Raw genomic sequence first — 216,038 nt, 5'->3', positions numbered from 1 at the left:
CCGAGGCCACGGTGTCGTTCATCCGGTTCAGACAGCGCAGAAAGGTGGATTTGCCGCAGCCCGACGGACCGATGAACGCGGTCACCGTCTTGTCAAGGATATCGACATCAACATCCTTCAGCGCATGCGTGGTGCCATAATGCACCTGCACCCCCCGCGCCGTGATCTTGGCTTTTTGGGCGTTCACGACCCTTTCCTCAATCTGAATGTCTTTCATGGCAATGTCTTTCCTTGATCCGCGCGCCACGCCAGGGTGAGGCGACTCAGTTTTACCGGGAGTACCGCAGGCGCGTGACTGTCATGCGACAGATTTGTAACACTATAATGACAGCCTGCGCGATGCGGTTTTCATCCGACGGTTGCGCAGGCTCTGGTCCTTTTGCCGTGCGACAGATAGCCTTCGCGCCGGTAAGACAGCCAAAGGGCAGGGCATGGACAGGCAGATGACAGCGCGGGTGGTTCTGACGGCCATGGGCATCGCGGCGGGGCTGGGTGTGTATGCCCTGTCGCAGATGGCCGAAGCCGGGATTCTGACCGGGCGTCCCTTGCTGGCTGTGGCGACGTTTGTGGCGTGTTTCTTTACCGCGCTGCTGGCGATGGCGGGGCCGCTTGCCGTGGCGCGCGCCGCGCTCGGTGCACTGATCATCGCAAGCATGGTCACCGCTTTGCTGAGCGTGGCGGCGGCCGGATTTGTCAGTGCCGAAGATGTGCTGGACAGCCCGCATGCGGTGCTGGGCGCGGTCGTTCTGACGCTGGTGCCGTTGCCGTTCTGGATCGCCTGGCACGCCGGCGACTGGCGCGACTATCGCCGGCTGTTTGGCGAAAGCTGGGCAATCGTGGTGCGCGCGGTGGCGGCCTGGGCCTTTGTCGGGCTGGTCTGGGCGGTGATCCTGCTGTCGGATGCGCTGCTCAAGGCGGTGGGGATCGACCTGATTGACCGGATGATTGATCTGGGTCCAATGACGTGGCTGATCACGGGCGGCGTGCTGGGGCTGGGGCTGGCGGTGGTGCAGGAGCTGTCGGATTACGTCAGCCCCTATCTGATCCTGCGGTTGTTGCGGCTGTTGTTGCCGGTGGTGCTGGTGGTGTCGGCGGTGTTCCTGCTGGCCCTGCCGGTGCGCGGTGTGTCGGGGCTGTTTGGGGTCTGGTCCTTTGCGCTGACCTTGCTGGTGATGGCGGGGGCGGTGGCGACGCTGGTGACAACGGTGGTCGATCAGGACGACACCGAGGCCACGAAAAGCCCGCTGCTGGCGCGGGCGGCGCAGGCGATGGCGCTGATGCTGCCGCTGCTTGCCGGGCTGGGCGCCTGGGCGGTCTGGGTGCGGGTGGCGCAATATGGCTGGACGCCGGAGCGGGTGTTTGCGGCGCAGGTGGCTGCGCTGGGGGTTGGCTACGGCGTGCTTTATGCGCTGGCGGTGGTGCGTGGGTCCGGCTGGATGGCGCGGATCCGGCAAGCCAATGTGGTGATGGCGCTGGCGCTGCTGCTGGTGGCTGGACTGGCGATGACCCCGATCCTGAGCGCCGAGCGCCTGTCTGCCCGCAGCCTGATGGCCCGGCTGGATGACGGGCGGCTGCCGGTGGCCGAACTGGATGCCAGCCTGCTCAGCCGTTGGGGCAAGCCGGGGGCCGATGCGCGGGCACAGCTTGATGCGCGGGCGTCAGAGCCGGGACAAGAGGCGCTGGCCCGGCGTCTGGTGCTGGCTGCGCCACAACGCGAAAACGGCAGTCGTGACGATTTGCTGACTGCCGTTGCCGAGATGTTGCCGTTGCAGCCCGAGGGTGCGACCGCGACGCGCGATATGTACCTGACTGCAATGGATACGTACCGGCTGATTGCGCTGCGGGAAAGCTGCGGGCGCCAGATGCCGGGGGGCGGTGTGGGCTGTGTGATGGTGGTGGCCGATCTGGTGCCCGGTCTGCCGGGAGAAGAGGCGCTGCTGCTCGATTACACTCTGGGCGGTTTTGTGCAGTTCACCGGATTTCGCAACGACCCGGCCCTTGGTCCGGTGCTGCGCGAAGTGCTGCCTGCGAACGGGGTACTGCCGCAATACGAGGCGGGCGAGGCCCTGATCCGGGCCTGGCAGGCGGCGCCGCCGCCGGCGATGCCGCTGGCCCTGAATCAGTTGACCCTGCCTGATGGCGGCGGCGTGATTCTGGCACCGTAACCGGCGGGGGGCGGTTGCAGAGCAAGCTTTCCTTAATGCCTTTGCCCTAGCCTCGCGGGAATCGCTGCCCATACATCGGGGGAAGGGGCCATGCAGGGGCTGTTCAATCGCGCGTTGGAGAATTTTCTCAGGCAACGCCATGGCCCAGCGCTGTGGCATCGGGTTGTGCATCGGGCAGACCTGCCGTTTGACAGTTTTGAACCGCTTTTGCGCTATGATCCGGCCCTGACCGATGCCCTGATCAGCGCCGCCTGTGCCGAGCTTTGTCAGACGCGCGAAACGATGCTGGAAGATATGGGCACTGCTTTGGTCTCACACCATGATCGCGACGGGTTGCGCCGTCTGCTGCGCTTTGGCGGGATCTGCTTTCGCGATTTCCTGCACTCGCTGGAAGAATTGCCGGAACGGGCGCGGATGGCCCTTCCGGATCTGCACTTGCCCGAAATGCTGCTGGAGGATCGGGCTGGCGGGCATTTTACGCTGCGGGCCAAGCCGCCGTTTCCCGGCGCCGGGTTTGTTCTGATCGGCCTGTTGCGGGCGATGGCGGATGATTATGGCGTGCTGGTTCTGCTGGATATGGCGGCACCCGTGGGCGGATTCGATGTGATCTCGATACTGGTGCTGGACGAATCCCATGCCGAGGGGCGGCGCTTTGATCTGGCGATTGGTGTGCCATGAGGCAGGCCCCGGCATATGGATAAGGGCTGGATGTCGACTGCGGGCAGTTGTGTGGGGTGCATTACCTTGCCTGTGGCCGCAATGAACCAGCTGATGCCGATGCATCTGCATCTGTCGGCTTGTGGACGTATCACGGCGCTTGGCCCGACACTGGCCAAGATCGCCGCGCAGGCAAAGATCGGGGCGGGGGGGGCACTGACCGGGCAGGACTTCTTTCAACTGTTCGATGTGCGTCGCCCGGCAGGGGTGACTGCGATGGCCGATCTGTCCGCACGACAGGGCGAGCGGTTGCATCTGGGCCTGCGCGGGGGCGATGTTGCGTTCCGGGGGCTGGCGATGGCCGATGTCTCGGGGGGGATTGTGCTGAACCTGTCCTTTGGGATCGGCGTGGCCGAGGCGGTGCGGGCCCATGCGCTGACCAATGCGGATTTCGCCGCCACCGATCTGACGGTCGAACTGCTGTATCTGGCCGAGGTCAAACGGACGGTGCTGGGCGAATTGCAGCGGCTGAACCAGCGGTTGCAGGGCGCAAAGATCCAAGCGGAAGAGCAGGCACTGACCGACACGTTGACTGGCCTGCGCAACCGGCGTGCGCTGGATCTGCGGCTGGCACAGGCGGTTGCGGGCGCGGCACCCTTTGCCCTGCTGCGTCTGGATCTGGACAGGTTCAAAGCTGTGAATGATACGCTGGGTCACGCAGCGGGCGATCATATTCTGCGGATGGTGGCACAGATCTTGCTGGCAGAAACCCGGTCCGGCGATCTGGTCGCGCGGGTGGGGGGGGATGAATTTGTCATTCTGTTGCCAGACCTGATCAGAATGCCTCGGCTGATTGCAGTAGCAAACCGGATCGTCGCCGCCATTGCCAGGCCGGTCGAATTCGAAGGACATATCTGCCAGATCGGGGCCAGTGTGGGGCTGACAGTCTCGACACTTTACGCCCCGCTGACGGGTGACGCGATGTTGCAGGACGCAGACACGGCCCTCTATGCAGCCAAACGGGACGGACGCGGGCGGGTGATGGCCTTTCCTGATCTGGTGCAGGAACGCTAGGGAACCGCGGTGCCGGGGCAGACGTTCTGTCGGTGTAAGGCGGCCATGTCCGGCTGCCCGTTACCGAAAGGATTTCCAATGTCAGAAGCACTGAAAGCCGTGCCTGGTTCGGACAAGATCGACACCGGAATTACCGGCGTGACCGCAATCGCCAAGGGGCTGAGCGCGGCTCTTTCCGACACGTATCGGCTGTTGTTCAAATCCCACGCTGTTCACTGGAATGTCGAAGGCCCGATGTTCCACTCGATCCACGTTCTGACCGAGGCGCAATATACCGATCTGTTTCAGGCCGCCGATGATCTGGCCGAACGGATCCGCGCCCTTGGCCGGATCGCGCCGTTCCAGTTGTCCGAGATTACCAAAATGTCCTGCGTGAGCGATCCCGCCAAGCTGGGATCGGCGCAGGAAATGGTCGAAGACCTGGCCAGTGACCACGAAGCTGTGGTGCGCCGGATGCGCGACGTGATCGCGCAGGCAGAAAAGGGCGAGGATGTTGCGACCGCCGATCTGCTGACCGCCCGCTGCGCCTTTCATGAAAAGGCAGCCTGGATGCTGCGCGCGACGGCGAAGTGATCATTCTGAAATGCAAAAGGCCCCGGATCGCTCCGGGGCCTTTCTTCGGATATCGAATGGTTTACTTCAGACGCGAAACGACGCCATCGGCAAATGCCGAAATCAGGGCCGCGTAATATTCCGGCGTATCGGTGAACGCGCCTTCAAGCACAGTACCATCGGCAGCAAAGGCCTGCGCGCTCAGTGCCGAGACGGTCAGCTCATAGGTGTCGAAATCGGCGTTATCAGTCTCGCTGGTCACTTTGACCATGCCGACCATCACCGCATCTTCCAGACCCAGCTGGTTCTGGAACGAATTTGCCAGCGACAGCTCGTCGATGTCGACAGAGATTTTCGAACCTTCCTCGCCGATCCGGTCAACCAGACGGGCCACAATCGCGTTTTCCAGATCGTCTGCGGCATTGGTCCAATAGGCAGCCGCCTCGGCGTTGGAAATCGCGGTGATGTCAGCAGACACATCCACCTCTTTGACCATCGTATCCTGCGCAAAGGCGGTGGTTGCAAAGAACAGGGCGGTGGTCGTCATCAGAATTTTGCGGAACATGAGAGATCCTTTCGTACAAATGATGCGCAGTCTTTCCCTGCGCTTGTTGGAATAACGCCGATTTGATCAAAGGGTTCCATGGCGGTTGCTGTTCACAAAATTAAAAGCGCCTGCCGGGAAGGGCAGGCGCTGTTCCTGGGACAAGCCGATAATCAGAAAGATCAGGCGTGCAACGTCTCGGTCGAAGCAAAGAACATTGCCTGACTGACCGCCGACCGGACCTGCTCTTCCGAGAAGGGTTTGGTGATCAGGAAGGCAGGTTCGGGCTTGTCGCCGGTCAGCAGCCGCTCGGGGAAGGCGGTGATGAAGATGACCGGAATATCATCGAACTGGGCCAGAATGTCGTTGACCGCATCAATGCCTGACGAATCGTCGGCAAGCTGAATGTCGGACAAAATCAGGTCTGGCCGTTCGCGAGCGGCAAGCTCCACCGCTTCACGGCGGGTGCGGGCCACGCCGGTCACCTTGTGACCGATCTGGCCAACGATATCGACGATATCCATGGCGATGATCGCTTCATCCTCGATCACCATCACCTTGCCGGTGACAGAGGCCTCCATCTCGCGGATGGCGGCATCCAGCAGCGCCTGAACCTCGGCCTCGTCATGAGCCATGATCTCGGCAATCGAGGTCCGGTCGAACCCTTCGATGGCGTGAAGCAACAAAGCTTCACGCGAGTTTGGTGTCAGGCCAGCCATATGAACCTGTGCCCGCTTGGCCAGAATGTCATCATCGGTTTCCAGTGGCGCGCCGGCGCTGGACCAGACCCGGTGAAAGCAATGGAACAAACCGATCCGTGGCGAGGTTGCATCGCGCACGGGGGTGTCTTCGATCAGGATGCTTTCCAGCGTCGCGGCGGCATAGCGGTCACCACTGTCCTGGCTTCCGGTCAGGGCGCGCGCATAGCGGCGCAGGAAGGGAAGGTCGGCCGCAATTGCCGAAGTCAGATCGAAGGTCGCGGAGGCAGTCATTATTTTCTCCCCAGTTTCGTTTTATACGGAACCAAACGCTCTGGCGCCGCGTTTGGTTCCATGAATAAATACGGGATCAGTAGAGTAGTATGATGATGGAACATATGGCCGGTGACAATCAGAAGTCCAGCTTGCGTAAGGACATCGATGAGAACCTGAAGCGTGTCTATGAAGATGCGCTCAAGGAGGAGGTTCCTGATCGGTTCAAGCTGCTGCTGGAGCAGCTGAAGGCCAAGGAGTCAAAAAAATGAGCTCCGCGCCCGTCACTCATGCCGACCCGCGTGACGAGATGGCCAATCACATCCCCTCATTGCGTGCCTTTGCGATCTCGCTCACCCGCAATGTGAGCGAGGCGGATGATCTGGTGCAGGAGACGATCCTGAAAGCTTGGTCCAATATCGAAAAATTCACCGTCGGCACCGATATGCGGGCGTGGATGTTCACCATCCTGCGCAACACCTTCTTTTCGTCCAAGCGCAAGACCCGACGCGAAGTGTCTGACACGGACGGCATTCATGCCGCCTCGATGTTCGAGAAACCGCATCACGACGGACGGCTGGCCTTTACCGATTTCAGCCGGGCGTTTGACAAGCTGTCGCCAGAACATCGTGAGGTGCTGATCCTTGTCGGTGCCAATGGTTATTCGTATGAAGAGGCTGCTCATATGATGGGCGTTGCGGTTGGTACGGCCAAAAGCCGCGCAAACCGGGCGCGGGCCAAGCTGTGCGAGATGCTTGGTCTGGCCGATGGCGAAGACATTCTGGCCGAGCAATCCGGCGCGACTCTGGCGGTTATGGGTCGGTCAGGCATTCAGGCTGCATGACACAGGAGGCCGCAATGAGGCCGCGTTTTGCCGGACTCGGCTTCCGTCTGATGGCTGTGATGGGGGTGGCGTTGTTGCCACTTGCCATTCTCAGCTATGTGCAAGGGCTGAAAACTGCGCAACTGGCAGAGGCGCGGGTGACCAATGTGATCAAGGGCGAAACCCTGATTGCGGCAAACCCGTTGATTGCCGAAATCGTCAAGGCGCAGGCCAAGGCGGCAACTCTTGCGGCTGTCCTGCCGTCGGTGCTGCCGCTGGATACTTTGGCCAATCTGGATGCCTGCCGGTCCTTGATGGACAATGTGGTTGCGGCCAACATCGGGCTTGTGACGTTCGCGGGCTATGTGGACCGTGACGGTCAGATGCTGTGCGGGGCGCGAAATGAGCAACGCGATCTGTCAGGCAGTGCTGTCATGGCGCAATTGCTGGAACACCCCGGCCCAAAGATGGCGGTCAATCCCTATGGGCCGGTGTCAAAAACCTCGGTCCTGATCCTGTCGCATCCGGTACGGGATAGGACGGGTGACCTGACAGGGTTCGCCTTTGTCTCGTTGCCCCACAGCGGGCTGGATCAACACACTCAACCGCGCGCGGGCGATAGTCAGAATCCGCTTTCACTGATCACCTTTGATGCGGACGGGGCGCTGCTGACCTCTTCGATCGGCATGGAAGCGGCAGAACAGAGTTTGCCTGTCGGGCGCACTCTGGCCAGTTTTGCCCAAGGTGAGGGCCGGAGTTTCATGGCGGTGACCCCCTCGGGCGAACGCCGCGCTTTTGCCGTGGTGCCGTTGCAGGCCGGAAGCCTGTATCTGCTGGGGTCATGGCCCGCCAACCGTCTGGACAACACGATTTTCGAAGGTGCATTCCCGGCGTTTTTGTTCCCCATGCTGATGTGGGCGGCCAGTTTGCTGGTGGCCTGGCTGGCGTCGGAAAGTCAGGTGCTGCGCCATGTACGGTCATTGCGTGACCGGATCACTGCATTTGCCGCCGGTCAGCGGCAATTGCCGGCGCTGAACATGGACGGGGCGGCGCTGGAGCTACGCTCTGTGGGGCGCGCCTATGAGCGGATGACCGAAGCGGTCGTGCGCAACGAGGCCGATCTGGAAAACACGATCCACCAAAAGGAAGTGCTGCTACGCGAGGTGCATCATCGCGTTAAGAACAATCTGCAACTCATTGCTTCCATTCTGAATATGCAGCTTCGTGGTGCCCGCACCACCGAGGCAAAAGAGGCGATGCGCACCGTGCAGGACCGGGTGATCAGTCTGGCGACCGTTCACCGTGAGTTGTATCAGACCAGCGGTTTGACCGACGTGCGCGCAGATGAGCTGCTGCCGCGTGTGGCGAACGATCTGCTGCGCATCGGTTCGGCGCCGGGGCGGCGGTTCGAGCTGGATGCCAATGTCGACGATATTCGCCTGACCCCGGATCAGGCAGTGCCTCTGGCTTTGTTCCTGACCGAAGGCATGGCCAATGTGATCAAGCATTCCTGGGCCGGGGGCGCTGCGCGGTCGCGTGTGGGGTTGCGGCTGGAGCGGATCGGCGAGGGCATGGCGCGGTTTTCCCTGTGCAACAGCCTGTTGCCCCAGACTGCCGGTGGCGAAGCGCCGGTGGCCGTGGGAAGCGATGGTTTTGGCTCACAACTGCTGACCGCCTTTTCCCAACAGCTGAATGGCAAGGTGACGCGCGGGCGCGATGGTGACGGCTATCTGCTGACGATGGATTTCCCGCTGCGGCCCCTGACCGAGGGTGAAGAGCGGGTCGCCCCGAAAGTGCCACCGCAGGCTGTCATTGACGACGAAGATGATTTGTCCTGACGTCAGGACAGATTGCAGACGATTTTTGTCCACACGGGACAGATGGGGTGCATGATGCGCGACAACGGCACCTCAGGGCCTCAGGCCCCGCAGCTGTTCATTACCGCAGCCGAGGCTTACCCGGCGCTTGAACGGGCCTTTCTGGACGCGCAATCCGAAATCATCGCCAGCTTTCTGGTGTTTGACCCCGAAACCCGACTGCGGTCCGCTGAAGGCAAAGCGGTGGGGGAGCGCTGGTTTGATCTGATCGTGCATTGCCTGCAGCGCGGGGTGCAGATCACGCTGACGCTGTCTGACTTTGACCCGATTGCCCGCGCGGCCATGCATCGTGGCACCTGGCGCAGTCTGCGATTGTTGCAGGCGGCGGCAGAGGTGGCGGGGCCGGGGGCGGCTCGGTTGACGGCGTCGGCGGCGCGCCATCCGGCGCAAACCGGATCACTCCCGCGTTTGCTGCTGTCGCCGGTCATCATGTCACGGATCTGGCGCACCAGCCGCTGGCTGAACCGTCAACCGGCTGAGATCCGGGCCGCTGCGCTGCGCGACATGCCGGGGGTGCGGGCACTAACGGTGGTTGGCGGGGATGGCCGGGTGCGGCCCCGGCTCTGGCCGCTGCCACGGCTGTTTCCGGGCACGCACCACCAGAAGATCGCGGTGTTTGACCGCAAGCGGCTGTATATCGGCGGGCTGGATCTGAATGAGCGTCGCTTTGACAGCCCCGAGCACGAGCAATCGGCGGATCAGACCTGGCATGATGTCCAGGTGCTGCTGGAAGGGCCGGTTGCCGCCGATGCCGCCCTGCATCTGGAGGTGTTTCAGGCGGTTACGGCCGGTCAGGTGCCGCCCATCGACACCGGCGCGCTGCTGGTCACCCTGTCACAACAGCGGCGCAGGCCCTTGGTACGGTTTGGGCCAAAGCCGGTGGTGCAGAGTATCTTTGACGCCCATTGCGCGGCGATTGCGCGGGCGCGGGGGCTGATCTATCTGGAAAGCCAGTATTTTCGTGACAGCAGGCTCACCCGTGCGCTGTGTGATGCGGCAGCAAAGTCCCCGGATCTGGAGCTGATCCTGATGCTGCCCGGTGCGCCGGAAGAATTGGCCTTTGACGGGCGCGAGGGGCTGGATTCGCAGCTGGGCGAATGGCATCAGGCGCGTTGCCTGCGCCGGTTGCAGCGGGCCTTTGGCAAGCGATTGTTCATTGGCAGCGCCGCGCAGCAAAAGCGGGCACAGCCGCAGCAAAAGCACGGGCGCGACCAGTTGGCCAATGCGCCGCTGATCTACATTCATGCCAAGGTGTCGGTGTTTGACACGGTGGCGATCGTGTCCTCTGCCAATCTGAACGGCCGGTCCATGCGTTGGGATACCGAAGCCGGGGTGCAGTTGACCGAACCGCAGGTGGTCGCAGATGTGCGCAAGCGCTGCATGTCACACTGGTTGCCCGGTGGGGCCGATGACCGCTTTTTCACGCCGGAAACGGCAGTTGCGGCATGGCGCGGGCTGGCGTTGTCGAACACCGCCCGCACGCCCGAGGACCGTCAGGGTTTTGTGCTGCCCTATGATGTGCGGGTGGCAGAGAAGTTTGGTACCGCGATCCCGTTCCTGCCGCCCGAACTGGTTTGACCCAACAGAAAAAGACCCATGGCCGGGGCCATGGGTCAGGTGGGGTGCCTTGAGGAGGCGGTGGAAAGACAGTGTCGCCCTTAGTTCGGGCGGCCGCCGGTCAGTTTGTCCGCCAGCTTTTGCGTGGCGCTGCGACGGCTGCGGGTCTGGGCGCTGACCCGTTTCGCCGCGCCATTGACCTTGGCCGCCGCGCGGCGGGTGGTTTTGCGCGCGGTTTCTTCGACATCTTCGGACACATCTTCGACCGCATCGGCCATGTCACGGCCCTTGTCGCGGGCGTTTTCCAGAATTTCGGTCAGATCCGAAACCATTGCCAAAGCGGCCTCGGTGCCACGGGCGCGCAGGGCACTTGCCGCCTCGCCAATGGCCCGGCCTGCGGCTTTGCGCTCGGTGTCAAAGGTTTTGCGGGCCTTTGCCATCAGGTTCTCAGCGGAGTCTGCCAGCGACTCGCCCTCGCGGCGGTTGGCTTGCAGCGCGGTGGCCAGTGCGGCCCCCAGCGCCACCGCGACAGCCGCCGAGGCAACCGGGTGGCGGCGAAGGATGTTGCGGTCATCCACCTCTTCGGTCAGCTCGTCGTACTTGTCTTCGACCGCCTCGGCACCCGAGGCAAAGGCAGAATAGGCACGCTCGCGGGCGGCGATGATCCGGTCGGCGGCGTCAGAGGTCATGTCCGACAGGCCGTGACCAAAGGCCGAGGCCAGATCTGCGGCCAGATCAGCGGTAACGGTTGCCTTTTCACGGGCAAACTCTGCCGCATCATGGCCCCGCTCAGCCATATCGTCATAAAGCGCAGCCAGACGTTCCCGAGCGGCCTCGCGCGCATCATCAGCGCGGGCCTGCCAGTCTTCGATCGTGTCAGAGACGCGGTCGGTCAGGCTTTCTTCGCTGCGCGGGCCAAAGGTCAGCCAGGCCAGACCAGCCCCCACCAACACGGTCGCCAGTGGATAAGTGCGCAGCGCACGCGCGGCAGCGGTGGCCAGAACCGTCTGACCCAGCGGGCCGGTCGCCAGTCCCAGCAGATCATCAGACGAAGTGCGGTTACCGGTCAGTCGGCCCGTCAAGCGGCCGAGTGCAGCGCGAAGGGCGTCTTCGGTGGCGCGTGCTTCATTGAACAGCGCCTCGGATTTACGGGAGCGTGCCATGTCAGTCTCCTTGTTAATGTTTCTTCAGGGGCGCGTGGCCGGAAGATCCTCGCCCGTGCCCCCAAGGGATTTCAGAGGTAGAGTGGCCCGCCGCAGGCAGGACCGCGCAATCAGACCCAAAGCAACTGCGATCAGCCCACACACCGCCGCCACGACCAGCAAGGCCTGCAAAGGTGTGAAGCCGAACGCGCTCAGACCAAGCACTCCGGCCTGAACCAGCAGCACCAGCATGATCATGAACAGCGCCAGAGCGATCACGCCAAGCAGCAGCGCGGTCACGACCGAGGACGCCCGAAGCCGCAACTCTGCCTTTGCCAAAGCAAAGCGCAAGGCAATCGCCCGACGACCAAGTATCACAAGGTCGAGCAACGGAACGATCAAGCCTTCGAATCCCGAGCGTGCCATCAGTTATTCCTGCCTGTCCGGGGTCATATTCTGCGCTGTGCTGCGCGTGGACCCATGATCAGCCAGAGAATGAACCCGATGATCGGCAAGAACAAGATCAGCAAGGTCCAGATCACCTTTTTGCCGGTGCTCACGGTGGAGTTGAACACCGAAATGATCGCCCACAAGTCCAGCGCCAGGATCAGAAGCCCGCCAAAGCCGGACAATTCAAACATGCTCAATTGGTTCATTGCGTGTCCTTTGCGGCTTGGCATTCATGTCGTGGCCTTTCAACCACGACCTTGTGATGTGTAAACGCAGCTTTCGCATTCGGGTTCCGCCGGTGGATGGAAATCTTCGTCCGCATTGAAAAGATTGTCATCCTTGGAAGGCAGTTCGTTCATTCCAAGGATGAACCATAGGTAAAATTATGAATAGTAACGAAAATCTCAGGGATCCGTTGTCGGGCGCATTTGCAGTCGCAATTGAATGTCGCATTCCGTCCCTCCCTCTTTGCGTCGCCGATGTTTTTGACCGGGGCAGCGGAACCTGAGCCCAAAGCGCACGTTGACCAAGCATGAGCGCTACGGCGCAGAAACCTGAACCAGATAAAGGAGATCACCATGCTTGGTTGGGCATTGACGTTTCTGGTCGTGGCATTGATTGCAGCGGCCCTTGGCTTTGGCGGAATCGCGGGCGCTTCGGCCTCGATTGCGCAAATCCTGTTCTTTGTTTTCATCGTGTTGTTCGTCGTGGCGATGATCGCCCGCGCTGTGCGCGGAAAGCCCCCAGTCTGACCGCTGGCGCGGACGGTATCCCACACGGGGAAAGGCCGCTCTTCGGGGCGGCCTTTTTCTGTCTGACAAGGTGTTCAGTTCTCGCTGGCCTGTTTAAATGGCAGCTCCCCGCATGGCGCAGAGGCAATTGTCAGATGGCCCTGCGCAACGTCAGCTCTCAGGCGGGCAAATCAACCGGTTTACATGCGAGTGCAAACGATTGTCTGGTCCGGATTTCGGGACTGTCAGCGGCAACTGTTCCGCGAGCAGAGTGCAGGTGGGCGAGGGCTGGTCAATCGGGATGACCGCAAATTCGGCGGTATTGGCGGTCAAGGCCCGCCCGGCATGGCGCGCAAAGCTGATCAGCGACTGATGCATCGGGCCGCCTTGGATGTCGCCAAAGGTCAGGAACACAATCCGGCGCGCGCCGGTGGCGACCAGCTTGCGGGCCTTTGCGACGGCGGTAAGGAAATCTGTCCCGGCCTCGACCGTGCCGGGACCAGAGCCACACAACACATAATGGACTGCATCTTTGGCGTCACCCTTGGCCTCTGTTACCACCTCACCCGGTTGTGCATGCTGCGCCCCGGCGTGGATCAGGGCAAGCATCCAGGGCAGTTTCAGACTGGGGGAACCGGAGGAAAGCATCGGGTGCGGAACAGCGGTGGCAGTCATCATTTCGCTCCTTGGGTCGAAACGTCCCTGCGGACGCGACGAGGCCTTAACGCCGACCGGGGGGTGTTTGTTCCCACGCACTTGCGGGTCGGCGGGGAATTGCCCATGTGAAGGCGGTCACGGCTGTGACACGAGCCGGAACCCCGCGGCCAAAGCGGCGTTGATCTGGCGCGTGCATGTCTGATCAGACACAAAGGATAAAAGCAAACCATGTCAGCCATGCAAAACCCGCAGCCATCTGACCCCAGAAAATCGGCCGATCCTGCGTCAGACGATGATGCGTCTGATCTGAAAGGCGTGGTGGGGCAGTTACAGGCCGCCGTGGGCGGGGCAGAGCGGGTGTTGTTGGGGGATCTGGTGGATGCGATGGGGCGGTCATCGATAGCGGCGGTTCTGCTGGTACCGGCCCTTTTGCTGGTCTCGCCGCTGAGCGGGGTGCCGGGTGCGTCGATTGTCGGCGGAACTGTGATCGCGCTGATTTCCGGCCAGATTCTGCTGCGCCGGCAAAAGGTGTGGCTGCCCGAGTTGATCCGAACCCGTAGCCTGCCGGGGCCTGCCTTGCGCCGTGCATTGGCCTGGCTGCGCAAGCCTGCCAGACGTCTGGATGGGCTGGTCCCCGCCAGACCGGGCGGCGGGGACGATACATGGTGGACCCCGCTATTGGCGCTGCTGTGCCTGTGTCTGGGGCTGGCCATGCCGATGATGGAACTGATCCCGTTCTCGTCGTCGATCGCGGCCACATTGATTTCTGCACTGTCCCTGTCGATGCTGACGGGCCGCCTGACCATCGCGCTGGTGGCAATCGCCTTGGCCGCTCTGGCCATCGGCGGTGTGGTCTGGCTTTTGTAAACCGGGCGGAGCTATCTGTCGTCGCCCAGATCCAGCGGGATGGTCAGCGTGACGCGGGTGCCGTTGACGTTTTCAAACACCAGCTTGCCCCCAAGCTGTTCGGTGAACTGCAGGGCAACGCGCAGACCAAGGCTGCGGGATTTTTCCGGTGCAAAATCCGGTGGCAGGCCTTTTCCGTCGTCCTGCACGATGATGATCGCTTCGGCGCCCCGGCTGCGCATGGTCAGGTGCAGATGGGTCTGGCCCTCATCGCGCGTGGCGTGTTCGACGGCGTTCGACACCAGCTCCACGATGATCAGCGCCAGCGGCGTGGCCTGATCCCCGGTGACAATCACCGGCTCGACATCGAAATCCAGGATCATGCGGTCGGACAGGGCGTAGCTGCTGACCACTTCGGGCAACACATCGCGCATCAGCTGGCCCATGTCGGTGCTCTGGCGCTTGGGGTTGTGCAACTGGCGCTGGATGCTGGCCACGACATGCAAGCGGGCCGTTGCCACATCCAGAGCCGCGCGCGCACCCTCATCAACGACATTGCGCCGCTGCATTTTCAGCAGCGAGGCCACGACCTGCAGGTTATTCGAGACCCTGTGCTGCAATTCGTGGAACATGGTCTTGTTGGCCCGTGCCAGCGTGTCAGAGCGCTCTTTTTCGATCTCCAGCTTGCTCAGGGCATAGCGCATGGCGTGAATGAGCAGCAGTTCTGTGGTCGAGATGAACACATAGAAACCCAGCGCCAGAAGCATGGGCCGCGACAGGGCAAAACTGTCTTCGGGCACCAGAAACCAGTACCATGCGGCCAGACCGCAGGCCACAGCGACAACAATGCCCGCCCGTGTTCCGGCGAAATATCCTGTCAGGATCACGGCTGGAAAAAACGTCAGATAAGGAAAGCCAGGCGGCAGGGCCGGTTCCAGATAGCTGCGCAGCGCGATGGAAATGATGATCGCAAGGCTGGCGAAAACAACCTGATAGGCAGAGCTGCGCTCTGCCACTGCCCAAAGTCGCAACTGTTCCATTCGCTACCCTATGTCCGGTACCGGCCCGGCGTGCGGCAAAGATTATCCCAGGCCAATGGAAGTGCAATGGCTTTCCGCGCGAGGATCCGGCTCTGGGCAGACATCCCGTAGGGCTTCGCGCACTTGCAACGCAGAAAACGGCATGTCAAGGGCGCGCCACCCTGCTTCAGCGATACTGTGCTCCTCGTCGTGATCGGCCTCGGTCAGCAGGACATTGATGCGTGGATTTCCAACAAGACGGTCCAATCCCGCCGCAAGCGCGCCACGCATGGACTGGCGCATGATCAGCATGTCAGGCTCTTGCCCGTCGGACAACAGCGCCAGGATATGCCTGGCCTCGCGGCACAGGATCACACTGGCGTCAGGCCAGGCTTCCATCACGGTTTGCGCCAGATCGAGGCTGATCAGCACGTCGGGGTCCTGAATAAGGATCGTTTTCGGCATATCAGTCTCCTTCAAAGAAGGATGTCATGGAACCAAAATCGCCGAGCTGCAGTTAACTGTGACATAGTTGTGGAGGAAATGTTGAAAACCATCTGCCGCGCCTGTCCCTTGCGCCAATGCGACGCCTTTCTGCCCATGACCGAGGATGAAATCCGGTTCATGGAGCGTTTCAAGAGAGGGGAATTGTCAGTCGCCCGCGGTGCCACCATCCTGTCCGAAGGCGAGCCGAGCGGTCAGCTCTATACGGTGCTGAGCGGTCTGGGCCTGCGTCACAAAACCTTGGAGGGCGGGCAACGTCAGGTGCTGAACCTGATTTTTCCGGGTGATTTCCTTGGCTTGCAGGCAGGGCTGATGGGTGAGATGGGGCACTCGGTTGAGGCGACGACACCGATGGTGCTGTGTGTCTTTGACCGAAGCGCGTTGTGGTCGCTGTTTCAGGCCAACCCGGCGCGAGCCTATGATCTGACCTGGATCGCTGCGATCGAAGAGCATTTTCTGGGGGAAACCGTCGCCACCATCGGGCAGCGCGACGCCTCTGCAGCGCTCGCCTGGGCGTTTCTGCGGATCTTCCGGCGTGGCGAAAGCCTTGGGCTGGTGACGGATGGCAAGATGTCGTTGCCGTACCGCCAACAGGATATGGCCGATGCGCTTGGCCTGTCGCTGGTGCATACCAACAAGCGGTTGCAACGCTTTCGCGCCGCCGGGCTGATGGACTGGTCGCGGGGCGTTCTGCACATTCCTGACCGCAAGGCCTTGGCCGATCTGGCAAATCTGTCGGATGGACCGGCAGAGAAACGGCCGCTCCTGTAGCCTCTTGCAGCCCGCCGTGGGACGGGGCAATCTGCCCGCAACAGGCGCACAGCGGATGTGGCGCAGCGGGAGGGACGACGATGCTGAAAGGAATTGATCATCGGCTGAATGCCGATGTTCTGGGAACGTTGCGTGCCATGGGGCATGGCGACTACATCGTCGTGGTCGATACCAATTTTCCCGCTGACAGCATTGCGCGCACCACCCCCGTCGGCAAACTGCTTCGGATGGAGAATCTGACATCGGCGCAGGCGGTGCAGGCGATCCTGTCGGTTCTGCCGCTTGATACCTTTGTCCCTGATTTCGCCGGGCGGATGCAGGTGGTGGGTGACCCCTCTGCCGTGCCCGAGGTGCAGGCCGAAGTTCAGGCCGAGGTGGACCGGGCCGAAGGCAAGCACAGGCCGTTGCCGGGGATTGAACGCTTTGACTTTTACGATCTGGCAAAAGGCGCCTATGCGGTGATCCAGACCGGCGAACGGCGGTTCTATGGCTGTATCATGCTGCGCAAAGGCGTGATCGGGCCAGAGGCATAAACATGTCGCAACAGATTGTCATCCTTGGGATTTTTGTCGCTGATGCCGCTTATCGCGCCGATCGTCTGCCCCGTTTGGGAGAGACGATCCTTGGCCACCACTTCCGCTTGGGGCCGGGGGGCAAGGGGTCCAACCAGTCGGTTGCGGCGGCGCGGGCCGGGGGGGATGTACATTTCATTACCCGTCTGGGCCGCGATGCCTTTGCAGATATGGCCCGCGATCTGTGGCGCGACGCCGGGGTGACCCCCGATGTGACCGAAGACCCCGACAGCTATACCGGATCGGCGTTCATTTTCCTTGAGGCCGCGACCGGGCAGAATGCCATCATCGTGGCGCAGGGTGCCGCCGCCCGGATTTCGGTCGCCGATGTCGAGGCGCGACGCGGTCTGATCGAGGGCGCGGGCCTGTTCATGACCCAGCTGGAGCAACCGCTGGACGCCGCCGAACACGGGCTGCGTATCGCGCGCGGGGCAGGCGTGCGTACCATCCTCAACCCGGCACCTGCGGCTGAGCTGACGGATGAGATGCTCTCGCTGTGCGACCTGATCACCCCCAACGAGTCCGAGGCCGAAGGGCTGACCGGCGTGACCGTAACCACCTTCGCCGATGCCGAAGCCGCCGCCGACCGGCTGATCGCGCGAGGTGTCGGGGCGGCGATCATCACCATGGGCGAAAAGGGTGTGCTGTACCGCAAGGGCGGCCAAAGCCTGCATGTGCCTGCCCGTGCGTCTGGTCCGGTGGTGGATACCACCGGGGCTGGAGACGCGTTCAACGGCGGTCTGGCGGTTGCCCTGTCGCAAGGCGCGGCCATGGAACAAGCGCTGCAGTTTGGCGCGGCGGTGGCCGGAATTTCGGTCACGCGGCATGGGGCGGCCAGCGCGATGCCGACCCGTTCCGAGGTGGAGGCATTCCTGCGCGGGTAGCGGCCCAATGGGATGCAACCACAGCGTGTCTGACGTGGCGTCACTTTCCAGTCGTGGTTACGCCAAGGTTGAAATTCCCCTGAGATCTCAGCGGATTCGGGCTTATGTGCAGTCCTTCGGGAATGCCCGACTCGCGCCTTGGGGATGCTGCCAATGTCCACCCTTTCCTGTACGCGGCCCTTGGCCGTTTCCGGCATTGCGCCCGCGCGTCACAAACGCGCGCTGGATCTGGGGCTGATCCTGCTGGCCCTGCCGGTGATTTTGCCGCTGGTGATGCTGCTGGCGCTTGCCGTTCGTCTGTCTTCGCCCGGGCCGGTGCTGTTTTTCCAGACTCGCGTGGGGCAGAATGGCCGCCGGTTCCGCATGGTCAAATTTCGCAGCATGTATCCCGATGCCGAGGCGCGCCGGGCGGCGCTGCTGGCCCAATCTGATCGCACCGGCCTGTGTTTCAAACACAAGGACGACCCGCGCGTGACCCCGATCGGACGCTTGCTGCGCCGCTCGTCTCTGGATGAGCTGCCGCAATTGTGGAACGTGCTGCGGGGCGAGATGTCGCTGGTCGGCCCGCGCCCGGCGCTGCCCGAAGAGGTGGCGCTGTATTCGCCGCAGGCCTTGCAGCGGCTGGCGGGTCTGCCGGGTCTGACCGGGCTGTGGCAGGTGTCCGGTCGCGCCGATATCGGCTTTGACGAGATGGTGGCGCTGGATGTGGATTACCTGACATCTGCAAGCTTGTGGGGTGACCTTGCGTTGATCTTTCGCACCTTTGGTGCGGTTGCTCTGGCGCGGGGTGCGTATTGATCGGGCAGTTGGCGCAGTCTTATTTCAACTATGCTGAAATTCCAGGCGTACCGCATGCGCTTTGGGCGATGATGCGCTCTGCACCCCGTTGACCCACCCGTCCCCCCAGATCGCGCATTGAGCCTGCCGTCGCGCCGCCGCAGCCTGTGGCAAAGCGGGGGACCATGTTTGCAGCACCGATCACCGAGCCGATGCAGCGCAGCCGGGGCGAAGCCTCGGTGACGCTTGTTTGCGGCCCTGTGGGAATGCGGCTGACCGGCCTGCGCCAGCAGGGATCGGCCAAGTGCATTCTGCCGCATGGGCCCCGTGGCCGCGATGGCCTGCCCGAGGTGGTGTTTCTGAACACCTCCGGCGGGCTGACCGGCGGCGATATGCTGTCTTATGCGGTGCAGCTTGGCCCGCGCGCGCGGGCGGTGGCCACCACGCAGACGGCGGAACGGGCCTACCGCTCGTCCGGCGGGGCCGCGCGGGTGCGGGTCACGATGGAGGTGGGCGAGGGCGGCTGGCTGGAGTGGTTGCCGCAGGAAACCATCCTGTTTGACGACAGCCGCCTGGACCGCCGCACGGTGCTTGACCTTGCCCCCGGCGCGGGGTGCCTGCTCTTGGAAAGCGTGGTGCTGGGCCGGGCCGCGATGGGTGAGACGGTGACAAAGATTGCCTTGCGCGACTGGCGCGAGATCCGACAGTCGGGCCGCCCGGTGATGGTGGAGCCGCTGGTGCTGGGTGACCGCGCCTTGCAGACCGGGGCGGCGGGGCTGATGGGGGCACGGGCCTTTGCCTCGCTGGCCATGCTGGGGCAGGGTGTCGCCGATCTGCTGGACCCGCTGCGCGCCGTGCTGGATGAACCCGGCGTCACCGCCGCCGCGTCAGCGCCAGATGGCCGCTTGATGCTGCGGATGATGGCGGCGGATGGCTGGCCGCTGCGGCGGCAGATTGCCCGATGCCTTGCGGTGCTGCGCCGGGGCGCGCCCCTGCCGCGCGTCTGGCAGATGTAAAGGAGAGACCATGAACCTGACCCCCCGCGAAAAAGACAAGCTGCTGATCAGCCTTGCCGCCATGGTCGCCCGTGGCCGGCTGGCGCGCGGCGTCAAGCTGAACCACCCCGAGGCCATCGCGCTGATCACCGATTTCGTGGTCGAGGGCGCGCGCGACGGTCGTCGCGTGGCCGATCTGATGGAGGCGGGGGCGGGCGTGATCACTGCCGATCAGTGCATGCCCGGCGTGCCTGAGATGATCCATTCCGTGCAGGTCGAGGCCACGTTTCCCGATGGCACCAAACTAGTCACCGTTCACCACCCGATCCGCTGAGAAAGGCTTTGAGATGAGAAAACTGCTGCTGACAGTCGGGGCCGTCGCCGTGCAGCCGCAAATGGCTCTGGCACATGCGGGCCATCATGACAGTTCGGCCTTTCTGTCCGGGCTGATGCACCCGCTTGGCGGGGCCGATCATGTGCTGGCGATGGTCGCCGTGGGTCTCTGGGCCGCTGTCACCGGCGGTCGCGCACTCTGGGCGCTGCCCGTGGCCTTTGTCGGCGCGATGCTGGCGGGCGGCGGGATGGGGGCAATGGGGATCGGCCTGCCGGGGGTGGAGCCGATGATTCTGGCGTCTATCGTGCTGACCGGGGTGCTGGCGGCCTTGGCCTGGCGCGCACCGCTGGCGGTGGGGGTGGCCGTGGTGGCGGTTTTTGGCCTGTTCCACGGCCATGCCCATGGCACCGAAGGCCCGGCGTCGGGTCTGCTGACCTATGCGGCAGGCTTTGCCCTCGCGACCATGGCGCTGCACCTTGCCGGGCTTGGTCTTGGCGTTGCATTGAATGCGCTGTCGGCACGGATGGTTACACGTGCCTTTGGTGCAGGCACCGCTTTCGCGGGCCTCGCCTTGGCCATGTCATAAGGATAATCCCATGATTCCCGGAGAGCTTTTTCCTGCCGAGGGCGACATCACCCTGAATGCCGGGGCCGAGGTGACGGTGCTGATGGTCGCCAATACCGGCGACCGCCCGGTTCAGGTCGGCAGCCATTACCACTTTGCCGAGACCAACCCCGGCCTGTCGTTCGACCGCGATGCCGCGCGCGGTCAGCGACTCGACATTCCTGCAGGGACGGCTGTGCGCTTCGAACCCGGTCAGACCCGTGAGGTTCGCCTTGTGCCGCTGGCGGGCGCGCGGCATGTCTATGGCTTCAACGCCCAAGTGATGGGCGCTTTGTAGGAGCTTGCGCCGATGCCCCCGTTTTCCCCGTTTGATCTGATGCGCCTGTCGCTGAACACCGCCACGATGCTGGCGCAGGCGCAAAGCGTGATTGCCATGCGCATGATGGGCATGGCCGGGGTCTGGACCGTGTCGCCGACCGAGAATGCCCGCATGGTCAGTGAAAAGATGCGCGCCGGGATCAAGGCCGGGGCCGCCGCCCAGAAAACCGCCCTGTCGGGCGGCTCTGCCACCCAGATTGCCGAGGCAGCGCTTGCCCCGGTCAAACGCGCCACCGCAGCCAATGCCCGCCGCCTGACCCGCAGCGGACCCAAAACCCCGTTCTGACAGAAAGGTTCCGCCGATGCCGTTCGTGATCTCCCGCGCTGCCTATGCCGATATGTATGGCCCGACGGTAGGTGACCGGCTGGGCCTGGGCGACACCGATCTGATCATCGAAGTGGAGCGCGATCTGATCGCCGAACGCAGCGGCGCAGGCACATTCGGTGCCAACGGTCTGATGTTCGGCGAAGAGGTGAAGTTCGGCGGTGGCAAGGTCATCCGCGACGGCATGGGGCAAAGCCAGATCACCCGGGCGGCGGGCGCTATGGATACCGTGATCACCAATGCGCTGATCGTGGATTATACCGGCATCTACAAGGCTGACGTGGGCCTGCGCGATGGCAGGATCGCGGTGATCGGCAAGGCCGGAAACCCCGACACCCAACCGGGGGTGGATGTGATCATCGGGCCGGGCACCGAGATCATCGCCGGTGAGGGGCGGATCCTGACCGCAGGCGGTTTTGACGCCCATATCCATTTCATCTGCCCGCAACAGATTGATGATGCGCTGCATTCGGGGCTGACCACCATGCTGGGCGGCGGCACCGGCCCGGCCCATGGCACGCTGGCCACCACCTGCACGCCGGGGCCCTGGCATCTGGGCCGGATGATGCAGGCGGCGGATGCGCTGCCGATGAACCTGGCTTTTGCCGGCAAGGGCAATGCGTCTTTGCCCGCCGCGCTGGAGGAGCAGGTGCGGGCGGGCGCATCCTGCCTGAAGCTGCATGAGGATTGGGGCACCACGCCCGCCGCGATTGATTGCTGTCTGTCCGTGGCCGAGGCGATGGATGTGCAGGTGATGATCCACACCGACACGCTCAACGAGTCGGGCTTTGTCGAGAACACCATCAATGCGATTGCGGGCCGCACCATCCACGCCTTTCACACCGAAGGCGCGGGCGGCGGCCATGCGCCTGACATCATCAAGGTGGTCAGCTCGCAGAACATCCTGCCCTCATCGACCAACCCGACGATGCCCTACACCGTCAACACCATCGAAGAGCATCTGGATATGCTGATGGTCTGCCACCACCTTGACCGCAAGGTGCCCGAAGATGTGGCCTTTGCCGAAAGCCGTATCCGGCGCGAAACCATTGCCGCCGAAGACATTCTGCACGATCTGGGCGCGTTTTCGGTGCTGTCGTCCGACAGTCAGGCCATGGGCCGGGTGGGTGAGGTGATCACCCGCACCTGGCAGACCGCGCATAAGATGAAGCTGCAGCGCGGGCGGCTGGAGGGCGAACAGGGCGCGAATGACAACCTGCGCGTCCGCCGCTACATCGCAAAATACACCATCAACCCCGCGATCATTCACGGCATCAGCGAACATATCGGAAGCATCGAGGTTGGCAAGCGTGCCGATCTGGTGCTGTGGAACCCGGCGTTTTTCGGGGCCAAGCCGGAAATGGTGCTGATGGGCGGTGTGATCATGGTGGCGCAGATGGGCGACCCCAACGCCAGCATCCCCACCCCGCAGCCGGTACACAGCCGGTTGATGTTCGGGGCCTATGGCCGGTCGGTGGAGCGCAATGCGGTGATCTTTGTCAGTCAGGCGGCGCAGGAAGACGGTATCGCCGCGCGTCTGGGGCTGGCCAAAGAGACGGTGGCGGTCAAAGGCACACGCGGGGTGCAAAAGGCCGATATGAAGCTGAACTCGGCCACCCCGCAGATCGAAGTCGACCCGGAAACCTATGAGGTGCGGGCCGATGGGGTGCTGTTGACCTGCGAACCGGCAGAGGAGCTTCCGCTTGCGCAGCGCTATTTCCTGTACTGACCGGGGGTCAGTGCAGGGCGTTGCCGCTGATCCGCCGGATCGGCCAGCCGGGACGCAGCGGCGCGGGGGTGCCATCGGCGCGGAAAATCGCCTCTTGCAGCTGCAATTCGCGCTGTTGCAGCCGTGCCAGCTGCGCGCGGACCTCGGCCAGTTCGTCTGCAAGGTTCGGTGTCTGCATCATACCCTCCGATTCATGCTCTGTTCCATGCCAGTCTGCCGTCAAGTGGTTAACGAATTCCTGCCAAACCGGCACACCCCGATTTCTTTCTGAACCGAGGATATCCCATGACCGATCTGCCCGCCGCCCGCCGCCTGCTGAAGGATGCGCCCACCACCTGCCATGACGTGGTGGTGCTGACCTATGACGAGCGGCTGATCCGCCGCAAACGGCTGGTCACCGCGCATGACGAGGGGTTTCTGGTCGATCTGCCAGAGGTGACCAATCTGGATGCCTTCTGGGGCTTTGCGCTGGAAGATGGCCGCACCATCCAGGTGGTCGCGGCCGAAGAGGCTGTGCTGGAGATTACAGGCACCGACCTGGCCCGCTATGCCTGGCACATCGGCAACCGCCACACGCCCTGTCAGGTGGAGCCGGGGCGGCTGGTGATCCGCGCCGATCACGTGCTGGAAGCGATGTTGCGCCAGCTGGGGGCGGGGGTGCGGGCCACATCAGAACCCTTTGCGCCCGAGGTCGGGGCTTATGGCATGGGCCGCCCGATGGGGCATGACCATGGTCCGGCGGACGGGCATGCGCACAGCCACAGCCATGCTGACAGCCACGCCCATAGTCATTCCCACAGCCACGACCATGATCACGGGCATACCCACCCCCACCCGCATGCCAAAAGCTGACCCCCAAGCGATGACCCACGCCCTTCTGACCCTTGTGCAATGGCTGTCCCCGGCGTTTCCGACCGGGGGTTTTGCCTATTCGCACGGGCTGGAGTCGGCGATTTCGACCGGGCAGGTGGCCGATGCGGCAGCCTTGCACCACTGGCTGACCGATGTGCTGGAGTTTGGCGCGGGGCGGCAGGATGCGATCCTGCTGGTGCAAGCGCTGCGACCGGATGCCGATCATGATGCCCTCGACACGCTGGCCCGCGCTTTGCAGCCCTCAACCGAGCGGCTGAGCGAGACGCTGGATCAGGGCACCGCCTTTGCCCGCACCGTGGCTGGGCTGACCGGGCGCGCGTTGCCCGCCCGCTGCCTGCCGGTGGCAGTGGGAGAAGCGGCGGCGGGGCTGGCCCTGCCGGTCGCACAGGTGGCGGCCTTGTATCTGCACGCCTTTGCCAGCAACCTGACTTCGGTGGCCATGCGCTTCATGCCGCTGGGGCAGGTCGCGGGGCAGGGGGTGCTGGCGGCGCTGCACCCGCTGATCGAGGCCCTGGCGCAAGAGGTCATAGCCCTGACACTTGACGATCTGGGCGCATCAGCGCTTGGCGCGGACCTGTCGGCGATGGCGCATGAAACCATGGATGTAAGGATATTTCGAACATGAGCGTGAACGGACCCCTTCGCGTCGGCATCGGCGGCCCGGTGGGCGCAGGCAAGACCACCCTGACCGAGCATCTGGCACGGGCGCTCGCATCGCGCTGCTCGATGGCGGTGATCACCAATGACATCTACACCCGCGAAGATGCCGAATACCTGCTGCGCGCGCAGGTGCTGCCCGCCGACCGCATCCGCGGCGTGGAAACCGGCGGCTGCCCGCACACCGCGATCCGCGAGGATGCCAGCATCAATCTGGCGGCGATTGCCGATCTGCGCCGTCTGCATCCCGATCTGGACTTGATCCTGATCGAATCCGGCGGCGACAATCTGGCGGCGACCTTTAGCCCCGAGCTGGCTGACATCACCATCTATGTGATCGACACCGCCGCCGGGCAGGACATTCCGCGCAAACGCGGGCCGGGGGTGACGCGGTCGGATCTGCTGATCGTCAACAAGACCGACCTTGCCCCCCATGTCGGCGTGGACCCGGTTCTGCTCGAATCCGACACCGCGCGCGCGCGGGGTGCGCGCCCCTATATAATGGCGCAACTGCGTCAGGGGCGGGGGGTGGCTGAGGTGGTGGCCTTTCTGGAACGCGAAGGCGGGCTGGTCTTGCAACCGGTCAAAGACAGCGCAGAGATGACCTGACGTCACCCGGTTTTCAGCGTTGCCCGATGCAAAACCCCGGCTCGCCCGGGGTTTTTGCTTTTGATCAATTTGCGGTCAGTTCCACCGCTCGAATCGCGGCGATTTGCTCCATCCTGCCCGGAAACTGCGCGTGACGGCGCGGCACCGCTTAATTTTCGGGCAAATGCCGCGACCTCTGCAACCGTCCGCCCGCCGACGCTCTGCGCACCTTGCCGCACTGCGGCAATGACGCTTTCGTGACAGGGCCAGCCGGTTTCGGACGGCACAAGAAAAAAGGATGTGCGGTGGCGGTCAGGACCAGATGCCTGACACCACAGCACCGGGTGCAACAGAATTGCCGCGCAAAGACAGGCCGACCCCGAGGGACGGGGCGCCTGCCCTGTGCGCGGCCCTATGAGGGAAAACCATGTCGTATTTCAAGGGAGCGCTGCTGGCCTCTGCCATTGCCATGACGGCAGGGCAGGCCATCGCACAGGATGAGACGATCAAGGTGGGCGTGCTGCATTCGCTGTCGGGCTCGATGGCGATTTCGGAAACCACGCTCAAAGACGTGATGCTGATGCTGATCGCCGAACAGAACGCCAAGGGCGGCGTGCTGGGCAAACAGCTGGAGGCCGTGGTGGTCGATCCGGCTTCGGACTGGCCGCTGTTCGCCGAAAAAGCGCGTGAGCTGATGACCGTGTCGAATGTCGATGTGATGTTCGGCTGCTGGACCTCCGTGTCGCGCAAATCGGTGCTGCCGGTGATCGAAGAGCTGAACGGCCTGCTGTTCTACCCCGTGCAGTACGAGGGCGAGGAATCGTCGAAAAACGTGTTCTACACCGGGGCTGCGCCAAACCAGCAGGCGATCCCCGCGACCGACTATTTCCTTGAGGAGTTGGGCGTCGAGAAATTCGCCCTCCTTGGCACCGACTACGTCTATCCGCGCACCACGAACAACATCCTCGACAGCTACCTGAAATCCAAAGGCATCGCCGAGGCCGATATCTTTGTGAACTACACCCCCTTCGGCCATTCCGACTGGTCCAAGATCGTGGCCGATGTGGTCGCTTTGGGGGCCGATGGCAAAAAGGTCGGCGTGATCTCGACCATCAACGGCGATGCCAACATCGGCTTCTACAAGGAACTGGCAGCGGCAGGCATCTCGGCCGATGACATTCCGGTCGTGGCGTTCTCGGTCGGCGAAGAGGAACTGTCGGGCCTCGACACCTCGAACCTCGTCGGCCATCTGGCGGCGTGGAACTACTTCCAGTCGGCGGAATCCGAGCTGAACACCGAGTGGATCGCCAAGTGGAAGACCTTTGCCGGCGAAAACCGCGTGTTCAACGATCCGATGGAAGCGCATGTGATCGGCTTCAACCTGTGGGTTCAGGCGGTTGAAAAGGCTGGCACCACCGATGTCGATGCGGTGCGCGAGGCGATGTATGGCCTTGAGACCCCGAACCTGACCGGCGGCATCGCCAAGATGCTGCCGAACCACCACCTGACCAAGCCGGTGCTGATCGGCGAGATCCGGGCCGATGGTCAGTTCGACATCGTGTCGTCCACCGAGCCGGTTCCCGGGGATGCCTGGACCGACTTCCTGCCGGAATCGGCGGTGCTGGAAGCGGACTGGGCCGAACTGGACTGCGGCATGTACAACACCGAAACCAAGACCTGCGTTCAGATCAAGTCCAACTACTGATCGCCCTGACGGGAGGGGGCTATCCCCCCTCCCGTCCTCCTGTCCCAAACCACAAGGCCCACCCATGCGCGCCGCCCTCGCCGCCCTTGTTCTTGCGCTGCTGCCGCTGCTGCCCCTCGCGGGGGGCGCGCAGACCAGCCCGCCCGTCACTGCCGCTGCAATCGTCGAGGACAACCGCGCCCAGATCGAAAAGCCGTCGCGCCAGACCATCGGCCCGGTGATCGCGGCGCTGGCCGCCAGCGGGGATCCGCAGGCAACCGCGATCCTGCAGGCCTGGGCCAACCGGGGGTTGGGAGTGCGCAAAAGCGACGGCGTGTTCGTGTTGATCTCGGACTCCGCCGATGGCTACGCTCTGCGCCTGCTGGATGGCAGCGACGCGGGCACCGCGCCACGCGCCGACATTACCGAGCTGCGCCCCAATTCCGGGGTGCGCGGGGTGATCGCCACGGCGCTGGTGCAGTTCCAGCTCAATGACCCCGATCCCGCGCGCCGCGCGGCGGCGCTGACCACCATCGCCCGCGACCCCGCGCCCGAATTGCTGGAGCCGCTGCGCGCCTCGATCGAGGCGGAGAGTGACCCCGCCTTGCGCGCGCAAAAGGACCGGCTCAACCGCCTGCTCACCCTGCGCTTTGACCCCGATGCCGCGACCCGCATCGCCGCCGTCGAGAGCTTTTCCGGCGACCTTGGCCTCGATCTGCGCGCCGCCCTCAACCCGCTCTTGGCCACCACCCGCCGGGCCGCCCCTTTGGGCACCCCGATCGAGGGCAACATTGCCCGCGACCTTGAGCCCGGCAGCGATCTGACCGAAGTGGAGGCCTATGACCTGCTGGTGGCCGCCGATCTGGCCCCGGCCCGGCTGACCACCGCCGAGCTCAAGGCCTCGCTTGCCGCCAATATCGTGGGCGGCGCGGTTGCGGGCATCCCGCTGGCCGATCTGAACAGCCAAAGCGCGCGCAACCGCGCCTATACGCTGCTGGAAGAGGCGGGCACAGTGCCGGTCGCCGCCACCGATGAGGAGGTGACGCAGATCGTCGCCGGTCACCGCTTTGTCGAGACCTATTCCGAGCCCGATCCCGCCGTCACCTCCGCCGCACAGGATGTGCTGACCGGCATCGAGGTCAAGCTCGCCTCGATGCAGGTGGCGGACCTCGCGCTCGACGCACTGTCGCTCGCCTCGATCTACTTTCTGGCCGCCATCGGTCTGGCCATCACCTTTGGCGTGATGCGGGTGATCAACATGGCGCATGGCGAGTTCATCATGATGGGGGCCTACACCGGCTATGTGGTGCAGCTGTTCATCCCCAATTACACCCTGTCGCTGATCGTGGCCCTGCCGCTGGCCTTTGCCGTCACCTTCGCCGCCGGTGTGGCGATGGAGCGGCTGGTAATCCGCCACCTGTACAAGCGCCCGCTGGAGACGCTGCTCGCCACCTTCGGCATCTCGATTGCCCTGCAACAGCTGGCGAAGAACATCTTTGGCACCCAGGCCCGCCCACTGACCTCGCCCGCCTGGCTCGATGGTGCGCTCAGCTTCAATGACATCGTGTCGATCAGTTATATCCGCGTCGCGATCTTTGTTCTGGCGCTGGTGTTCCTGCTGTTCTTCCTATGGCTGATGAAGCGCACAAGGCTGGGGCTGGAGGTGCGCGCGGTCACGCAAAACCCGTCAATGGCCGCCTCAATGGGCATCAACCCCGACCGGATCAACATGCTGACCTTCGGCCTTGGCTCCGGCATCGCCGGCATCGCGGGCATCGCCATCGGCCTGTTTGCCAAGGTCACCTCGGAACTGGGCAACGACTACATCGTGCAAAGCTTCATGACCGTGGTGGTCGGCGGCGTCGGCAATATCTGGGGCACCCTTGCCGGGGCGCTGATGATCGGCACGCTGCAAAAGGGCATCGAGTTCCTGAACCCCTCCAACACCCTCGCCGCCCAGACCTACATGATCCTGTTCATCATCCTGTTCATCCAGTTCCGCCCAAGGGGCATCATCGCCCTCAAGGGCCGCGCGGCAGGAGACTGATGGCAATGGCGCTGACATTTTCTGTCCAAAAATATCCCGGGGGGCCCGGGGGGCTGGCCCCCCGGTCCGACGGCAGGAGCCTGAAATGACCCGCACCTATTTGTCCCGCAACCCTTCTGTCCTGTGGTTCCTGCTGATCCTGTCGCTGTTCACGCTGGGCGTCACCGTGCTGTCCGAGGCGTATGGCGTGGCCTTCCTGTCCACCTCCTTCATCAAGACGCTGGGCAAGACCCTTTGCCTGTGCCTTGCTGCCCTCGCGATGGATCTGATCTGGGGTTATGCCGGCATCCTGTCGCTCGGCCACATGGCGTTTTTCGCGCTTGGCGGCTACATGATCGGCATGTGGCTGATGTATGCCCGCACCGAAGGCATCGTCATCACCGCCCTGTCAAACGAGGCGCTTCCTGCCACCGCACAAGAGATCCAGAACGGCATTGCAGCCCAAATCTTTGGCGTGGTCGGCGCGTCGGAGCTGCCGCCGGTGTGGGGTTTTGCCCATTCGCTGCCGCTGCAACTCATGCTGGTGGTGCTGGTGCCGGGCGTGCTGGCGCTGGTCTTTGGCTGGCTGGCGTTCCGCAGCAGGGTGACGGGCGTGTATCTGTCGATCCTGACGCAAGCCATGACCCTCGCCCTCGCGCTCTACCTGTTCCAGAACGACTCCGGTCTGCGCGGCAACAACGGGCTTTCGGGTCTGCAGAACATCCCCGGTCTGGACGGGGTGTCGCAGGACCTGATCTCGGTCTGGTTCCTCTGGGCCTCGGCCTTTGCCCTTGGCCTAGGCTACCTGCTGGTGGCCTGGGTGGTCTCGGGCAAGTTCGGATCCGTGATCCGCGCGATCCGCGATGATGAGGCGCGGGTGCGGTTTCTGGGCTACTCGGTCGAAGGCTACAAGCTCTTTGTCTTCACCCTCACCGCCATCATCGCCGCCATTGCGGGCGCACTCTATTACCCGCAGGCGGGCATCATCAACCCGGCGGAACTGGCCCCGATCGCCAGCATTTACCTTGCCGTGTGGGTCGCCATCGGCGGGCGCGGGCGGCTTTACGGCGCGGTGATTGGTGCGGCCTTTGTCTCGCTGTTGTCGTCCTGGTTCACCGGCGGGCGGGCGCCCTCGATCAACCTCGGCTTCTATACGATCAACTGGGTGGACTGGTGGCTGATCCTGCTCGGCCTGTCCTTTGTCGGCGTCACCCTGTTCGCGCCCAAGGGCATCGGCGGCTTGTTCGACCTGTGGCAGGGCTTGCGCAGCCCCGACCGCAAGGGCGCGACGCTGGGGCCTGACGACGGGTCGCTCATGGAAAAGGAGGCCAAGGAATGACCCAGCTTCTCGAAGTCTCCGGCGTGTCGGTCACCTTTGACGGCTTTCGCGCCATCAACAACCTGTCCTTCTCCATCGGTCCGGCGGAATTGCGCGCGATTATCGGGCCCAATGGCGCGGGCAAGACCACGTTCATGGACATCGTAACCGGCAAGACCCGCCCGGATGAAGGTCGGGTGCTGTGGGGGGCAAAGCTGCAATCGCTGCTGTCGATGTCCGAGGCGCAGATCGCCCGCGCCGGGGTGGGGCGCAAGTTTCAGCGGCCAACGGTGTTCGAGGATCAGACGGTTGCTGACAACCTGATGATGGCGCTCAAGGCGGCGCGTGGACCGCTGGCGGTGCTGTTCTGGTCGCCCAAATCCGCCGATCATGCCCGCGTGGCGGAGCTGGCGGAGGAGGTGGGTCTGGGTGACTCGCTCTCCCGCAAGTCAGGCGAGCTGTCGCATGGGCAAAAGCAATGGCTGGAAATCGGCATGCTGCTGGCGCAGGAGCCGCAGCTCTTGCTGGTCGATGAGCCGGCGGCGGGCATGACCCTCGCGGAGCGCGAGCACACCACGCGGCTATTGGTCGATCTGGCCAAAACCCGCGCGGTGGTGGTGGTGGAGCATGACATGGAATTCGTGCGCCGCCTGAATTGCAAGGTCACGGTGCTGCACGAGGGGGCTGTGCTGGCCGAGGGCACATTGGACCATGTCACCCGCAATCCGCAGGTGATCGACGTTTATCTGGGGCGGTCCGAGCGATGATCAGAACCGAAAACCTGACGCTGCATTATGGCGGCAGCCAGATCCTGCACGGCATCTCGATGGAGGCGCGGGCGGGGGAGGTGACTTGCGTGATGGGCACCAACGGGGTCGGCAAGACTTCGCTTTTGAAGGCGCTGGCGGGCACGCATCCGCGTTCTGGCGGACAGGTCTGGCTGGGCAATGAGCCGGTGCCGGTGGTGCCGCCGCAGGCGATGGCGCGGCGTGGGCTGGCCGTGGTGCCGCAGGGGCGGATGATCTTTCCGCTGCTGACCGTGCGCGAGAATATGGAGACCGCCTATGCGCTGCTGCCCCGGGCCGAGCATCGGATCCCGGAGGAGATCTTCGAGCTGTTCCCGATCCTGAAAGACTTCCTCCACCGGCGCGGCGGCGATCTGTCGGGCGGGCAGCAGCAGCAGCTGGCGATTGCCCGCGCGATGATCATGAAGCCCCGCGTGCTGCTGCTGGACGAGCCGACCGAAGGCATCCAGCCCAATATCATCCAGCAGATCGGGCGGGTGATCGAGTATCTGAAGGGCAAGGGCGATATGGCGATCATTCTGGTCGAGCAGTATTTCGACTTTGCCTACGGTCTGGCGGACCGGTTCTATGTCCTCAAACGCGGCGAGGTGGCGCTGGAAGGCGACAAGGCCACGCTGTCGAAAGAGGTGCTGCGGGCGACTGTCTCGGTGTGAGGTGGGGGTGTGTAACACAGGGGGAAGGGTGTAGGGGTCTTTTGTAATCAAGGGCTTGGGGTGCGGGAATTAAGGGATTATTAATTTTTGGGGTGTCCTGCAGGCGCTTGGTAGTGCGGCAGCAGAGCACTGACTCTGGCCGCATGTTGGGTCGGTCAGCGCTGGGTTGATTTTTGGCCAGGCGGAGTCCCGCGTGAGGGACGCTTTGAGCCCCTTAGCAGACAACAACGACTGAGCATCTCCCAACCCGGTCAACAGCCGCATCAGCCCGCCAAAGCCCGCTCAGCCTCGGCCTGCAGCCAGTCTTCAACCGAACGATACTCTCGCAAGACGGTTTCGTGATTTTCCAGATCAATCACAACAATCCGACCATCCCCAGTGATGCAATGAGACCGCTGGAGCGTTTTCCCAGCGTCATCCTTATCTTGATGCGTCCCAACAATCAGGTAATCCTCTGGAAATCCGGCAGGACGGCCCCAACAGTTGGGCACATTGATGTCCCACGGCTGCATTAAACCCCATGGGCCTGAGAGAAGACCAAATACGGCAAACTTTGCAACCCAAAGGCCGTTACACATGCGATACAGATGCCGTATCATGTCTGGGTCAGCGCCCGCACCAAAATCGACGATCTTCTCGATACTTTCCGTAGTTAGCGGGTCATTGATCCCGATCTTGAAAGCGAAATCACCAACCTCGGGCAGGTGCACGGCCACATATCCGTCACGCAATCTTCGCAAGTCTTCGATCTGCCCAAGATACAAAAGTTCGACAATACTCATCTTATCAGCAACCAAACCCCCGCAACCTGACCCCGCCGCTTTATCCCACTCTCTCATTTCAAACCACCCCTGATTGTTCCGCGCCTCTCCTCTCATGGGGAGGGGATGGGCGGCCTTTCCCCCCCAAAGATTGACTCTCAAAGCGCACCAAAGGGCTGGGGATGGCCGGGGCCTGCCGCAGCACCGATTGAGGTCAGCACTTTATGGCTGTCATGTCCGAATGACGTCTGAGCGCATATTGGCGGTGACGATGCGACTGGCCGCCGGACCGGCCATCCGCAGCCCGGGGGGCTAAAGCCCCTGTTAACCGGGCTTGGCGTCCGCTCAATCGACGCAACCCGACCGTCCGCTTTGTCCGCAAAGCAGCCACTCACTCCCCAAACGCAAAAAGCCCCGGATTGCTCCGGGGCCTTTGCTTTGACGTGAGCGTCAGGTCAGTTCGTCGCAGCAGGGGCCGCTTCGCCCTCTGCCGGGGCTTCCATCGCGGGCGAGAGCGAGGCGATGTAGGCCCAGACATCGGCCTTTTCCTTGGCGTTGGCCAGCTTGAAGCTCATCTTGGTGCGGGCGCTGTTGTCATCCAGACGGGCCTTGAGGAACTTTGCGGGATCGGTGACGTATTCGGTAAAGCTCGCCTCATCCCAGGTGAAGCCGGTGGCACCGAGGGCGACCAGCGAGTCGCCGTAGCCGTTGAAATCGGCCTGGGTGCCTGCGGGGCGGCCCGGCAGGCCGTAGAGGTTGGGGCCGGTCTTGGCATTGCGGCCACCCAGCACCTTGCCATCGGCATCGGCGATGACGTGGCAGGTCTGGCATTTGTTGAAGACCTTCTCACCAGCGGCAGCATCCCCGGTCGCATCCTGGGCCATGGCGGGGGCCGCGAGGGCGAGCGAGGCAAAAGTCAGGGCAGTCAAAGCGAGTCTCATGGGATCCTCCCGGATATACTACGGATAAAGACATGGACCTGCCGATGGAAAAGGCAAGTCACGCCCGCGTGCGCGGAGCGGAGTGTCCGGTGCAAACGGGCGATGGCGGGATTAGGCAACGGCATGGGCCAGCGCGCATTGCCGCCAGAGCGAGGCGAGCGCGCTTACCAGATGGTCGATATCAGCGTCGGAATGCAGCGGGCCGGGGGTGATGCGCAGCCGTTCGGTGCCCTTTGGCACGGTTGGGTAGTTGATCGGCTGCACATAGATGCCCCAGTCGTTCATCAGGATATCGCTGATCATCCTGCACTTGACCGGATCGCCGATCATCACCGGGATGATGTGGCTGTCATTGGCCATATGCGGAATGCCCGCAGCATCCAGCCGGGCGCGCAGGCGGGCGACGCGGTGTTGTTGGGCGAGCCGTTCCTGCGACGACTCCTTGAGGTGCTTGATCGAGGCGGTGGCGGCAGCAGCCACAGCCGGGGGCAGGGCGGTGGTAAAGATGAAGCCAGACGAAAAGCTGCGGATGAAATCGACCAGCGGGGCCGAGCCGGTGATGTAGCCGCCGACGCAGCCGTAAGCTTTGCCCAGCGTGCCCTCGATCAGGTCGATGCGGTGGGCGAGGTTTTCACGCTCTGACACGCCGCCGCCACGCGGACCGTACATGCCGACGGCGTGAACCTCGTCGATATAGGACAGCGCGCCATGCGCCTCACACACCTCGATGATCTCGCGGATCGGGGAGATGTCGCCATCCATCGAGTACACGGATTCAAACGCCACGATTTTTGGCCGGTCGCCGACGGCGTGCAGCTTGCGGTCCAGATCGCGCCAGTCGTTGTGCCGCCACAGCACCTTGTCGGCGCGGGAATGGCGGATGCCTTCGATCATGCTTGCGTGGTTCTTTTCATCCGACAGGATCACCGCGCCCGGTATGCGCGCGCCAAGGGTGCCAAGCGCGGCCCAGTTCGACACATAGCCAGAGGTGAACAGCAAGGCCGCCTCTTTGCCATGCAGGTCGGCGAGTTCGGATTCCAGCAGGATGTGGTGGTGATTGGTGCCACCGATGTTGCGGGTGCCGCCCGCGCCGGTGCCGCAGGCGCGCACCGCCTCGACCATCGCGTTCACCACCTTTGGGTTCTGGCCCATGCCCAGATAATCATTGGAACACCAGACGGTGACATCGCGCAGCGCCCCGTCCTTGTGGTTGTCGGCGCGGGGGAAATTGCCGCAGCGGCGTTCCAGATCGGCAAAGACGCGGTAGTTGCCTTCGGCTTTCAGGAGATCCAGATGGCTGGTGAAGAGGGCGTCAAAGTCCATGGGTGTTCTCTTTCAACGTCGCTGGTCGGGAAGGGAGGGGTGATTTGCGCTCTGGCAGCATCCAGCGCCAGAGCTTTTGGTCGGGAAGCGGGATGACCATGAACCAATGCTCCAGCAGGGCGAGCAGGGTCAGGGCGGATAGCAGGGTAAAGCCGATCAGCGCGCCGGGGGGGGCGGCGGTGAGGGCGCGCTCGGTGAAGCAGTAGGAGGCATAGCTGAGCGCGGTGATCGAGACCGGGAACACCGCATTCATCGGCGCGCGGCGGAAGTGGCTGGCCAGATGGGCGAGCGGGCGCGGCAGGAATTCGGTGTGGATGCGCGGGACGCCGAAGAACAGGTTCAGTTTGGCGGAAATACGGGCAAAGAACAGGATGGCAAAGGTCCACAACCCAAAGATGTTGGGCGCATCGTGGGACAGGATCACAAGGGCGCAGAGCAGGGTGATCAGCAGGATTTCGTGCCACAGGATCGTGCCGATGGCGCGCAGGAAGCGGTCTGACAGGGGCGCATCGGGGGGGCATGGCTTTGTGTTCGGCCCGGCAATGATGCCCGACAGAAACGCCAGTTCGACCCAGCCCCAGACCGCGAGGGCGGAGAGAAAGGCGAGGTAGGCGCCTTGCGGGCTGGTGTCGGTCAGCGTTTCGTTCAGGCCGACCACCCCGCCCAGCAACAAGGGCAGGCCCAGCAGAACCGACCACAGATGCGCGTCATGGCCCTGATTGTCGGCCCGGCGCACCCGCCACAGGATGATGCCGGTCGAAAACCACCACAGGAAAAGGGCTGACAGAGCCGCGATCCATGGGTTAGTCATGCTCCATAGGTCAGTCATTCGTGGCCCCCCTGATACCAGAGGGGCCACGCGCGGCGGCGGGACGCGCCCATCCTGCCGCCGCAATCACCGCTGTCGCGGTGATATGATGGTGTGCGGTCAATACGCCGGTTCCAGCCGCACCGAAGCGGGCGGAGTCGTGTGCTTGACCGGGATCAGATACAGCGAGGCAAACGCGGTGAGGGCCCGCAGTGTTCCCCAGGCATTGGTCAGCCGACCCTTGATGCCGCCGGTTTTGCGCCCGGCTTCCATATCCAGCATGGCCGCGTTCATGCGGCGCAGGCCGGGGATCCAGCGCGGGTGGTCGATGTCAAGCTCGACCGGGAACACCTGCCGCGCGATGGCGCTGGTCTTGCGGTACACCTCCTGATCATACCAGTCGATGTCGACCCCCAACGCCTCATGGAAATCCTTGCGGGCATGGTCGCGCACCCACATGGTGGAATACACCGCCGTCAGAAAGAACCGGATCCACAGCTTGTTGGCCCAGGTTGTTGTCAGCTTGGGGTCGGTGCGCATCAGCAGGGCAAACGCCTCACCATGACTGAACTCGTCGTTGCACCATTCGCGGAACCATTTGAAAATCGGGTGAAAGCGATGCTCGGGGTGCGCCTCCAGGTGGCGGTAGATCGTGATGTAGCGAGCGTAGCCGATTTTCTCGGACAGGTAGGTGGCATAGTAGATAAACTTTGGTCGGAAATAGGTGTATTTCTTGGCCTTGGTCAGGAAGCCAAGGTTCACCGCCACCCCCGCCTCGCGCAGGGCGTCGTTGATGAAACCGGCATGCCGCGCCTCATCGCGCGCCATGTAGTTGAACAGCTCGCAGATGTCGGGATTGTTGCCGCGGCGTTTCATTTCCTTGTAGAGCACGCAGCCGGAGAATTCGGCGGTGCAGGACGACACCAGAAAGTCGATGAATTCGGCGCGCAGATGCGGCTCCATGCCGGCCCAATCCACGTGATCCCAATCGGCGTTTTTCTTGAAATGGCCCTTGTTGGGGTCGGATTTCATCTGCGCGATCAGCACATCCCATTCGGCGCGCACCGGTGTGACATCAATGCGGTCCATTTCGTCAAAGTCGGTGGTGTAGAAGCGCGGGTTCAGAAGGGTGGTATCGGTCGCCATTGCGGTGGTGTCGAACTTTCCGGCAAGTTCGGCGTGCAGCTCGCCATGCGTGGTGTCATGCGCTTTTTCGGCGTTCACGTCTTTCATACCGTCAACTCCTCTGAGAACGAGAATTCGCACAACTCCATGAAGTCGAGATCGCCGGTCAGTTTGACCCATTGACGCTCGATCCAGGTGGCGCGGGTGATGGTGGCGATGCGGTCCTCAACGATCAGCTCGCCATAGGCGGCCAGCACCGGCGCGCCATGCACCAGCACCTCGTCGCCCGGATGGACGACGGCGCCGTTGTTGAATTTGACATGGGCGTGAAGCGCTTCGAACCGGTGACTGACCTCGACGGTGCAGGGCACCTGCTCCTTTGTTTTGCTGAAGAATGCCATTGTTGTGTTCCCTTATTTGGTTTGGTCGAGCAGCCGTTCGAACGCGGCTTTGTTGTCGCCGCCAAAGGCATAGAGCTCGGCGCTCCAGCCGGTGGCCGGGTCTTCAGCCACAAGGCGGCCGTTGTCATAGCGCACAACCCGCATCGGCGGATTGCCCGCGATCTGGGCCACCAGACGCGCGCGCGCCATGGCAGACTGGATCACGGTGATGAACCCGCCATGCGGCAGATCCATCAGCAGGGTGCCGTCAGCATCGCGGACCACAACCGCCTGTGCTGACTTGCCTTCCAGAACCAGCCACCGCTCTTGTACGGCAGTCGCGGCTGGGGGGACGCCCACATGCGGGCGGTTGGTGAGGACCGACAGGCTGACGATCGCCAGCGTGATCATGGCAAGGGCGAACATCGCCCAAAGCAGCACGCGGGGGATCATCTCGCGCTCGGGCGATTGACGGTCGGCGAGGGTGCGGAGCTGGGCCATCTGCGCGCCCCCTTATTCGGCGGCCATCACGGCACCCGAGAGGGCCATGGTGACAACGGGTTCATTCAGCTTGGCCTGTGCGGCATCGGCCAGCAGCCGGGCCACGTGTCGCGCATCCGCGATGCAGCGGAAGGCCGGTTGCGTGTGTTTGGCAAAGCCCGGACGCAGATGCGGCCAGAGCACCGCGAAAGACAGCCGCATGCCTTTGGTGATTTCCAGCGCGATGGTGCCGGTGCCGCCGGGTTTCAGGTCAAGCCGGGCGGTGGCGATGCGGACAAAGGGGATGGTATAGGTGACCGGCAGCGCCGCCCCGATCCGCAGGATTACGCGGGCGGTGGTGATGGTGTAGATCGAGGCCCGCGCCTGTGCCCAGGCCAGAAGGTAGATCACGCCGTAGCCCGCAACCGCCAGCACCAGATAGGGCAGGCCGGTGGCCAGCATCAGCGCGGTACCGCCATCGGCATAGGCCCCACCGGCGCGCCACAGCACGACGGCCAGCATATACCCGGCGATCCAGTTGATCTTGTAGGCTTCACGCGCAAGCGCCATGGCCTGCGGTTTGCCCTGCCACAGGATATCTTCCCCCTTTGGCAGACCGGCGGGAACGCCGGGCATCAGTTCGAAATCGAAGTCCTTATTATGGTCCGACATCTCAGACCCTCCGTATCTGCGGGTAAGACGGGGCGGCGCGGGCGCGCGCCGCCCCCCTTTTTGATCAGAACCCGTATTTGCGGTTCGTGGCATACATCCAGCCCGAGGCGACATAGGCCGAGATCTTGTCTTCCTCGAGCTTGGTCACCGTGGTCAGCGATCTGGTGGCCGGGATACCGGCGAACTGGTCCGAGGTGATCGCGCGCACGCGCACCCGGTCGGCCCAGATCCGGGCCATGGTCATCGGGATCAGGCGGCGTTCGCCCGAATTCAGCTCGACCTCCAGATAGCGGACCATCTGTTCGGGGGCATCGACCCACATATCCGAGATCCGACCCACCACTTCCAGATCGGCGGCCTGCACCGGCAGGCCACGCGGGTCACGCCCGGCGCTGACGGCAAAGCCATGGGCCTGCGCCATCGGCACGATCTTGGCATGGCCGTGGCCATCCAGTTCCGGCTCGTCGCGGCGCGGAGCCCATGAGGCGGGGCCGACGCCATCGAGCATCGGGTTGCCGGTGGGGGCGTGCGGGAAGCCTTCGGATACGGCGGTGCGGGCAAGCGCCAGATCGGTGCGGCGGTGCGCCGCCTCATTCTCGGCGGAGGGCACGGTTACGCTGCCCTTGCCGTTGGGCAAAAGGAATGTTTTCGGCTTTGGCAGCGGGAAGGGGCCCTGATTGGGCGCGGGCAGACCGTCTTCGGTCTCCAGCGGATAGCCTTCGCGCATGTTTTCGGTTTGCAGGTAATAGATCAGCAGGGCGAAAAAGCCCCAGAACAGCCAGATCGACAGGCTTGCCAGATCGAAATTGCCAAAGAAAGTGACGCCAACCATGGAATGGTCCTCCGCGTTGTCAGGTGGGGAAGTCGGCAAGGGCGAGTTTGCCCCCGTCGGCGTCCGGTTTCGGTGGGGTCAGGATATTGACCTTGACCAAGGGGCCAAGGGCGATAAGCGTTAGAAAAAGCAGTCCGATTTCAAGGTGATAGACGGCGGAATAGCCGATGCTCGCGTCAGTCAGCGCACCCAGTTTTCCGGCGCTGGCCAGATGGCCGACCACATCGCGCAGGGTGCCGCCGATCAGGATCGCCAGCCCCGCCGCCGTGGCCTGCGCCGCCCCCCATGCGCCAAGCGCCAGACCCGCGCCCGCCAGCCCGCGCGCAGGCATGGTCATCGCAGCGGTGAGGGTGGAGATGCCAAAAAGCCCGCCGCCAAAGCCGATGCCGAAAGCGCCGGTGTAAAAGATCAGCGTGCTGTCGAGCGGGGCAGCAAAGATCACGCAGGAAAACGCGGCAATCCCGGCCAGAATGCCGCGCGCGGCCATGCGGTACGGGTCCAGCCCCCGCGTCAGCCAGCGCGCCGCGAGTAAAAAGCCGATCAGCGCGCCCCCCGCCCACGCGGCCGTCAGCAGCGTGGTGGCCCCGACCGACAGGCCCAGGATCTCCCCGCCATACGGCTCCAGCAGCACATCCTGCATCTGAAACGCCAGCGTGCCCAGCATCACCACCGCCAGCAACCGCCCCGCCGTGCCGCCCGCCATCAGATCGCGCCAGGCATCGCGGAACTGTGGGCGCGGTTCCTCGCGCTGCGCGCGGGTCATGGGGCTGACCTTTTCCTGCTTCCACAGCGCGATGATGTTCAGGACCAGCGTCGCCGCCCCGCAGCCCTGCACCACGCGGACCAGCGTGATCGGGTCATAGTCGCGCAACAGGTAACCGACGATCACCGCCGACACGCCCATGCCAAGCAGGAACATGATATACAAAAGCGCCACCACGCGTGGCCGGGTCTCATCACTCGCGCGGTCGGCAGCGAGGGCCAGACCGGCGGTCTGGGTCATGTGCATGCCCAGCCCGGTCATCAGAAAGGCCAGCGCCGCCAGCACCTCACCCGCCCAAGGTGGCCCAAGATACTGGTCGCCCGACAGCACGATCAGCGCGAACGGCATCACCGCAAGGCCACCCATCTGCCACAGGCTGCCGAACCACAGGTAAGGCACCCGCTTCCAGCCGATCGCGCTTCGGTGGGTGTCCGAGCGATGGCCCAGAAACGCGCGGAACGGGGCGACCAGCACCGGAATGGCGATCATCAGCGCCACCAGCATGGCCGGAATTGACAGCTCGACAATCATCACCCGGTTCAGCGTGCCCAGGAGCAGGACCGTCGCCATCCCGACCGAGATCTGGAACAGCGAGAGCCGCAGCAACTGCCCCATCGGCAGGCCCTCGGAGGCGGCATCGGCAAAGGGCATCCACGCCCCGCCCAGTTTCGCGATGTCCTTCTTGCGCAGGATCATGGCCGGTACTCCAGACAGTCGCTGATGTAGAACCCGCTGCTGATCCGCCCCACGCGGCCAAGACCTTGCCCGGTGGATTTCGACAGCGTGTCAAAGGCATGCGGGATCATGGTGGGCGAGCGGTCAGCGCGCGGGAACAGCTTGCCCAGCGTGAAAAACGCCATCAGGAACGGCGTGCGCGGGGCGACTGTAAACACCAGATTGCCGCTGGCGCGTTCTGCCAGCCGGTGCAAAATCGCCGTAATGTCGGCGGCATGATAGTAAATCAGGCTGTCCATCGCGATCACATGGTCAAACCGGCCATGGGCGGCATCGGTCATGTCGCCAGCGGCAAAGGTCACTTGACCGGCAAAACGCGCTTCCAGCTGGCCTTGCGCGATCGCGATCAGCTGGGGCGAGATATCCACCGCCACCACCTCGGCCCCGCGCCGGGCCAGCTCTGCCGTCATCAGCCCGGTGCCGCAGCCCGCATCCAGAATGCGCGCGCCGGTCAGATCGGCGGGCAATTGCGCCAGCATCATCGCCCGCATCGCATCGCGCCCCTGACGCACGGTCTGCCGGATCCGGCTGACCGGCGCGTCAGAGCACAGGCGCTCCCACACCTTGGTGGCGGTGCGGTCGAAGTAGTGCTCGACCCGGTCGCGGGTGGTGGCATAGTCGGTCATGATCAGTCAAACCCCAGCAGCTCGAAAATCTCGCGGTCGGGCAGCGGGTCGGGGGTGGAGCCGGGCAGCTGCACCGAGCGCCACAGCGTATCGGCCAGCTTCATGTATTCGGCCCGCGCCATCACCACGTCTTCGGCATCGTCCATCTCGAACAGGGTCTTTTTCTTCAGTCGCGAGCGGCGGATGGCGTCGATATCGGGCATATGCGCCAGCCGGTTGAAACCGACACGGGCACAGTAGCGGTCAACCTCATCGGTCTCGCGTGAGCGGTTGGCGACGCAGCCCGCAAGCTGCACCTTGTAATTGCTGGATTTCGCCTGCACGGCGGCGATGATCCGGTTCATCGCATAGATGCTGTCGAAATCATTGGCGGTGACGATCACCGCGCGGTCGGCGTGTTGCAAGGGTGCTGCAAAGCCGCCGCAGACCACATCGCCCAGTACGTCAAAGATCACGATGTCGGTGTCTTCCAGCAGGTGATGCTGTTTCAGAAGCTTGACCGTCTGGCCCACGACATAGCCGCCGCAGCCGGTGCCCGCAGGCGGGCCACCCGCCTCCACACATTTCACCCCGTTGAATCCGATGGCGACATAATCCTCGGGGCGCAGTTCTTCGGCGTGAAAGTCCACCTCTTTCAGAATGTCGATCACGGTCGATTGCAGCCGCCCGGTCAGGGTAAAGGTGCTGTCATGCTTGGGGTCACAGCCGATCTGCAACACCCGCTTGCCCATCATCGAAAACGCGGCCGACAGGTTCGAGCTGGTGGTCGATTTCCCGATCCCGCCCTTGCCATAGACCGAGAACACCTTGGCCCCCTCGATCTTCACAGCGGCATCCTGATGCACTTGCACCGATCCGTCGCCGTCCAGGCCTCTCAGGTTTGGTATCTCATCACGCGGGCTCATTGTCCGCTCCTTTCCAGAGGCGGGCGCGCCTCCATTTTCTGTCTGCAAATATCCCGGGTAGCTCGTTGGTTTCGCCATTGGTTCGAGAAACCAATTAGCTGGGGGCAGAGCCCCGGTCCGAAAGCGAAGTTCAGGGGCCACATCGTCATTCTGCTGCGATCCCTTCCAGTCGGTCTTCCATCTCATCCGCCGCCCGCTGCAGCGCGGCCAGAGTTTCGGCGTCGGGTTGCCAGTAGTTGCGGTCCGACGCTTCCAGCAGGCGCTGTGCCATGCGGTTGCTGGCTTCGGGATTCAGGCCCGCCAGCCGCTTGCGCATCGCCTCGTCCAGCACAAAGGTTTCGGACAGGCGCTGATAAACCCAAGGGTCGACCTGCGCCGTTGTCGCTGACCAGCCCATCGTATTGGTCACATGCGCCTCGATCTGGCGCACGCCTTCGGCCCCGTGGCGCAGCAGGCCTTCGTAAAACTTGGGGTTCAGGCTGCGCGACCGGGTTTCCAGCGCGATCTGGTCGCGCAATGTGCGCACGGTGCCCGCGCCACGGGTCTGGTCGCCGATGAACACCGGGGTTTCCGCTCCACCGCGCGCGCGTTTCACCGCGCGGGCGATGCCGCCCAGCGTGTCGAAGTAATGGTCTACGCTCGTGACGCCCAGTTCGACCGATTCCAGGTTCTGATAGGCCAGATCGACATCTTTCAGCGCCTTTTGCAGCAGCGTGCCGTTCTGCACCGGCTTGCCGGTGCGGCCATAGGCAAAGCTCTTGCGCGCCTCGTAAGCGTCGGCCAGCTCATCCTCGGCTCCGAATGCCGACGAGCCCACCAACACATTGACGTTCGATCCGTAAGCGCCCTCGGCATTGGAAAACACCCGCAGGGCCGCCACGTCCATCTCGACGCCCATTTCCTGCGCATAAACAAGCGCATGGGCGCGGATAAAGTTCTGCGACAGCGGTTCCTCGGCAGTGGCGGCCTTGTACGCCGCCTCGGCCAGCATCCGGGTCTGCAAGGGCAAGAGGTCGCGGAAGATGCCTGACAGGGTCATCACCACGTCAATCCGGGGCCGCCCCAGCTCGGCCAGCGGGATCAGATCGGCGCCACACAGCCGCCCGTAATGGTCAAACCGGGGCCGTGCGCCCATCAGGGCGAGGGCCTGCGCAATCGGGCCGCCATCGGATTTGATGTTGTCGCTGCCCCACAGCACCAGCGCCACGGTGCGCGGCAGCCGCTCTGCCGCCGCCAGCAGCCGCTCGGCCTGTGCAGCACCATCCTGCATGGCAAAGGCGGTCGGCATCCGGAACGGGTCAAAGGCATGGATATTGCGCCCCGTCGGCAGGATTTCCGGCGCGCGGATCAGATCGCCGCCCGGCACCGGGGGGGTGAACCGCCCCGACAGCGCGCGCAGCAGGGCCGGGATCTCATGCTCTTCGCGCAGCAGGCGGTCGGCTGCTGCCTTGTCGGCGGTGTCGGGCATCAGGTCCAGCATGGCGGCACGGGCGGCATCGGTCATCTTGCGGCCCACAACGTGAAAGCCATCGGTGATCAAAGCGCCTTCGGTCTCCAGCAGCCTGATCCACAGCGTATCGAGATCGCTCGCGTCCAGATCCACCGCACGGGCCTGTTCGCGCACCAGATCGGCCAGCTCCAGCCGCTCCGGCGCGTCCATCGGCAGGGCACGCAGCCGGGTCAGCGTGTCTTTCACATCGGCCAGCCCCTTGTACAGGCCCGATTGCGCCAGGGGGGGCGTCAGATGGGTGATGGTGATCGCGTTCGAGCGGCGTTTCGCAAGGGTCGCCTCAGAGGGGTTGTTGGCGGCATAGAGGTAGACATTGGGCAGATTGCCGATCAGCCGGTCGGGCCAGCAGGTTTCTGACAGGCCTGCCTGTTTGCCCGGCATGAATTCCAGCGCGCCGTGCATGCCGAAATGCAGCAGCACATCAGCGCGGAAGTCTTCGCGCATCCAGCGGTAAAAGGTGGTGAAGGCATGGGTGGGCGCAAAGCCCTTTTCGAACAAGAGCCGCATCGGGTCGCCTTCATAGCCAAACACCGGCTGCAGGCCCACGAACACATTGCCCATCTCGCGGCCCAGCACGAACACGCCCCGGCCATCGGTCTGGATGCGACCGGGGGCCGGGCCCCAGGCGGCCTCGACATCGCGCAGCCAGCGGGTTTTTGCGACGACTTCGGCGGCGGGCACAATCGCCGCCACGTTGGCGGGCTGGCCATACATCCGCGCCGATCCGCCCAGAACGGCCTCGCGCAGATCCTCCACGCTTGCGGGCGGGTCCACCCGGTAGCCTGCGGCGTGCATGGCGTGCAGCATGTTGTGCAGCGACTCGAACACCGACAGATAGGCTGCCGTGCCCGCCGCCCCGGCATTGGGCGGAAAGCCGTAAAGCACGATGGCGACGCGGCGGGTGGCCACATCGGACCGGCGCAGATGCGCCAGACGCGCCACCTTGTCGGCCAATGCGCTGATCCGCTCAAAGCAGGGGGCCATGGCGCGGGTTGCCAGCGCTTCGGCGCTTTGCGGCTGGCAGTTCTGCGCGCAGCCGGTGCAGCCGTTCAGGTCATGCCGCCCGGCAAAGACGGTGGGGTTGGTCGCGCCGTCAATCTCGGGCAGGGCGATCAGCATGGTGGTTTCCACCGGGCCAAGCCCGCCGCCTGATGCGCCCCATTGGCCCAGCGTCTGAAATTCCAGCGGATGCGCGGCGATATAGGGCACATCCAGCGCCTGCAGCGCCGCCACCGCCGCCGGGCTGTCATTATAGGCCGGGCCGCCGACCAGGCTGAACCCGGTCAGACTGACCAGAGCATCGACCGTCGCACCGGGAGGCCCGGAGAAAAACGCCTCCATCGCCGGACGACCATCCAGACCCCCGGCAAAAGCGGGCAGCACGGCGATGCCCTTGGCCTCGAATGCTGCAATCACCGCATCATAATGCGCGGTGTCGCCCGCCAGAATATAACTGCGCAACATCAGCATGCCGACCGTTGCCACCGCGCCCTCGGGCCGGGGGATGGCGCTTGCGTCAGTGGTGATGCGATGGGGCAAGCTGGGGTGGTAAAGGCCGACATCGGGGTAGTCGATCGGGGCCGCCGCCTTGATCTTTGCCCAGTCGCGCTTGCCGGAATAGCGGCTGACCAGAAAGCGCACCATCGCCTCCAGATTGTCATCCGAGCCGCCCAGCCAGTACTGCATGGCCAGAAACCACGCCCGCAGATCCTGCGCCTTGCCGGGAAAGTATTTCAGGATCTTCGGCAGCCGCCGCAGCATCGCCATCTGCTTCTGGCCGGAGCCGCCAGAGGGCGCCTTGCTGCCGCGCAGCTTTTTCAGCAGCGCCATCGGGCCCGAGGCCTCGACGCTCATGTCCAGATCGCCCATCCGGGTCAGCTTGACCACCGACGGGTCGGCGATGACCCCGACAAAGGCATCACACCGGCTCCGTGCGGCCTGCAACTCGGGCAGGATGGCGGCAATGTGCTCTTCGATGAACAACAGGTTTGCCACCACAAAGTCAGCGCTGTTCACTGCCGCTTTGGCCGCCGCGAGGGCCTGCGGATTTTCCGCCCATTCGGCGGCAGCATGGACCGAAACCTCGATCCCAGGGAAATCATGTGCCAGCCGTGGCGCGATCCGTGCCGCCGGGCCTGCCGCATGGGCATCCAGCGTGACGATCACGAAACGGTAAACCCCGTCGCCTTGCAGCGCAGTCATCTCCGGCGATGGGAAGCGGTCATCGCGCATAATGGGCCTTTGCCTCATACAGGGTTTCAACGGAAATTTCGGCCACGCCCTGCTCAGACGCATAGGCCTCGGTGTTGCGCTTTGCCTTGCCGCGCACAAAGAACGGGATCTTTTTCAGCTCGCGCTCGGCCAATGCCTGCCAGACCGGACTGGCTGGGAGGGGCGGGGCTTCTGCCTCCATTTTCTGTCCTGAAATATCCCGGGGGGAGGCGAAGCCGGGGGGCAGAGCCCCCCTAGCCGCATCCGCCAGCGGCGCATCCTCCGCCATCTCGCGCAGATCGGCCTTGCCGCCGTGATGGCTGGGGCCGGCATCGGAGTGAAATTCGAAATCCTCGCGGAACATGGTCAGCAGATGCTCTTCCAGTCCCATAACCAGTGGGTGAATCCAGGTGTCGAAGATCACATTCGCGCCTTCAAACCCCATCTGCGGGCTGTAGCGCGCCGGAAAGTCCTGCACATGCACCGGCGACGAGATCACGGCGCAGGGGATGCCGAGGCGTTTGCCGATATGGCGTTCCTGCTGGGTGCCGAGGATCAGTTCGGGCGCGGCGGCGGCAATGGCGTCTTCGACCTCCAGATAGTCATCGCTGATCAGCGCCTCCAGCCCATAAGCCTTGGCGGCGGCGCGCATCGGGCGGGCGAATTCGCGGTTGTAGCAGCCCATGCCGACCACCTCGAAGCCGATTTCGGTGGCGGCGATGCGGGCGGCGGCGATGACATGGGTGGCATCGCCGAACAGGAACACGCGCTTGCCGGTGAGGTAGGTGGAGTCGACGCTTGCCGACCACCAGGGCAGGCGCAGGGCGGATTCATCGACCTGGGGCGACAGACCGGTGAGCGCGGCGACCTCGTGCAGGAAATCACGGGTGGCCCCGACGCCGATGGGGACGCATTTGGTGTATGGCTGGACGCAGGCGCGTTCCAGCCAGCGGGCGGCGGATTCGCCGGTTTCGGGGTACAAAAGCACGTTGAAATGCGCCTGACCCATGCGGGCGATGTCGGCGGGGGAGGCGCCCAAGGGCGCGGCCACATTCACCGAAATGCCCATCAGGCCCAAAAGCTTGGTGATCTCGGCCACATCATCGCGGTGCCGGAACCCAAGCGCGGTGGCGCCAAGGATGTTGCAGGTGATCTGTTCCGTGCGCGGCATCGGCTTTGCGAGGGCGCGGCACAGTTGATGAAAGGTCTCATCCGCGCCGAAGTTTTCCTTGCGCTGGTAGCTGGGCAGATCCAGCGGGATCACCGGGCAGGGCAGGTCCAGCGCACCGGCCAGACCGCCGGGATCATCCTGGATCAGCTCGGCGGTGCAGCTTGCCCCGACGATCATCGCCTGCGGCGTGAAGCGGGCATAGGCGTCGCGCGCGGCATCCTTGAACAGGTTGGCGGTATCGGCCCCCAGATCACGGGCCTGAAAGGTGGTGTAGGTGACCGGCGGGCGGTGATTGCGCCGCTCGATCATCGTGAACAACAGGTCGGCATAGGTGTCGCCCTGCGGCGCGTGCAGCACATAGTGCAAACCGGTCATGCCGGTGGCGACGCGCATCGCGCCGACATGGGGCGGGCCCTCATAGGTCCAGAGCGTGAGCTTCATGGCTGACCCCCGGGGCTCTGCCCCGGACCCCGGGATATTTCAGGACGGAAAATGGGGGCGGTCAGCAGGGCCTTGCGGCGCAGCGGGCGGCTGAACAGGGCGGCGAGGTCGCCCGCCTGTTCGTAGAAATGGACGGGCGTGAACACCAGCTCGATGGCCCATTTGGTGGTATGGCCTTTTGCCTCCAGCGGATTGGCGAGGCCGAGGCCGCAGACGGTGAGGTCGGGGCGTGCCGCGTGCTGGCGGTCGAGCTGGCGGTCGACATCCTGCCCCTCGGAGATGACCGGGCCTTCGGGCAGCAGGTCAAGATCGGGGCCGGTGATGGCGGCGTGCAGGAAGGGGGTGCCGACTTCGAGCGGGGTCATGCCGCATTCACGGGCGAGAAAGCGCGCGAGCGGGATTTCCAGCTGGCTGTCGGGGAAGAAGAACACCGATTTGCCGTTCAGCGTTTCGGCATGGGCGGCAACGGCTTTGGCGGCGCGGGCGCGGGGGGCGGCGGTGACGGCGTCGAAATGGGCTCTGGAGATGCCGAATTCCTGCGCCACCGCCCAGAGCCAGAGCGTGGTGCCCTCTTCGCCGAAGGGGAAGGCGGCGGGCAGATGTCTGGCCCCGCGCCGGATCAGGGCGGCATGGGTGTCGCCGAGGAAGGGTTGCACCAGCGCAAACACGGTTTCAGGCCCGACAGCAGGCAGATCGGTGGCGCGGCGGGCAGGCAGCATGCGGACCGGGCCGATGCCAAGCTGCGCCAGCAGCGAAAGGCACTGATCCTCAACCACATCGGGCAGCGCGCCGACCACGAGGAGGTCGCGCGCCTTGGTTGCGGCCAGTGTGGGCACCATGGCGGCGAGGCAGGCATCTTCGCCTTGGGTAAAGGTGGTCTCGATGCCGGAGCCGGAGTAATTGTAGACCGGCACATGCGGCGCGTGCAGCGTGGTTAGCCGCTCGGCGGCGCGGGCGAGATCCAGCTTGATCACCTCGGACGGGCAGGAGCCGACGAGGAACAGTTGCTTGATGTCGGGACGGCGGGTCAGCAGGCGGGCCACTTCACGGTCGAGTTCGGTATTGGCATCAGCCAGACCGGCAAGGTCTTTTTCTTCCAGTATGGCGGTGCCAAAGCGGGGTTCGGCAAAGATCATCACGCCGGCGGCGGATTGCAAAAGGTGGGCGCAGGTGCGCGAGCCGACCACCAGAAAGAACGCATCCTGCATCTTGCGGTGCAGCCAGATGATTCCGGTCAACCCGCAGAACACCTCACGCTGGCCGCGCTCTTTGAGCACGGGGGTGTCGCGGCAGCCGCGGGCGGGGGAATCAAGGCTCATGCGGTCACCCCCTTGGCATCAGGGGCGGGTGCTGCTGCCCCGGCATCAAGGCGGGCCTGCCGCAGTTTCCACAGGAACTGTCCGGCGTTGATGACATAGGTGACATAGGCGGCAAGGGCGACGGTCATCTGTGCCGCCGGATCGAGCGCGCCGGTGATCAGCCCGTAAAGGTAGAACGTATGCAGCGCGATGACGGCAAAGCTGACCACATCTTCCCAAAAGAACGCCGGGGCAAAGAGATACTGGCCAAACACCACCTTTTCCCAGATCGCCCCCGTCACCATGATCAGATACAGCAATGCGGTCTTGACCAGAATCGAGACCGTGGCGGCGGTGTAGCCATCGCCGGTCCAGAGGAATCGCAGCACCAGCGCCAGCGACACCCCGAAGGCGAGGAACTGCAACGGGGCAAGAATGCCCTGCACCAGCGTCCATTTTGTGGCATCGCGGCGGGCGCGTTCAGCCTTTGTGTAAAGCTGCCTGCGCGCTGCTGGCCGGTCTGGCGAATATGATGGCTTTGGCTGCATGTGCCGCGGCCCCTCCCTTGGTCTGTGGCACTTACAGGTTAGACGCGAGCGTGAAAGTGTCAACATAAACTTACAGTATTGCGGGCGAAGTGCGCGCGACCTGTCAGGTGTATATGTCAGTCATCTGGGCTCATGATTGACGGGTTTGTGCTACCTGTTCAAAAGATTGCGGGTGGCTTGCTGGTTTTGACCTATCTGCCATGTGTCAATTTGATTTGACAATATAAGGTCACTGAGTGACAGTCGGGGCCAGGAGCGCATTGTTTTCGGAAAAATCCTGTGCGGTTCTGCCGGTCGTCCGGTCCGGCTGTTGAGGCGGACCGGCAAGATGGTTTCGGAGCCAGGGATGCAGGATGGCAACTTTTCGGTCGATGGGCTGCGCGGATTGAGCGGTGTGGGTATTACCCGGCTTGCGACCGATGCGATGGCCAGAATCGCGGCGCGCGACAGTGCGGCCTGTGCCACGCTGAAAGAGCCGGTGGTGGCGGCCATGATGGCGGCGGCCCGGTCTCGTGATCCCGGCGTGATGAACCGGCTCTGGTCCGATTTCAGGCGGTCAAAAATCTCTGACCGGATGCTGGCCGATCACTATATCCCCGAAGTGGCCCGCAGGCTGGGGCGCAGATGGGAAGATGACACTGCCTCGTTTGCCGAGGTGAGCATCGGGTCGGCCCGGCTGCAGACCTTGCTGCATGAGGTGAGCAAGGGCTGGGTGGCTGGTGGTACGGCAATACCGGGGGCTGCGACGGTGCTGATGATCGTGCCGCCGGGCGAGCAGCATACGCTGGGCGCGGTGGTGGCGACGGGATGGTTGCGGCGCAACGGGGTATCGGTCTGCCTGCGGATTGCGCCCACACAGGCAGAACTTGCGGCAATTCTGGCGCAACGGCGTTTTGACGGTGCAATGATTTCGGTTGCCTGTCACGAAAAGCTTGAAACTTGCACCGGCTTGGTGAAAACCCTGAAGGAAGACCCTTCGGCCGGACTGCGCATCGCCTTGGGAGGGGCGATACTGGAACTGGAACGGGGGGAGGACGTTGCGGCTGTGTCAGGGGCGGATATCGTGACCAACGATCTGCCAAAAGCGGTGGAGGCTCTGGGCCTGACCGCCAGGCGGACCCTGATGGCAGTATAACTCAAAGCGCGCCGGCTGGTGTGCAGGAAAAGAACGGATAGTCAGGTGACTACGGATGGACGGCACCTTTTGAACGGTGGAAAGCTTCCGCTGATTGCGCCCGAACTGTTGGGCGAGATCATTGCCTCTGCCGGTGATCTTGCGCTTTTGATCTCCCCCTCTCACAAGGTTGTTTCGGTTCTGGTGAACCCGGCGCAGGGTATTCAGGCGCGGGTTGCGGATTGGGAAGGCGTTTCGCTGCAATCGATTCTGGCTGCCGAAAGCTGGCGCAAGCTGGAGGCGCGGCTGGCCGATCTGGGCAACCGGCGCACCCCGGCGGTGATCGAGCTGAACCATGCCGACCGGACCGCCTGGGAATTTCCGGTGCGTTACAGTCTGCACAGGATCGGGTCCGACGACTCGGTGCTGATGATCGGCCGTGATCTGCGCCCGATTGCCGAGGTGCAGCAACAGCTGATTTCTGCGCAGCTGGCGCTGGAGCGGGATTATGAGGCGCAGCGTGAGGCGGACACCCGCTACCGCGTGCTGATGGAGGTGGGGCGCGACCCGATTGTCATCGTCTCGATGTCCACCGGGCGGATCACCGATCTGAACCCGGCAGCGGCGACCCTGCTGGGCGGCAGCCGGGCCGATATGATCGGAGCTGCCATCGCACAAGAGTTTGAGGGCCGGCGTCGGGGCGAGTTTCTGGAAAGCATGGCCAATCTGGCCGTTGCCGAAAGTGCCGGGCCAATCGAATTATCGGCGCGCCGGTCGCAAAAGCGGCTTCTGGTGACGCCGACGATGTTCCGCGCTGCGGGTGAGCGGTTGTTGATGTGCCAGCTCGACCATGCCGATACGGTGACGCCGCAGGGCGATGACCTGACCGGCAATCTGGCGCGGCTGTATCAGGATGGCGTTGACGGGATCGTGTTTACCGATGCCGATGGCATCATCGTATCGGCCAATGAGGCGTTTCTGAACCTGACCGACAGCGCCAATACCGCCTCGGTCCGGGGCCGGTCGCTGGCTGATTATCTGGCGCGCGGCGCGGTCGATCTGCGGGTGCTGATGGATAACGTCAAGCGCACCGGGCAGTTGCGGCTCTATGCGACCCGGCTGACCACCGATTTCTCGGGGCAGACGGCGGTAGAGCTGTCGGCCAGCTGGCTGAATGACCGCCCCAATCCGGTTCTGGCGCTGGTGGTGCGCGATGTCAGCCGGGCGGACAGTTTGCGCCGTCCCGCAGGCGTGCCGAATGAAGAGGGGATGCGCAATGTGATGGAGCTGGTCGGCTCGTCCACCCTGCGCGACATTGTGGCCGAAACCACGGATGTCATCGAGAAAATGTGCATCGAAACCGCGCTGGAGCTGACCCGCAACAACCGGGTGGCGGCGGCCGATATGCTTAGCCTGTCGCGGCAATCGCTGTATGTGAAGCTGCGCAAATACGGGCTGATCAACAAGGACAGCGACTGATACGACGTTCTGTCTCGGCCTGTTTGCTCGGCCGTTCATCTTGGCTGAAATACTCTTTGGGGGTCCGGGGCGGGGCGAAGCGCCCCCCCGGCGGTGGTCTGCAAGAGCCTGACGGTCTACTGATCTGACGCCTTGGGCAGAATGTGTAATGTATAATTTACATTATTTGTGTTTCGACCCCTTGCCCGACTCTCGATTGTCATGTGTAGTTGACATATGACTGTCAGCATCGCCCCCTTTGCCCGTACCACCCCACAGCCCCGCGCCATGCTGGAGCTGATCAAGCCGATTACCTGGTTCCCGCCGGTCTGGGCCTATCTGTGCGGCGCGGTGTCGTCGGGGGCGGCACTGTCGGGGAACTGGGGGATCGTGATCCTTGGCATGGTGCTGGCCGGGCCGGTGGTCTGCGGTATGTCACAGGCGGCGAATGACTGGTGCGACCGGCATGTGGATGCCGTGAACGAGCCGGGCCGCCCGATCCCCTCGGGCCGGATTCCGGGTCGGTGGGGCCTGTATATTGCGCTGGTGATGACGGTGCTGAGCCTCGTCATCGGCTGGCTGCTGGGGCCGTGGGGCTTTGGCGCGACGGTTGCCGGGGTGATCGCCGCCTGGGCCTATTCGGCCGAGCCGGTGCGGCTGAAGCGCTCGGGCTGGTGGGGGCCAGGGCTGGTTGGCCTGTCCTATGAGGGTCTGCCATGGTTCACGGGTGCTGCGGTGCTGCTGTCAGCAGCGCCCCGGTTTGAGGTCGTGATCATCGCACTGCTCTATGCGCTTGGCGCGCATGGCATCATGACACTGAATGATTTCAAGGCGCTGGAAGGCGACCGCCAGCATGGCGTGCGCTCCTTGCCGGTTGTGCTGGGTCCAGAGGTGGCCGCGCGGATCGCCTGCACCACGATGGCGATGGCGCAGGCGGTGGTGATCGCGCTCTTGCTCATCTGGGGCGCGCCCTGGCATGCGGGGGCGGTGATCCTGCTGCTGCTGGCACAGGTGCTGGCGATGCGGCGGCTGTTCCGCGACCCGAAGAAATACGCGCCATGGTACAACGGCACCGGGATTGTGTTCTATGTCTCTGGCATGATGATCGCCGCCTTTGCCCTGCGAAATCTGGGGGGTGCGGGATGAAGCTCAGCTGGCTCCAGATCATCCGCCTTGGCCTTGTGCAGATGTGTCTGGGCGCTGTGGTGGTGTTGACCACCAGCACGCTGAACCGGCTGATGGTGGTCGAGCTGGCCTTGCCCGCGCTGGTGCCGGGGCTGCTGGTGGCGCTGCATTATGGCATCCAGATCACCCGGCCCAACTGGGGGTTCCGGTCGGACACCCGCGGCAACCGGACGCTGTTCATCATCGGTGGCATGGCGGCGCTGTCTGCGGGCGCGTTTCTGGCGGCGGTTGGGGTTGTGATCATCCCGGCGCAGCCTGTGGCCGGGTTGGCGCTGTCGGTCGCGGCCTATGCGCTGATCGGGGTGGGGGTGGGGGCATCCGGCACCTCGCTGCTGGCATTGCTGGCCACCGCCACCGCGCCAGAGCGGCGGGCGGCAGCGGCGACGATCACATGGCTGATGATGATCTTCGGCATTGCCGTCACGGCGGGCACGGTTGGGCATTTCCTCAAGGATTACACCCCGGTCCTGCTGCTGGAAATCGTCGGCATCGTGACCCTTGGCGCAGTGGTGCTGACCACATTGGCGGTCTGGGGCATCGAATCCCACGTGATCGCCGAGCGTGAGGCCGATCCGACCCCGTTTCGGCAAGGCCTGGCGCAGATCTGGGCCGAGCCGCAGTCGCGCGCCTTTACGCTGTTCGTGTTCCTGTCGATGACCGCTTATTTCATGCAGGAGCTGATTCTGGAGCCCTATGCCGGCCTCGTCTTCGGTTACGGCGTCGGGCAAAGCACCCAGTTGTCGGGCGCGCAGAATGGCGGGGTGTTCCTTGGCATGCTGGCAGTCGGCATTGCCGCCACCGGCCTGCGGATCGGCACGCTGCGGCACTGGGTGGTGGCGGGCTGTGTCGGATCGGCGGTCGCCCTGGCGGGGATTGCGGGTCTGGGGCAGACCGGCATCGGCCTGCTGGTGCCTGCGGTGATCGCTCTGGGCTTTTTCAACGGCATGTTCGCGGTGGCGGCCATCGGCTCGATGATGGCGCTTGCCGGGCAGGGGCGCGGCGCGCGCGAAGGCACGCGCATGGGCCTGTGGGGCGCGGCGCAAGCGCTTGCCGCCGGGTTCGGCGGCTTGCTGGGCGCGGCGAGTGTTGATCTGTTCCGACTGTGGTTGCCTGCCAATACTGCCTTTGGCCTGGTGTTTCTGGCCGAGGCGGGTCTGTTTCTGATCGCCGCCCTGATCGCCCTGCGTGTGATTGATGCGACCAAAGGGGGGCGCGACGCGCGGCCCCCTGCCATAGCCATTCCGGGAGAGTGACCATGCAGTATGATGTGTTTGTCGTCGGCGGCGGGCCTTCGGGCGCGACCGCTGCCGAAGATCTGGCGCGGGCGGGATACCGGGTGGCGATGCTGGATCGGGCCGGGCGGATCAAGCCTTGCGGTGGCGCGATCCCGCCGCGTGCGATCCGCGATTTCGACATTCCCGACGCGATGCTTGTGGCAAAAATCCGCACCGCCCGGATGATCAGCCCCACGGGGCGCGCCGTCGATATCCATATCGAGGGCGGCTATGTCGGCATGGTCGACCGGGAAGAGTTCGACGAATTCCTGCGCGACCGCGCCGCGATGAATGGCGCCGACCGGCTGACCGGCACCTTTCTGCGGGTGGAGCGGGATGCGGCCGGAACCCATGTGATCTGGCGCGACAAGGCCAGCGGAGAAGAGCGGCGCAGCCGCACCCGGCTGGTCATCGGGGCCGATGGCGCGCGCTCTGCCGTGGCACGGGCCGAGGTGCCGGGCGGTGACAAGATTCCTTACGTCATCGCCTATCATGAGATTATCAAGGCCCCCGAAGGCGGCTTTGCCGCCAATGCCGATTACGACCCGATGCGCTGCGATGTGATCTATGACGGCAAGATCAGCCCGGATTTCTACGGCTGGGTATTCCCGCATGGCAAGCATGCGAGCGTCGGCATGGGGACCGAGGTGGACGGGGTTGACCTGAAGGTGGCCACCGCCGCCTTGCGCGCCATGTCTGGCCTGACCGGCTGTGAGACCATCCGCAAGGAGGGCGCGCCAATTCCGCTCAAGCCCTTGGACCGCTGGGACAATGGCCGCGATGTGGTGCTGGCGGGCGATGCGGCGGGGGTGGTGGCCCCTTCGTCGGGCGAGGGGATTTTCTACGCCATGGCCGGGGGCCGCGTGGCCGCGACGGCGGCGCAGGCGGCACTGCTGTCGGGGCGGGCCAAGGATCTGCGGCTGGCGCGCAAGATGTTCATGCGCGAGCATGGCACGGTGTTCCGGGTCCTGCGCTCGATGCAGGATGCCTATTACCGCAGCGACGACCGGCGCGAGCGTTTTGTCAGCCTGTGCCATGACATTGATGTTCAAAAGCTGACGTTCGAGGCTTATATGAACAAATCTCTGGTCAAGGCGCGGCCGATGGCCCACGTCAAGATCGGGATCAAGAATATGGCGCATCTGTTGGGGTTGGTATCGCCGAAGTGGTCATGAACGCAGAGACAGAAGAACTGATTCCGGCCTGGGTCGATGGCACGCTTGCCCCGGTGGGCAAGCTGGAGGTGCATCAGCGCGGGTTACGGCACAAGGCGGTGTCGGTCTTTGTGACCGATGGTGGTCGCGTGCTGATCCAGCGCCGGGCGCTGTCGAAATATCACACGCCGGGGCTTTGGGCCAACACCTGCTGCACCCATCCGCGCTGGGATGAGGATGCCGCCACCTGTGCCCTGCGCCGCCTGCGCGAAGAGCTGGGGATCACCGGTTTGGTCCCGGCCCTTGCCGACCGGGTGGAATACCGCGCCGATGTCGGCGGCGGTCTGATCGAGCATGAACTGGTCGATATCTTTGTCGCCGAGGCCGGGGCAGGGCTGGTGGTAGCACCTGACCCGGATGAGGTGATGGACACGCGCTGGGTCGAGCTGCACGATCTGTCGGATGAGGTGCGGCACAGCCCGGAGCGCTTTACGCCCTGGCTGAAGATTTACATGACCGAGCACATGGCCCGCATCTTTGGCGCAAGCGTCGGGGTAGGACGCTAACGTCTTTCGGTGCGCCGCCCCCCCACCCCCAGCCCCTCCCCACAAGGGGGAGGGGAGGCGCTTTTACGTAAATTGCCTGCCTGTGTTGCCACCCGACGCGTTGACCATCGGACGCGCCGGTTTTGCCAATCGCCTCCCTCCCCCCTCGTGGGGGAGGGCTGGGGTGGGGGGGGCGCCATCAAATCCGCGCCGCCAGCCAGGGCAGCAGCACCGCTGCCACCTGATCCGCCGCCTCTTCATGCACCAGATGGCCAAAGCCTGCGAGTTCCGCATAGGTCGCATCCGGCATATGCACCACCGCATCGCGCGACACCTTTGGCGGCACCGCCATATCGCGGTCTGACGCGATCAGCAGAACCGGCTCTTGCAGCGAGGGCAGCCGTGCCATCAGCCCGTCCAGCCGCCATTGCGCCATCATCCCCAGCGTGCCGCCGACATGACCCGCATCGCGCACCAGCGTCAGGTATTGCGCCTGCCCCGCCGCATCCAGCGGCGAGCCGGTGCCGGTCAGCAGTTTGTTGACCGTGGCCGGATTGCCCCAGAGCTTTGCCACCGCCGCGCCCACAAAGGGCGTGACCGCCAGCGCGCGCGCCATCAGCGGAAACATCACCCCCGCCGCGCCGTCAAAGGTGCCAAGGGCGGCATTGATGCCGATGATCGCCTGCAGCGGGGTCAGATCGGCCATGCGCAGCGCAATCGCCGCCCCTGCCGAATGGCCGATCACCGCCTGTGGCGCCATGCCTGCGCTTTGGCACAGGCGGGTCAGGTCTTCGGCCATCGCGTCGAGGCCCAAGCGGCGCATGCCGCCCGGGCGGGTGCAGCCCTGACCGGGCAGATCGGGCACGATCACGCGGTAGGTCTCTGACAGCAAAGGGATCAGCGCGCGGAAACTGTGACCCGATCCGCCCGCGCCGTGCAGCAACAGCAGCACAGGCGCATCCTTTGGCCCGGCGTCGATCACCCACCAGTCATGTGGGCTCACGCGGATGTGGCGGGCGTCGGCCCGGTAGGGCCAGTCGGCGGGCAGGCGGGCGCTGTCCATCCGCTACTCCCCCAGGGCCGCAGACAGCACGCCCGACAGCCGCCGCGCATCGGCACGGGGCAGGGCGAGATAGGGCGCATCCATCTGGCGCGCCATCTCGGACAGGCTGGGTTGCGGGCGGTTGGCGGTGTCGATCACCACCGCAGGAAAGCCCGTAGCGCGGATCGCGCGGGCCAGCCGCTGCGCGTCTGCCTCGGCCTGCGCGCGGTTGGCGCTGCCATCCAGTGCGATATTGCCACGCCCGTCGGTCAGAAGCGCAATCGTGGGCGTCAGCCCGCGCGCGCGGGCCTGCGCGGCGGTCGCCATCGCCAGTTGCATACCGGCGGCCAGTGGCGTGCCACCGCCGCCCGGCAAACCGGCAAGGCGGCGCTTGGTCTGCACAAGGCTACGGGTCGGCGGCAGGATCAGTTCGGCCCCGGTGCCCCGGAACGACACCAGCGCCACATGATCGCGGCGGGCATAGGCGGCGGCCAGCAGCAGTTCCACCGCGCCCTTGGCCTCGGCCAGCCGGGCAAAGGCCGATGAGCCGGAGGCATCGACGGCAAAGATCAGCACCCGGTCAGAGGTCTCGACGAAGCGTTTGACGCGGATGTCTGCGGCGCGCACCAGCAGCACCGCAGCGCTTTGCGCCGCTCTGCGACGCAGAGGTTGCCAGGGCGCGGCGGCGCGCAGGGTGGCGACCAGATCAATCCGCGCAGCCGATCCCAGCCTGCCGGGGCGTGACGGCAAGGGGCGACCGCGGCGGTTGCCACTGCGCGCGGCCCCGGTGCCGCTGGCACCCTTGGCGGTGCGGGCGGCACGGCCAGCGGTCAGTTGTGCTAACAGATCAGCGGGCAGGGCGGCGCGGGCCGCTTCCACCAGCATATCCTCGGGGAAGGGCTGGCTTTGGTCTGCGCTGTCTTGCGGGCTGTCGTCGCCCGCATCGGGCGGTGGCGGCTCTGGCTGGTCCTGCGGGGTTGCTTCTGGCAAGGGCAGGGCGCGGTGGCCGTAGATCAGCTCGGCGGCTTGGCGCAGGTCGTCGTCGGTGACTGTGGTGCGCCTTGCCCATGCGGCCAGCGCGCGCGCGGCGGCCATCGCCAGCAAGGGCGCGCGCAATGACGCGATGCCCAGTTCTGCCGCCGCGCGGGTCAGGGCGCTTGCGGCATCGGGCGGCAGGGTTACGGCGGGAAACAGGGCGCGGGCCTCGGCCAAGGCCTTGTGATCCATGGAAATTTCGGCGGTGTCAGACCATGCTATGCCGTCCAGATCCACAAACAGCCCCAGCCGGTCGGTCAGTGCCAGCGGCAGGCCCTCGCCTTCCTCTGCCGCCTCATCCAGCGCGATCAGGCAATGGCCACGGGTGTCCAGCGCATGGGCCAGCCGCGCCGACAGCCCCGGTGGCACGCGTTCGGCCATGGTCAGCACCAACGCCGCAGGCTGGCTCAGCAACCCGCGCGATGTCACAGGGCGGCCGGTGGCCAGCGTGGCGGGCAGATCCAACCCGCCATAAAGCGCGTCATCGGCAAGGCCGGGGTGCAGCCGCACCACCGGCAGCGGCAGCGCGGTCAGCGCCGCCGTCACCCGGTCGCGCACCGCCCCGCTGCGCGCGCGCAGCCACAGGCCCTTGAGCCCCTCAGGGTCGATGGCCAGCAACTGCAGCGCGAGGGTGATCCGGTCCCAGTCCATGAGTGCCTACGGCAAAACCTCATCCACCATGCGCGCCACGCGCACGCCCGACCCCGCCTCATCCAGCGGGTCGCGGCGCAGACGGTGCGACAGCGCCATCACCGCCACCGCCTTCAGATGGGCGCGGGTCACGGTCTGCGCGCGGTCAAACGCCGCCTGCGCGCGGGCAGCGCGCAACAGCGTCAGCTCGCCCCGCAAGCCGTCAGAGCCGAGCGCGATGCACAGCGACGCGCAATCATGCAGCAGGGTGTTGGGCGTGGTCAGCTGCGGCAGCGCCACGCGGGCGGCAAGGATACGGTCGCGCAACGCGCCATCCGCCGCCTGCCAGTCAGGCATGAAGGCGTCATAGCCGGTCTCATAGGCATCACGGCGCAGGATCACCTGCACCCGCGTCTCCACATCGCGGGGGCTGGTCACCTCGACCGACAGGCCAAAGCGGTCGAGCAATTGGGGGCGGAGTTCGCCTTCCTCGGGGTTGCCGGAGCCGACCAGCACAAAGCGCGCGGCGTGGCGGATCGACAGACCCTCGCGTTCCACCACGTTTTCACCGGATTGGGCGACATCGAGCAACAGGTCAACGATGTGATCCTCCAGCAGGTTGACCTCGTCGATATAGAGATACCCGCGATTGGCGCGGGCCAGCAGGCCCGGCTCAAACGCCTTTTCGCCGCGCGTCAGCGCACGTTCGATGTCGAGCGCGCCTACCACGCGGTCTTCGGTCACGCCAAGCGGCAGATCGACCACCGGGGTCGGCTTGCGGATCACTTGCGTGGCGGTGATCTGCGCCCAATCCGGGCACTGGTCGGGGCGGGCAGAGTTGACCGGGCACCCCTCCACCGCCTCGATCTCGGGCAGCAGCGCCGCCAGCGCGCGCACGGCGGTTGATTTGCCGGTGCCCCGGTCGCCGAACACCAGAACGCCGCCGATGCCGGGGTCAATTGCGGTCAGCACCATGGCTTGTTTCATCGCCTCCTGCGCGACGATGGCCGAAAACGGAAACGGCTGGCGCGAGGGGGTGCGCTTGGGCAGGGCGTGGATGTTGGGAGCAGTCTCAGCTTGCATCAGGCGGCGTCCTTTTCCTGTCTCAGCCGGGCCAGCGGATCGCCGCCCTGCCAGCTTCCCGCCGTGCCCAACAGGGCAAAGCGGGCGTAAAGTTCCTCGGCAAACCAGTTGCCATCGCGGACGGCGGCAATCGCCTGCCCGTGCGGGCCGTTGCCGCGCGCGAACCGGGCCATGCTTGCTGCATCGGGCCAGACCGAAAACGTGACCTGATGCAGCAAGGGCACCTCGCCGATGCCGATCTTGAACACCACATTCGGGTCGCTGCCGATGGCGGCGGAAATGTCGGGCACCCGGTTCCAGAACCGCAGCGCGCGGCCGGGGCGGATGGTGGCGCGGGTCAAGGCGATGACGGGGCCGCTGGCAGCGGGGGCGAGGCCGGGCAGGAACGGATTGACCCCCGCCCACGCGCCACGCGCCGAGGTGGGGTCCAGAAACAGGGTCCAGCTTTCTGCCGCGTGACTACGCCAGCGGGCAAAGACCGGGCTGGTCGCCACCGCGTCGCGCGCCGTCGCCTCATCCGGCCAGGTCGCCAGGATCGCCCAGACGCCCCAGTTCGGCTTTGGCGTAAAGCCCTCTCCGGTGCCCGATCCGCACAGCTTCCAGAACAGCGCGCGGCGTTCGCGGCGCAGGGTCAGGCGCGCGGCGGACATCTGGCCGATCACCCAAAGCCGGGGCAGGGCGCCGGAAAAGCGGAACAGGCTGAGGGTGGCTATGGGAATGGATCTGCCCTCCGTCTGGCGTGTATGTAAAGTTAGTCTGACACTAATTTCGTGCAAGAGAAAGCGACAACTCAGAATTTGTGAATGGTAAGGCTGTTGTTGTAAATTAAAATGGACAGTCTATCATCGGCCTTATGCAACATACCCCACGCCCCTGCGCTGCCTTTCCCACCTCTGATCCCACCCGACCGGATCAGGCTATTGTCATCGGTGCAGGCCTTGGTGGTCTGGCCTCGGCCATGCGGCTTGGGGCCAAGGGCTACCGGGTGACGGTGCTCGACCGGCTGGACCGGGCGGGTGGGCGCGGCTCGTCGATCACCAAGGGCGGCCACCGATTCGATCTGGGGCCGACGATTGTGACGGTGCCGCAGGGCCTGCGCGACCTGTGGGCCGCCTGCGGGCGTGATTTCGACGCCGATGTCGCGCTCCGACCGCTGGACCCGTTCTACGAGATCCGCTTTGCCGATGGCGAGACCTTTACCGCCCGGCAGAATGACGCCGCGATCAAGGCTGAGGTGGCACGGATTTCCCCTCGCGACTCAAAGGGCTATGCGCAGTTCCTCAAGGACTCCGAGGCGCGCTATTGGTTCGGCTACGAGGATCTCGGCCGCAAGCCGATGCACCGGCTTTGGGATACGGTAAAGGCGATCCCGAAGTTCGCCATGATGCGGGCCGACAGGTCGGTCTATGCCCATGCAGCCGCCCGCGTCAAAGATGAACACCTGCGCTTTGCGCTGTCGTTCCACCCGCTGTTCATCGGCGGCGATCCGTTCAACGTGACCTCGATGTATATCCTTGTCAGCCATCTGGAAAAGGCGTTCGGGGTGCATTACGCCATGGGCGGGGTGCAGGCGATTGCCGATGCCATGGTGCGGGTGATCGAGGGCCAGGGCGGCACGGTGGTGCAGGGCGCGGAGGTGGATGAAATCACCCTCTCCGCCGGCCGCGCCTCGGGCGTGCGGCTGGTCACGGGTGAAACCCTGCCGGCGGCGGTGGTCGTCTCCAACGCCGATGCGGGGCATACCTATGACCGGCTGCTGCGCAACGCGCCCAAAAAGCGCTGGACCCCGGCAAAGCTGAAGCGCGCGCGCTGGTCGATGGGGCTGTATGTCTGGTATTTCGGCACCAAGGGTACGGCGGGCATGTGGCGCGGTGTGGGCCATCACTCCATCGTCGTCGGCCCGCGTTACCGTGAGCATATCAAGGATATCTTCATTCGCGGTCGGCTGGCGGAGGACATGAGCCTCTATGTGCATCGCCCTTCGGTCACTGATCCGAGCTGCGCGCCCAAGGGGGATGATACGTTCTACGTGCTCTCGCCGGTGCCGCATCTGGGGCATGACACCGGGGTGGACTGGGCGGTCGAGGAAGAGCCCTACCGCGCAAAGATGCTCAAGGTTCTGGAAGAGCGCCTGCTGCCGGGGCTGACCGGGCGGGTGACGGAAAGCCTGACATTCACGCCCGAGACCTTTCGGGACCGCTATCTGTCGCCTTATGGCGCCGGGTTTTCCATCGAGCCGCGCATCCTGCAATCGGCCTGGTTCCGGCCGCATAACATCAGCGAAGAGCTGCCGGGCCTGTATCTGGCCGGGGCGGGGACGCATCCGGGGGCGGGGCTGCCAGGGGTGATCGGCACGGCAGAGGTGTTGGGTCGACTGGTGCCGGATGCGCCGGGCGGGGTCGCACCGGCCGCGTTGCGGATGGCGGCAGAATGATCGCGCCTGACGATATGGCGGCTTGCCGCGCCGCGATCCGCACCGGGTCTTTGTCGTTCCATGCCGCGTCACGGGTGTTGCCCGCGCGGGTGCGCGACCCGGCGCTGGCGCTCTATGCCTTCTGCCGGGTGGCGGATGATGAGGTGGATGAGGGGGCGGACAAGGCCGGGGCGGTCTTGCGGCTGCGCGACCGGCTGGAACTGGTCTATCAGGGACGCCCGCGCGATGGCTATGCCGACCGGGCCTTTGCCGCGGTGGTCGAGGATTTCGAGATGCCGCGCGCGCTGCCCGAGGCTTTGCTGGAGGGGCTGGCCTGGGATGCGATCGGGCGGCGCTATGACACGCTGTCGGGCGTGCTGGACTATTCGGCGCGGGTGGCAGGGGCGGTGGGGGCGATGATGTGCGTGCTGATGCGGGTGCGCGACGCCGATGCCTTGGCGCGGGCCTGCGATCTGGGGCTGGCGATGCAGCTGACCAACATCAGCCGCGACGTGGGTGAGGATGCGCGGGCGGGGCGGGTGTTTCTGCCGCTGGACTGGCTGCGTGCCGAGGGGGTGGCGGTGGAGCGGTTTCTGGCGACGCCTGCGGCCTGCGACGGCGTGCGGCGGGTGACGGCGCGGCTGCTGGGCGAGGCGGAGCGGCTCTATCTGCGGGCCGAGGCCGGGGTGGCGGCGCTGCCGCTGGCCTGTCGTCCGGGGATCTTTGCCGCCCGGCATATCTATGCCGGGATCGGCGGTCAGGTGGCGCGGGCCGGGTTTGATTCGGTCAGCCTGCGGGCGCGGACGGGCAAGGGGCAAAAGCTGGGCTGGCTGATGCTGGCCGGGCTTCGCGCCGCCGCCTCGCCGCTGCTGCCGCGACCGGCGGTGCTGCATGCAAGGCCAGCGGCGGAGGTGGCGTTTCTGGTCGAGGCGGCGGCACGGCAGGGTGCGGCGCGGGGCCGGTCGGAGGCGCTGTTCGAGGTGCTGGCCCAGCTGGAAGCCCGGTCGCGCGGACTGGCGTGATCAGGCAGATGCCCACTGTGTTACAGCCTGGTGTTTCATTTGAAATCAATGGGATGGCAGTGGACCGTTAAGGGATTTTTAAGGTTTTGACTGGGGTGCTGTGTGCAGGCACATACCCTGCGGAACCGGCGCGGCCTGTGCTGCGTTCAGCCTCGAACCAGACCCGTGCGCGACGGTGCCGCGCCTGCGATGGTCTCGCTTTGGCTTGCGCTTTGGTGGGTCTGGTCTAGAAAGAACGGGTCACCGAAAGGGCGGGTTCATGGATTTTGCGTTGTTTTTCACCTATCTGGCGGCCTGCGGGGCTGCGGCGGCGACGGGGGCGATGTTTCAGCCCGGCGACTGGTACAAGGGATTGTCCAAACCCTGGTGGACGCCGAAAGACTGGATGTTTCCGGTCGCCTGGACGGTGCTGTATCTGAGCATGGCCATTGCCGCGATGCGGGTGGCGATGCTGGCAGGGTCTGACGACCGGGTGGGGCAGGCGCTGGCACTCTGGGCGCTGCAGATTGCGCTGAACACGCTGTGGACGCCGGTGTTTTTCGGGCTGCGGCGGATCCGGGCGGGGCTGATCGTGCTTGGCCTGCTGTGGATTGCGGTGGCGGCGACGCTGGCGGCGTTCTGGCAGATTGATCCGGTGGCGGGCTGGCTGTTTGCGCCCTATCTTTTGTGGGTGACGATTGCGGGGGCGCTGAATGCCTCGGTCTGGATGCGCAATCCTGTGGCTGTCCGCGCGGGCTGAGGGTTCGGGAGCGCTCCGCGCGGGAGTATTTTGAAAGCAGCAATGCGGAAGGGGCCTGCCCGGCGGTCAGTCGGGGAAGCTCCAGTTTGCGCGGCGCGGGACGCGGACGGCAAGCATGGGTTTCAATAGCGGCTGGCGAAAGCGGATAAGGTCGAGGGCTTCGTGCACGCCGGTGGTCTGCTCGCCGTTGATACGGGTCTCGACCAACGAGCGGCTGTAGAACGGCGCGTCGAGCATGTTGAGGCGTTGGCGGGGTGTGGTGCCAGCGTCGGCGCGGGTTTCACGTTTGACCTGCCACAGGCTGCGGGCAAAGCGGGTGCAGGGCGGGGCGGTGGTTTCGCGCACAGCACCTGTGGCGTCGATCTCTACCGCGAGGTCGAGGGTGCTGCCATCGCGGCGGGTGGCGTCGTAGATGCACAGCGCCCCGCCCTGCATCGGAAAGCGGCCCCATGTCCAGAAATCGAAATCATCCTCCAGCGCGCGGCTGCCGAAATTGGCGTCGAAATAGCCGTGACCCTGCCACTGGTGGCCTTGGGTCAGGTTGACGGCGATGTGGCAGGTGGGGGCAAAGGGACGCCAGATATGGGCGGCGTCCGGGGTCAGCAGCACCTCGGTCTGCGTGACCGCCTGCGGGGTCAGGATGATCTGGCCGCGCACCGGCGTGACCATGGGCGGCGCGCCCCATTCGTTGATGTCGATGATCAGCTGGCGGCCGGTCCAGTGCAGTTTGCTGGGGCCGACGTTGAGCGTGTCGGCGCTGCGGCGCAAGGCAGAGCGGCCGCGGTCGGTCATGGTAAAGCGGCTGCCGGGGCCGTAGGTGGCGACGTTGATGCAGCAGTGATTTTCGGGGTCGCGGCGGCCCGACCAGCGATACCAGGGCGAGAACACCGAGCCGATGAAGCCGATCACCGAAACGGCGCGCGTGCCGTCGGTGCTGACCCCGTCGATATACCACCAGGCGTAGCCATTTGGGGCGACGTGGACCCGGAAATCCGGTCCTGCCAGATCGCCGCGACCGTGTGCCGGGCGGAGAGGGCTGCCATCGGCACCCCCGCTCCCGGATGCGCCCCGCCGCCCGCCAGCGTGAGGCCCGGCAAGCCGGTCTGCGCGGTCGGGCGTTGGAACGCCGCCAGCATCCCCTCGGGCGAGCGGCCGTAGATCGCGCCCTGTGACCCCGGATACAGGCTGGCCAGATGGCTGGGTGTGGTCAGGGCTGTGGGGTCCGGGTCGGGCGAGAAGCTCAGGCCGAAGGCCTTGAGCCGGGGGAAGGTGCGCTGGCGGCATCGGGGTTCCTCGTCTGGATCGGGCTGAAGGTTTGCGGGGGCATTGAGAATGATTTCGAACCGTTCCAGGCCCTGGGGCGGCGTGGGGGTGCGGTCTTGGGCGCAAAGGTAGAGCGTGGGCTTTTCGGGGGCGCGGCCCTGACCGATGGGCCCGAATTCGGCCTGGGGATCATCGGTGAAAAAGACGTTGTGATGGGTCAGGTCTGCGCCCTGGGCGGTGGCGGCAAAGGCCCAGACATGGGCCGAAAGGCTGCGCGGGGTGGTTCTGCCCTGCGGGATCGCTGTGCGTGCTTCGGGGCCAAGCAGGCCAGCGGTCAGGGCGGCGGGGTCGCCGTTGAAGACGCAGGTGTGACAGGGCAGCAGGTGGCCGCCTTCGGTCTCCACGCCTGAGACACGGCCATTGCGGGTGTGGATGCGGCGGGCGGCGGTGGCGAAGTGGAAGCGGACGCCCATGCTGGCGGCAAGGCGGGCGAGGGCGGCGGCAAGGCTGTGCATCCCGCCCTCGACCGCCCAGACGCCCTGTGCCTCGGCGCGCCAGATCAGGGCGAGCACGCCGGGGGCATGGCGCGGGCGGCCGCCGACGTAAGTGGCGTAGCGGGCGAACAGCTGGATCAGCCGGGGGTCGCGGAAGTGCTGTTTCAGCAGGCTTTCGAGCGACATGCCGGGGAGGAGGGCGGGCCAGAGCCGGGGCCGGGTGGCGGCGGCGCGGGCGATCTGCAACGGGTTCGGTCTGGCGGCGCGCATCATGGGGGCGTCAAAGGCGGTGAGCAGGGATTGGGCCAGCCGGTCAAAGCGGGCGAAGGCGGCGGCCTCCCGCGGGCCGGCAAAGGCGTGGATGGCTGCGATATTCGCCTCGGTGTCGGGGGAGAGGTCGAGCGTGGGGCTGCCCTGCCACCAGTGGCGGGCGAGGATGGGTTGCGGGATCAGGCGGATGTGGTCGTCGAGGCGCTGACCGGCGAGGGCGAACAGCGCGTCAAACTCGCTGCGCATCGTCAGCACGGTGGGGCCGGTGTTGACCGGGCCTGCGGGCGAGGGCAGGGCGCGGGCCTTGCCGCCGGGGATGTCGGCGCGCTCGATCACGGTGACGGCAAGGCCCATGGCCGCGAGCCGGATGGCGGCGGCCAGACCGCCGAAGCCGGCACCGATGATGACCACTGTGTCGTGCTGTTCCATGCCGGACATGATGGCGGAGTCGCTGCGGTTGTCCATAGTGAATGACAATGAAGTGTAAGTTTTAGTTTACACATGTGCTGCACGCTGCCACGATGGCGGGCAGAGGCGTCAGGAAAGGGCGGCAGATGGCACTGGACGGGCGGGTAGAGGCGGCGATGCTGCGGGCGATGGCTTTGGTGCAGTCGGGGGTTGCCCCACCACGGCTTGGGGCGGCGCTGCCCTATGCGGTGTTTCCGGGTGGGGCGCGGATCCGGCCCACCATTTTGTTGTCGGTCGCGCTCGCGTGCGGCGATGACCGGCCCGGGCTGTCGGATGCGGCGGCGGTGGCGCTGGAGCTGATCCATTGCGCCAGCCTTGTGCATGATGACCTGCCCGCGTTTGACGATGCCGATCTGCGGCGCGGCAAGGCGACGGTGCACCGGGCCTTTGGCGAACCGCTGGCGGTGCTGGCGGGCGATTCGTTGATCGTTTTGGCGTTTGAGGTGCTGGCGCGTGCGGGGGGGGATGCGCCGGAGCGGGCCTTGCGGCTGGTGGCGCATCTGGCGCAGCGCACGGGGATGCCGCATGGCATCTGTGCCGGGCAGGGCTGGGAGAGTGAGACGCAGATTGATCTGGACGCTTATCACCGGGCCAAAACCGGGGCGCTGTTCATTGCCGCCACCCAGATGGGCGCGCTTGCAGCGGGGCAGGATGCCGAGCCGTGGGAGGAATTGGGCGCGCGGATCGGGGCTGCGTTTCAGGTCGCGGATGACCTGAAAGACGCGCTGTTGGGGGCCGAGGATATGGGCAAACCGGCGGGGCAGGATGCGGCGCATGGCCGGCCATCGGCGGTGGCCGCGCTGGGGGTTTCGGGGGCCGTGGCGCATTTGCGCGATATCCTGGGCGGGGCGATAGCCTCGATCCCGGCCTGTCCGGGGGAGGCGATGCTGGCGCAGATGGTGCGCGCCTATGCCGAAAAGATGACCCCGGCGCGGCTGACCGCCGCCAAGGGGTAGCGCATGGCCGATGTGCCGCTGGAGACGCCTGCGCGCGGGCCGGGCTGGCTGACGCGGCTGGCGATGTCGCCACGGGTTCATGCGATTATCGAGCGGATTCCGTGGCTTAGATTGACATCGCGTGCCGAGGGGCGCGCGCTGTTTGATGTGGTGTCGGGCTTTGTGCAATCGCAGGCGCTGCTGGCCCTGGTGGAATTGCGGGTGCTGCACCGGCTGGCCGAAGGGCCTGCGACGGCGGCGGCGCTGGGCCATGCGGCGGGGGTGCCCGAGTCGCGGATGGTGATCTTGTTGCAGGCCGGGGCGGCGCTGAAGCTCGTGCGGCAGGCGCGGGGCCTGTGGCATCTGACCCCGCGCGGCGGCGCGTTTCTGACCGTGCCGGGGCTGGAGGCGATGGTGCGGCACCATGATGTTTTGTACCGCGACCTGTCCGATCCGGTGGCGTTTTTCAGGGGCCAGACTCAGCCGGAGCTGGCCGGGTTCTGGCCCTATGTCTTTGGCGCGGGGGGGGCGGCTGACCCCGCCCTTGCCGCGCGCTACAGCCGGTTGATGAGCGACAGTCAGGCGCTGGTGGCGGCGGATACGCTGCGGCTGGTCAGCCTGCGCGGCACGCGCCATCTGATGGATGTGGGCGGCGGCACCGGGGCGTTTCTGCGCTGCGTGGCGGCGGCCTATCCGGGGCTGCGACTCACGCTGTTTGACCTGCCCGCCGTGGTGGCCGGGGCGGCGGCGCTACCCGGTTTGACCGTGCATCCGGGCAGTTTCCGCGACGATCCGCTGCCGGAGGGTGCGGATATGATCAGCCTGATCCGGGTGCTCTATGACCATTCCGACGACACGGTGGCGGCGCTGCTGGCGGCGGTGCATCGTGCCCTGCCGCCCGGTGGGCGGCTGCTGATTTCCGAGCCGATGTCGGGCGGGGCACGGCCCGACCCGGCAACGGATGTGTATTTCGCGGTTTACACTCTGGCAATGCAGACCGGGCGGACCCGGTCGGCGGCAGAGATTTCGGCGCTGCTGCAGGCCGCAGGCTTTGCCGGTGTCCGGGTTTTGCCGGGCGCGCGTCCCTATGTCACCTCGGCCCTCACTGCCCAAAAGCCTGCGCCGTAAGGCCCGGCAGGGGTGTTTTCAACCGCTGCACAGCTATCTGCCGAAAAAGTGTCCATTTAAATTGACAGATTAGAATGTAAGATTAAACTTACACCTAACGCAAAGACCCCAAGGGATCGCGACTCTGTGATCAAGGGGAGGAGAGGAGACCACGTGAGAACATCTGCCGTCATCCTGTCCGGGCCGCGCGATCTGGGGCTTGCGTCTTTGGGCCTCTGCGCTCCGACGGTCGGGGATCTGGTGGTCGAGGTGTCGCATTCCGGTATTTCGACCGGCACGGAAAAGCTGTTCTGGTGCGGCACAATGCCGCCGTTTCCCGGCATGGGCTATCCGCTGGTGCCCGGCTACGAGTCGTTTGGCGAGGTGGTGGAAGCCGCCCCGGAAAGCGGCTTTCGCGTCGGCGAGCATGTGTTTGTGCCCGGTGCCAATTGCTTTGCAGACAATGTGCGCGGGCTGTTCGGGGGCGCGTCGCGCCATCTGGTGACGCCTGCGGCGCGGGTGGCGCGGCTGGACCGGGGCATGGGCGCCGAGGGTGCGCTGCTGGCGCTGGCCGCAACCGCGCGGCATGCGCTGGCCGGGTTCAACACCGCGCTGCCCGATCTGATCGTGGGGCATGGCACGCTGGGCCGGTTGCTGGCGCGGCTGACCGTGGCGGCCGGGGCCCCTGCGCCGGTGGTTTGGGAGGTGAACCCCGCACGCCGCAGCGGTGCTGTCGGCTATGAGGTGATTGACCCCGCCGAAGATACACGCCGCGATTACAAGGCGATTTACGATGCCAGCGGGGCCACGGGCCTGCTGGACCAACTGGTGACGCGGCTGGCGCGCGGCGGTGAGGTGGTGCTGGCCGGGTTCTACACCGAGCCGGTGAGCTTTGCCTTTCCGCCTGCCTTTATGAAAGAGGCGCGGATCCGGATTGCCAGCGAATGGACCCCGGATGACCTGACTGCCACCCGCGCCCTGATCGAGAGCGGTGCCTTGTCCCTGTCGGGGCTGATCACCCACACCCGCCCGGCATCGGATGCAACAGAGGCCTATAGAACGGCCTTTGAAGACGCATCCTGCCTGAAAATGATTTTAGACTGGAGCGGCCACGCATGACCCTGGATATCCCGAACCTCAAGGATTTTGACGCCCGCCTGCGCGACGAGGCGCATGAAGAGCCCAACCTGGAGATCCCGCAGGGGGAGCCCACCAAGAAGACACAGATCATCGCGATCTATGGCAAGGGTGGCATTGGCAAATCCTTCACGCTGGCCAACCTGTCGCACATGATGGCCGAAATGGGCCAGCGGGTGCTGCTGATCGGCTGCGACCCGAAATCGGATACCACGTCGCTGCTGTTCGGTGGCAAGGCCTGCCCGACGATCATCGAGACCTCGACCCGAAAGAAACTGGCGGGGGAAGAGGTGAAGATCGGCGATGTCTGCTTCAAACGCGGCGGCGTGTTCGCGATGGAACTGGGCGGGCCGGAAGTGGGCCGGGGCTGCGGCGGGCGCGGGATCATCCATGGGTTTGAGCTGCTGGAAAAGCTGGGGTTTCACGACTGGGACTTTGACTATGTGCTGCTGGATTTCCTCGGCGATGTGGTCTGCGGCGGCTTTGGTCTGCCGATCGCGCGGGACATGGCGCAAAAGGTGATCCTGGTCGCGTCGAACGATCTGCAATCGCTGTATGTCGCCAACAATGTCTGCTCTGCGGTGGAGTATTTCCGGCGGCTGGGCGGCAATGTCGGCGTGGCCGGGCTGGTGATCAACAAGGATGACGGCACCGGCGAGGCGGCGGCCTTTGCGGCCGAGGTAAAGATTCCGGTGCTGGCGGCGATCCCGCAAGATGATGATCTGCGCAAGAAATCGGCGAATTATCATATCGTTGGCAGCTATGAAAGCCAGTGGGGACCGATGTTTGCTGATCTGGCGACAGCGGTGGGCCTTGCCCCCCCGGTGCGTCCGGCGCCGCTGACGCAGGACGGGCTGCTGGGCCTGTTCAGCGCCGAACACACCGGCGCGGATTTCGTGCTGACCCCGGCCACCGACGCCGACATGCGCGGCAAATACGCCGGAGTGAAGGTCTCGCTGGAAGTGGTGTATGACAATGTTTGATCTGGAAGCCTTGCGTCAGGTGGAAGAAGCGCTGCGCGCGATGCAGCGCAAGGCGGGGTCGCAATGAGCGGGTTGCGCCATGTCACGCCCGATCAGGCGGCTGTGCCATCGGTGGATGGCTTGGGCTGTCATGCCGGGGCGGATCAGATGGCAGCGGCGGCGCGGGCGGCGGGCAATTCGGACCTGTTGAACCGTTACGCAAAGGATTACCCGCAAGGCCCTCACGACAAACCACAATCCATGTGCCCGGCCTTTGGCTCCCTGCGCGTGGGTTTGCGGATGCGGCGGGTGGCGACGGTGCTGTCGGGGTCCGCCTGCTGTGTCTATGGGCTGACGTTTGTATCTCACTTTTATGGTGCCCGCCGGTCGGTTGGTTATGTGCCCTTCAACTCGGAGACGCTGGTGACCGGCAAGCTCTTCGAGGACATCCGCGACGCCGTGCACGAACTGGCCGACCCCGCGCGCTATGATGCGGTGGTGGTGACAAACCTGTGCGTGCCGACCGCCAGCGGCGTGCCGCTGCGGCTGTTGCCGAATGAAATCAACGGCGTGCGCATTGTGGGCATTGATGTGCCGGGGTTTGGCGTGCCGACCCACGCCGAGGCCAAGGATGTGCTGGCCGGCGCAATGCTGGCCTATGCGCGGGCGGAGATCATGGCGGGGCCGGTGGCTGCCCCGGCGTCGGGCCGGTCTGACCGCCCGACGGTGGCCCTGCTGGGCGAGATGTTCCCGGCCGATCCGATGATGATCGGCGCGATGCTGGCGCCGATGGGGCTGGCGGCGGGGCCGGTGGTGCCGTGCCGGGAATGGCGCGAGCTGTATGCCGCCCTTGATTGCAAGGTCGTGGCGGCGATCCACCCGTTCTACACGGCGGCGATCCGCGAGTTTCAGGCGGCGGGCCGGGCGGTTGTCGGCTCGGGTCCGGTCGGGTTTGATGGCACGATGGACTGGTTGAAGAACATCGGCGAAGCCTATGATGTGGCGTCAGAAAAGATCGTCGCTGCACAGAATGCCTTTGGCGCTGCGATCAAGGCTGCGCTGGCCGCGAACCCGATCCGGGGCCGGATCACGCTGTCGGGTTACGAAGGCTCTGAGCTGCTGGTGGCGCGGCTGCTGATCGAGAGTGGTGCCGAAGTGCCCTATGTCGGCACTGCTTGCGCGCGCAACGAATGGAGTGAGGCGGATCGCGCCTGGCTGGCCGACAAAGGGGTTGCGGTGAAGTTCCGCGCCAGTCTTGAAGATGATTGCGCGGCGATGGCCGGGTTCCAGCCGGATCTGGCGATTGGCACGACACCTGTGGTGCAAAAGGCAAAAGAGCTGGGAATTCCAGCGCTTTACTTCACGAACCTCATCTCGGCCCGGCCCTTGATGGGACCGGCTGGCGCGGGATCGCTGGCACAGGTGATCAATGCAGCGATGGGCAACAAGGCCCGGATGCTGGGGATGAAGACCTTTTTCGAAGGGGTCGGGTCGGGCGATACCGGCGGCATCTGGGAGGGCGCGCCCAACCTGCGCCCCGATTTCCGCGCCGCGCATCAGAAAAAGCTCGACAAGCTGGCGCGCGCCGCCAAGGCGGAGGAGATGATATGATCCTCCTGCCATTTTCTGTCTCTAAGTATCCCACGGGGGTGCGGGGGTGTGAAACCCCCGCTGCCGACCGCCATGCCGGGAGGTCCGCATGTTGATTCAGGACCACGACCGGGCAGGCGGCTACTGGGGCGCCATCTATGCCTTCTGCGCCGTCAAGGGCTTGCAGGTGGTGATCGACGGCCCGGTGGGCTGCGAGAACCTGCCGGTAACGTCCGTGCTGCACTACACCGATGGTCTGCCGCCGCATGAATTGCCGATCGTTGTCACGGGTCTGGGCGAGGATGAGATGACCTCGGGGACCGAGTCCTCGATGGCGCGGGCGTGGAAGACGCTGGACCCGGCGCTGCCCGCGGTGGTGGTTACTGGCAGCATTGCCGAGATGATCGGCGGTGGGGTGACGCCTGCGGGGACAAACATCCAGCGGTTTTTGCCGCGCACCATTGATGAGGATCAATGGCAATGCGCTGACCGGGCGATGACCTGGATCTTCACCGAGTTCGGCATGACCAAGGGCCGGATGCCGCTGGAGAAAAAGCGGGCCGAGGGCGACCGCCCGCGCGTCAATATTCTGGGACCGATGTATGGCACTTTCAACATGGCGTCGGACCTGTACGAGATCCGCCGTCTGGCCGAGGGCATCGGGGCCGAGGTCAATATGGTGATGCCGCTGGGCGCGCATCTGGCCGAGATGCGCAATCTGGTGAATGCCGATGTGAACATCGTGATGTACCGCGAGTTTGGTCGCGGTCTGGCCGAGGTGCTGGGCAAGCCGTACCTGCAGGCGCCGTTCGGCCTCGACTCGACCACTAAATTCCTGCGCGCCTTGGGCGATTTGCTGGGGCTGGACCCGGAGCCGTTCATCGAGCGCGAGAAGCATTCGACGCTGAAGCCGGTCTGGGATCTGTGGCGCTCGGTCACGCAGGATTTCTTTGCCACGGCGAGCTTTGCGATTGTCGCCAATGACACCTATGCGCGCGGCGTGCGGGCCTATCTGGAGGATGATCTGGGCCTGCCTTGCGCCTTTGCCGTGTCGCGCGTGGCAGGGTCAAAGACCAACAACGAGGCGGTGCGGGCGCAGCTGAAGCAGCACCGGCCGCTGATCGTGATGGGGTCGATCAATGAGAAGATGTATCTGGCGGAGCTGAAAGGTGGCCATGGTCCGGCCCCCAGTTTCATCGCTGCAAGCTTTCCCGGTGCTGCGATCCGGCGCCACACCGGCACGCCGTTCATGGGCTATGCCGGTGCGGTCTGGATCTTGCAGGAGGTGTGCAACGGGCTGTTCGAGGCCTTGTTCCATATCCTGCCGCTGGGGTCCGAGATGGACTCGGCGGCGGCCACGCCCACCACGCTGCGGCGTGATTTCCCATGGGATCTGGATGCGCAGGCCGCATTGGACCGTATCGTTTCCGAACATCCGGTGCTGACCCGGATCTCTGCCGCCAAATCCCTGCGGGATGCGGCGGAAAAAGCTGCGCTCGACCAAGGGGCCGAGCGGGTGATTGTCGAATTTGTCGAAGGATTGCGCGGCGATACCCGCCAATCCGTGAGCCGGGAAACCAAGGGAGGCACCCATGAGTGACCAGACCGCAGGCGGGCATGTGCACCGCACGCCGAAAGCCGAGTTCTACATCTATTTCGCAATGATTTTTCTGGTCGCCGTGCCCTTGTCCCTCGGGGCCTGGGTCTGGGCGGTGATCCGGCACCAGCGTCTGCCGGTGCATGGGCCGCTGGCCCGGGCCTGGCACGAGGCCGGGGCGATCACGCCCGCGATTTTCCGGCCGTAACCCGGCCCCGCACTTCCCTTCCGCCGCGCCCGTCGGAAGCCATCGCTTCGTTTTCCCGCAAGACCTGTGGGGAATCGGAAAACACGGAACGGCACTCCGCCGCTCCGTGACCCCCGCCGCAGGGTATGCGGCGGCAGTCTCCAAATCCGGAGGATACTATGGCTGATAGAACCGACCTGAGTTTCACAGGTCTTACCGACGAGCAGGCGCAGGAACTGCATTCTGTCTACATGAGCGGGCTCTGGCTCTTCACGGCAATTGCCGTGGTTGCCCACCTTGCCGTGTATATCTGGCGCCCCTGGTTCTGAGGAGGATCACACAATGTCGAAATTCTACAAAATCTGGCTGATCTTCGATCCCCGTCGCGTGTTTGTGGCACAGGGTGTTTTCCTGTTCCTGCTGGCGGCGATGATCCACCTCGTGCTGCTGTCGACCCCGTCCTACAACTGGCTCGACATCGCAGCGGCGAAGTACAACCGCGTCGTGGTTGCGGAGTAATCCGTGACCCCGTCGCGGGCGGCTTGCTGGTCAGGCCGCCCGCGAAAACCACACCGAATGTCAAGTCGGCCTCCCATGGCGCATTCCGCCCATGACGGGACCGCCTCCATAAACGCGGAGAGGGAAGCATGGCACTGCTCAGCTTCGAACGAAAATACCGCGTGCCGGGCGGCACGCTTGTCGGCGGGAATCTGTTCGACTTCTGGGTCGGCCCTTTCTACGTCGGCTTCTTTGGAGTCGTGGGCTTCTTCTTTGCAGCCCTCGGCACAATTCTGATCTTTTATGGCGCGAGTTTGCAGGGAACATGGAACCCCTGGCTGATTTCCATTGCGCCGCCGCCTGTTGAAATGGGCCTTGCCGCAGCGCCGCTGCGTGAGGGCGGGTTGTGGCAGGTGATCACCATCTGCGCGACCGGGGCCTTTGTGTCCTGGGCGCTGCGCGAGGTCGAGATCTGCCGCAAGCTGGGTATGGGCTATCATGTGCCGGTGGCGTTCGGGGTGGCGATTTTCGCTTACCTCACGCTGGTGGTGATCCGCCCGGTGCTGATGGGGGCCTGGGGCTATGCCTTTCCCTATGGCATCTGGACCCACCTCGACTGGGTGTCGAACACCGGCTACCAATACGGCAATTTCCACTACAATCCGGCGCATATGATCGCGGTGAGTTTCTTCTTCACCACGGCGCTGGCACTGTCCTTGCATGGCGCGCTGATCCTGTCGGCGGCCAACCCTGAAAAGGGCAAGGAGATGCGGACGCCGGATCACGAGGATACCTATTTCCGCGATCTGATCGGCTATTCGGTTGGTACGCTTGGTATCCACCGTGTTGGTCTGCTCCTGGCGCTCAATGCCGGGTTCTGGTCGGCAATCTGTATCGTGATTTCCGGCACCATCTGGTTTGATCAGTGGGTGTTCTGGTGGGACTGGTGGCTGCAACTGCCGTGGTGGGCCGGAATTGAGGGAGGCATCAATGGCTGAGTATCAAAACATCTTCACGCAGGTCCAGGTCCGGGCCGAGCCTGAAATGGGGCTGGTCGAAGGGGTGGATCTGTTCAACCGCACCAAGACCGCCGGGTTTTCCAACCTGATGGGCTGGATCGGCAATGCGCAGCTGGGGCCGGTCTATCTGGGCACCATGGGCGTGATCTCTTTGGTCTCCGGTGCGATCTGGTTTTTCACCGTGGGCGCGTGGTTCTGGTATCAGGCGGGTCTGAACCCGGCGGTGTTCCTGCGCGATCTGTTCTGGTTCAGCCTTGAGCCTCCGGCCGAGGAATATGGTCTGGGCTTTGCCCCGATTGCCGAAGGCGGCTTGTGGATCATCGCCAGTTTCTTCCTGCTGATCTCTGTCTGTGCCTGGTGGGTGCGGACGTATCTGCGGGCGCAGGCGCTGGGGATGGGCAAGCATGTGGCCTGGGCCTTTGCCTCGGCGATCTGGCTGTTTCTGGTGCTGGGTCTGATCCGGCCGATCCTGATGGGATCGTGGAGCCACGCCGTGCCATATGGCATCTTCAGCCATCTGGACTGGACCAACCTGTTCAGCCTGACCTATGGCAACCTGTTCTATAACCCGTTCCATGCGCTTTCCATCGCGTTCCTGTACGGTTCCGCCCTGCTGTTTGCGATGCATGGCGCGACCATTCTGGCGGTCAGCCGGTTTGGCGGCGACCGCGAGCTGGAGCAGATCATCGACCGCGGCACGGCATCAGAGCGGGCGGCGCTGTTCTGGCGCTGGACCATGGGCTTTAACGCCACGATGGAGGGGATTCACCGCTGGGCCTGGTGGTTTGCGGTGCTTGTAACGCTGACCGGCGGGATCGGCATTCTGTTGACCGGGACTGTGGTGGACAACTGGTTTGTCTGGGCACAGGAACACGGCTACGCGCCGCCACAGTGAGGGAACATCATGTCTGACAAACCGTTCTACGAGACCGAGAGTCCGACCATCCGCCTGCGCACATGGGTTTTCGGACAGATGGTATGGGGGGCCTTTCTGGCCGGGGTGTTTCTGCTGGGGATCGGCATCTTTATCGGCGCAATCTATGCCATCGGGCTGTTGCTGCCCGAGGAAAGCCGCCAGACACCCGACCCGATGCCACGGTCCAGCCTGGAGCAGCCGTTGGCAGCGCCGGGGCACGATCTGGCGTGATCCTGTGTCCGGGCGGTTGTGCCGCCCGTGGCAACCTAATTCGGGCCAAGATGCCGGTCCGGATCCGGGGCGCAACCACAGCCCGGTTCCCTTCCTGTTGGCGACAGGGACCTGGTGCCGTGTGGAGCTGATCCATGCGGCACTTTTTTGCTTTTGGCCCCTTGGGGTCGGGCGACCGCTTTGGAGGAGGCGACCATGGGCGATTTTACCATTCACACCCCGGTTCTGGACCGCGTGTCCGGTCCCGCCGACCTCAAGGCGCTGTCTGACGCCGAGCTTGCGGCACTGGCCGGTGAGCTGCGGCGCGAGACGATCGAGGTGGTCAGCCGCACCGGCGGGCATCTGGGCTCGTCCTTGGGCGTGGTCGAGCTGACCGTCGCTATTCATGCGGTGTTCAACACGCCGCTGGACAAGCTGATCTGGGATGTCGGGCATCAATGCTATCCGCACAAGATTTTGACCGGGCGGCGCGACCGGATGCTGACCCTGCGGCAGGCGGGGGGGCTTTCGGGGTTCACGAAGCGGTCGGAGTCGGAATTTGACCCGTTTGGGGCGGCCCATTCCAGCACCTCGATCAGCGCCAGTCTGGGCTTTGCGGTCGGGCGCGAAATGGGGATGCCGGTGGGCGATACCATCGCGGTGATCGGTGATGGCGCGATCACGGCGGGCATGGCCTATGAGGCGATGAACCATGCGGGGCATCTGAAAAGCCGCATGTTTGTCATTCTGAACGACAATGACATGAGCATTGCCCCGCCGGTGGGGGCGTTGCAGCGCTATCTGAATGATATTGCGGTCAAGGGGCCTTTGGCGACCTTGAAAGCCGTGGCCGAGGGGGTGGAGGCGCATCTGCCGGGGGCGGTGCGCGAAGGCGCGCGGCGGGCGCGTCAGATGGTGACGGGGATGCCGGGCGGCGGCACCTTGTTCGAGGAGTTCGGCTTTACCTATATCGGGCCGGTGGATGGGCATGATGTGCCGCAACTGCTGGCCACCTTGCGCGCGGCGCGGGCGCGGGCGACCGGGCCGGTGCTGATCCATGCGGTGACGGTCAAGGGCAAAGGCTATGCCCCCGCCGAGGGCGCGGATGACAAATATCATGGCGTGGCGAAGTTCGACGTGGCGACCGGCGCGCAGGTCAAGGCAAAGTCGAATGCGCCGAGCTATACGGCGGTGTTCGGGCAAAGGCTGACCGAAGAGGCGGCGCGCGATCCACGCATTGTGGGCATCACGGCGGCCATGCCGGGGGGCACCGGCCTTGATGTGATGGCGCGGCGGTTTCCGGCGCGGGTGTTTGACGTGGGGATCGCCGAGCAGCATGGCGTGACCTTTGCCGCCGGGCTGGCGGCGAGCGGAATGAAACCGTTCTGCGCGATATACTCCAGCTTTCTGCAGCGCGGCTATGATCAGATCGTGCATGATGTCTGCCTGCAAAATCTGCCGGTGCGCTTTGCCATCGACCGCGCGGGTCTGGTGGGACAGGACGGTGCGACCCATGCCGGGGCGTTTGATGTGGCGTTTCTGGCCAACCTGCCCAACATGACCGTGATGGCCTGCGGCGATGAGGCCGAGCTGTGCGACATGATCGCGACGGCGGTGGCGCATGAGGCGGGGCCGATTGCCTTTCGCTATTCGCGCGGTGAGGGGCTGGGGGTGGAGATGCCCGAGCGTGGCCGGGTGCTGGAGATCGGCAAGGGCCGGGTGCTGCGGCGGGGCAGCGATGTGGCGCTGTTGTCCTTCGGTGCGCATCTGGGCGAGGTGCTGGCAGCGGCGGAGCTGCTGGAGGCCGAGGGAATCTCGGTCACGGTGGCGGATGCCCGCTTTGCCAAGCCGCTGGATACCGGGATGATCGAGCAGCTGATCGAGGATCACGCGGCGCTGATCACGGTGGAGCAGGGCAGTACGGGGGGCTTTGGCGCGCTGGTGCTGCACCATCTGGCCGGGGCAGGGCTGCTGGAACGGGGCCGGGCGATCCGCACCATGGTACTGCCCGACCGGTTCATTGATCAGGCCGCACCGGGGCAGATGTACGCCTGGGCCGGGTTGCAGGCCAGTGACATTGCCACCACCGCGCGCGACGCCCTGCGGCGCGAGGCTGTGGGCAAGGGGCTGCGGCTGGTCTGAGGCGGCGCCTCTGGCAGGCTTCGGGAGCGCTCCGCGCGGGAGTATTTTGAAAGCAGCAATGGGCAGGGGTTGGGTAAACCTGACCCGGCCTGGGCTTTGGCCGGGGCGGTTCAGGCTTGTCAAACGGCGGCAAGGGCCGCAGTCTGTCGGGATTGATCAGAGTATTTCAGGATCGGCAGAATGTGGGATTTTTCGATCGGGCAGGCCTTGGGCCTGATGGCGCGGACCGCGCCTTTTGTGCTGTTTCGCGTGGTGGTGTATTTTGGAATTGCGCTGACGCTGGTGCTGGTGACCGGCACCGGAGCCGGGGTTGGCTACGGCGTCGGGGCCTTTGGCGATGAGGAGTTCCGGGTGACATCGACCGCATGGGGCGCATTTGGCGGCTTTGGTCTGACGGTCGGGGTGATCTTTTTCTTTCGCGATTACCTTTTGTATATCGTCAAGGCCGGGCATATCGCGGTGATGGTCGAGGCGATGCAGGGCCGCGAGATTCCGGGCGGGCAGGGGCAGATTGCCTGGGCCCGCGACCGGGTGGCGGCGCGCTTTGGCACCGCCTCGGCCCTGTTCGGGCTGGATCAGGTGATCAAGGGCGTGGTGGGCGCGATCACCGGGATTGTGCAGGGGCTGCTGTCGATCCTGCCGATTCCGGGGCTGGACAAGATCATGGGCGTGGTGCGGGCCTATCTGCGGATGGCGGTCGGGCTGATGGATGAGGTGATCCTGGGGCATCTGATGGCGACACGGGTGGAAAACCCGTGGAAAGGCGCGCAGGATGCGCTGGTGCTGTATGGTCAGAATGCAAAGGTGATGATGGTGAATGCGGCCTGGCTGACCGCCATTGTCTGGGGGCTGTCGCTGCTGGTGTTTGTGCTGATGCTGGCCCCGGCGGCGGCTGTGGTCTGGCTGATGCCGGGGAACATGTCGGCAATCGGCTTTCTGGTCGCGTTCGTCTTTGCCTGGGCAGTCAAGGCGGCCCTGATCGAGCCGTTTGCCATTGCCTGCATGATGCAGGTGTTCTTCAAGGTCACTGCCGGTCAGGTGCCGAACCCGGAATGGGTTGCAAAGCTGGAGCGGGCGTCGGACAAGTTCCGCGACATGGGCACAAAGGCGGCGGCCTGGGTGGGCCGTGGCTTTGGCAGGGGCGGGATGCCTTCACGGGCAGAAGGGCAAGAGGTGTGACGTGCGGCGCGGCGTTGTTCTGGGAGTGATCTGGGCCTTGATGCCCTTGATGGCGCTGGCAGAGCCGGTGACGGTCAGCGTGACCGCGCTGCTGCCCGAGGGGGTAGAGGCGGGCCCGGTGTCGTGGTCGGCGGTGCCGCTGGACCTGCCGGAAGAGGCGGATGTGCTGGAGGCGATGATCATGACGCCGGAGCCGGTCAACGGGCCGTGGCAGGTTGTGCTGGAGCCGGGGGAGTATCTGCTTTCCGGCTTTACCGAGGCAGAGCTGTTCGAGGCCAAGGCGGTGGTGACCACGCAGACCACGCTGATCGAGGTGCCGGTGCTGGCGATCGAGCCTGCGGTGGCGCTGCGCTGCACCGAGCCACGCTGCGACTATACCGACTCTGAGACCGGCCTGCGCGTGACCCTGCCGCAGGGTTGGGCGGTAGAGACGCCGTATCATGCCGATCTGGGCGACGGTGAACTGGCCGAAGAGGTCTCGGCGGTGTTTTTCGAGGATGTCGAAGGTGATGGCGGCGCGGTGTGGTTTCTGAACCCGGTGGACTGGATCACCGGCGACACCGGCCCCTGTCGTGCGGTGGCGCAGGGCAATCTGTGCAGCTTTGATCTGACACCAGCGGCAGAAGCGGCATTTGCGGTGATTGCGCCGTCTTTGCAAAGGGTTGATCCGCCTGCACAATAGGCGGTGCCGGCCGCCTGTGGTGGGCAGAAGATAAAAAAGCGTGAGAAAAATGCTATACGGTTCCGGGTGGGACAGTCTGTGCCGTTGCCCCTGCCGGGGAGATGTGGCAAGACTCGATACAGCCGATCCAGACCCATGAGTTCAGCCCATGACCGATTTCTCTGCCCGCCGCGTGATGATGGTTGACACCCAGGTGCGCCCGTCTGATGTGACCAAGTTTCCGATCATCGAAGCGATGCTGAGCGTGCCGCGTGAAACATTCGTTCCGCGCGACAAGCGTGAGGCGGCCTATATGGGGGAAAACCTGCTGCTGCGGCCGGGTCGTGTTGTGCTGGAGCCGCGGACCTTGGCCAAATTGCTGGATTCGCTGGATATTCAGCCGGATGAGATGGTGCTGGATCTGGGCTGCGGGCTGGGCTATTCGGCCGCCGTGCTGGCCCGTCTGGCCGATGCGGTCGTCGCGGTCGAGGAAGATGAGGCGATGGCGACAGAGGCGCAGCATCTGCTGTCGCAGGCCTCGGTCGACAATGCGGCGGTGATCGTCGGGCCGCTGGCGGCAGGGGCTGCCAAACATGGGCCTTATGATGTGATCACGGTGCAGGGCGGCGTAGAGGTTATTCCGCCGGCTCTGCTGGACCAGTTGAAAGACGGCGGCCGGATTGCGGCGGTCTTTATGGAGGGCGCGCTGGGCGTGGCCCGGATCGGTTACAAATCGGATGGCAAGGTCAGCTGGCGCTTTGTGTTCAATGCTGCGGCGCCGGTGCTGCCGGGATTTGCCGCGACGGGTGGATTTACGCTCTGACGGTTTTGGTTTGACTTTGTTTCGACGACGGAAAGCGGCCCCCGGCGCGTAAAGAACCGGGGCGAAATGACAGGAGCAGTCTGGAAATGCGTGGATTCTTTGCAGCAGCGGCGGTTGCGGTCAGTGTTCTGGCGGCACCGGTTGCCCAGGCGGAGACGCTGACGGACGCTTTTATCGCGGCCTATCGCACCTCGAACCTGCTGGACAAACAGGCGGCGACCTTGCGGGCGGCAGATGAGGATGTGGCGCAGGCGATGTCGACGCTGCGCCCGGTGGTCGATTTCGTGCTGGGCAGCGGTTATTCGCGTGCCCGTCAGGCCAGCAACGCCCCGGTGACCGAGGGGGTGCGCACGACCTTTGATCTGACGGCGCAGCTGGTGCTGCTGGATTTCGGGCGCCGGGCGCTGCAGATCGAGATTGCCAAGGAATCGGTACTGGCAACACGCGAATTGCTGCGGGGCGTGGAACAGGACGTGCTGTTTGCTGCGGTTGCGGCCTATGTGGATGTGCAGGTCAACCAGCAGCTGCTGTCGCTGCGCGACTCGAACGTGCGGCTGGTGACACAGGAACTGCGCGCGGCGCAGGACCGGTTCGAGGTTGGCGAGATCACCCGGACGGATGTGTCGATTGCCGAGGCACGGCTGGCGGCAGCGCGGGCCGGCTATGCGGCGGCCGAGGGCAATCTGATGGTTGCACGTGAGGCGTTCAAGGCGGCGACCGGGGCCTATCCGCGCAATCTGGCGCGGCTGCCGACATCGCCACGCCTGCCCGCCTCGATGGAGGCGGCGCGGACGGTGGCGCTGCGCACACATCCTTCGCTTCTGGCGGCACAGCGCCGGGTGACGATCAGCGATCTGGCGGTGGAACTGCAAAAGGCCGCGTTCCGCCCGACGCTTTCGGCGCGGGTCGGGGTGGGGCTGAATGATGCGGGCGGGGATGACCAGAGCTTTGGCCTGTCGCTGAACCAGCGGGTGTATTCGGGTGGCAATCAGGCGTCGTTGTTGCGCCAGTCGATTGCCAATCGCGACGGCGCGCGCGCCGATCTGGGGCAGGCCGGGGTGCTGATCGCGCAGGCGGTGGGCAATGCCTGGGCCGGGCTGGAGATTGCCAATGCGCAGGTGCAGGCCGGGGACCGGCAGATCCGCGCGGCGCAAACCGCGTTTGACGGCGTGCGCGAAGAGGCGAGCCTGGGCGCGCGCACCACGCTGGATGTGCTGAACGCCGAGCAGGAACTGCTTGATGCGCGGGTGACCCGGATTCAGGCCGAGGCGCAGCGCTATCTGGGCGTGTACCAGATCTTGCAGGCCATGGGTCTGTTGTCGGTCGAGCATCTTCAGCTGGGCATCCCGACCTATGATCCGGCGGGCTATTACAATGCGGTCAAGAATGCGCCGGTCCATTCGGCGCAGGGCAAGAAGCTGGACCGGATTCTGGAGAAGCTGAAGTAAGCGCGGCGCAGAAGCGGGCAGCGGCGGAAATGCGTTAACGCAGCATGCGTCCTTTTCTTGTGCTGCGGCCCGTGTGGGATTAGACTGGCGCAAAGAACCGGCAGGCGGCGTACGATGCGCCGTCACCCAAGCCGGGCATGTGGCAGGATAACGGGCTGGGTGACCGGCCTGAATACGGGCAGGGGCGTCATGTCGGAACCGATGAGCAATCATGAAATCGAGGATGTTCTGTCCTCTATCCGTCGTCTGGTGTCAGAAGATCTGCGCCCGGCCCCGGCCGCTGCGCCAGAGCCGGTGGCGGAAAAGCTGCTGCTGACCCCGGCGCTGCGGGTGGTGACGGCGCCGGATGTGATCACGCCTGCGCCGGAGCCGGAGCCGGAGCAGGCGGTGGCACCGTCAGAGCCGGTGGCCCCGGTCGAGGATGTGGTGGCACGGTTGGGCGCTGCCGTGACCGAGGAGGAATGGGAATCCCCCTTTGGTGATCCCGAGGTCTGGCCGGGGGCTTTGGCATCCGATGCTCCGCCGCGCGACGAGGCCGCCGTGCCGGGCAGTCCGGTCACAGCTGCATCGCCCGATTTTCTGGAAGCGCCAAGAGCGGGCTTTGCCGAGGCAGAGGATCTGTTGCCGGATGCGGTCGAGGCCGATGCTGTCGAAGCGACACCGCAGCGCCTGACCCTGCGTGAGGTGAGTCCGCCGGAGGATGACAGCGCCTGGCAGGATGCGGGCTGGGCCGACGAGGCCGAGGCGGCGGTGCGGGCCGATCTGGCGCAGGAGACCGAGGAAGAGGTGATCTCGGGGCTCTATGACGCGCAGGCGGGGGGCATGGTGTTTGACGAAGAGGTGCTGCGCGATCTGGTGCGCGACCTGATCCGCGAAGAGCTGTCGGGCACTCTGGGCGAGCGGATCACGCGCAATGTGCGCAAACTGGTGCGGGCCGAGATTGCCCGTGCGATGGCGCTGCGCGAGTTCGAATAAGGCGGTCGTTGCGACCCATCTGCCCGTTCCACGGGCCTGAGATGCAAAACGCGCCCCACGGGGCGCGTTCTGGTTTCCGGCGGAAGGAATGGATCAGGCGGCTTCGCCCATTTCCGATTCCAGCGCGTGGCGCCGTTCCGACTCTTCGCGGCTGAGCGCGACAGAGGTGCGCACGCCTTTGGACACGAATTCCATCAGGCCCTTGACCACCCGTTCGTTCGGGTCGATCCCGGCACAGGACAACACTTCACGACCGTCGCGCGAGCGTGCCCAACGTGCAATCTGTTCAGGCCCGTTGCCGTATTTTTTGTCATCTGCGATGGCATCGTCCAGCGCAGCAAGGACCACAGCGGCAAAAAGCTTGCGCGCGCGTTGGCCTTGTTCGTAATTGAAAGCGGTGCTGTCAACGAAACCAGTCATTTTGGCAGTCCTTATTCTTGCTCTTGTCTTTCTCGGTGTCGGGCGAACCTAAACCTTTCGGAGCGATTCGGCATTACCCGTTTTGCAATCCTGTCATGCACGTGATGCATGGCTGACGCAAAGGAATACTGTATTTAGTCTGCTTGCCCGCGTTGGACAGCCCAGATATAGGTGTGGCGCTTTCGACTTCAACCTTTTGTCAAGGTTTTGCCACAAATGCCTAAAATCAACGGAAACGAAATCAAGCCCGGAATGGTGCTGGAGCATGAGGGTGGCCTGTGGGCTGCTGTCAAGGCAAACCACGTAAAGCCGGGAAAAGGCGGGGCTTTCGCCCAGGTTGAGCTGAAAAACCTGCGCGATGGCCGCAAGCTGAACGAGCGCTTCCGGTCCGAGGACAAGATCGAAGAGGTCCGGCTGGAGAACAAGGATCAGCAGTTCCTGTACGAGAGTGACGGGCGGCTGGTGTTCATGGATTCCGAGACCTATGAGCAGATCGAACTGGATGCCGAGCTTCTGGGCGAGCGGCGGCCGTTCCTGCAGGACGGCATGACGGCGACGGTGCGCTATTACGGCGACGAGGCGCTGGCGGTGACCCTGCCGCAAAAGGTGAAATGCCGGATCGTCGAGACCGAGCCGGTGGTCAAGGGCCAGACGGCGGCGAACAGCTTCAAGCCGGCCATTCTGGACAATGGCGTGCGGATCATGATCCCGCCGTTCATCGGGCAGGATGAAGAGATCATCGTGCATACGGAGCTTATGGAATACTCCGAGCGCGCCTGACGCGGACGAATTCGCAAACGAATTTTCTGCGAAAATTCCGACCCTCGCGTTTTCTGCGAAAACGCCGGGCAGGGGATCTTTCGCAGAAAGATCGTGACGGGATTATTCGCAGAATAATCGTGGTCAGGCGACCGGATGCAGGCGGGCAGAGCCCGCCGTCATCTCCTGCATCCGGTCAAACCGCAGCCAGGCAATTGCCCGCCCGCCCGATTGGGTGAACAGGGTGCCCGCCTCTTTTTCGCCCGACAGGATCGGCGTGCCGACCGGGGCCGCGCCGTCGATGGCGACGGTGACAAGGCCCTTTTTCAGCTCGGTCTTGTGCTTCATCCGCGCGGTGACCTCTTGCCCGACATAGCAGCCCTTGCGGAAATCGACGCCCTGCAGGCGCTCGAAGCCGGATTCGAGCAGATAGCTGTCGTTGGGAACCAGCTCGATCCCGGTTTCCGGGATGCAATGTGCGACGCGGATCGCGTCCCAGTCGATCACGGGTTCGGTGCCGGGCAGGCCATAACCGCGCCAGCCGAGGCCTGGGTGGCGCGGGTCGGCCCAGCTGCCGGGGGGGGCGGCGCCGAGGCCACGGGTTACGGTCAGATCGGCGGGCGTGATCTGCACATCGGCGCGCAGACGATAGAGCGTCAGCCGCCGCAGGGTGTCGGCGGCGACGCTGGTCTTGATGTCGATCAGCAGATGATCATCGTCGTCCGGACGGATCACAAAGAAATCGGCCAGATACTTGCCCTGCGCCGTCAGCAGGGCCGCCCAGAGAATGCCGGGCGCACGGTCGAGCGGCAGCATGTCATTGCTGATCAGGCCCTGCAGAAAGCTGACCCGGTCTTTGCCGGTGACGGTCCAGACCTGACGGTCGGGGGCGGTCTCGCCGAAACTGGGGTTGGTCATGCGGGTCTCCTGATGCGTATGGGCTGGGCCTGTCATGGCCTGTTGCCGGCGGGGCAGGCATCGCCCTGTGCCTGATCTAATGTCAAAGCCCCGGCCGCTGCAATGGCGGGGCTGAAATTCAGGGGCGGAGCAATTGACCTTGGCTGTGACAGGGCCTAGCGATTGGCGCGTATCCTCTTGCAGAGCTGATGATGACGCAATCAAACTCCCCCCGTCCGAATGTTTCCCGCCCCGATCTGTCGCGTGGGCGCAGCTATCTGGCCATTCCCGGCCCGTCGGTGATGCCCGACCGCGTGCTGAACGCGATGCACCGCGCCGCGCCCAACATCTATGCGGGCGACCTGACCGAGATGGTGGCGGCGATGTGGCCCGATCTGCGGGCAGTGGCGGGCACTACGCAGCATGTGGCGGCCTATATCGGCAACGGCCATGCAGGGTGGGAGGCGGCGAATGCCAATCTGTTCAGCCGGGGGGATCTTGTGCTGGTGCTGTCCACCGGCCGGTTCGGGATCGGCTGGGCCGAGAGCGCGCGGGCGATGGGGGTGGAGGTCGAACTGATGGACTTCGGCACGCAGGCCCCGGTGGATATGGGCCGGGTCGAGGCGCGGTTGCGGCAAGATCGCGAGGGCCGGATCAAGGCGGTGCTGACCACGCATGTTGACACCTCCAGCTCGATCCGCACCGATATTCCTGCCTTGCGGGCGGCGATGGATGCAGCGAGGCATCCGGCGCTGCTCTGTGTCGATTGCATCGCGTCTCTGGGCTGCGATGAGTATCACATGGATGCCTGGGGGATCGACCTGACGGTGGCGGCGAGCCAGAAGGGGCTGATGACCCCGCCGGGCATGTGTTTCGTGTGGTTTTCCGAAAAGGCCCGGGAGGCGGGCGCCAAGTCCGATCTGCGCACCCCTTATTGGGACTGGCGCAAGCGGGCCGAGCCGGAGGAGTTCTGGCAATACTGGGCCGGGACCGCGCCGACGCATCACCTGTTCGGCCTGCGCGAGGCGCTGAGCATGCTGCATGAGGAGGGGATGGCCAATGTCTGGGCCCGGCATGAGGTGCTGGCGCGGACGGTCTGGGCCGCGTTTGACGCCTGGGGGGCAGGGCATCCGCGCATTGGCCTGAATGTGGCGGATCCGATCTATCGGTCGCGCGCGGTGACGGCGGCGCGGCTGGGCGCACCGGATGCGACGCGGCTGCGCGAGTGGACGGAACGCGAGGCCGGGGTGACGCTGGGCATCGGGCTGGGCATGGCGCTGCCGTCGGATCCGGCCTGGCACGGGTTTTTGCGGGTGGCGCATATGGGGCATGTGAATGCCCATATGACACTGGGCGCGCTGGCGGTGATGGAGGCGGGGATGATCGCGCTGAACATCCCGCACGGGCCCGGCGCGCTGGACGCCGCCGCGAAAATCATCGCGGCGGGGTAGCGGGGCGATTTTTCTGCGAAAAGCTCAGCCAGCGTCACGGGTGTTGCGTGACGCTGGCCGGAGATTTTTGCACAGAATGCGGGCTTATTTGCTGTTTGCGGCCAGCCACTCCGTCATCCAGGCGATTTCCGCCTCTTGGGCGACAATGACCGCCTCGGCCAGTTTGCGCACCTCCGGGTCGGTGCCATGTTCCAGCACGATGCGCGCCATATCGACCGCGCCTTGATGATGCGGGATCATCCCGGCGATGAAATCGACATCGGCGTTGCCGGTCAGCGGGATGGTCATGGCGCTGTGCATACGGGCATTCGCCTCGGCATAGGCGGCACTGGAGGGGCTGTCCATGTTATGCGCCGCACCGTGGCCGGAGTGGTCCATCTGCGCAAGTGCCGGGGCTGCGGCAAGGGCGGTGAGGGTGAGCAGGGCAAAGAGTGGGGTTTTCATCGGCGACTCCTGTGATTTTTGCCAGTATCACAGCTTCCAGTGGCGGGAAGCCAAGTCACGGGCGCGTCATCTGCGGCAATTTTGTCCGTTCGCCGTGAAAAGGGGCTGTTTCGGCCTGTGGTCTCAGGTGCGGACCGGTTGTGCGCGGCTGCGGACTTGGCCTGCGCGGGGTTTGCGCCTATTGTCTGAGCATGCAAAGCAAATCTGGCTGTACGTCAATGACACTCTCCGCCACCCGCCGCCCGGTTGTGGGCATTATCGGCAACATGAGCCTGCTGAATGAAAGCTATCCGGTCCATGCCGGGGGCACGATGAATTCGGAAGCCGTGGCCGAGGTGTCGTGCTGTCTGCCGATCATCATTCCCTCGGACCCCCGGTTGGTGGTGGTCGAGGAGTTGCTGGAGCTGTGCGACGGATTCCTGCTGACCGGCGGACGGCCCAATGTCCACCCCAGCGAATATGGCGAGGATGAAACCCCGGCACACGGCAGCTTTGATCGCTGCCGTGATGCAATCACCCTGCCACTGGTGCGCGCCTGTGTGGACCGCGGGCAGCCGGTGTTCGGCATCTGCCGGGGCTTTCAGGAGGTCAACGTGGCCATGGGTGGCACGCTTCACCCCGAGATCCGCGATCTGCCGGGGCGGATGAACCACCGCATGCCGCCCGATGGCACGCTGGAGGAAAAGTTCGCCCTGCGCCATCCGGTAAAATTCACCCCCGGCGGGGTGTTCCATCATCTGATGGGCGCGACAGAGGTGATGACCAATACGCTGCACGGTCAGGGCATCAACCGCCCCGGCGCGCGCATCGTGATTGACGGCACTGCCCCGGATGGCACGCCCGAAGCGATCTATGTGCAGGGCGCGCCGGGGTTCACCCTGTCGGTGCAATGGCACCCGGAATGGAACGCGGCGGGCGACCCGGTGTCGCGGCCCTTGTTCGCGGCCTTTGGGCAGGCGGTGGCCGATTGGGCGGCGGGCAAGCGCCCGGCGCTGATGCGCAGCGCGTGAGCGCAGTCTGATCGCAGCGCTTGTTTGCGCTAACGGGGCGGGTATAGTCGCCGCCAGATGTGCAGGGAGGATGCCGTGACCCAATCCAAGACCCATTCCATGACGCGCAGCCGGATCAATGAGGTCATGGCGGCGGCGGATGAGATGATCCGCCATTATGGCTTTGTGCTGCCACCCTTTGCCTATTGGACGCCGGATCAGTTCGCGGCGCAAAAGGCGCAGGCGGGGCGGATCATCGGCTCGCGCATGGGCTGGGACATCACCGATTACGGGCAGGGCCGGTTTGACCAGATGGGGCTGTTCCTGTTCACCCTGCGCAATGGCGATCTGGCCGATCTGCAGCGCGGCGGCGGCATGTGCTATGCCGAAAAGCTGCTGATCTCGCGTCAGGATCAGCTGTCGCCGATGCACACCCATGTGATCAAGGCCGAGGATATCATCAACCGGGGCGGCGCGACGCTGGTGGTCGAGCTGTATGGCAGCGATGATCAGGGCCGGTTTGCCCGCGACCGGGGTGGCGTGGTGCGCTGCGACGGTCTGGAACGCGCCTATGCGCCCGGCGACAAGCTGAAGCTGGCTCCCGGAGAGAGTGTGACGCTGATGCCGGGCGACTGGCATGCGTTCTGGGGCGAGGGCGGCGATGTGCTGATCGGCGAGGTTTCGACGGTGAATGACGATCTGACCGACAACGTGTTTGTTGAACCGATCGGACGCTTTGCCGAGATTGACGAAGATGTCGCCCCGACCCATCTGCTGGTCAGCGATTATGATCGCTGGCTGGTCTGAGCCGGGTTGAGGTCAGGCATGAAAAAACGCGCGCATCCGGGGATGCGCGCGTTTTGCTTTCTGCGTCGTCGTCTTAGCCCTGCGGGCAGGCGCCGTTGACCAGTGGCACCGCACAAGCCGGGGCCGGAGGCGTGTCAGCAGCCGGGGCGGCGGGTGTCACGGCAGCGGGTGCAGCAGGCGTGGACGGTGCTGCGGGGGCCACCGGAGTTAGGGGCGCGGTGACGACGGGCGTTGCCGGGGCAGCGGGCAGGCTGGGCGTGGTCATGCCCGGTACCGGTGTCACCGTCGCAGGCGTTGGCAGCGCAGGGCCGATGGCCGAAGGCACGGCAGGCGTGGTGGACATTGGCCCCATCACCGGCGCGGTTCCTGCCGCCGGGGTCGCTGTGCCGTCGGCATCTTCGGTCGTTGCCACGGCGGCTTCGGGCTTTGCCTCCGGCTTTTTCTTTTTCGGGGCAGGCGGTGGCAGGCTCAGGCCCTTTGGGATCTGGCCGCTGGCGGTCAGCACGATCACCTTGGCCCCATCGGGCACGCGGTTATACAGGTCGATGACATCCTGATTGATCATGCGGATACAGCCGGACGAGGCGTTCTTGCCGATCGACCACCAGTCCGGCGTGCCGTGGATACGGTAGCCGTAATCGACGCCATTGGTGGTCAGGTACAGCGCGCGCGAGCCAAGCGGGTTGGTCGGGCCGCCGGGCTGGCCCTTTTCCCATTTCGACAGCTCGGGCTTGCGCTCGATCATCTCTTTCGGCGGGGTCCAGGTCGGCCATTGGCGGCGGTTGGTCACCAGCGCCTGACCCGACCACTGAAAGCCTGCGGCCCCGACGGCGATGCCGTAGCGGATCGCCTTGTTGTTGCCGGTGATGAAATACAGATGCTTGGTCGCCGGGTTGATGATCACCGTGCCGGGTGCTTCGGTCGAGGGGAAATCGACGATCTGACGCTGGAACTGCGCGGGCACCTTGGCCGGGTCAATGGCGGGTATATTGATGCCATTGTCTTTTGTCGCCAGATAGATCCCCTCTTCCGGGACCGAGACGTCGGGCACGGCAGAGGCGGTCGAGGTGGTGGTGGTCGGCACACAGGCGGAAAGACCTGCCGTGACGGTCATGGCAAGCAAGGCCCGGAGCGCGAAAGATGACATTGTGGAAATCCTGTTAGAAATTCAGAGCGGAAGCGGCAAGCCCCTGCGCTATCTGATCAAACTTAGCTGAGGTCGCAAGAGAGGTCAAAGCCCCTGCGCGGACAGTTGCCCAATCGGGGTGCACCTCGCGGAACTGTGATTTCAGACCTGCGGGCCGGGGGCGGCGGGCAGCAGAATCTGCATCGCAAAGCGGCGCAGGGTCAGCGGGCCGACCGGGTGATCTTCGGTTTGCTCCACACGCCAGCCCCGGCGCGCAAAGAACGGGCGGGCCAGCAGGCTGGCATGGGCGGTCAGCCGGGGCAGGGCGCGGCGCTGCGCCTCGGCCAGAATGGCATCATAGAGGGCGGCGGCATCGCCCTTGCCCCTGACTTCGGGCAGCACAAACGCCATGTCGAGATAGCCGTCATCGCACAGCGACATGAAGCCGGTGATCTGGCCATCGCGTTCGCATAGCAGGCAGAACTGCCCCACCAGCCGGTCGGGCTGGGCCGGGTCCACGGTCGGATCGGGGGCCCAGGCGGCGCGCTGTGCGGCGGTGTAATGCCCGGCAGCACCCTCATGTACGGCGCGGTAGAACACGGTTTTCACCGCCGCCCGGTCGCCGGGCGCATAGGGCCGCAGGCGGATCATGTCACCTTGGCGCGTGTCTTGAATTCGGGCCGGTCCCAGGAACTCATCGCCATGATCTCGGCCAGAATGGCAACCGCGCCATGCACATCGGCGTCGGAGGTATAGAGCGGCGTGAACCCAAAGCGCAGGATGTCGGGCGCGCGGAAATCACCGATCACGCCGCGCGAAATCAGCGCCTGCATGATGGCATAGCCCTCGGGGTGGCGGAAACTGACTTGCGATCCGCGCTGTGCCGCGTCGCGCGGCGAGGCGAGGGTCAGGTCGGGGCAGGCGGCCTCGACCCCGGCGATGAAAGCCTCGCACAGCGCGATGGAGCGCGCGCGCAGATCGGCCATGTCGACCCGGTCCCAGATGTCGAGGCTGGCCTCCAGCGCGGCCATTTGAAGAATGGCCGGGGTGCCCACCCGCATCCGCTCGATCCCGGCGCCGGGGCGGTAGCTCAGGTCAAAGGCAAAGGGGGCGGCATGGCCAAGCCAGCCTGACAGCGCCGGGCGCGTGCTGTCCTGATGGCGGGGGGCCACGTAGATAAAGGCCGGGCCACCGGGGCCGGAGTTGAGGTATTTATAGGTGCAGCCGACCGCAAAATCCGCGTCGCACCCCGCCAGATCGACCGGCAGCGCGCCCGCCGAATGCGCCAGATCCCAGACCGCAATGGCCCCCTTTTCATGGGCCAGCGCAGTAAGCGCGGCCATGTCATGCTTGCGCCCGGTGCGGTAATCCACCTCGGTCAGCATCAGGACGGCAACCTCATCGGTGATCGCCGACGCCACCTCTTCCGGGGCGACGGTGACGAGGCGGTAATCGGGGCCAAGCGTGCGGCACAGCCCTTCGGCCATATAAAGATCAGATGGAAAATTGCCGGTGTCGGACAGGATCACGCGGCGGGTGGGGGCCATGTCCAGGGCCGAGGCGAGGGCCTGATACACCTTGATCGACAGGGTATCGCCCAACACCACGGATCCGGGCTCCGCCCCGATCAGCCGCGCGATGCGGTTGCCCAGCCGTGTCGGCTGATCCATCCAGCCCGCAGCATTCCAGCCCCGGATCAGCATCTGCCCCCATTCATCCGTCACACAGGCGGCAACACGGGCCGCCGCCGCATGCGGCAGGGGGCCGAGCGAATTGCCATCCAGATAGATCACCCCTTCGGGCAGGTGAAACTGGTCGCGGGTGGCGGCAAAATCGGTCGGCATGGCGGTTCTCCGGTGTTGGTGCCGACAATGACGAAAGCGGCGCGTGGCGCAAGGGGGGCATTGCTATTTCAGGCGGCGCTTTGCCGGTCTGAACAGCGAGGACCGGCCCGGAATTTGCGCATCAGGCCGGGCGCAGTGGGGGCTATTGTCGCAATCTGCGATAGAAATGCCGCAAACGTGTAGAAGTCTATGAAATAATCTTGCGCGGTGCTAATTGGGTCGCAATACAGAGCCGGACCTTTGCGCTTTGGCGCAGGACCAACCTGAGAAGCGGGGGAGAAACTGTGAAGATCGGGGCACCGAAAGAGCTATTCGAGGGCGAGAATCGCGTCGCCATGACGCCGGACTCGGCCATACAACTGATCAAGCTGGGCCATACCTGCGTGATCGAGACCGGCGCAGGCGCCAAGGCCGGATTTTCCGACGCATCTTATGAAAAGGCCGGGGTCGAGGTCGTCCCGTCTGCGGCGGCGCTGTATGACGCGGCCGATGTGGTGGTCAAGGTGCGCGGCCCGGAGGCTGATGAGGCCCGGCTGCTGAAATCGGGCCAGACGCTGATCTCGTTCTTCTGGCCGGCGCAGAATGCGGATCTGCTGGCACAGATTGCCGGGCAGGGCGCGACCGCCGTTGCGATGGACATGGTGCCGCGGATTTCCCGCGCGCAAAAGATGGATGCGCTGTCGTCGATGGCCAATATCGCGGGCTACCGCGCGGTGATCGAGGCAGGCAACAACTTTGGCCGGTTCTTCACCGGGCAGGTCACGGCAGCGGGCAAGGTGCCGCCGGCGAAAGTTCTGGTCGTTGGCGCGGGTGTGGCTGGTCTGGCCGCGATCGGCACGGCGACCTCGCTGGGTGCCATCGTGAACGCCTTTGACGTGCGGCCCGAAGTGGCCGAACAGATCGAATCGATGGGCGCGAATTTCGTCTTTCTGGAATTTGATGCCAGCGAATTGCCCGATGGTGCCGCGACCGGCGGCTATGCCGCCCCGTCGAGCCCCGCCTTTGCCGCCAAACAGCTGGCGAAGTTCCGCGAGCTGGCGCCAGAGATGGATATCGTGATCACGACCGCCCTGATCCCCGGCCGCCCCGCGCCGAAGCTGTGGACGGCGGATATGGTTCAGATGATGAAGCCGGGATCGGTGATCATCGATCTGGCCGCCGAGCGCGGTGGCAACTGTGATCTGACAGTGCCGGATCAGAAGATCGTCACCGACAATGGCGTGACGGTTGTCGGCTACACCGACTTCCCCAGCCGGATGGCGGCGCAGTCTTCGACGCTTTATTCCAACAATATCCGTCACATGCTTGCCGATCTTACACCAAAGAAAGACGGTGTGATCGCGCATAACATGGAAGATGACGTGATCCGGGGCGCGACCGTGACTCATGCGGGCGCGGTGACCTATCCCCCACCGCCGCCGAAAATCGCGGCGATTGCGGCGGCCAAGCCGAAGCCGAAGGCGGTCGAGCTGACCCCGGCAGAGAAACGCGCGCAGGAAGTGGCGGCGTTCAAGACCCAGACCCGCAATCAGGTGAGCCTGCTGGCGGTGGGGACGGTGTTGCTGCTGGGCCTTGGTCTGGTGGCTCCGGCGAGCTTCATGCAGCACTTCATCGTCTTTGTGCTGGCGGTGTTCATCGGGTTCCAGGTGATCTGGAACGTGTCGCACAGCTTGCACACGCCGCTGATGGCGATCACCAACGCCATCTCGTCGATCATCATTCTGGGCGCGCTGATGCAGATCGGATCGGGGTCGTACCTTGTGATCCTGCTGGCGGCGCTGTCGGTTTTCATGGCCGGAATCAATATCTTTGGTGGCTTTCTTGTCACCCGGCGCATGCTTGCCATGTTCCAGAAATCGTAAGGGGATCGGTCGATGGATTACGGATTTACCACGGCCGCCTATGTCGTTGCGGCCATTCTTTTCATCCTGTCGCTGGGGGGGCTTTCCGGGCAGGAAAGCGCCAAGCGCGCGGTCTGGTATGGCATCGTCGGCATGGGCCTTGCGATTGTCGCAACGCTCATGGGGCCGGGGGCGGGCAACTGGTTCCTGTCGCTGTTGATGATCGCCGGGGGCGGTGCAATCGGCTATGTGGTCGCGCAGCGGGTGCAGATGACCGAGATGCCGCAGCTGGTGGCGGCGATGCACTCTCTGGTCGGTCTCGCGGCGGTCTTCGTCGGCTTCAACGCCGATCTGGAACTGAGCCGCGTGCTGGCGATGGAGCCTTCTGCCCGGGTCGGGCTGGAGGGCTTTGCGGCGCTTCTGGCCAAGAAAACTGCCGTTGAAATCTCGATCTTGCGGGTCGAGGTGTTCTTGGGCGTGTTCATTGGCGCGGTGACCTTTACCGGCTCGGTCGTGGCCTTTGGCAAGCTGGCGGGCAAGGTCAACACCACCGCAAAGAAGCTGCCCGGCGGGCATTTGCTGAACGCAGGCGCGGCCATCGGCTCGGTCATTCTGGGCGTGATGTATTTCAACGATGCCGGGATCTGGACACTGGTGGCGATGACGCTTTTGGCGTTCTTCATCGGCTATCACCTGATCATGGGCATCGGCGGCGCCGATATGCCGGTGGTGGTGTCGATGCTGAACAGCTATTCCGGCTGGGCGGCGGCGGCCATCGGCTTCAGCCTTGGCAATGACCTGCTGATCGTGGTCGGCGCGCTGGTCGGCTCGTCCGGGGCGATCCTGAGCTATATCATGTGCAAGGCGATGAACCGTTCGTTCATCTCTGTGATCCTTGGCGGCTTTGGCGGCACCTCTGGCCCGCAGATGGAAGTCACCGGCGAGCAGATCGCGATTGACACCGAGGGCGTCGCGGCGGCGCTGAACGAGGCGGACAGCATCATCATCATTCCGGGCTACGGCATGGCGGTGGCGCAGGCGCAGCAATCGGTGTCGGAACTGACCCGCAAGCTGCGCGCCAAGGGCAAGACCGTGCGCTTTGCCATCCACCCGGTCGCCGGGCGTCTGCCGGGGCACATGAACGTGCTGCTGGCGGAGGCCAAGGTGCCCTATGACATCGTGCTGGAGATGGACGAGATCAACGAGGATTTCCCCTCGACCGACGTGGCCATCGTGATCGGCTCGAATGACATTGTGAACCCGGCGGCACAGGAAGACCCGAACAGCCCGATTGCCGGTATGCCGGTGCTGGAGTGCTGGAAGGCCAAGCAGGTGTTTGTCAGCAAGCGCGGGCAGGGGACGGGGTATTCGGGCATCGAGAACCCGCTGTTCTACAAGGACAATACCCGCATGTTCTATGGCGATGCGAAAAAGTCGCTTGATGCGCTGTTGCCGCTGATCGACTGACGCGGCACGATTTTTCTGCGAAAAATCCTCTCAAAGGCCCCGGCGAAATGCCGGGGCCTTTGGCATTCGCGCAACAGCTGTGCGGCATACCTGTGTATTCCGGTAATTCGCTTTTCCAGCTGGCGCTGTGCGGCCTAAGTGACTCATAAGACCCTTGGCCCGAGTATGCTTCATGACCCATCTTGCAGACCATCCGCAGCGCTATACCATCGTCAACGAGTTGCACGCCCGGCCGTTTCCGGCGCTGGAGGTGCCGGGGACGGCGGTGTATCTGGCGATCAAAGAGCCGGAGGATGCCGCCAACCGAGACCGGGCGCGGGACCGGGCGCATCTGATCGACCTGCTGGACCGCAACGGCGGGGCGCATCCGCAGCCCGACGCCACGCATTTCTTTGGCGAGATCGGCCGCAATCAGCTGAAATGGGAGAGCCATACCGAGTTCGTGACCTATTCCGCCTTTGGCAAGGGCGTCTCGGGTCGGGCGTTTGATCCGGCAGAGGCGGCGGTGTTTCCCGAAGACTGGCTGGCGCAGGCCCCTGGCAAGCGGCTCTGTTCGGTGCTGATCCGGATCGAGCACATGCCCGAGGATGAAACCGAGGCTCTGGCGCGGCTGGAAGACTGGTTTGTCGGCGAGAGTCTGGCGGTGTCAAAGGTGGTGGATGGCGCGGCGCTGGTGGCGGGGGATTTCCGGATCGATCCGGCGGGACATATGCGCTTTGCCGTGTTTGTGCGCCCCGGCACCTCGCAGCGGCGGGTAGGGCGCATCGTGCAGCGGCTGTGCGAGGTCGAGACCTACCGCGCGATGTCGATGCTGGCTCTGGTGCGGGTGCGCCATCTGACCACCCGGCTGAACGCGCTGGACCCGCGCCTGTCGGGGCTGGTGACGGCGCTGGACGGGGCAGAGCGCAGCCCCGAGGTGATGCTGCACGACCTGCTGGCGATCTCGGCCGAGCTGGAAAGCCTGTCGGTGAAATACACCTTCCGCTTTGGCGCGACCGCGGCCTATGAGGCGATCGTGAACCAGCGGATTCAGGTCATGCGCGAGATCCGGCTGAACGGTCGCCAGACATTCGCCGAATTCATGATGCGGCGCTATGATCCGGCGATGCGCACGGTCAAATCGGCGGAAAGCCGGTTGCGCAGCATGGCCGAACGCGCGGCGCGGGCGGCGGAATTGCTCAGCACCCGGGTCGACGTGGACCGATCCGCGCAGAACCAGAAACTGCTGGAATCGATGGACCGCCGCGCCGATGTGCAGCTGCGCCTGCAGCGCACGGTCGAGGGGCTGTCGACGGTGGCGATCAGCTATTACGCGATCAATCTTGCCAGCTATGCGATTTATCCGCTGACCGAGGGCATGGGGATCAGCAAGGGGCTTGGCCTTGCGGTGCTGACGCCGATTGTGCTGGTGGCGGTCTGGTTGATGGTCCGGCGGATCCGCCATCATCTGGACTGAGGCATTTGGTGGCACCGTTGATGCCTCCGGCGTGAGTATTTCAAAAGCAGCAATGCCTTTGATCCTGGCAAAAATGCTTCGGGTGTCACAAAAGCCAACGCCCGGAGGGGTGCTCCGGGCGTTGGTGTGAGAGCGTGACGGGGATTATTGCAGCGCCTTGTCGCTGATCGCGTGGGTCCAGGCGCCTTCGGGGGCTTTCGAGATCACCGGGTCGGAGCCGGGCGACAGGAGCGAAGCGACGGTGCGCTCATAATCAGCCGGATCAAGCGCGCCGTTGGAGCCTGCGGTCAGTTTCGCCACCTCGGACATCATGCGTTTCTGGTGGCTTTCGGTCTGCGCGCCGGTTTCGTCGTTTTCCAGCACGATCATCGCGGCCTCATCAGCGTTTTCTTCGGCGTATTTCCAGCCTTTCATGCTGGCACGGACGAACTTCACCATTTTCTCTTCAAAAGCCGGATCGGCGAGGTTTTCTTCGAGCACATAGAGCCCGTCTTCCATCGTGGCCACGCCCTGATCCTGATACTTGAAGGTGATCAGGTCAGATTCAGCGATACCGGCGTCGATGACCTGCCAGTATTCGTTATAGGTCATGGTCGAGATGCAGGCGGCCTGTTTTTGCAGCAGCGGGTCGACGTTGAAGCCTTGTTTCAGCACCGTGACACCCCCGGCGGAGCCGTCGGTTTTCAGGTTCAGCTGGCTCATCCACGACAGGAACGGGTATTCATTGCCAAAGAACCAGACGCCCAGCGTCTTGTCGGCGAAATCGGCGGGGGTGGTGATGCCGGACTCGGCCAGGCAGGTCAGCATCATGCCCGAGGATTTGAACGGTTGGGCGATGTTGACCAGCGGCAGGCCCTTTTCACGGGCGGCGAGGGCGGCGGGCATCCATTCGACGACCACATCAGCGCCACCCCCTGCGATGACCTGCGTCGGCGCAATGTCGGGGCCACCGGGCTTGATGGTGACGTTCAGGCCCTCTTCTTCGTAAAAGCCCTTGGCTTGGGCCACGTAATAGCCTGCGAACTGCGCCTGCGTCACCCATTTGAGCTGCAGGGTGACATCCTGCGCCTGTGCCCCGGTGGCAAATGTCGCCAAGGCCGCTGCGGTAAGATATTTCTTCATGATCAGACCTCCGTGTTGTGCCCCTCTGTCGGGGGCGTTGCTTTGCTATTTCCGTTGGCTCGGGTGCCAGAAGGTCACCCGGGATTCGATCAGCGCGATGAGCCCATAGAGCGCTGATCCCGACAGCGCCGCCACTGCAATTGTGGCCCAGACCATGTCGAGCCCCAGTTTTCCCACCTCGGTCGAGATCCGGAACCCCATGCCGACGATGGGGCTGCCGAAAAATTCGGCGACGATGGCCCCGATCAGGGCAAGGGTGGCGGCGATTTTCAGCCCGTTGAAGAAAAACGGCATCGCGGCGGGCAGGCGCAGTTTCAGCAGGCGTTGGGTGTAGGTGGCGGAATAGGTGGCCATCAGGTCGCGGTGCAGCCTGTCGGTGGCCTGCAACCCCGCCACCATGTTCACCAGCAGCGGAAAGAACACCATCACCACCACCACCGCCGCCTTTGACTGCCAGTCAAAGCCGAACCACATCACCAGCACCGGCGCGAGGCCGACAATGGGCAGGGCCGAGACGAAATTGCCGATCGGCAGCAGGCCCTTTTGCAAAAACGGCGAGCGGTCGATGGCGATGGCGGCGGCAAAGGCGGCAAGCGCCCCGATGGCGAAGCCGGTCAGCGCGCCCTTGATCACGGTCTGCACGAAATCGGCCCAGAGGATGGGCAGGGAGGACGCGATCTTTGGCCCGATCACCGATGGCCCCGGCAGGATGATGGGCGAGACCGCAAAGCCGCGCACCAGCCCTTCCCACAGCACCAGAAGGGTGATGCCGAACAGCGCCGCCACAGTGATGCGGCCCGCCCGCGTGGCCCCAAAACGGCTGGCGGCCAGCCGCACATTCAGCGCCCATGCCGCCAGCCAGAACAGGGTTGCACCAATCAGCCAACTCATGCCGGCACCCCCATGCGGGCCTGTGCCATCCGCTCGATCAGCCCGACGATCAGGATCAGCCCGCCCGCCAGAATGGCGGCGGCGAACAGTGCGGCCCACATGATCAGCGGCTCGCCGAATTGCGACCCGATCAGCATGCGCGCGCCCAAGCCTTCAATCGCGCCGGTCGGCAACTCACCGACGATGGTGCCGATCAGCGCGGCGGCAATCGCCACCTTCAGCGAGGCAAAGAAATAGGGCAATGACGCGGGCAGGCGCAGTTTTCGAAAGGTCTGGCCGTCGGACGCGCCATAGGTGGACAAAAGGTCCAGCTGCATGTGGTCGGGGCTGCGCAAGCCCTTGACCATGCTGACCAGCACCGGAAAGAACGACAGATAAGCCGAGATGATCGCCTTTGGCACCTCGCGGTTGTCGATGCCGATCTGGTTCGACACGGTCAGGATCATCGGGGCCAGTGCCACGATGGGGATGGTCTGGCTGATGATCGCCCAAGGCATCACGCTCAGCTCCATCACCCGGAAGCGGACGATGGCCATGGCCAGAGCCACCCCCAGCACGATGCCAAGCGCAAAGCCCATCATCGTGCCGCGGAAGGTGACATAGCCGTGGTAGACAAGGCTGCGTTTGGAGGTGATCGCCTGCGCGGTGACGCCCTTCCACAGCTCGGCCGCCACCTGATGCGGCGGCGGCAGCAGCGGGCGGGCCTGCGCCATGGTCTGCGGGATCACTTGCGCCAGCGTCACCGTGGTGCCAGCCCGCTGCGCCTGATCATAGACCCAGGTCGCATTCATCCAGATCGCGGCCAGATACCACAGCGCAAAGATCGCCCCCAGCACGGTCAACACCGGCATCGCTCTGGTCATGCGCGCCCCCTGAACCCATGCGCCCGCACAGCCCGACGTTTGCCGTACGCAAACCAGACGCGGGCCAGACGCTGGCTGGCTGCGGGTTTCCGGGTCTCAGTCATCCTGATGCCCCGCGCGCAGACCTTCACGCACCCGATGCGCAATCTCGATGAATTCGCGGCTGTCGCGGATATCCAGCGGCCGCTCTTTCGGCAGCGGCGAGTCGATCACATCGGTGATCCGCCCCGGGCGCGGCGACATCACCACGATCTTGGTGGACAGATACACCGCCTCGGGGATCGAATGGGTGACAAAGCCGATGGTCTTGCCGGTGCGGGCCCAAAGCTTCAGAACTTCTTCATTCAGCCGGTCGCGCACGATTTCATCCAAGGCGCCAAAGGGTTCGTCCATCAGCAGAATATCGGCATCAAAGGCCAGCGCCCGGGCAATGCTGGCGCGCTGCTGCATGCCGCCCGAAAGCTGCCAGGGGAACTTGCCGCCAAAGCCCGACAGCTCGACCAGATCCAGCACACGATCCACCCGTGCCTGCTGGTCCGCTTTTGAGAAGCCCATGATTTCCAAGGGAAGTTTCACATTCCCGGCAATCGTGCGCCACGGATAAAGCCCCGCCGCCTGAAACACATAGCCATAAGCGCGCTTCATCCGCGCCTCATCCGGGGTCAGACCGTTGACCGTCAGCGTGCCCCCCGTCGGGTGCTCCAGCGCCGCGATACAGCGCAGAAAGGTGGTCTTGCCGCAGCCCGAGGGGCCGATGAAGCTGACGAAATCGCCCTTGTTGATGGTCAGGTTCACGTCGCGCAACGCATGCACCGGGCCATCGCCGGTCTGAAAGGTCAGATCCAGATTGCGGGCCTCGATCACAGCCGAGCCGGTATGTGTGGTGTCTTTCATGCTGCCCTATACGCCTGTCGCTGGAATGCCCGAGCGCAGCACCGGGCGGGGCGCGGTCAGGTCTTTCCACTGGCTCAGCGCGCGGTTGACCGGGGGCCGCGCCTCGCGCGCGACGAACTGGCCATGGCCTTCGCGGCTGGTCACGGCGCCTTCGGTCACGGCGACATGGCCTCGGGTCAGGGTGAACCGGGGCAGGCCTTTGACGGTTTGCCCCTCGAACACGTTGTAATCAATGGCAGATCGCTGCGCGCTGGCGGTGATGGTCTTTTCCTTTTCCGGATCCCAGACGATCAGATCGGCATCCGCCCCGACCAGAACCGCGCCCTTTTTCGGATAGCAGTTCAGGATCTTGGCAATATTGGTGCTGGTCACAGCCACGAATTCATTCGGCGTCATCCGCCCGGTGCCGACGCCATGGGTCCAGAGCATCGGCAGACGATCCTCCAACCCCCCGGTTCCATTGGGGATTTTTGAGAAATCCCCTTTGCCGAAACGCTTCTGCTCGGTGGTAAAGGCGCAGTGATCCGTCGCCACCACCGACAGAGAGCCTGACATCAGCCCGGCCCACAGAGAGTCCTGATGCGCCTTGTTGCGGAACGGCGGTGACATCACCCGGCGCGCGGCATGGTCCCAGTCGGGGTGGAAGTATTCCGACTCGTCCAGCGTCAGGTGCTGGATCAGCGGCTCGCCCCACACCCGCTTGCCCTGCTGGCGCGCACGGCGAATGGCCTCGTGGCTGTCCTCGCAAGAGACATGCACGACATAGAGCGGCACGCCCGCCATGTCGGCGATCATGATGGCGCGGTTTGTCGCCTCACCTTCCACCTGCGGCGGGCGGCTGTAGGCATGCGCCTCGGGCCCGGTGTTGCCCTCGGCCAGCAGTTTCGCGGTCAGTTCCGCCACCACATCGCCGTTTTCGGCATGGACCATGGCCAGCCCGCCCAATTCGCCGACCCGGCGGAAGCTGGCAAACAGCTCGTCATCATTGACCATCAGCGCGCCCTTGTAGGCGAGGAAATGCTTGAAGCTGGTGATGCCCGCCTTCACGCTGTCTTCCATCCCCTCCCAGACCTTCTCCCCCCACCAGGTCACCGCCATGTGATAGGAATAGTCGCAGTGCGCGCGGGTGGATTTATTGCTCCAGACCTTGGCGGCATCCATCAGCCCCTGACCCTGACCCGGCAGCACGAAATCCACCACCATCGTGGTGCCGCCCGCCAATGCGGCCCGTGTGCCGGACTCGAAATCATCCGCCGAATAGGTGCCCATGAAGGGCATCTCCAGATGGGTATGCGGATCAATCCCGCCGGGCATGACATAGCAGCCGGTGGCGTCCAGAACGGTGTCGCCCGTGAGGTTCGGGCCGATTTCGGTGATCATTCCGTTTTCGACGCGCACATCAGCCTTGTAGGTAAGGTCGGCGGTGACGACGGTGCCGTTTTTGATGATGGTGGTCATTTGGATTCCTTTTCTTATCGCAACGGCCAGATCCGGCGTCGAAGTCCGAACTCATCGTCAACAGTGAATGTGTTGAAATGCTCATAGTGACCAAACCAGAGTTCGCCTCCGGCCTCATATCCCCTTCGGCTTGTCAGTTGATCGAAAATGCTTGCAAGCCTACGAATGAGTGTAAACACGTGAAAACGTCCATACTTCTGAACAACTTCAGTTTCTGCCGTTCTAAATGATGCAGCCTCTACAGTGCCAAGTTGATCGCCAGACTCGGCAGTGTGACGCACCAAGGTAAAGTCGCCAATGAATGCGTCGATATGCTGTGCACGCAGTTTTGCTTCAACTTCGCGCTTCGTTCCTCGAAAATGCTTTTCTAAAATTGGCGTGCCTACCAGTTCCCACCACTTGCCGACAGGCTCAAATCCTTTGTTTCCGGTGCCGCCGCTCATAACTAGAAAGTTCGCATACCTCCCTGTCCCTGCGGCTGAGAAGGCTGTCAAGTGATCCACGATTTTAGAGCAAATTGGTTGATCAAGTGGTTTGAAACTGTCAGCTAGGCCCCTCTCGTTCGCAACACCTTCTGCATAATTGATAATGTTTTTGAGATTGTGACCAAAAGTTCTGAGTTGGGAGTCAGACGGAAAGGCTCCAGATTTTTGTTGTTCAATGAAACAGAAAATAAGTTTTCCGAGTCGTTCTAGTCCAATGGAAAGAGAAAAGAACGCGGTATAGTATTCGCCCATACCATCAGCATAATTTGCACGGCCAAGTGCCGTGAGGCCCGTTCCACAAAGCTGCCGGGTGAGTTTGCACTCAAGCGCAATTGCTCGCCATTCTGGCATCGAAAGCGGGTCCAGTCGGCTCACCCCACCACCTCTGCCACCTCAAGCACCGCGTGCAGCAGCACATCCGTGCCCGCCGCCGCCCATTCGGGGGAAATCTCTTCGGCCTCGTTGTGCGACAGCCCGTCCACGCAGGGGCACATGATCATCACCGTGGGGGCAACCCGGTTGATCCAGCAGGCGTCGTGGCCAGCCCCCGAGACGATATCCATATGCGAATAGCCCAGGGTTTCAGCGGCTTGGCGGACGGTCTTCACGAGGCCTGCATCAAAGGTGACGGGGTCGAAGTGGCCGACATCCTCGATCGCGCAGCCAAGCCCCAGTTCCGCGGCCACCGCATGGGCGGCGCGGATCACCTCGGCCTTCATCGCGTCCAGCTTGGGCTGCTCGGGGCTGCGGATATCAACGGTGAACACAACCTTGCCGGGGATCACGTTGCGCGAGTTGGGGTAGACGGTGCAATGCCCGACTGCCCCCACGGCATTCGGCTGGTGGCTCATGGCGATCTGATGCACCCGTTCGGTGATCCGTGCCATGCCAAGGCCCGCATTCACCCGCATGTTCATCGGCGTCGAGCCTGTATGCGCGTCGCGGCCGGTGAGGGTGATTTCCAGCCACCACAGCCCCTGACCGTGGGTGACAACGCCCACCTGCTTTGCCTCAGCTTCCAGAATGGGCCCTTGTTCGATGTGCAGCTCCAGCATGGCATGCATCTTGCGCGCGCCGACCGGCTCGTCCCCAACCCAGCCGATGCGGGCCAACTCGTCGCCAAAGGCTTTGCCTTCGGCGTCTTTGCGGGCATAGGCATAATCCTGGCTGTGTATCCCGGCAAACACGCCAGATGCCAGCATGGCCGGGGCAAAGCGGGTGCCTTCCTCATTGGTCCAGTTGGTGACCACGATCGGATGGCGGGTTTTGACGCCAAGGTCGTTCATCGTGCGCACCACCTCCAGCGCGCCGAGCACGCCCAGAACGCCGTCGTATTTGCCGCCCGTGGGCTGGGTGTCCAGATGACTGCCCATATAGACCGGCAGCGCGCTGTCGTCGGTGCCGGGGCGGGTGGCGAACATGTTGCCCATGGTATCGACGCCCATGGTCATGCCGGCGGCCTTGCACCAGTCTGCGAACAGGTGGCGCCCTTCGTTGTCGGCATCGGTCAGGGTCTGCCGGTTGCAGCCGCCCGCCACGCCGGGGCCGATCTGGGCCATGTCCATCAGGCTGTCCCACAGCCGTTCGGAATTGATGCGGAGATTCTCTCCGGGTGCTGGCATCAGCTGGCTCTCCCTGTTTGCGCAGGTGTCTTTGCACCCTTGCCGCGACTCGTTTCCTGACCGTATGGTCAAGACTAAGCGCACCACAACCTGACCATCCGGTCAACATAATTTCCGCAGGGCCGATGAACCCGAACGCACAGGTTTCACGCATATCCAAAGGCAAACGCACCGAAATCCGGCGCGAAAATGAGCGTGTGATCCTGGATGCGGCGGAAAAGGTGTTTGCCGAGGCCGGCTATGGCGGCGCGACGATGCAGCTGATTGCCGATATGGCGGGGCTGCCCAAGGCCAACCTGCACTATTACTTTCCGACCAAAGAGGCGCTGTATCGGCAGGTGGTGCGCAATATCTTTGAAATCTGGCTGCATGCCGCCGATACCTTTGACGAGGCGCCCGGCCCGGTCGAGGGGATCGGCGGTTATATCGAGGCCAAGATGGCGATTTCGCGCCGCCACCCGTTCGGCTCGAAAGTCTGGGCGTCCGAGGTGATGCATGGCGCGCCGGTCATTCAGGATTATCTGGAAACCACGCTGCGCGAATGGACCGCCGGGCGGATGGCGGTGATCCAGCGTTGGGTGGATGAGGGCAAGATGGCCCCGGTCGATCCGCGGCATCTGCTGTACATGCTCTGGGCGATGACCCAGCATTACGCCGATTTCGGCCATCAGATCGAGACCTTGAACGGCGGCCGCCCGCTGTCGGATGCGCAATGGCGCGAGGCGACCGAGACGGTCAAGGCGGTGATTTTGCGTGGGATCGGGGTGGTTTGATTTGACCGTTGCCGCGACCTGCCGACGCGCCCCCCACCCCCCGCCCCTCCCCACGAGGGGGAGGGGAGGCACTTGGTCTGAGATTGCGGTGTTTGCGGCGGTGGTCAGCCCACGGGCACCCAGAGCACGTCGTCGATGCGCGGGGCGCCGGTGGCGAGCATGACCAGCCGGTCAAATCCCATGGCGCAACCGCTGGCGTCTGGCATATCGGCGAGGGCGGCGAGGAAGTCCTCATCCAAAGGGTAGCGGATGCCGTAAATCCGGGCTTTTTCATCCATCTCGGCGGCGAAGCGGCGGCGCTGCTCGGCCGGGTCGGTCAGCTCGCCAAAGCCATTGGCGAGTTCCACCCCGCAGGCATAAAGCTCGAACCGTTCCGCCTCGCGCGGGTCATCGGCACAGGGCCGGGCGAGGGCCGCCTCGACCACCGGATAGCGGTCGAGGATCGTCGGGCGGCCATGGCCCAGATGCGGCTCCACCCGGTCCGACAGCAGGCGGCTGAAAATGTCGGACCAGGTGTCATCCTCGGCCACGCGCAGGCTGACGGCTGTGGCCTGAGTGGCAAGAGCATCGCGGTCGGCGTGGCCATCGGGCGACAGGGTGGCGAGCAGGTCCACGCCCGCATGGCGCTGCATGGCTTCGGCCACCGACAGGCGCTCTGGCGCAGCAGTCGGGTCACAGGTCGCATCGCGAAAGCGCAGCTGCGCAGCACCGGCGGCCTGCGCCGCGAGCCGCAAAAAGGCCGCGCAATCCTGCATCAAGGTGCTGTAATCCTGTCCCACGCGGTACCATTCCAGCATGGTAAATTCCGGGCTGTGCAACGCCCCGCGTTCGCGGTTGCGCCAGACATGGGCAAAGGCGTGAATTCGCGTTTCACCCGCCGCCAGCAGCTTTTTCATCGCAAATTCCGGGCTGGTGTGCAGATACATCGCGCGCGGCACGCCATCGTTGCCGATGGCTTCGGTTGCAAAGGCATGCAGATGCGTCTCGTTGCCGGGGCTGATCTGCAGACAGGCGGGATCGACTTCGGTGAAACCGTCTTCGCCCAAATGGCTGCGCAGGGTGGCTTGAATCCGGTTGCGCGCTTGCAGCAGCGGGCGGCGGTCGGCATGGCGGGTGGCGGACCACCATGAACTCGATTCCGGCATGATCAAGGGTGCTCCGTCATTTTTGCGCAAGCTTGCGCTGGAAATTTCCGTTCAGATGCGTTAGGCGCGCATCAATTCGGTGCCGGGGCTTTCCTTCGGCCTCTCAAACCACAAGGAACACCTGACCGTGAAAGTCATCGCATCCTCGCTGCGCAAGGGCAATGTCGTTGAAATGGATGGCAAGCTTTATGCCGTTCTGAAGGCTGAAAACTTCCACCCCGGCAAGGGCACGCCCACCACCAGCGTTGATATGCGCCGGATTTCGGACGGGGTGAAGGTGTCAGAGCGCTGGCGTACCACCGAGATGGTGGAAAAAGCCACGGTCGATGAGCGTGAATATGACTTCCTGTATGAAGATGGCGAAGGCTACCATTTCATGGAACCCGCCACCTTTGAGCAGATCACGGTGACCCCGGATGTCATCGGTGATGACAAGGTGTTTCTGACCGACGGAATCAAGGTCTATCTGCGCACTTTTGAAGGCGTGGCGATTGCGATCGAATTGCCGCAGCGGGTGATTGTCGAGATCACCGAGACTGAGCCTGTGGTCAAAGGGCAGACCGCCTCTTCGTCTTACAAGCCAGCGATCTGTTCGAACGGGCTGCGGGTGATGGTGCCACCCCATATCGGCGCTGGCACGCGGGTAGAGATCAACACCGAGGATTACTCTTATGTTGGTCGCGCCAAGGATTGATCCTGCTTTGGTCAGTGTCGCGCTGCGCGTGCTGGCTGATTGAAAGTGAGCCCGGACCTGATGTTCAGGTCCGGGCTTTTTCGCTCAGAACGCTTCCCAGCCCTCTGCTGCGGTGGATTGCAGGGCCAGATTGTCACGTGTGCCGGACCGCGCCGGGGCACTGCGGGACGACTGAAATGTGCCAGGGGCCGGTTTGGCAGCAGGTTTCGGTGCCCCCCAGGATCTGGCCGTGCGGCCGGCAGATGCGTCGGACATCCGGTCGCCCGCCCGGTCGCTGGCAGAGTGCAGGGTGAAACGCTCTGTCGTTTCGGCCAGCGCTGTCGCGGCGCGGTTCAACGATTGCGACGCGGCCGAGGTTTCTTCGAACATCGCGGCATTCTGCTGGGTCACCTGATCCAGATGTTTGACGGCGGTGTTCAACTCGGCGATGCCATTGGATTGTTCGCGGGCAGATCCTGCGATTTCCGACACAAGTCCGTGAATTTCTCCCACAGCCGACTGGATGCCGGTCAGGCTGCGGCCAGCCTCGGCCACAAGGCTCACCCCCCGTTTGACCTGATCGGAGGAGGCGGTGATCAGGCCGGCGATCTCGCGTGCGGCCTCGGACGAGCGCTGTGCGAGATCGCGCACCTCGGAGGCGACAACAGCAAACCCACGACCCGCCTCACCGGCGCGTGCCGCCTCGACCCCGGCATTGAGCGCCAGAAGATTGGTCTGAAAGGCGATTTCGTCGATCACCGAGGTGATGCGCGAGATCTTGGAAGAGCTTTGTTCAATCTCGCCCATGGCTGACACGGCTTCGCGCACCACACGGCCCGAGGTTTCGGCATTCTGCTTGGCAACCTCAACCTTGGTATTGGCGTGATTGGCCACCTCGGCTGTGGACTTGACCGAGTTTGTCATCTGATCAAGCGCAGCGGAGGTTTCCTCCAGGGTTGCGGCCTGCTGTTCGGTGCGGCGGCTGAGATTGTCGGCGGCGTTACTGATATCGCCAACCTCGCCGCGGATGGCAGCGGAACTGCTGACCACGTCCGACATCGCGGCGCGCAGACGGTCGGTGGCTTCATTGAAATCAGAGCGCAACCCCTCATACCTTGTGTCAAACTGATCTTTCAGGGTGGCGGTGAGATCGCCGTTGGACAGTTGGGCGAGAGCGGCACGAAGGGCATCGACCACTTTGGTCTGTGCCGTTTCCATCTCACGCCGCTTTTCATCGGCGTCACGCTGCTCCATCTGCTGTCGGGTGACATCTGATGCAAGCAGAAGATACGACTGCGCCATCCCTTTGTCATCCTTGACCGGCGTCAGACGTGCATCAAGCAGGGCCTGACCGCCGGTGGGAAGCACAAGACGCAGCAATCCCTCGACAATGTCTCCCGATCTGATTGCAGACCACAGATCGCCCGAAGCTTGGGTATCAAAGCTGAGCACAGAGCGGCAGTCCCGCCCGGCAATGGTGGCAGCGGATTGGGTGAACAGCGCAGCGAACCGGTCGTTTGCAGCTTCGATCTGGCCGTTTCTGGAGATTTCAGCCCGCAACTGACCGGCGTCAATAGCCGAGAGGACGGCAGCGTTGCGGCGGTCCTGGGTGGTCATGCGCCATTCGAGCACATAGCCTGTCAGCACGCCGGCAGTGTCGGTGATCGCAGCCAAAGACACCTCGAACATTTCACGGCCACGGGAAAAGCCGATGTGTTTCTGCTGGCCCGCGCCCACCAGTCCAGACAGCGCGCCCAAGGACGGATCAAGGCTGGTGGCAGCCCGCCCGATCAACGCGCCTCCCGAACCTGCGGAGAGATGGCTGGTCATCAGGGACTGGGCCGCGCCATTTGCGAACAGGATGCGGAACTCGGGATCGGTGATCATCAACGCGGCAGAGGCCCCCTCAAAGGCAGACCCCTTGAACATGCCAATACGGGTGATGTCGACCGATGCCGCCAGATCTGACCGGAACCCTTCGAGGGCACGGGCGATGTCGCCGATTTCGTCAAGGGATGTGCGCCCCGGCACCTCGACCGAATATTCGCCTGCTGCCACTTTGCCGACCGCCGTGCTCAGCCGACGCAGGGGGCGGGCGATGAACAGCCGGAACAACAGGGCTGCGACGATCAGCATGACCGCAAAGATCGCCGCGCCGATCACAAGATTCTGACGCATTTTGCTGGCGATCTCATTCTGCAGCCGGGCATCCGACCAACGGGTGACGATCACGCCGACCAGCTGGCTTTCGGCCCCGAAATAGACCGGATGCGCGACGATCAGGCCTGTGTCGTCAAAAATCAGTTCCTCTTCGTGACTGGGCTGCCGGCCCTGGGCTAGCCAGATCGCGGTCTGGGACAGGAGTGTCTTGCCCAGAGCAAGTGTGTCACCGGTTTGATCTGTACCGGGGCGAATGGCCTGAGAGAACACGCTGCCATCCAGTCGCAGGGTCAGCACCTCTGACAGGTCAGTGCCGACCAGGTCGAACAGTTCCTGTTCGATAACCTGCGCGGCTTCGGGCTTGTTGAAGCGCAAGGCACCGCCCGCGTTGTGCCCTGTCATGTTGGTGACTGTGCCGGCGGTGTCTTTCAGCGCGGTCTGCAACAGCACTTCGGTGTCGCTGTTGCCATGATAGACGGAGGCTGCGGCCACAACTGCCACGGTCAGCGCGGTGATGGCGGTTGCCTTGAGGAAGATGGAGCGCAGGTGGAACAGGGAGCGGGCTGGCAGGGTCATCGGGACAGTCCTTGGATGCGACAACAGGGAAAAGCGATGTCAGCGGGGCAATGGTCAGAGCTGTTCGGCATTCAGCCCGACGGTGACAGCACCGATAACGGCACCATCAGCGGGGTCGGTCAGCGAAAACGAGACCTGTATCTGATAGATCTGCGCGCTTTCGTCGAACTCGACATCGCTGACGTGAATTGCACCGGCGCCTTTGGGGTAGGTTTCGTTGAACTTTGCCTCATCCCCCTGCCAGTAGTCGGAGGTTGCTGCGGAGGCGGCGACATTCAGGCCCAGTGAATCCATGACAAACACCTCGGTCATCAGTCCGGCAGAGGCCTCTACCTGAGCGCGCAACAGATCTGATGGCGGGATGGTCAGCACGCTGCTGATGGTGGGCTGCACGGATTTGCCCAGTTCTGCCATCCAGGCCTGATCCAGCTGGTCGATATCGGCCTGTGTCAGCGCGGTGTGGCGGGTGTTCTGTTCACGCACAGCCGCGATGATCGCCGGATCGGCGGCCCAGCTTGCAAGGGCCTGTGCGGCATAGGCGCGGGCCTTGGCATCGGCGTCGCCGGTATCGGTGGCAAAGGCGGGCAGGGCACAGGTACACAGCAGAATGGCGGCAAGACGGCGCATGAGAATACTCCTCCAACAGGGCCCGGTCATGGGGCGATTGGGGGACAGTTAGCCTGTCTCCGATTGCCGTCTTCTTAACGGGCACGGCGTTTTCTAAAATCCGCCCGATATTTCCCAAGCCATCAGCCCCTTGGATTCCCGGCCGGATCGGGTATTCCGGCCGCTGATGATTGGCAAAGGGCTGGGGTGATGGCGCAAAGGTTCGGATTCAGCGTGGCCGCGACGGATGGCAAGGCGCGCAAAGGGGTGATCAGCACGTCGCGCGGCGAGATCCGTACCCCGGCGTTCATGCCGGTGGGCACAGCGGCGACGGTCAAGGCGATGCTGCCAGAGTCGGTACGTGCGACCGGGGCTGATATTCTGCTGGGCAACACCTATCATCTGATGCTGCGCCCGACGGCGGAACGGATCGCGCGTCTTGGCGGCTTGCACCGTTTCATGAACTGGGAGCGGCCGATCCTGACCGACTCTGGCGGATTTCAGGTGATGTCACTGGCCAGTCTGCGCAAGCTGACCGAAGAGGGCGTGCGGTTTTCCAGCCATATCGACGGCTCCAAGCACATGCTGAGCCCCGAGCGCAGCATGGAGATCCAGAAGCTGCTCGGCAGCGATATCGTTATGTGTTTCGACGAATGCCCGGCCTTGCCCGCCACCGATGCCGAGGTCGCAAAGTCGATGGCGCTGTCGATGCGCTGGGCCCAGCGGTCACGCGATGCGTTTGGCGACCGTCCGGGGCATGCGTTGTTCGGGATCATGCAGGGCGGGGTGACCCGCGATCTGCGCGAGGAATCGGCGCGGGCGCTGACCGGGATCGGGTTCGACGGCTATGCGGTCGGTGGTCTTGCGGTGGGTGAGGGGCAGGAGGCGATGTTCGGCGTGCTGGATTATGCGCCGGGATTCCTGCCGGAAGACAAGCCGCGCTATCTGATGGGCGTGGGCAAGCCCGATGACATCGTCGGCGCGGTGCAGCGCGGGATTGACATGATGGATTGCGTTTTGCCGTCGCGCTCTGGCCGCACCGGGCAGGCCTGGACCCGGCGGGGGCAGGTCAACATCAAGAACGCGCGCCATATGGATGACCCGCGCCCGCTGGATGAGGACTGCACCTGCCCGGCCTGCCGCAATTACAGCCGCGCCTATCTGCACCATGTGTTCAAGGCGCAGGAGATGATTTCGGGTATGCTGCTGACCTGGCACAACCTGCACTATTATCAGGAGCTGATGCAGGGCCTGCGCGATGCGATCGGCGCTGGGGGGCTGCCGGCGTTTGTCGCGGCGTTCCATGCGCAGCGGGCCGAGGGCGATATCGAGCCGCTCTGAGGGCTGCGCCAATATCCTTGCGATGTGGACGGTCACGCTCTGGCGTGAGTCGGGTCATGCGCGGAAACAGCGCGGTTTGCATGTTTCATCTGCGAGAGTTGACAGATCTTTGGCACGATCTTCGTTCGCATTCTGGACATGCAGGGGCACGACCTTACCCGGTTTTCAAATTGTACCCCAATGTACACGGAAAAATGACGCGAGTGTAAACTTCTGCGCGCATTTTTTGCAAAGCGCTGCTAAAGTCAGGGGGCAGCGCCCTGCAACGACGGATAAGAAGTTGAAATTCCTGCATTGCTTCTGTGTGGTCGACTCGTCGCTCCGCATTTTGTGGGTCGGTGGCGACTGGGATGATTTTGCCATGCGCAATGGTGGCGGCGCGATTCTGGCCAATGATGTGCTTGCCACCCGGCTGACCGACTACATTTCCGATGTTGCTACGGCTGAGACCGTTGAGCAGATGGTGCAGGCGGTGATTGACACCAAGGGCACGCTGCGGATGGATTATCGCTGCGATGCCCCGCAAGAGCTGCGGCGTATCCGTCTGACGATCAAGCCTATGAAAGACCGGCGCGCGATCATGGTGCATGAGCTGCGCGACGCGGTTCAGCTGGAGCCGCCGATGGAGTCGTGGCATTTCGATCCGGCTGCCCCCGAGTTGAAATGCTCGGTCTGTGGTATGGTGCATCTGCCGGGCAAGAGCTGGCAAGACCCGACCCAGCCCGGAAACCGGCACCCCCAGCTGGTGAAATACACCGTCTGCCCGTCCTGCGTGACCCGGATAGATGCCGCGATTCATGGCATTTGCGAAGGGGCCGAGGCCGGTGAGGTGGGGGAGTTGACCCTGAAGCCGGGGTTTAACCGGGCCTGAACAGATCGCGCCGGATACCGCATAAATCTGACCGGGATTGTGACTTGCCGCCACCCGCGGCAAAGCGCAGAATGGCGGCAATCGGATGGCCTGTCCCGGCCGAAAGGTTGCGCTGGTTGACACCCCTTGATCGACTCCCCAGATAGAGGGGCCAAAGAGGGGAAGGTCGGGATGCTGCCGATGCTCGGGGCCGTGACCTTCCTGCCGTGATAAGGATACGCGACATGAGCGAGCAATTTTCCACCAGCTACCCGGTTCTGCCTTTGCGCGACATCGTGGTCTTTCCGCATATGATTGTGCCGTTGTTCGTCGGCCGTGAAAAATCTGTGCGGGCGCTGGAAGAAGTGATGCAGGATGACAAGCAGATCCTGCTGTCCAGCCAGATCGACCCGACCGTGGATGATCCGGGCACCGACGGGATCTACCGTGTGGGTGTGCTGGCCAATGTGCTGCAATTGCTGAAACTGCCCGATGGCACCGTCAAGGTGCTGGTGGAGGGCAAGACCCGGGTGAAGATCACCGAATTTATCGAAAACCCCAGCTTTTTCGAGGCGGGGGCGGCGCCGTTGACCGAATCTGCCGGCGATGCGTCGGTGGTCGAAGCGATGCTGCGCGCGGTCGCCGACGAGTTTGAACGTTACGCCAAGATCAAGAAAAACATCCCCGAAGAGGCGCTGTCTGCCGTGTCGGAAACGCGCGAGCCTGCGCGTCTGGCTGACCTTGTGTCGGGGCATCTGGGCGTGGAAGTGGCCCAGAAACAGGCGCTTCTGGAAACGCTGGACGTGTCCGAGCGGCTGGAAAAGGTCTATGGCCACATGCAGGGCGAAATGAGCGTGCTGCAGGTCGAGAAAAAGATCAAATCGCGCGTCAAGACCCAGATGGAAAAGACCCAGCGCGAATATTACCTGAACGAACAGATGAAGGCGATCCAGCGCGAGCTGGGCGATGGCGAAGAGGGCCAGAACGAGATCGCCGAGCTTGAGGCGCGGATCGCGGCCACCAAACTGTCGAAAGAGGCCCGCGAAAAGGCTGATGCCGAGGTCAAAAAGCTCAAATCCATGAGCCCGATGAGCGCCGAGGCGACCGTCGTGCGCAACTATCTGGATTGGCTGCTTGGCGTGCCATGGGGTGTGAAGTCACGCGTCAAGAAAGACCTGGGTGCGGCCCAAAAGGTGCTGGATGCCGATCACCATGGTCTGGACAAGGTCAAGGAACGCATTGTCGAATATCTGGCGGTGCAGGCGCGCTCGACCAAGCTCAAGGGGCCGATCCTGTGCCTCGTCGGCCCTCCGGGCGTGGGCAAAACCTCGCTGGGCCGCTCGGTGGCCAAGGCGACGGGGCGCGAGTTCATCCGCATCTCGTTGGGCGGGGTGCGCGACGAGTCGGAGATCCGGGGTCACCGCCGGACCTATATCGGCTCGATGCCGGGCAAAATCATCCAGAGCCTGAAAAAGGCAAAGACCAACAACCCGTTGATCCTGCTGGATGAAATCGACAAGATGGGCCAGGATTTCCGGGGCGACCCGGCAAGCGCCTTGCTGGAGGTGTTGGACCCGGAACAGAACGGCACGTTCGTCGACCACTATCTTGAGGTGGAATACGACCTGTCGAACGTGATGTTCATCACCACGGCCAACAGCTACAACATGCCGGGCCCGCTGATGGACCGGATGGAGATCATCCCGCTGGCGGGCTATACCGAAGATGAAAAACGCGAGATCGCGCGGCAGCATCTGTTGCCCAAGCAGATTGCGGCCAATGGGTTGAAAAAGGGTGAATTCGCGATTGATGACGCGGCCCTGACCCATGTGATCCGCTACTACACCCGCGAAGCCGGGGTGCGGAGCCTTGAGCGCGAGATTGCCAAACTTGCCCGCAAGGCGGTGACCGAGATCCTGAAGGGCAAGACCAAGGCCGTGGCCGTCGATGAGGCCAAGGTCGAGGAGTATCTGGGCGTGCAGCGGCACCGCTATGGTCTGGCGGAGCTGGAGGATCAGGTTGGCGTGGTGACGGGTCTGGCCTGGACCTCGGTGGGCGGCGATCTGCTGCACATCGAAGCGCTGAAACTGCCGGGCAAGGGCCGGATGAAGACGACGGGCAAACTCGGCGATGTGATGAAGGAATCCATCGACGCGGCGGCCTCTTACGTCCGCTCGATCAGTCCGCAGATTGGGGTAAAACCGCCGAAGTTCGAAACGATGGACATTCACGTTCACGTCCCCGATGGGGCAACGCCCAAGGATGGCCCCTCGGCGGGTCTGGCGATGGTGACTTCGATCGTCTCGGTCCTGACCGGGATTCCGGTGCGCCGCGACATCGCCATGACCGGCGAAGTCAGCTTGCGCGGCAATGCGATGCCGATCGGCGGTCTGAAGGAGAAACTGCTGGCGGCGCTGCGGGGCGGAATCAAAACCGTGCTGATCCCGCAGGAGAACGAAAAGGATCTGGCCGAGATCCCGGACAATGTGAAACAGGGGTTGAAGATCATCCCCGTCACCCATGTCCGCGAGGTTCTGGCTGCGGCCTTGGTACGCCAGCCGGAGCCGATTGAATGGGACGAAGCGGCCGAAGAAGCCGCCGCTGCGGCCCGCCGCGCCGGGGATGCGACCCCACCATGGCAAACCGCGCATTAAGCGCAGGCCCAGGATGCAAGCTGTTGAAAGCGCCCCCGTTTCGGGGGCGCTTTTTGATGCAGAGGCGCGCGGTGATCGCGCGCGCTGGGCCTTGTTTCACGCGATTGCCAGTGACATTGTCGCGAAATCGTGACTAATCTGCGCGATACGCCGCCGCATCATCGACACAAGGGAGTTGTCCATGTCCAGCAAGCCCACATCTAAACCTGGTCCAAAGGGCATTCCCGCCCCCAAGCCCAAGGTCGTGGCAGAACCCGCAGCCGAGGTGCCCGAGGCAGTCACCGTTGAGGCGGGGACGGACCGCGCGGTGGCGCTGAAACTGCGGGAACTGGTCGGACGCGTGGTCGAGGTGACTGGCGGTAAGAAAAAGGGCGTGAAAGAGATCGTCGAGGCCACGCTGACCGCTCTGGGCGATGCGCTGGCCAAAGGCGAAGAGCTGAACCTGCCCGGCGTGGGCAAGGTACGGGTGGCAAAATCGGTCGACCGTGAGGGCCGGTCGATGATGACGCTCAAGGTGCGCGGCACCGGTACGCCTAAACCAAAAGAGCCGAAAGAGACCCTTGCAGACGCCGAAGAAGCCGTCTAAGACACGCTCCATCGGGCGATTAGCTCAGCGGTAGAGCGCTTCGTTCACATCGAAGATGTCAGCGGTTCAAATCCGTTATCGCCCACCATTATTGCCGTATGCTTAAAGCAAGCAAAATCAAACACTTAGGCCCCCAACTTGGGGGCCTTTTGTTACCCAAAACCTCCCAAAATGTTACCCAAAGTCACCGCTGACGCGGTCACGATCCGCGTCAGCGGACATGCAAAAGGGGCCTTTCCGGCCCCTCTCTGTCTCTCTGTATCCGCTTGAAGCCGAATCCGTGGTCAGGTGTCGGTGTCTTCGGTGTCGCGGGGACGCGGTCCCTCTACGCGGTAGGTCAGACCATCACCAAGGATGGTGACCGGAATGCCCGCTTTGAACAACGCCATCAATCTGGATGCCTCGGGCGCTACGAGGTAGTAGTAGCGCCCGGTAGGGTGATCTGCACTCTCGCTCATTACGTGCCTCTTGGATTCATGAGTCCACCATACTGGGCTGCTTCAGCCATTTGCATGGAAACTTGCTGCTTGATCATTTCGGCGACGTTCTTAGCCGCCTGTGCTGCGGTTGCGGGGTCTTCAATCGACTTCTCAGTCTTAATCTCGACATGTACGTCCCCCATCGTAAAGTGAGGGGCTGCACCGGGGGCAGCTTCTTCTAGGCCGCTGGCATCCACCGGAATCTTCCGGCCCTTCGTCAGCGGCACAACCGCTTCGTTCGGGTGTAGTACCGCCGGGATACCAGACGTATTGCTCGTGCCTTCTTTGTAGTGGGGTGCGTTCCGGAATGCCGCCGGGCTGACGTGGTGAACCGACATGCCGGGCCGGTCTGAATACCCGCCCTCTGCAAATCCGAACAGGCTGAACAGGCCGCCGATAAGACCGAACCCGCCACCCATACCACCCCCGCCCCCGGCGGGAATAGCTGCGCCTGACAGCGCGGCAGCGAACATCTGAGCGCCTTGCTGTGCACCCATGACAATTCCAGACTGCATCTGACGTGCGCCAGATGCAGATGCCATTTCGATGCCGGATGAATCGAACATGTTGCCGAAGAGCATTTTCATGGAACGCTGCGCAAGCATCTGCGCCAAGCTGCGCCGGAGTCCGTCCACCAATTTCTTGGTGTCGAATTCGCCCATAAACAGGTCGTTGATACCGCCTTCAAGCACTTGTGCCATCTCTAGCTTGAGTTGCTTCGTAGATTCCATCACAGACGGCAGTCCTTGGATGTACTCGCGGAATGGGTCTTTGGCATCGCGCTGCAATTGTTCGTTAAGAAGGACGTTTGCCTCATACGCGCGGATGGTAGCCTCTGTTGCGGCGTCCAGCTTGCCCTTGTTCAGCTCCAGCGCCATAGCCATAGCTTCCGCGCCTTCTTTGGTGCGGGCCTTGCCTTCGATCAGCAGATTCAATGCCGCGTTCTCGCGGTTGAGTCCGAAGATGCGGTCGTTTAGCTGTTTGCTGATTTTTGAGAGTTGGCGGCTTTCATCGCCTAGGGCTTCCACACGTCCACCCCCACTCTTTTTCGTGCTGGTTTCGCGTTTTCTGGCGGCTTCCCGCTGGGCCGAAAGTTGGTCGTCCAGCCGGATATTCTCTTCGAGGGCGAAGCGCTCCATATTGATAAGCTGACTCTCAGCCCATCCCGCAATACCACCACGGGCGTTTGCCGCTTGAGTCCGCGCACCCAACTTTAGCTCGTTGTCATGGCGAATGCGGGCGATCTCAGCACCGCGCAAGGACTCGCCGCGTGACAGGGCTTCGATCTCCACGCGCTTGGAAGCTGCGGAAATGGCACCCCCGCCGATAGCCGCGAGAGATGATCCAATGGCGTCGATCTGCATCTTCACAGCGGCCATCATATTGGCCCATGCGGCGGTCTGGTTCACAGCCCCGGCGATGGCGGACGCCGACTCCTCACTCGCATGTAGCAGTTTGAGCGCGGCGTCCTCCGACTTAATCAGGCCCATCAGCAGATTCAAAGCGGACCCTTCCGCCCGATCAAGTGTTGTGCCGGTCGACTCCAACCACTTACGGGCTTTGCTGATGGCGTCTGTCTGTTCTTGGAAGGTGCGGGCCTCTTTCACCTGTTTAAGCAGCCCAAGAAAGATGCGCGCGCCATCGTTGGTGGTATTCAGGGCTATGCGTACATCGTCGATATCAGAGGTAATCCACCCGCCGGTCACTTCGTCTTCCAGCGCCTGAATCGTGTTACGGTTGGCGGACAACGCCTCAAGTTGGGCGATCTGGCCTAGGCGTTCGAGGTGGATTTTCAGCTCTGCATTCACCCGGCCATAGCCTTCGGCGAGAGACCCCAGTTTAGCCCCGGCGAGGGTGGCAGTTGACCGGGTGATGGTACTGATCTTGGATTCAGCATCGGACAAAGAGTCGGCGAAGGACTTTGTGGCCTCTGAGCCGCTGGTCATCCACTGGACGATTGCGGCCCCGGCTGCGATCACGCCAATGGTGATTAAGCTAACTGGGTTAATCATGCTCATGAAGCCGGATGCCAGACCACGCAGAATGGCGGTTTTTCCGCCCATCTGGTTTAGCATCTGGGACACCTGAGTCCCCTGCTGGAGTGCCAAAATAAAGGGATTCTGGCCCGCTGCCATCATCACACCGATATCGTTGAACTGGGCGGCCAGGTATGCAGTTTCATGCCCACTAGTACGGGCGCTCGCCGCAAATCGGTCGTTTGCCCCCCCAGCGGCAAGGATAGACTGAGCCGCTCTATCGCGCATTTGGGCGGCTCTTTGGGCGGATACCGCCCCTGCATCTTCCAGCGTTTGAATCTCAGAAAGTGCCGTTGCGTACTGCCGGGACGTAGCAAAAACGCTGTCATATTTTGACCGGAGGGATTCCAGACTTGCGGCTTGAGATGTGGAGGCCCGGTTGGTTTCCAGCATTTCGCGGGCGAGTTGTGCCTGTTCACCCCGCAAGCGCTCGCTGGCCACCGTCGTTTGCAGAAGGCTTGAGCGAACATCATCGAAGCCACTCTTAGACTTGCGCACGTCAAGGGTGGAGGTCGCACCTAGGAGGCTGGCCTTCATTTGCGCGAGGGCGTTGTTTAGGCTGGCAAGGCCCTGTGTGTCGCCAAGGTCATCCATACGAAGCGCAAGGCGCTGGGTGGCCTGTTCTGCCATCCGTACGGCTGACGCCGACGCAAGCGCAGTGCGCTGGATCATCTGCGCGGCCCGGTCGGAAGCGTTGCCCGCGCCTGATATCGCGGTTCCGAGTTTTTGCGCTTCGGTGGTGGCCCGCGTTAGCGGTGATACATCAAACTGGGGGCGATGGTTTGCCAGCTTGGCAAATGTGCCATCCGCTTGCCGGTCCAGATCGTGGACGGCTTTCTTTACTGCCGTGACGGCAGCGACAAAAACGCGACTGCCAGCTTTAGCGGCTTCTGCGTCGATTTTAAGAGCTAGTGAGTGGGTCTGGGTGGTCATGGTGAGCTTTCGCGCTTTTGTGCCCGTCGGGGCAGGCGCTGGTGAGGGTGGATTGGTCTGCGTTAAAGTGGGCCGGTGTCGGGCCGGATTAAAAAGCTCGGGCCAGCCAGAGTCCGTATGCGCGTGAAAGACCAATAACCGCGCTGGACGTGGATGACCGGCCCGCGCCAGTTTCACCACTCTTCACTGTTAGAATATAGCACCAATGATGATGACAGGCAAAATTCTTAGCCATTCGGTTCAGCGTAATAGCAACTATTTTTCACCAAAATTTATATTTTATAGCGACCATTTGCAATTCGAAGAGGGGGTACCCCCACCGCCGGGGGGGAAAGGGGCTTGTGCAACTTAGTGCAACTGCCAGAGCAACTTGGATACCGTTCATCGGCATTAAAGGACGGTCAAAGGTGCGCTAGATGCCGAATGAGTCTACCGAGTTTACATCCGGCTCAAATCAACCTAAGCGTGTATTTTTATGGAGTTGCTGCAACCTATGCATGTGGCGACTGCGCGTCTTGGCACCCCCACCCCTATACCCCCTAGGCGGGACCCCAAGTCATTGTTTTTACATGATATTATATACCGCTGACGCGGACACCAACCCATTCAACACGCCACCAACTCACAATGACTGCGATAGCTTGGCGGGGAGTCTTGTGGGTTCGGGGTATCTCTGGGTCACATCCCCCAGCGCGCTAGCGATGCCTCTGCCGCCACGGGGTCAGCCTTGATCCGTAGCACCGTCTGACGGGTCAAGCCGGTCTCTCTGGCGATGGTGGAGACGTTCGGAGAGGGTGCGGACAGGGCGGCTTGCACAGCTTCCATGGTGGCGCGGGTGTAGCTGGGTTTCTTGCCGCGATACTTGGTGTCCGCGTCAGCGGATGCCTTGGCATGATCAATGCCAGCGCGGCGAGCTTCACGGGCGGCGGTGGCGTCTGCCTCTGCGATGCCTACCATGAATGCTAGCACAGCATCGCGGGCAGCGATCTGCATCGGATCATGGGCAAGCTCATGATCGGGCTTGAATACCATGTTATTGATTACCGTCTTGACAGTAACCCCTTGATTCAGAAAGGTTTCAATGGTGTTCTTTACATCGCGGTAATCCCGCCCAATGCGATTGACCCAGCGCACCAGAAGCGTATCGCCGGGCTGTAGCAGGTCAAACAGCCGCTTGCCTTGATCCCGGTCCTTAAGGGCTGTGGAGACCCCAGAAACACCATGATCAATGATCACGTGCCTATCTTCGAAGGTGAACCCCTCCTTACGGGCTTGGGTAATCTGGTGGCTGCTGTGCTGTTCGGCGGTGCTGACGCGAACATACAGAACGGTTTTGGCAGTCGGTGTCATGTCGGCTCCTGTCCGTAAGGGTTATGGACATTAGATATACTGTCCAAAAGGCGGAATCAACCCTTATGGACACCTGAATCGAGATGTTTTCAGGAGTCCGCAGAAGTATAGCCTTGCGGACAGGTTGGGGGCCGCGTCAGCGGTCTAGCTGGGTGTTTTTCGGGGTGGCGGTAATCGCAAATGTTATAGTGTAACAATTCGGGAAGTTGCTGCAACGTCGGTCGAGGGCGTCTAGAGGGGGATGAAACGCAGAAGGGCGTCCCGGAGGGGACGCCCATTCTCTGTTTGGATCAAAGCAACTTAGTGTGCCGTGGCACTTTGCCGGATCACTGACACCTTCGTTGGCCGGGTCAGCTTGTAGTCGATTTCCTGTGAGACAGGAACATCATAGCGGCGACCTTGATACCCGCGCACGTAGCTGTCGACGCGGGCTGTGAACCTCACCCGATCACCCGGATTGATTGCCATCCACTGTTTGCCGCGTGCAAGCCATATGTGATCAGTCAGTGGCTTTCCATCGGCGTCTTTCACACAGGTAAGCAGGATTGTTTCCACCGGCCCTTTGTAGCCCGACTTACTACCAAAGCGTTCAACGGTGGCGGTGACTGCAAACCGTTCACCATCACGCATGCGCAAAGCCTTTCTCATTGCAGCGTCACGCCTTCTGGTGCGGTGGAGGGTAGAGCATGATCAGCAGCGCGCATTGCATTGCGAACTTCAAAGAGTGTGAAGTCCACCGCCTGCCTGATTGCCCCGGCGATATGGTCTGCCGTCCCCTCGGGCGAGATGTAGAATCCAGCTTTAGAGAGGGCGGCGAGTACGGTGGGTGGGTTGCAGGTCAAGTCAGCGTACTCGATTCTAGTTAGACGATCAGCTTCGCAGTTGTTCTGCATCAAGCTTTTCCACGAGACAAAGCGGACAAGGATTGTCGGCTGAAAGCTTCCATCAATTGGAAGCATGACATCAAACGCCGTGCTGGAAAAAGTTGATTTGGTGCTGTTTGGCGCAATCCATTCATGGTGGAACAGATAGCCGTCGCTGCATTCTGCGATTTCGTCGAACCAATTCTCACGCGTCGAAAAGCAGTCATCGCAGAAACAAAGTTTGGGTAGGGTCATTTAATACCTCCTTGGGGTTGCTCATGCAGTGAATTTAATCTGGGTCGATTAATTTCGCAACCCACTGATTATGGCTCATTTTTTGACTTTTTAGCACATTGTCACTTTGACTTACACTAAGGTGGGAAATTGTCACTTTGACTTACATTGAGGTGGGCAATTGTTAGCTTGAAGCTTAATAAATCAACCTATGGTAGATGGATTCTTGGAATGATTCCACAGGAGCTGCGTAGATCGGAAAGACTTTTTTTTCTGATGGGGTGCAGATTTCTCGAAAAACGGTTAGATGTTCGCTTTTTGTTCTGTTTTCTGGTAGATTTATGTGCTAAAACGATGGCCTATTATGCCGGAATCTCATCCCCCTGTACGTTACCACCCGTCTAAGCGGCCCTACAGCCTGCGAGAGGCTGCCCGTGATTCCATGCTGGTGGTGGTGAAGTGTAACGGCAAGAACTACTTACGTGTCGCCGCGTCTATGCACCACCCAACCCGCCTTTTTTCAGCTTTGGGGTCCTCGTACTGCGGCTCATAACACGCTGAGATGGCGTCCTGCGCTGCTTTGGCGTTCTTCGACGCGTTGTAATGGACGAAAAATACCCTAACGCCATCTGCCAAAAAGATCAGGCATATAACGCTGACGAGTACGGCGGCGGTTGTGACGGCGATCCGGCTGAAAGTCATGTTCTATTCCCTATTGATTTAAGTTCCTGCAGAAGTCGAACCAGCGGAGCATTGCACATCGTTAAACGCTTCGGAACCGCTAACGCGGACCCACAGCAGGCGGGCGGGGTGACATCCATTCGTCCACACACCACCCGTTGGACAAATGGAAGACAAATAGAAAACTACCGAAAATAAGGGCTTTCTGGCCTTTTTTCCTTCTATTTGTCTATTTGTCTATTTGTACATAGATATATAGCCATCCATCTAAGACACAGTTTCAGGGGCATCCTTTCGCTAGCGATGATGGCTGCGCGAGAGAAAATCTGTTTGTCTGTCTCTGTCTGTATTTGGCCCAGACAAATGGACAATTGGACAAATGGCGCGCAAGATATTGATATACAACGAAAAAGTGTTGTCCATCCATTTGGCCTGCACCACGAGCGTGGACAACTAAAGGCCGGAAATGGGAAAGGGCCGCGTTAGCGGCCCCATTCTCACAGCGTTTCGGCGTCTTCGCCGTGGACGAAGGTTCCCTTCACCCGCATGTTCTTGATGCCCGCGCCCTCACCGGGCAGGTAATCGTGCCACACCTGTTCACGGGGGCCTTTCTTGCGTGTTATCAGCGCCCCCGCCTTTTCCAGCCTGTCAGCCAGCGCCTTGGGGTCGGTGGTGATGCCCAGCTTGCCCAGCCGATCCACGGGCAGGATATACACGCGGGCTTCCCGTTCGTCGGCTTCCAACCGTTCACCGTCCTTGCCGTTCCTATAGGCCTTCGTGATGGTGCGCTCTTTCTCCGACATGGCAGCGTGATCTGGCTTTCCGTTGGGCGCGAGGTGGCCATAGTAGCCCAGCACCTCCACCCGCGAAGGGTCGCGGTTCTCGTGCATGGTCACGATGGTGCCCGTCTGCGCACCCCGCATGATGGCACGGCGCAGCTTGTCGATGGACTGGCGGTCGGTGTCGAGGTGGGCGGCGCCCGCTTCCAGCGTGTCCACCAGCAACCCCCGCATCATTCCCCGAACGGGCACCTGGACTCCGAAGAGTCCTGCCTCTTGTGCAATCTCCCCTGCTACCGTCAGAATTGCCGCTGTGGTAACAACCCGTTCCCCTGCACCCGTCGCAAGATCAGCCCATTCCGCTTCCAGAGCGCTAACGCGCACCTTGACCGCCTCTCTGCCTTCCTGTGCCAGCTTTTCAGCAAACACCAACCCAGTCACCCCGTAGACGGCTTTTTCCCTATCATCACCCGACAGGATACGGATAGCGGCGACTTCTGGACTCGCCCTGTCCAAAATCGGCGCGCCGTCAAAGTTGACCGCGAAAACTCGCGATACAGGGCCGGTCTTAATGTCGACTCCGGCGGCTTCCATGGCGGTTACGATACCGATTTCAGAAGACAGTACAAAGCAGGTCTTCCACGTCCGAGTCCGCTGGATACTGCCGTCCTGCTTTCCGCGCGCCTTGCCAGCGCCATCCGCCCATTGGAGGATAAGCCGCTGGGTTTCGGTCGAGTCCGCCTTAGATGCCCCGCCTTCGTCCAGAACGACAACCGCACCTGCGCCGCGCTCGGCAAGGTTTTCAATCGCGGTAGGTGTCGCATCGGCTTTGCCGAATAGTCCGGTTTGGTCAGGCGGGCCAAAATGGGCCGCGCCCATCTTTCCGGCGGACGTTTTCCCCTGCTTAGCCTTGCCCTCGTTGCTGATGACCGGGGAAAGGTCATGGTCAAGGAAGTTGACCAGACAGCCTGCCAACCCGGAGAGATAGCCGGGCAGGATGACATTCCCGGTCCCGCCCGTTAGGGCGGTGGTAGCGGCTGCATGGTGATCGGCAAGGGTGCCCTGCGTTTTGGTGCTGATACGGGCCTTGGGGTTTAGAATGAAGCGCTGATCACCCGCGTTTGCCGCCGCACCAGAGGGTGACACATAGGCGTCACCGTGCCACCCGGCCTTGCCGATCAGCACAGCCTCATTCGATGTGTCGACGGCGCGCAAAAGGCGGACAATCGTTCCGGCACTGACTTGCGGGTCAATCTCGAATCCTTCGTCCACCAGCGCAGACAGGAATGACCCCGTATCGCGGTACGTGTCGCCAATACAATATGTCGATTCCACAATGCCGCGTTGTTTTGATCGGTGGGGATAACGGATCGTGATTTCATTCGTGCGCTTGCCGTCTTCGGCTTCGCCGAAAGCGATGAAAGGAACCTCAAACGCCCGGCAGGCCCGGACCCACTCCTTACTCACGTCAAGATTGAGAGCGTAGAACCACCCGTCAGCGCGGTATTGAACGAAGTCAGGAAGCCATGGGGCGTTTTCTGCGGCTTTTCTCACGCTAGAGGCGGTGGCCTGTTCTAGCGGAACGAAGTCCGGGCGCGGCGCTGCCAGACGTTTCTCGCGGGTGGCCTTGGCCTGTTCCTCTAGAATTTCGGCGCGAGCGGTGTTCCAGAGCTTCTGGACCTTGGCCTGAGTCAGGCCGGAGTCCTTCTGCCCTTGCGCGATTGCGTCAAAGTCTTCGCCCGTCTTATAGCCATTGCGGATCAGCTTGCGGAACCGCTTGTGCAGAGTGACGGCAGATACCTTGCCAGCATCGGCGGTCTCTTCGGGTTCATCATCATCCTCTTCGTCCTCATCGCGCCCTTTCAGCATATACACGGAGTCGCCGAAAAGCTGGTCCTCATTGAACCAGTTCTGGCGCAGCGCCTCTTCGAGGAACACCAGCTTATGCCGCCCTTGGCAGGCGTCATGCTTACAGAACCAAGTCCAGTATCCGTTTGGACTGTCGATAGCGTTAACCGCCATGGTAGCGGTGCCGCCCTCTGCGGAGTGTTCCGATTCGAATGGGCATTCAATGTGGACGTGCCCCTGCGCCTCGCCTCCGGCAACCCGGATACGATCAGAGCACAAGTCTTCCAACAGGTCCGCCATGTTAAAGCGTTCCTTGGCCTTATAGTGCCAATCGTTCAGAGACGCACCTGACGGCGTCAAGCACTGCGGCGGACGGTCATCATCATGTCCGACACCCCCCGCCACTTCGAAAGGGTTTAGCGCCTTTCTGGTGTTGGCATACGTCGTCTTTTTAACCGATGGCACGTCTTCAAAGCGCAGCGGGTCACCGCGCACGACAGCGCAGTACCAGTCAGCCGCGTCCTTGGCATGGCGAGCCGTGTAGAAGAGGCGTGAGGGGTCTGTACAGCTAACGTCGAAGTGCACTCCCAGCTTTTCGATGGCAAGGCCGGTGATCTTGTTTTCCCACGCTTCCAGAAACTCTGTCTGGGTGCCTCCGAGGTCGAGCAGCTTTACAGGTTCCGCAAGCGGAAAAATCAGCCGGTACTTGTCCAGAGGCGGCGTGGTCAACTCAATGACGACGCCCTCTTTCACCTGCTTTTTCAGGTGAGCGATCTCAATTTTGTTGATGAAGGATTCTTCATACCGGTTCTTGTCGAATTCGCGTAGGTAGCGCTGGACTTGGGCTTTGTTCAGTTCCGAAGGCTTGATCTTCAGCTTGCGAATGACGTCGTCATGCTTGAGCTGTAGCCCAGATTTCCCGTGGCTGTGCGACGTGTAGACCAGACAGAACAGCCCAAGGTCTTCCAGACGATCCAGCATTGTGTCGAGCGGAAAACCGGCGTCAACGTCGATACCCATCGCATACATCGTCTGCATGGCTTTGGCTTTGCGGGCCTTGCCAATGGACGACCCTAGAACGACGCATACGCCCGCTTTTTCCTTGTTAACTGGATGCCGGGAGAATCCCCATGCGGGGGTGTTTTTATCTCGGGGACCTCCCTTGATCCATGCGGACCAAGGCATAGTGACAGGCTCCCACGCCTCATCTTTTGTGTTTCGGTGGTCACGCGTACCCCACATCTCACCAACCAGCATGGTGGCGGGCTGGGAAAGCATTGCTTCGAACGCAGGTGTTTCAACGCCTAGTAGAACGGCATCATTGAAGTACTCAGGCTGCGGCTCTTCTGTGGTTTCCGGTTCTGGCGCTTCTGCGTCTAGAACTTCGCCCGCACGTTCGCATGCTGCATCCCACAAGGCCTTGGCTTCGGCCTCTACAGCGGCGTCAAACGCATTGGCATCAAGCGCTTCTGCGTCTTCGCCCGAAGCTTCTGCATCCAGCTTGACGCGGGCAAGCTCGCACAGGAGCGTATAAGAGGCGTCGTCGCACTCCCACGCCTCTCTGTTGGCGCGCTGATCCGCTAGAATCTGGTCTGCTTGGGCTTCGTAATCCGTCAGCTCGGGGATAGGCGGCGGCGGTAGTTCGGTGGTCGGTTGTGTCGAAGTAGAGTTCATCTGGTCTTTCTATTTTGCTGGGGCGGAGCTGTCAGATCGACAACTTTGCGGGCGAGGGTGTTCATTTTTTCGCGGGTGCTTGGGGTGGGGTCTTGCTGTGCGAGCTGAGCCAGAAAATCCGTCAGTTTGATAATCTCGACTGTGATCTCTTCACGGCGGTTCAGTTCGATAACGTTCATAGGTCTGGACTCCTAAGTTGGTGGGTGCCCCAGAAGCTGGGACCCCCAATCAATAGCTTATGTGTGCGCCACGAGTCCAGACATTTTATAGAGATTTAATAAGCGATTTCAAAAGGTTACAGTTTAGGCTTGAAGCTGAAATTCGTAGTTTTGAATATGTAAGCTTCAAGCTGAAATGCATGACTCTGAATATTTAGCTTCAAGCTGAAGTATCAGTTTGCAGATGATGCCTCAGCATCCCGCCGGGCGAGAAAAGCCTGAATCTCAGCCTCAAGGCGCTGGCTTTCAGCTTCAAGCTCTTCATCGGACCAAAAACGGTCGCGAATCTGGTTGGCCGCCGACCACTTTTGGCGATGGAGGGCAATACGTTTCCGGCGGGCGGGGTCGGGTTCAAAGTTGTACGGCTCACTCATGCTGGCACGCTCAGCCCCAAGGCGCGTGAAAGCCTGCCGTCAACATCCAGAACCCGCAAAGCAATCCAAAAATCTTCGGCGTGCAGGCCCTCAATCGGCTTGCCCGCGCCGTTGTACGGGCTGACGCTCAACCAGTCATCTGAATCGTCATGTGCGGGCCGGAAATCAGCACCAGACAATGCCAACCGGGTTAAACGTGGCCCTATCTGCGCTTCGATTTCGTCGATTTGCGCGCCGGATAGCTTCCAGCGGACGCGCGGGCGTGCTCCGGTTTGATCGTTTATCAGCCGCGCGCATTCGGCGACTACGGTTTGCTCGATATAGGTTAGGTCTAGTTCGTTCATTTCAGTTCTTCTGTTTTGAGTTTTAGGAGAGGGTGGCGCAGGCAGGATGACCTCTCGCCCTGCCTGCGTAGGCGCGCTCAATGGCAAATCGCGCGCCTAGGTGCGCTATACAGCGCATGACATCAGCCCCGCTGACGTCCTTCCACACCCGCCTGACGGCGGGCATAGGCTATTCTAAACGTTGCTGGTTAGCTGTGCCGGGCGACGGCTGATGCTGCGGCGCGCCGCGCGCGACTGCGAGCCATATCCGACTCCGACGGTTGCGCTAACAATCGGGCGCAGATACGATTAAATTCGTCCGATGATATCACATCGCCCCATGTGCTCCGACGGGTGCCATCGGCGAGTTGTGCGGTAAAGAACCGCCGGAAGTCACCACTTTGAGCTTTCAGGCGCGCAATCAAGGCTTCCAATGCTTCGTAGGTCATACTGTGGCCCGCTGATTTACAATGTCAGGATAAACCGACGCAGCGACTTCTTTTAGGTCTATTGCGAACTTCTTTAGCTCGGCGATTGCAAGGGCTTCCTGCGGCGAAGAACGAGCGCGCTCGAAGTCGTGCCGCTCATCCTCCACAACGTCCAGCGCAGACCGATAAGAGAGTTTTGAAGCGTCGTTCAAAGCCTGCTGTAGCTTGCTCGAAGCGAAGAACTCATGGATGACGGAGTCGGGGTTTTTCTCACCGCGCTTTATTCCGGAAAGGCGGGCGCGGGTCAAAAGTAGCAAACAGGCAATAGGGCTGCCCAGTACTTTTTTGGCGAGGTCGGGATAGAACTTCATTAAATCATCCCCCATTTGCGAGCAGTCGTTATGCGGACGTCCGGACTTAGGGTACGAAGCAAAAGCAAGCGCTCGGCGAAAAGCTCTGCATCCATCTTGGGCGTGGCGGGGGGCGCTTCCTGCGTTTGCTTTTGCGCTTCAAGCTGACGGCCCAGTGTTAACTTTTGCGAGGGGTTGAGTCTGGCGATCACGCGGTGGGTATCCGAATCCAGATTGGCGAGGGCTTCACTCATCTCACGGGCTTGCATTTGATTTCGGACGCTTGGAAGGCGCTTCACTTCGTCAAGGTAAGAGTCTGAAAGACCAGCCGTTTCAGAGATAACCGCAAGGCGGATGGAGGCGCACTGGGCGATCTCCGCACGATCAACAGTCAGCTTTTCGGCTGCAAGGTCGCCCTCAACCTTCTGGACGATTAAGTCCAGTCTTGCCTGTTCGCGAGATGTTAGGGGGTAGTCAAAACTCATCTGTGGATCATCCGTATTCTGCGACCGTGAAAATGGTCATGCTGTCGTTAGGTGTGGCTGGGGTCATTGGGGCTTCAGTTTGATTTTGCTTGATGATGTGATCAATTTCATGCCGCGTAACTTGTGCGATCTGCTGCAAAAGGTTTGTCATTGTCGCCGGATCGTCCAGAATGCGCCGCACCCCATCATCATCAACACCGCGCCGGGCAATAGATTTACAAACGCGGGGCAGGGCCAAGCAAAGATTGCGCAGGAGGTTTGTTCTGTGGCTCATGCGCGCACCCGCTGATATTGCCCTACGCCGCGCGCGTGGATGATTGAGAACAGAGAACTAAACTCATTGAATTTTGGTAGATTTGCAGCATCCCCGCAAATCAGGTACGGCGTAATTAAGCTTGAGCGTACGAGGAGGCGGCGAAGCAATTCATAGTCACCGTAAAACGAGCCGCTTGCGCAAGTAGCGGCCAGTGCATCCCCAAAAAATTGACGTACTGCCGCTAGTCGTTCCTGACCGCCGGGCACGTTGGCTACGAGCCAAGACTCAAATTCCACGCAATCGGGGGTGCATTCTAGCCCTCCTACGTAGCTGATATTAGATTCCACAGCATTTCTAACGAGGGTGGGGGCGGCTGATGAGTACTTGGCCCCTAAGACCCTTGAAATTGCGTCCACCAGACTATAACCACGTAGCCTGCCGATTTGTTTAAACGGTAGATCCTTCAACTTGAGTCCGATTGTGCGGGGCGATAGGCCAGTGGCCTCTTGAAGCGCTGTGTGTGTAGTGAGTAACATTGAATATCCGAAGCTATGGCCAAAGCTATGGCCGATTAGCAACACTGTGCGGCATATTTGTTACAATGTCAATGAAATGACCAATTCGGCTCATTAGGCGGCAGGTGAATTTTTGACCTGCATGAAAAAGGTCCGCTAACGCGGACCAATCTAACTCACGTGTCAACATCGTGGCGGATCACCAATAAACCACAGCGTCCAATGCCGCGCGCATCTTGGCTAGCCCTTCTTTCGACTGCCCAAACGGCGTCTTGTAATTCCGAAGCGCCTTTTGTCCGGTGCTGTGACCGATGATCCCGCGCATTAGGTCATCTGACACGTCCAGCTCTTGCAGCTTTCGGATTAGGGTGTCTTTGGCGCTGTACATCACCAATTTCGGATGTTTGATCCCACCTGCGTGGATGATTTCGCGGAAAGCGTCCCGCATGGTTCCTTGCATGGATGCCGGACTGGTCGGCTCTGTCTGTACCTGATCATTATACACACGCCCGATACCGGATTGCAGCTCCGCCGCAAAACCTCCGGCTTGCAGAAAGCCGGGGAGGTCAGCCAAGTGTTTTGACAGAGGCAGTATGCGTCCTGTCGTTTTGGTGTGCTTGATGTGGATCGTGTCACCTTTGATTGAGTCTGTGTCGAGGTGCCAGCATTCTACAGGTCTGAGGCCGGTCCAGAGCATGACGCGGAAACACATCAGGAATGCCGCGCGCCGGGACGGCATTAGCCGTGACTTAGCATCCGGTCCCCATGCCGCGTTTAACAGCTTCCAGACGTCTTTGATTTGGTCGTCTGTGAATGCCTGCCAGCGGTCATCCTCCACTGTCGTGGCGCGTTCCGGCATGTCCACACGCGGAAAGGTGAGGTCAGCATACTCGTCTGTATCTTTGGGTGCCCACGCCCATAAGGTCTTGAGCGCGGCAAAGTACTGACGGACGGATTCGGGCTTTAGTGTTTGCTGAAGGTGGACGCGATAGGCGCGCATATCTGCCGCCGTGTATTTGTCTAGGGCAAGGTCTTTTCCCTGCATGTAGGTAAGGAAGCTATTCACCTTCCGCCGATAACTCGTCTCTGTGTTCCCGCGCCGGTTTTTGAGGGTTAGATAGCGGTCAAGCACACCTGACAGGCGCAGTTCGGCAGGGGTGTCGTCGGGGGTCGGGTCCAGCTCTTCTAGCACTTCGTCCAGCATCGCCTTGTGTGCCGTGTGCTGCATCCCCGCAACCTTGCCAACTGGGGGTATGATCGAGGGCAGGGCAGGGACTTTGGCGCGCGACTGGTCGCCAAAGGCCAGCGCGGAAACTGCTGCCAACCGGCGGGTGCGGAATTCGGGGGTGTCATCCTCTGAATGTTCCAGAATGGCGGGGACACGCCTCCACAGATCAGCGCGAACGCTTTCTAAGGTGCCGGTGTCAGCGGGCAGGGCATCGGGGTAGGGTGCCCCGCCGTTGTCAAAGTCACCTTGGTCGTCGCGGCCATCGGGTGCGCCTTGGGCTTCAAGCTCTGCCATGCGGGCCATAGACCTTTGCCGGACCAGATACATCCGCGAGTCTTGCGCTGTGCCGGGATTGCGCAGCGCGGCGATCATAGCATCATGTTCGCGCTCAAGTTCCTTGGCGCGGGACCGGGCCAAGACTTTATCCTTGCCGAGACTTGCCCGCCAAATGGTCTTTCCGATGGACGTTTGCAGCTCTTTTGGCACTCTGCGGATGTACCGCCAGTATCCATCGGGTTCTTTGTGGAGGTACTGCCGTGGCTGTCTGGTGTCGTTCATGGAAGGGGCCTCGCAACCCAAAATGTTACCCAAAGTCACCCAAAATGTTACCCAAAAATCGACCTTGCGCAAGAGAAAATACAACATTATCAATAAATAAAGGAAATTTTCACTTAGTGGGTGATATAAATCCGTTATCGCCCACCATTATTGCCGCATTTGCGAAAAGACGATCCTGAAAAGGATCGTCTTTTTGTTTGTCCGGAGGCACGGCAAAGCGGTGAAAGAAGTACCCTGTCTTGCACAAAGGGTGCTTGAAAGCCGGTCGTGAAGCCGTTACAGACCGGGGCGCGGGTGATTAGCTCAGTTGGTAGAGCGCTTCGTTTACACCGAAGATGTCGGGAGTTCGAGTCTCTCATCACCCACCATTATACCACGTATAATCAACGACTTGCTGATCGCTTTTGTATCAAGCGTATCGCAGGTGGTGGTTTGATCTGTTTGGCAGACTCTCCTGGTTTTGACGGGGTACAAACGTCAGCATGAGGCGCTGTCGTCTTCTGTGCCGTCGTTTCTTTCCGTGTCGATGCGTATTGTCAAACGCGCAAGCGCGGAATGGCGCGATTTTGGGATCGCCCTCACAGGAGATCATTCTGATACGCTATCCCAAGCCTCTTGTTCGTGGTCTACCGGTTCCACAGACCTGCCGGGTGAGTAGGTCGCCTGGGCACGTAAGGACAGGTAATCCCTGATCATATTCTTGCACAAGTGACTTGCGGGGCAGGGCGCGCGTGCCGGCTTGATCCCAGCTTCGCCAGTTGGGCCGAACAGCGACAGCGCGCGACGCTTTGGCAGCCTGAAGCGCATCTCGGCGGATCAGGCCGGGAGCGCCAAAGGCGTCGCCTTTGGTCAGATGCTCCGGCTTCGGGGCGGCAGAGCCTGTGTCTCCTGGAAAAGGCCTGACTGAACATCACTGATTCCAAAAGCGCAAACGCCCACACGCTCACCTCAAACCCGCAAGACAAACGCGCGAGGTCGATGATGTGCGGCCGTTGCGCAGGAATGATTTGGGTCAGGCCGTACGGTTATAGGAATTAGACAGATATGCAGATCAATCTTTAGATACACTCATCACACCATAGATAAATACACATTCTACTCCGTCTCCTTTATCGGGAAGACAGGACTGTAGGGAGTGTTGCTTTGAGTACCGCAAATAAACTGTTCGTATTAATTGCATCTGGTGCATTGATAGGATGCGTCGATCACAATTCGTATGGTCAGATACAATCTGCAAACTTCAGTGCTCCCCGTTCAGATTATGAGCGGTGCTTTGACAAAGATTACCCCATGGTCACCAATGGGAAATATGGTGGCACGCCAGATTGCTGGGTGTTTGTTGTAAAGCCGAAACCAAATGTCCCGCTGGCCGCTGGCAAGGAGTCGGGCGGCGGATCACATGCTTCGGCGTCTCCTGGAAACACATCCCCGACGGGCGGTGGCGGAACCTCTGCTGCGGCAGGTGGCGGTGGGGCTGCGGCGAGCGGTGGCGGAACCTCTGCTGCGGCAGGTGGCGGTGGGGCTGCGGCGAGCGGTGGCGGAACCTCTGCTGCGGCAGGTGGCGGTGGGGCGGCGGCGAGCGGGGGCGGAACCTCTGCTGCGGCAGGCGGCGGTGGGGCTGCGGCGAGCGGGGGCGGGTCTACTTCTGCGGCGGCAGGCGGCTCCGGTGCTGCGGCAGCGTCGAGCACCGGCGGCAGTTCTGCTGCGTCCCGTGGTGCAGCAGCGGCATCAGAATGAGGAGATTCTCCATGCACGCGCTCACGTTGGTATTATTATCTGGTTTTATCGCCATTCTTCCTTTTGACACAGCCGATGCCCAAAGCAGCCCCGGTCAAGACTGGTCGACAGGCTGGGCTTTCCAGACGGCAACAGACCGCTCTGTGGCTCTGTCTCGCGCAACAACAATACGACAAATGCAAGGTGCGCAGGGTCCGTCTTCTGTCATCAATACCAACAATTACTATAACACGGACAACCGGGCAAATTACGTCGAAGTCATAAGCGAAGGTTCGGTGTCAACGGAATATCAGATCGGTGATCAGATCGGACAGAATACAAATTCTGTCGGGTCCATGAATACCGGAACCACGACAATTGATATTCAGGGCAACTCCAATTCCATTCATGCCATTAACTCTGCCGATAATACCGGTTGCGTTGATGGCTCTGCCTTGACGAATACCATGACGTCGCCGGTGGGGGCTGGCTCTTTGGGGATCGGCGCATCGGCGGCCTCTTTGGGGCTTGGTTCGATGGCGGGAGGCGGTGCTGCTGCTGCGGGCAATCTGGGGATGAATGCCTTCCAGTTTGGCAGCATTGCCTCCCCGGTGCAGGACTGCACCCGGTGATGATGGCCGGTGTGGGCTTTCATGTGTGTGCGGTGATGACTCTTTCCATGCTGATGGGGTGTTCGTCAATTGAGGGCTTTTCGCCATCGACAAAGAACATGACCTTGCCCAAGGGCCCGCCAATCGAGGATGTGGTCACACCGTTTGACGAAGCCCTGAGCTGCATCCGCGGCAAGATAGACCCCTCGATCAGCTTTGCTGTTGGGCAGGTGATCGACGCCACCGGCAAAGAGTCCTACGCTGAGGGCGGCAGTGGCAAGATGCTTTCACAAGGCGCGGGGGAAATGGTGCAGACTGCACTGTTCCGTGCGGGGGTCACTGTTGTCAACCGGCGCGATCCGAACATCCCGATCGTGGAAACGCAGTGGGGAATCCGCGACATCAAGCAACAGATCCCGGTAAACTTCTACATCTCCGGTTCGATCAACAGCCTGGATTTCATTCCGGGCGGTGGGCTGGAAGTGGATATTGCCGGAATCGGGGCCAAGCATCGGCAGAACCGGATTCTGATCGCGCTGGATCTGTCGCTGACTGATGCCTTTACCGGCCGGATTATTGCCAATGTGCCACTGCAAAAGCAGATTTTCACCAGTCAGGATGTGGTCGGCACCGACCGGTTCTTTGACACCACATTGGTAAGCCTGTCCGCCGGAGGAATGCGGCGCGAGGCCGCGCATTTCGCGATGCGCCAGATGCTCAACTTTGCGACGCTGGAGTTGATCGGCCAACTGGTTCCCGATGCGGATTATCTGCCCTGCAAGGCCAAGGTTGACGGCATCAACGGGTCGGTGTCGTCCAATGCCTCGCATTCGGCAGGCGCAAAGGACATTGCGGCGTTGATGGCCAAGACCGTCGAGCGCAATGTCGAAGCACCCCTGCAGACGATGCAGGCTGTTCAGACCCCGCCGCAAAGCCAAGCGCCCGCCGCCGCCCCGGCGCAGAGTGTCGAGATCAGCCCCGAGATGCGCAAGATCATGGAGCGCACCACATCCTTTGCCGGGCGGGCTATTGTTTCGGCGCAAGCATCGCGCAAGGCGACGCAGCCGGGCGAAGCGGCAGATCACATCAAGCAGGCCATGTAGTTCCTTGCCATCGGCATCCAGTCGCTGAAAGAGGCTGCAGGCATGGGCGTATCCGGCCCAGAGGGCGATGCGATTGCCATGCTGATCGAGCAGGCGATCAAGGAAGTGCAGACCGCGCAACAGGATTTGCAACGCCGCGAAGCGCAAGCGCCCGCCCCGGCCCCTGCGCCGTCTGCACTGCCTTTGACACCGGCAGCACCGCCCAAAGCCGTCGGGCAACCCCGGATCGAAGGCTCGCGTGACGACATGCTGATCCCGTAGTCCGCGCAGATTGAATTTCGGCCAGAAAGACTCTTTCCGGCTGATCCGAAACAGGCCCCCAAATGAAACCTGTAGAAAATGCTCGTCAGTCCGTGGGGGGGAGCTGGCGAATACAGGAGATGAAACGTGAAAAAGCTTCTTGCATCTACCGCTGTTGCGCTGATTGCCCTTTCGGGCACCGCGTCGGCTCAATCGGTTCTGGAACGGGTTCTGGGCCAGATCGACAACTCGACCAACCTGGCACAGGTAAACGGGACCTTTGCGAACATCGCTGAAAACATCGGCGGCGCTGGTCTGCAGACGATCTACGTCAACGATTCTTCGGATTTGGTTCTGACAGCTGATGAATACAACGCGGGCCTGTCGACCGCTGGCGATGCGGCAGTTGCAGCGCTTGATTTCGACGTCAAAGCGCAGCCAGACATCAACAACTATCCTCTTACCGCTGACGGCCTTACAGCATACGAAGCTGATGCTGCGGAATACGCAGCTTTCGTGTCCGCCGCTGCCACCGCTCGTTCCGAGGCGGAGTCCGATTACGCTGAGCTCTACACCGAAAACACAGTCGCAGTTGCTGGCCTCGCAGGCGTCAACGGCTCGATCACCAATATTGTGGACGGCATCACCGCCGCGACCCAGACAGCTCTGGCTGGCACGGGCGTTTCCGCTATCGAATGGGATATGCCGACACTGGACTTCGGCGACATGGCAACCACCGCTCTGGGTGCTGTGAACACGGGTGAGATCACGCTGGGCGTGAACGCATCGGTTGACGAAGCCAAAACCAGCTCGACCCAGGCTGTTTCGACCGCGATGAACCAGATCGGTGGCTCGGCTGACACCGGGGCGCTGGTTCTGAACATCGCGTCGAACATGACCGGCATCAACGGCTCGATCACCAACACGATGACCGAAGTGAACGGCACCGTTGGCAACCTGTCGACGACTGCACTTGGTGCCGTCAACACCGGCACGATCATCTCGGGCGTGAACTCGGCTGTTCAGGGCATCGTCGGTGTCTCGGGCGCCAACGTCGCTTCCAACTAAGCCAGGATCGGGGCGGCGCGCAGTGCGCCGCCCCAGTCACCCTGCCGCACTTCCTTTGACACGCCATGGTGCCCATGAAACACCCAGCTGCCGCCTTCAGCTTAATCGCAGTGTCGCTTTGTGCCCCGATGGCGCAGGCGCAATCTGTGCTGCAGCGGGTGCTGTTGCTGTTGGAAAGCCCCGGCATGATTGCCCTCAATGTGGCTGAAACGTCGTCGCCTCTTGGTCTGGCACACCAGCTGGACCCGCGGTTCGCTGGCATTGACGGCTCGATCAGCACAACGATCTACGGTCTGGGCGCGCGCTCGCCAGATCATGCGTATGCCGCCTTGATCGGCCTGAATGCAGGCATACTTGCGGTGGATCTGGGCCAGGCAGAGACAACAGCCATTGGCGGGGTCAATACGGGCAGCATCGGCTTTGCACCTCGGGTGCCAGACATGGATGCGCTGCGCATTGGCGTTGCGTTAGGGGTGGAAGCTGCGCTTGCCGAGGCCCACACTGCCGGCACCCAGGCTGTCGCTGCGGCGGCACACACTCTGGGTGGCTCGGCCAAAACCACTTATCTGGCCGCGAACATGTCGTCCAACGCGATGCGGGTGCAGGGGCAGGTCACCAACGTGCTGCATGATGTTTCTGCCACCATGCTCGATATCCGTTCCACCGGGCTGGGTGCGGTCAACACCGGCGCAATCGCATCAGGAATAGAAACCACTGTGAGGGGAATTGTGGGCATGTCCGGCCGACTTCCCCCACACTCACCCATCGGTTTGTGACGGAGGCAAATCTCGGATTTCAACAGCAAAGGTGATGCTTCTCACACAGGCCTGGCAGCACTGTTTGGGGCGTAGGGAGTTGGCCACGGCCATACTTTTTGCGCGCGTCACCCCCGGGGGCCTTGCCCCCGAACAGCGATGGCGGGCGTCATGTCCCCAAATTTGCAGTGCGCCGTCGCTGTTGCCTTTGCGCATGTGGAACCTGCCCACATGCGGAACTACGCGAGGACCGCCTCCTTGACGTAGAACTTGACCCGGCGAACGCGTTTCGCCGGGTTTTTTTTATTTACCACCATGCGCAGCGCAGCCAGCCGGCATCTCAGAACGATAGCCTCGCCCGGCACGTCTGCAGGGCCATGGCGGTCAAACAGACCCGGCCTGAAGCCGGCAACGATACTCCGTCGTCGCAGTGATTGTGTGCAGGATTTGCGCTTCACAGGATCTCAATTTGCCAATATCACCGGCAAGAACCGCTTTTTCGCCATCTTGCATCGCCTCTGCCAAAGCCATCGCGCCGACGACGGCCGCTGATCCTGCCGCACGGTGCAGCGCCTGACGCAGGGCCTGAAGATCCTGATCTGCGTCCATTGCACGTAGGGAGCTCAACGCAGCTTCTGCATCTTGCTGCACACCTTTCAGCAACTGAACCATCATCTCGTCTCCCATCAGGGCGCGGACATCTGCAAAGGTTTCCTCCGCATCATCATCCAGGAGAGGAAGATGCTCGGCAAAGAAATCAGCCAGATAGCTGCTGAGCTGTCTCAAGCCCAACGGCTTGCCAAGCACATCCTGCATCCCCGACTCGAGAATGCGCTCCCGGTCTTCTGCCAGCACCAATGCGGTCACCCCGACCACCGGACAAAATTCTGACGCCCCGCCCGCACGAATGGCGCGCGTTGTGGCCAGCCCATCCATGCCGGGCATCCCGATGTCCATCAGGATCAGATCAAACGCTTCTTCCCGCGCCAAAGCGATGGCGCGGGGGCCGTCCAGCGCGGTTTCCGGCTGATGACCAATCCGCCGCAGCATTTCGGCCATCAGCGCCGTATTGACCGTGTTGTCGTCCACCACAAGAATGCGGCGGCCCCGGTGTGCGGGAATGACTGCATTCTCATCTGTCGCGGTCTCGGTTGCTTCCAACGACACACTGGCCGGTGCTGCCTCCATCATCAGCTGGACGGAAAAGCAACTGCCGTGACCAAGCGCGCTTTGCAGCCTGATCCTGCCCCCCATCCGTTCAACGGCGGACCGTGCAATCGCCAGACCCAGCCCGACCCCGCCCGTTGCAGAAGGGTTTGCGGTGTCAACCGCCTCAAACTCCTGAAAAATCCGCTCATGATTGGCTGGATCAATCCCCATGCCGGTATCGCGCACGTCAATATCCAAGGCGATCCGGCCATCGAACTGCATTTCGAAACGGATCGAGACAGTGATCTCGCCATCGTTTGTGAATTTGACAGCGTTCGAGATGAGATTGCGCATCACCAGCAAAAAGCCACGCTGCCACCCCAGAAGAGGGGGGCAAGCCGGGCCAGAAGAAGGCTGTAGTGTCAATCGGTTGCCACGTGCGCGGGCAAGAGAATGCAACCCGGCAAGAAGGTCTGCAATCAACAGTTGCGGATCGAAAGGCGATATCTTTATCTCTGTCGCGCCATCGCGCGTGGCTTCCAGAACCTCGACCACCTGATTCAGCGCCGCATGGCTGCACGCGCGGGCCGTTGCCAGAAAGCGGCGGCAGGTGACGCTCAGCTTTTCTGATCCCATCAGATCAAGCGCTGCAATCACACCGTGCAGCGGCGTGCGCATCTCATGGCTCATGATGGCCAGAAACCGGCTTTTCGCCGCCGCGTCTTGCCGCGCCTTGTCTCTGGCACTGCGAAGCCTGTTCTCAGCCTCGACCTCTTCGGTGATATCCCGGAAAAATCCGATGCAAACCGGTTGGCCATCGCTGTCATGATCCGAAACGATGGAGACTTCGATTGGAAACGCGCCGCCAGACCGGTGCATTCCCATCAGGCGGTGTCGTCCACAGTCCACAAGCGGGACAGAGACACCATTGCGTACCACATGCGGCTTTGTGCCCGTCGCCGTGTTTGCGGTCTGCTTTGGCAAGATCGTATCAACAAGTGACGTGCCCAAAAGGTCGGATGAGTTTTGTCCGAACATGCGTGACGCCGCCGCATTGAGATAGGTGATGGTCCCGGCACCATCCGACACCACCACCCCATCCAGCGAGGCTTCAAACGTCCGGCGCAGGTTCGATGCGGTTCGGGCGGCACTGCCAGCCCGTCGGGCCGCCTGTTGCGATATGCGAATGGCCAGTACTATCCCGACCACCATAAGCACAAGCAGCGCGCCCATCAGCACCACCAGCCGGACCAGAAGATCACGGTCTTCGATCCGCCTTGCCTCTTCCATCTGCGTAAACATCTGAATTGCAGCGCTTGTCACCGCGCGGACATCAATGGCATCCTGAACTGAGATGTCTTGCAACTGACGGATATCTTGCGGACGAAGGAACGCCACAGCATCGATCACGGCGGCCATTTCATCGCGTGAGGCTTCCAGAGTCTTCATGTCATCCAGGTTCAACGCAGACCCGTTGATGGGAGACAAGGCGGCGGCTACCGTCAGGACGCGGCTGTAGTAAATGTCAAATGCCAGCCGTACCCCACGCTCGGCCTCGCGTGACAGTATCGGCAACATCCGAGCTTTCAAAAGGGCAATCCGCAGCTCTTTCTGGTCAACCTCCAGCTGCGCCACAAGCCAGCTGCGGTTGTCAAAATCGGCGTTCCGCTTGGAACCGATACGGTCCAGCAGAAGCGTGCCGTGAAACACCACAAGAATCAGCGCGATCACGATCAACGCCAGCAACGGTGCTGTTGCCTTTGGCCGAAGGTTTTTGTGGGTCATCGCCACGCCTTCGAGTGGCGCTCTGAGTTTGCGTGGTCGGATCACGGTGTCGTGTCTGCAAGAATATCCGTCAGTTGCCAGATGCTGGCCGCAAAGGTGTGTTCCGACCGATACCGGGAATCTGCGTCATAAGGAAAGACCACCCACAACGGACCACGCTCGCGCACACTGAAGGTCTTGCCGTTGATACGGGTCGCCACGATCGGTGCGTTTTCCTCAAGCGTCGAACTGTTCAATGTGATAGAGTAGTTATTGACCGCCCGAAGCGTCAAAGCCTCAGCGGAAAGCCCCGACGACGCCATCACATCTGCCAGTGCCGGACCGGAAAACGCGGTGGGTTCTGTGGTCCAGATCGTAGACGTCGTGAACTGTTGCTGCGGCAAAGCGTCAAGATCAGTCAGCTTGAACACCTGCTTTTTCAAGCCGTCATGAACCGTCAGCAGGACTGCTTCTGTCGTGTCAGCCTGCACAGCGCCACGACTGCCCGGAAGGGCCGCCATAACGCTGAAAGCCACAAGGGACTTCAAGGTTGAGCGTTTCCGAAAATCCATCACAAGCCCCCACAGTAAATACGAGAGGTGTGATAGTGGAACATTTCGGGATGAACAAAGTATCTTTCGATACAGAGCCTGATCGGATGGTCATAAATGGCCACTTACCGTGGAAAGCTGTGGTCTATCGGTATATATACATCCAAGTGACGCTACGTCGTTTGGGACTTTGACTTCCAAGCGACTGAATGCAAAGCCAAACAAACTGAACAAGGTCCAGATGACAAAGCAGCTTTCCATTCTGATCGGCGACGATCACGAACTTGTCCGCGACGCCATCGCCCATATGCTCCGGTCAGAACCGGATTTTTTGATCACCGTCGCAAAAGATGCCAGTGCGGTCTTGCATGAAATAGACTGCGCGCGCAGTTACGATATCATCTTGCTGGACGTTAATATGCCTGGAATGGACGGGTTGAGCGGCGTTGAAGACGTGATCAGAGCCAATCAGGATGGGGCCGTGGTGATCTTCTCTGGACAAGTGGATGATATATTTGTCTGGAAAGCCATTGAACTCGGCGCAAAAGGTTACATCCCCAAGACCTTGCCCATCCGGGCCCTGACCAGCGCCATTCGTGTCATTGCGTCAGGTCAGACCTTTGTACCTTTGCACAGACGCTCGGAAAACGATACCGACGCGCCGGGATACGGTTTGACGGACAGTGAGAAATAAATTCTGCGCAAGTTGCCAAAAGGAATGACAAATAAGGAAATCGCCCGCATCGAAGGCTTTACCGAGGTCATCGTCAAAATGCACATGCGGTCTATATGCGCAAAACTGAACGCAAAGAACCGCACTCACGCCGCAATGATCGCGCGGCAAATGTCGATCATATGAACGGCTTGGCGATTATTCATCTTTGATCCGGTTTCCGGCAATTGCAGGCATGGCCCCCCGTGAATATGCCCGAAATTAATGCCTCTCTCCCGCGTCGAAACCGCAATTTCCCCATCAGCGTGTCAACCGTACGACACTCAGCCCCCAAAATATGATCGCTATCTTGCCGTTAGGGGGCATTACCCCGCCAATATCTTTCGTGATATCCTTTGCACCTATCTTCTATCTGAATCATGCCTATCTGAAGATTGCCTGATCACAGTATCCTGATCGCAAAATGAACGTTGGGTCAGGGGCATACATGAAAAGAAGTCATTCTTCAGGCCAAGGCTACCTTGATCAGATCACACATGTACTAGCCCGCCTTATTTATTGGTCCCAGCCTGCACATCCAAAGCCATCGGCGGCCAGAACACCCAAAATCAGAAATTCGATACATTCGATGATAGGGCTGGAAAGCCTTGAAGCGCGACCTGTGCTTATTCTATCAAGATCTGATGCAATGGTGCAGGTAAGTGAATGGATTGTCGATGCTGGTTTTTGGGTGGCGCATTCTCAGTCTATACAGAAAGAACTTGAGAGTTTGAGACCGGACATGCCGAAATGGTCGGTCATTCTGATCGCCATTGATGATTTTGGCGGCATTACAGACGTGATAGAAGATCTGCTACAACTTCGCCGCGCGCAACCTGGCCTGCCGGTTATCCTGCTCAGCTCCGAAGTGCAGGGCGATGATTTCTCCAGCGTCAGAAAGCATGTGTGCGATGCCACTCTGCGTCTGCCGGTCTCTCTCCCCAGATTGAACCTGGCGCTTTGTGAGTCATTAGTGAATAATCTGGAATGGGTTGATTTTTCAGAAAAATTTCAATCAAGATCGGCTGTTTTCCCGAAAGGTTATCGTTTCAACGGCTTCACTCAGCATGAGGTTTGATAGACCAGATACAATTTTACCATTGGGATCACAACCAAAGGACTTTCGCTGCATCGGGAAAAGGCAGCTGCGCCTGCAATTTCATGGTGAGGAATGCCGATGCTGAAGGCGGAGGTTTGAAGGATGCGCGCAATGGATAGTTCTGACCTGAAAAAATGCTCACCTGATCAAAAGTGTTCTGGCGAGCCCTCAGCTGGACTGGTTGGCATTATTTCAATGGCTGTTGTCATTGCGCTTATTGTCGCGCTAACCGCGCTTTCCTGGGGGGCGCCCTGGTGGTCTGCATTGGCGATCTACTCCGGCGTTGGGTGCGTGGTCACCATTGGTTTGTCTGTCAGGTTCTTTCTTTTTTACAGATAGCTGGAATTGTTTTTGCCCCGGCGTTCTTTGCAGGGTTATCGACGCAAAGTTTCTTTCCGTCGCCCTGAGGGCGGGCGACGGGGTTGGTTTCGCGGCAGATCAAGCCTGATCTTTTCGTTTGGCGTCATAGATCTGGCGGGCGACGTTCACCTGTGGGCGCGGGCTGACTTCGGGCACTGTCACCTCCCACCAGTGGCCGCCATGCGGGGTGCTGGGATAGGGGTCGGTGTCGATCACGATGACATAAGGGCCGGAAATGCTGTCGCGGCGGGCAAGCGCTGCCTCCAGTTCCGCGATGCTGGTCACCTTGACCGCTTCGGCCCCCATCGCGGCGGCATGGGCGGCAAAGTCGATGCGGGGTTGGTGCGTGATATTGGCATGGGCGTAGAGATTGTTGAACTCCGCCCCGCCGGTGCCCATCTGCAGCCGGTTGATGCAGCCATAGCCGCTGTTGTCGGTGATGACGGTGGTAAAGGAAATGCCCATCATCGCAGCGGTGGCCATCTCGGAGTTCATCATCATGTAGCTGCCGTCGCCGACCATGCAGATCACGTCCCGCTCTGGCTGCGCCAGCTTGATGCCGATGGCCCCGGCAATCTCGTATCCCATGCAGGAAAAGCCGTATTCCATGTGATAGGCCCCGGCGCGAGGCGATTTCCACAGCTTGTGCAGCTCGCCCGGCATGGTGCCGGCGGCGCACATCACCACGGTATCCAGATGGCCTGCGCGCTGCACCGCCCCGATCACCTGCTGGTCGGTCGGCAGGGCATTGGCATCGCCGGGGGCATCCGTCAGCGGATCAACGGCCGCGAACCACGCCTCTTTCAGCCCCGCAGGCGGGGCGGGGCAGCGGTGATCGCCCAAGGCGGCGCGCAGCTGCTGCAAGGCGATGCGGGCATCGGCACACAGCGGCTCGGCCCCGTGTTTCATCGCATCATAGGCGGCGACGTTGATCGACACGAGGGTGCGGTCCTTGTTCTTGAACAGCGCCCAGGAGCCGGTGGTGAAGTCCTGAAACCGCGTGCCGACCCCAAGGATCAGATCGGCATCCTCGCACACCGCATTGGCGCTGCTGGCCCCGGTCACGCCGACCGGGCCAAAATTCAACGCATGGTCCCACGGCAGAGCAGATTTCCCGGCCTGGGTTTCCACCACCGGAATGCCAAGGCTGTCGGCGAAATCGGCCAGCTCGCCCTCTGCCCCGGCGAAATGCACGCCTCCTCCGGCAATGATCACCGGGCGTTTGGCGGCACGGATCAGGCTGGCGATGCGGTCAAGCTCCACCGGGTCGGGATGCGGCTGGCGGATGCGCCAGACCTTTGGCGCAAAGAATGCCTCGGGCCAGTCATAAGCCTCGGCCTGCACGTCCTGACAAAACGCAAGCGTGACCGGGCCACAGTCTGCCGGATCGGTCATGGTGCGCATCGCACGGGGCAGGGCGGTGAGCAGTTGCTCGGGCCGGGTGATGCGGTCGAAATAGCGGCTGACCGGGCGGAAACAGTCGTTGACCGTCATGGTGCCGTCGCCGGTGTCTTCCAGCTGTTGCAGCACCGGGTCGGGGCCGCGACCGGCAAAGACATCACCCGGAATGAACAGCACCGGCAGCCGGTTGACATGGGCCAGTGCGGCGGCCGTGACCATGTTCAGCGCGCCGGGACCGATCGAGGAGGTCACGGCCATGGCACGGGTGCGGCGCATCTGCTTGGCAAAGGCGATGGCGGTATGGGCCATCGACTGCTCGTTCTGGCCGCGATACGTCGGCCAGCTGTCCTTGATGCCGTGCAGCGCCTCGCCGATCCCGGCGACATTGCCATGGCCAAAGATGGCCCAGCATCCGGCAAGATAGGTCTCGCCCGCCTCATTCTGTTGCGCGGCAAGATAGCGCATCATCGCCTGTGCGGCGGTCAGCCGGATCGTGGACATCGGTTTACCCTTTTCTGGCCCGCGCTGCATCCCACAGGGTGCAGAGCCGGGCATAGGTGTTGGCCATTTGCGCGACCGCATCAGCGGCCGTCATGGTTCCGGCCATAAAGCCCTTTGCCGCCTCGGCAAAGATGGTGCGGCCCACGGCAAAGCCTTTGACCAGATCAAACCGGGCGGCGGTGGCAAAGCTTGTGGCCAGTGTTGCCTCGGTCTCGCCCAGACCCAGCACCACGATGCCGCGCGTGTGCGGATCGTTGCGGGTGATGGCGTCGCAGGCGGCTTGCCAGGCGGCATCGGTCTGCATCGGCTCCAGCTTCCACCAGTCGGGGAAGATGCCGATGTCGTAAAACCGCTGGATCACCTGCGCGGTGGTGTCATCCGTCACCGGCCCGGCCTTGGAGGGGATCACCTCCAGCAGAAACTCCAGCCGGTTGCGGCGGGCGGCGTGGAACAGGCGGGTGACGGTGGCCTCCTGGTCGGCCCGCATCTCGGCACTGTCGTCGGGGTGGTAAAAGCACAGCACCTTGACCACATGCGCCAGCGGCCATTCCGCCAGCCCGCCGAAATCGGGGCCAAGCTCGGGCTCCAGCGTCAGCGGGCGCGAGCCGGGCCATTCGACCGGGCGGCCGATCCACAGACCGGAGTCGGCGGCTTCATGCAGCGCGTCGCGGCCCAGCCGGTTGTCGCACAGGATGCCATAGCCGGGGCGGCCCTGTTGAACATCCGTCGCAGCTTTCAGGCACAAAGCCTTGAAAGCGCCGATCTTTCCGGCATCAGCGCCCGGCAGGGATTCCAGCTGCATCCGGTGGTCAAAGGCAAACACCCGCATGGTGGACCAATCGCCCGTGCGGTTGGTGGACCAGTGGATCTGCTCCAGCGGCTGGTCGTGACGCAGGGCCGGGTTGACCACGCCGCGCCGGAAAAAGAACTGCAGCTCTTCCCACGATGGATAGGCCGGGGCGCAACCATGGCGCGACACGGCAAAGGCCCCGCAGGCATTGGCGTATTTCAGCGCCACCGGCCAGGACTCGCCATCGAGCCAGCCCTTGAGCAGGCCCGACATAAAGCCATCACCCGCGCCCAGCACATTGAACACCTCGATCGGAAAGCCGGGACCGGCCTCGCCTTCGTCCAATGTGTCGGGGATGGCACCGGTAAAGGCGACCGCGCCCATCGGCCCGCGTTTGCAGACCAGCGTGGCGGCAGACACCGCCCGCACGGCGCGCAGCGCGGCGATGGTGTCGGTGGTGCCACCGGCGATGTGGAACTCTTCTTCGGTGCCGACGATCAGGTCGAACAGGTGCAGGGTGGATTGCAGCTTGGCGGTGACAGCGGCGGATTCGACAAAGCGGCTTTCGCCGTCGCCATGCCCGGCAAGGCCCCAGAGATTGGGGCGGTAGTCGATGTCGAGCGCTGTCTGCGCCCCGCTGTCCCGCGCCAGATGCAGCGCCTTGAGCACCGCCGCTTCGGTGCGGGCATGGCTCAGGTGGGTGCCGGTGGCCACCACGGCGCGGGCGCGGGCGATGAAGGCGGGATCAATGTCTTCCTCGCACAGCGCCATGTCGGCACAATTCTCGCGGTAAAAGATCAGCGGAAAGTGATGCTCGTCGCGGATGCCCAGCAGCACCAGCGCGGTCAGACGCTCGGGGTCGGTGATCACGCCATCGGTGCAGACCCCTTCGCGCGCCAGCTGCTCGCGGATGAAGCGGCCCATATGCTCGTCACCCACGCGGGTCAGCAGCGCCGATGTCAGCCCCAGCCGGGCGGTGCCGACTGAGATATTGGTGGGGCTGCCGCCGACATATTTCTGGAAGCTGCCCATGTCTTCCAGCCGCCCGCCGACCTGCGCGCCGTACAGATCCACCGACGCCCGGCCAATGGTGATGAGGTCGAGATCCCGCATCACAGAACCTCAGAGACCTTGACCATGCGGCCCTCGGCCACCGATTTGAGCGCGGCTTCGGCAAGCGCCAGCGCCATCAGCCCATCATGCCCGGTGGTCGGTGTGGGGGCACCCTCGGCGACAGCAGCGACAAAGGCCGCGATTTCATTGGCATAGGCGGCAGTGTAGCGCGACATGAAGAAGTTGAGCAAAGGTGCGGTGTGAAACCCGTCCTTGTCGGCCAGCGTGATGCGGTTTTCACCATGATTTTCCGCCGCCGCCAGACCGTCTGAGCCCAGAACCTCGATCCGCTGATCATAACCATAGGCGGCGCGGCGGGTGTTGGTGATGATGGCCTGTGTGCCGCTTGCAGTGCGCAGGATCACGTTTGCAGAATCAAAATCGCCCAGCTCGCCGATGCGCGTGTCGACGAGGACTGAGGCCGAGGCGAACACTTCGGTCACTTCCTCGCCCAGAAGCCAGCGGGCGATGTCGAAATCATGGATCGTCATGTCGCGGAACATGCCGCCCGAGCGGGTGATGTAATCTGGCGGCGGCGCGCCGGGATCGCGGCTGGTGATGGTGACCATTTCGACCTTGCCGACTTTACCTGCATCAATCGCGGCCTTTACGGCCATGAAATCAGGGTCAAAACGGCGGTTGAAGCCGACCATCAGCGTGCCCTTGGCGGCCTCGACCGTGGCGATGCACTCCTTGACGCGGGCCAGCGACAGATCGACCGGCTTTTCGCAGAACACGGCCTTGCCCGCGCGGACAAAGCGCTCGATCAGGTCGGCATGGGTGTCGGTGGGGGTGCAGATCACCACGGCATCGACATCGGCACTGGCCTCGATCGCGTCGATGCTGCGGATGTCGCAGCCATAGGCCGCCTTGATCGCTTCGGCGGCTGCGGGCATCGGGTCGGCGATGGCGATCAGGGTCGCACCGGGGACCGAGGCAACAGCGCCTGCGTGAACCTTGCCGATGCGGCCTGCGCCGAGGATTGCAAATCTGACAGTCATGACAGCCCTTTCTGCCCCGAGCCTGCGCCCGGGATATTCTGATCAAAAAACGAAAACGGCCCCGGTCATCATGGTGACCTGGGGGCCAGAGACAAAGAAGCACCCGGCAGGGGGGGCGCAAAAGGCGTGGCGTTCAGCCGATCTGACTCCATGAACGCGCGGCCTCCCTGCTGCGGTTTGGCCGGAGCCTGCGGCAGAGTTGCGGCAGGGTCAACGGGGCAGGCGAGGCAATTTGTCATTCGGGATGAAAAATTACCTATGCCCCCGGCGCATGTCAGGCTCCGTTGTAGCGCAGCCCGGCCATCACCCCGCGCAATTCGGCCAGTCCGCGCAGGCGACCAACCAGCGGATAGCCGGGATGGGTGCCGCGCGCGGCGTCATCCAGCAGTTCGTGCCCGTGATCGGGGCGGAACGGAATCACCCGGCCCGACGCGGTACCCTCGGCCAGCAGCGCGGCGATGACGGCGACCATATCGGTATCTCCCTCCAGATGCGCTGCCTCTTCAAAGCTGCCATCGGGGTCTTTGCGCACGTTGCGCAGATGCGCGAAATGGACACGCGGCGCAAAGCGGCGCGCCAACGCGGGCAGGTCATTGGCCGGATTGGCGCCAAGCGAGCCGGTACAAAAGGTCAACCCGTTGGCGGGGCTATCGACGGCATTCAGGATAAAGTCGATGTCTTCGGCATCGGAGACGATGCGTGGCAGGCCCAGAATATCGCGTGGCGGATCGTCGGGGTGGACACCGAATGTCATGCCCAGATCTTCAGCCGCCGGAATAACTTCATCCAGAAAGCGCTTGTAATTGCTGCGCAATGCGGCGCGGTCCAAACCGTCATAGCCTTGCAACGCGGCTTTCAGACCCGCAATGTCATAGCGGTCATAGGCCCCCGGCAGGCCGGACATGATCGAATGCAGCAGGGTATCCTTGTCAGCTTCGGTCGCTTGCTGATGCCAGATCGCGGCCTTTTGCAGCGCCTCGGGGGTATAATCCGCCTCGGCCTCGGCGCGGCCCAGCATGTAGAGCTCGAACGCCGCCATCTTTGACGCCTCGAACCGCAGGCACGACCCACCGCGCGCCACCGGGGCGGCAAGGTCGGTGCGGGTCCAGTCCAACAGCGGCATGAAATTGTAGCAGATGTTGGTCACGCCCTCGGCCGCCAGATGCGCCATCGACTGGCGGTAATTGGCGAAAAGCTGGCTCAGATCGCCCTCGCCCCGCTTGATGCGTTCGTGGATCGGCAGGCTTTCGACCACCACCCAGTCAAAGCCTGCCGCCTTGATTTCCGCATTGCGCGCGGCAATCACCTCGCGCGGCCAGACCTCGCCATAGGGGATCTCGTGCAGGGCGGTGACGATGCCTGTCGCGCCGGTCTGGGCGATTTCGGGCAGGGTGATGCGGTCAAACGGGCCGTACCAGCGCCAGCTTTCGATCATAGCAGCGCCTCCATCGCGGCTTTAGCCCCTTGATCCAGCAGGGTGGCATAGGCCGCGCGCAGAGGCTGGTCGAGCCGGGCGGCCAGAGCTTCGGGGAACACCTCGCGCAGGGCCAGCAGCGCGCCGACCGGATCGGCAGAGGTTGCCGCATCCCGCAGGCGCGGGGCGAGCGGGTCTTTGACCTCGATCGCAGCGCCGGTCAGATCGGTGCCGCGCACGTAGATCATCCACGCCGCCACCGCCAGCATCAGGCCGGGGCTGGGACGGTCGGCGTCAAGGTTGCTTACCAGCGTGCCAAGGATGCGTTGCGGCAGCTTCTGGCTGCCATCCATCGCGATCTGCCAGGTGCGGTGGCGGATCGACGGGTTCGCATAGCGGTCGTGCAGCGCCTGCGCATACTCGGGCAGGCTGACGCCTTCGGGCGGGGTCAGGGCCGGGATGATCTCGCGCGACCACAGGGCTTGCACGAAACGGTCCAGCACAGGGTCGGCCATGCAGTCGGCGATGGTCTCGTGCCCGGACAGATAGCCCAGATAGGCCAGCGAGGAATGGGTGCCGTTGAGCATCCGCAGCTTCATATGCTCGAATTCGGTGACATCGCGCACCAGCTGCACACCAACCGCGCCCAGATCGGGGCGCAGGCCGCCCACGAAATCATCCTCGACCACCCATTGCCGGAACGGTTCGTGCATCACCGGGGCGGCATCATGCGCGCCGATCAGGCGTTCCACCCGTGCTACGTCTTCGGGTTTGGTGGCAGGCACGATCCGGTCAACCATGGTTGACGGGAAACGCCCTTCGGCCTCGATCCACGCGGCAAGCGCCGGGTCAAGGGCGCGGGCCAGTTCCAGCACCACACCGCGCACGACATGGCCGTTGTTGGGCAGGTTGTCGCAGGTCAGCACGGTAAAGGGCGGCAGGCCGCGCTGGTGGCGCAGGGCGAGGGCGCGGACCAGATAACCGGGGGCTGACACCGGCAGGGGGGTGGCCAGATCCTGCACGATATCGGGATGCGCTTGATTGAGGCGACCGGTCGATGGCTCGTGGCAATAGCCCTTTTCGGTCACGGTCAGGCTGACGATTTTCACGCCCGGATCCGCCATCGCCTCCAGCACCGCGCCTGGGTCTTCGCGCGCCACCAGCACGCCCTGCACCGATTGCACATGGCGCAGGGTCTCACCCATCGGCCCCAGCTCCAGCGCCATATAGGTGCCGCCTTGCGGGGTCAGCTGGTCGCGCATCGTGGTCGATTGCAGCGAGACGCCAAGGATGCCCCAGTCCCCGCCGGAGGCTGACATTGCCTCTTCGATGTAAACCGCGCCATGGGCACGGAAAAACGCGCCAAGGCCAAGGTGGACGATGCCGACAGGAACGGTCGGCGCGCTGCGGGTCAGGCGTTCAGCGGGCAAGCCAGCCTCCATCAACATTGAGAACCGCGCCATGGATATAGGCGGCGGCGGGGGAGGACAGGAACACCGCCGCCTCGCCAATATCATCCGCACGGCCCCAGCGCCCGGCCGGGATACGGTCGAGGATGGATTTGTTCCGGTCCGGGTCGGCGCGCAGCGCTTCGGTATTGTTGGTCTCGATATAGCCGGGGGCGATGGCATTCACGTTGATGCCCTTGGCCGCCCATTCATTGGCCAGCAGTTTGGTAATGCCCGCCACGCCATGCTTGGACGCAGTGTAAGACGGCACCCGGATGCCGCCCTGAAACGACAACAGCGAGGCGATGTTGACGATTTTAGCATCCGCACCGCGCGCCAATGCCGCTTTGGCAAAGGCTTGGGCTGTGAAGAACACCGCCTTGAGGTTCACATCCATCACCGCATCCCAGTCTTCCTCGGTGAACTCCACCGAATCCGCCCGGCGGATGATGCCGGCGTTGTTGACCAGAATGTCGATGGTGCGGCCCGAGAACACATCGCGCGCCGCCATCGGGTCAGCGAAATCAAGCGTCAGCTCTTCGCCGCCGGTCAGCGCCACAGTCTCGGCGCAGGACGAGCGCCCCGCAGCAATCACATGCGCGCCGGCCCGGGCCATCGCTGCTGCGATGGCCTGCCCGATGCCGGTATTGGCCCCGGTGACAAGGGCGGTCTGGCCGGAAAGCGAAAACGGGTTCACCGCAAATCCTCCATCTTGACCATTTCCACGTCGCGGTAGTCGACGTTGTCGCCCGCCATCGCCCAGATAAAGGTATAGCTTGCGGTGCCTGCGCCACAATGGATCGACCACGGCGGCGAAATCGCGGCCTCTTCATTCTTGATGACCAGATGCCGGGTTTCCGCCGGGTCGCCCATGAAGTGAAACACCCGCTGGCCTTCGGGGATGTCGAAGTACAGGTAAGCCTCCATCCGGCGGTCATGCAGGTGGGCGGGCATTGTGTTCCAGACCGAGCCGCCGTGGAACTGGGTATAGCCCAGCACCAGCTGGCACGAGGTCATCACCTCGGGGTGGATGAACTGGTTGATGGTGCGGTGGTTGACGGTTTCCGCCGCCCCCAGCGTGACCTTTTTGGCATCCTCCAGCTTGATCAGCCGGGCCGGATAGGCGTGATGCGCGGGGCAGGAGTTGATGTAGAACCGGCCCTGACCGGAGAAGGTCACCGCGCCCGCACCCATCGGCAGATACAGCACATCGCCTTTGGACAGCGCATAGGTCTCCCCCCCCGCAGACACCGACCCATCGCCGCCGATGTTGACGATGCCCATCTCGCGCCGGTCCAGAATGCTGGCGGTGCCGGTTTCCTTGACCGCATCCAGCACCAGATCCTTGCCCGCAGGCACCGCGCCGCCGACGATCATCCGGTCGTAATGGGTGTAGAGCAGACGGATCTGGCCGTCCTGAAACAGCCCCTCGCCATGGAAATTCGCGCGCAAGGCGGTGGTATCCATGCCCTTGGCTTCATTGGCAGAGATCGCCTGACGGGTTTCGACGTAAAGCATGAGGAGTCCTTTCAGAGAAAATCATCACGACGGGGGGTAAACCCGTCGATCAGGGTGCCGGGTTCAAGGCAGACGCAGCCATGAACGGCGCCTGAAGGGATGACAAAGGCATCGCCCGGTCCGACCTCGAAATCGCGGTCGGCGATGGTAAACCGAAAGCGCCCGGATTGCACAAAGGTCGATTGCACGTGGCTGTGGTGGTGCAGCGCGCCCGTGGCCCCGGTGGCGGCAAAGCGGAACGCCACGGTCATCAGCTCAGGGCTGTCGGCCAGCACCTGACGGGTGACGTGCTCGGCGGTTTCGACAACAGGATAGGTCATATTGGGCCTCAGTGGAACAGGGCGGGCAGCCACAGGGACAGCGCCGGGATATAGGTGACAAGCATCAGGGTCGCGAACGCCGCGCCATAGAACGGCCAGATCGTGCGCACCGCCTGCCAGACCGAGATCTTGCCGACAGCGCAACCAACGAACAGCACCGCACCCACAGGGGGCGTACACAGCCCGATACCAAGGTTCAGCACCAGAATAACCCCGAAATGCACCGGATCGATGCCAAAGGCGGTCGCGACCGGCAGGAAAATCGGGGTGGTGATCACGATCAGCGGCGACATGTCCATAAAGGTGCCCAGGATCAGCAGGATCACGTTGATCAGCAGCAAGATCACGATTGGGTTCTGGCTGACGCTCTGCATCAGCTCGATCATCGCGGTCGGCACCTTGAGGTAAGCCAGCAGCCAGCCAAAGGAGGCGGCACAGCCGATCACCAGCAAGACCATGGCGGTGGTGCGGACCGCCGCCTTGACCGCGCCGACGAAATCATTCCAGCCCATGGTGCGATAGGCCAGCGTGGTGACACCCAACGCATAGATGGCGGCGATACAGGACGACTCCGACGCGGTGAACACGCCCGAACGCACGCCGCCAAAGATGATCCCGATCAGCAAAAGCCCCGGGATGGCGTTGATCAGCAACAGGCCCAGCATGGACCAGCCCGGAAAGGGTTCGGTCGGGTAGTTCTTCTTGCGCGCCACCCACCAAGCAGCGGCGGCAAGGGAAAGCGCGAGAATGAAGCCCGGAATGATCCCGGCGGTGAACAGATCGGCAATCGACAAACGGCCCCCGGCCGAGATCGAATAGATGATCATGTTATGAGACGGCGGGATCATCAGCGCGATGATCGAGCTGACCACCGTGATATTGACCGCGTAATCAACATCATAGCCGCGTTCTTTCATCTGCGGCACCATCAGCCCGCCGATGGCCGAGGCATCTGCGGCGGCCGAGCCGGAAATGCCGCCGAACAGCACGGACGAGGCGATGTTGACCTGCCCCAACCCGCCCCGGAAATGCCCGACCGCAGCCCCCGCCACGGCAATCAGCCGCCGGGCAATGTCGCCGCGCACCATCACCTCACCGGCAAATATAAAGAACGGGATCGCCATCAGCGCAAATACCGACACGCCAGAGTTCAGCCGCTGGAACACCACCACCGGCGGCAGGCCCATATACAGCACCGTGGCAAAGCTGGACACGCCCAGACAAAACGCCACCGGCGTGCCAATCGCCAGCAGCACCCCAAAGGTGCCAAAAAGAACCCAAAGCTCCATCACGCCACCTCTTCGAGTTCAGTTTCGCCGAAACGTGCCGTGGGCAAGCCAGCGGCCCGCCGCGCCAGTCGTTCCAGTGAGAAAATCACCATCAGCACCCCGCCAACGACCAGGGGGATGAAATCCACCGCCCCGGTGATGCCGAGTGAGGGCAGGGTGATGCCATAGGCCGACACCATCAGCTGCCCGCCAAACCAGACCATGCCGATGCCGAACCCGGTCACCACAATGTCGGACAGCGAATACAGGATCAGCTTGACCCGCTGCGACACCAGATAGAGCAGGATGTCGAACGACAGGTGATAGCCTTCGCGGATACCGACTGCGGCCCCCAGAAAGATGAACCATCCCATCAGGATCACCGCAGCAGGCTCGCTCCAGATGATGGAATCGTTCAGCAGATAGCGGAAAAACACCTGCGCGCCGATGATGGCGGTCATCGCCACCAGCCCCGCCCCGGCGACCCAGAGCGCCGCTTTCGCGACATAGCCCAGCCAGACGGCCAGACGTAACAAACCCGGTTGCATAAAGCCCCCCTATGCCGCGCGCGGCGCCCCTTTGTCTTGGCTTGAATATCCCACGGCGGGACCGGAGGTCTAAAACCCCCGGTCCCGCCGCTTGCCTCACTCGGTCGCTTGGATCCGGGTGACCAGATCCTGCAGTTTTGGCGTGTTGGCATGCTTTTCATAGACCGGGACCATCGCTTCGATGAACGGGGTCTTGTCGATCTCGGAAATCACTTCCACGCCTGCCGCGCGGACCTTTGCCTCGGACTCTTTCTCGCGCGCGGCCCAAAGCTCGCGGTTGACCGGGATCGAGTCCTTTGCGGCCTGCACGACCAGCGCCTGATCTTCGGCGCTCAACTTGTCGTAGCTGGCTTTCGACATCACCAGAACTTCCGGAACGATCAGGTGCTGGTTCAGCGTGTAGTAGCCCGCGACCTCGTAGTGTCCCGAGGATTCAAACGATGGCCAGTTGTTCTCCGCGCCGTCGATCACGCCGGTCTGGATGCCGGAATAGACCTCACCGTAAGGCATCGGCGTGGCATTGGCGCCAAGGGCCGACATCATGTCGACAAACACGTCCGACTGCATCACGCGGATCTTCATGCCCTTCAGGTCATCGACCGAGGTGATCGGCTTTTGCTTGTTGTAGAACGAGCGCGAGCCGCCGTCGAAATAGGCCAGACCGACAAAGCCATGCGGCTCGAATGCGGCGAGGATCTCTTCCCCCACAGGGCCATCCATCACGCGGTGCATATGGTCGGTCGAGCGGAAGATGAAGGGCAGCGAGACAACCTTGGTTTCCTCGATGATGTTGTTGAATGGACCCATCGACACGCGGTTGAAGTCGATCACCCCGAACTTGGTCTGCTCGATGGTGTCTTTCTCTTCGCCCAGCTGGGCGGAGTGGAACACCTCGATACAGATGCGCCCGGCGCTGCGCTCTTTCAGCAGCTCGCCCATGTGTTTGACGGCATCTACCGTGGGGTAGCCGTCCGGGTGGGTGTCGGATGATTTCAGGGTCACTTCGCAGTCTGCGAAAGCGGCCCCCGCAAAGGCGGTCGTTGCCAGCAGGGCAGCGGCCAAGGTGTTGAATTTTTTCATTATAGTCTCCTCCCGTTGAATGGCTTCACAGCCGGTAGGCTTGCTTTGCAAGCCGGTATGCAAGGTCATGTGCGACCTCGTATGCGTCGCCCTCTGCCAGCCTGCCGGTGCGGACCAGCGTGGCAAGAAAGGCGCAATCCACCCGGCGGGCCACATCATGGCGCGCGGGGATCGACAGATAGGCGCGGGTGTCGTCGTTGAATCCCACCGTGTTATAGAATCCTGCGGTTTCGGTGGTCATTTCGCGGAACCGGCGCATGCCCTCAGCGCTGTCATGGAACCACCAGGCCGGCCCCAGTTTCAGTGCCGGATAGACCCCGGCCAGCGGGGCCAGTTCGCGGGCATAGGACGACTCGTCCAGCGTAAACACGATCACCGACAGCCGTGGGTCCATGCCGACCGCGTTCAACAGCGGGCGCAGGGCGGCGACGTAATCGGTGCGGCCCGGAATGTCGAAGCCCTTGTCGCGGCCGAACATCGCCAGCATCGGGTCGGAATGGTTGCGCCGTGATCCGGGGTGGATCTGCAGCACCAGCCCGTCGTCCAGGCTCATCCGCGCCATTTCGGTCAGCATCTGGCCGCGAAAGGCGTCGGCCTCCTCAGCCGAGCATTCGCCCCGCAGGGCCTTTGCAAACAACAGCGCCGCCTGATCCTGTGGCAGGTCTTCGGTGCGGGCGGTGGCGTGGCCGTGGTCCGATGAGGTGCAGCCGTAGCTTTTGAAAAACGCGCGCCGGATCCGGTGCGCGTTCAGATAGCCTTGCCATGTCGTCGTGTCTTCGCCAGTGATCTCGCCCAAGCGCGCCACGTTCTGCGCGAAACCGGTAAACTCCGGGTCCACCACGGCATCTGGGCGGTAGGCGGGCACAACGCGGCCTGTCCAGCCCGAGTCGCGGATCATCTGGTGCCAGCGCAGATCATCCAGCGCGCCATCGGTGGTGGAGATCACCTCGATGTTGAAGCGGTCAAACAGCGCGCGCGGGCGGAATTCGGGGGTGGCCAATGCACTTGCGATGCGGTCGTAATAGTCATCGGCGGTGGCCGTCGACAGCGGCACATCGAAGCCGAAGATCGTCTGAAACGCATGGTCCAGCCACAGCCGCGACGGCGTGCCCCGGAACAGGTGATAATTCTGCGCGAACAGATGCCAGATCTTGCGGCCATCGGTCTCGGTCGGGCCGCCATCAGCGCGCGGCACCCCCAGATCGGTCAGCGCGATACCTTGCGAGCACAGCATACGGAACACATAATGATCGGGCGTCACCAACAGCTGCGCAGGATCGGGAAACGCCTCATCGGTCGCATACCAGCGCGGATCGGTGTGGCCATGCGGGCTGATGATCGGCAGATCCGCCACCGTGTCATACAGCGCGCGGGCCAGACCACGGGCGTCTGATTCGAGCGGAAACAGGCGATCAGAGTCCAGCAGTGGCACTTGTATTTCCCTCTCCCTGTGCGCTTGATCGGCGAAAGATGCTTTTCAAGCGACTGGCAAACTAATATGCTAGTATGCGAAACCTGTCAACGGAGGGACGATGTCTGATAGCGCGCTTCTGAAAGTGCTGGAGCCAATCAGCCGGCCGTCTGTCACCGATGCGGTTTTCGAAGAGCTGCACCGCCAGATCCTTGCCCTTGATCTGCCACCCGGCACCCGGATGTCAGAGGTGGATGTGGCAAAGATCATGGGGGTGTCGCGCCAACCGGTGCGCGATGCGTTTTACCGGCTGTCAACGCTGGGGTTTCTGACCATCCGTCCGCAGCGTGCCACGGTGGTCTCGGCGATCTCCGAGGCGGCGGTGATGCAGGCGCGCTTCATCCGCTCGGCCATCGAGGCGGAAACCGTGCGCATGGCTTGTGTGCGGCTGGGAGAGGGTGACTTTGCCGCGCTGGACACAGTGCTGGAGCAACAGCGTGCCGCGGTCGAGGCCCGCGATGCGGTGGGGTTTCATGCGCTGGACGACCTTTTTCACCGCGAAATCTGTGAGCGCAGCGGCCATGGCTTTGCCTGGGATATCATCCGTGAGAACAAGGCGCATATGGACCGGGTACGGTTTTTGTCGCTGTCCTTCGCCTCGCAGGATGCGTTTGGCGATCATTTGCAGGTGATGGCGGCGCTGCGTGCGCGCGACGCGCCGGGCGCGATGGCTGCGATGCACGCTCATCTGTCGCGGATCAAGGTGCAGATCCGCCGGATCCGCTCCGAGCATGAGGCGTTTTTTGATGGCGAGCCGGTGCTGGATATCTGAGGTCAAATCCCGGACCGGGGCCGGGCTTTGACAGTCGGTTCACTCAAGCGTTTTCAGCACATCGGCCAAAGTGCCGATCAGCGTGTCGATCTGCGCCGTGCTGATCATCAGCGGCGGTGACATGGCGATGATGTCGCCAGTGGTGCGGATCAGGATGTTTTTGTCGTAAGCTGCCAGAAACGCCGCAAATGCCCGCTTTGTAGGCTCGCCCGCAATCGGGTCCAGCTCCACCGCGCCGATCAGACCCATGTTGCGCACGTCGGTCACATGGCGCGAGTCGCGCAAGGAATGCAGCGCATCCTCCCAATAGGGGGCGATGTCGGCGGCGCGCTCGAACAGCTGCTCCTCCTTGTAGGTTTCCAGCGTGGCGATCCCGGCGGCGCTGGCAATCGGGTTACCGGAATAGGTGTAGCCGTGGAACAGCTCGATCATGTGCTCGGGGCCGTCCATGAAGGCGTCATGCACATCCGCCGTGGTCAGCACCGCGCCCATCGGAATCACACCATTGGTCAGGCCCTTGGCGGTGGTCATCATGTCGGGCAGCACGTCGAAATACTGCGAGGCAAAGGGCGCGCCGAGGCGGCCAAAGCCGGTGATGACCTCGTCGAAAATCAGCAGGATGCCGTGCTTTTTCGTAATCGCCCGCAGCTTTTCCAGATAGCCCTTTGGCGGCAGGATCACGCCGGTGGACCCCGCAACCGGCTCCACGATCACGGCGGCGATGGTTTCGGCCCCGTGCAGCGCCACCAGCTTTTCCAGATCATCGGCCAGCCATGCGCCATGCTCGGGCTGGCCGCGCGACCAGCGGTTTTCATCCGGCAGATGCGTGTGAGGAAGATGGTCCACCCCATTGAGAAGGCTGCCAAAATGCCGACGGTTGTTGACGATGCCGCCGACCGAGATGCCGCCGAAGTTCACGCCATGATAGCCGCGTTCGCGCCCGATCAGCCGGGTGCGGGTGCCCTGGCCCTTGGCGCGGTGATAGGCAATCGCGAGTTTCAGTGCCGTTTCAACGCTTTCCGAGCCGGAGTTCGTGTAGAATACATGCTCTATCCCCTTCGGCGCCATCTCGACGATGCGGTTGGCCAGCTCGAACGCAACCGGGTGGCCCATCTGGAACGCGGGCGCATAGTCCAGCTCTGCCGCCTGCTTCTGGATCGCCTCGGTGATCTTTGGCCGGCAATGGCCCGCGTTGCAGCACCACAGCCCCGCCGTGCCATCCAGCACCTGACGGCCATCGCTGGTGGTGTAGTGCATGTCTTTGGCCGCCACAAACATGCGCGGGTTCTTCTTGAACTGGCGGTTGGCGGTAAAGGGCATCCAGAAGGCGTTCAGGTCATTGGGGGTTTTGCGGTCCAGCGCCATGGTGTCGGGGTTCCTGTTGGGGCGGCCTTGCGGCGCGCGGATGGGTTTTGACCGGATGGTCAGATCTTGCTATCACTGCGGCCAAGCCAGTCAAGTGCCCGCCGGATCCCCCTTGATCTTAGCATAACCAGCCAACGCTCTGCCAATTGCATGATGGCGCATTCTGCGCCACCCTGTCCCTTCGGCCGCAGGAATGACGACACAATGCCAAGACCAAAGACCCGTATCCAGATCAGGAATTCCGAAACCATCCTTGAGGCTGCGCTTGATGTGTTTTCCGCCCATGGTTTTCGGGGGGCGACGCTGGATCAGATCGCCGAGGGGGCGGGGCTGTCAAAGCCCAATCTGCTGTATTATTTTCCGTCGAAAGAGGCGATCCACCAGACCTTGCTGACCCGGCTGTTGGAAACCTGGCTGGACCCGCTGCGCGAGATGGACCCGAACGGCGATCCGGTGGCCGAGGTGATGGGCTATGTCCGTCGCAAGCTGGAGCTGAGCCGCGATTACCCGCGCGAAAGCCGGTTGTTTGCGATTGAGATTCTGCAAGGCGCGCCCCGGATGCGAGAGGCGATCGAGGGCGATCTGACTGCGCTGGTGGCCGAAAAGGCGAAAGTGCTGCGGCACTGGATGGAGGAGGGGCGGATTGCAAGGCTGGACCCGGTGCATCTGGTGTTCTCGATCTGGGCGCTGACGCAGCATTATGCCGACTTCGATGTGCAGGTCCGCACAGTTCTGGGCGAGGGACATGACCCCTATGCCGAGGCCGGGGCGTTTCTGGAAACGCTGTATATGCGGTTGCTGGCACCCTGAGCGGGTTTGACATTTCCTTGTAAACTTCACTGGCAGTTGTAAAGATGGCGCTTCCCGCATCAGGTTGCCGCCATGCCCAACAGCCCGCCGTCATCACCCGCCAGCCTGACTGGCAGCCTGATCCGCGAGCGGCGGCTGGCGCTGGGGTTGCGGCAAGGCGATGTGGCGCAGGCGGTGGGGATTTCGGCCAGCTATCTGAACCTGATCGAACACAACCGCCGGCGGGTCGGGGCCGAGGTGCTGGAGCGTCTGGCCGGGGTGCTGGGCACCGAGACGGCGATCCTGTCCGAAGGCGCGGGCGGGGCGCTGATTGACGATCTGCGCGCCGCAGCCTCGACCGCGCCGGGCGAGAAACCGGAGCTGGATCGGATCGAGGATTTCGCGGGCCGCTTTCCGGGCTGGGCCGCAGTGCTGGCGGCGCAGCATCATCGCGCGGCGCAGCTGGAACGTGCGGTTGGTGCGCTCAATGACCGGCTGACCCATGATCCGCATCTGTCGGCATCGCTGCATGAGGTGCTGTCGGCGCTGGCCTCGGTGCGCTCCACCGCTGCGATTCTGGCAGATACCGAAGATATCGAGCCGGATTGGCGCGAACGGTTCCACCAGAACCTGCATCAGGACAGCGAAAGGCTCGCCGCCGGGGCCGAGGCGCTGGTGGCCTATCTCGACGGCTCGGATACGGCGGTCGATACCGGGCTGGCCGCCCCGCAGGAAGAGGTGGAAGGCTGGCTGGCCGCGCGCGGCTGGCAACTGGCCGAGCTGGAACAGCCGGAAGGGCTGGCACAGCTGCTGACCGAGGTGGCGGGCCTTGCCTCAGCCGCCGCGCGCTCGTTGGCGGCCGATTTTCTGCGGCAGGCGGCGGCAGAGGCGCAGAACCTGCCCGATGCCGCCTTGCGCGCGGCGTTGGCGCGGGGTGAGGATGATCCGGCAGTATTGGCGCGTGACACGGGGCTTTCGGTGCTGGCGGTGATGCGGCGGATCGCGCTGCTGCCAGGGTCGGTGGCGGGGCTGGTGATCTGCGATGCCTCTGGCACCTTGCTGTTCCGCAAGCCGGTCGATGGCTTTGCCTTGCCGCGTTTCGGCGCGGCGTGCCCGCTCTGGCCGCTGTTTGCGGCGCTGGCGCGGCCTATGACGCCGCTTGTGGCGCGGGTGGAACCGGCGGGGCGGGCGGCGCGGGTGTTCCGCACGCTGTCGATCTGCGAGACCCGGTTGCCACAGGGCTTTGCCGGGCCGGAGTTGCGCGAGGCGGCGATGCTGATCCTGCCCGATGACGCGCCGCGAGGCGTGGGGCCGGTGCTGGCGATTGGCAGTTCGTGCCGGATCTGCCCGCGCGGGCGGTGCCCGGCGCGGCGCGAGCCCTCGATTCTGGCCGAAGCCGGGACGGCGGCGGGTGTGCAATAGTGCTTTGACATACCCCGGCATTCGCCGGATAGTCTGTTTGCATCCGGTTGCAGGCCGGAGGGGGGAACCAACACATATGACGGCGCGTGTGCTGCTCATCGAGGATGAGCCGAACATCTCCGAGGCTATTCGGTTTATCCTGTCGCGCGACGGCTGCGATGTGACGGCGCTTGCCGATGGCACCGGCGCGCTGGATGCGGTGCGGGCGGCGATGCCGGATCTGGTGATCCTTGATCTGATGCTGCCCGGCCTGAGTGGGCTGGAAATCCTGATACAGCTGCGCGCAGACCCGACGACGCAATCGCTGCCGGTGATGATGCTGACCGCCAAAGGGCAGGGCCGCGACCGTGAAGCGGCGGAACGCGCCGGGGCGAGCCATTTCATGACCAAGCCCTTCTCGAACGATGACATGCGCGCCGCTGTGCGGGCGCTGACGCAGGGCTGACGCCATGGCCCAAGCCCCGCACACGCCGCCCTTGTTCCTGCGCCCGGCCAGCTACCGCCAGCGCAGGCGGCGGGATGCGGCCCGGCTGTTGCCGGTGATCGGGGTGTTTCTGATGCTGTTGCCCGTGCTTTGGGCACCGCAGGACACGTTTCACCGCGATACCGCACCTGACGGGATTTATCTGTTTGTGGTCTGGGCGGTGCTGATCGGTCTGGCCATGCTGATCTCGCGCAGTCTGAACGCCACGGATGAGGACGACCCCGATGCGCCCGGCGATCAGGGCCTTGGGCAATAGGGGCGCGCGGCGATGCCCTTTAACATTCTGGTCCTGTCCTGTCTGGCCTATGTGATCTTTCTGTTCGGCGTCGCTTGGGCCGCCGAGCGGCGGGCGGACCGGGGCCGCCTGGGCTGGCTGCAATCGCCGTTGATCTACACGCTGTCTCTGTCGATCTATTGCACCGCCTGGACGTTTTACGGCGCGGTCGGCTATGCGGCGCGGTCTGGCTTAGAGTTTCTGACGATCTATCTGGGGCCGACGATTGTGTTCATCGGCTGGTGGTGGATCCTGCGCAAGCTGGTGCGGATCGGGCGGCAACAGCGCGTGACCTCGATCGCCGACCTGATCTCCAGCCGGTTTGGCAAGTCCAACCTGCTGGGCGTGATCGTGACGGTGATCGCGGTGGTGGCGGCCACGCCCTATATCGCGCTGCAACTGCAGTCGGTCACGCTGTCGTTCAGCGTCTTTGCCAGCCCGACCGATGACGGGTTCTCGCCGCCGGGCACCGAGGCCACGGCGGTCTGGGTCGCGGGCGGGCTGGCGTTGTTCACCATTCTGTTCGGCACCCGCAATCTGGATGCCAAGGAGCAGCACCATGGCATCGTCACCGCCATCGCGGTGGAGGCGGTGGTCAAGCTGATTGCGCTGATCGCGGTGGGGGTGTTCGTGGTCTGGTTCATGGCCGATGGGCCGGCCGACATGATCGCGCGGATTGACGCGTCAGAGATTGCCGACTGGAACCTGCAACCGGGCCGATGGGCCGGGCTGTTGTTTGCGGCGGGGGCGGCAGTGATCTGCCTGCCACGCATGTTTCAGGTGATGGTGGTCGAAAATGCTGATGAGCGGCATCTGGCCACCGCGTCCTGGGCGTTTCCGCTGTATCTGTTCGCGATGAGCCTGTTCATCGTGCCGATTGCGGTGATGGGGCTGGAACGGCTGCCGGCGGGGGCCAACCCGGATATGTTCGTGCTGACGCTGCCGCTCGCCGAAGGGCAGGGCGCGCTGGCGATGCTGGCCTTTTTGGGCGGGTTTTCCTCGGCCACCTCGATGGTGATCGTCGAGTCGATTGCGCTGGCCACCATGGTCTCCAACCATATCGTCATGCCGGTCTGGCTGCGGCTGCGCCCGTCACGCGCCGTTTCAGGCGATGTGCGGCGGCTGGTCCTGCTGTCGCGGCGGATTTCCATCGGCGTGGTGCTGGGCTTGGGCTATGCCTATTACCGGATGTCGGGCGGATCGACGGCGCTGGCGGCGATCGGCCTGATCGCCTTTGTCGGCGTGGCGCAGTTTCTGCCGGCGATGGTGTTTGGCATCTTCTGGCGCGGTGCGACCCGGATCGGGGCGGCGCTGGGAATGACGGTGGGGTTCGTGGTCTGGGCCTATACCCTGTTCTTACCCTCATTCGGTGCCGATGCGGTGATTCCGGCCATGGTGTTCATCGACGGGCCATGGGGCATCGGCTGGCTGCGACCACGCGCCTTGTTCGGGGTATCGACCATGGACCCGCTGCTGCACGCGCTGTTCTGGTCGATGTTTCTGAACACGGCGGCATTTCTGACCGGATCGCTGCTGACCTTTCCCGGCCCGGTGGAGCGGATGCAGGGCGCGGCCTTTGTGCGGGTGTTTGACACGACCACGGGCAGCCCGCGCGGCTGGCAGCGCGGGCTGGCGGAACCCGAAGATCTGCTGGTGATGTCACAGCGGATCATGGGCGATGAGGATGCGCTGGTGTTTTTCGAGGCCGAAGCGAAGGGGCAGGGCAAGGCAGGGTATCTGCCGGACCCGACGCCGGAGTTCATGGCGCGGCTGGAACGTCGGCTGGCGGGATCGGTGGGGGCGGCGACCGCCCACGCGATGATGAGCCAGCTTGCGGGCCGCGCCACGGTGACGGTCGAAGACCTGATGGCGGTGGCCAGCGAGTCGGCGCAGATCATGGAGTATTCGGCCCGGCTGGAAAGCCAGCAGGAAGAGGTGACCCGCACCGCACGGGCGCTGCGCGAGGCCAATGAAAAGCTGATGCAGCTGTCGATCCAGAAAGATGCGTTCCTGAGCCAGATCAGCCATGAGCTGCGCACGCCGATGACCTCGATCCGGGCGTTTTCCGAGATTTTGACCGAGGGCGATCTGCCGCCCGAGCTGGTGGCGAACTATGGCCGCATCATTCATGACGAGGCAAAGCGCCTGACCCGGCTGCTGGATGATCTGCTGGATCTGTCGGTGCTGGAAAACGGCACGGTGCAGCTGAATCTGGGGCTGTCGAACCTGAGCCAGATGATCGACCGGGCGCTGGCATCGGCCAGTCACACCAAGCCCGAGCGCAGTTTCATCATTCACCGGGATCTGCCGATGGAGAATATCTTTATCCGCACCGATGCCGACCGGCTGGTGCAGGTGTTCATCAATCTGATCTCGAACGCGCGCAAATATTGTGATGCGGCATCGCCCGAGCTGCGCATATCGGTGCGGCAAAAAGGCGGGCGGGTGACGGTGGATTTTGTCGACAACGGCTCGGGGATTGCCAAGGACAGCCAGGCGCTGATCTTCGAGAAATTTGCCCGGCTGACCGATCAGACCCGCGCCGGGGGCGCGGGACTGGGGCTGGCGATCTGCCGCGAGGTGATGGCCAATCTGGGTGGCACGATCACCTATCTGCCGGGGCAGGGCGGGGCGGCGTTCCGTGTGGCGGTGCCGTTGCGGCTGGAGCGCAAAGCCGGGTGAAACAGCGGATGCGGCGGGTGATGTAAACCATTTGGTAACCCCACTGCACGAAACTGATCCAAAGCGGGCAAGGATGGGATCGCCGTGGCGGGTGAGGTGATACGTAAAAAACTGCTGACCGGGCAGCAAGCCGCCATTGAGGGCGGTCCGGGGGCAGACCGGGCGTGGCGGGTGGCTTTTGCCCGCGCGACGCGCGACATGATGCAGCTGCCGGTCGATTTCGCAAGTCTGAGCATAAGCCGGCTGTCGCTGGCCGAACTGCTGGACCTGCCGCCCGAACGCGCGCTGATCCTGATGCTGGAAGGGCCGCAGGAGGGGCTGGGTCTGCTGATCCTGTCGCCCGATCTGCTGACGGCGCTGATCGAGGTGCTGACAATGGGCAAATGTGGCAACCAGACGCCCGACCCGCGCAAACCCACCCGCACCGATGCCGCCATGCTGTCGCCGCTGGTCGATCTGGCCCTGTCGCATCTGGAAGAGGCGCTGGCGGAAGATGGCGATCTGATCTGGACCAGCGGTTTCCGCTATGCCTCTTTTATCGAAGAGGCGCGGCCGCTGGGGCTGCTGCTGGAAGACATCAGCTATCGCGCGCTGACCGCGCGGCTGTCGCTGGCCCATGGCGCGCGGGTGGGGGACATGATTCTGATCCTCCCGGCAGAGGGGCGGGGACGCAAGCCGCGTCGCAAGGCAAATGCCGTGCCCGATGCGGTGGCCCGCCCGGCCTTTGCCGCAGCACTCGCCACGCGGGTCGAGGCGGCGACGTGTCAGATCGAGGCGGTGGTGGCGCGGATGTCGCTGCCATTGACCGAGGTGATGTGCCTGTCGGTCAATACGGTGCTGCCGTTGCCCAGTGCAGCGCTGGACCGCATCCGGTTTGAGGGGCTGGACGGGCGCTGCGTGGCCGAAGGCAAACTGGGCCAGCACCGCGGCATGCGCGCGATCCGCCTGACCTCTGGCGAATGGCAGGATGACCAGGCGACGCACCCGCCGGTCGCATTTGCCGCCGCCGCACCGGCAGACTTTCCAGCAGGGTCGTGGGAATCGGAAACGCCAGCCGGCGATGCGCCGCTGGCGTTTGATTTCGCAAGCTTTCCCGCCACGGGGACCGATTAGGCGTGGCGCATTCGCTTAGCGCTTGGCCAGCGTCTCGATCTGGGGCCGCAGCGCTTCGAGGTTGTAGCCGTGGCGGGCCGGGATGCCGATCAACTCATCGGTCGGCTTCTCGCCCGCCTGTGCCAGTGCCCAGCAAATCGACGAGCGGTTGCCACTGGCACAATAGGCCAGCACCGGGCCGGTGGCAGAGGTGATCGCCTCGGCCTGTGCGGTCACATTGGCCATGGTCAACGCGCCGCCGATGACTGGGTTTGCCACAAACTCCAGCCCTGCCGCCTCTGCCGCCGCCTGCATGGCGGCGGTGTGATGCGAGGGCGGGATTTCCGCATCGGGGCGGTTGTTGATCACCCGTGTATAGCCCGCCGCCTTGATCGCCGCAAAATCCTCGGGGTCGATCTGGGGGGAAACGGCGTAGTCGGGGGTCAGCGGGCGGATGTCCATGCGGTATCTCCTTTGGGGGTCAGGGCGCGGCGCAATGCGGGCGTGGCGACCATAGCGGCGAGCATCGCAACAAGAAAGACCAGACCGCTTGCGCCGTTCAGGAAAGCCGCCGCAAAGGCCGGGCCGGGGCAGAGCCCCACCAGCCCCCAGCCCGCACCGAACAGCACCGAGCCAAGGATCAGGTTGCGATCCAGTTTTTGCGGCAGCCGGTCGGGAATCGGCGTGCCCAGCACAGCGGTCTTGCGCCGCTCTGCCACCTGCCAGGCGATTGCCATCGGCAGGATCGCGCCGCCCATCACAAAGGCCAGTGTCGGATCCCATGCGCCGAACACGTCGAGCCAGCCCTGCACCTTGACGGTATCGACCATGCCCGACACCAGCAGTCCCGCACCAAACAACGCCCCGGACAGGGCGGAAAACACCATGCGCTTCATGTCAGATTACCCCCAGCCAGTGACGGAAGAGCAGAACGACCACACCGCCCGCCGCGATATAGGCGATGGTGGCCGCCATGCCGCGCCAGGACAGGCGCGAAATGCCGCACACCCCGTGGCCCGAGGTGCAGCCATTGGCCAGCCGCGTGCCAAACCCCACCAACAGCCCGGCGACAACCAGCAGCCAGATGTTGTCGGTCAGCCTTGTGTCAACGTGGTCATACAGCCCGACGAGCAGGGGCGGAAACAGGATCAGGCCCGCCAGAAAGGCCAGCCGCTCACCCCAATTGCTGCGGCCAGAGCCATCGACGAGGCCGCCGACAATGCCCGAGGCCCCCATGATCCGGCCATTCATCAAAAGAAAAAGCGCACCCGCGCCGCCGATCATCAGGCCCCCGACAAAGCCCCAGATCCAGTCTTGTTCCAGCATATGCAGTCCTGTTGTCTGTGAAAGAAGAGGGGCTGCTTACAGCCCGTTCACCGGCACTTTCAGATAGGTGGTGCCATTGTCTTCGGGCTCCGGCATCTGCCCCGCGCGCATGTTCACCTGCAACGACGGGATGATCAGACGTGGCATTGCCAGCGTGGCATCGCGGGTTTCGCGCATGGCCACGAAGTCTTCGCGGCTTTTGCCGCCGCCGACATGAACATTCAGCGCCTTTTGCGCGCCGACCGTGGTTTCCCAGGCGAATTCTTCCCGGCCCGGTGCCTTGTAATCATGGCAGACGAAAATCCGGGTCTGATCCGGCAGGGCCATGATCTTTTGGACGGAATCGAACAGCGTCGCAGCGGAGCCACCGGGGAAATCGCAGCGCGCCGTGCCGAAATCGGGCATGAACAGCGTGTCACCGACAAAGGCTGCATCGCCGATCACATAGGTCAGGCAGGCAGGCGTGTGGCCGGGCGTGTGCAGCACATCGCCGCGCAACTGACCGATGTGAAAGCTGTCGCCTTCGTGGAACAGCTGATCGAACTGCGAGCCGTCGCGCTGAAACCGGGTGCCCTCGTTGAAGATCTTGCCAAAGGTGTTCTGTACCACGGTAATGCGGTCGCCGATCCCGATCTTGCCGCCCAGACGCTCCTGAATATAGGGCGCGGCAGAGAGGTGGTCGGCATGCACGTGGGTTTCCAGAATCCAGTGCAGATCAAGGCCCTTTTCCTGAATATAGGCGATGACCTGATCGGCAGAGCGGGTGTCAGTCCGGCCTGACGCATAGTCGAAATCAAGGACGGAATCGATCACGGCGCAGGCTTTGCCTTCGGGCTCGGTCACCACATAGGTGATGGTATTGGTGGCTTCGTCAAAGAAACCCTGAACGGTGGGGGTCATTGTCGTCTCCCATTGGCTGTCTGATCCCTGAGATAGGGGAAGGTCAGACACATTGCAAGATTTGAATGTATAAGCTGGCGGATTGCTGCCGGTTTTTTGACCTGTATCAATGCTGGGTGATCCGTCTGATGCGAAAGTGGCACAGCACTTGGGGGACAGTATGCGCAAATCACCGGCCGATCGCAAAGCTCAACTTCTGGCCCGCCGCGCCGCACTTGCGGAGCGGATGACCTCGATCGAGGTCGAGCTGGACAGTCATCAGAACCGCGACTGGGAAGAGCTTGCCACCGAACGCGAGAGCGATGAGGTGCTGGAGGGCATGGGTGTCGCTGCCTTGGCAGAGTTGCGGATGATTGATGCGGCGCTGGTCCGGGTCGATGCGGGTACCTACGGGCAATGCGCCCGCTGTGGGGCCGAAATTGGCGACCAGCGGCTGGATGTGTTGCCGTTTACGCCATTTTGCCGCGATTGCGCGGCTTTGAGCGACTGAGAGGGAGAGAATGATGGGAACGCAACAGGATCTGCGCCGGATCGCGCAGCTGGCGGTGGACGCGGCAGAGAAGGTATCGTACGGCCATAGCGCTCTTGCACCGCTGCTGAAAGAGATGCAGGCGCTGGGTGAGGTTTTGCCGGGATTGCGCCCGCCGTCTGCCCAGCTGTCGCCGGCCCAGCGGGTCGCACTTGATGCCGAAATCGAGGCTGGCTTCGACAATATGCCGGTCTGACTGTGCCTTGCCGCAATATCGGGTGATCACAGCGGCTTGACCGCGCCTGCTGTTGCGCTGCACTGTGCATGGGGCGGTGTGGTGACAAGGATATGACAGTGAGCAACGGCGTAGATGTGACCACAACGGACGCATTGGCCGAAATCACGCTGTCCCGTCCCGCCATCGGGGTCTGGCTGGATGCCGTACACCGCAACCGGTTGCTGGAGGCGGTGGCGACGGTCGACCCGCGCCTGACGGCTGTGTTGCTGCGCGCGGCGGATCGCGTGATGGCGCTGCACCCGGATGGTGGCCCCGATCTGCCGGGGCCCGAGGATGCCGCGTGTCCGTCGCTGGCCAGTCTGTGTCTGGCGGTGGAGCAGTCTGCGGTGCCGGTGTTTGTGCTGCTCGAAGGCATGGTGTCTGGGGCGGCGGCGGAAATCGCTCTGGCGGCACGGGCGCGGATCGCCACACCCGGTGCGCGGATCGGGTTTCCGGCGGCGCGTCTGGGGCGGATCAGCGGGGCCGGGGCCACACAGCGGCTGCCGAGACTGGTCGGGGCAGAGCACGCGCTGCGGCTGTTGACCAGCGGCAGGCCGGTTGCCGCGCCCGAGGCTTTGGTGATCGGGCTGGTGGATCAGATCGTCGAGGGGGAGACGGCGGCGGAGGTTCTGGCGACGGCGCAGGACTGGATACTTGCGCAAGGCCGCGAGCCGCGTGCGCCGCAGGGTATGGCGGATGGCCGGGCCTATCTGGCGGCGGTCAAAGCGCTGCGGGCGACGTCAGCACCGGGCAGCCTTGGCATGGCGCTGGCCGATTGTGCCGAGGCGGCGCTGTTGTTGCCAGCAGAGCAGGGTCTGGCCTTTGAGGCCGCACTTGCTGCAGAGCGGGCGGCGCTGCCCCAGACGGCGGCGCTGGCGCATCTGGTGCGTGCCGAGCGCGCGGCGGCACAGGTGCCAGAGGCGTTGCGGTCGGTCAAGGTGGGGCCAGTGACGCGGCCCGCGCTGGTGGGCGCGTCGCCGCAGCTGTCGGCACTGGCGCTGATGGCGCTGGCGCGGGGGTTGCCGGTCACGGTGCTGGAGCGTGACCGCAGCCGGCTGGTGCCGTTGTTGCAGAACATCGCGGCGCGGCAAGAGGCGGCGGTGCAGGCGGGCAGCCTGTCGCCTGCGCAGCGTGATGCCGATTGGGCGCGGCTGCGGGCCGCCTCTGACCCGGACGATCTGGCGCAGGCCGATCTGGTGGTGGTGGCCGCCGATACAGCGGTGCCGCTGGTGCCTGCGTCGGCGCCGCTGTTGATCATGGGGCGGGGAGAACTGCCAAAGGGCGCGTTCCGTCTGGTGCTGTCGGGGCGGGTGGCCGAGCTTGGATTGCCCGCGCATTGCCCGGCGGGGGCTGCAGCGCAGGCCTTGGCCTTTCTGCGCCGGATTGGTCAGATGGTGGTGCTGACCGGGGTTCAATCGCCGCTGGGGATCTCGGGTCGGCTGGCCGGGGCTGGTGGAGCCGCGTTGCGCGCGCTGCTGGTGTCGGGTGTTGCCCCTGATGCCATCCTGTCGGCGCTGACCGGCTTTGGCCTAGCGGCCCCTGCCTTGCCAAAGGCGGAGCCGGGGGCTGGCCCGCGCCCGATGTCGGCGGAGGAGATCATCAACCGCTGGCTGGGTGCTCTGGCCAATGAGGGTGCCCGGATGCTGGCGGCGGGGCTGGCGCAATCGGCGGGTGATGTGGATCTGGTCGCGGTCCACGGGCTGGGCCTGCCGTCCGAGTGTGGCGGGCCACTGCATCAGGCCGATCAGCGCGGGCTGATGATCCTGCGCCGCGATCTGCGGCTGTGGGGCGACGAGGCTGAGGTGTGGAAGCCTGTCCCGGCGCTGGATGCGCTGGTATCAAACGGGCGCGGGTTTTCGGGCCGCCTCAGCTGAGGAAAATGCCGGTGACCACCACGATCAGCCCAAGGCCCGACACGGCGAGCGCGCCGAGATTCAGCACCACCACACGCTGAAGCTGGGCCTTGATCTGATCCTCGGGCAAGGCGGATTTGCGGGCGCGCATGGCAAGGATGATGCACCACAGCAGCGTCAGCACGCCGGCCATGGTCAATGCAGCCCCGCCCCAGATCAGCATGTCCATCTGTCGCCATCCTTTGGAAGTGGTCCCGCGCCGCCTAGCCCAGCTTTGGCCTGCGTGCAAGCCTTGAACCCACCACAGGGCCACGGTAGGGATGACATCAAACAGCACAGCATGAGGCGATGATGAGCGACGTAACTGACAACTATTCCGTGACAGCCGACGAATTGCGCCAGTTCATCGAACGGGCCGAACAGCTGGCGTCTGAAAAGAAAGACATCGCCGAGCAGGAAAAAGAGCTGTTCGCCGAGGCCAAGGGCCGGGGCTATGACACCAAGGTGATGCGCAAGGTGATCGCGCTGCGCAAGCGCAAGCCCGACGAGATCGCCGAAGAAGAAGCGGTGCTGGAAATGTACAAGACCGCGCTTGGCATGGCCTGATCACAGACGGCAAAGGGGCGCTTGCGCCCCTTTTTCATTGGCTCAGGCCGAAATGAATGTGACCCCCGGCATCGCCCGGATACGCGCCACATCTTCGTGATAGGTTGCGGTCAGGGCGGTCACCGTGTCTTCGGTCCAGCCCGGCACCTCCAGCTCCATCTCGACCCGGTCGGGCAAAGCGAATTTGTCGAGGAAGGCCGAGACGATACGGCGACGCTGGGTCGCGGTCTGCACCGGATGGCTGTCGATATAGGCTGTCATCCGCGTCAGACCTTCGGGTGACATGATCATGCTGAGCAATTCGTCAGTATCCGTCAGCGATGTGCCTTCGGCATGGCCTGACACCGCCTGCAACACCTCGGGCCAGATCAGCGGCGTGTCTTCGTCGCACCAAACGGTAAAGGGCACGCCAGGGTTGTTGATCAGCACATCCTCGATCACCTCGGACCAGTGCAGATCCAGCGGATCAATGCCCGCCATGAACTGCTCAAAGCTTTTGTCGCGCTGCTTGGCGAAAAGCTCGGGCAGAAAGGTGGCGGGGTTGCGGATGGCCAGATGAAATTCGGCCTCGATTTCCGGGAAGATCTGGGTAAAGGCGCGGACCCGTTCCGCTGCTGCAGGATACAGCCGCTCTTTCAGCACCCATTGCGGAAAGGACAGGAAATTATCCCATGACAGGATCAGCCGCTCGGCCCGGTCCTCTTCCATGATCTGTTCCAGCACCAGCGCCTGCGTGTCGCGCCCGGCGGGCTGACCCTTGAGCGTGATGGCGGTGTCACGCAGCAAAGACCGATACCGCGCCGGGCCGGGAACCACGATGCCCTGTTCGCCAAGGGTCTGGCGGTTTTTCAGCAGGCACCGCAACAGACGTTCCTCGTCGGTGCAATGGGCGCCAAGGTGATAGACGATACGCATCCTGCTCTGGACCTGTCCTGTTCTTGATTGCGGGGGACTATAGGCACATTCCTTTGGGATGACACGGGGGATGACGCGCATCGTGTCAGAAGAATTGCCAACAGAGTCCGTCAGGCCACGCCAAGGCGGAGGCTGATCTGGACAGGGCAGGGCGCGCGGTGCTATCGGAGAGACAGGATGACCCAGCAAAACACTCAAGTTCCCCGCCGCCCCACCCTGCGCCTGCCGCGCCTCGATCTGTGGACTCTGGGCGCAATCGCCATTGCGGTGGTGGTTCTGGCCCCGATGGCCTCGGTGCTGTGGATCGCGTTTCACCCGACCGAGAACATCTGGCCGCATCTGTCGTCAACGGTACTGCCGCGCTATCTGAGCAATACGCTGGTTCTGATGCTGGGTGTGGCGGTGCTGACGGCGATGGTCGGCACCGGGGCGGCCTGGCTGACGACGATGTACCGCTTTCCGGGCCGCAACTGGCTGGATTATGTGCTGCTGTTCCCGCTGGCGATCCCGGCCTATGTCGGGGCCTATGCGCTGGTGGATTTCCTGCAATATGCGGGGCCGGTACAGACCAGCCTGCGCGGTCTGATGGGATACGAGTCGGCGCGCGACTACTGGTTCCCGCAAGTGCGTTCGCGCGGGATGGCCATCGTCGTGCTGTCGGCGGCGCTGTATCCGTATGTTTATCTGCTGGCCCGCGCCGCGTTCCGCGAACAGTCGGGCGGATCGTATGAGGTGGCGCGTGCGCTGGGCTGTGGTCCGTGGCGGCTGTTTGGCCGGGTTGGCCTGCCGCTGGCGCGGCCTGCGATTGCGACCGGCGTGGCACTGGCGCTGATGGAGACGGTGGCCGATTACGGCACGGTGCAATATTTTGGCGTGCAGACGCTGACCACGGGGATTTTCTCGACCTGGCTGAACGGCAACAACGCAGGCGGTGCCGCGCAGATTGCGGGCGTGGTGCTGGTGCTGATCTTTGTGCTGCTGGGGCTGGAGCGGGTCAGCCGCCGCAATGCCCGCTTTCACCGGGTCGGACGGTCCGCGCGTCCGGTGGAGCCTGCGGTGATGCCGCGCGGCGCGGGCTGGATCGCGTTCGCGCTGTGCCTGCTGCCGATTCTGGCCGGTTTTGTGTTGCCGGTGGCGATGATGGGCTGGCATGCGCTGCGCCGCCCCGAGGTCTGGCTGTCGCCGGGGCTGACGCGCGCCTTTGTCAACACGCTGATCACCGGCGGGGCGGCGGCCTGTCTGACGGTGGGGGCGGCGATTTTTCTGGTCTACGGATTGCGCATGGCCCATCGGTCGGCGGCGCGCTGGGTTCTGCCGGTGACCACGCTGGGCTATGCCGCGCCCGGCGCGGTTCTGGCGGTTGGCATCCTGATTCCATTGGCAGCGCTGGATCACAAGCTGGCCGATGCGGTGCTGGCGCTGACCGGCTGGGATCCGGGGCTGATGCTGACCGGCACGGCGGCGGCGCTGGTGCTGGCCTATTCGGTGCGGTTCTTTGGCGTGGCGCAGGGGGCTGTCGACGCGGCATTCGGCCGGATCTCGCCCTCGCTGCCGATGGCGGCGCGGTCGCTGGGCCGCTCGCCGGGCGGCGCGCTACGGGCGGTGCATCTGCCGCTGATGCGCGGTTCTGTCGCCACGGCGCTCTTGGTGGTGTTTGTCGATTGCGTCAAGGAATTGCCCGCCACCCTGCTCTTGCGCCCGTTCAACTACAACACCCTTGCCACACGGGTGTTTGAACTCGCCAGTCTGGAGCGGCTAGAAGAAGCCGCCCCCGCCGCGCTGATGGTGATGGCGGTCGGTCTGCTTGCCGTGGCCCTTATGGCCCGCGCCAATCGCTGAGGGGCTTGCACCCGCCGCGCGTCAAGGTTATTTCAAGGGCGTGCCTCTATAGCTCAGCTGGTAGAGCACCTGATTTGTAATCAGGGGGTCGCGGGTTCAAATCCTGCTGGGGGCACCAGTTTTCTGTTTGAGATCACCGCGATGGCGGGTCTGAGTGCAGGGTCCAATGCCGGTCTTGTGCGAGGATGGCTGTCATGGCCTTGTCTACGGTGCTTGCGTCTCCCTTGGTCACGCCGTCAGCCAAAGCTTTGTAAAACGCCGATTTCTCTGCCGCAAACTCGGTCACACCGGCCCGGATGCGGGCCAGTGTGGTCTGGACCACGCCGAATTCCACCAGCCCGGATGCTGCGCGCAGGAAGGGGTTCTGGCTGGCTTCGCACAGGGTGCGGTGAAATTCGAATTCTGCCAGCGCATAGGGTTCGGCAAGCGTTGTCATCGCCTCGCGCTGATTCAGCCAGTAGTGCAGCATCCGCACCTGTTCGGCGGTGCGGCGGGTGGCGGCGAGCGTGGCGGTCTGCATCTCGATTGTCTCACGCAGTTCGGTAAAGCTGGCGAGAAAGGCGGCATCCGGCCCGGCCTCCTGAATCCAGGCCAGCACCGAGCGGTCAAACAGGTTCCAGCGGCTGCGCGACAGCACACGGGTGCCGACCTTGGCCCGCGCCTCGACAAGCCCCTTGGCCTCCAGCGTTTTCAGCGCCTCGCGCAGAACGGTGCGCGACACGCCGTAGGAATCCATCATCTCGGCATCATTGGGCAGGATCGACCCCACGGCAAAACGCCCTGAGGCAATGCCAAGGCCGACTTCGGCAATCACATAGGAATGATAGTTCCGCGCCGTCTGCCGCCCGGAGAGCGCGCGCACGAGACTCCCCGGTTCGCTCATGTCAGGATTTCCTAAACGCCTTTTTTCGGGGGCCGAAACCTTTCTTGCCCGGCACGGCGGCCGAGAACACCAGTCTCTGCAACAGAATGAACAAAAAGAGAAGCCCGCCGATGACGATCTTTGTCCACCAGCTGGACAGGGTGCCATCAAACACGATGTAGGTTTGCACCAGCCCTTGCAGCATCACCCCGATAAAGGTGCCTGCTACAAAGCCATAGCCGCCGGTCAGCAGGGTGCCGCCGATCACCACGGCTGCAATCGCGTCGAGCTCCACGCCAAGCGCCGACAATGAATACCCCGCCGAGGTGTAGAGCGAAAACACGATCCCCGCGATCCCGGCGAGGGTGGAGGACAGGGTATAGACCAGAATGGTGGTGCGCGCGACCGGCACCCCCATCAGCGCGGCCGAGGTTTCATTGCCGCCAAGCGCATAGACGTAGGAGCCAAAGCGGGTGCGGTGGGCAAGGACGATGCCGAGGATGAAAACCGCCAGCATGATCATCGCAATCACCGTCAGCCGCCCGCCACCGGGCAGCAGGATGTAGCTGCGCGAAATGCTGGTATAAAGCTCGTGCTTGATGCCGATGCTGTCGGGCGACAGCACCGATGCCCCGCCCCGCGCCAGAAACATGCCCGCCAGCGTGACGATGAAGGAGGGCACCTTGAGATAATGGATCGCGGCCCCCATCACCGCGCCAAACCCGGCCGTGACCGCCAGCGTGATGGCAAAGGCGATCAGGGGGTGCAGCCCGGCCCACATGATCAGCGTGGCGATCAGCACGGTGGAAAAGCCGATCACAGCGCCGACCGACAGATCAATCCCGCCCGACAGGATCACAAAGGTCATACCCACCGCAGCAATGCCCAGAAAAGCATTGTCGGTCAGGAAGTTGCCCAAGACGCGGGTGGACAGCATCGACGGGTATTGCAGCACGGCGGCGATATAGGCCAACAGAAAGATGGCCGTGGTCGCCAGCAGTGGGCGCAGCGCGCGGTTCATTCGGCGCTCCTTTTCGGGGGAGGTGTCAGGGGGGTGAACCGGCGGCTGATCCATTGTCCGGCCTGCGGCGATTGTAGCACCAGGATCAGGATGATCACCGCCGATTTGACCACCAGGTTGAACTGCGGCGAGAAGCCGGAAATCAGGATGCCGGTGTTCATCGCCTGAATGATCAGCGCGCCGACCACCGACATCGGGATCGAAAACCGCCCACCCAAGAGCGAGGTGCCGCCCAGCACCACGGCCAGAATCGCATCCAGCTCCAGCCAGAGGCCGGCGTTGTTGGCATCCGCACCGCGAATGTCGCCCGCCACGATCAGCCCGGCGATGGCGGCACAGAACCCGGCAAAGCTGTAGACCATCAACAGCAGCAAGCGGCTGGAGATGCCCGCAAAACGCGCGGCAGAGCGGTTGACCCCCACCGCCTCGATCAGCAGGCCAAGGGCGGTGCGGCGCACCGCCAGCGTGGTCACGATCATCAGCACCAGCGCGATCACCACCGGCATCGGCAGGCCCAAAAGCGCCCCGGTGCCGATGTAGCTGAGCAACGGGTCGGAGAAGGTGACGATGGAGCCTTCGGTGATCAACTGTGCAAGCCCACGCCCGGCGACCATCAGGACCAGCGTGGCGATGATCGGCTGAATGTCCAGATAGGTCACCAGAACCCCGTTCCAGAACCCGCAGACCAGCCCCGCCAGCAGGGCCACCGGGATGGCGATGGAGGCCGGGGTGCCGGTCGAGACCATGACAGCGGCGACGGCACCGGAGATGGCCATGACCGCGCCGACCGACAGATCTACCCCCTTGGTCGCGATCACGGCGGTGACGCCAATCGCCAGAATGGCCACTGGCGCGCCCCGGTTCAGCACGTCGATCAGGCTGCCGAACAGGCGGCCATCCTGCCAGGTGATGGTGAAAAAGCCCGGAAACAACAGCCAGTTGATGAACAACACGGCGGCAAGGGCGGCAAATTGCGGGCGCAGCAGCGCCGAAGTCAGGGCCTGCCGTTTCATGTCACGGGCTCCGGTGTCAGGGTGTTGTCGGCGATGGCGGCCACGATGACTGCAGGCGTGATATCCGCGCCGTGCAATTCGGCCACCATCTGGCGGTCGCGCATCACCACCACGCGGTTGGAATAGGCCACCACCTCGTCGAGTTCGGACGAGATCACCAGCAAGGCCAGCCCCTCTTCGCGCAAGCGGTTGATGGTGCGGACGATTTCGGCATGTGCGCCGACGTCGATGCCGCGTGTCGGCTCGTCCAGAATCAGAAAGGTCGGGTCATTGGCCAGCCAGCGGGCCAGGATCACCTTTTGCTGGTTGCCGCCCGACAGCAGTTTCACCGGCATGTCATGGTTGGCGGCGCGGATGTCCAGATCATCGGCATAGCGCCCGGCAATCTCGTCCTGCTCGTCGCGCTGCAGGGCGCGGAACCAGCCCAGCTTGGCCTGAAGCGCGATGATGATGTTTTCGCGCACCGAGAGTTCACCGAAAATGCCATCCAGCTTGCGGTCTTCGGGGCAAAAGCCGAATCCGGCCATCACCGCCTGCGCCGGGTTGCGGATTTTCACCGGCTTGCCCGCCACGGTGATGTCGCCCTCATCCGCCGTATCCACCCCGAACATCAGCCGGGCCATTTCGGTGCGGCCAGAGCCTAACAGGCCCGCCACGCCGACCACTTCGCCCTCATGCAGCGACAGGGTAAAGGGGGCGACGCGATCCGCCCGGCCAAGGCCGGTAAAGGTGACCTTGACCGGCCCTTTGGCGGCTTCGGCGACGGGCAGGCTGCTGTGCCCATAGGCCAGATCCTTGCCCAGCATCATCCGCACCACTTCCGTAGCGGTGAGTGTGCTCAGGTCGCGGGTGCCGATCAGCTGGCCATTGCGCAGGATCGTGACCCGGTCTGCCACGGCAAAGACCTGATCCAGAAAATGGGTGATGAAGATGATGCCAAGGCCGCGCGCTTTCAGCTTGGCAATCACCTCGAACAGCTTTTCCACCTCGTTGCGGTCAAGGCTGGCGGTGGGTTCGTCCAGCACCAGAACCTTGCCGGAAAGCTCTACCGCGCGGGCAATGGCGACGATCTGCTGCACGGCGACGGAATAGCTACCCAACTCGGCGCGCACGTCGATATCAAGGCCATAGGTCGCCATCAGCGCGGTCGCTTGCGTGACAATGGCATGGCGCTGCACCAGACCAAAGCGGGTCGGTTGCCGCCCCAGAAACAGGTTTTCCGCCACCGACCGGTTGGGCAGCAGGTTCACTTCCTGATACACCGTGCCGATGCCAGAGCCTTGCGCGTTCAGCGGATCGGTGAAGCGGACGGGCGCGCCATCCAGCACGATCTCACCGCCATCGGGCTGATAGGCCCCGGTCAGGATCTTGATCAGCGTGGATTTTCCCGCACCGTTTTCGCCCAGAAGCGCGTGCACCTCACCGGGACGCACCGCGAAATCCACACCATCCAACGCCCTGTGCTGGCCAAAGATCTTGACGATCCCCCGTGCCTCCAGCACCGGATGTGACTCACCCGCCATATCCTGCCCCCCGTTTCCTGCCTGCCACAGTTCTGCTTTTGCCCGCATAAAGCAATTCCGTCGGCGGGAGTTTCCCCGCCGACGGATGCCCTTTCGGGGTGGATCAGTAGCCCAGACCCTTGCGGCGGTCGTATTCGCCCTGCGGGTCATCGGTGGGAGTGTAGAGTTTGGATTCGGTGATGATGAACTTCTCCGGCATGGTGCCTGCGTTCAGGAACGCGTCGAGCGCCTCGAACGCCGGGCCTGCCATGTTCGGCGTCAGCTCCACCGTGGCATTGGCTTCGCCTGCGGCCATGGCGGCAAAGATATCCGGCACGGCGTCAATCGACACCACCAGAATGTCGCTGCCCGGCTTCAGACCGGCATCCTTGATCGCCTGAATAGCCCCCACGGCCATATCGTCGTTATGGGCATAAACAGCGCAGATGTCGGCACCGCCGCCTTCGGCTTTCAAAAAGCCTTCCATCACTTCCTTGCCTTTGGATCGGGTGAAATCGCCGGTCTGGCTGCGGATGATCGAGATATTGGTGGCGGCAGCGATGCCTTCTTCAAAGCCTTGCTTGCGGTTGATCGCAGGGGACGAGCCGACGGTGCCTTGCAACTCGACCACTTTGCAGTCTTTGTCGCCCACGTTTGCGACCAGCCATTCGCCGGCCACGCGGCCTTCTTTGACCTGATCCGAGGCCACCGAGGTCAGGTACAGATCTTCGGGCGCGTCGATGCCACGGTCCAGCAGCACGACCGGGATTTCGGCGTCTTTCGCTTCGGTCAGCACTTCTTCCCAGCCGGTCGAGACAACCGGGGCGATCAGGATAGCGTCAACGCCTTGCGCGATGAAACCGCGCAGCGCCTTGATCTGGTTTTCCTGCTTTTGCTGGGCATCGGCAAATTTCAGATCAACGCCAAGCCGTTCGGCTTCGGCGCGTGTCACCGAGGTTTCTGCCGCGCGCCAGCCGGATTCGGACCCGATTTGCGAAAAGCCGATAACCTTGCCGGACAGCCCCTCGGCATAAGCCGTCGAAGACATGAGTGCGCCAATACCCGCGACCAGCGCGAGTTTCTTGATGATGGACATGGAATCCCTCCCTAGGATTGTGCGGCAGACGTCTCCTCCCGTCGACCTGAGAAGAAGCTAGCAAAAGTAATACTATATGTAAAATTCAATATGCGGCGATGGTGGTGGAACGAAAATCCGAGTGCCGCAATGCGGTGCCGGGCCTGTAAAATCAGGCGGGTTACAGATTAAGAATTTCAACCAATGTATTGAAATTTATAGCGTTTGGTGTTTTCTCCATGTGACTGCTTGAATGTGGGTCTGCTGTCTGACGCGTACTGCCAGTGGGTGCCGCTTCCGGCAATCGCCTCGCCCGCTGGTCCTTGCACTCCCTGATGGATGGGGCAGGTCTGGCCACTACAGGGCGGACTTTCGGCAATCGTGGGCTTGGGAAACGCGCCCCGCGAATCATGCTTGGGCGCAATGGGCTTGCACTGGCAAAGGCGGGCGTGGGAAGGTGAGGCGGGTATCCCGCTGCTGTTGCTGGCGCGGGGATGGTCGCCTTGCGTGCGGAGTGTGCTGTTGAAGATCCTTGCCTTCACCTGTGTCAAGAATGAGGGCCCGTTTCTGCTGGAATGGATCGCCTATAACCGTCTGATCGGGGTGACGGATTTTCTGGTGTTTTCCAATGATTGCGAAGATGGCAGCAATGTGTTGCTGGACCGGCTGGCCGGTCATGGCGTGGTGCGCCATCTGCCCCACAGCGCGGCACCGGGCAAAAGCGTGCAATGGCAGGCGCTGCAAACGGTGGCGCGCGACCGGCTGACCGCCGGGTTTGACTGGGCGATGTTTGCTGATGTGGACGAATTTCCGATGATCCACGCCGGACAGCACCGGCTGGATGATGCCATCGCCGTTGTGCCACCTGACGCTGACGCCATTGCGATGCCCTGGCGGTTGTTCGGGGCCAGCGGGCATGTGCAGTTCGAGGACAGCCCGGTGACGGCGCAATTCCTGCGCTCGGCCCCGGCGGATCTGTATCACCCGATTGCCGGGCGCTACATCAAGACGTTGTTCCGCCCCGCGCGATTTCAGAAACCGGGCGTGCACCGGCCCAAACGGCGGCCCACAGGCCCGGTGCCGGTCTGGTATGACGGCGCAGGCGCGCGCTTGCCTGATGATTTCGCCGGGCGCGACAGCCAGATTGCGCTGCCGACCCTGACCGTGGGGCGCGGGGTGATCGAGCTGAACCACTATTCGCTGCGCTCGGTCGAGAGCTTTATCGTCAAGACCGCGCGCGGGTTGGCGAACCGCCGGGTCAAGACCATTGATCTGAGCTATTGGGTAGAGCGGAATTTCAACTCGGTGGAAAACACCGCGATCACCCATTGGTCTGCCGCACTGGCCGCCGAAACTGCGGCGCTGCGCGCCCTGCCGGGGGTCGAGGCGTTGCATCAGCAGGGGTGCGACTGGCACCGGCAGCGCAGCGCCGCGCTGATCCGCACCGAAGAGGGGTATCGGCTGTATTGCGACTGTTTGCATGCGGCAGACTCTGCCGCCTTGCCACGACGCCTCGCCCTGCATCTCTACGCGGTGTTTGCCGAGTTGCGCGCGCAGGGTGCCTGAGCCATGGCGCTGTGCCTGCATATCGGACTGAACGCCCTGCGCTCGAATGCCGAGGGCTGGGGTGATCTGCAATATGCGCGCTGTCTTGCGGCGGCATTGGAACAGCTGGGCCATCAGACCCGGCTGTTTTTCCGCGACGAGATGCCGGAACTGACCGGGCAGGGCGATGTCGTCCTGCGGATCATCGGGCCGCATCTGGATGAGCCGGTGCCGGACGTGCCCAACCTGCTGTGGGTGATCAGCCCGCCCAATCAGGCCTATCTGGCCTGTCTGGCGCGGTATCAGGCGCTGTTCTTTGCGTCGGATATGCTGGCCCGGCAGTGCGCCGCTCTGGGGCTGGCGGCCAGCTATCTGCCACAGGCCACCGACACCGGCATTTTCAACCTTGCCGCACGGCGGCAGGCACCGGTTGATATCGAGGTGAGTTTTGTGGGCAATCTGGCGCTGCGTGTGCCGCGCAGCACGGTGCGTGAGGCGATTGGGCTGGGGTTTGACGTCAGGATCTGGGGGCAGGGCTGGGACGGGGTTGTTCCGGCCCGTCACATTGGCGGCGACAGGCTGGACATCACCGCTTTGGCGCAGGTCTACGCCCGCTCTCGTGTGGTGCTCAACAGCCATATGCCGCACATGGCCGAACTTGGGTTCATGAGCAACCGCAGCTTTGACGCGATGGCCTGCGGGGCGCAGGTGGTGTCGGATCAGGTGCAGGGCTTTGCCGACCCGGCGCTGCCCGGTCTGACCCAGATCGGCGGGGATCAGGCGTTGGGGGAACATCTGACACGCTTGCTGTCGGGCACGCAGGACCGTACCGCCATCGCCGGACCGATGGCAGAGCATTACAGCTTTGCCGCCCGCGCCCGCACCCTTGCGGCAGAGGCAGCGCGGCAGCTGGCGCTTGGCCACCGCGCGTCGCGCGCTTTTGCGCCTTTGTCCGCCCAACCACGACGCGGCAGGGTGCTGAAAGTGACCGTTTCGGATTGCCCGTCAGACGCTGAGGCTACGCTTCCCCCGCTGGCCGCGCGTCTGGATGCCCTGATCTCCTCGCATCAGCTGGAGGTGACGCTGGTGCTGTCAGACCCGAGCGCGACTCCCGATGGCATCGGGGTAGAGGAGGCGATGCAGCGCGCCGCAACGGCGGTGATGCGGATCGGGGCCGTGATCGCGCGTGAGGCGTCGCTGGCCCGGCTGACCGTGACTGGCCCGGAGACCGAGGCCGGGTGCGGCGTCATTCACGCAGGCATGCCCGATCACCGGGCGGCGCAGCGGGCCGCGCAGGACAGGGCGACACCGCAGGCGCTTGCAGTGCTGGAAACCGTCTGCGCCCGCGCGCGCCGGGTGCTGGAGTGTCCGGTGGGGGCGTTTCTGGCGCCGGAGGGTGCGGGGATCGACCCGGTGCAGGCCCGGATCCGGCTGTTGAACAACCGCCCGCTCTATGCCCATAGCCCTGCGGGCTTTTCGCGCGACCGCCAGAAACGGCACCTGCGGCTCTGGCCACGCAACAGTCCGGCCAAGCTGGCGCGCCCGGTAGGGGTTTTCATCCATCTGTTTTACGCCGAACTGGCGACAGTGTTCCGCGACCGGATGGCGCTGTTGGATCTGCCGCACCGGCTGTATGTCTCGACCGATACACGCGCCAAGGCGATGACGATCATGGCCCAGCTGCCGACAGCTGTGGTGCGGGTTGTGCCGAACCGGGGGCGCGATGTGTATGGCAAGCTGTACGGTTTTGCGGATGTTTATGCCGAACATGATATCGTGCTGCATCTGCACGGCAAGAAATCGCCCCATGCGGATGGCTTGGATCAATGGCTGGATCATTGCCTGGCCTGCCTTTTGCCCAGCCGGGAAGAGGTGTTCCGTATCGTGTCGTTGTTCCAGTCCGCGCCCGAACTGGGGCTGGTGGTGCCGCTGACCTTCAAATCGGTGCTGGCGGCGGCGCATTGGGGCGACAATCTGGAAATTGCGCGCGAGTTGGTGGCGCGGATGCAGCCGCCGTGTCCGTTGCCAACGGACGCCGATCTGGATTTTCCGGTTGGGTCGATGTTCTGGGCGCGACGGGTGGCGCTGGAGCCTTTGCGGGCGCTTGCGCTGACGCCAGAGCATTTTCCGCCGGAATCCGGCCAGCTTGACGCGACCCCGGCCCATGCGATCGAGCGGTTGTTCGGCGTGGTGTGTCAGGCGGGGGGCTACCGGCTGCTCCGGGTGGCCCCGATGGGCAGCACCCAGCACAAGGCGCAGCAGATTGTCGCCCGCCGCAACGAGGATGTGCGACAAGCGCTGCAAGGCGGGGTGTTCGGGCCATGATGCAGCCTGTTGTCTGTGAGGGGTTCTTTGACGCAGGCTTTTACCAAGGCCAGCTTGATACGCCGGTTGCCGACCCGCTCGGCCATTTCCGGGCGCAGGGGGATCGGCTGGGGCTTGATCCGTCGCCCTATTTCAGCACCCGGCATTACAAGGCGCGCTACCCCGACTGGGCCGCTGACGGTCATCCGACCGCGCTGGACAGCTTTCTGGCACAGGACCGTCCCGGCGCGTGGCGCAGCCCGCACCCGCTGATCGACCCGGTGGCCTATCTGCGGCTGCACCCCGACGTGGCCGCTGCGGGATTTTCCCCCGCCGGCCACTTCGCCCGCCATGGCGATGCCGAGGGGCGCAGCCCGACAGACGCGTTTGACGCCGTGTTTTACCGGCGCTGTTACCTGCGTTTGCAGGAGACCTATGCCTTTGCGCATTACATCCGTGTCGGGCAGGGGGCGGGCCATCTGCCCAGACCTGTGCCGCGCAGCCCGGCGCAATCTGCTGCTGCGGCCCGGCAGGTTCTGGCTGGCATTGCGCGCCCAATCTTGCTGGGGGTGCATGATGCGCAAGAGGCGGGTACGCCGATTCTGGTGCGCGATATGGCGCAACACTATGCCGCACGCGGGCTGTCGCCGGTGTTTGTATTGCGCGATGGCGGTCCGCTGGTGGCCCGGTATGCAGAGTTTGGCCCGGTGTTTGTGCTGGCCGAAGGCTGGGATGCGGCGGGGCTGTTCGCCGGAGTTCCGCGCGATGTGCCGGTGATCGTGAACAGCGGGGCCGCTGCCTTGCTCGCGCAGGGAGCTGCGCAGGCGGGGTTGCGGACCGTGCTGCTGATCCATGAGATGCGCGGCTATCTTGATGCGCAGGGTCTTGTGCCGGGGCTGGCTGCGGCACAGGCTGCAGGCGCGCGGCTGGTCGCATCGTTTCCCCGCATGGCCGAGGCGTTGCGCCCCGATCTGGGCCCGCTGGACGTGGTGCAGCCGGGCGTGACCCTGCCGCCAGCCGGGCTCGCCGATTTCCGGGCGCGCAAGCGGGTGCAAGCGGGGCGCACGGTGTTCATCGGGGCAGGGCATGCCGACAGGCGCAAAGGGTTTGATCTGTTCCTTGACGCCGCGCAGGAGATCGCTGCCCGGATGCCGCAAGCGGGTTTTGTCTGGCTGGGCGCGCTGGACCCCTGGGCGCAGGATCTGGCGCGGGCGGCGCGGGGGGCGGGCCTGCCGTTGAGCCTGCCGGGGTTCGTGACCGACTCGCTGGCCTGTTATGCGGCGGCATCGGTGTATTTACTGACCTCACGCGAAGACCCCGGCCCGGCAACGCTGATCCATGCGGCGGCCACCGGCACGCCTTTTGTCGGCTATGCTGCTGACATTGGCTTGCGCGGTACGGTGGATCCGCTGGGGCGCTTTGTCGCCAGTGGCGACCGGGCGGGGTTTGTCGCGGCCGCCATTGCCCTTGCACAGCAGGAAACGCAGACCACACGGCGCGCCCGGCGCGCGCTGGTGCGGCCCCATCTGGGGCTGGACCGCTATTGCGACCAGCTGCTCAGGGCGTTTGCCTGATCAGCGCCTGAAGCCGCGCCCAATCCCGCACCGGCATTGCCGGGTTGCCCATCATCCGCGCGCCCGCAGGCACGTCGCGCATCACGACCGCGCCGACACCGATCACTGCGCCATCGCCGATCCGGATCGGGTGGCCGGGACGCCCGTTGCAGATGATCGCGCCCGAGCCGATGGTGACATGGCTGCCGATCTCGACATGGCCGTTGATGATCGCGCCAAAGGCCAGCGTGGAAAAATCGCCGACGCTGACGTCATGGCCGATCACCGCCGCCAGAACCTGCACCCCGGTGCCAAGCACCACAGCGGGACAGATCCGCGAGGTCAGGTCAATCACGCAGCCCGGCCCGAACCGCGCATCCGCCGCCACCGTGCCCGGCGTGCGATGCGCGATATTGGCCAGCACCGCCCCTTCATGCGCCAGTCGTGCTGCGATGCGGGCACGCACCGCGCCATCACCCATCGACAGCAGCACCGGAACCGCCGGAAGCTGCGCCAGCCGGTCTGCACCTGAAATCACCGGCACCCCCAATGCCGGGTGCACAAAGCCATTGTCCAGATCATCCACCACGGCCCGCAGCCGGACCCGGCCCTGCCAGTGGGTCTGCAGCACGGCCATCATCATCTGACTGTGGCCCCGGCTGCCGTAGAGCACGACCTCGTCAAAGCTGTCGACACCCCGGATCGGCGCCGGTTCTGCCGGTTCTGTCATGAAATCCCCCGCATCACTCCTTGCACAACCCGCTCCACCCCGGCCCGGCCCATGTCGCTGTGCAGGGGCACCGACAGATAGCGCTCCGTCAGAGCCGGGGCAATCGGGTGGTCACGGCTGGTATGCAGAATGGCCGACTCAAAGCGGGTTCGCGGCCCGCACAGCAAGGCAAACGGCGCGCGGGGCAGAATATCGTCGGCCTTCAGCGCGGCGATGACCGCCGTGCGCTGCTCTGGTGGCAGGATAAGCGTATAATACAGATGGCTTTCCGAACTGCCGGGCCGGGGGCGCAGCAGGGACAGACCTGTCACCCCGGCAAAACCCGCGTCATACCAGCGCCGCAGCTGCGCCCGTGCCGCGATTTCACCAGCGACATGGGGCAACACCGACAGGCCAAAGGCGGCATGCAGCTCTGACATCTTGCCATTGATCCCCGGTCCGGTCATCCGGCCTTCCTCCAGGCCGAAGTTGCGCATCCGGGCCAGCGCTGCCGCCTGCGCCGGGTCACGCAGTATCACAGCGCCGCCCTCTGCCGTGTTCAACAATTTGGTGGCATGCAGCGACATGGCAGTCGCATCTCCGCGCAGGCAGATGTTTTCACCCGCGATCTGCACATCGGGGGCCTGCGCCGCATCAAAGACCAGCCAGAGCCCATGCCTGCGCGCGATATCTTCCAGCGCCGCAACGTCGCAGGCGATGCCCTGAAAATGCACCGCCAGAATGGCCACAGTGCGGGGGGTGATTGCGGCCTCCACCGCCTTGGGGCAAAGCGTGCCAAAGTCCGGCTCGACATCGGCAAAGACCGGGCGCAGACCGCACCAGTCAATCGCCTGAACCGACGCGGCAAAGCTGAGCGGCGGGGTGATCACCTCACCTCCGGGGCGCAGCCCGCCGAGCCGCAGCGCCATCATCAGCGCCATGGTGCCAGAGGACACAAGACAAGCGGTTCCGCCGACCAACCGGCTCAGTTCGACTTCAAACCGGGCGTGCAGCGCACCGCCGTTGGTCAGATGCGCGGAGTGGAACACCGGGTCAAGCAGGCGCAAAAGATCCTCAGGCCGGGGCATCAGCGGCTGACCAAAGACCAGCGGAGCGGGGCGGCCAGAGCGATCAGACATGCGGATTGTGTCCCCCGTTGACATGCAGCGTCGAGCGACTGCTGCGCAAAGTGGCGTCACATACCAGAAAAGCCCGAACGCCACTGTCAGTTGGCACGCTTTTCAACCCAGCTTCAACGGACAATACCGCTTTGGCCTGATGAACATTGCTTCACTGTCTGGATGATTTGGAGGCGGGTATCGGAATCGAACCGATCTTCACGGATTTGCAATCCGGTGCATAGCCTGCCTGCCCACCCGCCTCGCTGTTGGGGGAATTATAGCAGCTTGGCGGGGCTTGCAAGACCTCTGTTGCGATTGTGATGGAGGCGATCAAGGGCAGGCGGAAGGGTCGGGGTGTGACTGTCTGCGCGGCGTTTGCTCGGCAAATCAGCGCAAGTCCTGTAAAATGGCGGGTGGGTTGTTCGTATTTGCTGTGCAGTAATCGCCTTCTGGATGTGCCCGCAGTATTGATATTGCTTGTCCAAAGGTTCACTAAAGGCCGGAAAATCTTGCGCCGGAGCTATTTGATTGTTCCCGTGCTTTCCGTTGAAAACGAGGCTTCCATGGCAAAACGGCTTATTATCGCGATCCTTCTTCTTGGCCTCGTGGTCGGCGGGATTGTCTGGTTCAAGTATTTCCGCGACGGCATGATCGCGCAGTTCATGGCGGGCCGGGTGCCGCCGCCGGTTCCGGTGACGGTGCAGATGGTTGATCCGGTGACCTGGACGCCGGGGATTGATGCGGTGGGTACTGCGATTTCGGCGCGCGGCGTGGATCTGGCGATCGAGGCCGGTGGGCTGGTCCGCTCGATCGGCTTTGCGTCGAATGACCGGGTGACCGAGGGTCAGATCCTGTTGCAGATTGATGATGACAGTGAGCGTGCGGCACTTGCCGCAGCCGAAGCCGCTCTTGGCGTCACCCAGACCGAGGCGGTGCGCGCAGCGACCCTGACCGAACGCGGAGTCGGGACGGCCAATGCGGTCGAGACGGCATTGGCGCAGGAGCAAAGTGCGCGCGCTCAGGTGGCGCAGGTGCAGACCGCGCTCGATGCCAAGACCCTGACGGCGCCGTTTGAAGGCGTGATCGGGATTCCGCGGGTCGAGGTTGGTCAATATGTCACCCCCGGCGCGATCTATGCGACCTTGCAGGATCTGGATCAGATGTTTGTCGATTTCACCGTGCCGGAACAACAGATCGGCGCGCTGGATCTGGGCCGCGAGATCACGGTCAGCACCGATGTGGGGTCTTTCAGCGCCGAAGGCCGGATCAGCGGGATCGAGCCGCAGGTTGACCCCAGGACGCGGCTGGTGTCGGTCCGGGCGATCGTCGACAATCCCGGCGCCCGCCTCTATCCCGGCCAGTTCCTGCGCGTGCGGGTGGCTTTGCCGGCCGAAGAGGGGGTGATCACCGTGCCGCAGACGGCAGTGATCTCCAGCCTGTATGGCGACTCGATCTATGTTGTGAAGCCGGACGGCGACGGGCTGAAGGTTGAGCAGGCCTTTGTCACGCTGGGACGCCGTGCCGATGACCGGATCGAGGTGATTTCCGGGATTGCTGATGGCGATCAGATCGTGACGTCGGGGCAGAACCGCCTGTCGAACGCGGCCAAGGTGGTGATCGACGACACGGTCGAGTTGTCGCCACCAGCGACCGCTCCGGCGAGCGAATAAGGAGCGGGCCATGCATTTTTCCGAAGTTTTCATCCGCCGTCCGGTGCTGTCCAGCGTGTTGGCGGCGCTGATCCTGTTCCTTGGCCTTGCGGCCATGGTCAACCTGCCGGTCCGGCAATACCCCGAGGTGCAGGAAAGTGTGATCACCATCACCACGGTCTATCCCGGTGCAGCACCTGAGCTGATTCAGGGCTTTGTCACCGCACCGATTGCGTCGGCGGTGTCTACCACGGAAAACCTTGACTATGTGACCAGCGACTCGCGGCCTTCGGCTTCGGTCGTGACGGTTCAGATGAAGCTGGGGGCTGATCCCGATGTTGCCCTGACCGAGGTGATGTCCAAGGTCCAGCAGGTGCGGGGCCAGTTGCCGCAGGATACCGAAGACCCGGTGATCGCCAAAGGCACCGGCATGACATTTGCCCTGATGTATCTGGCGGTCCAGAACCCGAACATGACGCCCGAACAGCTGACCGAATACCTGGAACGTGTGGTGCGCCCGCGTGTGACCAATATTCAGGGCGTGGCACAGATGGAAATCATGGGCGCGCAGAAGTACAGCATGCGGATCTGGCTTGACCCGCTGCTGTTGTCCGCACGCGGTGTCACCGCGTCCGAGGTGCTGGCCGCGATCCGGTCGTCGAACTTTCTGTCGGCGCCGGGTAAGACCGAGAATGAATACTTCTCGTATTCGCTGACCCTCGATTCCACGATTCAGAGCCCCGAAGCCTTTGGCGCGCTGCCATTGGGGCAGGGTGACAGTGGCGTGGTGCGCCTGCGCGATGTGGCACGGATAGAACTCGCCTCTGGGACCAATGATGCGATTGTGACGTTCGCGGGCGAACCCGGCATTTTCATCGGGATCATTCCCGCGCCGGGCGAAAACCAGCTGGATGTGGCCACCAATGTCCGTGAAGCCTTGCCCGCGGTGGAGCAGACCTTGCCGACCGGCATGACGATGTCACTGGTGTACGATTCGACCGAGACGATTTCGGCCTCGATCTCCGAAGTGTTCAAGACCATCGCCGAAGCCGTGCTGATCGTGGTGGTGGTGATCCTGTTGTTCCTGGGCTCGTTCCGCTCGGTTCTGATGCCGATTGTCACGATTCCGCTGTCGTTGATCGGGGTGTGCAGCGTGATGCTGCTGCTGGGCTATTCGATCAACCTGCTGACGCTGCTGGCGATGGTTCTGGCCATCGGTCTGGTGGTCGATGACGCGATTGTGGTGGTGGAGAACATTCACCGCCATATCGACGAAGGCATGACCCCCGCCGCAGCCTCGATCAAGGGGATGAAGGAAATCACCGGCCCGGTGGTGGCGATGACCATCACGCTGGCCGCCGTGCTGGCGCCGCTCGCCTTTACCGGCGGGCTGACCGGGGCGCTGTTTGCCGAGTTTGCGCTGACCCTTGCGGGGTCTGTGGTGATCTCTGGCATTGTGGCATTGACGATCACGCCGGCGATGTCGGCCCGTCTGCTGAACCACGGCGAGCCGGGGCGGTTCCAGCGGATCGTGGACCGCACGCTTGGCGGGCTTGCCAACTGGTATGAGCGCCGGGTGTCGTCCTCGCTCGACTACCGGCCGGTGACCATTCTGATGGTGGTGTCGCTGCTGGGGGCGACCGGGTTCATGTTCCTGAACACCTCATCCGAGCTTGCCCCGGAGGAAGACAGCGGCGCGCTGTTTGCGATCATGAGCGGCCCGCGCTATGCGACGCTGAATTACACCGACGCCTTTACCCAAGAGGTGAGCAAACGCACCGCCGGTATCGAAGAGGTGCAGACCTCGTTCTCGGTGGCCGGGATGGGCGGGGCCGGAAATACCGGCTTCTACATCTGGGCGCTGAAGGACTGGGCCGAGCGCACCCGCGGTCAGGCCGAGATTCAGCAGCAATTGCAAGGCATTCTGGATGGTACGCCGGGGCTGCAAAGCTATGTCTTTGCGCCGCCGTCGCTGCCCGGTTCGGGCGGTGGATTGCCGATTTCGATGGTGATCCAGTCGATCTATGCGCCCGAGCGGGTGGTCGAGATTGCGGATGAAATCCGCAACCGTGCGATGGCGTCGGGCATGTTCATCGTGGTGCAGAACAGCCTGTCGTTTGACGCACCGCAGGTGCGGGTGACCATCGACCGTGACCGCGCCGCCCAACTGGGGGTGGCGGTCAGCGACATCGGGTCCACGCTGGGCCTGTTGGTCGGGGGCGGGGCCGTGGCGCAATTCGACCGCGACTCGAACAGCTATGACGTGATCACCCAGGTGCCGCGCGACTGGCGCGACAACCCGGAAAAGCTGGGCGAATTTTTTGTACGCTCGGGCACCGGGGTCATGGTGCCGTTGTCTTCGGTGGTCAGCATCACGCCGACCGTGTCGGCGGCGTCGATTTCGCAGTTCAACCAGCTTAACTCTGCCACCCTGTCGGGGATGCCGATGATCGGCCTGTCGACCGGGGTGGCTCTGGCCGAGCTGGAGCGGATTGCGGCCGAGGTGCTGCCGGATGGGTTCTTCATCGAATATGCCGATCAGTCGCGGCTGGAGAAATCAGAAGGCAATACTATCCTGCTCGCCTTTGCGGCGGCGATTGTGGTGATTTATCTGGTGCTTGCGGCGCAGTTCGAAAGCTTCCGCGATCCGCTGATCATCCTGATGTCGGTGCCACTGTCGATCTTTGGCGCCATGCTGCCGCTGTATCTGGGGGCAGGCACGCTGAACATCTATACGCAGGTCGGTCTGATTACGCTGATCGGCCTGATCACCAAGCACGGGATTCTGATGGTGGAATTCGCCAACCAGCAGCGTGAGGAGCATGGTCTGCCACAGCGGCAAGCCATTGTGGCGGCCGCCAAGACCCGGTTGCGCCCGATCCTGATGACCACCGCGGCCATGGCCCTGGCCGTGGTGCCGCTGATCATCGCCGAAGGCGCCGGGGCTGCGGCACGGCAGGCGATGGGTCTGGTGATCTTTACCGGCCTGCTGATCGGCACGATCTTTACGCTGTTCGTGGTGCCGGCCTTCTACACCCTGATCTCGCTCAGCGATGCCAAGTATCTGCTGCACAAGCGCAAGGTGGAACGGCAGTTTGGCACTGATCCTGCGCAGGCACACTAGCTTTGCCACCGATCCTGCGCGTCACATGGCGCGCAGGATCATGCCAAACAGGTCGCGCGGATCATCGGGGTCGGCGATCATGTCAAGCGGCTCACAGAACCCGCTTTGCCCCAGTTGCGACCGGATGTAGCGCAGGGCGCTGAAATCCTCGATCGCAAAGCCCACGCTGTCAAACAGCGTCACCTGCGCCGGGTCACTGCGCCCCGGCACCTCGCCCGCAATCACCTGCCACAGCTCGGTCACCGGATGATCGGGATCCAGCTGCTGGATCTCGCCCTCGATCCGGGTTTGCGGCGGGTATTCGACGAAAATCGCCGAGCGCAGCAGAATGTCGCGGGCCAGTTCGGTCTTGCCCGGACAGTCGCCACCGACTCCGTTGATGTGCACCCCGGAGCCAACCATGTTGTCGGTCAGGATCGTGGCATTGGTCTTGTCGGCGGTGACGGTGGTGATGATGCCCGCGCCAAGGATCGCCTCTTCAGCACTCCGGCAGGGGGTGACGGTCAGCCCGCGCCCGGCCAGATTGCGCGCGCATTTTGCGGTGGCCTGCGGGTTAAGGTCGTAAAGCCGCACCTCGGAGATGCCGCAGATCGCCTTGAATGCCAGCGCCTGAAATTCCGCCTGCGCGCCATTGCCGATCAGCGCCATGGTGGGGGTCTTGGGGGCCAGCCATTTGGCGGCCATGGCAGAGGTGGCTGCCGTGCGCAGCGCGGTCAGGATGGTCATTTCCGACAACAGGAGCGGATAGCCGGTCTCCACATCCGCCAAAAGCCCAAAGGCGGTCACGGTTTGCAGCCCCTTTTTCATGTTGCCGGGGTGGCCGTTCACATATTTGAAGCCATAGGTTTCACCATCCGATGTGGGCATCAGCTCGATCACTCCGACATCGGAATGCGAGGCGATGCGCGGCGTCTTGTCAAACTGCGGCCAGCGGCGGAAATCGGCTTCGATTTCGGCGGCGAGGTCGACCAGCACCCGTTCGATTCCCAGATGAAGAACCAGCTTCATCATATTGTCCACGCTGACAAACGGCACAAGGTTCAGGGTCATGTCATCTGCTCCCCGTCACTTGGCGCGGGTCGGGCGGTCAAAGACCTTTTTGCCCATCAGACTGCCGACCAGATCGACCATCAGTCGTGCGGTCATGCCGCGGTCATCCAGAAACGGGTTCAGCTCCACCAGATCCAGACTGGTCACCAGCCCGCTTTCGTGCAGCAATTCCATCACCAGATGCGCCTCGCGAAAGGTGGTGCCACCGGGAACCGTGGTGCCGACAGCAGGGGCGATGGCGGGGTCAAGGAAATCGACATCCAGACTGACATGCAGCATCCCGCCCGCAAGGCGGACCTTGTCAAGAAACGCCCGCAGCGGTGCGACGACGCCGTGCTCGTCCAGCACCCGCATGTCATTGATGGCAATGTCATGCTCCAACAGTGCCGCATGCTCGGCCGGATCGACCGAGCGGATGCCATAGAGGCAGATCCGGTCCGCCGGGACCGGGGCTGGAAACGGCGGAAACACCTCAAACCCGGTGCGACCCGCGATATAGGCGACCGGCGTGCCATGCAGGTTGCCGCTGGTGGTGCTGAGCGGCGTGTGGAAATCGGAATGCGCATCGAGCCACAAAAGAAACAGCGGCCGCCCGGTGCGGCTGGCATAGGCCGCAGCCCCGGCAACCGACCCCAGCGCCAGCGAATGATCGCCGCCCAGAATGATCGGCATCGCGCCTTCGCTCAGCGCGTCATCCACCTTGTCGGACAGAACCTGCGTCCAGCCCAGCACCTCGGCCAGCGAATGCACCACCGGGTTGGGGCAGGGCGGGGCCTCGACCTCGGGGCAGGTCAGGTCGCCCCAGTCGTCGACGGTGTGGCCCTGACCGCCAATCGCCTGCGCCAACCCGGCGACACGGTAAGCGGCAGGCCCCATCAGGCACCCGGGGCGGCGTTGGCCAGCGTCAACAGGGGCCCCTATCAGAATGGTATTGGGCATGGTGGCATCCTTTTTGTTTGTCACAGGATTGCGCATAAAGATGGTGGATTCACCCGACGTCCTGTGCAAACTGCACAGGAGTTTGCACCAAATGGCGAAAGGGTTGCGCAAAATGGACGATACAGACACCCGCCTTTTGTCAGAGCTGCGCCGCGACGGGCGCGCGGCGATTTCAGATCTGGCCGACAGCCTTGGCCTGTCGCGCGCCACGGTGCGCGCCCGGATGGAGCGGTTAGTGGAGCGGGGCGAGATTGCCGGCTTTACCGTGGTCACCCGCGCCGACGTCACCGCCGCCCCGGTGCGCGCCCTGATGATGATCGGGATCGAGGGCAAGGGGGCCGAACGCACCATGGCCCGCCTCACCGGCCTGCCCGCGGTGCAGGCGGTGCATTCGACCAATGGTCGCTGGGATCTGATCGTCGATCTGGCCACCCAGACCCTGCAGGAACTGGACGAGGTGATCTTTCGCATCCGCAACATCGACGGCGTGATGACAAGCGAGACCAACCTTCTGCTCTCCACCCGCAAGGCCGGACGGCGATAGAGTGATCGGCACAGAGCAAAGGTGGAAAAAACTGCGGCATCGGTTTTCACTCTGACGATCATTGATCTGGTGTGCCGCTTTTGGAAACTGCCCTGTGAAACAGCGACCAAACACGCCGCCTTCAGCCGCAGACAAGGCGCTTTGAAACCGAGGTCAGGTTATGAAAAGTGTTGTGAAAAACCAAAGCTCTGTTCTTCAAACTGATTGGAGATTTCCATCAATTCAAACACATATCTTACTTTGGCTCCGGCGGTAGGGTCCGCAGCAAATCCGAAAAAATCCAATGAAAACAAGGGTCAGCCCTCTGCGATAAAACCCTCGGACCTGCATAGCGCCCATCGGAGTGCCACAGTCAAGGGGACAATGCCAATAGCGCGGACCAGAACACGCGCACTGCTTGTATAGAGGGAGGAATGGTCTAAGGTTCCCTGAGATTCAGAAGTCCAAGCGTCTGCGCGAAAGGCAATTTCCATGATACAAGAAGAAGATGGCACCGAGGAAGACATCGAGTATTCCGACACGACGCTTGACGGTGATGAGAAGAACGAAGAACTGAATGATGATGACGTTGTCTATCAGATCACAACTTCTGGCGCTGACTTTGATGTTGATGGTTTGGTGAAACGGTTCGACCGTGGTGCGATTTATCGTCCAGAGTTCCAGCGAAACTTCGTGTGGACTTGGCCACAGGCGTCAAAGTTCATTGAATCTATTCTCCTTGGCTTACCCATCCCAAGCGTGTTTCTGTTTAGAGAGGAAGAAACGCAAAAGCTACTGATTGTTGATGGTCTTCAAAGACTGACAACCTTACATGCTTTTAAGAAGGGACGACTGCCGCTCAACGATAGGGTGTTCAAGTTAAAAGATGTAAAGCCGCGCTTCGAAGGTAAAACTCTTGAAGACCTTGATGAGGATGATCAGCGAAGGTTTGAGGATGCCATTATCCACGCGATGATTATTCAGCAAATGTCGCCTGATGACAGTAATAGTTCTGTTTTTCATATATTTGAGCGACTTAACTCAAATGGTACGCCGTTGCAGCCGCAGGAGATGAGGGCGGCTGTGTATCACGGTCCATTTCAGGAGATGCTTGGTCAGGCAAATAGCACAGCCGCTTGGCGATTTATTTTTGGACCGAAACATAAGAGAGCAAAAGACCAAGAGCTTATACTTCGTTTTATGGCCTTGCGCTTCAATCGAGAAAGCTATGCTCGACCAATGAAGGGGTTTCTCAACGACTTCATGGCAAAAAATCGCAAGAAATCAGAGGCTGAACTTCAAGTATATCTTGACGCTTTTATTGAAACTGTTCAGCGGTGTGCGGATGCTCTCGGCAAGCAAGCATTTCGCATTACCCGATCTATGAACGTTGCCTTCTATGATGCTCTGATGGTGGCAGTGGCAGAGAACCCCGTTGCTACCGCGAAACACATTAAGGATGTAAGCGATAAACTCGCGAAAGATGCCACTTTCACTCAGCTTACGGGTGAAGCAACGTCGAACGAGGCAAGCGTATTGGGTCGTATTTCCAAAGCCAAGGAAGAACTGGATGCCGCCACTAACCATTTCGAGTGAAGAACAGCGGATAGACAAGCTTTCTGTGGATTTGCGGGCTGCTGCTGACGAGGCTGATCTCCCACTTCAACATGTGTTTTCGAGCCATCTCGTCTTGGCCGGTGCAGGTCATGTCGAGCAGTCGGTCATATTTATACTCTCCGAATACGGGCGGGTAAATGGAAATGCAATTGTCAAAAGGTTTATAGAGAAAACCGTCGCTCGAAATAACTCTCTTGATTGCGATAAAGTCAAAAAAATTTTAGATCATTTCCATTTAGATTGGTGGAGTGCGGTGGAAGTTGCGACCACTGGGCCGGAGCGCGATGCAGTGGACAGTCTCAAAACGCTTCGGGATCAAGTGGCACATGGCAAAAGAAATGGTACAGGTTTTTCTGTTGTTCAGGGGTACTATTTGAACTCAAAAAGATTTGTTCGCGCCGTAAGCTCCGTTGTCCTTGGATATTAGGAGGAAAGATCAAGAGGCGTATGGTCAGGTTCGTCTCCGAACCCCAAGTTACCCGTTCCGAGAAGCACGCAGACTTCCGCGACGATTTGACTGTGCCACCACAACGGATGGGTTAGCGACCAAGAAAAATGCTCCGACTGATTTCCAAATCGTCAAAACCGACTGACTTGCCCTGTGCCTCCAACGAAAGGACAGGACTATGGCACCGAAGACGACCGCAAACCGACCCTCAAACTCTCCCTACAACGGGCATCCGAACCGGAACCTTTGGAACGTCGCCCTTCACATGGCGAATGACTATGGGTTCTACCATGTCTGCCGTGATCTGCTCGAAAGGCATGGCCTGACGGGTGCGACGGAAATCTTGTATTGCGAACTTGGCGAGACAGAAACGCCTGACGGTGGGCGTTATACAAAAACTTCCATCCGCCACGGTCTCCGCTGCCTTTCTGACTAAAACTCCGCGCGCCCACGGGCGCGCGTTGCATTCTTATTGTTTGGCATCAAATGAAATATTTACAATGTAAACAGGTGCTTGAAAAAAATCCATCGCAGCCATGCACTATTCTGGCCTCTTCGATTTCCCTTTGACAGCCAGAGGCAAATGTTCCTCCGCCACTAACGACGGAGGTTCAAATGGCGAAGGTCGACTTGATGACGGGTGATGCGCTTTTCGCTCTTGCGAACGTACCAAGCAACAGCGTTGACGGGGGTGTGATCGACCCGCCATACGGCAAGAAGGTGCGGGGCATCCGCTGGGATTTGGTTCTGCCAAACTTTCTCATCTGGGTGGAACTTCTCCGGGTGTTGAAGCCCGGGGCGCATATCGCTGTGTTTTGCTTCCCCGATATGGCGCACAGGCTTGCGTTCGACTTGGAGAAGGCCGGGTTTGAAATCCGCAACGTCTGGGTCTGGCACTACCCGAATGGTCTGCCTGCGACCCAACCCTTGAATGATGAGGTGGACTCTCGCGTTATCCCCGGACACGAGTCCATCGTCATTGCCCGCAAGAAGACGGACTGTAAGACCTACACGGAGAATGTCGCCAAGTGGGGTACGGGCGGGCTGCGCACCAAGAACACCCTCGGCGATGGTAAGTCGAGCACGACCGTCTTTTCCTATAACAAGCCGACTGATTGGGAACGCGACCTCGGCGCGGATGCTTTCCCTCTTCGCCCGGTCAATCCAAAGCCTCGCACGGGTAAGTCGGCGCACTACAAGTCAAAGAAAACGCGCCGGAACTTCCACTTTTGTGTCAAGCCGGTTGCCTTGCTGACGCACCTTTTGAAACTCGTCGCCAAGCCCGGCGATACGGTCATCGACCCGTTCATGGGCAGTGGTTCGGCGGGGATGGCGGCGGTTTGGGCCGGGATGAACTACATCGGGATTGATATGAACCCCGACTTTGTTCGCATTGCCGATGCCCGCATCACCTATGCCCAAGCCAACCCGGTCCCGGATCGGCTGGTGCCGGGGTATGTCGCGCCTGCGAAGACCAAACGCAAAGCGCGGTCAGCGGGGCAGGAAGTGGCTGCGGCCATCGGCGCGGACCATCCCGGTCTCGACCATGTGGCGCAAGACGGTCTCGACGCGCGAAGCGCGATTGCGGCCCCCGCGAAAGCGGCGGGCGATGTCCTCGGGCGCAAGGGGCGTGGTGGCCGTCGCAAGGACGCTGCGCACCGCGCGGATTTGGTCCAGCCCATCGCTCGGCCACAAAAGGGCCAAGGCCGCGCCCTCGGCAGAGCCTCCAAGGTCTGCCGCGACCTGCTTGGCTCGGTCGGGTTGGGGGGCCTTCATGCGCAGGCGAGGCACTTGGTATTCGGGGCGAAGCCATTCAATCTCGCCTTTGGACTCGCTGACCTGTCGTGCCTGATTGAGCGCCACAAGCCGAACAAGCACCTCTGCCTCGGCGGCGATCTGCGCCGGGGATTTGTGCGGCGAGGGCGTGGTCGCCCCCGGCATACCAACAAGCGCCGGGGTCAGATCAGACCATCCATAGGTGTCCAATACCGCCCTGTCGATTTCGTCGTGAAGGTCGCGCAACACCTGAATCTGGCCCGCGTCCTTGATGTCGCGCTCGGCCTCGGACAGGGGCGGCACATTGGCCCCGTTGGTCAGTTCGCGCAAGCGTTCAAGACTGTTGTAGAGGCCCGTCATTGTCAGGTGCGGGTGCGCAGCAATGCGTTCCTTGCGGAATGCGTCCAGCCGCTCGCCAAGGGTCGCCAGTGTGCCGGACAGCACAGGCGAAACCTTGTCAAAGGTTGGGAATACGAAGGGGTCAAAGGTTCGTGTTTTGTTGTACCGGGGGCGGTCTTCAAGGGTTCCACCAGCACCAAGCATCCAGATTACACTGATACGGGATGACAGAACCGCCAGCGTTCGGCTGTCTGCGACGGCGATATTCACCAGCATATTGTCGGGGAGGACTTTGGCATCAAGGAACTGGAAGAACCTGTGTTTGGCCGTTTCGATGGTGGCGATGTAGCGCGGCAAGCCTTCAAGTGCGGGCCTCAACTCCGAGCGAGGCTTGCCAAACAGCCACCAGAGCCGCGCGTATTCTGCCAAGTCCTTCGATCCGCCAACCTTGGCTTCCCGCTCGTTCTTCACGTTCTCGACCACATGGCCATAAACGGCAGGGAATCGGTCCCTGACCTGTTCCGCTGTCAGCCCGAACAGGTCGATCACCATCACGCCGCGCGGGCGGTCTGCCAAGTCTCGTCCGTTTCGATACTCGCGGATGTGGTTTTCAAGCCCCGCTACCTTGCCCAACCCAAGTTGGGCAGCCTTGGCTGGTGTCACGATGAAGCCTGCGCCGTGAAGGGACACGCCTCGGCTGGACAACGCCGCGTTGGCCCAAAGTGGTTTTGCCTTGGCTAGATCCGCCCCGATGGTAAGCCCAGCCGTGATGTGCCCCGGCTTGACGACCAGTTCAACAGTCGGCGTGTCGGTGTTCAATCCGTCCTCTCGGACGACCTCTGCCAACACACCCTCTGCGTCCCCTGCGACTGCTACGGTCAAGGCAATGCGCACAGCGGCCTTGTCTGCCGCTTTCAGCCACGGGTGGTCAGGGATGGCATAGACCAAGGAAAGCGGCGTCTTGCCGGTCATCCGCGCCTCGATCACGCGGCTTGAAAACACTTGGTCAATAGAGTTGCTGGTGATGAACCCGAACCGGCGCAGCGGGTTGGGCTGGCCCTTGGTGCCCTTGGCCAGAAGCCGATTTGCGGCCTCGTCCCAGAAATGCATCACGAAATCAGCCCCGCCCGGAATGTCGGGGCGCGCGGCCCATGCGGCCTCGGCGTAGCCTTCGCCCAGTTCGGCGCGCATGTCCTTGCCGCCGATGAAGGGCGGGTTGCCAACGATGAACTCCACTTCGGGCCATGCGGCCTTGCGGAAGTTGTGATAGCGCAGCACTGGTCTTGTTGCCGATGTGTCGGGCACCTCGGCCCCGGTGATCGGGTCAGCCTTCTTGGTGATGCCATCCCAACGGGTCAGGGGTTTGCCGTTCGCGTCCAGCACAGGATCGGCGCTGTCGTATGCCAAGATAGCATCCTGGCAAACGATGGTGCCGTAAGCGTCAAGCACGGGTTCTTTCACCGCATCAGGGCCTCCGGTCTTGATCTGCCATTTCAGGTAGCCAATCCACAGCACAAGGTCGGCGATGGTCGCGGCGCGGGGATTGAGTTCAAGGCCATAGAACTGGTGCGGATCAACGGTGAAGGTGCCGCCAGACTTGGCCAGCATGCGGCCAAGTCGGCCCTGCGCCTCGTTTGGGAAATCGGAATAACGGTCGGGCTTGCCGCCAAGGTCGGCGATGGTTTCCAGCACTTCGCCTTCAAGCCGCTTCATCAGTTCCAGTGAGACATAGAGGAAGTTGCCGGTGCCACAGGCCGGGTCAAGAACGCGGACGGTACAAAGTTGGCGATGGAACTTGGTGGCGGCGCGCAGGGCTTCCACCTTCTTGCCGTCTTCCAAAAGGTCGTTGATCTGGGCCGATACCGCATCCCAATCGGCGCGCAAGGGTTCGATGATGGTCGGGATCACCAGCCGTTCGACATAGGTGCGCGGCGTGTAGTGCGCCCCGAGTTTCGACCGCTCGCGGCTGTCCAGCGCGCGTTCGACAAGGGTGCCAAAGATGGCAGGTTCCACATCCTGCCAGTCGCGCTTGGCGGCGATCCAGACCTCGTTAATGTCGTCGGACTCCAACGGCAAAGCCTTGGCGTTCTTGAACAGCGAGCCGTTGAACCGCTTGATGGTCTTGCCAAGGCCACGGTCATAGCCGCCTTTGTCCATGCGGTCCCAAAGGTCTTCAAGCGCGGGTACGAAGTCTTTGGGGCGCTTCACCATGTCGCCCAAAAGGTTCTTGAACGAGTCCGGGGGCAGCAGTTTCACATCTTCGGCGAACATGGTGAAAACGCAGCGCATAAGGAACTCGGCCACATCCTGCGGCTTGTAGCGGCCTTCAAGGCGGCGGGCGATCTTGGCCAGACGCTCGGCGATGTCGCGAGTCACCTCTGCGGATTTGCGGGTAGGGTCAAGGCTCTGGGGGTCTTTCCAGATTGCGCGCAATCGGTCTTGGATGTTTGCTTCCAAGAGGTCGTCCATGGACAGGCGGTAGGATTGCCGGTCTGGGAAATGGGCGTAGTTTTTGCCCTGACCTGAAAAGTCGGCATAAACCTCCACCACATTGCCGATGTCCAAGACGAGGATGAAGGGCGGGTAGCCGTGATCGACGGGCAAGGCGCGGGCGTAATCCTCGGCCTGTTTCTTGGCGGCGACCATCACCTTGTCCCATGTGCGGGTGCCACGCTTGGCTTGACCGCCCTTGGTCTGGATCATGTCCTCGGGAAATAGACCGGGCTGATCAGCAGTGGCAGACTTGGCGCGCTTGGCTGACTGCTTGGCTTCAAGGATGAAGTGCCCGCGCTTGTAGAGGTCGATGCGTCCCGCCGATGTGGTGCCGTCTGGGTGTTTGAAATCAACGCGGCGTTCATAAACATAGTCGTTCAGGTGGTTCCGTTCGGTCGCAAGGTCAGGTTCGGGAAGGGACATAAAGCGGCAAAGCCGTTCGATGAACGGCTGGCAGTTTGCCATCTCGGCCCCGCCACTGGCCTTGGCCTTCTCGATGAAGGCCCGGAAGTCGTCCGAAGGAACCATAAAGAATCTTACCTTGCCTAAAAAAGCCCTACTTTGCAGCGTAATCTATGCCTGCTGGTCAGCCTTGTGCTTCTTTGAACTGATTTCGCACAGAACGCCAAGCGCCAAACCGAAGACAGCACGGGTGAGCCCCTCGCCAACTTCGCTAATGAGGTAGGCGGTCGCGGCACCTTGGTTGTCGGCAAAGTCGGGATGGTTCAGTCCTTGGTAGATGGCGAATGCCACGCCAAAAAGCCCGTACCAAAAAAACAGGTGAGCAAAGACAAATCCCATGCGTGTGAAGAACATACCGCCGAACTCTCCAAGGTGGTGCCGCTTGCCGCCACCTTGGCGTGTGTAGGCTGGAAGTTCAAGCGGCGGGCGGCTTGCCGCCTGCCGCAAAAAATCCTGAAAATCGGCTTCCGTCCTTCGGAAGCGGTCCCATATCTCCCTTGCCAGACTGTGAGGATGGTCCAGTGCGCCGCCGCATAGGTGGCTGATCATCACTCCCCATGAGGGATTAGGACATTCGCTTCGGCGAACCTGCTACATCCGCATCGTCTGGCAATCCTCGGTGAAATGAAACGCCCCCGGCCAGCGATGGTCGGGGGCGTTTTCTCTTGGTCGGTGCCGCCGCTCACCTGCGGCGGCGGGCGCGGCGACGTTGTTCTTGTTCGGTCTCGATGTCGTAGCCATCGAACCAGCCTTCGCCATGAGTTTTGGGCGATGAGCAATGCTCCTGCGCCTCTTCCAGCGATAAGCCCCCCTTGATGTTGCGGCGGCCATCATTGAAGCGGAAACGAATGATCTTGTAGGTGGTCTTGGGCGAAAACATGGTCTGCTCCTCGGTTTCAGGTGCAGACCAGATGGGTGCGTCTGGGAATCCCAGTAGAAAAATGGCGGCTATTCAGCCGCCATCGCCACACTATTTTCAGTTATTGCCAGGACGAAATCCATGGCCTTCTGCGCCTCGCTTGCTGCCTTGAAAATCGCGCGGTTGTCTTCCTTCATCGCGCCAAGCCAGCCCTCAATGTAGGCCCCGCTTTGGGCGAAATCTGGGGTCAGTCCAAGGGTTGCGCAGATCATGCAGTTGCCAATCTCGGCGATCAACTCCTCGAACGCATAGGCTTTGCGGTCGCCGAAGCGGGTGAAGCGGTCCAGCCGCGATGTCGCGCCGGTCCAGTGGGTCAGTTCGTGGGCCAAGGTGCCGTAGTAGCCTGCCGCGTCCTTGAAGGTGCCGATGGGGGGCATGTGGATGCGGTCGGCTGTGATGTCATAGAACGCGCGGGGCTGGCTGGTGGTGTCGATGGCGGCACCCGTTGCGGCAAAGAAGACATCAAGCGCCGGGTCGGCCTCGGTGCCCAAGTCCTGCGCGGGTTCCGGCTTGCGGTAGAAGTCGGCGGGCAAGCCCTCGATCTGTTCGGCGTTGAAGACGCTGTAAGCCTTGGCAAAGGGGATCACCTTATCTTCGCCGTTCTCGTCTTCCTTCTCCACGGTGCCAAACTTCACCACGGTTGCAGCCTTCTCGCCCCTGCGGATATGCGCGCCCATGGTCTTGGCTTGGTTGAAGGTCAGCCAATGTGCTGATGTGTAGCCCTTGGCTGCTGCGATGCTCCACAACACCAGAACATTGATGCCTCGATAGGGTTCGCCGTTCCCCCGCAGGGGCAGGCAAGCGCCCGCCTCGCCTCCGGTCCAAGGCTTGCGCCACGGGGGGCAGCCTGCTTCCATTGCTTCGATGATCTGGGCTGTGATCGTGGCGTGTAAGTCAAACTTCGGTGCGGTCATGTCAGTCTCCTCGGTTGGGGAGAGCGATGTGGGTTCAACCCCCTCGGACGAAAGCCGCCTTGCGACTTTTTCCGCCCTCGGGCGGGCCTTCCTGCTCTGCCTTCGGAATGCCCACACATTCCCGGAGGCAAAGCAGGGAGGGCGCAGCCCGTCCTGCGGTCGGACGGGCGCGGGGCAACCGGGTGGAGGGCGTGAAAACGGGAAGGAACCGCGCGCTTGCGCGTGGAAGGAACCGGTTTTCTCGAACGGAACCGACGCGAAGCGGCGCTTGCCGGTTGTTGCGCGTCTGACCGACTGGCAGGCGGAAACCTATGAATGGCATCGCGTCAGGCGCGGTATGAGCGGGGCCAGCCCCGTCGATTGCCGCGCCTGTCAATGGATAAAGCGTTCGGAGAACACCCCTGAATCAGCAACGGGGGGCAAGCAGGCAGGACGTGGCGATCTGGCCGATTGGGTCGCCTCGATACCCTGCGCCACCATGCGCGGTGATTACCTTCCAGCGGCGACGATAGCCCCATTTTGAGAACCCGAGAACAACGGTACCAACGCCGGGCCGGTAGGCAACCAGTCGCGTCTGCCTCGTGAAGAATGGTTCAAAGTAAAGAATGGTCCCTTCGGCGATAACACGGGCGACGAGCATCGCTGTGTCCTCGGCAGACTTTGCGCCAAGGGCCTCAATGTCTCTTTGGTGGCCGCCCCAAGAATGAGCAGCCCCCAAGCCGGTACCATGCTGCGATTGACGGCCATGTTCCAGAACAACGGGAAGGTGGTTTTCCACGCCCGTCAAAAACGGCAGAGGCGGAACATATCCAAAGGTGGTGCTGCCGGTGATCGGGTGTGTGATGAGGTTCCCCGGTTGCGGCAGCACGACTGAAACCGAGCGGCCAACCTTCGGGACGATAGGCGCTGATGGCAGGTGGGTAAGCCGAAGGATTGGGCGTTTCACCACCGGAATATTGGTCTTGCTTTCTGCTCGTAAAGTCGTGGCCATGCGTGTTCCTCGCGCTGTGAAGTTGCGAAAGACACGTGGGCCAGATCTGGCGTTCGGGAAGTTGAAAGCCGATCAGATTCATGGAGTTGTCGGAAAATAGTTGGGCTAACGCGATGCATCAGTCGCGGTCGCGCTGACGTTCACGTCGCCCCTCGTGGAATGGGGGGTGCAGCCGTGTCTCTTGTAGATTTCTCGGCACTGCTCGCTCTGGAAAAAGTCGTGAGCGAAGGCTGTCGCGGAGCATTACCAGCTCACGATAAACACGCCGAACACTGCCCCAGCGACGAATGCTGCGATGATCGGCAAGGGGTGGAAACGGTGCGGGTTGGGCGGTCGTGCCAAGGAAGGGCGGGGTTGAAGCGGCTGGGCCATTGAAAGCGCTTGCGTTTCCTTCATCTTGGCTTCCAACCGCGACAACTGGTGCCCATGGAGGCGTAGATGGTCCAGCGTCTCCGACAATGCGGCCACCGCTCGCTCTGTCATCTTCGCGGCGATCTGGGCGTTCGCTTCGGTCGTTTTCATTGTCGCTTCCCAGTCCATCGGCGGGGTCTGCTTGGTCATTCTGTGCCTCCTGTTTCAGGCTGTTGATTGCGCGGATGACAACATTGGCCTCGGCGCGGGTGTGTCCAGCATCGATATGGTGCCAATCGGATTTGGTTGCAGGGTGTTCGCCTTTGGCGAACAATTGGCGGCTGGCCGCGCCTTCGTGGATTTCAGGCAAGCGGTCGATGCCGCGCGCGGCAAAGGAGAGGTGGCTGATCTGGCTCTCGGCCCCATACCCCCACGAGGTCATCATCCGGTTGTGGATGCCTGCCCAAAGGGCGGCGGCTTCTTCAATCGCGTTTTTGCGCGCCATCCCGATGGTGCTGCGCGGTCGCCCGCGTCCGCCCCCTTTCACTTGAACATCAAACGCCGCAATGTGCGCGTGGGGGTTCAAGGTGTCGTTGCCGCGCTGGTCGTGGATGGCCGCGACATACCCGGCAACGCCTTGCGTGATCGCCTCACCGAATGCTTTCACAAGCGCCTCGCGCTGTTCTGGCGTGGCCTCAACCGGCAGTGCCAGGATGAAGCGTTCGCAGACGCGGCCTTTGCGCGTTTCGGCTTCGCGCTCGGCGGCAACGGCCACCAGCGCGTCAGTCGGATAGGCGAGCCTTGTGCGAATGATGGCGCGCGCCGCCTGTGGTCGGGTGATATATTTCAGGTGCGCAGCCGTTTGGCCGTGCTTCGCGGCCCGCGCTTCGGCGCTCCGCTTGTCGGAAAAAGTCTTCACTGAATGCCGGAACGAAAAGAGTGCCATGCTGTGATTTTGGATGGGGGGATAAAATGACTATTTTATCCGTTGTGCGCCTTCCAACTTCACATAGGTCCAGAACGATGCCCTCCGAAACCGAACGCTCCTATCTCCGCCTCGCCGTTGCTGCTTCGGCCCATTCCCAACGCTTTGCCCTGTCCGGTTATACCCTTGGCTCGCTATCCGATGAACAGGTTTTTGACATTGGTCGCGATCTGGTGCGGCTGTTTGAACAACGCTTTGAAGCAGAAATCAAAAAAGCGCCTCCGGGAAAACCGGAAGCGCCTTGTGGGTCGTTCGGTGGAGCGCGGGCGCGTCAGCGCCTACGCGATCAGTGATGCACTCGGATTGGCTCATGCCCTTGCGGCGGCGTGTTGGCCAAAACTCGAAATCCACCGTTCCCGTCTGCTTCGACCTTACCTGCGCCGATTAGCGCGTCGAGAGAACGGCGTGTAGCCTTCCGAAGACTGTCGGCATTGCTGCGCACCGATTCAAATGCTTCGCCAACCGCCCCACTGATCTCACGCACCTCATAGAACCGGGCGGCGTCTTTCGCAAAGAGTGCGCGAAGGACTCTCAAAACTTCGGTGGACCGGATGTCGCTTTCGCTACCGATTTTCGTGGTTGGCTTTGCGATGAGCGTCGAGTCAGCGATGACCGGAACCGCCATTGGCACGGTGAACGGATCGCCCTCATCGTCGTCCCCCATTCGCAGAGATTCAATCTTGAAACCCAGCGCCTTGCCTTTGGGAACAGAGCGTTGCTTTTCTTGCGTGATGAGGACCATCGGCACGTCTTCACCTTGATTTTCCATTTTGCGCAAGATCGCAACGGTATCAACATTCCCGGACATCGCACTTGATCCACGCGGCCGACCGGTTTCTCCATTTCCGGTGTGGTGGACCAGCATGACGTGAGCATTGGTCTTTGCCGCGATACGCTGGGCGTTTGCGAGTACCCTTGCCATGTCCCGTGACGAGTTTTCATCGGAATCGCCAATGCAAAGATTCAATGTGTCAAAAACCACCATGAGGCGTTCGGCCCCGAAATGCTCCTTGAAGGCGAGACTGCACGCGATGAGGGAATCAACGCGGCCGTCGTCGGCTAGATTGAAACGTTCGGGAAAAACCTCAAACACCGCAAGTTTGAGGGGGTCCGCCTTCTTGAAGCCAATGGAGCGTTCGCGGATGCCCTCGGGGTCTTCGGCGGCAACATATAGCACTGCCGTGCGCTTGACGCGATATTCACCGAATGCGTGTGCCATCGCAACGTGTGCCGCGATTGAGACGACGATGGATGATTTGCCAGTGTTTGATGGACCGGCAAGAATGCTAACCTGCTTCTCATAAAGCAGATTCTTCACAATGTAGGGGCGGTTCAACTTCAACTCGAAATGTAAAGCCGATAATAACTTTACACCAAGGAACGTCTTTTCGTCGGTCGAGGCGTCGCATTGGAAACTCATGGGTCTTCTCCACTTGGAACGCGACGGTTCTTCGTCGCGAAGGGGAGATGGGTTTGTGTTGGCAAGACGAAAAACGATTTGTGCTCCAAAACCGAAAAATCTTTGGAGAGCCCAGAAGCGACCGACCGGACGGACGGACACGCCCCCATAGGGGCGTGTCCGTCCGTCCGGTTGTCCGTCGCTTCCTGCCTACCGCACCAGCCGGAGGGGAAGGCGTTCGGGGGAGAGGTACGCACCGAAAGGTGGGGTGATGCTCCGATGGTCAATGTCGATGCGATCCACATATTCTTTCATGTCTTCGATGGTCTCGCCTGCCCGGAAATAATTTCTATGAGTCACATCTGTCTGTTCGTGGCCCATCAGCCCTTTGCGTACATGATCAGGAACCTTGGCGCGGGTCAGGCGCACGAGGAACTCGGTGCGCAACGCGTGGAAATCAAGGCCATCATCTTTGATGCCGCGACTTCGGATGTAATAGCCAAATCGCTTGCTCATGATCGCACTCATCGTGCCTTTGGATTTTGAGCGTGGCATGTCAGGGAACAAGCGGCTCATGCCTGCCTGCTGTCGCAACTCGACCAGTTTGGGCAGCCCGATGTCAATGAGGGCTTTGTGAAGCGGGACGCGGCGTATGCTGTTAGCACTCTTGACAAGTTGAGACCCAAGTTCGTTTTGGACTGCGACGAAGATGATGCCATTTTCCTTTGCGAAATCTCGCACCCGCAACTGACAGATTTCTTCAAGGCGCAAACCGGCATACATGGCAATGAGGGGTGCCCAGAACAGCGGCTCGCCAATGTCGGCAAGGGGATTGGTGAACACCTCTGACTCGAGCAGAGCGTAGATGGAGTCGCCCCAACCAAGCCGTTCCACCCGCGCGGCACTCATCTTCCAACGCTTGACCTCTGCTTCGGTCAGCAATCGTCCCTTGAATGGATTGGTGGTGATCATTTGCTGCGCCAAGGCATGTTCAAAGATGCTTTGAAGGGCCGTCTGGTGCCGCTTGATGGTGGTAGCAGAGATGCGCTTCGTCCGTGCTGCGGCAACGACGTCTTCGATTTCGGCGGCGGGGCGTCCTTGGGCGCGTAGTTTTTCAATGATTTCTGCGATTTCCAGCGGCTCTCGGTCATCTGTATATTCGATGACTTGTCGCGCGCTGCGATTGTCTCGGGAGGACTTTCCAAAGTTTGCGGGAAGGCGCTGGATCAACGTGTTGAACTCGATGACCTCTTCCTTGGAAATCTCGGACAGGGGCAGATCTCCCACAATCTCCGAAAACACCCGGACGGAGGACTGCCAGTTTCGCAGTGATGTCCGTTCAAAGTTTGTGCCAGTTGCGGCATGGGGCGACTCGTCCTCGCGGCGCAGCGTGTAGCCTTGGCAACGCAGGGCAAGATATTTTTCAGCGAAGATGGTGAAGGGTTCGTTGCTCAATGCCGGCTTGGCCTTGATTGGGATTTCGTCTGCTCTGTTCGGGGTTTGTTTCGGCAGGCCAAGCCGAAGGGCGGCACGGTGAAGATTCTTGGCGATCTGCTGCGCAGACGGCATTTCTGCCTTCGGGTCCAGCCCGGATATTTCACAGGACACAAGGTATTGGTCCAAGAGGCGACCGAAGCCGTCCGCCATCGTTTCCAAGCGATTGACTGAATCCTCGTCTTCCGGGTCGATGAGCCGGATGTCGGCTGGGTCCATCGCCTGCGCAACGGAGTATGCGTCTGCGGCAAACCCTCGTGTGGCTGCGTCTTCCGCCTCGGCTTGGGCAGCCATGCGCTCGTGGAACTCGTCTTCGGGTGTCATAGGCGCGTTGGGGTCAGGATCGTTCAATACGATGTATTTTATACCGGGCTTTATCTCGACGCGGGTGAGCATGTCGGCATATGGCAAGGGTTCAATCCCAAGCGCCTCCCGCAGTTCTGCGTCCAGTCGCGCAAAGGCGCGTTCGCGGACGCCCGGTGCCATGCCCGACATGCCTGATGCTCGGTAATGTGTAATGTATTTGCGAAAGCCTTCGGTCAGCATGAGGGCCATCGTATCCAGCGGGTCGTCTTGTTCTGTCATCCTGTAAGCCCCAGCCTCAAAAAATGCCCATGCCCGTTCAAAATGGTCCGATAGCCTCGTGCCCAGCAGTCGCGCTTCGCGCGATGACGAGGTTTGAAGGCTGATAGCAAGATGGCCCTTTGCTTGGGCTTTGCCTGTCAAACCGACACAAAGCCCTGAAACTTGTGGGTTTTGTGGCGATGGGATGACAATAGCGGGGTGGCGGCGGCGAAACCACCAGATGTTGCCGCGTTTGGAGAGATAGGCGATGCGTCCCATTCTCTGGCTCCGACTCTTTGTGCGCAGCAAAAACCGCGACATTGGGCACAGAGGGCGAGACGAACGGGAACAGGTTGAGAGCGAACTCTCAACCCGTTGATTTCCCATTAGATTTTAGGAACTTGGCTCCGGCGGTAGGGATCGAACCTACGACCAATTGATTAACAGTCAACTGCTCTACCGCTGAGCTACGCCGGAACACGTGGGCCGTATAGCAAGTGGTTCTGGGGGCGTAAAGGGGATTTCCGGAAAAATCGTTACAACGGGTCAGATCGGGTGAAGATTGTGTCCGGGCCGGGAAGATCCCGGCAGATAACAGCGTTTCTGGCCGCAAGATCAATGAGATGCGCCAGCACGTTTCTGGTGGCCGCTGCGTGCAATCCGGCGGGGATGTCGTGGTAAATCCGGCGGGTCAGGTCGGCGGGGGTGGCAGGGGCTGCGCGCAGAACCGCCATCACCTCGGCTTCTCGGGCGCGGCGGTGGTCGGAGAGTGCCTGCAGGCGCGCGGCGACTTCGGTCACGGCCGGGCCGTGGCCGGGGAGCATCAGGCTCCAGCGGCGTGTCAGCAGCCGGTCGAGCGAAGCCATATAGGCCGCCATGTCGCCATCGGGCGGTGAGATCAGGCTCGACGCCCAGCCCATGGCATGATCGCCCGACAGAAGCACATCGCCAAAGCCCAGACAGATATGGCCGCCCATATGCCCGGGCGTATGGATCACCCGCAACAGGCCGTCGCCACAGATCAGCCCCTCGCCATCAGTCAGCTGCCGGTCGGGGCGGAAGCTGAGGTCGACACCTTCACCGCCGCCGACAAAGCCACTGTCAGCCAGGCGCTGCATCAGCGGGCTGCGACCCGCCAACGCATCACCAAAGGCAAAGACGGGTGCCGCCGTCAGGGCAGAAAGCCGGGGAGCGGCGGCGGAATGGTCTTTATGCGCATGGGTGACCAGAATCGCGGTGACTCGTTCAGACGGATCAAGGGTCGCCAATATGGCTGCCAGGTGCTGTTCCTCTGCCGGGCCGGGGTCGACCACGATCACGCCCGCCCCATGGCCGAGGATATAGGTATTTGTTCCCGGCCCGGTCATTGCTGACGGGTTGGGGGCCAGAATCCGGCGGATGCCCTTTGCAACCTGCTCTGCCACACCCGCCTGCATCGTTGCCCGCTTTCATTTACCGTATTGCCCGGCTAGGCTAGCCGGATGCGCCTGAGCCTCAAGCCCTTTTTGCCCCGCAGCCTGTTTGGCCGTGCCGCGCTGATCCTGATCGTGCCGACGGTCACGATTCAGCTGATCGTCTCGATCGCCTTTATCCAGCGCCATTTTGAAGGCGTGACGCAGCAGCTGGTGCACGGGGTGGTGATGGAGCTGGCGCTGATGCGCGACGCGGTGGAAGCGGCGGGCAGCGTAGAGGCGGCGCTTGCGGCCGTGCAGCCGCTGGCCGGGGCGGTGGAGATCGGGGTTGAACTGCCTGTGCGGTCTGTTGCGACAACCGACCGGCGCGACTGGGCGGATCTGACCGCCCGTCCGGTGATTGCGGAGTTGCGCGAGCGTTTGCCCAATGTGCTGTCGATTGATCTGGCCAGCATAAGGGGCACGGTTCTGCTAGCCGAACAAACCCGCCACGGGCCGATTCTGTTTTCCCTGTCGCGAACGCGGGTGTCTGCGTCAAATCCGCATCAGCTGCTGGTGATCATGATGCTGGCCTCGGTGCTGATGACGCTGATCGCCTATATGTTTTTGCGCAATCAGCTGCGGCCGATCAAGCGTCTGGCCGAGGCGGCAGAGGCGTTTGGCAAGGGCGAGGCCGTGCCTTACCGTCCACGTGGCGCGCTGGAGGTGCGGGCGGCGGGGGCGGCATTTCTGGACATGCGCTTGCGGATCGAACGCGCGATTGAAACCCGCACGCTGATGTTGTCGGGGGTCAGCCATGACTTGCGTACCCCGATTACCCGGCTGCGGCTTGGCCTGTCGATGCTGCCCGAGGATGACGAAGTGCAGGCGCTGCTGTCGGATGTGCGCGAGATGGAGCGGCTGGTGGATGAGTTCCTGGCCTTTGTCCGGGGCGATGCGATGGAAGAGCCGGTCGAGGCTGATCCAGCGCAAATCGCCGCGCGCATCGTCGACAATGTGGCGCGGTCAGGCCATAGCCTTGACTGGGAGTCGCGGCTGATAACGCCGGTCATGCTGCGCCTGCGGCCGCAGGCGGTGCAGCGGGCGGTCGAAAACCTGATCGGCAATGCCTTTCGTCATGCCAACAGCGTCCGCCTGACACTCTCGGCCAATGAGCGCAGCCTGCGCTTTACGGTGGAGGACAACGGACCGGGGATTCCCGAGGCGCAGCGCGAGGCTGCGATGGCCCCCTTTACCCGGTTGGGAACGGCACGCGACCCGAACCGGGGCGGCGGCGTGGGGCTGGGCCTGTCGATTGCCGCCGATGTGGCGCGCAGTCATGGTGGCCGTTTGGTACTGGGCCGGTCCGAAGCCTTGGGTGGGCTGCGGGCCGAGTTGATCCTTGCCCGTTAAAGCTTGACCGGAATGCCGAGCGGGGTCACCACACGGCCGCCTGCAGCCTGTGCATCTTCCGGGTCATGCGTCACAAGCACCGCCGGCAACCCCTCCTTGCGGATGCGCGACAGCACAAAGCTGCGGATCTGGGCGCGCAGACCGGCATCCAGCCGCGAAAACGGCTCATCCAGCAGCAGCGCACAGGGTTGCGCCAGCAGGGTGCGCATCAGCGCCACACGGGCGCGCTGACCGCCCGACAGCGTGGCCGGATCGCGCGCAGCAAAGCCGGACAGATCGGCCTGATCCAGTGCGGCGTCAACCAGCGCGCGCCGGGCGATCCGCCCTTTGACCGAGGGTGGCAGCGCAAAGGCCAGATTGGCCCCGACCGACAGATGGGGAAACAGCACATCATCCTGAAACAGCAGGCCAACCCGGCGCAGGTGCGGGGGCAGGGTGGTGATGTCGCGCCCGGCCAGAATCACCCGGCCTGTGGTGCGGAAGGCAGGGGCAAGCGTGCCCATGATCGCGGCAAGCGCGGTGGACTTGCCCGATCCGGACGGGCCCATGATCGTCAGCACCTCGCCGGGGGCGATGGTCAGGTCCAGCGCCACCACCCGGGTCTGGCCTTGGGTGATCTGCAGATCCTGCAGCTCCAGCACGCCGGTCATGCGCTCACCGCCATGCCACGCCGGTTGCGGAACAGCATCGCAGGCACCAGCAACGCGAGGGCAAAGCCAAGCGCGGGCAGTACCATCTGCAACAGGGCATAGGTGCCGATCAGCCGCCGGTTGCCGCCCGAGGACAGGGCAACGGCTTCGGTCGTCAGGGTCTCGACCCGCCCGCCGCCGATCAGCAGCGTGGGCAGATACTGTCCGACCGACACCGCCAGCCCCACCGCCGCCGCCGTCAGCACCGGGCGCAGGAGCATCGGCAGGCGCAGGCGCCAGAACACCCGCGCCGGGGTAGCGCCCAAGGACAGACCGGCGACCGAGACGCGGGGATCCCAGGCACGCCATGCGGGGGCGAGCGACAAAAAGACGTAAGGCAGAACAAACACCAGATGGGCGGCGGCCACGGCCAGCCAATGCCCCTCGACCCCGCTGCGCAGAGCGGCGATCTGCAAGCCCGGAAGGAACGCGACCTGTGGCACCAGAAGCGGCAGGTACAGCACCCAGAGTGCGCCGGTCTGCGGCGAGAGCGCATAGCGGTGCTCGGCCTCCAGACAGGCCAGCACCAGCGCCAGCGACAGCGCGGTGGCGGCGGCGGCGATCAGCAGCGTCAACCCGCCGGTGCTGGCCAGATCGGGGGCGGCGCGCATCCATGTTTTCAGCGACAGCGAGGCGGGCAGGGCATCGGGGAACTGCCACAGCCCGGCCACCGACCAGACCGCCAGCCCGGCCAGCCCAAGGATCAGTGCCGCCGCCGTAGCCGTGCCGGTCAGCACCGCGAGCCCGCGCGCGACCGCGTCAAGCGCATGGGCGCGCAGGCCGCCTTCGGCAAGGCGGATCAGGACCAGCGCGGCGATACGCTCGGCCAGAACCCAGGCCAGCAGCGCCGCGATGACCACCGCCAGCTGCAACACCGCCCCGGCGGCAGCAGTGGCCCGCCCGGTCAGCATCGGGTCGGCCATCCAGATCACCACCTGCGCCGACAGGGTGGCGGGCCGGGTCGGGCCCAGGATCATCGCCATTTCCACCGCGGTCATCGAATAGGCCAGAACCGCATAAACCGGCAGGCGCAACTGGCTGTAAAGGCTGGGCAATACCGAAATGACAAAAGCCGCGATCCGCCCCGCGCCCAGGCTTTGCGCCACATTGATCCGCCGCGCCACATCGGCTTGCGGCAGGGCGGCGAGGGTCATCAGAAACAGGAACGGCACCTCTTTGGTGACCAGCCCCAGCGTCAGCGACACCCCGTAAGGGTCGTTCAGGATCAGCAGATCCGGCGGCTGGGTCCAGCCGGTGGCCCAGGGCGACAACAGACGCGCAATCCAGCCCGACGGCGCGATCAGAAACGCCAGCCCAAGCGCCGCTGCGGCATGGGGAACCGACAGCAGCGGGGCCAGCAGATGCTGGATCAGCGCAAAGACCCGCGTGCCCCAGAGGCTGGCGACCAGCAGCAGCGTGGCCGCGAGCGACAGGGCGGTGGCGGCAACGCCGGTGGTCAGCGACAGCCAGACCGCAGGCGACAGGCCGGGCCAGTCAAGAAGGGCGCGAAAGCCTTTGGCATCATTGGAAAATGCCGGAATCAACGTGCCCAGCAGGCCCGCCGCCACCGGCACCACCAGCAGCGCCAGTGTCAGCCGGGGGGCCCACCGCAGCGGGCCGCCGGTGATCATTGGGCGACGCCGTAGCGCTGCATCCAGTCTTGCCCGATCCGCACCATCCAGCTGCCATGCGGCTCCAGCAAGGCGGGGCCAAGATCGGCAGGTGACAGGGTGGCGACACCCAGTTCCAGCGCATAAAAGCGGGCGCGGTCTGAGTCTGAAAGTGAAGAAAGGTCCAGAACCGTCTGAAATCCCAGCACATCCGGGTCTTGGGCGCGGGCCTGAATCTCGGGGTCCAGCAGCAGGTTTGCCACCACCTGCGCGCCCGCCTGATGCGCCGCGTTGAACGGGATCGCCACAAATGACGCGTTGCCGATGGTGCCGTCCTCAAAGGTGAAGGTGCGCACCGTGTCGGGCAGGTTTCCGGCAGCAATCTCGGCACTGGCGCGACCGGGGTTGAGGGCAAAGCCGATATCGACCTCGGCATCAGCCAGCAATTGCCCCAGCGCCGGTTCGTTCTGCGGATAGGCCTTGCCCGCACGCCACAGCGCTGGTGTGACGGCATCGAGCCAGTCCCACATCGGGGCGACCGTTGCCTCATACGTGGCCTCATCCAGCGGCTGCTGCATCACCGAGGGGTCGGCCAGCGTGCCGTAAGCCACCTGCTTGAGGAATGTGGTGCCCAGATAATCAGGCGGCTGCGGATAGGTGAAGCGGCCCGGGTTGGCGATGATAAAGTCTTTCAGCGCGTTCAGGCTGCGCGGCGGTTCGGGCAGGCGGGCGGTGTCATATTCGAACACGAACTGCGCCATGGCCCAGGGCGATTCATACCCTTCGGTCGGCAGGGTGAAATCGGTGACCACGGCAGGCTTGCCCGCTACATCCACCAGTGGCCAGTTCGGCAGGCTTTCCGCAAAGGGGCCGAACAGCAGGCCCTGATCCTTCATCGCCGCAAAATTCTCGCCGTTGATCCAGATCAGATCCACCGCGCCGCCCGTGACCGTTCCCGCATCGCGTTCCCCCAGCACCCGCGCGACCGCATCGGCGGTGGAGGCGAGTTTGACATGCTCGATGGTCACACCATGCCGGGCCTGTGCCTGTCCGCCGACGAAGGCGATGAAATCATTGATCTTCGGATCACCACCCCAGGCATGCCAATAGACCGTCTGCCCCTTTGCCGCATCAAGAATGCTGTCCCAGTTGGTCTGCGCTTGCGCGGGCAGGGCAAAGAGGGCGGCGGTGGCGATCAGGAAATGGCGTCGGTGCATGGGAACCCCTGTGTGACGGCCTTTAAGCGGCCTGTTGTCCGCTTGTCGCGGGATATAGCTTCGGGATAGGCAAGGCACAGCCCGGCGCGCAAGCCTATTTCGTTGCAAACAACCGTTCGTGAGGCCGGATGGGGCTGGACGACAGGGCGAGGCGCGGCAATGATCCGGGCCATCAAGGAGAGTTCTGCCATGCTTGACGGAGCCATGCGCCGCCTGATCGACCCGCCGTTGAACCGTACCGGGCGCTGGCTGGCGGCGCGCGGGGCGACGGCAGACGGGATCACCCTGCTGGGGCTGGGGTTCGGGCTGGCGGCGGCGGGGATGATTGCAGGCGGTCTGCCGGGTTGGCTGGCGCTGGTGCCGCTCTTGATCGGGCGGGTGCTGGACGGGCTGGATGGCGCGGTGGCGCGGGCGACGTTCAAGACCGATTTCGGCGGATACTTCGATATTTTCTGCGACTTTGTGTTTTATGCGGCAATTCCGTTGGCCTTTGTGCTGCGTGATCCGCAGGCAAACGGTGTGGCGGGGGCGTTTTTATTGGCAGCATTTTACACAAATGCGGCCAGTTTTCTGGGCTATGCGATCATTGCCGCAAAGCGGCGGATGAGCACGACGCAGCAGGGGGAAAAGTCGCTGTATTATGCGGTGGGCCTGCTTGAAGGCACCGAAACGATTGTGTTCTTTACGTTGCTTTGCCTGTTTCCCGCGATGTTCCCAGCGGCTGCGATGGTGTTTGGCGGCTTGTGTCTGGTCACAGCCGCAGCCCGTGTTGTGCTGGGCCGGCGCGAATTTTTTGATGCGCCTTCGGGGCGTGACTAGACCAGCCCCTGCTGTATCAGATGGCGTGCTGTCTGGTGAAAGCGGAAAAAACCCTGCGTTGCATGCGGCCAGAGCGCGGCATCGTACGGCCGCATTGCCCGGACCAGACGGATGTTTTCCGCCGCCAGTCTGGTGTCAAGTGATGCGAGCAGGCTGGCGACCGGGCCGACCGGCGCGAACGGGGTCACGATCTGGACAGCCCCGCTTTGCCGCGCCCAGGCCACCAGCGCATCGACCGCGCCCGGCCCCTGTACCGGACCATGCAAGGTCGACAGATCTGCGGCCAGACGGCGGCTGCAATCGGTGACCGCACGGCGCAGGAAATCCCCGATGAGCGGAGAAACCGGACGGGGGGAACGGGCACCGGGGGCCAGCAGAAAGGCGGTTGACAGCGGGCGCAACCCAGCCTGCAGCAGCCAGTCGGGTGACAGATCGTCTTCGTGCAGCAACAGCGCCGTCGGCAGGTTGCGGTTCCACAGCCCGCCCTGCGGGCAGGGGCCGGGAACCGGGCTGGGCGGGGCGGCAACCGGAAAAACCCTTTGTGCCAGACCCTTGGGCCAGTATCGGCCGTCGCTGAGTGTGGTGATCACCTCGGCCTGAGCCAGATACTGCTTGCCCGGCGTGTGCAGCCCGGCGACCCAGCGCCAGGACAGGGTGTTCGACGCGGGAT

General features: G+C 62.8%; 205 protein-coding genes, 5 tRNA genes and 1 pseudogene (1 of these 211 only partly in view). 105 read left to right on the top strand and 106 right to left on the bottom strand.

Annotation, left to right across the window (positions count from 1 at the left end; translation table 11 throughout):
- Positions 1–217 (bottom strand): ATP-binding cassette domain-containing protein (locus D1012_RS12900; RefSeq protein WP_118152820.1); only part of this gene is annotated, 217 nt, incomplete at its 3' end.
- 214 nt (positions 218–431) lie between these two features.
- Here D1012_RS12900 and D1012_RS12895 point away from each other — a divergent pair.
- The 4 genes from D1012_RS12895 (at position 432) to D1012_RS12880 (ending at position 4,469) form a co-directional block, all read left to right on the top strand.
- Entirely contained in the window at positions 432–2,165 is a 1,734-nt protein-coding gene (locus tag D1012_RS12895; protein ID WP_118152818.1) for a DUF4153 domain-containing protein, read from the top strand.
- Between the two features lie 90 nt (positions 2,166–2,255).
- A complete protein-coding gene (locus D1012_RS12890; RefSeq protein WP_118152816.1) occupies positions 2,256–2,843 on the top strand; it encodes a heme NO-binding domain-containing protein in 588 nt (195 codons plus the stop codon).
- A 93-nt stretch (positions 2,844–2,936) separates the two neighbouring features.
- Positions 2,937–3,896 (top strand): GGDEF domain-containing protein, encoded by a 960-nt coding sequence (locus D1012_RS12885; protein WP_233517115.1) that lies wholly within the window; start codon positions 2,937–2,939, stop codon positions 3,894–3,896.
- Positions 3,897–3,974: 78 nt separating this feature from the next.
- Complete coding sequence (locus D1012_RS12880; protein ID WP_118152812.1) at positions 3,975–4,469, top strand: Dps family protein; 495 nt, start codon at positions 3,975–3,977, stop codon at positions 4,467–4,469.
- A 61-nt stretch (positions 4,470–4,530) separates the two neighbouring features.
- Here D1012_RS12880 and D1012_RS12875 read toward each other — a convergent pair whose 3' ends face one another.
- Both D1012_RS12875 and D1012_RS12870 read right to left on the bottom strand, forming a co-directional pair.
- Positions 4,531–5,013, bottom strand: a complete 483-nt coding sequence (locus D1012_RS12875; protein WP_118152810.1) for a hypothetical protein — start codon at positions 5,011–5,013, stop codon at positions 4,531–4,533.
- A 161-nt stretch (positions 5,014–5,174) separates the two neighbouring features.
- On the bottom strand, positions 5,175–5,984 hold the full coding sequence (locus tag D1012_RS12870) for a response regulator (protein ID WP_118152808.1): 810 nt from the start codon (positions 5,982–5,984) through the stop codon (positions 5,175–5,177).
- Positions 5,985–6,076: 92 nt separating this feature from the next.
- On the opposite strand from D1012_RS12870, the gene D1012_RS12865 reads away from it, so the two are divergent.
- The 4 genes from D1012_RS12865 to D1012_RS12850 are packed head-to-tail and all read left to right on the top strand — an operon-like array spanning position 6,077 to position 10,241.
- Positions 6,077–6,235, top strand: a complete 159-nt coding sequence (locus tag D1012_RS12865; RefSeq protein ID WP_233517114.1) for a NepR family anti-sigma factor — start codon at positions 6,077–6,079, stop codon at positions 6,233–6,235.
- Positions 6,232–6,807, top strand: coding sequence for an RNA polymerase sigma factor (locus D1012_RS12860; RefSeq protein ID WP_118152806.1), 576 nt, complete (start codon positions 6,232–6,234; stop codon positions 6,805–6,807). The genes D1012_RS12865 and D1012_RS12860 overlap by 4 nt, the downstream gene beginning before the upstream one ends.
- Positions 6,808–6,821: 14 nt before the next feature.
- Positions 6,822–8,624 carry a histidine kinase dimerization/phosphoacceptor domain -containing protein gene (locus D1012_RS12855; protein WP_158569347.1) on the top strand — a complete coding sequence of 601 codons (1,803 nt, stop codon included), beginning with the start codon at positions 6,822–6,824 and terminating at the stop codon, positions 8,622–8,624.
- Between the two features lie 51 nt (positions 8,625–8,675).
- A complete protein-coding gene (locus tag D1012_RS12850; protein WP_233517113.1) occupies positions 8,676–10,241 on the top strand; it encodes a phospholipase D family protein in 1,566 nt (521 codons plus the stop codon).
- A gap of 80 nt (positions 10,242–10,321) precedes the next feature.
- Here D1012_RS12850 and D1012_RS12845 read toward each other — a convergent pair whose 3' ends face one another.
- The 3 genes from D1012_RS12845 to D1012_RS12835 are packed head-to-tail and all read right to left on the bottom strand — an operon-like array spanning position 10,322 to position 12,018.
- Positions 10,322–11,383 carry a hypothetical protein gene (locus D1012_RS12845; RefSeq protein ID WP_118152802.1) on the bottom strand — a complete coding sequence of 354 codons (1,062 nt, stop codon included), beginning with the start codon at positions 11,381–11,383 and terminating at the stop codon, positions 10,322–10,324.
- 24 nt (positions 11,384–11,407) lie between these two features.
- Positions 11,408–11,788, bottom strand: coding sequence for a phage holin family protein (locus D1012_RS12840; RefSeq protein WP_118152801.1), 381 nt, complete (start codon positions 11,786–11,788; stop codon positions 11,408–11,410).
- 23 nt (positions 11,789–11,811) lie between these two features.
- Positions 11,812–12,018 (bottom strand): PLD nuclease N-terminal domain-containing protein, encoded by a 207-nt coding sequence (locus tag D1012_RS12835; RefSeq protein ID WP_233517112.1) that lies wholly within the window; start codon positions 12,016–12,018, stop codon positions 11,812–11,814.
- A gap of 372 nt (positions 12,019–12,390) precedes the next feature.
- Between D1012_RS12835 and D1012_RS12830 the strand changes: the two genes are divergently transcribed.
- Positions 12,391–12,564 carry a DUF1328 domain-containing protein gene (locus D1012_RS12830; protein WP_103333097.1) on the top strand — a complete coding sequence of 58 codons (174 nt, stop codon included), beginning with the start codon at positions 12,391–12,393 and terminating at the stop codon, positions 12,562–12,564.
- A gap of 150 nt (positions 12,565–12,714) precedes the next feature.
- Here D1012_RS12830 and D1012_RS12825 read toward each other — a convergent pair whose 3' ends face one another.
- Positions 12,715–13,218, bottom strand: a complete 504-nt coding sequence (locus D1012_RS12825; RefSeq protein WP_147335695.1) for a hypothetical protein — start codon at positions 13,216–13,218, stop codon at positions 12,715–12,717.
- Positions 13,219–13,428: 210 nt separating this feature from the next.
- Here D1012_RS12825 and D1012_RS12820 point away from each other — a divergent pair, with 210 nt between their 5' ends.
- Positions 13,429–14,067 carry an exopolysaccharide biosynthesis protein gene (locus tag D1012_RS12820; RefSeq protein ID WP_118152799.1) on the top strand — a complete coding sequence of 213 codons (639 nt, stop codon included), beginning with the start codon at positions 13,429–13,431 and terminating at the stop codon, positions 14,065–14,067.
- 11 nt (positions 14,068–14,078) lie between these two features.
- Here D1012_RS12820 and D1012_RS12815 read toward each other — a convergent pair whose 3' ends face one another.
- Both D1012_RS12815 and D1012_RS12810 read right to left on the bottom strand, forming a co-directional pair.
- Complete coding sequence (locus D1012_RS12815; protein WP_118152798.1) at positions 14,079–15,086, bottom strand: sensor histidine kinase; 1,008 nt, start codon at positions 15,084–15,086, stop codon at positions 14,079–14,081.
- A gap of 42 nt (positions 15,087–15,128) precedes the next feature.
- Positions 15,129–15,530, bottom strand: coding sequence for a hypothetical protein (locus D1012_RS12810; RefSeq protein ID WP_118152797.1), 402 nt, complete (start codon positions 15,528–15,530; stop codon positions 15,129–15,131).
- Positions 15,531–15,608: 78 nt separating this feature from the next.
- Here D1012_RS12810 and D1012_RS12805 point away from each other — a divergent pair, with 78 nt between their 5' ends.
- The 10 genes from D1012_RS12805 (at position 15,609) to ureC (ending at position 22,899) form a co-directional block, all read left to right on the top strand.
- A complete protein-coding gene (locus D1012_RS12805) occupies positions 15,609–16,340 on the top strand; it encodes a Crp/Fnr family transcriptional regulator (RefSeq protein ID WP_118152796.1) in 732 nt (243 codons plus the stop codon).
- 80 nt (positions 16,341–16,420) lie between these two features.
- The gene (locus D1012_RS12800; RefSeq protein WP_118152795.1) at positions 16,421–16,873 is read left to right on the top strand and encodes an RbsD/FucU family protein; all 453 of its coding nucleotides are present in this window, start codon (positions 16,421–16,423) and stop codon (positions 16,871–16,873) included.
- A 2-nt stretch (positions 16,874–16,875) separates the two neighbouring features.
- The gene (gene rbsK / locus D1012_RS12795) at positions 16,876–17,796 is read left to right on the top strand and encodes a ribokinase (protein ID WP_199489495.1); all 921 of its coding nucleotides are present in this window, start codon (positions 16,876–16,878) and stop codon (positions 17,794–17,796) included.
- 153 nt (positions 17,797–17,949) lie between these two features.
- On the top strand, positions 17,950–18,594 hold the full coding sequence (locus tag D1012_RS12790) for a sugar transferase (RefSeq protein WP_354002038.1): 645 nt from the start codon (positions 17,950–17,952) through the stop codon (positions 18,592–18,594).
- A gap of 164 nt (positions 18,595–18,758) precedes the next feature.
- Positions 18,759–19,589 carry an urease accessory protein UreD gene (locus D1012_RS12785; RefSeq protein ID WP_118152790.1) on the top strand — a complete coding sequence of 277 codons (831 nt, stop codon included), beginning with the start codon at positions 18,759–18,761 and terminating at the stop codon, positions 19,587–19,589.
- Positions 19,590–19,599: 10 nt separating this feature from the next.
- Entirely contained in the window at positions 19,600–19,902 is a 303-nt protein-coding gene (locus D1012_RS12780; protein ID WP_118152788.1) for an urease subunit gamma, read from the top strand.
- A 13-nt stretch (positions 19,903–19,915) separates the two neighbouring features.
- The gene (locus D1012_RS12775; RefSeq protein WP_118152786.1) at positions 19,916–20,488 is read left to right on the top strand and encodes a HupE/UreJ family protein; all 573 of its coding nucleotides are present in this window, start codon (positions 19,916–19,918) and stop codon (positions 20,486–20,488) included.
- Positions 20,489–20,498: 10 nt separating this feature from the next.
- On the top strand, positions 20,499–20,804 hold the full coding sequence (locus D1012_RS12770; protein WP_118152784.1) for an urease subunit beta: 306 nt from the start codon (positions 20,499–20,501) through the stop codon (positions 20,802–20,804).
- A gap of 12 nt (positions 20,805–20,816) precedes the next feature.
- On the top strand, positions 20,817–21,131 hold the full coding sequence (locus D1012_RS12765; protein ID WP_118152782.1) for an antifreeze protein: 315 nt from the start codon (positions 20,817–20,819) through the stop codon (positions 21,129–21,131).
- Positions 21,132–21,147: 16 nt separating this feature from the next.
- On the top strand, positions 21,148–22,899 hold the full coding sequence (ureC, locus tag D1012_RS12760) for an urease subunit alpha (protein ID WP_118152780.1): 1,752 nt from the start codon (positions 21,148–21,150) through the stop codon (positions 22,897–22,899).
- Between the two features lie 7 nt (positions 22,900–22,906).
- Here ureC and D1012_RS22670 read toward each other — a convergent pair whose 3' ends face one another.
- Positions 22,907–23,077 carry a hypothetical protein gene (locus tag D1012_RS22670; RefSeq protein WP_158569344.1) on the bottom strand — a complete coding sequence of 57 codons (171 nt, stop codon included), beginning with the start codon at positions 23,075–23,077 and terminating at the stop codon, positions 22,907–22,909.
- A 107-nt stretch (positions 23,078–23,184) separates the two neighbouring features.
- On the opposite strand from D1012_RS22670, the gene D1012_RS12755 reads away from it, so the two are divergent.
- The 8 genes from D1012_RS12755 to urtE all read left to right on the top strand — a co-directional run bounded on the left by D1012_RS12755 (position 23,185) and on the right by urtE (position 31,504).
- Positions 23,185–23,751, top strand: coding sequence for an urease accessory protein UreE (locus D1012_RS12755; RefSeq protein WP_118152778.1), 567 nt, complete (start codon positions 23,185–23,187; stop codon positions 23,749–23,751).
- Positions 23,752–23,761: 10 nt separating this feature from the next.
- The gene (locus tag D1012_RS12750; protein WP_118152777.1) at positions 23,762–24,397 is read left to right on the top strand and encodes an urease accessory protein UreF; all 636 of its coding nucleotides are present in this window, start codon (positions 23,762–23,764) and stop codon (positions 24,395–24,397) included.
- Positions 24,394–25,038 (top strand): urease accessory protein UreG, encoded by a 645-nt coding sequence (ureG, locus tag D1012_RS12745; RefSeq protein WP_118152776.1) that lies wholly within the window; start codon positions 24,394–24,396, stop codon positions 25,036–25,038. Before D1012_RS12750 ends, ureG begins: the two co-directional genes overlap by 4 nt.
- A gap of 406 nt (positions 25,039–25,444) precedes the next feature.
- Positions 25,445–26,722 carry an urea ABC transporter substrate-binding protein gene (urtA, locus tag D1012_RS12740; protein WP_118152774.1) on the top strand — a complete coding sequence of 426 codons (1,278 nt, stop codon included), beginning with the start codon at positions 25,445–25,447 and terminating at the stop codon, positions 26,720–26,722.
- Between the two features lie 64 nt (positions 26,723–26,786).
- The gene (gene urtB / locus D1012_RS12735) at positions 26,787–28,748 is read left to right on the top strand and encodes an urea ABC transporter permease subunit UrtB (RefSeq protein WP_118152772.1); all 1,962 of its coding nucleotides are present in this window, start codon (positions 26,787–26,789) and stop codon (positions 28,746–28,748) included.
- Positions 28,749–28,833: 85 nt separating this feature from the next.
- Complete coding sequence (gene urtC / locus D1012_RS12730) at positions 28,834–30,066, top strand: urea ABC transporter permease subunit UrtC (protein WP_118152770.1); 1,233 nt, start codon at positions 28,834–28,836, stop codon at positions 30,064–30,066.
- Entirely contained in the window at positions 30,063–30,812 is a 750-nt protein-coding gene (urtD, locus tag D1012_RS12725) for an urea ABC transporter ATP-binding protein UrtD (RefSeq protein WP_118152768.1), read from the top strand. The genes urtC and urtD overlap by 4 nt, the downstream gene beginning before the upstream one ends.
- On the top strand, positions 30,809–31,504 hold the full coding sequence (gene urtE / locus D1012_RS12720) for an urea ABC transporter ATP-binding subunit UrtE (RefSeq protein ID WP_118152766.1): 696 nt from the start codon (positions 30,809–30,811) through the stop codon (positions 31,502–31,504). Before urtD ends, urtE begins: the two co-directional genes overlap by 4 nt.
- 263 nt (positions 31,505–31,767) lie before the next feature.
- Here urtE and D1012_RS12715 read toward each other — a convergent pair whose 3' ends face one another.
- The 16 genes from D1012_RS12715 to bchF form a co-directional block, all read right to left on the bottom strand.
- Entirely contained in the window at positions 31,768–32,343 is a 576-nt protein-coding gene (locus D1012_RS12715; RefSeq protein WP_158569342.1) for a hypothetical protein, read from the bottom strand.
- A 377-nt stretch (positions 32,344–32,720) separates the two neighbouring features.
- Entirely contained in the window at positions 32,721–33,206 is a 486-nt protein-coding gene (locus tag D1012_RS12710) for a c-type cytochrome (protein ID WP_118152761.1), read from the bottom strand.
- A 111-nt stretch (positions 33,207–33,317) separates the two neighbouring features.
- A complete protein-coding gene (gene hemA / locus D1012_RS12705) occupies positions 33,318–34,529 on the bottom strand; it encodes a 5-aminolevulinate synthase (protein WP_118152760.1) in 1,212 nt (403 codons plus the stop codon).
- Complete coding sequence (gene puhE / locus D1012_RS12700; RefSeq protein ID WP_233517111.1) at positions 34,519–35,358, bottom strand: putative photosynthetic complex assembly protein PuhE; 840 nt, start codon at positions 35,356–35,358, stop codon at positions 34,519–34,521. The genes hemA and puhE overlap by 11 nt, the downstream gene beginning before the upstream one ends.
- 99 nt (positions 35,359–35,457) lie before the next feature.
- Positions 35,458–36,570 carry a magnesium-protoporphyrin IX monomethyl ester (oxidative) cyclase gene (acsF, locus tag D1012_RS12695; RefSeq protein ID WP_118152756.1) on the bottom strand — a complete coding sequence of 371 codons (1,113 nt, stop codon included), beginning with the start codon at positions 36,568–36,570 and terminating at the stop codon, positions 35,458–35,460.
- Positions 36,567–36,863: a hypothetical protein gene (locus tag D1012_RS12690; RefSeq protein ID WP_118152754.1), complete on the bottom strand. Its 297-nt coding sequence runs from the start codon at positions 36,861–36,863 to the stop codon at positions 36,567–36,569. Before D1012_RS12690 ends, acsF begins: the two co-directional genes overlap by 4 nt.
- Positions 36,864–36,875: 12 nt before the next feature.
- On the bottom strand, positions 36,876–37,343 hold the full coding sequence (gene puhC, locus D1012_RS12685) for a photosynthetic complex assembly protein PuhC (protein ID WP_118152752.1): 468 nt from the start codon (positions 37,341–37,343) through the stop codon (positions 36,876–36,878).
- A 12-nt stretch (positions 37,344–37,355) separates the two neighbouring features.
- On the bottom strand, positions 37,356–37,994 hold the full coding sequence (puhB, locus tag D1012_RS12680) for a photosynthetic complex putative assembly protein PuhB (RefSeq protein ID WP_118152750.1): 639 nt from the start codon (positions 37,992–37,994) through the stop codon (positions 37,356–37,358).
- A 64-nt stretch (positions 37,995–38,058) separates the two neighbouring features.
- Positions 38,059–38,826, bottom strand: a complete 768-nt coding sequence (puhA, locus tag D1012_RS12675; protein ID WP_118152748.1) for a photosynthetic reaction center subunit H — start codon at positions 38,824–38,826, stop codon at positions 38,059–38,061.
- Between the two features lie 19 nt (positions 38,827–38,845).
- Positions 38,846–40,285, bottom strand: coding sequence for a PucC family protein (locus D1012_RS12670; RefSeq protein WP_118152746.1), 1,440 nt, complete (start codon positions 40,283–40,285; stop codon positions 38,846–38,848).
- Positions 40,282–40,950 (bottom strand): magnesium protoporphyrin IX methyltransferase, encoded by a 669-nt coding sequence (gene bchM, locus D1012_RS12665; RefSeq protein ID WP_118152744.1) that lies wholly within the window; start codon positions 40,948–40,950, stop codon positions 40,282–40,284. The genes D1012_RS12670 and bchM overlap by 4 nt, the downstream gene beginning before the upstream one ends.
- Positions 40,951–40,952: 2 nt before the next feature.
- Positions 40,953–41,855, bottom strand: a complete 903-nt coding sequence (bchL, locus tag D1012_RS12660) for a ferredoxin:protochlorophyllide reductase (ATP-dependent) iron-sulfur ATP-binding protein (protein WP_118152742.1) — start codon at positions 41,853–41,855, stop codon at positions 40,953–40,955.
- A 145-nt stretch (positions 41,856–42,000) separates the two neighbouring features.
- Entirely contained in the window at positions 42,001–45,567 is a 3,567-nt protein-coding gene (locus tag D1012_RS12655) for a magnesium chelatase subunit H (protein ID WP_233517116.1), read from the bottom strand.
- A 19-nt stretch (positions 45,568–45,586) separates the two neighbouring features.
- Positions 45,587–47,188 carry a ferredoxin:protochlorophyllide reductase (ATP-dependent) subunit B gene (bchB, locus tag D1012_RS12650; protein WP_118152738.1) on the bottom strand — a complete coding sequence of 534 codons (1,602 nt, stop codon included), beginning with the start codon at positions 47,186–47,188 and terminating at the stop codon, positions 45,587–45,589.
- A complete protein-coding gene (locus D1012_RS12645) occupies positions 47,185–48,507 on the bottom strand; it encodes a ferredoxin:protochlorophyllide reductase (ATP-dependent) subunit N (protein WP_118152736.1) in 1,323 nt (440 codons plus the stop codon). Before D1012_RS12645 ends, bchB begins: the two co-directional genes overlap by 4 nt.
- Positions 48,504–49,034 carry a 2-vinyl bacteriochlorophyllide hydratase gene (bchF, locus tag D1012_RS12640; RefSeq protein ID WP_118152734.1) on the bottom strand — a complete coding sequence of 177 codons (531 nt, stop codon included), beginning with the start codon at positions 49,032–49,034 and terminating at the stop codon, positions 48,504–48,506. The genes D1012_RS12645 and bchF overlap by 4 nt, the downstream gene beginning before the upstream one ends.
- 328 nt (positions 49,035–49,362) lie before the next feature.
- On the opposite strand from bchF, the gene D1012_RS12635 reads away from it, so the two are divergent.
- The 6 genes from D1012_RS12635 to idi all read left to right on the top strand — a co-directional run bounded on the left by D1012_RS12635 (position 49,363) and on the right by idi (position 55,785).
- Positions 49,363–50,169, top strand: a complete 807-nt coding sequence (locus tag D1012_RS12635; protein WP_118152732.1) for a cobalamin B12-binding domain-containing protein — start codon at positions 49,363–49,365, stop codon at positions 50,167–50,169.
- 45 nt (positions 50,170–50,214) lie between these two features.
- On the top strand, positions 50,215–51,627 hold the full coding sequence (gene ppsR, locus D1012_RS12630) for a transcriptional regulator PpsR (RefSeq protein WP_118152730.1): 1,413 nt from the start codon (positions 50,215–50,217) through the stop codon (positions 51,625–51,627).
- Between the two features lie 216 nt (positions 51,628–51,843).
- Entirely contained in the window at positions 51,844–52,752 is a 909-nt protein-coding gene (gene chlG / locus D1012_RS12625) for a chlorophyll synthase ChlG (RefSeq protein WP_118152728.1), read from the top strand.
- Entirely contained in the window at positions 52,749–54,044 is a 1,296-nt protein-coding gene (locus D1012_RS12620) for a BCD family MFS transporter (RefSeq protein ID WP_118152726.1), read from the top strand. The genes chlG and D1012_RS12620 overlap by 4 nt, the downstream gene beginning before the upstream one ends.
- A gap of 2 nt (positions 54,045–54,046) precedes the next feature.
- Positions 54,047–55,240, top strand: a complete 1,194-nt coding sequence (locus D1012_RS12615) for a geranylgeranyl diphosphate reductase (RefSeq protein ID WP_118152724.1) — start codon at positions 54,047–54,049, stop codon at positions 55,238–55,240.
- Positions 55,237–55,785 carry an isopentenyl-diphosphate Delta-isomerase gene (idi, locus tag D1012_RS12610; protein WP_118152722.1) on the top strand — a complete coding sequence of 183 codons (549 nt, stop codon included), beginning with the start codon at positions 55,237–55,239 and terminating at the stop codon, positions 55,783–55,785. Before D1012_RS12615 ends, idi begins: the two co-directional genes overlap by 4 nt.
- A gap of 178 nt (positions 55,786–55,963) precedes the next feature.
- On the opposite strand, the gene bchO is transcribed toward idi, so the two are convergent.
- Genes bchO through crtA form a run of 4 tightly spaced genes read right to left on the bottom strand, consistent with a single transcriptional unit; the run spans position 55,964 to position 60,216 of the window.
- A complete protein-coding gene (gene bchO / locus D1012_RS12605) occupies positions 55,964–56,827 on the bottom strand; it encodes an alpha/beta fold hydrolase BchO (RefSeq protein ID WP_118152720.1) in 864 nt (287 codons plus the stop codon).
- Positions 56,828–56,830: 3 nt separating this feature from the next.
- On the bottom strand, positions 56,831–58,492 hold the full coding sequence (locus D1012_RS12600; protein ID WP_118152718.1) for a magnesium chelatase subunit D: 1,662 nt from the start codon (positions 58,490–58,492) through the stop codon (positions 56,831–56,833).
- A gap of 6 nt (positions 58,493–58,498) precedes the next feature.
- Positions 58,499–59,554: a magnesium chelatase ATPase subunit I gene (gene bchI, locus D1012_RS12595; RefSeq protein WP_118152716.1), complete on the bottom strand. Its 1,056-nt coding sequence runs from the start codon at positions 59,552–59,554 to the stop codon at positions 58,499–58,501.
- Complete coding sequence (gene crtA / locus D1012_RS12590) at positions 59,554–60,216, bottom strand: spheroidene monooxygenase (protein WP_435530917.1); 663 nt, start codon at positions 60,214–60,216, stop codon at positions 59,554–59,556. The genes bchI and crtA overlap by 1 nt, the downstream gene beginning before the upstream one ends.
- A gap of 191 nt (positions 60,217–60,407) precedes the next feature.
- On the opposite strand from crtA, the gene D1012_RS12585 reads away from it, so the two are divergent.
- From D1012_RS12585 to tspO, 3 genes are all read left to right on the top strand, one after another.
- Positions 60,408–61,988: a phytoene desaturase gene (locus D1012_RS12585; RefSeq protein ID WP_118152714.1), complete on the top strand. Its 1,581-nt coding sequence runs from the start codon at positions 60,408–60,410 to the stop codon at positions 61,986–61,988.
- Positions 61,985–62,989 (top strand): 15-cis-phytoene synthase, encoded by a 1,005-nt coding sequence (gene crtB, locus D1012_RS12580; RefSeq protein ID WP_118152712.1) that lies wholly within the window; start codon positions 61,985–61,987, stop codon positions 62,987–62,989. The genes D1012_RS12585 and crtB overlap by 4 nt, the downstream gene beginning before the upstream one ends.
- A 259-nt stretch (positions 62,990–63,248) precedes the next feature.
- Complete coding sequence (gene tspO, locus D1012_RS12575; protein WP_118152710.1) at positions 63,249–63,728, top strand: tryptophan-rich sensory protein TspO; 480 nt, start codon at positions 63,249–63,251, stop codon at positions 63,726–63,728.
- 66 nt (positions 63,729–63,794) lie between these two features.
- On the opposite strand, the gene crtC is transcribed toward tspO, so the two are convergent.
- The gene (gene crtC, locus D1012_RS12570) at positions 63,795–64,637 is read right to left on the bottom strand and encodes a carotenoid 1,2-hydratase (protein WP_118152708.1); all 843 of its coding nucleotides are present in this window, start codon (positions 64,635–64,637) and stop codon (positions 63,795–63,797) included.
- On the bottom strand, positions 64,634–66,220 hold the full coding sequence (crtD, locus tag D1012_RS12565; RefSeq protein WP_233517110.1) for a 1-hydroxycarotenoid 3,4-desaturase CrtD: 1,587 nt from the start codon (positions 66,218–66,220) through the stop codon (positions 64,634–64,636). Before crtD ends, crtC begins: the two co-directional genes overlap by 4 nt.
- An 89-nt stretch (positions 66,221–66,309) precedes the next feature.
- On the opposite strand from crtD, the gene D1012_RS12560 reads away from it, so the two are divergent.
- From D1012_RS12560 to D1012_RS12475, 18 genes are all read left to right on the top strand, one after another.
- Entirely contained in the window at positions 66,310–67,179 is an 870-nt protein-coding gene (locus D1012_RS12560; protein ID WP_118152706.1) for a polyprenyl synthetase family protein, read from the top strand.
- A gap of 3 nt (positions 67,180–67,182) precedes the next feature.
- The gene (locus tag D1012_RS12555; protein WP_118152704.1) at positions 67,183–68,286 is read left to right on the top strand and encodes a methyltransferase; all 1,104 of its coding nucleotides are present in this window, start codon (positions 67,183–67,185) and stop codon (positions 68,284–68,286) included.
- 153 nt (positions 68,287–68,439) lie between these two features.
- Positions 68,440–69,384, top strand: a complete 945-nt coding sequence (gene bchC, locus D1012_RS12550) for a chlorophyll synthesis pathway protein BchC (RefSeq protein ID WP_118152702.1) — start codon at positions 68,440–68,442, stop codon at positions 69,382–69,384.
- Positions 69,381–70,385 (top strand): chlorophyllide a reductase iron protein subunit X, encoded by a 1,005-nt coding sequence (locus D1012_RS12545; RefSeq protein WP_118152700.1) that lies wholly within the window; start codon positions 69,381–69,383, stop codon positions 70,383–70,385. Before bchC ends, D1012_RS12545 begins: the two co-directional genes overlap by 4 nt.
- Before the next feature lie 63 nt (positions 70,386–70,448).
- Positions 70,449–71,975 carry a chlorophyllide a reductase subunit Y gene (gene bchY, locus D1012_RS12540; protein WP_118152698.1) on the top strand — a complete coding sequence of 509 codons (1,527 nt, stop codon included), beginning with the start codon at positions 70,449–70,451 and terminating at the stop codon, positions 71,973–71,975.
- 88 nt (positions 71,976–72,063) lie between these two features.
- Positions 72,064–73,554 carry a chlorophyllide a reductase subunit Z gene (gene bchZ / locus D1012_RS12535; RefSeq protein WP_118152696.1) on the top strand — a complete coding sequence of 497 codons (1,491 nt, stop codon included), beginning with the start codon at positions 72,064–72,066 and terminating at the stop codon, positions 73,552–73,554.
- On the top strand, positions 73,547–73,759 hold the full coding sequence (gene pufQ, locus D1012_RS12530; protein WP_118152694.1) for a cytochrome PufQ: 213 nt from the start codon (positions 73,547–73,549) through the stop codon (positions 73,757–73,759). The genes bchZ and pufQ overlap by 8 nt, the downstream gene beginning before the upstream one ends.
- A gap of 158 nt (positions 73,760–73,917) precedes the next feature.
- Complete coding sequence (gene pufB, locus D1012_RS12525; protein ID WP_100198094.1) at positions 73,918–74,067, top strand: light-harvesting antenna LH1, beta subunit; 150 nt, start codon at positions 73,918–73,920, stop codon at positions 74,065–74,067.
- A 13-nt stretch (positions 74,068–74,080) separates the two neighbouring features.
- Positions 74,081–74,257, top strand: a complete 177-nt coding sequence (gene pufA / locus D1012_RS12520; RefSeq protein WP_118152692.1) for a light-harvesting antenna LH1, alpha subunit — start codon at positions 74,081–74,083, stop codon at positions 74,255–74,257.
- Between the two features lie 128 nt (positions 74,258–74,385).
- The gene (pufL, locus tag D1012_RS12515; protein ID WP_118152690.1) at positions 74,386–75,234 is read left to right on the top strand and encodes a photosynthetic reaction center subunit L; all 849 of its coding nucleotides are present in this window, start codon (positions 74,386–74,388) and stop codon (positions 75,232–75,234) included.
- A complete protein-coding gene (gene pufM / locus D1012_RS12510; RefSeq protein ID WP_118152688.1) occupies positions 75,227–76,150 on the top strand; it encodes a photosynthetic reaction center subunit M in 924 nt (307 codons plus the stop codon). Before pufL ends, pufM begins: the two co-directional genes overlap by 8 nt.
- A gap of 9 nt (positions 76,151–76,159) precedes the next feature.
- Positions 76,160–76,402: an RC-LH1 core complex protein PufX gene (pufX, locus tag D1012_RS12505; protein ID WP_118152686.1), complete on the top strand. Its 243-nt coding sequence runs from the start codon at positions 76,160–76,162 to the stop codon at positions 76,400–76,402.
- Positions 76,403–76,597: 195 nt separating this feature from the next.
- The gene (dxs, locus tag D1012_RS12500; protein ID WP_118152865.1) at positions 76,598–78,523 is read left to right on the top strand and encodes a 1-deoxy-D-xylulose-5-phosphate synthase; all 1,926 of its coding nucleotides are present in this window, start codon (positions 76,598–76,600) and stop codon (positions 78,521–78,523) included.
- Between the two features lie 180 nt (positions 78,524–78,703).
- Positions 78,704–79,702, top strand: coding sequence for a hypothetical protein (locus D1012_RS12495; protein WP_118152684.1), 999 nt, complete (start codon positions 78,704–78,706; stop codon positions 79,700–79,702).
- A gap of 1 nt (position 79,703) precedes the next feature.
- Positions 79,704–80,384 carry a hypothetical protein gene (locus D1012_RS12490; RefSeq protein ID WP_118152682.1) on the top strand — a complete coding sequence of 227 codons (681 nt, stop codon included), beginning with the start codon at positions 79,704–79,706 and terminating at the stop codon, positions 80,382–80,384.
- A 148-nt stretch (positions 80,385–80,532) separates the two neighbouring features.
- Positions 80,533–81,186: a protein-L-isoaspartate O-methyltransferase family protein gene (locus tag D1012_RS12485; RefSeq protein ID WP_118152680.1), complete on the top strand. Its 654-nt coding sequence runs from the start codon at positions 80,533–80,535 to the stop codon at positions 81,184–81,186.
- An 86-nt stretch (positions 81,187–81,272) separates the two neighbouring features.
- Positions 81,273–82,634 (top strand): TolC family outer membrane protein, encoded by a 1,362-nt coding sequence (locus tag D1012_RS12480; RefSeq protein ID WP_118152678.1) that lies wholly within the window; start codon positions 81,273–81,275, stop codon positions 82,632–82,634.
- Positions 82,635–82,835: 201 nt separating this feature from the next.
- Positions 82,836–83,609 carry a hypothetical protein gene (locus D1012_RS12475; protein WP_118152676.1) on the top strand — a complete coding sequence of 258 codons (774 nt, stop codon included), beginning with the start codon at positions 82,836–82,838 and terminating at the stop codon, positions 83,607–83,609.
- Between the two features lie 93 nt (positions 83,610–83,702).
- Here the strand turns inward: D1012_RS12475 and D1012_RS12470 are convergent, their stop codons facing one another.
- Positions 83,703–84,029: a DUF6280 family protein gene (locus tag D1012_RS12470; RefSeq protein WP_103333163.1), complete on the bottom strand. Its 327-nt coding sequence runs from the start codon at positions 84,027–84,029 to the stop codon at positions 83,703–83,705.
- A 216-nt stretch (positions 84,030–84,245) separates the two neighbouring features.
- Here D1012_RS12470 and efp (D1012_RS12465) point away from each other — a divergent pair, with 216 nt between their 5' ends.
- On the top strand, positions 84,246–84,809 hold the full coding sequence (gene efp / locus D1012_RS12465; protein WP_118152674.1) for an elongation factor P: 564 nt from the start codon (positions 84,246–84,248) through the stop codon (positions 84,807–84,809).
- Positions 84,810–84,932: 123 nt separating this feature from the next.
- Here the strand turns inward: efp (D1012_RS12465) and ygfZ are convergent, their stop codons facing one another.
- A complete protein-coding gene (gene ygfZ / locus D1012_RS12460; protein ID WP_118152863.1) occupies positions 84,933–85,706 on the bottom strand; it encodes a CAF17-like 4Fe-4S cluster assembly/insertion protein YgfZ in 774 nt (257 codons plus the stop codon).
- Positions 85,707–85,897: 191 nt separating this feature from the next.
- On the opposite strand from ygfZ, the gene D1012_RS12455 reads away from it, so the two are divergent.
- Entirely contained in the window at positions 85,898–87,136 is a 1,239-nt protein-coding gene (locus tag D1012_RS12455; protein ID WP_118152861.1) for a pyridoxal-phosphate-dependent aminotransferase family protein, read from the top strand.
- 84 nt (positions 87,137–87,220) lie between these two features.
- Here D1012_RS12455 and copM read toward each other — a convergent pair whose 3' ends face one another.
- On the bottom strand, positions 87,221–87,580 hold the full coding sequence (copM, locus tag D1012_RS12450; protein WP_118152672.1) for a CopM family metallochaperone: 360 nt from the start codon (positions 87,578–87,580) through the stop codon (positions 87,221–87,223).
- A 218-nt stretch (positions 87,581–87,798) separates the two neighbouring features.
- On the opposite strand from copM, the gene D1012_RS12445 reads away from it, so the two are divergent.
- Both D1012_RS12445 and D1012_RS12440 read left to right on the top strand, forming a co-directional pair.
- Positions 87,799–88,590 (top strand): gamma-glutamyl-gamma-aminobutyrate hydrolase family protein, encoded by a 792-nt coding sequence (locus D1012_RS12445; protein WP_199489494.1) that lies wholly within the window; start codon positions 87,799–87,801, stop codon positions 88,588–88,590.
- 99 nt (positions 88,591–88,689) lie between these two features.
- On the top strand, positions 88,690–89,376 hold the full coding sequence (locus tag D1012_RS12440) for a D-lyxose/D-mannose family sugar isomerase (protein ID WP_118152859.1): 687 nt from the start codon (positions 88,690–88,692) through the stop codon (positions 89,374–89,376).
- A gap of 73 nt (positions 89,377–89,449) precedes the next feature.
- Here D1012_RS12440 and D1012_RS12435 read toward each other — a convergent pair whose 3' ends face one another.
- From D1012_RS12435 to kynU, 3 genes are all read right to left on the bottom strand, one after another.
- The gene (locus D1012_RS12435; RefSeq protein WP_118152668.1) at positions 89,450–90,523 is read right to left on the bottom strand and encodes a L,D-transpeptidase; all 1,074 of its coding nucleotides are present in this window, start codon (positions 90,521–90,523) and stop codon (positions 89,450–89,452) included.
- Between the two features lie 141 nt (positions 90,524–90,664).
- Complete coding sequence (locus tag D1012_RS12430; RefSeq protein ID WP_118152666.1) at positions 90,665–91,153, bottom strand: GNAT family N-acetyltransferase; 489 nt, start codon at positions 91,151–91,153, stop codon at positions 90,665–90,667.
- On the bottom strand, positions 91,150–92,346 hold the full coding sequence (kynU, locus tag D1012_RS12425; protein ID WP_118152664.1) for a kynureninase: 1,197 nt from the start codon (positions 92,344–92,346) through the stop codon (positions 91,150–91,152). The genes D1012_RS12430 and kynU overlap by 4 nt, the downstream gene beginning before the upstream one ends.
- Before the next feature lie 284 nt (positions 92,347–92,630).
- Here kynU and D1012_RS12420 point away from each other — a divergent pair, with 284 nt between their 5' ends.
- From D1012_RS12420 to D1012_RS12410, 3 genes are all read left to right on the top strand, one after another.
- On the top strand, positions 92,631–94,208 hold the full coding sequence (locus tag D1012_RS12420; protein ID WP_118152662.1) for a Re/Si-specific NAD(P)(+) transhydrogenase subunit alpha: 1,578 nt from the start codon (positions 92,631–92,633) through the stop codon (positions 94,206–94,208).
- A 12-nt stretch (positions 94,209–94,220) separates the two neighbouring features.
- Positions 94,221–95,654 (top strand): NAD(P)(+) transhydrogenase (Re/Si-specific) subunit beta, encoded by a 1,434-nt coding sequence (locus tag D1012_RS12415; RefSeq protein ID WP_118152660.1) that lies wholly within the window; start codon positions 94,221–94,223, stop codon positions 95,652–95,654.
- 172 nt (positions 95,655–95,826) lie between these two features.
- Positions 95,827–97,110, top strand: a complete 1,284-nt coding sequence (locus D1012_RS12410; protein WP_118152658.1) for a DUF3422 family protein — start codon at positions 95,827–95,829, stop codon at positions 97,108–97,110.
- A 144-nt stretch (positions 97,111–97,254) separates the two neighbouring features.
- Here the strand turns inward: D1012_RS12410 and D1012_RS12405 are convergent, their stop codons facing one another.
- The 7 genes from D1012_RS12405 to D1012_RS12380 form a co-directional block, all read right to left on the bottom strand.
- Positions 97,255–98,232, bottom strand: a complete 978-nt coding sequence (locus tag D1012_RS12405) for an ABC transporter substrate-binding protein (protein ID WP_118152656.1) — start codon at positions 98,230–98,232, stop codon at positions 97,255–97,257.
- Positions 98,233–98,277: 45 nt separating this feature from the next.
- On the bottom strand, positions 98,278–99,123 hold the full coding sequence (locus D1012_RS12400; RefSeq protein ID WP_118152654.1) for an ABC transporter permease: 846 nt from the start codon (positions 99,121–99,123) through the stop codon (positions 98,278–98,280).
- A complete protein-coding gene (locus D1012_RS12395; protein WP_118152652.1) occupies positions 99,120–99,986 on the bottom strand; it encodes an ABC transporter permease in 867 nt (288 codons plus the stop codon). The genes D1012_RS12400 and D1012_RS12395 overlap by 4 nt, the downstream gene beginning before the upstream one ends.
- A 96-nt stretch (positions 99,987–100,082) precedes the next feature.
- Complete coding sequence (locus tag D1012_RS12390; RefSeq protein WP_118152650.1) at positions 100,083–100,880, bottom strand: ABC transporter ATP-binding protein; 798 nt, start codon at positions 100,878–100,880, stop codon at positions 100,083–100,085.
- 6 nt (positions 100,881–100,886) lie between these two features.
- On the bottom strand, positions 100,887–102,338 hold the full coding sequence (gene hydA, locus D1012_RS12385; protein WP_118152648.1) for a dihydropyrimidinase: 1,452 nt from the start codon (positions 102,336–102,338) through the stop codon (positions 100,887–100,889).
- A gap of 14 nt (positions 102,339–102,352) precedes the next feature.
- On the bottom strand, positions 102,353–103,198 hold the full coding sequence (locus tag D1012_RS22465; RefSeq protein ID WP_147335693.1) for a hypothetical protein: 846 nt from the start codon (positions 103,196–103,198) through the stop codon (positions 102,353–102,355).
- The gene (locus D1012_RS12380; RefSeq protein WP_118152646.1) at positions 103,195–104,445 is read right to left on the bottom strand and encodes a Zn-dependent hydrolase; all 1,251 of its coding nucleotides are present in this window, start codon (positions 104,443–104,445) and stop codon (positions 103,195–103,197) included. The genes D1012_RS22465 and D1012_RS12380 overlap by 4 nt, the downstream gene beginning before the upstream one ends.
- A gap of 125 nt (positions 104,446–104,570) precedes the next feature.
- Here D1012_RS12380 and D1012_RS12375 point away from each other — a divergent pair, with 125 nt between their 5' ends.
- Positions 104,571–105,218, top strand: a complete 648-nt coding sequence (locus D1012_RS12375; protein ID WP_118152644.1) for a TetR/AcrR family transcriptional regulator — start codon at positions 104,571–104,573, stop codon at positions 105,216–105,218.
- 104 nt (positions 105,219–105,322) lie between these two features.
- Here the strand turns inward: D1012_RS12375 and epmA are convergent, their stop codons facing one another.
- On the bottom strand, positions 105,323–106,363 hold the full coding sequence (epmA, locus tag D1012_RS12370) for an EF-P lysine aminoacylase EpmA (protein WP_118152857.1): 1,041 nt from the start codon (positions 106,361–106,363) through the stop codon (positions 105,323–105,325).
- Between the two features lie 127 nt (positions 106,364–106,490).
- On the opposite strand from epmA, the gene efp (D1012_RS12365) reads away from it, so the two are divergent.
- Entirely contained in the window at positions 106,491–107,057 is a 567-nt protein-coding gene (gene efp, locus D1012_RS12365) for an elongation factor P (protein ID WP_118152855.1), read from the top strand.
- An 84-nt stretch (positions 107,058–107,141) separates the two neighbouring features.
- Here the strand turns inward: efp (D1012_RS12365) and D1012_RS12360 are convergent, their stop codons facing one another.
- Complete coding sequence (locus D1012_RS12360; protein WP_118152642.1) at positions 107,142–109,772, bottom strand: methyl-accepting chemotaxis protein; 2,631 nt, start codon at positions 109,770–109,772, stop codon at positions 107,142–107,144.
- Between the two features lie 54 nt (positions 109,773–109,826).
- On the bottom strand, positions 109,827–110,399 hold the full coding sequence (locus D1012_RS12355) for a hypothetical protein (protein WP_118152640.1): 573 nt from the start codon (positions 110,397–110,399) through the stop codon (positions 109,827–109,829).
- A 189-nt stretch (positions 110,400–110,588) separates the two neighbouring features.
- Here D1012_RS12355 and tgt point away from each other — a divergent pair, with 189 nt between their 5' ends.
- From tgt to D1012_RS12330, 5 genes are all read left to right on the top strand, one after another.
- Positions 110,589–111,719: a tRNA guanosine(34) transglycosylase Tgt gene (tgt, locus tag D1012_RS12350; RefSeq protein ID WP_118152638.1), complete on the top strand. Its 1,131-nt coding sequence runs from the start codon at positions 110,589–110,591 to the stop codon at positions 111,717–111,719.
- Between the two features lie 280 nt (positions 111,720–111,999).
- Positions 112,000–112,590 (top strand): hypothetical protein, encoded by a 591-nt coding sequence (locus tag D1012_RS12345; protein WP_147335692.1) that lies wholly within the window; start codon positions 112,000–112,002, stop codon positions 112,588–112,590.
- A gap of 224 nt (positions 112,591–112,814) precedes the next feature.
- Positions 112,815–115,223 carry an endopeptidase La gene (gene lon, locus D1012_RS12340; RefSeq protein ID WP_118152634.1) on the top strand — a complete coding sequence of 803 codons (2,409 nt, stop codon included), beginning with the start codon at positions 112,815–112,817 and terminating at the stop codon, positions 115,221–115,223.
- Between the two features lie 181 nt (positions 115,224–115,404).
- Positions 115,405–115,809, top strand: a complete 405-nt coding sequence (locus tag D1012_RS12335; RefSeq protein ID WP_118152632.1) for an HU family DNA-binding protein — start codon at positions 115,405–115,407, stop codon at positions 115,807–115,809.
- Positions 115,810–115,822: 13 nt separating this feature from the next.
- Positions 115,823–115,897: transfer RNA gene (locus tag D1012_RS12330), tRNA-Val, on the top strand.
- Between the two features lie 196 nt (positions 115,898–116,093).
- Here D1012_RS12330 and D1012_RS22665 read toward each other — a convergent pair.
- From D1012_RS22665 to D1012_RS12270, 13 genes are all read right to left on the bottom strand, one after another.
- Complete coding sequence (locus D1012_RS22665) at positions 116,094–116,267, bottom strand: hypothetical protein (protein ID WP_158569340.1); 174 nt, start codon at positions 116,265–116,267, stop codon at positions 116,094–116,096.
- Positions 116,267–119,257: a phage tail length tape measure family protein gene (locus D1012_RS12325; protein WP_118152630.1), complete on the bottom strand. Its 2,991-nt coding sequence runs from the start codon at positions 119,255–119,257 to the stop codon at positions 116,267–116,269. Before D1012_RS12325 ends, D1012_RS22665 begins: the two co-directional genes overlap by 1 nt.
- Before the next feature lie 678 nt (positions 119,258–119,935).
- Entirely contained in the window at positions 119,936–120,607 is a 672-nt protein-coding gene (locus D1012_RS12320) for a recombinase family protein (protein WP_118152628.1), read from the bottom strand.
- Positions 120,608–120,907: 300 nt separating this feature from the next.
- On the bottom strand, positions 120,908–121,237 hold the full coding sequence (locus D1012_RS12315; RefSeq protein WP_118152626.1) for a hypothetical protein: 330 nt from the start codon (positions 121,235–121,237) through the stop codon (positions 120,908–120,910).
- Positions 121,238–121,251: 14 nt separating this feature from the next.
- Entirely contained in the window at positions 121,252–121,725 is a 474-nt protein-coding gene (locus D1012_RS12310) for a hypothetical protein (protein WP_147335691.1), read from the bottom strand.
- Between the two features lie 1,157 nt (positions 121,726–122,882).
- Positions 122,883–126,686 (bottom strand): DUF927 domain-containing protein, encoded by a 3,804-nt coding sequence (locus tag D1012_RS12300; protein ID WP_118152620.1) that lies wholly within the window; start codon positions 126,684–126,686, stop codon positions 122,883–122,885.
- The gene (locus D1012_RS12295) at positions 126,683–126,865 is read right to left on the bottom strand and encodes a hypothetical protein (protein WP_118152619.1); all 183 of its coding nucleotides are present in this window, start codon (positions 126,863–126,865) and stop codon (positions 126,683–126,685) included. The genes D1012_RS12300 and D1012_RS12295 overlap by 4 nt, the downstream gene beginning before the upstream one ends.
- 212 nt (positions 126,866–127,077) lie before the next feature.
- The gene (locus tag D1012_RS12290) at positions 127,078–127,278 is read right to left on the bottom strand and encodes a hypothetical protein (protein ID WP_118152617.1); all 201 of its coding nucleotides are present in this window, start codon (positions 127,276–127,278) and stop codon (positions 127,078–127,080) included.
- A complete protein-coding gene (locus tag D1012_RS22460) occupies positions 127,275–127,622 on the bottom strand; it encodes a hypothetical protein (protein WP_147335690.1) in 348 nt (115 codons plus the stop codon). The genes D1012_RS12290 and D1012_RS22460 overlap by 4 nt, the downstream gene beginning before the upstream one ends.
- A gap of 424 nt (positions 127,623–128,046) precedes the next feature.
- Positions 128,047–128,400, bottom strand: coding sequence for a hypothetical protein (locus D1012_RS12285; RefSeq protein ID WP_118152615.1), 354 nt, complete (start codon positions 128,398–128,400; stop codon positions 128,047–128,049).
- The gene (locus tag D1012_RS12280; RefSeq protein WP_118152613.1) at positions 128,400–128,864 is read right to left on the bottom strand and encodes a hypothetical protein; all 465 of its coding nucleotides are present in this window, start codon (positions 128,862–128,864) and stop codon (positions 128,400–128,402) included. The genes D1012_RS12285 and D1012_RS12280 overlap by 1 nt, the downstream gene beginning before the upstream one ends.
- A gap of 7 nt (positions 128,865–128,871) precedes the next feature.
- Positions 128,872–129,138, bottom strand: a complete 267-nt coding sequence (locus D1012_RS22455; RefSeq protein WP_147335689.1) for a hypothetical protein — start codon at positions 129,136–129,138, stop codon at positions 128,872–128,874.
- Positions 129,139–129,834: 696 nt separating this feature from the next.
- Positions 129,835–131,421, bottom strand: a complete 1,587-nt coding sequence (locus D1012_RS12270; protein WP_158569338.1) for a DUF6538 domain-containing protein — start codon at positions 131,419–131,421, stop codon at positions 129,835–129,837.
- 292 nt (positions 131,422–131,713) lie between these two features.
- Between D1012_RS12270 and D1012_RS12265 the strand changes: the two genes are divergently transcribed.
- The 7 genes from D1012_RS12265 (at position 131,714) to D1012_RS12235 (ending at position 136,935) form a co-directional block, all read left to right on the top strand.
- A tRNA-Val gene (locus tag D1012_RS12265) sits at positions 131,714–131,789 on the top strand.
- Between the two features lie 1,031 nt (positions 131,790–132,820).
- The gene (locus D1012_RS22660; RefSeq protein ID WP_158569336.1) at positions 132,821–133,225 is read left to right on the top strand and encodes a hypothetical protein; all 405 of its coding nucleotides are present in this window, start codon (positions 132,821–132,823) and stop codon (positions 133,223–133,225) included.
- Positions 133,170–133,769: a hypothetical protein gene (locus D1012_RS12255; protein WP_147335688.1), complete on the top strand. Its 600-nt coding sequence runs from the start codon at positions 133,170–133,172 to the stop codon at positions 133,767–133,769. The genes D1012_RS22660 and D1012_RS12255 overlap by 56 nt, the downstream gene beginning before the upstream one ends.
- A gap of 35 nt (positions 133,770–133,804) precedes the next feature.
- Positions 133,805–134,851, top strand: coding sequence for a CsgG/HfaB family protein (locus tag D1012_RS12250; RefSeq protein WP_158569334.1), 1,047 nt, complete (start codon positions 133,805–133,807; stop codon positions 134,849–134,851).
- Positions 134,852–134,893: 42 nt separating this feature from the next.
- On the top strand, positions 134,894–135,112 hold the full coding sequence (locus D1012_RS12245) for a hypothetical protein (protein ID WP_118152603.1): 219 nt from the start codon (positions 134,894–134,896) through the stop codon (positions 135,110–135,112).
- Between the two features lie 126 nt (positions 135,113–135,238).
- Complete coding sequence (locus tag D1012_RS12240; RefSeq protein WP_118152601.1) at positions 135,239–136,159, top strand: hypothetical protein; 921 nt, start codon at positions 135,239–135,241, stop codon at positions 136,157–136,159.
- A gap of 74 nt (positions 136,160–136,233) precedes the next feature.
- Positions 136,234–136,935: a hypothetical protein gene (locus D1012_RS12235; protein ID WP_147335687.1), complete on the top strand. Its 702-nt coding sequence runs from the start codon at positions 136,234–136,236 to the stop codon at positions 136,933–136,935.
- Positions 136,936–137,298: 363 nt separating this feature from the next.
- On the opposite strand, the gene D1012_RS12230 is transcribed toward D1012_RS12235, so the two are convergent.
- Both D1012_RS12230 and D1012_RS12225 read right to left on the bottom strand, forming a co-directional pair.
- Positions 137,299–139,848 (bottom strand): hybrid sensor histidine kinase/response regulator, encoded by a 2,550-nt coding sequence (locus D1012_RS12230; protein WP_118152597.1) that lies wholly within the window; start codon positions 139,846–139,848, stop codon positions 137,299–137,301.
- A 41-nt stretch (positions 139,849–139,889) separates the two neighbouring features.
- Positions 139,890–140,399, bottom strand: a complete 510-nt coding sequence (locus D1012_RS12225; RefSeq protein ID WP_147335686.1) for a putative pterin-binding protein — start codon at positions 140,397–140,399, stop codon at positions 139,890–139,892.
- 220 nt (positions 140,400–140,619) lie between these two features.
- Here D1012_RS12225 and D1012_RS12220 point away from each other — a divergent pair, with 220 nt between their 5' ends.
- From D1012_RS12220 to D1012_RS22450, 3 genes are all read left to right on the top strand, one after another.
- Complete coding sequence (locus tag D1012_RS12220; protein WP_118152593.1) at positions 140,620–141,072, top strand: response regulator; 453 nt, start codon at positions 140,620–140,622, stop codon at positions 141,070–141,072.
- Positions 141,073–141,084: 12 nt separating this feature from the next.
- Positions 141,085–141,237: a helix-turn-helix transcriptional regulator gene (locus tag D1012_RS23235; protein ID WP_354002037.1), complete on the top strand. Its 153-nt coding sequence runs from the start codon at positions 141,085–141,087 to the stop codon at positions 141,235–141,237.
- Between the two features lie 301 nt (positions 141,238–141,538).
- Complete coding sequence (locus D1012_RS22450; protein WP_147335685.1) at positions 141,539–142,168, top strand: hypothetical protein; 630 nt, start codon at positions 141,539–141,541, stop codon at positions 142,166–142,168.
- Between the two features lie 459 nt (positions 142,169–142,627).
- Here the strand turns inward: D1012_RS22450 and iolD are convergent, their stop codons facing one another.
- The 12 genes from iolD to uxaC form a co-directional block, all read right to left on the bottom strand.
- Positions 142,628–144,451 (bottom strand): 3D-(3,5/4)-trihydroxycyclohexane-1,2-dione acylhydrolase (decyclizing), encoded by a 1,824-nt coding sequence (gene iolD / locus D1012_RS12205; RefSeq protein ID WP_118152587.1) that lies wholly within the window; start codon positions 144,449–144,451, stop codon positions 142,628–142,630.
- A 4-nt stretch (positions 144,452–144,455) separates the two neighbouring features.
- Positions 144,456–146,354: a bifunctional 5-dehydro-2-deoxygluconokinase/5-dehydro-2-deoxyphosphogluconate aldolase gene (locus D1012_RS12200; RefSeq protein WP_118152585.1), complete on the bottom strand. Its 1,899-nt coding sequence runs from the start codon at positions 146,352–146,354 to the stop codon at positions 144,456–144,458.
- Entirely contained in the window at positions 146,354–147,355 is a 1,002-nt protein-coding gene (gene iolG / locus D1012_RS12195; RefSeq protein WP_118152583.1) for an inositol 2-dehydrogenase, read from the bottom strand. Before iolG ends, D1012_RS12200 begins: the two co-directional genes overlap by 1 nt.
- Positions 147,356–147,629: 274 nt before the next feature.
- Positions 147,630–148,790, bottom strand: coding sequence for a mannonate dehydratase (uxuA, locus tag D1012_RS12190; RefSeq protein ID WP_118152581.1), 1,161 nt, complete (start codon positions 148,788–148,790; stop codon positions 147,630–147,632).
- A complete protein-coding gene (locus tag D1012_RS12185) occupies positions 148,787–150,211 on the bottom strand; it encodes a mannitol dehydrogenase family protein (RefSeq protein ID WP_118152579.1) in 1,425 nt (474 codons plus the stop codon). The genes uxuA and D1012_RS12185 overlap by 4 nt, the downstream gene beginning before the upstream one ends.
- Positions 150,189–150,914 (bottom strand): 2-dehydro-3-deoxy-D-gluconate 5-dehydrogenase KduD, encoded by a 726-nt coding sequence (gene kduD, locus D1012_RS12180; protein WP_118152577.1) that lies wholly within the window; start codon positions 150,912–150,914, stop codon positions 150,189–150,191. Before kduD ends, D1012_RS12185 begins: the two co-directional genes overlap by 23 nt.
- The gene (gene kduI, locus D1012_RS12175; protein ID WP_118152574.1) at positions 150,911–151,735 is read right to left on the bottom strand and encodes a 5-dehydro-4-deoxy-D-glucuronate isomerase; all 825 of its coding nucleotides are present in this window, start codon (positions 151,733–151,735) and stop codon (positions 150,911–150,913) included. Before kduI ends, kduD begins: the two co-directional genes overlap by 4 nt.
- Before the next feature lie 11 nt (positions 151,736–151,746).
- A complete protein-coding gene (locus D1012_RS12170; RefSeq protein WP_118152572.1) occupies positions 151,747–152,055 on the bottom strand; it encodes a cupin domain-containing protein in 309 nt (102 codons plus the stop codon).
- A gap of 8 nt (positions 152,056–152,063) precedes the next feature.
- Positions 152,064–153,344, bottom strand: a complete 1,281-nt coding sequence (locus tag D1012_RS12165; RefSeq protein WP_118152570.1) for a TRAP transporter large permease — start codon at positions 153,342–153,344, stop codon at positions 152,064–152,066.
- Positions 153,344–153,871, bottom strand: a complete 528-nt coding sequence (locus D1012_RS12160) for a TRAP transporter small permease (protein ID WP_118152568.1) — start codon at positions 153,869–153,871, stop codon at positions 153,344–153,346. Before D1012_RS12160 ends, D1012_RS12165 begins: the two co-directional genes overlap by 1 nt.
- Before the next feature lie 96 nt (positions 153,872–153,967).
- On the bottom strand, positions 153,968–154,951 hold the full coding sequence (locus D1012_RS12155) for a TRAP transporter substrate-binding protein (protein ID WP_118152566.1): 984 nt from the start codon (positions 154,949–154,951) through the stop codon (positions 153,968–153,970).
- Between the two features lie 25 nt (positions 154,952–154,976).
- Positions 154,977–156,383, bottom strand: a complete 1,407-nt coding sequence (gene uxaC, locus D1012_RS12150; protein ID WP_118152563.1) for a glucuronate isomerase — start codon at positions 156,381–156,383, stop codon at positions 154,977–154,979.
- 100 nt (positions 156,384–156,483) lie between these two features.
- Here uxaC and D1012_RS12145 point away from each other — a divergent pair, with 100 nt between their 5' ends.
- Positions 156,484–157,194 carry a GntR family transcriptional regulator gene (locus D1012_RS12145; protein ID WP_118152561.1) on the top strand — a complete coding sequence of 237 codons (711 nt, stop codon included), beginning with the start codon at positions 156,484–156,486 and terminating at the stop codon, positions 157,192–157,194.
- A gap of 39 nt (positions 157,195–157,233) precedes the next feature.
- Here D1012_RS12145 and aptA read toward each other — a convergent pair whose 3' ends face one another.
- The gene (gene aptA / locus D1012_RS12140; protein ID WP_118152559.1) at positions 157,234–158,559 is read right to left on the bottom strand and encodes an omega-aminotransferase AptA; all 1,326 of its coding nucleotides are present in this window, start codon (positions 158,557–158,559) and stop codon (positions 157,234–157,236) included.
- Positions 158,560–158,763: 204 nt separating this feature from the next.
- Between aptA and D1012_RS12135 the strand changes: the two genes are divergently transcribed.
- From D1012_RS12135 to D1012_RS12110, 6 genes are all read left to right on the top strand, one after another.
- The gene (locus tag D1012_RS12135) at positions 158,764–159,369 is read left to right on the top strand and encodes a TetR family transcriptional regulator C-terminal domain-containing protein (RefSeq protein ID WP_118152557.1); all 606 of its coding nucleotides are present in this window, start codon (positions 158,764–158,766) and stop codon (positions 159,367–159,369) included.
- 72 nt (positions 159,370–159,441) lie between these two features.
- Positions 159,442–160,770, top strand: coding sequence for an XRE family transcriptional regulator (locus D1012_RS12130; RefSeq protein WP_118152555.1), 1,329 nt, complete (start codon positions 159,442–159,444; stop codon positions 160,768–160,770).
- Between the two features lie 76 nt (positions 160,771–160,846).
- On the top strand, positions 160,847–161,215 hold the full coding sequence (locus D1012_RS12125; RefSeq protein ID WP_118152553.1) for a response regulator transcription factor: 369 nt from the start codon (positions 160,847–160,849) through the stop codon (positions 161,213–161,215).
- A gap of 4 nt (positions 161,216–161,219) precedes the next feature.
- The gene (locus D1012_RS12120; protein WP_118152551.1) at positions 161,220–161,510 is read left to right on the top strand and encodes a hypothetical protein; all 291 of its coding nucleotides are present in this window, start codon (positions 161,220–161,222) and stop codon (positions 161,508–161,510) included.
- A gap of 12 nt (positions 161,511–161,522) precedes the next feature.
- Entirely contained in the window at positions 161,523–164,210 is a 2,688-nt protein-coding gene (locus D1012_RS12115; RefSeq protein ID WP_118152549.1) for an ATP-binding protein, read from the top strand.
- Between the two features lie 96 nt (positions 164,211–164,306).
- The gene (locus D1012_RS12110; protein WP_147335684.1) at positions 164,307–165,323 is read left to right on the top strand and encodes a FliM/FliN family flagellar motor switch protein; all 1,017 of its coding nucleotides are present in this window, start codon (positions 164,307–164,309) and stop codon (positions 165,321–165,323) included.
- Between the two features lie 15 nt (positions 165,324–165,338).
- Here D1012_RS12110 and D1012_RS12105 read toward each other — a convergent pair whose 3' ends face one another.
- Genes D1012_RS12105 through D1012_RS12090 form a run of 4 tightly spaced genes read right to left on the bottom strand, consistent with a single transcriptional unit; the run spans position 165,339 to position 167,528 of the window.
- On the bottom strand, positions 165,339–165,764 hold the full coding sequence (locus D1012_RS12105) for a protein tyrosine phosphatase family protein (RefSeq protein WP_118152545.1): 426 nt from the start codon (positions 165,762–165,764) through the stop codon (positions 165,339–165,341).
- A complete protein-coding gene (locus D1012_RS12100) occupies positions 165,746–166,198 on the bottom strand; it encodes a DUF6691 family protein (RefSeq protein WP_118152542.1) in 453 nt (150 codons plus the stop codon). The genes D1012_RS12105 and D1012_RS12100 overlap by 19 nt, the downstream gene beginning before the upstream one ends.
- Position 166,199: 1 nt before the next feature.
- Entirely contained in the window at positions 166,200–166,625 is a 426-nt protein-coding gene (locus tag D1012_RS12095) for a YeeE/YedE family protein (RefSeq protein WP_118152853.1), read from the bottom strand.
- A 39-nt stretch (positions 166,626–166,664) separates the two neighbouring features.
- Positions 166,665–167,528, bottom strand: a complete 864-nt coding sequence (locus D1012_RS12090) for an MBL fold metallo-hydrolase (protein ID WP_118152540.1) — start codon at positions 167,526–167,528, stop codon at positions 166,665–166,667.
- A 160-nt stretch (positions 167,529–167,688) separates the two neighbouring features.
- On the opposite strand from D1012_RS12090, the gene D1012_RS12085 reads away from it, so the two are divergent.
- The 3 genes from D1012_RS12085 to D1012_RS23175 all read left to right on the top strand — a co-directional run bounded on the left by D1012_RS12085 (position 167,689) and on the right by D1012_RS23175 (position 170,148).
- On the top strand, positions 167,689–168,018 hold the full coding sequence (locus D1012_RS12085; protein WP_118152851.1) for a TraR/DksA family transcriptional regulator: 330 nt from the start codon (positions 167,689–167,691) through the stop codon (positions 168,016–168,018).
- A 13-nt stretch (positions 168,019–168,031) separates the two neighbouring features.
- Complete coding sequence (locus D1012_RS12080; protein WP_147335683.1) at positions 168,032–168,253, top strand: hypothetical protein; 222 nt, start codon at positions 168,032–168,034, stop codon at positions 168,251–168,253.
- Between the two features lie 98 nt (positions 168,254–168,351).
- Entirely contained in the window at positions 168,352–170,148 is a 1,797-nt protein-coding gene (locus D1012_RS23175; RefSeq protein WP_158569332.1) for an enoyl-CoA hydratase-related protein, read from the top strand.
- Here the strand turns inward: D1012_RS23175 and D1012_RS12070 are convergent.
- The gene (locus tag D1012_RS12070; RefSeq protein WP_118152534.1) at positions 170,141–170,356 is read right to left on the bottom strand and encodes a hypothetical protein; all 216 of its coding nucleotides are present in this window, start codon (positions 170,354–170,356) and stop codon (positions 170,141–170,143) included. The two genes, D1012_RS23175 and D1012_RS12070, sit on opposite strands and share 8 nt — an antisense overlap.
- A gap of 122 nt (positions 170,357–170,478) precedes the next feature.
- Here D1012_RS12070 and D1012_RS12065 point away from each other — a divergent pair, with 122 nt between their 5' ends.
- Positions 170,479–170,733, top strand: a complete 255-nt coding sequence (locus tag D1012_RS12065) for a DUF2312 domain-containing protein (protein ID WP_118152849.1) — start codon at positions 170,479–170,481, stop codon at positions 170,731–170,733.
- 42 nt (positions 170,734–170,775) lie between these two features.
- Here D1012_RS12065 and D1012_RS12060 read toward each other — a convergent pair whose 3' ends face one another.
- Positions 170,776–171,648: a hypothetical protein gene (locus D1012_RS12060; protein WP_118152532.1), complete on the bottom strand. Its 873-nt coding sequence runs from the start codon at positions 171,646–171,648 to the stop codon at positions 170,776–170,778.
- Between the two features lie 177 nt (positions 171,649–171,825).
- Here D1012_RS12060 and D1012_RS12055 point away from each other — a divergent pair, with 177 nt between their 5' ends.
- Positions 171,826–173,487 (top strand): ABC transporter permease, encoded by a 1,662-nt coding sequence (locus D1012_RS12055; protein WP_118152523.1) that lies wholly within the window; start codon positions 171,826–171,828, stop codon positions 173,485–173,487.
- A gap of 42 nt (positions 173,488–173,529) precedes the next feature.
- Positions 173,530–173,605, top strand: a tRNA-Thr gene (locus tag D1012_RS12050).
- A 15-nt stretch (positions 173,606–173,620) separates the two neighbouring features.
- Here D1012_RS12050 and D1012_RS12045 read toward each other — a convergent pair.
- The 5 genes from D1012_RS12045 to ytfQ are packed head-to-tail and all read right to left on the bottom strand — an operon-like array spanning position 173,621 to position 178,981.
- Complete coding sequence (locus D1012_RS12045) at positions 173,621–174,370, bottom strand: FadR/GntR family transcriptional regulator (protein ID WP_118152521.1); 750 nt, start codon at positions 174,368–174,370, stop codon at positions 173,621–173,623.
- Position 174,371: 1 nt separating this feature from the next.
- On the bottom strand, positions 174,372–175,370 hold the full coding sequence (gene yjfF / locus D1012_RS12040) for a galactofuranose ABC transporter, permease protein YjfF (RefSeq protein ID WP_118152519.1): 999 nt from the start codon (positions 175,368–175,370) through the stop codon (positions 174,372–174,374).
- Positions 175,367–176,383 (bottom strand): ABC transporter permease, encoded by a 1,017-nt coding sequence (locus D1012_RS12035; RefSeq protein ID WP_118152517.1) that lies wholly within the window; start codon positions 176,381–176,383, stop codon positions 175,367–175,369. The genes yjfF and D1012_RS12035 overlap by 4 nt, the downstream gene beginning before the upstream one ends.
- Entirely contained in the window at positions 176,380–177,954 is a 1,575-nt protein-coding gene (locus D1012_RS12030; protein WP_233517109.1) for a sugar ABC transporter ATP-binding protein, read from the bottom strand. Before D1012_RS12030 ends, D1012_RS12035 begins: the two co-directional genes overlap by 4 nt.
- 55 nt (positions 177,955–178,009) lie before the next feature.
- A complete protein-coding gene (gene ytfQ, locus D1012_RS12025) occupies positions 178,010–178,981 on the bottom strand; it encodes a galactofuranose ABC transporter, galactofuranose-binding protein YtfQ (protein ID WP_118152515.1) in 972 nt (323 codons plus the stop codon).
- Positions 178,982–179,482: 501 nt separating this feature from the next.
- Here ytfQ and D1012_RS12020 point away from each other — a divergent pair.
- From D1012_RS12020 to D1012_RS12010, 3 genes are read left to right on the top strand one after another with little or no spacing between them, the layout of a single operon-like run.
- Entirely contained in the window at positions 179,483–180,526 is a 1,044-nt protein-coding gene (locus tag D1012_RS12020) for a glycosyltransferase family 2 protein (protein ID WP_158569329.1), read from the top strand.
- Positions 180,527–180,529: 3 nt separating this feature from the next.
- Positions 180,530–182,830, top strand: a complete 2,301-nt coding sequence (locus D1012_RS12015) for a rhamnan synthesis F family protein (RefSeq protein WP_118152511.1) — start codon at positions 180,530–180,532, stop codon at positions 182,828–182,830.
- Complete coding sequence (locus D1012_RS12010) at positions 182,827–184,383, top strand: glycosyltransferase family 4 protein (protein WP_118152509.1); 1,557 nt, start codon at positions 182,827–182,829, stop codon at positions 184,381–184,383. Before D1012_RS12015 ends, D1012_RS12010 begins: the two co-directional genes overlap by 4 nt.
- On the opposite strand, the gene D1012_RS23170 is transcribed toward D1012_RS12010, so the two are convergent.
- The 3 genes from D1012_RS23170 to D1012_RS11995 form a co-directional block, all read right to left on the bottom strand.
- Positions 184,367–185,092: an LbetaH domain-containing protein gene (locus D1012_RS23170; protein ID WP_118152507.1), complete on the bottom strand. Its 726-nt coding sequence runs from the start codon at positions 185,090–185,092 to the stop codon at positions 184,367–184,369. The two genes, D1012_RS12010 and D1012_RS23170, sit on opposite strands and share 17 nt — an antisense overlap.
- The gene (locus tag D1012_RS12000) at positions 185,089–186,210 is read right to left on the bottom strand and encodes a DegT/DnrJ/EryC1/StrS family aminotransferase (RefSeq protein ID WP_158569327.1); all 1,122 of its coding nucleotides are present in this window, start codon (positions 186,208–186,210) and stop codon (positions 185,089–185,091) included. Before D1012_RS12000 ends, D1012_RS23170 begins: the two co-directional genes overlap by 4 nt.
- A 168-nt stretch (positions 186,211–186,378) precedes the next feature.
- Positions 186,379–186,452 (bottom strand) — tRNA-Cys (locus D1012_RS11995).
- A 303-nt stretch (positions 186,453–186,755) separates the two neighbouring features.
- Here D1012_RS11995 and D1012_RS11990 point away from each other — a divergent pair.
- Both D1012_RS11990 and D1012_RS11985 read left to right on the top strand, forming a co-directional pair.
- Positions 186,756–187,862: an efflux RND transporter periplasmic adaptor subunit gene (locus tag D1012_RS11990; RefSeq protein WP_118152503.1), complete on the top strand. Its 1,107-nt coding sequence runs from the start codon at positions 186,756–186,758 to the stop codon at positions 187,860–187,862.
- A 10-nt stretch (positions 187,863–187,872) separates the two neighbouring features.
- Positions 187,873–190,965: an efflux RND transporter permease subunit gene (locus D1012_RS11985; protein WP_118152500.1), complete on the top strand. Its 3,093-nt coding sequence runs from the start codon at positions 187,873–187,875 to the stop codon at positions 190,963–190,965.
- Between the two features lie 21 nt (positions 190,966–190,986).
- Here D1012_RS11985 and ocd read toward each other — a convergent pair whose 3' ends face one another.
- Together ocd and rocF are read right to left on the bottom strand one after the other, a co-directional pair.
- A complete protein-coding gene (gene ocd / locus D1012_RS11980) occupies positions 190,987–192,015 on the bottom strand; it encodes an ornithine cyclodeaminase (RefSeq protein WP_118152498.1) in 1,029 nt (342 codons plus the stop codon).
- A 15-nt stretch (positions 192,016–192,030) separates the two neighbouring features.
- Positions 192,031–192,954: an arginase gene (rocF, locus tag D1012_RS11975; protein WP_118152845.1), complete on the bottom strand. Its 924-nt coding sequence runs from the start codon at positions 192,952–192,954 to the stop codon at positions 192,031–192,033.
- A gap of 112 nt (positions 192,955–193,066) precedes the next feature.
- Between rocF and D1012_RS11970 the strand changes: the two genes are divergently transcribed.
- The 5 genes and pseudogenes from D1012_RS11970 to D1012_RS23230 all read left to right on the top strand — a co-directional run.
- Positions 193,067–193,498, top strand: a complete 432-nt coding sequence (locus tag D1012_RS11970) for an Lrp/AsnC family transcriptional regulator (RefSeq protein ID WP_118152843.1) — start codon at positions 193,067–193,069, stop codon at positions 193,496–193,498.
- 471 nt (positions 193,499–193,969) lie between these two features.
- The gene (locus D1012_RS11965) at positions 193,970–195,073 is read left to right on the top strand and encodes a DUF262 domain-containing protein (RefSeq protein ID WP_118152496.1); all 1,104 of its coding nucleotides are present in this window, start codon (positions 193,970–193,972) and stop codon (positions 195,071–195,073) included.
- Positions 195,048–195,521, top strand: a complete 474-nt coding sequence (locus D1012_RS22445) for a HEPN domain-containing protein (protein ID WP_147335682.1) — start codon at positions 195,048–195,050, stop codon at positions 195,519–195,521. Before D1012_RS11965 ends, D1012_RS22445 begins: the two co-directional genes overlap by 26 nt.
- A 199-nt stretch (positions 195,522–195,720) precedes the next feature.
- Positions 195,721–195,978 carry a DUF7249 family protein gene (locus D1012_RS23330; protein ID WP_435530916.1) on the top strand — a complete coding sequence of 86 codons (258 nt, stop codon included), beginning with the start codon at positions 195,721–195,723 and terminating at the stop codon, positions 195,976–195,978.
- 179 nt (positions 195,979–196,157) lie between these two features.
- Positions 196,158–196,880, top strand: a pseudogene (locus D1012_RS23230) (DNA-methyltransferase); the annotation flags it as partial.
- Positions 196,881–197,033: 153 nt separating this feature from the next.
- Here D1012_RS23230 and D1012_RS11955 read toward each other — a convergent pair.
- From D1012_RS11955 to D1012_RS11930, 6 genes are all read right to left on the bottom strand, one after another.
- Complete coding sequence (locus D1012_RS11955; RefSeq protein ID WP_118152494.1) at positions 197,034–200,678, bottom strand: class I SAM-dependent DNA methyltransferase; 3,645 nt, start codon at positions 200,676–200,678, stop codon at positions 197,034–197,036.
- 45 nt (positions 200,679–200,723) lie between these two features.
- On the bottom strand, positions 200,724–201,161 hold the full coding sequence (locus D1012_RS11950; RefSeq protein WP_118152493.1) for a hypothetical protein: 438 nt from the start codon (positions 201,159–201,161) through the stop codon (positions 200,724–200,726).
- Positions 201,162–201,294: 133 nt separating this feature from the next.
- A complete protein-coding gene (locus D1012_RS11945; RefSeq protein ID WP_118152491.1) occupies positions 201,295–201,492 on the bottom strand; it encodes a hypothetical protein in 198 nt (65 codons plus the stop codon).
- 68 nt (positions 201,493–201,560) lie between these two features.
- The gene (locus tag D1012_RS11940; protein WP_118152489.1) at positions 201,561–202,445 is read right to left on the bottom strand and encodes an ArdC family protein; all 885 of its coding nucleotides are present in this window, start codon (positions 202,443–202,445) and stop codon (positions 201,561–201,563) included.
- Positions 202,446–202,851: 406 nt separating this feature from the next.
- The gene (locus D1012_RS11935; protein WP_118152487.1) at positions 202,852–203,436 is read right to left on the bottom strand and encodes a hypothetical protein; all 585 of its coding nucleotides are present in this window, start codon (positions 203,434–203,436) and stop codon (positions 202,852–202,854) included.
- A gap of 118 nt (positions 203,437–203,554) precedes the next feature.
- Positions 203,555–204,733 (bottom strand): MobA/MobL family protein, encoded by a 1,179-nt coding sequence (locus D1012_RS11930; protein ID WP_118152484.1) that lies wholly within the window; start codon positions 204,731–204,733, stop codon positions 203,555–203,557.
- A gap of 77 nt (positions 204,734–204,810) precedes the next feature.
- Here D1012_RS11930 and D1012_RS11925 point away from each other — a divergent pair, with 77 nt between their 5' ends.
- Complete coding sequence (locus D1012_RS11925; RefSeq protein WP_118152482.1) at positions 204,811–205,065, top strand: hypothetical protein; 255 nt, start codon at positions 204,811–204,813, stop codon at positions 205,063–205,065.
- Here D1012_RS11925 and D1012_RS11920 read toward each other — a convergent pair.
- From D1012_RS11920 to D1012_RS11905, 4 genes are all read right to left on the bottom strand, one after another.
- Positions 205,059–206,192, bottom strand: a complete 1,134-nt coding sequence (locus D1012_RS11920; RefSeq protein ID WP_118152480.1) for an AAA family ATPase — start codon at positions 206,190–206,192, stop codon at positions 205,059–205,061. The two genes, D1012_RS11925 and D1012_RS11920, sit on opposite strands and share 7 nt — an antisense overlap.
- 189 nt (positions 206,193–206,381) lie before the next feature.
- Positions 206,382–208,508: a tyrosine-type recombinase/integrase gene (locus D1012_RS11915; protein WP_158569325.1), complete on the bottom strand. Its 2,127-nt coding sequence runs from the start codon at positions 208,506–208,508 to the stop codon at positions 206,382–206,384.
- A gap of 123 nt (positions 208,509–208,631) precedes the next feature.
- Positions 208,632–208,706, bottom strand: a tRNA-Asn gene (locus D1012_RS11910).
- A 59-nt stretch (positions 208,707–208,765) separates the two neighbouring features.
- On the bottom strand, positions 208,766–209,665 hold the full coding sequence (locus tag D1012_RS11905; RefSeq protein ID WP_118152476.1) for an MBL fold metallo-hydrolase: 900 nt from the start codon (positions 209,663–209,665) through the stop codon (positions 208,766–208,768).
- Between the two features lie 45 nt (positions 209,666–209,710).
- On the opposite strand from D1012_RS11905, the gene D1012_RS11900 reads away from it, so the two are divergent.
- Positions 209,711–211,033, top strand: a complete 1,323-nt coding sequence (locus tag D1012_RS11900; protein WP_118152474.1) for an ATP-binding protein — start codon at positions 209,711–209,713, stop codon at positions 211,031–211,033.
- On the opposite strand, the gene D1012_RS11895 is transcribed toward D1012_RS11900, so the two are convergent.
- From D1012_RS11895 to D1012_RS11885, 3 genes are read right to left on the bottom strand one after another with little or no spacing between them, the layout of a single operon-like run.
- Positions 211,030–211,683: an ATP-binding cassette domain-containing protein gene (locus tag D1012_RS11895; protein ID WP_118152472.1), complete on the bottom strand. Its 654-nt coding sequence runs from the start codon at positions 211,681–211,683 to the stop codon at positions 211,030–211,032. The genes D1012_RS11900 and D1012_RS11895 overlap by 4 nt on opposite strands.
- Positions 211,680–213,353 carry an ABC transporter permease gene (locus tag D1012_RS11890; protein ID WP_118152470.1) on the bottom strand — a complete coding sequence of 558 codons (1,674 nt, stop codon included), beginning with the start codon at positions 213,351–213,353 and terminating at the stop codon, positions 211,680–211,682. The genes D1012_RS11895 and D1012_RS11890 overlap by 4 nt, the downstream gene beginning before the upstream one ends.
- Positions 213,350–214,549, bottom strand: coding sequence for an ABC transporter substrate-binding protein (locus tag D1012_RS11885; RefSeq protein WP_118152468.1), 1,200 nt, complete (start codon positions 214,547–214,549; stop codon positions 213,350–213,352). Before D1012_RS11885 ends, D1012_RS11890 begins: the two co-directional genes overlap by 4 nt.
- A gap of 189 nt (positions 214,550–214,738) precedes the next feature.
- Between D1012_RS11885 and D1012_RS11880 the strand changes: the two genes are divergently transcribed.
- A complete protein-coding gene (locus tag D1012_RS11880; RefSeq protein ID WP_118152841.1) occupies positions 214,739–215,368 on the top strand; it encodes a CDP-alcohol phosphatidyltransferase family protein in 630 nt (209 codons plus the stop codon).
- Here the strand turns inward: D1012_RS11880 and D1012_RS11875 are convergent.
- Positions 215,365–216,038, bottom strand: the 3' portion of a protein-coding gene (locus D1012_RS11875) for an FAD-binding domain-containing protein (protein WP_118152839.1). The gene runs 538 nt beyond the window's last position; the window shows 674 of its 1,212 coding nt (coding positions 539–1,212); the start codon falls outside the window, past its right edge; it ends in the stop codon at positions 215,365–215,367. The two genes, D1012_RS11880 and D1012_RS11875, sit on opposite strands and share 4 nt — an antisense overlap.

Origin of the sequence: Pseudotabrizicola alkalilacus, from assembly GCF_003443995.1 — a bacterium.
Taxonomy (GTDB): Bacteria; Pseudomonadota; Alphaproteobacteria; order Rhodobacterales; family Rhodobacteraceae; genus Pseudotabrizicola; species Pseudotabrizicola alkalilacus.
The sequence above is the reverse complement of the archived record's forward strand: the minus strand, read 5'-3'. Positions and strand labels throughout refer to the sequence as shown.

What these genes read in the sequence shown, in the direction of transcription:
- D1012_RS12415 (WP_118152660.1), top strand. Translation starts at nt 94,221, where the DNA reads ATGGATTACGGATTTACCACGGCCGCCTATGTCGTTGCGGCCATTCTT.
- D1012_RS12285 (WP_118152615.1), bottom strand. Translation starts at nt 128,400, where the DNA reads ATGAAGTTCTATCCCGACCTCGCCAAAAAAGTACTGGGCAGCCCTATT.
- acsF (WP_118152756.1), bottom strand. Translation starts at nt 36,570, where the DNA reads ATGAAAGACGTGAACGCCGAAAAAGCGCATGACACCACGCATGGCGAG.
- D1012_RS12085 (WP_118152851.1), top strand. Translation starts at nt 167,689, where the DNA reads ATGCGCAAATCACCGGCCGATCGCAAAGCTCAACTTCTGGCCCGCCGC.
- D1012_RS12030 (WP_233517109.1), bottom strand. Translation starts at nt 177,954, where the DNA reads ATGCGGGCAAAAGCAGAACTGTGGCAGGCAGGAAACGGGGGGCAGGAT.
- D1012_RS12120 (WP_118152551.1), top strand. Translation starts at nt 161,220, where the DNA reads ATGGCCCAAGCCCCGCACACGCCGCCCTTGTTCCTGCGCCCGGCCAGC.
- D1012_RS12755 (WP_118152778.1), top strand. Translation starts at nt 23,185, where the DNA reads ATGACCGATCTGCCCGCCGCCCGCCGCCTGCTGAAGGATGCGCCCACC.
- D1012_RS12115 (WP_118152549.1), top strand. Translation starts at nt 161,523, where the DNA reads ATGCCCTTTAACATTCTGGTCCTGTCCTGTCTGGCCTATGTGATCTTT.
- D1012_RS12715 (WP_158569342.1), bottom strand. Translation starts at nt 32,343, where the DNA reads ATGAGAGAGTGGGATAAAGCGGCGGGGTCAGGTTGCGGGGGTTTGGTT.
- urtA (WP_118152774.1), top strand. Translation starts at nt 25,445, where the DNA reads ATGTCGTATTTCAAGGGAGCGCTGCTGGCCTCTGCCATTGCCATGACG.
- D1012_RS12585 (WP_118152714.1), top strand. Translation starts at nt 60,408, where the DNA reads ATGCAACATACCCCACGCCCCTGCGCTGCCTTTCCCACCTCTGATCCC.
- D1012_RS12000 (WP_158569327.1), bottom strand. Translation starts at nt 186,210, where the DNA reads ATGTCTGATCGCTCTGGCCGCCCCGCTCCGCTGGTCTTTGGTCAGCCG.
- D1012_RS11920 (WP_118152480.1), bottom strand. Translation starts at nt 206,192, where the DNA reads ATGAGTTTCCAATGCGACGCCTCGACCGACGAAAAGACGTTCCTTGGT.
- D1012_RS11900 (WP_118152474.1), top strand. Translation starts at nt 209,711, where the DNA reads ATGCGCCTGAGCCTCAAGCCCTTTTTGCCCCGCAGCCTGTTTGGCCGT.
- D1012_RS12155 (WP_118152566.1), bottom strand. Translation starts at nt 154,951, where the DNA reads ATGAAAAAATTCAACACCTTGGCCGCTGCCCTGCTGGCAACGACCGCC.
- D1012_RS12615 (WP_118152724.1), top strand. Translation starts at nt 54,047, where the DNA reads ATGCAGTATGATGTGTTTGTCGTCGGCGGCGGGCCTTCGGGCGCGACC.
- D1012_RS11905 (WP_118152476.1), bottom strand. Translation starts at nt 209,665, where the DNA reads ATGCAGGCGGGTGTGGCAGAGCAGGTTGCAAAGGGCATCCGCCGGATT.
- crtD (WP_233517110.1), bottom strand. Translation starts at nt 66,220, where the DNA reads ATGGACAACCGCAGCGACTCCGCCATCATGTCCGGCATGGAACAGCAC.
- puhB (WP_118152750.1), bottom strand. Translation starts at nt 37,994, where the DNA reads ATGTCGGACCATAATAAGGACTTCGATTTCGAACTGATGCCCGGCGTT.
- efp (WP_118152674.1), top strand. Translation starts at nt 84,246, where the DNA reads ATGCCTAAAATCAACGGAAACGAAATCAAGCCCGGAATGGTGCTGGAG.
- D1012_RS22445 (WP_147335682.1), top strand. Translation starts at nt 195,048, where the DNA reads ATGCCGCCACTAACCATTTCGAGTGAAGAACAGCGGATAGACAAGCTT.
- bchZ (WP_118152696.1), top strand. Translation starts at nt 72,064, where the DNA reads ATGTTGATTCAGGACCACGACCGGGCAGGCGGCTACTGGGGCGCCATC.
- idi (WP_118152722.1), top strand. Translation starts at nt 55,237, where the DNA reads ATGAACGCAGAGACAGAAGAACTGATTCCGGCCTGGGTCGATGGCACG.
- D1012_RS11935 (WP_118152487.1), bottom strand. Translation starts at nt 203,436, where the DNA reads ATGGCCACGACTTTACGAGCAGAAAGCAAGACCAATATTCCGGTGGTG.
- D1012_RS12100 (WP_118152542.1), bottom strand. Translation starts at nt 166,198, where the DNA reads ATGAAGCGCATGGTGTTTTCCGCCCTGTCCGGGGCGTTGTTTGGTGCG.
- D1012_RS11940 (WP_118152489.1), bottom strand. Translation starts at nt 202,445, where the DNA reads ATGACCGCACCGAAGTTTGACTTACACGCCACGATCACAGCCCAGATC.
- D1012_RS12010 (WP_118152509.1), top strand. Translation starts at nt 182,827, where the DNA reads ATGATGCAGCCTGTTGTCTGTGAGGGGTTCTTTGACGCAGGCTTTTAC.
- D1012_RS12410 (WP_118152658.1), top strand. Translation starts at nt 95,827, where the DNA reads ATGACCCATCTTGCAGACCATCCGCAGCGCTATACCATCGTCAACGAG.
- D1012_RS12860 (WP_118152806.1), top strand. Translation starts at nt 6,232, where the DNA reads ATGAGCTCCGCGCCCGTCACTCATGCCGACCCGCGTGACGAGATGGCC.
- D1012_RS12130 (WP_118152555.1), top strand. Translation starts at nt 159,442, where the DNA reads ATGCCCAACAGCCCGCCGTCATCACCCGCCAGCCTGACTGGCAGCCTG.
- D1012_RS12375 (WP_118152644.1), top strand. Translation starts at nt 104,571, where the DNA reads ATGAACCCGAACGCACAGGTTTCACGCATATCCAAAGGCAAACGCACC.
- tgt (WP_118152638.1), top strand. Translation starts at nt 110,589, where the DNA reads ATGGCGCAAAGGTTCGGATTCAGCGTGGCCGCGACGGATGGCAAGGCG.
- D1012_RS11880 (WP_118152841.1), top strand. Translation starts at nt 214,739, where the DNA reads ATGCTTGACGGAGCCATGCGCCGCCTGATCGACCCGCCGTTGAACCGT.
- D1012_RS12870 (WP_118152808.1), bottom strand. Translation starts at nt 5,984, where the DNA reads ATGACTGCCTCCGCGACCTTCGATCTGACTTCGGCAATTGCGGCCGAC.
- pufM (WP_118152688.1), top strand. Translation starts at nt 75,227, where the DNA reads ATGGCTGAGTATCAAAACATCTTCACGCAGGTCCAGGTCCGGGCCGAG.
- uxuA (WP_118152581.1), bottom strand. Translation starts at nt 148,790, where the DNA reads ATGATCGAAAGCTGGCGCTGGTACGGCCCGTTTGACCGCATCACCCTG.
- D1012_RS22660 (WP_158569336.1), top strand. Translation starts at nt 132,821, where the DNA reads ATGCTTCGGCGTCTCCTGGAAACACATCCCCGACGGGCGGTGGCGGAA.
- D1012_RS12255 (WP_147335688.1), top strand. Translation starts at nt 133,170, where the DNA reads ATGCACGCGCTCACGTTGGTATTATTATCTGGTTTTATCGCCATTCTT.
- bchB (WP_118152738.1), bottom strand. Translation starts at nt 47,188, where the DNA reads ATGAAGCTCACGCTCTGGACCTATGAGGGCCCGCCCCATGTCGGCGCG.
- bchY (WP_118152698.1), top strand. Translation starts at nt 70,449, where the DNA reads ATGAGCGGGTTGCGCCATGTCACGCCCGATCAGGCGGCTGTGCCATCG.
- D1012_RS12225 (WP_147335686.1), bottom strand. Translation starts at nt 140,399, where the DNA reads ATGGATTTTCGGAAACGCTCAACCTTGAAGTCCCTTGTGGCTTTCAGC.
- D1012_RS12710 (WP_118152761.1), bottom strand. Translation starts at nt 33,206, where the DNA reads ATGAGACTCGCTTTGACTGCCCTGACTTTTGCCTCGCTCGCCCTCGCG.
- D1012_RS12820 (WP_118152799.1), top strand. Translation starts at nt 13,429, where the DNA reads ATGTCAGCCATGCAAAACCCGCAGCCATCTGACCCCAGAAAATCGGCC.
- bchF (WP_118152734.1), bottom strand. Translation starts at nt 49,034, where the DNA reads ATGCAGCCAAAGCCATCATATTCGCCAGACCGGCCAGCAGCGCGCAGG.
- puhE (WP_233517111.1), bottom strand. Translation starts at nt 35,358, where the DNA reads ATGACTGACCTATGGAGCATGACTAACCCATGGATCGCGGCTCTGTCA.
- D1012_RS12135 (WP_118152557.1), top strand. Translation starts at nt 158,764, where the DNA reads ATGCCAAGACCAAAGACCCGTATCCAGATCAGGAATTCCGAAACCATC.
- urtC (WP_118152770.1), top strand. Translation starts at nt 28,834, where the DNA reads ATGACCCGCACCTATTTGTCCCGCAACCCTTCTGTCCTGTGGTTCCTG.
- D1012_RS12750 (WP_118152777.1), top strand. Translation starts at nt 23,762, where the DNA reads ATGACCCACGCCCTTCTGACCCTTGTGCAATGGCTGTCCCCGGCGTTT.
- bchO (WP_118152720.1), bottom strand. Translation starts at nt 56,827, where the DNA reads ATGGACAGCGCCCGCCTGCCCGCCGACTGGCCCTACCGGGCCGACGCC.
- D1012_RS12250 (WP_158569334.1), top strand. Translation starts at nt 133,805, where the DNA reads ATGACTCTTTCCATGCTGATGGGGTGTTCGTCAATTGAGGGCTTTTCG.
- D1012_RS12435 (WP_118152668.1), bottom strand. Translation starts at nt 90,523, where the DNA reads ATGTCATCTTTCGCGCTCCGGGCCTTGCTTGCCATGACCGTCACGGCA.
- D1012_RS22670 (WP_158569344.1), bottom strand. Translation starts at nt 23,077, where the DNA reads ATGCAGACACCGAACCTTGCAGACGAACTGGCCGAGGTCCGCGCGCAG.
- D1012_RS22460 (WP_147335690.1), bottom strand. Translation starts at nt 127,622, where the DNA reads ATGAACGAACTAGACCTAACCTATATCGAGCAAACCGTAGTCGCCGAA.
- D1012_RS12395 (WP_118152652.1), bottom strand. Translation starts at nt 99,986, where the DNA reads ATGACCAGAGCGATGCCGGTGTTGACCGTGCTGGGGGCGATCTTTGCG.
- urtB (WP_118152772.1), top strand. Translation starts at nt 26,787, where the DNA reads ATGCGCGCCGCCCTCGCCGCCCTTGTTCTTGCGCTGCTGCCGCTGCTG.
- D1012_RS11990 (WP_118152503.1), top strand. Translation starts at nt 186,756, where the DNA reads ATGGCAAAACGGCTTATTATCGCGATCCTTCTTCTTGGCCTCGTGGTC.
- D1012_RS12775 (WP_118152786.1), top strand. Translation starts at nt 19,916, where the DNA reads ATGAGAAAACTGCTGCTGACAGTCGGGGCCGTCGCCGTGCAGCCGCAA.
- ureC (WP_118152780.1), top strand. Translation starts at nt 21,148, where the DNA reads ATGCCGTTCGTGATCTCCCGCGCTGCCTATGCCGATATGTATGGCCCG.
- epmA (WP_118152857.1), bottom strand. Translation starts at nt 106,363, where the DNA reads ATGCCGGAATCGAGTTCATGGTGGTCCGCCACCCGCCATGCCGACCGC.
- D1012_RS12805 (WP_118152796.1), top strand. Translation starts at nt 15,609, where the DNA reads ATGTTGAAAACCATCTGCCGCGCCTGTCCCTTGCGCCAATGCGACGCC.
- D1012_RS12390 (WP_118152650.1), bottom strand. Translation starts at nt 100,880, where the DNA reads ATGAAAGACACCACACATACCGGCTCGGCTGTGATCGAGGCCCGCAAT.
- D1012_RS12355 (WP_118152640.1), bottom strand. Translation starts at nt 110,399, where the DNA reads ATGCGCCGTCTTGCCGCCATTCTGCTGTGTACCTGTGCCCTGCCCGCC.
- D1012_RS12770 (WP_118152784.1), top strand. Translation starts at nt 20,499, where the DNA reads ATGATTCCCGGAGAGCTTTTTCCTGCCGAGGGCGACATCACCCTGAAT.
- D1012_RS11885 (WP_118152468.1), bottom strand. Translation starts at nt 214,549, where the DNA reads ATGCACCGACGCCATTTCCTGATCGCCACCGCCGCCCTCTTTGCCCTG.
- D1012_RS12220 (WP_118152593.1), top strand. Translation starts at nt 140,620, where the DNA reads ATGACAAAGCAGCTTTCCATTCTGATCGGCGACGATCACGAACTTGTC.
- ocd (WP_118152498.1), bottom strand. Translation starts at nt 192,015, where the DNA reads ATGACCCTGAACCTTGTGCCGTTTGTCAGCGTGGACAATATGATGAAG.
- D1012_RS12480 (WP_118152678.1), top strand. Translation starts at nt 81,273, where the DNA reads ATGCGTGGATTCTTTGCAGCAGCGGCGGTTGCGGTCAGTGTTCTGGCG.
- D1012_RS12655 (WP_233517116.1), bottom strand. Translation starts at nt 45,567, where the DNA reads ATGACTGCGCTGCAAGGCGACGGGGTTTACCGTTTCGTGATCGTCACG.
- D1012_RS12825 (WP_147335695.1), bottom strand. Translation starts at nt 13,218, where the DNA reads ATGACTGCCACCGCTGTTCCGCACCCGATGCTTTCCTCCGGTTCCCCC.
- chlG (WP_118152728.1), top strand. Translation starts at nt 51,844, where the DNA reads ATGACTGTCAGCATCGCCCCCTTTGCCCGTACCACCCCACAGCCCCGC.
- D1012_RS12320 (WP_118152628.1), bottom strand. Translation starts at nt 120,607, where the DNA reads ATGACACCGACTGCCAAAACCGTTCTGTATGTTCGCGTCAGCACCGCC.
- D1012_RS12090 (WP_118152540.1), bottom strand. Translation starts at nt 167,528, where the DNA reads ATGACCCCCACCGTTCAGGGTTTCTTTGACGAAGCCACCAATACCATC.
- D1012_RS12310 (WP_147335691.1), bottom strand. Translation starts at nt 121,725, where the DNA reads ATGACCCTACCCAAACTTTGTTTCTGCGATGACTGCTTTTCGACGCGT.
- D1012_RS12200 (WP_118152585.1), bottom strand. Translation starts at nt 146,354, where the DNA reads ATGCGGGATCTCGACCTCATCACCATTGGCCGGGCGTCGGTGGATCTG.
- D1012_RS12815 (WP_118152798.1), bottom strand. Translation starts at nt 15,086, where the DNA reads ATGGAACAGTTGCGACTTTGGGCAGTGGCAGAGCGCAGCTCTGCCTAT.
- kynU (WP_118152664.1), bottom strand. Translation starts at nt 92,346, where the DNA reads ATGCCGACCGATTTTGCCGCCACCCGCGACCAGTTTCACCTGCCCGAA.
- D1012_RS12475 (WP_118152676.1), top strand. Translation starts at nt 82,836, where the DNA reads ATGAGCAATCATGAAATCGAGGATGTTCTGTCCTCTATCCGTCGTCTG.
- D1012_RS12560 (WP_118152706.1), top strand. Translation starts at nt 66,310, where the DNA reads ATGGCACTGGACGGGCGGGTAGAGGCGGCGATGCTGCGGGCGATGGCT.
- iolD (WP_118152587.1), bottom strand. Translation starts at nt 144,451, where the DNA reads ATGTCCACGATCCGGCTGACCGCCGCACAGGCGATGATGCGCTATCTT.
- D1012_RS12800 (WP_118152795.1), top strand. Translation starts at nt 16,421, where the DNA reads ATGCTGAAAGGAATTGATCATCGGCTGAATGCCGATGTTCTGGGAACG.
- urtE (WP_118152766.1), top strand. Translation starts at nt 30,809, where the DNA reads ATGATCAGAACCGAAAACCTGACGCTGCATTATGGCGGCAGCCAGATC.
- D1012_RS12430 (WP_118152666.1), bottom strand. Translation starts at nt 91,153, where the DNA reads ATGATCCGCCTGCGGCCCTATGCGCCCGGCGACCGGGCGGCGGTGAAA.
- hydA (WP_118152648.1), bottom strand. Translation starts at nt 102,338, where the DNA reads ATGACCACCATCATCAAAAACGGCACCGTCGTCACCGCCGACCTTACC.
- D1012_RS12270 (WP_158569338.1), bottom strand. Translation starts at nt 131,421, where the DNA reads ATGAACGACACCAGACAGCCACGGCAGTACCTCCACAAAGAACCCGAT.
- D1012_RS11915 (WP_158569325.1), bottom strand. Translation starts at nt 208,508, where the DNA reads ATGGGACGCATCGCCTATCTCTCCAAACGCGGCAACATCTGGTGGTTT.
- tspO (WP_118152710.1), top strand. Translation starts at nt 63,249, where the DNA reads ATGGATTTTGCGTTGTTTTTCACCTATCTGGCGGCCTGCGGGGCTGCG.
- D1012_RS11945 (WP_118152491.1), bottom strand. Translation starts at nt 201,492, where the DNA reads ATGTTTTCGCCCAAGACCACCTACAAGATCATTCGTTTCCGCTTCAAT.
- D1012_RS12875 (WP_118152810.1), bottom strand. Translation starts at nt 5,013, where the DNA reads ATGTTCCGCAAAATTCTGATGACGACCACCGCCCTGTTCTTTGCAACC.
- lon (WP_118152634.1), top strand. Translation starts at nt 112,815, where the DNA reads ATGAGCGAGCAATTTTCCACCAGCTACCCGGTTCTGCCTTTGCGCGAC.
- D1012_RS12245 (WP_118152603.1), top strand. Translation starts at nt 134,894, where the DNA reads ATGGGCGTATCCGGCCCAGAGGGCGATGCGATTGCCATGCTGATCGAG.
- D1012_RS12235 (WP_147335687.1), top strand. Translation starts at nt 136,234, where the DNA reads ATGAAACACCCAGCTGCCGCCTTCAGCTTAATCGCAGTGTCGCTTTGT.
- D1012_RS11985 (WP_118152500.1), top strand. Translation starts at nt 187,873, where the DNA reads ATGCATTTTTCCGAAGTTTTCATCCGCCGTCCGGTGCTGTCCAGCGTG.
- copM (WP_118152672.1), bottom strand. Translation starts at nt 87,580, where the DNA reads ATGAAAACCCCACTCTTTGCCCTGCTCACCCTCACCGCCCTTGCCGCA.
- D1012_RS12890 (WP_118152816.1), top strand. Translation starts at nt 2,256, where the DNA reads ATGCAGGGGCTGTTCAATCGCGCGTTGGAGAATTTTCTCAGGCAACGC.
- D1012_RS12080 (WP_147335683.1), top strand. Translation starts at nt 168,032, where the DNA reads ATGGGAACGCAACAGGATCTGCGCCGGATCGCGCAGCTGGCGGTGGAC.
- D1012_RS12785 (WP_118152790.1), top strand. Translation starts at nt 18,759, where the DNA reads ATGTTTGCAGCACCGATCACCGAGCCGATGCAGCGCAGCCGGGGCGAA.
- D1012_RS12165 (WP_118152570.1), bottom strand. Translation starts at nt 153,344, where the DNA reads ATGGAGCTTTGGGTTCTTTTTGGCACCTTTGGGGTGCTGCTGGCGATT.
- D1012_RS12045 (WP_118152521.1), bottom strand. Translation starts at nt 174,370, where the DNA reads ATGAGCGAACCGGGGAGTCTCGTGCGCGCGCTCTCCGGGCGGCAGACG.
- D1012_RS12780 (WP_118152788.1), top strand. Translation starts at nt 19,600, where the DNA reads ATGAACCTGACCCCCCGCGAAAAAGACAAGCTGCTGATCAGCCTTGCC.
- D1012_RS12840 (WP_118152801.1), bottom strand. Translation starts at nt 11,788, where the DNA reads ATGGCACGCTCGGGATTCGAAGGCTTGATCGTTCCGTTGCTCGACCTT.
- D1012_RS11950 (WP_118152493.1), bottom strand. Translation starts at nt 201,161, where the DNA reads ATGATCAGCCACCTATGCGGCGGCGCACTGGACCATCCTCACAGTCTG.
- D1012_RS12470 (WP_103333163.1), bottom strand. Translation starts at nt 84,029, where the DNA reads ATGACTGGTTTCGTTGACAGCACCGCTTTCAATTACGAACAAGGCCAA.
- ytfQ (WP_118152515.1), bottom strand. Translation starts at nt 178,981, where the DNA reads ATGTCCATCATCAAGAAACTCGCGCTGGTCGCGGGTATTGGCGCACTC.
- pufB (WP_100198094.1), top strand. Translation starts at nt 73,918, where the DNA reads ATGGCTGATAGAACCGACCTGAGTTTCACAGGTCTTACCGACGAGCAG.
- hemA (WP_118152760.1), bottom strand. Translation starts at nt 34,529, where the DNA reads ATGGACTTTGACGCCCTCTTCACCAGCCATCTGGATCTCCTGAAAGCC.
- D1012_RS11930 (WP_118152484.1), bottom strand. Translation starts at nt 204,733, where the DNA reads ATGGCACTCTTTTCGTTCCGGCATTCAGTGAAGACTTTTTCCGACAAG.
- pufA (WP_118152692.1), top strand. Translation starts at nt 74,081, where the DNA reads ATGTCGAAATTCTACAAAATCTGGCTGATCTTCGATCCCCGTCGCGTG.
- D1012_RS12555 (WP_118152704.1), top strand. Translation starts at nt 67,183, where the DNA reads ATGGCCGATGTGCCGCTGGAGACGCCTGCGCGCGGGCCGGGCTGGCTG.
- D1012_RS11970 (WP_118152843.1), top strand. Translation starts at nt 193,067, where the DNA reads ATGGACGATACAGACACCCGCCTTTTGTCAGAGCTGCGCCGCGACGGG.
- D1012_RS12865 (WP_233517114.1), top strand. Translation starts at nt 6,077, where the DNA reads ATGATGGAACATATGGCCGGTGACAATCAGAAGTCCAGCTTGCGTAAG.
- D1012_RS12635 (WP_118152732.1), top strand. Translation starts at nt 49,363, where the DNA reads ATGGTTTCGGAGCCAGGGATGCAGGATGGCAACTTTTCGGTCGATGGG.
- D1012_RS12485 (WP_118152680.1), top strand. Translation starts at nt 80,533, where the DNA reads ATGACCGATTTCTCTGCCCGCCGCGTGATGATGGTTGACACCCAGGTG.
- D1012_RS12455 (WP_118152861.1), top strand. Translation starts at nt 85,898, where the DNA reads ATGACGCAATCAAACTCCCCCCGTCCGAATGTTTCCCGCCCCGATCTG.
- rocF (WP_118152845.1), bottom strand. Translation starts at nt 192,954, where the DNA reads ATGCCCAATACCATTCTGATAGGGGCCCCTGTTGACGCTGGCCAACGC.
- D1012_RS12790 (WP_354002038.1), top strand. Translation starts at nt 17,950, where the DNA reads ATGTCCACCCTTTCCTGTACGCGGCCCTTGGCCGTTTCCGGCATTGCG.
- ygfZ (WP_118152863.1), bottom strand. Translation starts at nt 85,706, where the DNA reads ATGACCAACCCCAGTTTCGGCGAGACCGCCCCCGACCGTCAGGTCTGG.
- D1012_RS12405 (WP_118152656.1), bottom strand. Translation starts at nt 98,232, where the DNA reads ATGAAGAAATATCTTACCGCAGCGGCCTTGGCGACATTTGCCACCGGG.
- D1012_RS12600 (WP_118152718.1), bottom strand. Translation starts at nt 58,492, where the DNA reads ATGGACTGGGACCGGATCACCCTCGCGCTGCAGTTGCTGGCCATCGAC.
- pufQ (WP_118152694.1), top strand. Translation starts at nt 73,547, where the DNA reads ATGAGTGACCAGACCGCAGGCGGGCATGTGCACCGCACGCCGAAAGCC.
- D1012_RS12690 (WP_118152754.1), bottom strand. Translation starts at nt 36,863, where the DNA reads ATGGCATTCTTCAGCAAAACAAAGGAGCAGGTGCCCTGCACCGTCGAG.
- D1012_RS12765 (WP_118152782.1), top strand. Translation starts at nt 20,817, where the DNA reads ATGCCCCCGTTTTCCCCGTTTGATCTGATGCGCCTGTCGCTGAACACC.
- D1012_RS12145 (WP_118152561.1), top strand. Translation starts at nt 156,484, where the DNA reads ATGTCTGATAGCGCGCTTCTGAAAGTGCTGGAGCCAATCAGCCGGCCG.
- D1012_RS12445 (WP_199489494.1), top strand. Translation starts at nt 87,799, where the DNA reads ATGACACTCTCCGCCACCCGCCGCCCGGTTGTGGGCATTATCGGCAAC.
- D1012_RS23170 (WP_118152507.1), bottom strand. Translation starts at nt 185,092, where the DNA reads ATGACAGAACCGGCAGAACCGGCGCCGATCCGGGGTGTCGACAGCTTT.
- D1012_RS12055 (WP_118152523.1), top strand. Translation starts at nt 171,826, where the DNA reads ATGACCCAGCAAAACACTCAAGTTCCCCGCCGCCCCACCCTGCGCCTG.
- D1012_RS12645 (WP_118152736.1), bottom strand. Translation starts at nt 48,507, where the DNA reads ATGAGCCTTGATTCCCCCGCCCGCGGCTGCCGCGACACCCCCGTGCTC.
- D1012_RS12845 (WP_118152802.1), bottom strand. Translation starts at nt 11,383, where the DNA reads ATGGCACGCTCCCGTAAATCCGAGGCGCTGTTCAATGAAGCACGCGCC.
- D1012_RS22665 (WP_158569340.1), bottom strand. Translation starts at nt 116,267, where the DNA reads ATGAGCGAGAGTGCAGATCACCCTACCGGGCGCTACTACTACCTCGTA.
- D1012_RS12185 (WP_118152579.1), bottom strand. Translation starts at nt 150,211, where the DNA reads ATGGAGGCTGGCTTGCCCGCTGAACGCCTGACCCGCAGCGCGCCGACC.
- pufX (WP_118152686.1), top strand. Translation starts at nt 76,160, where the DNA reads ATGTCTGACAAACCGTTCTACGAGACCGAGAGTCCGACCATCCGCCTG.
- D1012_RS12105 (WP_118152545.1), bottom strand. Translation starts at nt 165,764, where the DNA reads ATGGACATCCGCCCGCTGACCCCCGACTACGCCGTTTCCCCCCAGATC.
- D1012_RS12440 (WP_118152859.1), top strand. Translation starts at nt 88,690, where the DNA reads ATGACGCGCAGCCGGATCAATGAGGTCATGGCGGCGGCGGATGAGATG.
- D1012_RS12065 (WP_118152849.1), top strand. Translation starts at nt 170,479, where the DNA reads ATGAGCGACGTAACTGACAACTATTCCGTGACAGCCGACGAATTGCGC.
- D1012_RS12670 (WP_118152746.1), bottom strand. Translation starts at nt 40,285, where the DNA reads ATGATCCTGCGCAAGAAGGACATCGCGAAACTGGGCGGGGCGTGGATG.
- D1012_RS11890 (WP_118152470.1), bottom strand. Translation starts at nt 213,353, where the DNA reads ATGATCACCGGCGGCCCGCTGCGGTGGGCCCCCCGGCTGACACTGGCG.
- D1012_RS12850 (WP_233517113.1), top strand. Translation starts at nt 8,676, where the DNA reads ATGATGCGCGACAACGGCACCTCAGGGCCTCAGGCCCCGCAGCTGTTC.
- D1012_RS12620 (WP_118152726.1), top strand. Translation starts at nt 52,749, where the DNA reads ATGAAGCTCAGCTGGCTCCAGATCATCCGCCTTGGCCTTGTGCAGATG.
- D1012_RS12295 (WP_118152619.1), bottom strand. Translation starts at nt 126,865, where the DNA reads ATGAACGTTATCGAACTGAACCGCCGTGAAGAGATCACAGTCGAGATT.
- yjfF (WP_118152519.1), bottom strand. Translation starts at nt 175,370, where the DNA reads ATGAACCGCGCGCTGCGCCCACTGCTGGCGACCACGGCCATCTTTCTG.
- D1012_RS23330 (WP_435530916.1), top strand. Translation starts at nt 195,721, where the DNA reads ATGGCACCGAAGACGACCGCAAACCGACCCTCAAACTCTCCCTACAAC.
- D1012_RS12300 (WP_118152620.1), bottom strand. Translation starts at nt 126,686, where the DNA reads ATGAACTCTACTTCGACACAACCGACCACCGAACTACCGCCGCCGCCT.
- pufL (WP_118152690.1), top strand. Translation starts at nt 74,386, where the DNA reads ATGGCACTGCTCAGCTTCGAACGAAAATACCGCGTGCCGGGCGGCACG.
- D1012_RS12325 (WP_118152630.1), bottom strand. Translation starts at nt 119,257, where the DNA reads ATGACCACCCAGACCCACTCACTAGCTCTTAAAATCGACGCAGAAGCC.
- kduI (WP_118152574.1), bottom strand. Translation starts at nt 151,735, where the DNA reads ATGCTTTACGTCGAAACCCGTCAGGCGATCTCTGCCAATGAAGCCAAG.
- D1012_RS12170 (WP_118152572.1), bottom strand. Translation starts at nt 152,055, where the DNA reads ATGACCTATCCTGTTGTCGAAACCGCCGAGCACGTCACCCGTCAGGTG.
- D1012_RS12885 (WP_233517115.1), top strand. Translation starts at nt 2,937, where the DNA reads ATGCCGATGCATCTGCATCTGTCGGCTTGTGGACGTATCACGGCGCTT.
- D1012_RS12230 (WP_118152597.1), bottom strand. Translation starts at nt 139,848, where the DNA reads ATGACCCACAAAAACCTTCGGCCAAAGGCAACAGCACCGTTGCTGGCG.
- D1012_RS12290 (WP_118152617.1), bottom strand. Translation starts at nt 127,278, where the DNA reads ATGAGTGAGCCGTACAACTTTGAACCCGACCCCGCCCGCCGGAAACGT.
- D1012_RS12495 (WP_118152684.1), top strand. Translation starts at nt 78,704, where the DNA reads ATGTGGGATTTTTCGATCGGGCAGGCCTTGGGCCTGATGGCGCGGACC.
- D1012_RS11955 (WP_118152494.1), bottom strand. Translation starts at nt 200,678, where the DNA reads ATGGTTCCTTCGGACGACTTCCGGGCCTTCATCGAGAAGGCCAAGGCC.
- ureG (WP_118152776.1), top strand. Translation starts at nt 24,394, where the DNA reads ATGAGCGTGAACGGACCCCTTCGCGTCGGCATCGGCGGCCCGGTGGGC.
- urtD (WP_118152768.1), top strand. Translation starts at nt 30,063, where the DNA reads ATGACCCAGCTTCTCGAAGTCTCCGGCGTGTCGGTCACCTTTGACGGC.
- D1012_RS22455 (WP_147335689.1), bottom strand. Translation starts at nt 129,138, where the DNA reads ATGAGCCACAGAACAAACCTCCTGCGCAATCTTTGCTTGGCCCTGCCC.
- D1012_RS22450 (WP_147335685.1), top strand. Translation starts at nt 141,539, where the DNA reads ATGAAAAGAAGTCATTCTTCAGGCCAAGGCTACCTTGATCAGATCACA.
- D1012_RS11965 (WP_118152496.1), top strand. Translation starts at nt 193,970, where the DNA reads ATGATACAAGAAGAAGATGGCACCGAGGAAGACATCGAGTATTCCGAC.
- D1012_RS12400 (WP_118152654.1), bottom strand. Translation starts at nt 99,123, where the DNA reads ATGAGTTGGCTGATTGGTGCAACCCTGTTCTGGCTGGCGGCATGGGCG.
- D1012_RS12895 (WP_118152818.1), top strand. Translation starts at nt 432, where the DNA reads ATGGACAGGCAGATGACAGCGCGGGTGGTTCTGACGGCCATGGGCATC.
- D1012_RS12830 (WP_103333097.1), top strand. Translation starts at nt 12,391, where the DNA reads ATGCTTGGTTGGGCATTGACGTTTCTGGTCGTGGCATTGATTGCAGCG.
- D1012_RS12125 (WP_118152553.1), top strand. Translation starts at nt 160,847, where the DNA reads ATGACGGCGCGTGTGCTGCTCATCGAGGATGAGCCGAACATCTCCGAG.
- bchI (WP_118152716.1), bottom strand. Translation starts at nt 59,554, where the DNA reads ATGCAAGCTGAGACTGCTCCCAACATCCACGCCCTGCCCAAGCGCACC.
- D1012_RS12315 (WP_118152626.1), bottom strand. Translation starts at nt 121,237, where the DNA reads ATGCGTGATGGTGAACGGTTTGCAGTCACCGCCACCGTTGAACGCTTT.
- D1012_RS12810 (WP_118152797.1), bottom strand. Translation starts at nt 15,530, where the DNA reads ATGCCGAAAACGATCCTTATTCAGGACCCCGACGTGCTGATCAGCCTC.
- D1012_RS12160 (WP_118152568.1), bottom strand. Translation starts at nt 153,871, where the DNA reads ATGCAACCGGGTTTGTTACGTCTGGCCGTCTGGCTGGGCTATGTCGCG.
- rbsK (WP_199489495.1), top strand. Translation starts at nt 16,876, where the DNA reads ATGTCGCAACAGATTGTCATCCTTGGGATTTTTGTCGCTGATGCCGCT.
- D1012_RS12835 (WP_233517112.1), bottom strand. Translation starts at nt 12,018, where the DNA reads ATGAACCAATTGAGCATGTTTGAATTGTCCGGCTTTGGCGGGCTTCTG.
- aptA (WP_118152559.1), bottom strand. Translation starts at nt 158,559, where the DNA reads ATGGCGCTGGACCGCAAAACCCCCAATGACCTGAACGCCTTCTGGATG.
- D1012_RS12070 (WP_118152534.1), bottom strand. Translation starts at nt 170,356, where the DNA reads ATGGACATGCTGATCTGGGGCGGGGCTGCATTGACCATGGCCGGCGTG.
- dxs (WP_118152865.1), top strand. Translation starts at nt 76,598, where the DNA reads ATGGGCGATTTTACCATTCACACCCCGGTTCTGGACCGCGTGTCCGGT.
- D1012_RS11925 (WP_118152482.1), top strand. Translation starts at nt 204,811, where the DNA reads ATGCCCTCCGAAACCGAACGCTCCTATCTCCGCCTCGCCGTTGCTGCT.
- D1012_RS11895 (WP_118152472.1), bottom strand. Translation starts at nt 211,683, where the DNA reads ATGACCGGCGTGCTGGAGCTGCAGGATCTGCAGATCACCCAAGGCCAG.
- crtB (WP_118152712.1), top strand. Translation starts at nt 61,985, where the DNA reads ATGATCGCGCCTGACGATATGGCGGCTTGCCGCGCCGCGATCCGCACC.
- D1012_RS12280 (WP_118152613.1), bottom strand. Translation starts at nt 128,864, where the DNA reads ATGAGTTTTGACTACCCCCTAACATCTCGCGAACAGGCAAGACTGGAC.
- D1012_RS12360 (WP_118152642.1), bottom strand. Translation starts at nt 109,772, where the DNA reads ATGACCCTGCCAGCCCGCTCCCTGTTCCACCTGCGCTCCATCTTCCTC.
- D1012_RS12855 (WP_158569347.1), top strand. Translation starts at nt 6,822, where the DNA reads ATGAGGCCGCGTTTTGCCGGACTCGGCTTCCGTCTGATGGCTGTGATG.
- D1012_RS12880 (WP_118152812.1), top strand. Translation starts at nt 3,975, where the DNA reads ATGTCAGAAGCACTGAAAGCCGTGCCTGGTTCGGACAAGATCGACACC.
- D1012_RS12335 (WP_118152632.1), top strand. Translation starts at nt 115,405, where the DNA reads ATGTCCAGCAAGCCCACATCTAAACCTGGTCCAAAGGGCATTCCCGCC.
- D1012_RS12060 (WP_118152532.1), bottom strand. Translation starts at nt 171,648, where the DNA reads ATGCGTATCGTCTATCACCTTGGCGCCCATTGCACCGACGAGGAACGT.
- bchL (WP_118152742.1), bottom strand. Translation starts at nt 41,855, where the DNA reads ATGAGCCCGCGTGATGAGATACCAAACCTGAGAGGCCTGGACGGCGAC.
- D1012_RS12545 (WP_118152700.1), top strand. Translation starts at nt 69,381, where the DNA reads ATGACCCTGGATATCCCGAACCTCAAGGATTTTGACGCCCGCCTGCGC.
- puhC (WP_118152752.1), bottom strand. Translation starts at nt 37,343, where the DNA reads ATGGCCCAGCTCCGCACCCTCGCCGACCGTCAATCGCCCGAGCGCGAG.
- D1012_RS12035 (WP_118152517.1), bottom strand. Translation starts at nt 176,383, where the DNA reads ATGAAACGGCAGGCCCTGACTTCGGCGCTGCTGCGCCCGCAATTTGCC.
- D1012_RS12015 (WP_118152511.1), top strand. Translation starts at nt 180,530, where the DNA reads ATGGCGCTGTGCCTGCATATCGGACTGAACGCCCTGCGCTCGAATGCC.
- bchM (WP_118152744.1), bottom strand. Translation starts at nt 40,950, where the DNA reads ATGACCGACTATGCCACCACCCGCGACCGGGTCGAGCACTACTTCGAC.
- iolG (WP_118152583.1), bottom strand. Translation starts at nt 147,355, where the DNA reads ATGACTGTCAGATTTGCAATCCTCGGCGCAGGCCGCATCGGCAAGGTT.
- D1012_RS12380 (WP_118152646.1), bottom strand. Translation starts at nt 104,445, where the DNA reads ATGCCAGCACCCGGAGAGAATCTCCGCATCAATTCCGAACGGCTGTGG.
- puhA (WP_118152748.1), bottom strand. Translation starts at nt 38,826, where the DNA reads ATGGTTGGCGTCACTTTCTTTGGCAATTTCGATCTGGCAAGCCTGTCG.